This is a genomic window from Empedobacter tilapiae, from assembly GCF_004785645.1.
Lineage (GTDB): Bacteria > Bacteroidota > Bacteroidia > Flavobacteriales > Weeksellaceae > Empedobacter > Empedobacter tilapiae.
Genome location: NZ_SRPE01000003.1, coordinates 173,014 through 403,699, shown reverse-complemented (window position 1 = coordinate 403,699; position 230,686 = coordinate 173,014). Strand labels below are relative to the sequence as shown.

General features: G+C 30.9%; 193 protein-coding genes, 8 tRNA genes, 1 pseudogene and 2 riboswitches (2 of these 204 running past the window's edge). Of the genes and pseudogenes, 88 read left to right on the top strand and 114 right to left on the bottom strand.

From position 1 onward, the window contains the following. The 7 genes from E4J94_RS05905 to E4J94_RS05875 all read right to left on the bottom strand — a co-directional run. Positions 1–3,977: the 5' portion of an L-type lectin family protein gene (locus E4J94_RS05905; RefSeq protein WP_135834925.1), read on the bottom strand. 490 nt of this gene lie to the left of the window's left edge; only the first 3,977 of its 4,467 coding nucleotides appear in the window; its start codon is at positions 3,975–3,977; its stop codon lies beyond the left edge, outside the window. 49 nt (positions 3,978–4,026) lie between these two features. Beyond that, on the bottom strand, positions 4,027–4,713 hold the full coding sequence (locus tag E4J94_RS05900) for a hypothetical protein (protein ID WP_135834924.1): 687 nt from the start codon (positions 4,711–4,713) through the stop codon (positions 4,027–4,029). Positions 4,714–4,871: 158 nt separating this feature from the next. Further along, a complete protein-coding gene (locus E4J94_RS05895; protein WP_135834923.1) occupies positions 4,872–6,092 on the bottom strand; it encodes a bifunctional folylpolyglutamate synthase/dihydrofolate synthase in 1,221 nt (406 codons plus the stop codon). 100 nt (positions 6,093–6,192) lie between these two features. Continuing rightward, on the bottom strand, positions 6,193–7,353 hold the full coding sequence (gene nhaA, locus E4J94_RS05890; RefSeq protein WP_135834922.1) for a Na+/H+ antiporter NhaA: 1,161 nt from the start codon (positions 7,351–7,353) through the stop codon (positions 6,193–6,195). 83 nt (positions 7,354–7,436) lie between these two features. Next, positions 7,437–8,651, bottom strand: a complete 1,215-nt coding sequence (locus tag E4J94_RS05885; protein ID WP_135834921.1) for a sterol desaturase family protein — start codon at positions 8,649–8,651, stop codon at positions 7,437–7,439. Positions 8,652–8,653: 2 nt separating this feature from the next. Continuing rightward, entirely contained in the window at positions 8,654–9,367 is a 714-nt protein-coding gene (locus tag E4J94_RS05880) for an alpha/beta fold hydrolase (protein ID WP_135834920.1), read from the bottom strand. A 69-nt stretch (positions 9,368–9,436) separates the two neighbouring features. After that, positions 9,437–10,492 carry an anhydro-N-acetylmuramic acid kinase gene (locus E4J94_RS05875; protein ID WP_168801829.1) on the bottom strand — a complete coding sequence of 352 codons (1,056 nt, stop codon included), beginning with the start codon at positions 10,490–10,492 and terminating at the stop codon, positions 9,437–9,439. 114 nt (positions 10,493–10,606) lie between these two features. Between E4J94_RS05875 and glyA the strand changes: the two genes are divergently transcribed. Then, the gene (gene glyA / locus E4J94_RS05870; RefSeq protein ID WP_135834919.1) at positions 10,607–11,881 is read left to right on the top strand and encodes a serine hydroxymethyltransferase; all 1,275 of its coding nucleotides are present in this window, start codon (positions 10,607–10,609) and stop codon (positions 11,879–11,881) included. 161 nt (positions 11,882–12,042) lie between these two features. Here glyA and E4J94_RS05865 read toward each other — a convergent pair whose 3' ends face one another. From E4J94_RS05865 to E4J94_RS05825, 9 genes are all read right to left on the bottom strand, one after another. Then, a complete protein-coding gene (locus E4J94_RS05865; RefSeq protein WP_135834918.1) occupies positions 12,043–12,441 on the bottom strand; it encodes a hypothetical protein in 399 nt (132 codons plus the stop codon). An 88-nt stretch (positions 12,442–12,529) separates the two neighbouring features. Then, positions 12,530–13,402 (bottom strand): ATP synthase F1 subunit gamma, encoded by an 873-nt coding sequence (gene atpG, locus E4J94_RS05860; protein ID WP_135834917.1) that lies wholly within the window; start codon positions 13,400–13,402, stop codon positions 12,530–12,532. A gap of 71 nt (positions 13,403–13,473) precedes the next feature. After that, a complete protein-coding gene (gene atpA / locus E4J94_RS05855) occupies positions 13,474–15,048 on the bottom strand; it encodes a F0F1 ATP synthase subunit alpha (RefSeq protein ID WP_135834916.1) in 1,575 nt (524 codons plus the stop codon). An 11-nt stretch (positions 15,049–15,059) separates the two neighbouring features. Further along, positions 15,060–15,620 (bottom strand): ATP synthase F1 subunit delta, encoded by a 561-nt coding sequence (gene atpH, locus E4J94_RS05850; RefSeq protein WP_135834915.1) that lies wholly within the window; start codon positions 15,618–15,620, stop codon positions 15,060–15,062. Positions 15,621–15,622: 2 nt separating this feature from the next. Further along, positions 15,623–16,117: a F0F1 ATP synthase subunit B gene (locus tag E4J94_RS05845; RefSeq protein ID WP_135834914.1), complete on the bottom strand. Its 495-nt coding sequence runs from the start codon at positions 16,115–16,117 to the stop codon at positions 15,623–15,625. Between the two features lie 96 nt (positions 16,118–16,213). Beyond that, positions 16,214–16,423, bottom strand: coding sequence for an ATP synthase F0 subunit C (atpE, locus tag E4J94_RS05840; RefSeq protein WP_013598300.1), 210 nt, complete (start codon positions 16,421–16,423; stop codon positions 16,214–16,216). A 55-nt stretch (positions 16,424–16,478) separates the two neighbouring features. Continuing rightward, complete coding sequence (gene atpB, locus E4J94_RS05835) at positions 16,479–17,612, bottom strand: F0F1 ATP synthase subunit A (protein ID WP_135834913.1); 1,134 nt, start codon at positions 17,610–17,612, stop codon at positions 16,479–16,481. A gap of 78 nt (positions 17,613–17,690) precedes the next feature. Continuing rightward, positions 17,691–18,071: a hypothetical protein gene (locus E4J94_RS05830; protein ID WP_135834912.1), complete on the bottom strand. Its 381-nt coding sequence runs from the start codon at positions 18,069–18,071 to the stop codon at positions 17,691–17,693. 5 nt (positions 18,072–18,076) lie between these two features. Then, positions 18,077–18,292 (bottom strand): AtpZ/AtpI family protein, encoded by a 216-nt coding sequence (locus E4J94_RS05825; RefSeq protein ID WP_135834911.1) that lies wholly within the window; start codon positions 18,290–18,292, stop codon positions 18,077–18,079. Positions 18,293–18,324: 32 nt separating this feature from the next. Here E4J94_RS05825 and dusB point away from each other — a divergent pair, with 32 nt between their 5' ends. After that, on the top strand, positions 18,325–19,320 hold the full coding sequence (dusB, locus tag E4J94_RS05820) for a tRNA dihydrouridine synthase DusB (protein ID WP_135834910.1): 996 nt from the start codon (positions 18,325–18,327) through the stop codon (positions 19,318–19,320). A 78-nt stretch (positions 19,321–19,398) separates the two neighbouring features. Here dusB and E4J94_RS05815 read toward each other — a convergent pair whose 3' ends face one another. The 9 genes from E4J94_RS05815 to folE all read right to left on the bottom strand — a co-directional run bounded on the left by E4J94_RS05815 (position 19,399) and on the right by folE (position 31,482). Continuing rightward, positions 19,399–19,695 carry a hypothetical protein gene (locus tag E4J94_RS05815; protein WP_135834909.1) on the bottom strand — a complete coding sequence of 99 codons (297 nt, stop codon included), beginning with the start codon at positions 19,693–19,695 and terminating at the stop codon, positions 19,399–19,401. Between the two features lie 79 nt (positions 19,696–19,774). Further along, positions 19,775–20,224 (bottom strand): DoxX family membrane protein, encoded by a 450-nt coding sequence (locus E4J94_RS05810; protein WP_135834908.1) that lies wholly within the window; start codon positions 20,222–20,224, stop codon positions 19,775–19,777. Between the two features lie 82 nt (positions 20,225–20,306). Continuing rightward, positions 20,307–21,368, bottom strand: coding sequence for a DUF2891 domain-containing protein (locus E4J94_RS05805; RefSeq protein ID WP_135834907.1), 1,062 nt, complete (start codon positions 21,366–21,368; stop codon positions 20,307–20,309). A 21-nt stretch (positions 21,369–21,389) separates the two neighbouring features. Continuing rightward, positions 21,390–22,424, bottom strand: coding sequence for an alpha/beta hydrolase (locus tag E4J94_RS05800; RefSeq protein WP_135834906.1), 1,035 nt, complete (start codon positions 22,422–22,424; stop codon positions 21,390–21,392). A 110-nt stretch (positions 22,425–22,534) separates the two neighbouring features. Beyond that, positions 22,535–24,463, bottom strand: coding sequence for a putative porin (locus E4J94_RS05795; protein WP_135834905.1), 1,929 nt, complete (start codon positions 24,461–24,463; stop codon positions 22,535–22,537). Between the two features lie 106 nt (positions 24,464–24,569). Further along, the gene (locus E4J94_RS05790; protein ID WP_135834904.1) at positions 24,570–26,012 is read right to left on the bottom strand and encodes a RagB/SusD family nutrient uptake outer membrane protein; all 1,443 of its coding nucleotides are present in this window, start codon (positions 26,010–26,012) and stop codon (positions 24,570–24,572) included. A 10-nt stretch (positions 26,013–26,022) separates the two neighbouring features. Then, positions 26,023–29,160, bottom strand: coding sequence for a SusC/RagA family TonB-linked outer membrane protein (locus E4J94_RS05785; RefSeq protein WP_135834903.1), 3,138 nt, complete (start codon positions 29,158–29,160; stop codon positions 26,023–26,025). Positions 29,161–29,311: 151 nt separating this feature from the next. Next, a complete protein-coding gene (gene cysS / locus E4J94_RS05780; RefSeq protein ID WP_135834902.1) occupies positions 29,312–30,787 on the bottom strand; it encodes a cysteine--tRNA ligase in 1,476 nt (491 codons plus the stop codon). A 17-nt stretch (positions 30,788–30,804) separates the two neighbouring features. After that, complete coding sequence (gene folE / locus E4J94_RS05775) at positions 30,805–31,482, bottom strand: GTP cyclohydrolase I FolE (protein WP_114997904.1); 678 nt, start codon at positions 31,480–31,482, stop codon at positions 30,805–30,807. A gap of 100 nt (positions 31,483–31,582) precedes the next feature. Between folE and hutH the strand changes: the two genes are divergently transcribed. The 6 genes from hutH to E4J94_RS05745 all read left to right on the top strand — a co-directional run bounded on the left by hutH (position 31,583) and on the right by E4J94_RS05745 (position 37,521). Then, a complete protein-coding gene (gene hutH, locus E4J94_RS05770; RefSeq protein ID WP_394346080.1) occupies positions 31,583–33,130 on the top strand; it encodes a histidine ammonia-lyase in 1,548 nt (515 codons plus the stop codon). A 4-nt stretch (positions 33,131–33,134) separates the two neighbouring features. Further along, positions 33,135–33,686, top strand: a complete 552-nt coding sequence (locus E4J94_RS05765; protein ID WP_135834901.1) for a hypothetical protein — start codon at positions 33,135–33,137, stop codon at positions 33,684–33,686. Next, on the top strand, positions 33,677–34,063 hold the full coding sequence (locus E4J94_RS05760; protein WP_246034264.1) for a ribosomal maturation YjgA family protein: 387 nt from the start codon (positions 33,677–33,679) through the stop codon (positions 34,061–34,063). Before E4J94_RS05765 ends, E4J94_RS05760 begins: the two co-directional genes overlap by 10 nt. 90 nt (positions 34,064–34,153) lie before the next feature. Continuing rightward, complete coding sequence (locus tag E4J94_RS05755) at positions 34,154–36,133, top strand: urocanate hydratase (protein WP_135834899.1); 1,980 nt, start codon at positions 34,154–34,156, stop codon at positions 36,131–36,133. A 209-nt stretch (positions 36,134–36,342) separates the two neighbouring features. Next, positions 36,343–37,215, top strand: a complete 873-nt coding sequence (locus E4J94_RS05750; RefSeq protein WP_135834898.1) for a pirin family protein — start codon at positions 36,343–36,345, stop codon at positions 37,213–37,215. Positions 37,216–37,239: 24 nt separating this feature from the next. Then, positions 37,240–37,521, top strand: a complete 282-nt coding sequence (locus E4J94_RS05745) for a GNAT family N-acetyltransferase (RefSeq protein ID WP_135834897.1) — start codon at positions 37,240–37,242, stop codon at positions 37,519–37,521. A gap of 72 nt (positions 37,522–37,593) precedes the next feature. Here the strand turns inward: E4J94_RS05745 and E4J94_RS05740 are convergent, their stop codons facing one another. From E4J94_RS05740 to E4J94_RS05710, 7 genes are all read right to left on the bottom strand, one after another. After that, positions 37,594–39,555, bottom strand: a complete 1,962-nt coding sequence (locus E4J94_RS05740) for a T9SS type A sorting domain-containing protein (RefSeq protein ID WP_135834896.1) — start codon at positions 39,553–39,555, stop codon at positions 37,594–37,596. A gap of 168 nt (positions 39,556–39,723) precedes the next feature. After that, on the bottom strand, positions 39,724–41,391 hold the full coding sequence (ggt, locus tag E4J94_RS05735; protein ID WP_135834895.1) for a gamma-glutamyltransferase: 1,668 nt from the start codon (positions 41,389–41,391) through the stop codon (positions 39,724–39,726). Between the two features lie 76 nt (positions 41,392–41,467). Continuing rightward, positions 41,468–44,269, bottom strand: a complete 2,802-nt coding sequence (locus tag E4J94_RS05730; RefSeq protein ID WP_135834894.1) for a TonB-dependent receptor — start codon at positions 44,267–44,269, stop codon at positions 41,468–41,470. Between the two features lie 240 nt (positions 44,270–44,509). Then, complete coding sequence (gene infB, locus E4J94_RS05725) at positions 44,510–47,596, bottom strand: translation initiation factor IF-2 (RefSeq protein WP_135834893.1); 3,087 nt, start codon at positions 47,594–47,596, stop codon at positions 44,510–44,512. A 63-nt stretch (positions 47,597–47,659) separates the two neighbouring features. Next, a complete protein-coding gene (nusA, locus tag E4J94_RS05720; protein WP_135834892.1) occupies positions 47,660–48,895 on the bottom strand; it encodes a transcription termination factor NusA in 1,236 nt (411 codons plus the stop codon). Between the two features lie 15 nt (positions 48,896–48,910). After that, entirely contained in the window at positions 48,911–49,372 is a 462-nt protein-coding gene (rimP, locus tag E4J94_RS05715; RefSeq protein WP_135834891.1) for a ribosome assembly cofactor RimP, read from the bottom strand. A gap of 110 nt (positions 49,373–49,482) precedes the next feature. Further along, positions 49,483–49,968 (bottom strand): DUF456 domain-containing protein, encoded by a 486-nt coding sequence (locus E4J94_RS05710; RefSeq protein ID WP_135834890.1) that lies wholly within the window; start codon positions 49,966–49,968, stop codon positions 49,483–49,485. Positions 49,969–50,045: 77 nt separating this feature from the next. Between E4J94_RS05710 and E4J94_RS05705 the strand changes: the two genes are divergently transcribed. Genes E4J94_RS05705 through E4J94_RS05695 form a run of 3 tightly spaced genes read left to right on the top strand, consistent with a single transcriptional unit; the run spans position 50,046 to position 52,819 of the window. Continuing rightward, positions 50,046–51,317 (top strand): mechanosensitive ion channel family protein, encoded by a 1,272-nt coding sequence (locus tag E4J94_RS05705; protein WP_135834889.1) that lies wholly within the window; start codon positions 50,046–50,048, stop codon positions 51,315–51,317. Further along, on the top strand, positions 51,314–52,039 hold the full coding sequence (locus E4J94_RS05700; protein ID WP_135834888.1) for a pyridoxine 5'-phosphate synthase: 726 nt from the start codon (positions 51,314–51,316) through the stop codon (positions 52,037–52,039). The genes E4J94_RS05705 and E4J94_RS05700 overlap by 4 nt, the downstream gene beginning before the upstream one ends. A gap of 3 nt (positions 52,040–52,042) precedes the next feature. Next, on the top strand, positions 52,043–52,819 hold the full coding sequence (locus E4J94_RS05695; RefSeq protein ID WP_135834887.1) for an alpha/beta fold hydrolase: 777 nt from the start codon (positions 52,043–52,045) through the stop codon (positions 52,817–52,819). Between the two features lie 41 nt (positions 52,820–52,860). On the opposite strand, the gene E4J94_RS05690 is transcribed toward E4J94_RS05695, so the two are convergent. Beyond that, the gene (locus tag E4J94_RS05690; RefSeq protein ID WP_135834886.1) at positions 52,861–53,826 is read right to left on the bottom strand and encodes an ABC transporter ATP-binding protein; all 966 of its coding nucleotides are present in this window, start codon (positions 53,824–53,826) and stop codon (positions 52,861–52,863) included. A gap of 143 nt (positions 53,827–53,969) precedes the next feature. Between E4J94_RS05690 and E4J94_RS05685 the strand changes: the two genes are divergently transcribed. From E4J94_RS05685 to E4J94_RS05675, 3 genes are all read left to right on the top strand, one after another. After that, a complete protein-coding gene (locus E4J94_RS05685; RefSeq protein ID WP_135834885.1) occupies positions 53,970–54,650 on the top strand; it encodes a YceI family protein in 681 nt (226 codons plus the stop codon). A 159-nt stretch (positions 54,651–54,809) separates the two neighbouring features. After that, on the top strand, positions 54,810–55,310 hold the full coding sequence (locus E4J94_RS05680; RefSeq protein WP_135834884.1) for a hypothetical protein: 501 nt from the start codon (positions 54,810–54,812) through the stop codon (positions 55,308–55,310). A gap of 55 nt (positions 55,311–55,365) precedes the next feature. Continuing rightward, complete coding sequence (locus E4J94_RS05675) at positions 55,366–55,926, top strand: cytochrome b/b6 domain-containing protein (protein ID WP_135834883.1); 561 nt, start codon at positions 55,366–55,368, stop codon at positions 55,924–55,926. A 32-nt stretch (positions 55,927–55,958) separates the two neighbouring features. Here E4J94_RS05675 and E4J94_RS05670 read toward each other — a convergent pair whose 3' ends face one another. The 7 genes from E4J94_RS05670 to gldB form a co-directional block, all read right to left on the bottom strand. Next, positions 55,959–56,480 carry a hypothetical protein gene (locus tag E4J94_RS05670; protein ID WP_135834882.1) on the bottom strand — a complete coding sequence of 174 codons (522 nt, stop codon included), beginning with the start codon at positions 56,478–56,480 and terminating at the stop codon, positions 55,959–55,961. Positions 56,481–56,515: 35 nt separating this feature from the next. Next, on the bottom strand, positions 56,516–56,899 hold the full coding sequence (locus E4J94_RS05665; protein WP_135834881.1) for a DUF423 domain-containing protein: 384 nt from the start codon (positions 56,897–56,899) through the stop codon (positions 56,516–56,518). An 18-nt stretch (positions 56,900–56,917) separates the two neighbouring features. Next, the gene (gene tsaB / locus E4J94_RS05660) at positions 56,918–57,589 is read right to left on the bottom strand and encodes a tRNA (adenosine(37)-N6)-threonylcarbamoyltransferase complex dimerization subunit type 1 TsaB (protein ID WP_135834880.1); all 672 of its coding nucleotides are present in this window, start codon (positions 57,587–57,589) and stop codon (positions 56,918–56,920) included. Between the two features lie 82 nt (positions 57,590–57,671). After that, a complete protein-coding gene (locus E4J94_RS05655; RefSeq protein ID WP_135834879.1) occupies positions 57,672–58,277 on the bottom strand; it encodes a DapH/DapD/GlmU-related protein in 606 nt (201 codons plus the stop codon). Positions 58,278–58,347: 70 nt separating this feature from the next. Continuing rightward, positions 58,348–59,670: a TolC family protein gene (locus tag E4J94_RS05650; protein ID WP_135834878.1), complete on the bottom strand. Its 1,323-nt coding sequence runs from the start codon at positions 59,668–59,670 to the stop codon at positions 58,348–58,350. Positions 59,671–59,764: 94 nt separating this feature from the next. After that, complete coding sequence (gene gldC, locus E4J94_RS05645; RefSeq protein ID WP_135834877.1) at positions 59,765–60,091, bottom strand: gliding motility protein GldC; 327 nt, start codon at positions 60,089–60,091, stop codon at positions 59,765–59,767. 17 nt (positions 60,092–60,108) lie between these two features. Then, positions 60,109–61,158: a gliding motility lipoprotein GldB gene (gldB, locus tag E4J94_RS05640; RefSeq protein ID WP_135834876.1), complete on the bottom strand. Its 1,050-nt coding sequence runs from the start codon at positions 61,156–61,158 to the stop codon at positions 60,109–60,111. Positions 61,159–61,258: 100 nt separating this feature from the next. Here gldB and nadE point away from each other — a divergent pair, with 100 nt between their 5' ends. Then, positions 61,259–62,053 carry an NAD(+) synthase gene (gene nadE, locus E4J94_RS05635; RefSeq protein ID WP_135834875.1) on the top strand — a complete coding sequence of 265 codons (795 nt, stop codon included), beginning with the start codon at positions 61,259–61,261 and terminating at the stop codon, positions 62,051–62,053. Positions 62,054–62,068: 15 nt separating this feature from the next. Beyond that, a pseudogene (locus E4J94_RS05630) lies at positions 62,069–62,870 on the top strand (class I SAM-dependent methyltransferase). 30 nt (positions 62,871–62,900) lie between these two features. Here E4J94_RS05630 and E4J94_RS05625 read toward each other — a convergent pair. The 11 genes from E4J94_RS05625 to E4J94_RS05575 all read right to left on the bottom strand — a co-directional run bounded on the left by E4J94_RS05625 (position 62,901) and on the right by E4J94_RS05575 (position 81,050). Further along, positions 62,901–63,281, bottom strand: a complete 381-nt coding sequence (locus E4J94_RS05625) for a VanZ family protein (RefSeq protein ID WP_135834874.1) — start codon at positions 63,279–63,281, stop codon at positions 62,901–62,903. After that, positions 63,274–63,654 (bottom strand): glycine cleavage system protein GcvH, encoded by a 381-nt coding sequence (gene gcvH / locus E4J94_RS05620; RefSeq protein WP_019974614.1) that lies wholly within the window; start codon positions 63,652–63,654, stop codon positions 63,274–63,276. The genes E4J94_RS05625 and gcvH overlap by 8 nt, the downstream gene beginning before the upstream one ends. 20 nt (positions 63,655–63,674) lie before the next feature. Next, complete coding sequence (gene sov / locus E4J94_RS05615; RefSeq protein WP_135834873.1) at positions 63,675–70,943, bottom strand: T9SS outer membrane translocon Sov/SprA; 7,269 nt, start codon at positions 70,941–70,943, stop codon at positions 63,675–63,677. Further along, entirely contained in the window at positions 70,943–71,524 is a 582-nt protein-coding gene (gene ruvA / locus E4J94_RS05610) for a Holliday junction branch migration protein RuvA (RefSeq protein ID WP_135834872.1), read from the bottom strand. The genes sov and ruvA overlap by 1 nt, the downstream gene beginning before the upstream one ends. A 740-nt stretch (positions 71,525–72,264) precedes the next feature. Beyond that, positions 72,265–72,981, bottom strand: coding sequence for a sulfite exporter TauE/SafE family protein (locus tag E4J94_RS05605; protein ID WP_135834871.1), 717 nt, complete (start codon positions 72,979–72,981; stop codon positions 72,265–72,267). Beyond that, positions 72,966–73,409, bottom strand: a complete 444-nt coding sequence (locus tag E4J94_RS05600) for a FixH family protein (RefSeq protein WP_135834870.1) — start codon at positions 73,407–73,409, stop codon at positions 72,966–72,968. Before E4J94_RS05600 ends, E4J94_RS05605 begins: the two co-directional genes overlap by 16 nt. A gap of 4 nt (positions 73,410–73,413) precedes the next feature. Then, positions 73,414–74,895 carry a cytochrome c oxidase accessory protein CcoG gene (gene ccoG, locus E4J94_RS05595; protein ID WP_135834869.1) on the bottom strand — a complete coding sequence of 494 codons (1,482 nt, stop codon included), beginning with the start codon at positions 74,893–74,895 and terminating at the stop codon, positions 73,414–73,416. Positions 74,896–74,995: 100 nt separating this feature from the next. Further along, positions 74,996–75,946, bottom strand: a complete 951-nt coding sequence (locus tag E4J94_RS05590) for a cbb3-type cytochrome c oxidase N-terminal domain-containing protein (RefSeq protein ID WP_135834868.1) — start codon at positions 75,944–75,946, stop codon at positions 74,996–74,998. 196 nt (positions 75,947–76,142) lie between these two features. Next, complete coding sequence (gene ccoO, locus E4J94_RS05585; protein ID WP_135834867.1) at positions 76,143–78,410, bottom strand: cytochrome-c oxidase, cbb3-type subunit II; 2,268 nt, start codon at positions 78,408–78,410, stop codon at positions 76,143–76,145. Beyond that, a complete protein-coding gene (ccoS, locus tag E4J94_RS05580) occupies positions 78,410–78,574 on the bottom strand; it encodes a cbb3-type cytochrome oxidase assembly protein CcoS (protein WP_019974626.1) in 165 nt (54 codons plus the stop codon). The genes ccoO and ccoS overlap by 1 nt, the downstream gene beginning before the upstream one ends. Before the next feature lie 79 nt (positions 78,575–78,653). Beyond that, a complete protein-coding gene (locus tag E4J94_RS05575; RefSeq protein WP_135834866.1) occupies positions 78,654–81,050 on the bottom strand; it encodes a heavy metal translocating P-type ATPase in 2,397 nt (798 codons plus the stop codon). Positions 81,051–81,125: 75 nt separating this feature from the next. Here E4J94_RS05575 and E4J94_RS05570 point away from each other — a divergent pair, with 75 nt between their 5' ends. Next, complete coding sequence (locus E4J94_RS05570) at positions 81,126–81,833, top strand: Crp/Fnr family transcriptional regulator (RefSeq protein WP_135834865.1); 708 nt, start codon at positions 81,126–81,128, stop codon at positions 81,831–81,833. 60 nt (positions 81,834–81,893) lie between these two features. On the opposite strand, the gene E4J94_RS05565 is transcribed toward E4J94_RS05570, so the two are convergent. After that, entirely contained in the window at positions 81,894–82,604 is a 711-nt protein-coding gene (locus E4J94_RS05565; RefSeq protein WP_135834864.1) for a DNA alkylation repair protein, read from the bottom strand. A gap of 123 nt (positions 82,605–82,727) precedes the next feature. On the opposite strand from E4J94_RS05565, the gene E4J94_RS05560 reads away from it, so the two are divergent. Next, a complete protein-coding gene (locus tag E4J94_RS05560; RefSeq protein WP_135834863.1) occupies positions 82,728–83,162 on the top strand; it encodes a DsrE family protein in 435 nt (144 codons plus the stop codon). 39 nt (positions 83,163–83,201) lie between these two features. Here E4J94_RS05560 and hflX read toward each other — a convergent pair whose 3' ends face one another. After that, positions 83,202–84,425 carry a GTPase HflX gene (hflX, locus tag E4J94_RS05555; RefSeq protein ID WP_135834862.1) on the bottom strand — a complete coding sequence of 408 codons (1,224 nt, stop codon included), beginning with the start codon at positions 84,423–84,425 and terminating at the stop codon, positions 83,202–83,204. A 136-nt stretch (positions 84,426–84,561) separates the two neighbouring features. Between hflX and E4J94_RS05550 the strand changes: the two genes are divergently transcribed. The 17 genes from E4J94_RS05550 to E4J94_RS05470 all read left to right on the top strand — a co-directional run bounded on the left by E4J94_RS05550 (position 84,562) and on the right by E4J94_RS05470 (position 104,100). Next, positions 84,562–85,449, top strand: coding sequence for a T9SS type A sorting domain-containing protein (locus tag E4J94_RS05550; RefSeq protein ID WP_135834861.1), 888 nt, complete (start codon positions 84,562–84,564; stop codon positions 85,447–85,449). A 374-nt stretch (positions 85,450–85,823) separates the two neighbouring features. Beyond that, the gene (hisG, locus tag E4J94_RS05545) at positions 85,824–86,681 is read left to right on the top strand and encodes an ATP phosphoribosyltransferase (protein ID WP_135834860.1); all 858 of its coding nucleotides are present in this window, start codon (positions 85,824–85,826) and stop codon (positions 86,679–86,681) included. Position 86,682: 1 nt separating this feature from the next. Further along, positions 86,683–87,975, top strand: coding sequence for a histidinol dehydrogenase (gene hisD / locus E4J94_RS05540; RefSeq protein ID WP_135834859.1), 1,293 nt, complete (start codon positions 86,683–86,685; stop codon positions 87,973–87,975). Between the two features lie 66 nt (positions 87,976–88,041). Next, positions 88,042–89,100, top strand: coding sequence for a histidinol-phosphate transaminase (gene hisC, locus E4J94_RS05535; protein WP_135834858.1), 1,059 nt, complete (start codon positions 88,042–88,044; stop codon positions 89,098–89,100). 74 nt (positions 89,101–89,174) lie between these two features. Further along, a complete protein-coding gene (locus E4J94_RS05530; protein ID WP_135834857.1) occupies positions 89,175–89,537 on the top strand; it encodes a four helix bundle protein in 363 nt (120 codons plus the stop codon). Positions 89,538–89,569: 32 nt separating this feature from the next. Continuing rightward, positions 89,570–90,703 (top strand): bifunctional histidinol-phosphatase/imidazoleglycerol-phosphate dehydratase HisB, encoded by a 1,134-nt coding sequence (gene hisB / locus E4J94_RS05525; protein WP_135834856.1) that lies wholly within the window; start codon positions 89,570–89,572, stop codon positions 90,701–90,703. A 77-nt stretch (positions 90,704–90,780) separates the two neighbouring features. Continuing rightward, the gene (hisH, locus tag E4J94_RS05520) at positions 90,781–91,359 is read left to right on the top strand and encodes an imidazole glycerol phosphate synthase subunit HisH (protein WP_135834855.1); all 579 of its coding nucleotides are present in this window, start codon (positions 90,781–90,783) and stop codon (positions 91,357–91,359) included. A 19-nt stretch (positions 91,360–91,378) separates the two neighbouring features. Beyond that, the gene (locus E4J94_RS05515) at positions 91,379–94,498 is read left to right on the top strand and encodes a S41 family peptidase (RefSeq protein WP_135834854.1); all 3,120 of its coding nucleotides are present in this window, start codon (positions 91,379–91,381) and stop codon (positions 94,496–94,498) included. Between the two features lie 75 nt (positions 94,499–94,573). Next, positions 94,574–95,287: a 1-(5-phosphoribosyl)-5-[(5-phosphoribosylamino)methylideneamino]imidazole-4-carboxamide isomerase gene (gene hisA / locus E4J94_RS05510; protein WP_135834853.1), complete on the top strand. Its 714-nt coding sequence runs from the start codon at positions 94,574–94,576 to the stop codon at positions 95,285–95,287. A 79-nt stretch (positions 95,288–95,366) separates the two neighbouring features. Beyond that, positions 95,367–96,119 carry an imidazole glycerol phosphate synthase subunit HisF gene (hisF, locus tag E4J94_RS05505; protein WP_135834852.1) on the top strand — a complete coding sequence of 251 codons (753 nt, stop codon included), beginning with the start codon at positions 95,367–95,369 and terminating at the stop codon, positions 96,117–96,119. Then, a complete protein-coding gene (hisIE, locus tag E4J94_RS05500; RefSeq protein WP_135834851.1) occupies positions 96,116–96,727 on the top strand; it encodes a bifunctional phosphoribosyl-AMP cyclohydrolase/phosphoribosyl-ATP diphosphatase HisIE in 612 nt (203 codons plus the stop codon). Before hisF ends, hisIE begins: the two co-directional genes overlap by 4 nt. Before the next feature lie 180 nt (positions 96,728–96,907). Further along, positions 96,908–98,371, top strand: a complete 1,464-nt coding sequence (locus tag E4J94_RS05495; RefSeq protein WP_135834850.1) for an ankyrin repeat domain-containing protein — start codon at positions 96,908–96,910, stop codon at positions 98,369–98,371. 56 nt (positions 98,372–98,427) lie between these two features. Continuing rightward, positions 98,428–98,871, top strand: coding sequence for a DUF2271 domain-containing protein (locus E4J94_RS05490; RefSeq protein WP_394346081.1), 444 nt, complete (start codon positions 98,428–98,430; stop codon positions 98,869–98,871). 2 nt (positions 98,872–98,873) lie between these two features. Beyond that, on the top strand, positions 98,874–101,063 hold the full coding sequence (locus E4J94_RS05485) for a PepSY domain-containing protein (protein ID WP_135834848.1): 2,190 nt from the start codon (positions 98,874–98,876) through the stop codon (positions 101,061–101,063). A gap of 174 nt (positions 101,064–101,237) precedes the next feature. Then, positions 101,238–102,242, top strand: coding sequence for an FAD:protein FMN transferase (locus tag E4J94_RS05480; RefSeq protein WP_135834847.1), 1,005 nt, complete (start codon positions 101,238–101,240; stop codon positions 102,240–102,242). Positions 102,243–102,572: 330 nt separating this feature from the next. Further along, positions 102,573–103,313, top strand: a complete 741-nt coding sequence (locus tag E4J94_RS05475) for a class I SAM-dependent methyltransferase (protein ID WP_135834846.1) — start codon at positions 102,573–102,575, stop codon at positions 103,311–103,313. A 175-nt stretch (positions 103,314–103,488) separates the two neighbouring features. After that, complete coding sequence (locus E4J94_RS05470; RefSeq protein WP_135834845.1) at positions 103,489–104,100, top strand: class I SAM-dependent methyltransferase; 612 nt, start codon at positions 103,489–103,491, stop codon at positions 104,098–104,100. Positions 104,101–104,114: 14 nt separating this feature from the next. Here the strand turns inward: E4J94_RS05470 and E4J94_RS05465 are convergent, their stop codons facing one another. The 4 genes from E4J94_RS05465 to E4J94_RS05450 are packed head-to-tail and all read right to left on the bottom strand — an operon-like array spanning position 104,115 to position 108,818. Continuing rightward, positions 104,115–105,695 carry a S41 family peptidase gene (locus E4J94_RS05465; RefSeq protein ID WP_135834844.1) on the bottom strand — a complete coding sequence of 527 codons (1,581 nt, stop codon included), beginning with the start codon at positions 105,693–105,695 and terminating at the stop codon, positions 104,115–104,117. Positions 105,696–105,701: 6 nt separating this feature from the next. Further along, positions 105,702–107,321, bottom strand: coding sequence for a S41 family peptidase (locus tag E4J94_RS05460; protein WP_135834843.1), 1,620 nt, complete (start codon positions 107,319–107,321; stop codon positions 105,702–105,704). 51 nt (positions 107,322–107,372) lie between these two features. Continuing rightward, on the bottom strand, positions 107,373–108,206 hold the full coding sequence (locus E4J94_RS05455) for a hypothetical protein (RefSeq protein WP_135834842.1): 834 nt from the start codon (positions 108,204–108,206) through the stop codon (positions 107,373–107,375). Between the two features lie 12 nt (positions 108,207–108,218). Beyond that, positions 108,219–108,818 (bottom strand): HD domain-containing protein, encoded by a 600-nt coding sequence (locus tag E4J94_RS05450; protein WP_168801828.1) that lies wholly within the window; start codon positions 108,816–108,818, stop codon positions 108,219–108,221. A 169-nt stretch (positions 108,819–108,987) separates the two neighbouring features. Here E4J94_RS05450 and E4J94_RS05445 point away from each other — a divergent pair, with 169 nt between their 5' ends. From E4J94_RS05445 to E4J94_RS05390, 12 genes are all read left to right on the top strand, one after another. Beyond that, the gene (locus E4J94_RS05445; protein WP_135834840.1) at positions 108,988–109,515 is read left to right on the top strand and encodes a 30S ribosomal protein S16; all 528 of its coding nucleotides are present in this window, start codon (positions 108,988–108,990) and stop codon (positions 109,513–109,515) included. Between the two features lie 24 nt (positions 109,516–109,539). Then, entirely contained in the window at positions 109,540–110,064 is a 525-nt protein-coding gene (gene rimM / locus E4J94_RS05440; protein WP_135834839.1) for a ribosome maturation factor RimM, read from the top strand. 34 nt (positions 110,065–110,098) lie between these two features. Further along, positions 110,099–110,683 (top strand): hypothetical protein, encoded by a 585-nt coding sequence (locus E4J94_RS05435; protein ID WP_135834838.1) that lies wholly within the window; start codon positions 110,099–110,101, stop codon positions 110,681–110,683. Between the two features lie 67 nt (positions 110,684–110,750). Continuing rightward, positions 110,751–112,433, top strand: coding sequence for a glutamine--tRNA ligase/YqeY domain fusion protein (locus E4J94_RS05430; RefSeq protein ID WP_135834837.1), 1,683 nt, complete (start codon positions 110,751–110,753; stop codon positions 112,431–112,433). Between the two features lie 77 nt (positions 112,434–112,510). Further along, the gene (locus E4J94_RS05425; protein WP_135834836.1) at positions 112,511–112,975 is read left to right on the top strand and encodes a hypothetical protein; all 465 of its coding nucleotides are present in this window, start codon (positions 112,511–112,513) and stop codon (positions 112,973–112,975) included. Continuing rightward, the gene (radC, locus tag E4J94_RS05420; RefSeq protein WP_135834835.1) at positions 112,953–113,654 is read left to right on the top strand and encodes a RadC family protein; all 702 of its coding nucleotides are present in this window, start codon (positions 112,953–112,955) and stop codon (positions 113,652–113,654) included. The genes E4J94_RS05425 and radC overlap by 23 nt, the downstream gene beginning before the upstream one ends. 28 nt (positions 113,655–113,682) lie before the next feature. Then, the gene (locus E4J94_RS05415) at positions 113,683–114,909 is read left to right on the top strand and encodes a polysaccharide deacetylase family protein (protein WP_135834834.1); all 1,227 of its coding nucleotides are present in this window, start codon (positions 113,683–113,685) and stop codon (positions 114,907–114,909) included. 63 nt (positions 114,910–114,972) lie between these two features. After that, entirely contained in the window at positions 114,973–116,517 is a 1,545-nt protein-coding gene (locus tag E4J94_RS05410) for a T9SS type A sorting domain-containing protein (RefSeq protein ID WP_135834833.1), read from the top strand. A gap of 138 nt (positions 116,518–116,655) precedes the next feature. Continuing rightward, a complete protein-coding gene (locus E4J94_RS05405; RefSeq protein ID WP_135834832.1) occupies positions 116,656–117,441 on the top strand; it encodes a hypothetical protein in 786 nt (261 codons plus the stop codon). Positions 117,442–117,488: 47 nt separating this feature from the next. Further along, positions 117,489–118,763, top strand: coding sequence for a protein O-mannosyl-transferase family (locus E4J94_RS05400; protein ID WP_135834831.1), 1,275 nt, complete (start codon positions 117,489–117,491; stop codon positions 118,761–118,763). Between the two features lie 24 nt (positions 118,764–118,787). Next, entirely contained in the window at positions 118,788–119,465 is a 678-nt protein-coding gene (locus E4J94_RS05395) for a hypothetical protein (RefSeq protein WP_135834830.1), read from the top strand. A gap of 59 nt (positions 119,466–119,524) precedes the next feature. Next, positions 119,525–119,767 carry a hypothetical protein gene (locus tag E4J94_RS05390; RefSeq protein WP_135834829.1) on the top strand — a complete coding sequence of 81 codons (243 nt, stop codon included), beginning with the start codon at positions 119,525–119,527 and terminating at the stop codon, positions 119,765–119,767. Positions 119,768–119,996: 229 nt separating this feature from the next. Here E4J94_RS05390 and E4J94_RS05385 read toward each other — a convergent pair whose 3' ends face one another. The 4 genes from E4J94_RS05385 to E4J94_RS05370 form a co-directional block, all read right to left on the bottom strand. Beyond that, entirely contained in the window at positions 119,997–121,439 is a 1,443-nt protein-coding gene (locus E4J94_RS05385) for an oligosaccharide flippase family protein (RefSeq protein WP_135834828.1), read from the bottom strand. Between the two features lie 66 nt (positions 121,440–121,505). Beyond that, the gene (locus E4J94_RS05380) at positions 121,506–122,714 is read right to left on the bottom strand and encodes a glycosyltransferase (protein WP_168801827.1); all 1,209 of its coding nucleotides are present in this window, start codon (positions 122,712–122,714) and stop codon (positions 121,506–121,508) included. Then, positions 122,711–124,570 carry an asparagine synthase (glutamine-hydrolyzing) gene (asnB, locus tag E4J94_RS05375; protein WP_135834826.1) on the bottom strand — a complete coding sequence of 620 codons (1,860 nt, stop codon included), beginning with the start codon at positions 124,568–124,570 and terminating at the stop codon, positions 122,711–122,713. Before asnB ends, E4J94_RS05380 begins: the two co-directional genes overlap by 4 nt. A 5-nt stretch (positions 124,571–124,575) precedes the next feature. After that, positions 124,576–125,826: a lipopolysaccharide biosynthesis protein gene (locus E4J94_RS05370; RefSeq protein WP_135834825.1), complete on the bottom strand. Its 1,251-nt coding sequence runs from the start codon at positions 125,824–125,826 to the stop codon at positions 124,576–124,578. Between the two features lie 51 nt (positions 125,827–125,877). Here E4J94_RS05370 and E4J94_RS05365 point away from each other — a divergent pair, with 51 nt between their 5' ends. Beyond that, positions 125,878–126,573: a YjjG family noncanonical pyrimidine nucleotidase gene (locus E4J94_RS05365; RefSeq protein ID WP_135834824.1), complete on the top strand. Its 696-nt coding sequence runs from the start codon at positions 125,878–125,880 to the stop codon at positions 126,571–126,573. A 74-nt stretch (positions 126,574–126,647) separates the two neighbouring features. Then, positions 126,648–126,721 (top strand) — tRNA-Arg (locus tag E4J94_RS05360). Between the two features lie 41 nt (positions 126,722–126,762). Here the strand turns inward: E4J94_RS05360 and E4J94_RS05355 are convergent. The 3 genes from E4J94_RS05355 to hisS all read right to left on the bottom strand — a co-directional run bounded on the left by E4J94_RS05355 (position 126,763) and on the right by hisS (position 129,871). Further along, positions 126,763–127,206 (bottom strand): hypothetical protein, encoded by a 444-nt coding sequence (locus tag E4J94_RS05355; protein WP_246034263.1) that lies wholly within the window; start codon positions 127,204–127,206, stop codon positions 126,763–126,765. A 312-nt stretch (positions 127,207–127,518) separates the two neighbouring features. Then, the gene (locus tag E4J94_RS05350) at positions 127,519–128,439 is read right to left on the bottom strand and encodes a PfkB family carbohydrate kinase (protein WP_135834823.1); all 921 of its coding nucleotides are present in this window, start codon (positions 128,437–128,439) and stop codon (positions 127,519–127,521) included. Between the two features lie 58 nt (positions 128,440–128,497). Next, on the bottom strand, positions 128,498–129,871 hold the full coding sequence (hisS, locus tag E4J94_RS05345; RefSeq protein WP_135834822.1) for a histidine--tRNA ligase: 1,374 nt from the start codon (positions 129,869–129,871) through the stop codon (positions 128,498–128,500). A gap of 292 nt (positions 129,872–130,163) precedes the next feature. On the opposite strand from hisS, the gene recF reads away from it, so the two are divergent. The 3 genes from recF to E4J94_RS05330 are packed head-to-tail and all read left to right on the top strand — an operon-like array spanning position 130,164 to position 132,504. Further along, positions 130,164–131,243 carry a DNA replication/repair protein RecF gene (gene recF, locus E4J94_RS05340; protein ID WP_135834821.1) on the top strand — a complete coding sequence of 360 codons (1,080 nt, stop codon included), beginning with the start codon at positions 130,164–130,166 and terminating at the stop codon, positions 131,241–131,243. After that, the gene (locus E4J94_RS05335) at positions 131,240–131,542 is read left to right on the top strand and encodes a DUF721 domain-containing protein (RefSeq protein ID WP_135834820.1); all 303 of its coding nucleotides are present in this window, start codon (positions 131,240–131,242) and stop codon (positions 131,540–131,542) included. The genes recF and E4J94_RS05335 overlap by 4 nt, the downstream gene beginning before the upstream one ends. A gap of 2 nt (positions 131,543–131,544) precedes the next feature. Further along, positions 131,545–132,504 (top strand): YheT family hydrolase, encoded by a 960-nt coding sequence (locus E4J94_RS05330; protein ID WP_135834819.1) that lies wholly within the window; start codon positions 131,545–131,547, stop codon positions 132,502–132,504. A gap of 69 nt (positions 132,505–132,573) precedes the next feature. Here E4J94_RS05330 and E4J94_RS05325 read toward each other — a convergent pair whose 3' ends face one another. Both E4J94_RS05325 and E4J94_RS05320 read right to left on the bottom strand, forming a co-directional pair. Continuing rightward, complete coding sequence (locus tag E4J94_RS05325) at positions 132,574–134,007, bottom strand: RagB/SusD family nutrient uptake outer membrane protein (RefSeq protein ID WP_135834818.1); 1,434 nt, start codon at positions 134,005–134,007, stop codon at positions 132,574–132,576. Positions 134,008–134,017: 10 nt separating this feature from the next. Further along, the gene (locus E4J94_RS05320) at positions 134,018–137,032 is read right to left on the bottom strand and encodes a SusC/RagA family TonB-linked outer membrane protein (protein WP_246034262.1); all 3,015 of its coding nucleotides are present in this window, start codon (positions 137,030–137,032) and stop codon (positions 134,018–134,020) included. Positions 137,033–137,840: 808 nt separating this feature from the next. Here E4J94_RS05320 and E4J94_RS05315 point away from each other — a divergent pair. Next, positions 137,841–138,122 carry a hypothetical protein gene (locus E4J94_RS05315; RefSeq protein WP_135834817.1) on the top strand — a complete coding sequence of 94 codons (282 nt, stop codon included), beginning with the start codon at positions 137,841–137,843 and terminating at the stop codon, positions 138,120–138,122. 69 nt (positions 138,123–138,191) lie between these two features. On the opposite strand, the gene E4J94_RS05310 is transcribed toward E4J94_RS05315, so the two are convergent. Both E4J94_RS05310 and E4J94_RS05305 read right to left on the bottom strand, forming a co-directional pair. Next, entirely contained in the window at positions 138,192–139,571 is a 1,380-nt protein-coding gene (locus tag E4J94_RS05310) for a DUF5689 domain-containing protein (RefSeq protein WP_135834816.1), read from the bottom strand. A gap of 25 nt (positions 139,572–139,596) precedes the next feature. Then, positions 139,597–142,404, bottom strand: a complete 2,808-nt coding sequence (locus E4J94_RS05305) for a carboxypeptidase regulatory-like domain-containing protein (RefSeq protein WP_135834815.1) — start codon at positions 142,402–142,404, stop codon at positions 139,597–139,599. A 91-nt stretch (positions 142,405–142,495) separates the two neighbouring features. Here E4J94_RS05305 and E4J94_RS05300 point away from each other — a divergent pair, with 91 nt between their 5' ends. Both E4J94_RS05300 and trpA read left to right on the top strand, forming a co-directional pair. Then, positions 142,496–143,701, top strand: coding sequence for an endonuclease/exonuclease/phosphatase family protein (locus tag E4J94_RS05300; RefSeq protein ID WP_135834814.1), 1,206 nt, complete (start codon positions 142,496–142,498; stop codon positions 143,699–143,701). Position 143,702: 1 nt separating this feature from the next. Further along, positions 143,703–144,470, top strand: coding sequence for a tryptophan synthase subunit alpha (trpA, locus tag E4J94_RS05295; protein WP_135834813.1), 768 nt, complete (start codon positions 143,703–143,705; stop codon positions 144,468–144,470). Positions 144,471–144,514: 44 nt separating this feature from the next. On the opposite strand, the gene tyrS is transcribed toward trpA, so the two are convergent. Next, entirely contained in the window at positions 144,515–145,810 is a 1,296-nt protein-coding gene (gene tyrS, locus E4J94_RS05290) for a tyrosine--tRNA ligase (protein ID WP_135834812.1), read from the bottom strand. A 131-nt stretch (positions 145,811–145,941) separates the two neighbouring features. Between tyrS and E4J94_RS05285 the strand changes: the two genes are divergently transcribed. Genes E4J94_RS05285 through mvaD form a run of 3 tightly spaced genes read left to right on the top strand, consistent with a single transcriptional unit; the run spans position 145,942 to position 148,934 of the window. Further along, entirely contained in the window at positions 145,942–146,844 is a 903-nt protein-coding gene (locus tag E4J94_RS05285) for a CorA family divalent cation transporter (protein ID WP_135834811.1), read from the top strand. Positions 146,845–146,850: 6 nt separating this feature from the next. Continuing rightward, on the top strand, positions 146,851–147,852 hold the full coding sequence (locus E4J94_RS05280; RefSeq protein ID WP_135834810.1) for an NAD-dependent epimerase/dehydratase family protein: 1,002 nt from the start codon (positions 146,851–146,853) through the stop codon (positions 147,850–147,852). Positions 147,853–147,866: 14 nt separating this feature from the next. Then, a complete protein-coding gene (gene mvaD / locus E4J94_RS05275; protein ID WP_135834809.1) occupies positions 147,867–148,934 on the top strand; it encodes a diphosphomevalonate decarboxylase in 1,068 nt (355 codons plus the stop codon). Positions 148,935–148,978: 44 nt separating this feature from the next. Here the strand turns inward: mvaD and E4J94_RS05270 are convergent, their stop codons facing one another. From E4J94_RS05270 to E4J94_RS05230, 9 genes are all read right to left on the bottom strand, one after another. Continuing rightward, on the bottom strand, positions 148,979–149,716 hold the full coding sequence (locus E4J94_RS05270) for a DUF4184 family protein (protein ID WP_135834808.1): 738 nt from the start codon (positions 149,714–149,716) through the stop codon (positions 148,979–148,981). 39 nt (positions 149,717–149,755) lie between these two features. After that, positions 149,756–152,569 (bottom strand): hypothetical protein, encoded by a 2,814-nt coding sequence (locus E4J94_RS05265; protein WP_135834807.1) that lies wholly within the window; start codon positions 152,567–152,569, stop codon positions 149,756–149,758. A gap of 6 nt (positions 152,570–152,575) precedes the next feature. Beyond that, positions 152,576–153,601: a hypothetical protein gene (locus E4J94_RS05260; protein ID WP_135834806.1), complete on the bottom strand. Its 1,026-nt coding sequence runs from the start codon at positions 153,599–153,601 to the stop codon at positions 152,576–152,578. Continuing rightward, entirely contained in the window at positions 153,591–154,397 is an 807-nt protein-coding gene (locus E4J94_RS05255) for a fimbrial biogenesis chaperone (protein WP_135834805.1), read from the bottom strand. The genes E4J94_RS05260 and E4J94_RS05255 overlap by 11 nt, the downstream gene beginning before the upstream one ends. A 49-nt stretch (positions 154,398–154,446) precedes the next feature. Then, positions 154,447–154,992, bottom strand: a complete 546-nt coding sequence (locus tag E4J94_RS05250; RefSeq protein WP_246034261.1) for a hypothetical protein — start codon at positions 154,990–154,992, stop codon at positions 154,447–154,449. Between the two features lie 169 nt (positions 154,993–155,161). Beyond that, complete coding sequence (locus tag E4J94_RS05245; protein WP_135834803.1) at positions 155,162–156,025, bottom strand: helix-turn-helix domain-containing protein; 864 nt, start codon at positions 156,023–156,025, stop codon at positions 155,162–155,164. Positions 156,026–156,251: 226 nt separating this feature from the next. Then, positions 156,252–156,995, bottom strand: a complete 744-nt coding sequence (deoC, locus tag E4J94_RS05240; protein WP_135834802.1) for a deoxyribose-phosphate aldolase — start codon at positions 156,993–156,995, stop codon at positions 156,252–156,254. A 9-nt stretch (positions 156,996–157,004) separates the two neighbouring features. Continuing rightward, positions 157,005–157,478 carry an Lrp/AsnC ligand binding domain-containing protein gene (locus E4J94_RS05235; RefSeq protein WP_135834801.1) on the bottom strand — a complete coding sequence of 158 codons (474 nt, stop codon included), beginning with the start codon at positions 157,476–157,478 and terminating at the stop codon, positions 157,005–157,007. Between the two features lie 28 nt (positions 157,479–157,506). Further along, on the bottom strand, positions 157,507–158,454 hold the full coding sequence (locus E4J94_RS05230) for an endonuclease/exonuclease/phosphatase family protein (RefSeq protein ID WP_135834800.1): 948 nt from the start codon (positions 158,452–158,454) through the stop codon (positions 157,507–157,509). Between the two features lie 352 nt (positions 158,455–158,806). Here E4J94_RS05230 and E4J94_RS05225 point away from each other — a divergent pair, with 352 nt between their 5' ends. After that, positions 158,807–161,017: an NADP-dependent isocitrate dehydrogenase gene (locus tag E4J94_RS05225; protein ID WP_135834799.1), complete on the top strand. Its 2,211-nt coding sequence runs from the start codon at positions 158,807–158,809 to the stop codon at positions 161,015–161,017. 58 nt (positions 161,018–161,075) lie between these two features. Here E4J94_RS05225 and E4J94_RS05220 read toward each other — a convergent pair whose 3' ends face one another. Then, positions 161,076–161,489 (bottom strand): CBS domain-containing protein, encoded by a 414-nt coding sequence (locus tag E4J94_RS05220; protein ID WP_135834798.1) that lies wholly within the window; start codon positions 161,487–161,489, stop codon positions 161,076–161,078. A 279-nt stretch (positions 161,490–161,768) separates the two neighbouring features. Between E4J94_RS05220 and E4J94_RS05215 the strand changes: the two genes are divergently transcribed. Together E4J94_RS05215 and E4J94_RS05210 are read left to right on the top strand one after the other, a co-directional pair. Next, positions 161,769–164,123 carry an alpha-2-macroglobulin family protein gene (locus E4J94_RS05215; RefSeq protein WP_135834797.1) on the top strand — a complete coding sequence of 785 codons (2,355 nt, stop codon included), beginning with the start codon at positions 161,769–161,771 and terminating at the stop codon, positions 164,121–164,123. 130 nt (positions 164,124–164,253) lie between these two features. Further along, positions 164,254–166,620: an outer membrane beta-barrel family protein gene (locus E4J94_RS05210; RefSeq protein WP_135834796.1), complete on the top strand. Its 2,367-nt coding sequence runs from the start codon at positions 164,254–164,256 to the stop codon at positions 166,618–166,620. A 43-nt stretch (positions 166,621–166,663) separates the two neighbouring features. Here E4J94_RS05210 and E4J94_RS05205 read toward each other — a convergent pair whose 3' ends face one another. From E4J94_RS05205 to E4J94_RS05165, 9 genes are all read right to left on the bottom strand, one after another. Then, positions 166,664–170,047 (bottom strand): hypothetical protein, encoded by a 3,384-nt coding sequence (locus E4J94_RS05205; protein ID WP_246034260.1) that lies wholly within the window; start codon positions 170,045–170,047, stop codon positions 166,664–166,666. A gap of 93 nt (positions 170,048–170,140) precedes the next feature. Next, positions 170,141–171,772 carry an ArnT family glycosyltransferase gene (locus tag E4J94_RS05200; RefSeq protein ID WP_135834794.1) on the bottom strand — a complete coding sequence of 544 codons (1,632 nt, stop codon included), beginning with the start codon at positions 171,770–171,772 and terminating at the stop codon, positions 170,141–170,143. Next, positions 171,756–172,391 (bottom strand): lipid-A-disaccharide synthase N-terminal domain-containing protein, encoded by a 636-nt coding sequence (locus E4J94_RS05195; RefSeq protein WP_135834793.1) that lies wholly within the window; start codon positions 172,389–172,391, stop codon positions 171,756–171,758. The genes E4J94_RS05200 and E4J94_RS05195 overlap by 17 nt, the downstream gene beginning before the upstream one ends. Further along, entirely contained in the window at positions 172,391–173,104 is a 714-nt protein-coding gene (locus tag E4J94_RS05190; protein ID WP_135834792.1) for a glycosyltransferase family 2 protein, read from the bottom strand. Before E4J94_RS05190 ends, E4J94_RS05195 begins: the two co-directional genes overlap by 1 nt. Positions 173,105–173,228: 124 nt before the next feature. Continuing rightward, entirely contained in the window at positions 173,229–174,278 is a 1,050-nt protein-coding gene (locus E4J94_RS05185) for a glycosyltransferase family 9 protein (protein ID WP_135834791.1), read from the bottom strand. Between the two features lie 123 nt (positions 174,279–174,401). Further along, positions 174,402–175,106, bottom strand: coding sequence for an SDR family oxidoreductase (locus tag E4J94_RS05180; protein WP_135834790.1), 705 nt, complete (start codon positions 175,104–175,106; stop codon positions 174,402–174,404). An 18-nt stretch (positions 175,107–175,124) separates the two neighbouring features. Next, positions 175,125–175,898: a hypothetical protein gene (locus E4J94_RS05175; RefSeq protein ID WP_246034259.1), complete on the bottom strand. Its 774-nt coding sequence runs from the start codon at positions 175,896–175,898 to the stop codon at positions 175,125–175,127. Between the two features lie 15 nt (positions 175,899–175,913). Beyond that, positions 175,914–176,690, bottom strand: coding sequence for a hypothetical protein (locus E4J94_RS05170; protein ID WP_135834789.1), 777 nt, complete (start codon positions 176,688–176,690; stop codon positions 175,914–175,916). A 64-nt stretch (positions 176,691–176,754) separates the two neighbouring features. After that, entirely contained in the window at positions 176,755–177,531 is a 777-nt protein-coding gene (locus E4J94_RS05165; protein WP_135834788.1) for an enoyl-CoA hydratase/isomerase family protein, read from the bottom strand. Between the two features lie 89 nt (positions 177,532–177,620). Between E4J94_RS05165 and E4J94_RS05160 the strand changes: the two genes are divergently transcribed. The 13 genes from E4J94_RS05160 to E4J94_RS05100 all read left to right on the top strand — a co-directional run bounded on the left by E4J94_RS05160 (position 177,621) and on the right by E4J94_RS05100 (position 186,974). Beyond that, positions 177,621–179,675 (top strand): T9SS type A sorting domain-containing protein, encoded by a 2,055-nt coding sequence (locus tag E4J94_RS05160; RefSeq protein ID WP_135834787.1) that lies wholly within the window; start codon positions 177,621–177,623, stop codon positions 179,673–179,675. 181 nt (positions 179,676–179,856) lie between these two features. Next, positions 179,857–181,251, top strand: coding sequence for an anthranilate synthase component I family protein (locus E4J94_RS05155; RefSeq protein ID WP_135834786.1), 1,395 nt, complete (start codon positions 179,857–179,859; stop codon positions 181,249–181,251). Positions 181,252–181,254: 3 nt separating this feature from the next. Beyond that, entirely contained in the window at positions 181,255–181,818 is a 564-nt protein-coding gene (locus tag E4J94_RS05150) for an anthranilate synthase component II (RefSeq protein WP_135834785.1), read from the top strand. Positions 181,819–181,822: 4 nt separating this feature from the next. Then, complete coding sequence (trpD, locus tag E4J94_RS05145; RefSeq protein ID WP_135834784.1) at positions 181,823–182,809, top strand: anthranilate phosphoribosyltransferase; 987 nt, start codon at positions 181,823–181,825, stop codon at positions 182,807–182,809. Further along, positions 182,806–183,591: an indole-3-glycerol phosphate synthase TrpC gene (trpC, locus tag E4J94_RS05140; RefSeq protein WP_135834783.1), complete on the top strand. Its 786-nt coding sequence runs from the start codon at positions 182,806–182,808 to the stop codon at positions 183,589–183,591. The genes trpD and trpC overlap by 4 nt, the downstream gene beginning before the upstream one ends. Then, positions 183,588–184,259, top strand: coding sequence for a phosphoribosylanthranilate isomerase (locus E4J94_RS05135; protein ID WP_135834782.1), 672 nt, complete (start codon positions 183,588–183,590; stop codon positions 184,257–184,259). The genes trpC and E4J94_RS05135 overlap by 4 nt, the downstream gene beginning before the upstream one ends. A 12-nt stretch (positions 184,260–184,271) precedes the next feature. After that, a complete protein-coding gene (trpB, locus tag E4J94_RS05130; RefSeq protein ID WP_135834781.1) occupies positions 184,272–185,456 on the top strand; it encodes a tryptophan synthase subunit beta in 1,185 nt (394 codons plus the stop codon). A 60-nt stretch (positions 185,457–185,516) separates the two neighbouring features. Then, positions 185,517–185,591: transfer RNA gene (locus E4J94_RS05125), tRNA-Pro, on the top strand. A gap of 50 nt (positions 185,592–185,641) precedes the next feature. Continuing rightward, positions 185,642–185,716, top strand: a tRNA-Pro gene (locus E4J94_RS05120). Positions 185,717–185,740: 24 nt separating this feature from the next. Next, positions 185,741–185,814, top strand: a tRNA-Arg gene (locus E4J94_RS05115). Between the two features lie 19 nt (positions 185,815–185,833). Then, positions 185,834–185,917 (top strand) — tRNA-Ser (locus E4J94_RS05110). A gap of 20 nt (positions 185,918–185,937) precedes the next feature. Further along, positions 185,938–186,012, top strand: a tRNA-Pro gene (locus E4J94_RS05105). A gap of 47 nt (positions 186,013–186,059) precedes the next feature. After that, entirely contained in the window at positions 186,060–186,974 is a 915-nt protein-coding gene (locus E4J94_RS05100; protein ID WP_135834780.1) for a hypothetical protein, read from the top strand. A gap of 36 nt (positions 186,975–187,010) precedes the next feature. Here E4J94_RS05100 and E4J94_RS05095 read toward each other — a convergent pair whose 3' ends face one another. Further along, a complete protein-coding gene (locus E4J94_RS05095; protein ID WP_135834779.1) occupies positions 187,011–187,913 on the bottom strand; it encodes a ketopantoate reductase family protein in 903 nt (300 codons plus the stop codon). A gap of 88 nt (positions 187,914–188,001) precedes the next feature. Next, a complete protein-coding gene (locus tag E4J94_RS05090; RefSeq protein WP_135834778.1) occupies positions 188,002–189,156 on the bottom strand; it encodes a hypothetical protein in 1,155 nt (384 codons plus the stop codon). 176 nt (positions 189,157–189,332) lie between these two features. Between E4J94_RS05090 and E4J94_RS05085 the strand changes: the two genes are divergently transcribed. After that, positions 189,333–190,760 carry an amino acid permease gene (locus E4J94_RS05085; RefSeq protein WP_135834933.1) on the top strand — a complete coding sequence of 476 codons (1,428 nt, stop codon included), beginning with the start codon at positions 189,333–189,335 and terminating at the stop codon, positions 190,758–190,760. Between the two features lie 68 nt (positions 190,761–190,828). On the opposite strand, the gene trxA is transcribed toward E4J94_RS05085, so the two are convergent. The 5 genes from trxA to E4J94_RS05060 all read right to left on the bottom strand — a co-directional run bounded on the left by trxA (position 190,829) and on the right by E4J94_RS05060 (position 193,593). Beyond that, the gene (gene trxA, locus E4J94_RS05080; protein WP_135834777.1) at positions 190,829–191,185 is read right to left on the bottom strand and encodes a thioredoxin; all 357 of its coding nucleotides are present in this window, start codon (positions 191,183–191,185) and stop codon (positions 190,829–190,831) included. A gap of 235 nt (positions 191,186–191,420) precedes the next feature. Beyond that, positions 191,421–192,056, bottom strand: coding sequence for a suppressor of fused domain protein (locus E4J94_RS05075; protein WP_135834776.1), 636 nt, complete (start codon positions 192,054–192,056; stop codon positions 191,421–191,423). A gap of 84 nt (positions 192,057–192,140) precedes the next feature. After that, positions 192,141–192,213 (bottom strand) — tRNA-Met (locus E4J94_RS05070). Positions 192,214–192,219: 6 nt separating this feature from the next. After that, positions 192,220–192,292, bottom strand: a tRNA-Met gene (locus E4J94_RS05065). Positions 192,293–192,441: 149 nt separating this feature from the next. Next, positions 192,442–193,593: an LOG family protein gene (locus tag E4J94_RS05060; protein ID WP_135834775.1), complete on the bottom strand. Its 1,152-nt coding sequence runs from the start codon at positions 193,591–193,593 to the stop codon at positions 192,442–192,444. Positions 193,594–193,720: 127 nt separating this feature from the next. Next, positions 193,721–193,807, top strand: a riboswitch (adenosylcobalamin-variant (AdoCbl-variant) riboswitch). A gap of 129 nt (positions 193,808–193,936) precedes the next feature. On the opposite strand from E4J94_RS05060, the gene E4J94_RS05055 reads away from it, so the two are divergent. Further along, positions 193,937–194,350 (top strand): acyl-CoA thioesterase, encoded by a 414-nt coding sequence (locus tag E4J94_RS05055; RefSeq protein WP_135834774.1) that lies wholly within the window; start codon positions 193,937–193,939, stop codon positions 194,348–194,350. 122 nt (positions 194,351–194,472) lie between these two features. Further along, on the top strand, positions 194,473–195,849 hold the full coding sequence (locus E4J94_RS05050; RefSeq protein WP_135834773.1) for a tryptophanase: 1,377 nt from the start codon (positions 194,473–194,475) through the stop codon (positions 195,847–195,849). Between the two features lie 41 nt (positions 195,850–195,890). On the opposite strand, the gene E4J94_RS05045 is transcribed toward E4J94_RS05050, so the two are convergent. From E4J94_RS05045 to E4J94_RS05035, 3 genes are all read right to left on the bottom strand, one after another. Then, positions 195,891–197,324: a M28 family peptidase gene (locus tag E4J94_RS05045; RefSeq protein ID WP_246034258.1), complete on the bottom strand. Its 1,434-nt coding sequence runs from the start codon at positions 197,322–197,324 to the stop codon at positions 195,891–195,893. 84 nt (positions 197,325–197,408) lie between these two features. Further along, positions 197,409–197,993 (bottom strand): hypothetical protein, encoded by a 585-nt coding sequence (locus E4J94_RS05040; RefSeq protein WP_135834772.1) that lies wholly within the window; start codon positions 197,991–197,993, stop codon positions 197,409–197,411. A gap of 27 nt (positions 197,994–198,020) precedes the next feature. Then, complete coding sequence (locus E4J94_RS05035; RefSeq protein WP_135834771.1) at positions 198,021–198,500, bottom strand: hypothetical protein; 480 nt, start codon at positions 198,498–198,500, stop codon at positions 198,021–198,023. A 45-nt stretch (positions 198,501–198,545) separates the two neighbouring features. Here E4J94_RS05035 and E4J94_RS05030 point away from each other — a divergent pair, with 45 nt between their 5' ends. Further along, a complete protein-coding gene (locus E4J94_RS05030; RefSeq protein ID WP_135834770.1) occupies positions 198,546–199,292 on the top strand; it encodes an alpha/beta fold hydrolase in 747 nt (248 codons plus the stop codon). Here E4J94_RS05030 and E4J94_RS05025 read toward each other — a convergent pair. Then, a complete protein-coding gene (locus E4J94_RS05025; RefSeq protein ID WP_135834769.1) occupies positions 199,289–199,729 on the bottom strand; it encodes a nucleoside deaminase in 441 nt (146 codons plus the stop codon). The genes E4J94_RS05030 and E4J94_RS05025 overlap by 4 nt on opposite strands. A 77-nt stretch (positions 199,730–199,806) precedes the next feature. On the opposite strand from E4J94_RS05025, the gene E4J94_RS05020 reads away from it, so the two are divergent. Then, positions 199,807–200,712, top strand: coding sequence for an EamA family transporter (locus E4J94_RS05020; RefSeq protein ID WP_135834768.1), 906 nt, complete (start codon positions 199,807–199,809; stop codon positions 200,710–200,712). A gap of 36 nt (positions 200,713–200,748) precedes the next feature. Here the strand turns inward: E4J94_RS05020 and E4J94_RS05015 are convergent, their stop codons facing one another. Both E4J94_RS05015 and E4J94_RS05010 read right to left on the bottom strand, forming a co-directional pair. Next, a complete protein-coding gene (locus E4J94_RS05015; protein WP_135834767.1) occupies positions 200,749–201,825 on the bottom strand; it encodes a DUF5074 domain-containing protein in 1,077 nt (358 codons plus the stop codon). A gap of 4 nt (positions 201,826–201,829) precedes the next feature. Next, the gene (locus tag E4J94_RS05010) at positions 201,830–203,638 is read right to left on the bottom strand and encodes a TonB-dependent receptor plug domain-containing protein (protein WP_135834766.1); all 1,809 of its coding nucleotides are present in this window, start codon (positions 203,636–203,638) and stop codon (positions 201,830–201,832) included. A 33-nt stretch (positions 203,639–203,671) separates the two neighbouring features. Further along, positions 203,672–203,814, bottom strand: a riboswitch (cobalamin riboswitch). Positions 203,815–203,987: 173 nt separating this feature from the next. Here E4J94_RS05010 and E4J94_RS05005 point away from each other — a divergent pair. The 5 genes from E4J94_RS05005 to E4J94_RS04985 all read left to right on the top strand — a co-directional run bounded on the left by E4J94_RS05005 (position 203,988) and on the right by E4J94_RS04985 (position 210,101). After that, the gene (locus E4J94_RS05005; protein ID WP_135834765.1) at positions 203,988–204,242 is read left to right on the top strand and encodes a TM2 domain-containing protein; all 255 of its coding nucleotides are present in this window, start codon (positions 203,988–203,990) and stop codon (positions 204,240–204,242) included. A 154-nt stretch (positions 204,243–204,396) separates the two neighbouring features. After that, entirely contained in the window at positions 204,397–205,374 is a 978-nt protein-coding gene (locus E4J94_RS05000) for a pyruvate dehydrogenase complex E1 component subunit beta (RefSeq protein WP_135834764.1), read from the top strand. A 77-nt stretch (positions 205,375–205,451) separates the two neighbouring features. Beyond that, positions 205,452–207,989: a DUF5686 family protein gene (locus E4J94_RS04995; RefSeq protein ID WP_135834763.1), complete on the top strand. Its 2,538-nt coding sequence runs from the start codon at positions 205,452–205,454 to the stop codon at positions 207,987–207,989. 30 nt (positions 207,990–208,019) lie between these two features. Then, entirely contained in the window at positions 208,020–208,502 is a 483-nt protein-coding gene (locus E4J94_RS04990) for an inorganic diphosphatase (protein WP_135834762.1), read from the top strand. 141 nt (positions 208,503–208,643) lie between these two features. After that, positions 208,644–210,101: a T9SS type A sorting domain-containing protein gene (locus E4J94_RS04985; protein WP_135834761.1), complete on the top strand. Its 1,458-nt coding sequence runs from the start codon at positions 208,644–208,646 to the stop codon at positions 210,099–210,101. A gap of 50 nt (positions 210,102–210,151) precedes the next feature. Here E4J94_RS04985 and E4J94_RS04980 read toward each other — a convergent pair whose 3' ends face one another. Next, entirely contained in the window at positions 210,152–210,745 is a 594-nt protein-coding gene (locus E4J94_RS04980) for a hypothetical protein (protein ID WP_135834760.1), read from the bottom strand. A gap of 122 nt (positions 210,746–210,867) precedes the next feature. Here E4J94_RS04980 and E4J94_RS04975 point away from each other — a divergent pair, with 122 nt between their 5' ends. After that, positions 210,868–211,926 carry a hypothetical protein gene (locus E4J94_RS04975; RefSeq protein ID WP_135834759.1) on the top strand — a complete coding sequence of 353 codons (1,059 nt, stop codon included), beginning with the start codon at positions 210,868–210,870 and terminating at the stop codon, positions 211,924–211,926. Positions 211,927–211,975: 49 nt separating this feature from the next. On the opposite strand, the gene E4J94_RS04970 is transcribed toward E4J94_RS04975, so the two are convergent. The 5 genes from E4J94_RS04970 to dprA form a co-directional block, all read right to left on the bottom strand. Continuing rightward, positions 211,976–213,127 (bottom strand): cystathionine gamma-synthase, encoded by a 1,152-nt coding sequence (locus tag E4J94_RS04970; protein ID WP_135834758.1) that lies wholly within the window; start codon positions 213,125–213,127, stop codon positions 211,976–211,978. A gap of 70 nt (positions 213,128–213,197) precedes the next feature. Continuing rightward, positions 213,198–213,794, bottom strand: a complete 597-nt coding sequence (locus E4J94_RS04965) for a hypothetical protein (RefSeq protein WP_135834757.1) — start codon at positions 213,792–213,794, stop codon at positions 213,198–213,200. After that, positions 213,794–214,513, bottom strand: coding sequence for a DNA repair protein RecO (recO, locus tag E4J94_RS04960; RefSeq protein WP_135834756.1), 720 nt, complete (start codon positions 214,511–214,513; stop codon positions 213,794–213,796). Before recO ends, E4J94_RS04965 begins: the two co-directional genes overlap by 1 nt. After that, positions 214,513–216,783: a type IX secretion system anionic LPS delivery protein PorZ gene (porZ, locus tag E4J94_RS04955; protein ID WP_135834755.1), complete on the bottom strand. Its 2,271-nt coding sequence runs from the start codon at positions 216,781–216,783 to the stop codon at positions 214,513–214,515. Before porZ ends, recO begins: the two co-directional genes overlap by 1 nt. 58 nt (positions 216,784–216,841) lie before the next feature. Further along, complete coding sequence (gene dprA / locus E4J94_RS04950) at positions 216,842–217,939, bottom strand: DNA-processing protein DprA (protein ID WP_135834754.1); 1,098 nt, start codon at positions 217,937–217,939, stop codon at positions 216,842–216,844. 88 nt (positions 217,940–218,027) lie between these two features. Here dprA and E4J94_RS04945 point away from each other — a divergent pair, with 88 nt between their 5' ends. Then, positions 218,028–219,182, top strand: coding sequence for an HU domain-containing protein (locus E4J94_RS04945; RefSeq protein ID WP_135834753.1), 1,155 nt, complete (start codon positions 218,028–218,030; stop codon positions 219,180–219,182). Positions 219,183–219,260: 78 nt separating this feature from the next. Here the strand turns inward: E4J94_RS04945 and E4J94_RS04940 are convergent, their stop codons facing one another. The 4 genes from E4J94_RS04940 to E4J94_RS04925 form a co-directional block, all read right to left on the bottom strand. Then, complete coding sequence (locus tag E4J94_RS04940) at positions 219,261–220,709, bottom strand: TolC family protein (protein ID WP_135834752.1); 1,449 nt, start codon at positions 220,707–220,709, stop codon at positions 219,261–219,263. Then, a complete protein-coding gene (locus E4J94_RS04935; RefSeq protein ID WP_135834751.1) occupies positions 220,702–223,869 on the bottom strand; it encodes an efflux RND transporter permease subunit in 3,168 nt (1,055 codons plus the stop codon). The genes E4J94_RS04940 and E4J94_RS04935 overlap by 8 nt, the downstream gene beginning before the upstream one ends. Positions 223,870–223,887: 18 nt before the next feature. Beyond that, positions 223,888–224,970, bottom strand: a complete 1,083-nt coding sequence (locus tag E4J94_RS04930; protein ID WP_038336760.1) for an efflux RND transporter periplasmic adaptor subunit — start codon at positions 224,968–224,970, stop codon at positions 223,888–223,890. A 155-nt stretch (positions 224,971–225,125) separates the two neighbouring features. After that, positions 225,126–225,521, bottom strand: coding sequence for a hypothetical protein (locus tag E4J94_RS04925; RefSeq protein ID WP_135834750.1), 396 nt, complete (start codon positions 225,519–225,521; stop codon positions 225,126–225,128). A 193-nt stretch (positions 225,522–225,714) separates the two neighbouring features. Between E4J94_RS04925 and E4J94_RS04920 the strand changes: the two genes are divergently transcribed. Continuing rightward, a complete protein-coding gene (locus E4J94_RS04920) occupies positions 225,715–226,233 on the top strand; it encodes an acyl-CoA thioesterase (protein ID WP_135834749.1) in 519 nt (172 codons plus the stop codon). A 34-nt stretch (positions 226,234–226,267) separates the two neighbouring features. On the opposite strand, the gene E4J94_RS04915 is transcribed toward E4J94_RS04920, so the two are convergent. Then, positions 226,268–227,836 (bottom strand): tetratricopeptide repeat protein, encoded by a 1,569-nt coding sequence (locus tag E4J94_RS04915; protein ID WP_135834748.1) that lies wholly within the window; start codon positions 227,834–227,836, stop codon positions 226,268–226,270. A gap of 243 nt (positions 227,837–228,079) precedes the next feature. Here E4J94_RS04915 and E4J94_RS04910 point away from each other — a divergent pair, with 243 nt between their 5' ends. Continuing rightward, complete coding sequence (locus tag E4J94_RS04910) at positions 228,080–229,870, top strand: GEVED domain-containing protein (RefSeq protein WP_135834747.1); 1,791 nt, start codon at positions 228,080–228,082, stop codon at positions 229,868–229,870. A 51-nt stretch (positions 229,871–229,921) separates the two neighbouring features. Here the strand turns inward: E4J94_RS04910 and E4J94_RS04905 are convergent, their stop codons facing one another. Beyond that, positions 229,922–230,317, bottom strand: coding sequence for an acyl-CoA thioesterase (locus E4J94_RS04905; protein WP_135834746.1), 396 nt, complete (start codon positions 230,315–230,317; stop codon positions 229,922–229,924). Then, on the bottom strand, positions 230,298–230,686 hold the 3' end of the coding sequence (locus E4J94_RS04900) for a Gfo/Idh/MocA family protein (protein WP_135834745.1). 616 nt of this gene lie beyond the right edge of the window; 389 of the gene's 1,005 nt are visible here — the last part of the coding sequence; the start codon falls outside the window, past its right edge; the stop codon is at positions 230,298–230,300. Before E4J94_RS04900 ends, E4J94_RS04905 begins: the two co-directional genes overlap by 20 nt.

The window sequence follows — 230,686 nt, the reverse complement described above, 5'->3', positions numbered from 1 at the left end:
GTATTGAACTGTTCTATTTCGAAACTATCAAAAGGAATCGTAATTGGTCTTGAAATTACAGCTCTACGTTTATCTTTAAAATTAAACAATCCTATGTCTAGAATTCTAAATTTTTCCATTCGTTCTTCACCTACTTTAGTATCTCCTAAATAATAAACAATTTTAAAGTTTCCTAACTGTAGTAAACTTAGATTTAAAATATTTATATTAGGATAGGCTAAGGTAATTTGAACTTGATCTCCTGGACGAGCAGGTTGTTTCAAATGAGTACGAAGAAACTGCTTGTTTAATACACCTGCAGTAGCATTGAACAATGTATAACTATCGTAACTATCATCTACTGCATAATATGGATGAACAACAGAAGCTAAGCCGCTTGCTACATTTAATACTTCTGAACGGTTACCCCAGGTTACATCATTAGTAAATTCATTCAGTTTAATATTTTTGTTATTAATTCCAGTTATTTTCACCCCATCCACGTCTCTTTGCTCTGTAGGATATAAAAGTGAAGCTGGTGGATTAACAATAATATCCTCTTGAGGTGTATAACTTGGAGAATTAATATTTTCCTCTTCTTCTATATAAGCATAAAAAACTGTCGCTAAATCTGCTACACCTAATAAAGATCCTAACTGAATACGTATTCCATTATAATCTACAGGCACACCTTTACTAGAAGGTGTAAAAGAAAAATGAAATACATTATCTCCTTTTAATAAATCTAACAATCCTCCTTTTACAGCTGAATAACTCCCAACATTAGATGCATTAAGCAAACCTAAATTACCAGTTGTTACACCAGCATCTGTTTTACGTCCCACAATACTTACAGCACCAGCTAATTTTACACCAGAATATTGTTCTCCTAATTTTACTGTAACTTTTTTACCTTTTAATTCAGATGGAGTATATAAAGTTCCATTAGGTTTTGTAAAATACAAATCGATACCAACAGTACCTATTCCTAAAATAACAACTCCTCCTGTAATTGTAGCATAATCTGCACGGTTACCATTTACAGCATTATTTTTATTCGCTACACCACTTAATCCAGAGGTCCAACTAATTGCATTTGTTGCAAATATTTTTTTGTTTACTGTATTACAATCTTCTAAATTATATACCATTAATCGGATTGTAGAATAACTAACACAACCTTCTTTAGCTGCAGCTGATGTAGTTATTGCTTCTACTGTAAAAGAATATTCTCCTTTCTTAAGTCCAGAAACTGAGTTTCCAACTACTTGTCCTTGAGAATCAAATATTTTAATCGTTGAAGGAAGTTTTGCAGAAATTGTAGGAAAAGTAAACGCATCTCCTTCTTTTACAGCAAAAGAATTAACTCCTTCTGGTAAAATAATTTCATTCTCTTCTTGAACATTAATTGTGACTTCATTAGATGTTGCAGAAACATTATCACTTCCTCCTAAAATCATATTCATTTTAGCAACTCGTCTTACTTTTGTTTTACGTGTTACGTTGGTTAATTTGATTGATTGTTGTCCTGCGACCTCTACATTTCCATCATCATTTTTTATATCTTCACTTTTATTCCATGTCACCCCATCGTCAAAGCTTATTTCCCATGTATAGATAAATCTTGAAGTTTGAGGCGAAGTCGCTTTTTGCAACTCTAAAACCTCTATTTCTCCACCATAACAAATTATTTTCTCATTAACTTCTGCTCCACTTGTTAAAGTAATTTTTCCTGGATCTGGGAAACCTACATCTACCTTAACTAAAACTTGATTATTATCACAAGCACTTTTATACATAAAAGAGAATGATTGACTCGTTGCTGTTGGAACTAAATAGTTCGATGGAATCTCAGTCGTACCATCAACTAAATAAAATTTATATCCGTTTGTATTTGGTCCTAAATCAGCTATTTCACCAACAGTTATTTTATCATGCTGATTTACTTTTTTTGTTGATACATTAGGAACTTGGGTAGCATTACTCCAAAAAACAGAAACAAAATTTGTGTTGTTAGATAAATCTCCATCAATATTCGTATTAGACGCGTTTAAATAATTTAGAGAAATATTAAGTGAATTTATATTATTCTCTGTAGAATTCAATAATTGATTCCAATCTTTCGTAAACTGTAAAGTAATTGTACTATTTGCAGGTATAGTTGTGTTATCCTTTAAAGTAAATATATAATCATATGTAGTATTAGCATTATAACTTTCACTCATATTCCACTTACCATTATCACCTAATCCTGTATCAAATGTTTCAATTTTATTGTATCCAGCAGCATTACTTACATTAAACTTCACATTTACCTTATCACTTGCAGATGCTATAATAGGAAATGGTGAATTGTTTTTAATTGTTAATGTATAATTATTTTTTTTATCATTATATCCACATTGATTATCTACTAAACTTGTTATTGATAAATCATTTTCCTTATCATAAAAAATTACATTTGCTATAGAACAAGTTCCATTCAAATTACAAATTTGGTATTGCAATGGCTTTGTAGGCATTTGTGTTCCTGCAACAATATTAACTTGTCCTGTTTTTGTATCTAATGTAATTCCTGATGGCCAAGTACCTATAGTTGATATTATCGCATTCTTATTTGCTCCATCAAAGAATAACACTGTATTAAGTCCATCTAATTTATCATTTGTACCTAAAAATAAATTTGTTGAACCCCATCTGTAAATATCGTCATTTGCTTTTAAAATATCTGTCAATACAAATGCTGAATTATTTTCTAAATTATCATCTTCGAAAAGAATAGAATTTACAGAAACATCATTCTTGATTCTACTTCCATTAATAGCGCCTACATATCGTCCAACAATGGTTACTTTTCCTTCAGTAAATTTCTCTAACCCTAGTGTTCCTGTAATTTTATTATTATTATTCTGCAGCAAAGAATTACTAGTGTCTACAAATCCTGAAAGTAAAATAGACTCTACAACAAACTGATTCGCATTCAATTGAATACCATTCGCATCTTGAATTATATCTACAAATTGTATATCTGAAACTTTAGCACTTTGAAAATTACTAACTTCTATAGTGTATGTTATCTTATTTGCATCAGGGTTAGAAGCATTAGCTTCAGCTAGATGTGTTTTATCTGCTGATTTTTTAACACTAATCCCTCCAGGTGTTTTTACCGTTACATTTCTAATTTCATGGTAGTTTGTGCTACCTCCTGTAGATCCCGCAAAACCTACTTTCAAGGTTTTAAAAGGTTTCTCTGAAGAAACTGTTGAAAAATGTTCAACAAAAGCTCCGGTTATACTACTTTTTAAAAATGTCTTGATTCTATAACTTCCTTTTTCAGGAGTTATCTCTATTTTTACTCTTCTATAGAAATTTGCATCACTTGGACGAACTGTTGCAATTTTAGTATAAGCTATCCCTGCACTATAAGCTTTTCCAAACAGATATTTATAGTCTGGAGCAATTCCTCTTATAGATACATAATTTTTATATAAACTAGAACCTGCTCCTCCATTTTTACCTTCAGAAGTCGAAGCATAGTTTCCATACTCATCAAATCCAATCCCTATATAGCCACCAGTCATACCAGCTCCAGAGTTACTTTTAGAATATCCTAAAGCTCCTCCAAAAGCCCCTGTCTTAAAAATATTAGTTCCAGTTGGACCATAATTACCATCAAATAAGAATACTGTAAATCCATCTGCGCCATTTCCTCCCCAAGTTTTGTAATCAAATTCTATTGTCACTCCTTGTTCAGAAGGAAATGTTTCATTTATATAAGCAAAACCTTTTTGATTACCAGTACTTGCTGTTAATCGCAACCAACCGTCACCAGTAGCATCACCTTTACCTGATGTTAGTAATGCATTATCACCTGTAATAACATTAGAACTAACACTAGAATTTTTAAAGCTTTCATCAATAATAAACTGTGCAGACAATGTAACACACAGAATAAAAAACTGAACACAAAGCAAAAACCTTAATTTATTCAAACTCATTTTATACTATTTTTCAATTTAAACAACATTGCTATGATTAAGCTATTCATTACTTAACTTTCAATACTATATTCATGAAAGATCCTGTTCTTATTATCGCACTTGGATTTACTTTATATGTTAGTTCTCCTAAAGCACTAACTTTAATATCTGTAAATACTGAGCTATCTGCAAAAGTTACAAAATAGTCATACTTATCTCTTGTTAATACAAATTGATTCAAGCTTGAAGAACTAATACTAGACGCTACAGGTGTATTGAATTGTGTGCTGAATAAATCATATATTTTCACACTATAAGTAGAAGTGGCTGAATCATAAGAGTATGATAAATTGTTTGTATCCAAAACTCTTGCATCAGTTTCAACCGTAGGTAAAACAACTGAAGGCATATAAAAGAAGCCTGGGCTAGTATTGCCTGAAGATAACTTAACCCAAACAGATCCATCAAAATAATAGAATCCTTCTTTATCGATGTGAATAGCTGTTCCTGTTTGAGAACCTGTTGTTGTACTATTAACATAAATCATTGTAGATTTTTCTACACTTTTCATGGACTGAGCTCTTTCTCTGTCGACTCTTGGAATCAAAACACCTTCTACTGAAGCACTTGTACCAGCTACACTAACAGCAGTAACATCTAAAGTAGCTTTTGGATCATCTGTACCAATACCTACCTGCGCTTTAGCAAATACAGCAGAAACTATAAATGCTAAAGCAAATAAACCTTTTTTCATAAATATTCTATTAACTAAACCACAACAAATATAATTTGTTTTACAATTTTTTACTAGTTAATAACAGAAAAAACAACAAAAGATAAGGAAAAATAAAAATTAAAGCAATTAACATCAGATAAGTCTATGTTTTGCAACGTTTAATAAATATTGTATTTTTATACAATTTCAGCAACAACAAAGGTACTTCCACCAATGTAGATCATATCATTTTCTTTTGAATTCAATTTTGCTGCAATTAATGCTTTTTCTACAGAATCAAAAAAGTGTTTGTCTTTGATATCTTCTGGAATGATTTTATACAATTCGTCAATATCGTATTTACGCGGAACATTTGGTTGACAAAAATAGTATATTGCTTTTTTAGGAAAGAAATTTAGAATAGATAAAACATCTTTATCATTCACAAATCCTAAAACTAAGTGCAATTGATTGTACGCTTGTTCATTTATTTGTTTCGAAACTTCTGCTAAACCGTGCGGATTGTGCGCTGTATCAGCAACAATTAATGGATGTTGTCCCAAAATATCCCAACGTCCACGCAAATTTGTATTTTTTACAACATTCAATAAGCCATTTGTAATATTTTCAGGAGAGACTGCCCAACCTTTTTTTTGCAATTGTTCAATAGCGGTTAAAACGGTACGTTTATTTTTGATTTGATAAGATCCTTTCAAATCTGAAGACAAATCTTGAAAATGTTTTTCTTCTGCAAAAATGATTTCAGCATTTCTATCTTTCGCTACTTGTTCAAAAACTGGTTTTGTTTCTGCAGTTGTTTCTCCAATTACAACCGCTGTATTTGGTTTTATGATACCAGCTTTTTCAAATGCAATTTTATCCAATGTATCACCCAAAAATTGGGTATGGTCTAAACCAATGTTCGTAATAACAGAAAGCTCTGGCAAAATAATATTTGTCGAATCTAATCGTCCACCCAAACCAGTTTCTATAATTGCGATATCTACTTTTTGCTGTGCAAAATATTCAAAAGCCATTGCAATTGCAATTTCAAAAAAAGATGCCTTTTGATCGATGATTTTTTGTTCATGTTTATTTACAAAATCAATCACAAATTCTTCATCAGCCATTGCACCATTTACACGAATTCGTTCACGGAAATCTTTGAGGTGAGGAGAAGTCGTTAAACCAGTTTTGAAACCAGCTTCCTGAAAAATAGAAGCCAACATATGAGACGTACTTCCTTTACCATTTGTTCCTGCAATATGAACCGTTTTAAACTTTTTCTGCGGGTTTCCTAAATATTCACATAAAGCTGTAATATTTGTTAAATCTGCTTTCATTGCTGATGCTCCAACACGTTGGAACATTGGTAAATTTGTAAACAACCAATCGATTGTTTCTTGATACGTTCTCATTTATTCAAAAATTTTACACGAAGTTACGGAATCATCTTCAAAAAAAAATCGAATTTCTCCGAAGAAAAATTCGATTCTATTATTTATGAATTGACTATTCTTAATCTGAATAATCTTGTTTTGTAGTTAATAATATTTTTAAAACAATAAATCCAACAATAGCAGCTGTTAACGAAGCTACTAAAATCATCAATTTCGCTTCATTTATATAGCTTGGGTCTTTGAAGGCCAACATCGAAACAAAAATGGACATTGTAAATCCAATTCCTCCTAAAATTCCGACACCAAAAACTCGTTTGAAATTTACTGCTGTAGGTAATTCACACAATCCTAATTTAACCGCAATCCATGTAAATAATGTAATTCCGACTGGTTTTCCTACAACTAATCCTAAGAAAATACCCGAAGCTAAAGGAATACTAAAATGCGCTAATCCTCCACCATCTATCGTAATTGCGGTATTTGCTAAAGCAAATAATGGTAGAATAATAAATGCTACTGGAATATGTAAAGCATGCTCCATTTTAGCTGAAAGTGATTTAGAATCGTCCTTATCAAATGGAATTGTAAATGCAACCAAAACTCCCGCAATTGTAGCGTGAATACCCGAATGCAACATAAACCACCAAACAGCAATCCCCCCAATGATATAAGGAATCATTGATTTTACTTTTAATTTATTTAAAGCGAAAAGACCTAACAAAATGGCAATTGCAATTCCGAATTGTGTAAAATCTAAAGGTAATTCTGGATTTGGATAAAATAATGCAATCACTACAATTGCTCCTAAATCGTCAATTACAGCTAAAGCTGTTAAAAATACTTTTAATGATAATGGAACTCTTTTTCCTAACATAGTTATAATAGCAACAGCAAAAGCAATATCTGTCGCCATCGGAATTCCAAAACCATGAATGGTATCCGTTCCTTTATTCGTCAAAAAGAAAATAAATGCAGGAATTAACATTCCTCCCAAAGCTGCAAAAACAGGTAAAATTGCTTTTTTAGTATCCGACAATTCACCTACAAAAACTTCTCGTTTTAATTCTAAACCAATCAAGAAAAAGAAAATAGCCATCAAACCATCATTAATCCAATGTGCAAAAGAATGCCCAAACATATCTGTTAACCAAATCGCATCATAAAATTCTGCAATTGGTGAATTGGCTAATAATAAAGAAAACGCAGTACAGAAAATCAATAAAATTCCTCCTGAGGTTTGGCTATGAAAAAATTGGTTAAAAAGTTTAGAAACTATCATTATATTTTTTTTAGTTTGGTAAAAATAATGAACTCGTTTTTAACCGCCTAATCTAAACGAAACAATAAGACCTAAATTATCATTTATATAATCTTCAAAATACTTTTTTGATACCAATTACTAAAATTAAACATCTTTTCGATGATAAAAACGAATAAAAAAGGTAAAATCAGCAAGAAATAATTGTGAGATTGAATGATAAAGAAGTTACAAAACACTAAAAATCTAATATGTTCTAAATAAGGCACCCATCTTTTTTGTTCTAATTGTGCACCAATATTTATTAATGTTATCAAAACAAATGCAACGAAGAAACCTTTGGTTAAATTATCAAATTGATCAAAGTAATATGTTAGAATACTCATCGCTACAAACGATAAAATCAATTGTAAATTGATATAACCTTTGTATTTGAAATGATAACTATTCACTTTATTTTTAGACATCCATTTCTTTTCAATAATTGGTCTTATTTCTTGATCCATTACCGCTGGACTTCCAAAATATATTGTCAATTTTTCTTTAATGGAGGATTTTCTTCGAGCAGCTTCATACAACTCTAAATAATAATGAAAATGTTGCCACAAAAAACTGTAACTATTGATAGGATGCGTCAATCCATACCTTGGTTTTTCTTCTTCTTTCTGAAAAGTACCAAACAATTTGTCCCAAAAAACAAATACATCTCCATAATTTTTGTCCAAATATTTTTCGTCAGAAGCATGATGAACACCATGAAGAGAAGGTGTTATAAAAATATATTCAAGCCATTTTTGTTTCTCCAAAATCTGCGTATGCGTAAAAAAAGAATACACGCCATGAACCACCAAAATCGTCATCACTAAATTTGGATGAAAACCAATAAAAGGCAAAATACACCAAAAAACATTGCGAACAATTGCTTGCAAAGTCGTGATACGAGCCGCAACTGTAAAATTAAATTCTTCAGATTGATGATGCACAATATGGGCTCCCCAAAAAATATTGACTTCATGTCCCAAACGATGATACCAATACCAGACAAAATCTGTCGCTAAAAGCATCACAACCCAAATCCACCAAGCATTTGAAATATCTAAAAGACTATAATTTTCGTAAATCCAAACATACAAATTGTAAAAACTTACCGTAATAAAAAGATTCAATAATCGTTCTGCAATTCCTATTGAAATATTAGAAACTGAACTTTCATATTTATAGATATTCTTTAATTTCTTCTTTTTAACAACTACATATTCAAGCCATAAAAAAAGAAAAAAAGCTGGTAAAGCAAAAGCTAAATACTCGGGATGATTCATTTTTAAGCACTTAAAAATTGATTGATATATTGATTAAAAAGTAACGGCTGCTCCATCATCGGCACATGACCGCAATGATCGATGTAAGCTAATTTTGCATTAGGTAAATGTGCAAAAAACTCTTCAGCAACATCTGGCGGTGTCACAATATCTTGTTTTCCCCAAACCAACAAAACCGGCTGATCAATTTTATGTAAAAGATGTTTCAAATTTTGTCGCTTTGCATCTCGCGCAATCGAAATTATAGACAAAGCTTTTGTAGGTGTATTGGCAGTTGAAAAGACATCATCAATCAATTCTTTTGTAACAACATTTTTTGTTTCAAAAACTTCTTCTACCTTATTTTTGATATACTCGTAATCTCGCACACGCACAAAAGAAGCCTGTAAATTGCTTTCATACAAACCAGAACTTCCAGCTAAAATCAATTTATCAACCAAATTTGGATGTGCCAACGCATACAGCAACGCAACATGCCCGCCCAAAGAATTTCCGATTAGTATTGGATTTTCAATTTTATTTGATTCAATATAATTTTCTAGAAATTGAACTAAATTTTGAAGTGAATTTCTTTTGAAATGAGTTGAAAATAAAGGAAATGTTGGTGTATAAACATTGTAATTTATTTCAAGATTCTTGATAACATTTCCCCAATTACTAAGGCTTCCAAATAAGCCATGAAGTAAAATAACATCTTTATTTTTTGAATATTTCATATCGTATTTATTCTTAGTTATCGAACAAATGTAAATAAAATATTTTAAACTCTATTAACTACATAGATTTTATAGGTTGTATATAACTCCAGACGAATGATCTCTGCTCGCTCCTGTTACAGAAGCCAAACAATTTATTTTGTTATGAACACGACGATAACCAAGGAATGCAAAGATTAAAGCTTCTTTAAAATCGATTAAATTATCATTTGGAATAATGATTTCAACATTCGTTAATTTTCGTAAACGATTGATAAAAAATAAATTCCGAACTCCTCCTCCAGTTATCAACACATTGTTGATATCGTATAAAGCAAAGATATTCTTAATTTGAATTACGAAATGCTCCACACAACTTCTCAGCTTATCTTCGATAGAAATATCGTACTTATCAACAATTGTTAAAAACTTAGATTCAACCCATTCATAACCTAACGATTTTGGAAAAGATTGTTGATAAAACTCAAGTTCATTTAATTCTGCTACTAATTCATTGTTTACTTTTCCTTGTTCAGCAAAAACTCCATTCTCATCATATTCTTTTCCTAATTGTTTTGAGTAATGATTCAGTACAATATTGATCGGACAAATATCAAATGCAATTCGTTTTTCTTTTCTATTTAACGAAATATTAGAAAAACCACCCAAATTAAGACAAGCATCGTATTGATTAAATAACAATTCGTCACCAATTGGAACCAAAGGCGCTCCTTGTCCTCCCAAAACAACATCTTGCGTACGAAAATCGCACACCACTTTTTGTTGACAACGCGAAGCTATTGCAGCTCCATTTCCGATTTGTAAAGTAAATGACTTTTGTGGTTGATGAAAAATTGTTTGTCCATGTGAAGAAACAAAATCGACTTGTTGAATATCATTTCTTTGAATAAATTCCTTCACTTGCTCCCCAAGAAAATAACCAAACTCTACATCTAGTTGGCATAAATCCATTGCCGAATATTTATACGCTTCAGCTAGTTTTGTTCGCCAATCTGATGAATAATTAATAGTTTCTGCTTGCAAAATTTCAAAATAGTTATCATCATCAAAACGAACATAACAAATATCTAAACCATCTAAAGAAGTTCCAGACATTAAACCAATGCAAAAAGTAGAATTTATCATGTTGTAAATTTAAAGAAAATAGGAAAAGAAATAATCTTTCAAAAAGGTCCTTTTTAAGATTTTAAATCTTATCCGAAAATCTTATATTTGACTTATAATAAATACAAACAAAACATGGCACAAGATGTAATCTTCGATTTGATTGAAGAAGAAAAAGAAAGACAATTAAACGGAATTGAATTAATCGCGTCAGAAAACTTTGTTTCGGACAACGTAATGCGCGCGATGGGTTCTGTTTTAACAAATAAATATGCAGAAGGTTATCCTGGAAAGCGCTACTACGGTGGTTGCGAAGTTGTAGACGAAGTGGAAACTATTGCAATTGATCGTTTGAAAGCGTTGTTTAATGCAGAGTACGCGAACGTGCAACCTCACTCAGGTTCTCAGGCGAATGCGGCTGTTTACTTAGCGTGTTTGAAACCAGGAGACAAGATCTTAGGATTCGATTTATCGCACGGAGGTCACTTAACACACGGTTCTCCTGTTAATTTTTCTGGGTTAACTTACCAAACTTCTTTCTATGGAGTAGATAAAGAGACGGGGAGAATTGACTACGAAGCTATGGCAGAAACTGCTCGTAAAGAGAAGCCTCAAATGATAATTTGTGGTGCTTCTGCTTACTCAAGAGATATAGATTATGCTAAATTTCGTGAGGTAGCTGATGAAGTTGGTGCTTTGTTATTGGCTGATATCTCGCATCCTGCTGGGTTAATTGCCCGCGGAATCTTAAACGATCCTATGCCTCATTGTCATATCGTAACGACGACAACTCACAAGACTTTACGTGGTCCTCGTGGTGGAGTTATTATGATGGGAAAAGATTTTGAGAACCCTTGGGGAGCAAAAACTCCTAAAGGTGAAGTGAAAATGATGTCTCAAATCTTGAACGGAGCAGTATTCCCTGGTACACAAGGTGGTCCTTTGGAGCATGTAATCGCGTCTAAAGCTGTTGCTTTTGAAGAGGCTTTATCTGACGGTTATATGGACTATATTGTACAAGTTGTGAAGAATGCAAAAGCATTGGCTGCGGCATTAGTTGCAAAAGGATACGACATTGTTTCTGGAGGTACAGATAATCACTGTATGTTGATCGACTTACGTAACAAAGGTATTTCTGGGAAACAAGCCGAAAACGCTTTAGTTTTGGCAGAAATCACTTGTAACAAAAACATGGTTCCTTTCGATGATAAATCTCCTTTCGTTACATCAGGGATTCGTTTGGGTACGGCTGCTGTAACAACTCGTGGGTTGGTTGAAGCAGATATGCAAACTGTTGCTGACTTGATTGACGAGGTATTAATGAACATTGATAACGAAGAAATCATTGATGGAGTTGCAGATCGTGTGAACGAGTTTATGTCTTCTCGCCCATTATTTCAAATGAAATAAATAGAAACTTAGTTTCGATTATAACAATAGAAAAGTCCTGAGCATTGCTTAGGACTTTTTGTTTGATATAAAATATCGAGACATTTTGGTTAAAATCTCCTTAGGTTTTAGGTAAAATCACTTGACGTTTTTATTGAAATATCTTGAGGAAATATATTTGATTACAATTGTTCTTCATAAATTAATAAGTGATTATTAATTGTATCGATATAATATTTAGAATTAGACTTTAAACTATCATTCAGTAAATATAACTCAAACTTATTTGAAGCTTTAAACCAGTTTGGTTTATCAGATAATTCTTCGTCTTTATTATTCAGTACTAATAAATTTTGTTTAATAAATTCTTTTCTCCATTCTTTTGTAGTTTTTAATTCTATATACATGATATATTCGAATGTAAAATGAGAAGATTGCCAATATTTAGCATTAATTACTTCTACTTCTTTCGGAGGTTTTTCGCCGCTCCAATATGTATAAGCTTTAATTGGGTCAGTTGTATTTCTTTCTATACAAGAAGAAAAGTTAATGATTAGTAATAGAAGTATAAGTTTTTTCATGTATCAAATTTATTAATTTAAGGTAACAAAAAAAGCAACCTCTTTTGGAGATTGCTTTCTTTATTTAAAATAAGATAAGTCTTTGTTTTTACGCATTCAATGCTTCTGCACCACCAACGATCTCTAAGATCTCGTTTGTAATAGCAGCTTGACGAGCTTTGTTGTATTGAATTTTCAATCCTTTTTGTAGTTCGCTTGCGTTGTCTGTTGCTTTATGCATTGCAGTCATACGCGCGCCGTGCTCAGAAGCGTTAGCATCTAATACGGCTTTGAATAATTGCGTTTTCAACGTTTGAGGGATTAAGTCTCTTAAAATTTCTTCTTTCGAAGGGTTGAAGATATAATCTAACTCTGCTGAATTGTTTGCTTCTTCTTCAGTTTTCTCTAAAACGACTGGTAAAAATTGTTCGTCTTGTACAATTTGAACAGCTGCATTTTGAAATTGATTGTAGATAATTCTGATTTGATCAAAGTTACCTGCAGTAAATTTCTCTACTAAATCGTCTGCAATTTCAGCTACATCTGCAAAATTTAAATTATCCCAAATGCTTGATGCATTTTTATAGATAGTTTGTGTTTTACTAAAAGTATCATTAGCTTTTTTACCAATTGCTAAAATCTCTACGTGTTTACCAACTAATTCGTTCGCTAATAACGCATTTACTTTTTTGATGATGCTTGAGTTGTATCCTCCACATAAACCTCTATTTGAGTTAATAACGACTAAAAGTACTTTATTAACTTCGCGCTCTTCTGTTAATGCACCTCCTACTTCAGCTTCTAAAGTAGAACTTACATTTTGTAAAAGTTCACGTAATTTATCTGCATAAGGACGTAACTGTACGATAGAATCTGTAGCACGTTTTAGTTTTGCAGCAGAAACTAATTTCATAGCACTTGTAATCTGCATTGTAGAACCTACAGAAGTAATACGGTTACGTATATCTTTTAAATTTGGCATAATTCTATTTGAGATGAAGGATTAAAAGGAACTTAGAGATTCGGAAACCTCTAAGTTTCATTTATATTTTATTAGTATTTAGAAGTAGTTTCTGTGATAACTTTCTTCAATACATCCATAATTTCATCAGTCCATTTACCTAAACGGATAGATGTTAAAGTGTCTGCATATTTGTTGCGCATTAACTCAACAAAATCAGCTTGCCACTCTTTCACTTGGTTAACTGGAACGTTTTTCAACATACCGTTAGTACCCGCATAAATAACTGCTACTTGTTCTTCTACTGGAATTGGAGCGTTAACACCTTGTTTTAACAACTCAACGTTACGTTCACCTTTACCAATTACATTCATTGTAGCTGCATCTAAATCAGAACCAAATTTCGCGAAAGCTTCTAACTCACGGTATTGTGCTTGGTCTAATTTTAATGTACCAGATACTTTTTTCATTGGTTTTGTTTGTGCAGAACCACCAACACGAGATACAGAGATACCTACGTTGATCGCTGGACGAACACCTGAGTTGAATAAATCAGACTCTAAGAAGATTTGTCCATCTGTAATCGAAATTACGTTTGTTGGGATATATGCAGAAACGTCACCAGCTTGAGTTTCGATAATTGGTAAAGCAGTTAAAGAACCACCACCTTTTACGATACCTTTCATAGATTCTGGTAAATCATTCATTTGAGATGCAATTGCATCATCTTTGATTACTTTTGCAGCACGCTCTAATAAACGAGAGTGTAAGTAGAAAACGTCTCCAGGATATGCTTCACGTCCTGGTGGGCGACGTAATAATAAAGACACCTCACGGTATGCAACAGCTTGTTTAGATAAATCATCATAAACAATTAACGCTGGACGACCAGAGTCACGGAAAAACTCTCCGATTGCAGCACCTGCCATTGGAGCATATACTTGCATTGGAGCTGGATCAGATGCATTAGCAGCAACTACTACTGTATATTTATCTGCACCGTGGTCTTGTAATGTTTTCATAATTCCTGCTACTGTAGACCCTTTTTGTCCTACTGCAACATAAATACAGAAAACTGTTTCACCTCTATCGTAAAACTCTTTTTGATTTAAGATTGCATCTAAAGCAACAGAAGTTTTACCTGTTTGACGGTCACCAATGATTAACTCACGTTGTCCACGTCCAATTGGAATCATCGAGTCAATAGAAACGATACCTGTTTGTAATGGTTCATTTACTGGTTGACGATAGATAACTCCTGGAGCTTTACGCTCGATAGGCATTTCATATAATTGTCCTTCGATTGGTCCTTTACCATCGATAGGATTTCCTAACATATCAACAACACGTCCTAACATTCCTTCACCAACATTGATAGAAGCAATTTTGTTCGTACGTTTTACTGTGTCACCTTCTTTAATACCTTTTGAAGGTCCGAAAAGTACAATACCTACGTTGTCTTCTTCAAGGTTTTGTACCATTCCTTCTAACCCGTTTGAGAATTCTACTAATTCTCCGTATTGAGCATTGTCTAACCCGTAAACACGAGCAATACCATCCCCAACAGTTAGAACGGTTCCAACTTCTGCTAATTCAACTGCTGAATCGAAGCTAGAAAGTTGTTGTTTTAAAATAGCTGAAACTTCAGCTGGATTTATTTCTGGCATCTGTGAAATATTTAAAATTTAGGAATGAAATCGTTTTTCGAAAAATCTTTTTTAAGTGTAGCTAACTTAGTTTTAATAGATGAGTCTACTTGATTGTTCCCTATTTTTAATACGAAACCTCCAATTAAAGAAGCATCAACTTTGTTCTCTACTTTTACTTGACTATTTGCAGCTAAAGTTTGTTTTGCTTTTGCTACAATATTATCAATTGTATGTTGATCCAATTGTACTGCCGAAGTAATTTCTGCGGTTACAATATTATTTGCTTGATCATATAATGTTATGAACTGATCTGCAATTTTAGACAGGATATTCTCTCTACCATGTCTTACGACCAATGAAATGAATGTTTGAGAAGTTTTTGATAAAGATTTGAAAATCTCGTTCAAAGCAACTTCTTTTTTCTTCGCATCAATCACTGGAGAATTTAAGAAAATTCTTAAATCATCGTTAGATTTGATGATGTTGCTTACTTCATTCATTTCAGCATACACTACGTTTGTTTGGTTTGCTTCATTCGCAAACTCCATCAAACCTTTAGCATATCTATGTGCTGCTCTGAATCCTGCCATGATTAATTGAATTTAACTTGATCAATAACATCGTTCACTAAAGCTTCTTGAGCAGATTTATCTGCCAATTCTTTAGTTAAGATTTTTTCAGCAATTTCAATTGACAACTGTCCTACTTGATTTTTAATATCAGCCATAGCTGACGCTTTTTCATTTTGGATAGCTGTTTTAGCGTTTTCAATTAATTTGTTAGCTTCTACAGTTGCAGAATTTTTCGCCTCGTTGATGATATTTTCTTTCATTTCACGCGCTTCTTTCAAGATAGCATCACGTTCAGCACGAGCTTCTTTCATGATTTTCTCGTTTTGAGCGTTTAATAAAGCCATCTCTTCTTTCGCTTTTTTAGCTGCGTTTAATGCATCCTCGATAGATTGTTCTCTTTCTTTAACTGCAGATAAAATTGGTTTCCACGCTAATGATCTTAACAATACTAATAAGATGATAAATACGACCGCAGTCCAAAAAATAAGACCAACTGAAGGTGTAATTAAATCCATTGTGTGTATGTATTAAATTTTATTTTTTACTAATTAATTTTTTAATGAATTAGCTTCAATAACCAACCGTTATTGAAGCTAATTTTAATTCAAATATTATCCGTTACCTAATAACGCAACTACGATACCGAATAAACCTGCACCCTCGATTAAGGCTGCTGCGATAATCATAGCTGTTTGAATTTTTGAAGCCGCTTCTGGTTGTCTAGCGATTCCTTCCATAGCTGATCCACCGATTTTACCGATACCTAAACCAACTCCTAAAACTGCTAAACCTGCTCCGATTGCTGCAATACTTCCTGTCATGATAATTGTATTTAATTATTAAAAAATTATTTTATTGTTTTTTTATATTCTATTCTTAATGATGATCGTGTTCTGCTACTGCTGTCCCGATGAATAATGAAACTAACATTGTGAATACGAACGCTTGTAATGCCGCTACTAATAACTCTAAACAATAGATAAATAACGCTAATGGAATAGATCCACCTGCCATAGCTTCTGTTTGGAAAATAAAGATTAACGAAATTAACGACATAATGATGATGTGACCTGCTGTAATGTTCGCAAATAAACGAATCATTAAGGCAAATGGTTTTGTAACAATCCCGATTAACTCAATTGGAGCTAAGATTAACTTTACTGGAACTGGAACTCCTGGCATCCATAACATATGTCCCCAATAAGCTTTATTTCCTGAAAAATTGATTACAATTAAAGCTATAAATGCTAAAACAAATGTAACTGCGATATTTCCTGTAACGTTAGCTGCACCTGGTAACAATCCTAATAAATTGTTGATCCAAATAAAGAAAAATAACGTTAATAAATAAGGCATAAACTTCGCATATTTTTTCTCACCAATATTAGGAATCGCAACTTCATCACGAACAAAAACAATAATTGGTTCTATGAATCCTGCGATACCTTTAGGCACCATATTTCCTTTTTTGTAGTTAGATGCAACTGCAGAGAAAACTAAGATTAAAATAACGAAAGAGATTAACATAGATGCTACGTTTTTTGTAATAGAAAAATCTAATGGTTTTTCATTCTCTAAATGAATAGCTCCTTTCTCATCTACGTGAGGCTTGATTGTTCCTTGCGCATCTGTTTTGTAGATTTTTTCGTGGTAGTTGATATAGTAATTTCCATTACTTTCTACAACTGCCTCGTTGTGGTGAAATTTAGAAGACATAAAAACTTGTAAACCATTATCCCATAAAATAACAGGTAATGCAACACCTACACTTTTTTCACCTTCTCCCCATAAATGCCAATCGTGCGCATCTGCAATGTGGTGCATGATACCAGGCACTGGGTTAAATGTAGATTCGCCAGATTTCACTTTTGCAGCTTCCTCTTGACTTTTTACTTGCTCACTTTTAATTAACTCCTCAAACGTTTTTGGAAGACTTTCGTGCGGAACCGCTGTAGAAGCGAATCCGAAATTGAAAAGTAATAAAAACGCTAATAACGCTGAAAATTTCATGTATAATTCCTTTGTTTCTAAATTGCGTGCAAAATTATAGTAAATTAACCACTTACCAAAGTCAAATGCTAAAAATCATTAAACTTTTTTTAACTTTAAATTAATTAAGCGAATAAACACTAAAACTTCGGCTAGCAAAATTACAAAATAACTTATAATTAATTGCACTACATTTGATTTAATTTGTTCATTCACAACAACCAAAGCTAAAACAACTGCCATCTTTGCGATCATCCCGCCCATAAAGGCAAAGCCAACATATTCAGGAAACTTTATCTTTACAAAACAACCCACTTGTAAAATCATCAATGTGATTAATCCAATTATCAGATACATTTTTGGAACAATAAGCGGATTTTCGCTAAAATTATAATGTACTACAATTGTGTAATGAATTCCACAAAAAATTGCAACTAATACAATAAAAGCTATCGCTAAAAGAATAAATTTCTTAATCATTAAAATTATTTTTTTGGTAATTGTTTCAACATCAAATATAATCCTGCAAAAACACCCAGCAAAGATAAGCCAGCTGTCCATAATGGTTTATCTGTTTCTAATTTTTTATCCAAAAAAGTTCCTAGCCAAGTAAATAATGCAATCGTTATTGCCATTTGCATTCCCATACCAGAAAACTTTAAATATTGATTTACACCTTCGGTCTTTCGTTCTTCTTTCATAAGTTTTATGTAATTTTGCAAAAAATTATTTCGTGGTAAAGATAGGAAACATAGAATTACCAGACTTCCCTTTATTGCTTGCACCAATGGAAGATGTAAGTGATCCGCCATTTCGCCGTCTATGCAAAATGCATGGTGCAGACTTGATGTATACGGAGTTTATTTCTTCTGAAGGATTAATTCGTGATGCAATAAAAAGTCGTCAAAAATTAGATATTTTTGATTACGAACGTCCAATTGGTATTCAGATTTTTGGCGGAGATGAAGAAGCAATGGCAATGTCAGCTAAAATTGTAGAAACAGTACAACCAGATATTGTTGATATTAACTTTGGATGTCCCGTAAAAAAAGTGGTTTGTAAAGGCGCAGGAGCCGGTGTTTTAAAAGATATAGATTTAATGGTACGTTTAACAAAATCTGTTGTTGAAAGTACGCATTTACCAGTTACTGTAAAAACGCGTTTAGGTTGGGATTCTGACTCGATTAATATTTACGAAGTTGCCGAACGTTTGCAAGAAACAGGAATCAAAGCTTTAGCAATACATGGACGTACACGTACACAGATGTATAAAGGTCAAGCAAATTGGGAACCGATAGCAAAAGTAAAAGCAAACCCAAATATTGAGATTCCTATTTTTGGAAATGGAGACATTGATTCACCTCAGAAAGCCGTAGAATATAAAGAAAGATACGGTGTAGATGGTGTTATGATAGGCCGTGCAGCAATCGGTTATCCTTGGATCTTCGAACAAATTAAACATTATCGAGAAACTGGAGAATTGTTACCAGAACCAACAATTGTTAAGAGAATGGAGGCTGCTAAAAACCATCTAAATTGGGCGATTGATTGGAAAGGAGAACGAACAGGTATTTTGGAAACACGTATGCATTACACCAATTATTTCAAAGGAATTCCGAATTTCAAACCTTATCGTACAAAATTAGTTACGCAAGATAATCTTGTTGATTTAATGCAAACATTTGAAGAAATTGAAAAAGAATTTATTCCAACATTAGAAGAAATTTAATCGTTAGAGATAATTCATTAATATAAAAAAATCCACCAAAAAACTTGGTGGATTTTTCATTTAAACTTGAGACTATAATTAATTACAATTATCTACAAGCAGCACTTCTTCTGGATTAAGCGTATCATATTTCATCAATACAACTTCATCCACATCCGCTCTAGATCGTAAGGTAACTTCGTAAACTTCGTCATTTACAGGATACTGTATTGTAGCACTTGGACGCTTAAACGTTCCACTTGTTTCAACTACAACACCTTCCACGCATTTTCCCGTTTTTGCCAATTGATCTTCTAATTTCCCTTTAGAATATTGACTATATCCAAAAGCTGCAACACCTAAAACTGCGATTACGATATACAAATATTTTTTCATAGAATTAACTTTAATGTTTCTTATTAGTTTTGTTTGAAACAAATTTAGAAGCAATTCTATCGTTATAAAATCCCTATTATTAGCTAATTTTCAATATACAACATTGTTTATTAACCATTAATTGATCAATACTAAATAAATACTGAGATTGTACAGCAAGTAAAAATGCTGCTGTCGCACTTATCCAAACAGAATAATCAAAAGTAACTTTTACACCAAAGGCAATAGACATAGCTAGTGCAAAAATTGTTAAAAGTAAAAATGTACTTAGTGCTGTAATTCTAGTTTTAAATCCTATTAATAATAAAATAGAAAATAGAATTTCTAAAAATGTCGCACCATAGGCTCCTAATTGACTTAAATATTTTGGAAGAAAAAAAGTTAACGTACGAGTATAATCTTCAAAAGATGTCCAATTCCCCCAAGACACGTTTTCAGTCCAAATTCCAAATCGGTCAGCAACTGCTGAAAGCATGGAAAAAGCCAAAGCTATTCTTAAAAAAAACTGAGGAAGTCCTTGTTTTATCATAAGTATAAATTATTTTATACGACAAAACTAAATTAATGCTTCCTCAAAAATCTTAAACTAGATTAAGAAAGATTATTCGTAACTATTTTTCTGTTTCATACTTCGTTTTCAGTGCATAAAGTGCAAAAGTTCCCAACCAGTGACTTCCCATATAATCATCGTTAGAAATATTATTGAACGAATAATTGAAATGATGATTTGCCCAATCGTTCAAATAATTTAACTCTGGCAATTTTGCAGAAATTTGATACAAAGCTGTTGCTCGACTAAAATTTAATCCATCCAAATGTACCAATTGCCCATCCGTACGATCCGAAACAATTCCAGGTTTTAGCTCATGTTTTTTGTCAAACAATTGTGGTAAAAATGATTTCAACCATTTTTTATATTCATCATGCGGATGAATTTTAGATACTAACAAAGCTTCTTCCAAACAAGCAGAAAGAAAATCTGATCCACTTGGTTCGAAAGCAATATTGCAACTTTTATCTTTTAAATAAAGACGATTTCCATTATCAGTAATGACTTTTTCGAATGTTTTATCATTCACAGAACGTGCATAATCTATCGCTAAACTCAAACCAAAAGCCGTATTATCATGCGTTCCTGTACGAATTGGATAAACTAATTTCGGCAAATATTCTTTGTATCTAACAATAATCAAATCACTCAAAGGTTTCAGATTTTTTGCCCAAATTTGCGCATCTTTATCTTGCCAATTATTCAATTCCATTTGCAATTGTAACAACCAAGCCCAACCATAAGTACGCTCGAAATTCTTGTTATTTTTATCATTGAAAAAGGCCATTTCGACTGCAACATTTTCTGCTGTAATCAATTGATTTAACTCATTTCTAACCTGATTATTTTGATCCAATTCAGGAAAATCTTTCATCAATTTCACAATCGACCAAAATCCATGAACAGAAGAATGCCAATCAAAACAACCATAAAAAATTGGACGCAATTGCTTTGGCGTTTTCAAATCCTGATCACTTCCCAAAACATTTCCTAGTTTATTCGGATACTCAGTCTTGATACAATGCGTTGGTAATTCAAAAATCTTTTTAGCTTGATCTAATTGTAATTCTTGGGCAAAAGCAGTCGTCGTCAATAAAGTTGTTAAATAGAGTATTTTTTTCATCAAAATGTTTTTACCAAATTACTAATTTTTATTCGAGTCCAAGAATTTTTTCAATTCTTCTTTTGCTTGTAAACTTTCAGGAAAATTTTTCACATTTTGTTCAAAAAACTGTTTTGCTAAATCATTTTTCTTTTGTTTTACCAGATAATTTGCAACATTGTTAATATACGTTTCCGTTGGTTGAAAAGAATAATTCAATTTTCTAGAAATAGCTTCAAAAGAATCTTTTACCAAATTTGGTTGATTCGGAATCTCTTTAATATTCAAACGATAACCATCAAACTGCCAACGCAAATAATCAATCGAGCCAATCATCGGAACCGAACCATGTTCTTCGTCAACATATTGTTTGTAATGATAATTCAACGATTTATTCTTTGATGATTTCAAACGTTCGTCCACCTTTTTTATACTTTGATAATGGTCTCGTAAATGATCTGTATTTTGACTTTCACCAACTTGTGTTATCATCAAGAATCGATTCTCGAAAGAATGATTTTCTAAATTTAGATAAAGATTCAATAATTCTTTGTCATTAAACCAAACACTTGGATCGTGCGCAACATATCCATTGAAAGTTTTGGGATGGTTGTACAAGGTTTTCAACGCAAAATATCCACCTAAAGAATGTCCAATTAACAAACGAAAATCATTCACACGATAATTTTTCTGCATAAAAGGAAACAATTCATTTTGAATAAAATTCAGGAAATTAACATCATTTACATGTGTAAAATCTTTTGTTCGATCACCATTTTTATTCGTAATTCCAACAATAATTGATTCTGGCATTTCTGGATAAAAACCAGATTGAAATTTAGAAACTACACCTGTTAAAAACGTAAAATTAGATTCGGCATCTAACACATAAATCACAGGATAATTTACTTTTTGAAGTTTATTATTGGTATACGATTCTGGAAGATTCACCCAAATTTCTCGTTCAGTATTTAAGATTTTAGAACTTATTTTTTGGATTTCAGCAATTGATAATTTTTCTTGAGAAAAACCGATTTGAGAGAAAATCAAACAAAATAAAAGTAGGAATTTTTTCATGTATAAAATTTTCCTAAAAATAGCTATTTAGAATTATTCTACACAAATGATTTTGGACAGAAAAAACGACCTCATCAAGAAGTCGTTTTTCTATATAATTTGTATTTTTTTTAACTAAAAATATTCCATTTCAAGCCAAGTTGAAATTTGAAATCTCGGTACGGAACATTTGGCGCTGCAAAATAATCAGGTTGTTTTGTAAACGATGCATTGATATGTTCACCACGAATGTAAAAACGCATATTACGAACCTTGAAATTGATAAAAACATCCAAAATAGGATAACCTCCAATCTCTTGTATACTTGCTGGATCTTGCAATGCAAATTCGTTCAGAATTGGGATATAACGCAAACCATTGTATTTCGTAAAATATGTTGCATTAATACCAGCTTGCAGTTGAGCATTCTTGTTGAATAATTCTCCTTGCCAATACAATGTTTCACGAATCAAGAAATCTGGCAAAGGCATATATTCTTCGTTTTTCGTTACTTTTTGATATTGCGCTGTCGAAACTAAATTAATCTTTCCGAAACGTAAATGATTTTCACCTTTTATCTTGAAATAATTGATATTATCCGCCAATTGCTCATAATTCAAAATATCATTCAAATACACTTTATTGTCAATATTATAAATTGAAGCTTCTAAAGTCGTGTTGACTTTATCTAACTTTAATTTTGCAAAAAGATTTTGAACATTTTCGGTTTCAAATTTATTAACGTAATTAAAATTATTAAAGAAACTTTGGTTGTAAACAGCATTCAATGAAGGGATTTTCGACTGAATAACTGCACCAGCACTCAATGTATAACCTTCTATCGGCGTTACATCCAAAACCGCATCTACATTGTAAACACTTTTGTAATTATCAGATTGCAGATATTCAACATTTCCGTAAAGTTTCAACTTTTCATTCCAATCAAAATCTACCTTTCCAACAACTCCAAAAAGATTTTCCTCTATTTGCTTTGGAACTGCAACAATCGTCATTGCTTGATCAGCAAAAACACGTAAATTTTGAAATTTAACTCCTGCTTCTATCTTCACACGATCTGTCCATTGAAAACCAGCTGTTGTCGTATTGGATAAATCTGTAAAACTCTTTTTATTTTTGGTAGGAAGTCCTGCAATTATTGGTGTTGAATATAAATCTCCATTTGGCGAAGTATCTTCGTAGCGATATTTTTGTTTTTCGTACGAAAATTTATTCTTCAATTCGATTGGATTATAAAAAGTTGAATCTTTTTCATTCATCTTTTTTAAGATTCCGTATGAAGCATTCAATTCTATTCGACGCGCATCAAATTCAGACTTAGCTGTTTGTGAATTCACTGGAATATTACGTACATTCGTCATTCTACGATCATCTTGCAAAATAAAATCGTTAATATCTTCTATTCCTCCATTCTCATTATTTTTTAGATTTTGTGCTGCATAGTTCCACCACAATTTGAAACGTTCTGATTTTGTTTTATAGTTTGACGAAAAAACAAACGTATTATTTTGGGCTTTTTCATGCTTATAACGACCTTCAGAAATTAATCCGCGATAATGAAACGTATAATTGAATTGCTTGTTGATATTATGCGAAAATGTCGAAGACAAAAAGTTACCTTCCTTTACTCCATTTTCATAAATAAATTCTGTATATGGTGTTTTTACATCATAATATTTTATATCATTTGCGTAATAATAATTATACTTTTTACCTGTTGGCAACATCGACGGATTGAATGGCGTATCTTGATACTCCAAATCCACCACTACACCACCAACATTTGGAAAAAATAATTTTCCGAAAGCATCTCGTCTTATAAAATTTTGGTTATAGTAGTTTTTAATACTTAATGTAGTATCAAGCACTTCTGGTTTTCTACCATTTGTCCAAAACTTATAATCCTCGATTTTGGTTTTGTAATATGTAACCGAATCATTTGTTGATGATCCTTTTAATGGTTTTAAAATTTTTATAGAATCCTCTTGAGCCTGCGCTACAATGGTTACTAATAAAAATAAACCAATGATTGTTTTTTTCATCCTGTTGAATAAATCCTTACAAAAGTAATCTAAAATTGAGAGATACAAAAAAACCCACTTATTTCTAAGTGGGTAAATGTTATAAAATTTTTAATTCGTTAGTTTATTACCATAAAGGATGTTGAACTGCTAATGGATTAATAATCAATTGCCCTTCAGAGAAAGGAAATACAAAGTACTTACTACCTGCAGGTACATCACAGTTACCTGGGCAATTTGTTCCTTTATTGATTGGTAAATTATAACGTTTTAAATCTAGAAAACGTTGACCTTCACCAAAAAACTCTTTATTTCTTTCAGATAAAATATCGTTTAATAAGTTTCCTCCAGAATAAGCACTTCCATTTCTTAATGAAGCAAATTCATTTAAGTTAGTTAGAGCTTCTGTATTTTTACCTAATTGATATAAAGCTTCTACTCTATTTAAATAAGCCTCAGAAAATCTTAGAATTTTATTATTCCTCGTATAATTTCCCCCTGGCTGAGCAGCTCTCTCATGTTTAGCCATCCAAACACCTTTCGGATTATCTTCAACAGGTATTGAAGTAAAACTAAACAAATCTCTTCTTACATCTGATGTTCCAAAACTATCATAAAAAGTCTGTTTAGCAAGCAAACCTCTTTTTGATCCAGTTCTACTGTAAAACACACTTAATGAACTATTAACACCTGGATTGTTTAAAACATTCATATCTAACTCCCATATAGTTTCAGGTTGATTTTCAGCAACTATATCCTCTGAAGAAGAAAAATAGTTTTTAAAAGCATCTTTTGTTGTAGATGTAAAAAGTTTAAAACTTGAAGGAGAATTATTAATAATATCATCTGTTAAATTATATGCTAATTGAGCATCTCCATTTTGTTGTCTTGTTAAATAAACTCGTGACAACATTAATTTAGCTGCTGTTTTAGTAATATAAATTTTACTTGTCGTTTCTGCTTTAGCATTTTCTATTGCATAATTTAAATCTTCAACAATTAATTTATAAACATCACTAATAGATGATCGAGCTATTTTTTCATCAGGATTATAAGGGTAAACTGCAATTGGCACACCTATATCTTGATTAAGTCCTGATTTAGGAGATGCTGCATAATAGTTTAACAAATTAAAATAAGTAATTGCTCTCAAAAATCTAGCTTCAGCTTTGTACTGTTTATTCAATTGACTATCAGTCAATTCGTTATTAATCACAAAGTTTGCATTTTGAATAACATCATAAGCAGAACGATAAAAATTTATATCTCCTGTATTTATAGGATCATAATTCATCATAATTAAGCTTGTATATCCTCCAAAATTTTTATTACTTCTAAAAAAAGTATCTCCTAATAAATCTCCGTAAAAGAAAAAGTTGGAGCCATATAACGAAGTTGACGAAATTTTTAAATAAGTTCCCATTAGAAATTTATTTACATCTTCTTCTGATTTTATTGCATCTTCAATTATTTCTTCATAAGGAGGTTTTAAATCTATAATATCTTCACTACAAGAATTAAAAATATTTAGTGAAAGAATACAAGCTATTGTAAATATTGTTTTTTTCATTGAATTAATTTTAAAAGTCTAACGACATACCTATTGAGAAACTTTTCATAATTGGAGTAGTGTAATTAAAAGCTCCTTTACCCATAAAAGACCAAGCATTACTAATTGATTCTGGATCAAAATTTAAATCTTTGTCAAATGCATACGTCCATAAATTAAACCCTTTCGCATATAAAGTCAAATTCTTAATACCTGTTTGTTGTTTAAATTTATCTCCAAAACTATATGCTAATTTTACCTCTTTCAAACGTATATGATCTCCTTTTCTTAACCATCGATCTGATACTAATCTACTATTATTTGGATTATTTAATTGAGGTTTTGGATTCGCTGCACCTGTGTTTTCTGGTGTCCAATAATCCATAGCATCTACGATTTGATTACGCCCTTGGAAGTTTCCATCATGAAAGAAAAATGAATGAAAATCATTATGAACATAAAAATCAAATTGACCTGTAAAAAATACATTTAAGGATAACCCTTTGTAAGAAAATGTATTTGATATTCCAGCCATATATTTAGGAAAAGCTGATTTATCTAACCAAACACGCTCAGCTTGACTTTTATCTGTTGTAATTGTAGTTCTAGAAGCATCTGTATACCAACTTCCTACTCCAAGTTCCCCAGCATTTGGATCATTATTAGGTCCTGCCCATAACCATACATAATACTCACCTAGCAATTTACCATCTTGAAGTGCGTTTAAACAATCTTCACAGTCCTCTCCCTTAGGACCCGAACTATTATAAAAATAAGGTTTAGAGTCTACATTTAATTTCTTTATAACATTCAAATTTCTAGAAAAATTTGCATTAATATCCCATTTAAAATCTTTATTAACTGGTGTACTTGTTAAAGTAATTTCAAATCCTTTATTTGAAATATCTGCAACATTTGCAATATAACTACTTGGACTTCCTGATTCTGGTTTTGTAACAGCATTAAATAAAGCTCCCTCTGTTTGTTTGTTATAATATGAAAAGATTAACCCAAGTGCTCTTTTATATAAGTTAAATTCAAAGCCTAAATCTAACTGCTTCGAAATTTCCCAATCCAAATTTGCATTACCTGCAGACGATATAGATGTATAATAATCATCTCCATACGGAATTGTTTGTGAAGTAGCAACTAATGCATAATAATCGTATTGTCTTCCCCACATATCAGCAAAAGGTACATTTCCTAAACGCCCATAACTTCCTCTTAAAATTAGATTATCAACAACAGAAGAACCTTTTAAAAACTCTTCTTTTCCTATATCCCAACTTCCTGCTACAGACCAAAATACTCCTCCACGATTCTTTTTAGGTAAAACTGAAATTCTATCATATCTAACTTGTCCTGCTAAAGTATATTTATTATCATATATGTAACTTAATTTAGAAAAATAAGAATCTTGTCTCCACTTAAAAAAATACCCTGACCCCTTATCTATATCTAAAAATTTTTCTGGATCAGAATATTGAAAATCAGGTATTGGTTCAGAAAAATCTCTTCCTTGTTTTTGTCTTAACTTGTATTCATGATCTTGATAATCAGATCCTATAGAAAAATCTACATCATGTAAGTCATTGAACTTTTTTCTAAAAGATAAAGTATTTGTCCAGTTCCAATCCCAAATATGAGTTTCTCCTGTTTGCATAAAACCATTTTGAGCTTTACCATCTCCAAAATTAGGATTCCACCAAACAACCTCATCCATTAATTGTCTTTGTCCTCCAAAAACAGTATTAAAAGTGAAGTATTTAAGAAACTTGTATTCTGCTGTAAATGATCCTAAATAAGTATCTATCTTTCCTTTTAAATAATTGTTATGTAAATTACCTATTGGATTAAACCCTTCAGTAACTTCACCTAAATTCGTTTGATTATAAGATCCATCAGGATTATAAATTGATTTTGTTGTTGGAATAAACAAAGATGACAACCAAGGATTTGCAGATGCATTTGCATCAGGAATAGTTTTTCTTTTAACTCCTGTATAATTTAAAGAAAAACCATATTTTAAATTTTCTGTAACCTTTTGATCAAAAGCTAGAATTGCACTTTTTCGATCAAAATCAGTTGTTTGAATTAAAGGTTTATTCTTATAATAAGTAATACCTGCACGATAAGAAATTCCTTTCGTACCTCCTGTTATTGAAAAATTATATGTATTCACAAAAGATTGATTTCGCTGAACAGCTTTTCTCCAATCCGTTTCTGTTATTCCATCCCATCCAGCATCATTATTCTTAATAAACTGACTTATTGCATCTTCAAGCGAACTAAAAGTTTGCCCTAAAGCTTTCTGAGAATTAAAAAAAGTCTGCCCTCCATATTGATGATACTGACTAGCATTCATCATTCTAATTTTGTCAAAAGCTATGTTTTGAATTGCCATATCTGATGAAAAATTAAAACGAGGAGCTTGTCCATATTTACCTTTTTTCGTCGTTACAACGATAACTCCGTTTGCTCCTCTTGCTCCGTACAAAGCAGTAGCAGAAGCATCTTTAAGTACCGTGACATTTTCAATCATATTCGGATCTATAGAAGATAATGGATTCCAAGATTCCATTAAACTAGCATTATCAGCTCCTTTACCTACTACAATTCCATCAATCACGTATAATGGATTTGGAGTTCCTAAAATAGATCCAACTCCACGAATCAACATCATATTTGAAGATCCAGGATCACCACTTGCTGTAGAATAATTTAATCCAGCAACACGTCCATTCAATACTTCATCAATAGAAGATACAGGAGTATTTTCAAAATTATCTCGAGATACAATTGTATAAGACCCAACTTTTTGTGCAGGATCAAGTTTAATTCCTCCTATAATATTTACAGTACCTAATTCTATATCATCGGATTTTTTAGAAGTAAACTTCACATCCCCTAAAGTTGTAGAGGTAACTTTTATCGTTTTTTCTTCTCCATTAGAATCAATAATTTTTAATGTATCTCCAACTTTTGCGTCTACATTAAAACTTCCATCTCCATCTGTAAAAACCGAAGTTCCTGTTCTTGTAACAATTACTTCGGCCTCTTCCATTGGAAAGCCATTCGAGTCTTTTAGAACTCCTTTAACTTGGGCATAAGCTAAACCTCCCATCAAAAAAAATGATAGAATACCCAAAGAAGTAAATTTTCTCCTCATATTATGTTAATTTTTAGTGCTAATTGTTACAAATATGATAAACATAAATATATAATGCAAATTTTTTGTTAAATTTTTAAAAAACTACATAAAAAAAAGCCACTTATTTATAAGTGGCTTAATTATAATGTTATAGTAATTTTAACTTATTTTAAAGACTAAACAAAGTAGTACCGTCAGCGCCATCTTTTAGTTGGATACCTAATACACTTAATTCATCACGAATCTGATCAGATAAAGCCCAATTTTTATCCACACGTGCCTGATTACGCATTTCTATTAGCATTTTTACTACACCATCTAATTTGTCAGAACTTTCGTTTGCAGCTTCTGTATCTAAACCTAAAACATCATGAACAAAACCATTCATAATTGCTTTTAAACGTTCTAAATCTTCTGCTGTAATATTCTCGAAACTATCTTTGATTGAGTTAATCATTTTCACTGCATCAAATAAATGTGCGATTAATATCGGCGTATTGAAATCATCATCCATAGCGGTGTATAATTTCGCTTCTAATTCATTAATATTAACAGTAGAAGTTTTCTTTGGTGTAATTATTTCTAATGTTTTCAATGCTTCAACCAAACGATTATATCCTTTTTCTGAAGCTAACATTGCATCATTTGAAATATCTAAAACACTGCGATAATGCGCTTGTAAGAAACAAAAACGTACAACAGCAGGATGAAATGGTTTTTCGAAGAAATCATTTTCACCATTCACTAATTGCATTGGCAAAATGTAATTCCCTGTCGATTTACTCATACGCTGACCATTCATCGTCAACATATTTGCATGCATCCAATATTTTACTGGCTCGTGTCCATTAGAACCTTTTGCTTGCGCAATTTCACATTCGTGGTGAGGGAATTTAAGATCCATTCCACCTCCATGAATATCGAAATAATCTCCAAGATATTTTGTACTCATCACTGTACATTCTAAGTGCCAACCAGGAAAACCATCTCCCCAAGGTGAAGCCCAACGCATAATATGAGCAGGCGAAGCATTTTTCCAAAGTGCAAAATCCACAGGATTTTTTTTCTCTCCTTGCCCGTCTAAATCTCTTGTATTATTGATTAATTCTTCGATGTTACGGTTACTCAATTCACCATAATCAAGTCCTTTTTTGTTGTAAGCTTCCACATCAAAATAAACTGATCCATTTACTTCATAAGCAAATCCTAAATCAATTAATTTTTCCGCTAAAGCAATTTGTTCTAAAATATGCCCCGTTGCTGTAGGCTCGATTGTTGGAGGGAGTAAATTAAATTTTTCTAAAACTTTATGAAAATCAACTGTATACTTCTGTACGATTTCCATTGGTTCTAATTTCTCTAATTTAGATTGTTTTACAAAACGATCATTTTCTACATTTCCATCATCTGTTAAATGCCCAGCATCAGTAATATTACGAACATAACGAACTTTGTAACCCAAAAATTTTAGGTAACGATAAATCATATCAAATGACATAAACGTACGCACATTCCCAAGATGCACATTACTGTAAACGGTAGGTCCACAAACATACATTCCAACATTATCTTGATTAATTGGTTCGAACGTTTCTTTCTGTCCCGTTAAGGAATTATGTAATTTTAATTGATTTTCTTTTACCATTTTATAGGATTTATATTTTAAACATTGAAAGTAGTTTTCATTCCGATGTACGAAATAAACTCTTTTCTTAATTGCTCATTATCTTTAAATGCTCCACCATACTCGGCAGTAACTGTACTTGATTCGATATCTTTGATTCCGCGCGAATTCACACACAAATGTTTCGCATCAATAATACATGCTACATCATCTGTACCTAACGCTTCTTGCATTGCTTTCACAATTTGCATTGTCAAACGCTCTTGTACTTGCGGACGTTTTGCATAATATTCTACAATACGATTCATTTTAGACAATCCGATTACTTTCCCTTTCGAGATGTAACCAACATGTGCACGTCCAACGATTGGTAAAAAGTGATGCTCGCAAGTTGAATAAACCACGATATCCTTTTCAACCAACATTTGATTGTAGTTATATTTATTTTCGAAAGTTGACATTCCAGGCTTACGCTCTGGCAATAAACCACCAAAAATCTCTTTTACGAACATTTTCGCAACACGTTTTGGCGTTCCTTTCAAACTATCATCTGTTAAATCTAAGCCTAAAGTTTCCATGATGTTACGGAAATCCGCTTCTATCTTTTCCACTTTTTCTTCAGCAGACAACTCAAAGGCATCAGCTCTCAAAGGCGTTTCTAAGTTTGCTGAAATATGGTCGTCCCCCATTTCGTCATGAAGATGTTTATCACACATTACATAAAAATTTTAGCAAATTTATAAAAGATAGTGTTATAAAACCTTATCAAATCTCAATTTATTACATCTGAAATGATTTCTATCTTTTATCAAATCAATGAAAAGATTATCTTTGAAGTATCACAAATTCGAAAAAATGATCAAGAAAACTTACGGTATCGATTTTCTTTCGTTCGAGGATTACAAAGGAATCAAAGAAGGAAACATCGAAATTAAGCTTAATGAAGCAAGTAAAGAACAAATCTTAAAATCTCAACAGAACGTTGCTAAAATAGTTGCTTCTGGACAAACAGTTTATGGAATTAATACTGGTTTTGGACCACTTTGCGATACTAAAATTTCTGAAGAAGAAACACGTCAACTTCAACATAATTTATTGATCAGTCATGCGGTTGGTGTTGGAAATCCAATCAAGAAAGAAATTTCTAAAACCATGTTAATTGCAAAAGCACATGCTTTGTCAAAAGGATATTCAGGTGTGACTTTAGATGTTGTGGAACGAATTTTATTAATGATTGAAAAAGATATTATTCCAGTCGTTCCTGAAAAAGGATCTGTTGGAGCATCTGGAGATTTAGCACCATTATCTCATTTATTTTTACCATTAATTGGTGAAGGAAAAGTTTGGGATGGCGATACAATTGTTTCGACAAAAGAAGCTTTAGCCAAACACAATTTACAACCTTTACATCTTTCTGCGAAAGAAGGTTTAGGATTAATTAACGGAACACAATTCATTTTATCTCATGCTTTAAATGGTTTAGAAAAATTCGAATATTTATTGAATTTAGCTGATGTTGCAGGAGCTTTATCATTAGAAGCTTACGAAGGTTCTCCTCGTCCATTCGAAGAAGAATTGCATCAAGTTCGTCCATTCAAAGGAACATTGTTGGTTGCAGAACGTATGCGAAATTTATTGAAAGGTTCTGAAATTGCTTTCTCTCACGCTGATTGTGGTCGTGTCCAAGATCCATATTCGTTACGCTGTATGCCTCAAGTTCACGGCGCATCACGAAATGCTTTTTTCCATTTGCAAGAATTAGCAGAAATCGAATTAAATTCTGTTACTGATAATCCAATCGTTGTCTCAGACGAAGAAGCTATTTCAGGTGGGAATTTCCACGGACAACCATTAGCAATGGTATTAGATTATGCAACAATTGCGGCTTCAGAATTAGGAAATATTTCGGATCGTCGTCAATATTTATTAATCGAAGGAAAATATGGTTTACCAAAATTATTAACAGAAAGTTCAGGATTAAATTCTGGTTTCATGATTCCTCAATATACATCTGCTGCACTTTGTACAGAAAACAAAACTTTGTGTTTCCCTGCATCTGCAGATAGTATTCCGACTTCTTTGGGACAAGAAGATCATGTTTCGATGGGAAGTATTTCTGGACGAAAATTCAACCAAGTCTTAGACAACGTAGAACGTATTTTAGCAATCGAATTAATGTACGCTTGCCAAGGTTTAGAATTTAGAAGACCACGTAAAACAAGTGCTTTCTTAGAAGAAGTTTTCACAAAAGTTCGTTCAGTTTGTCCAAAATTAGAAGAAGATCGTTTGATTGGAGATGACATCAATAATATAATCGATTTGCTACAAACAGATGATTTCAAAAAATTAATATTAAGTTTTTAATAAAATGAAAAACAACCGCCTAATCCTACTTTTATTTTTATTAATATCAATAATTTCTCAAGCCCAAACGACAACTTTTGGAGATAGTAAACCTGAAGAATTTGAGTTTTTACCTTACGAAGGAAGCCGAATTATACAAGGTTTTCGTGTTGATATGGGAAATGAAAAATTTTGTATCGTTTACTCAAAACCTGCAAAAGGTGTAACGCCAGACACCATTTTTATACAAGAATATAAAAAAGATGGTTTGGAATGGAAACAGAATTTGAAAGACAAAAGAAGTAGTAATAACACGATTTTCATCTGGGGAAAACGTGGAGGATTTTTTACAGATGATGCAAAAATTGGAATTGCATATACGGCTTTTAGCGAAGAAAATTTAGAAACAGAAGAACGTTTTATTGTCGGATATTTTATTCTATACAAGGATAAAGTCTTTACATTAGAAGAGAATAAAAATGGTAAAATCATGAAATCTTCTAATTATAACGAGCTTCCTGCAAAAGCACAAGAACGAATAGAGGATGCTTTTAGTCAACTTGATAAATGGAATTAATAATGTTCAAACTCGATAAAAAATCATTCATAATTGCAATTATTATCTTTTTGATTGAAGTAATTATTGCATTGTACATCAAAGACAAAATCATTCGTCCTTTTGTTGGTGATATTTTAGTCGTGATTTTTATTTACTATTTTATCAAAGCATTTATCAACACAGAAGCAATTAACATTGCCATTTTTACGTTGATTTTTTCTTTTGTAGTTGAAATTTTACAATATTTTAATTTTGTAGAAATGATTGGTCTAGGATATAACAAAGCAGCTCGAATAATTATCGGAACATCATTTTCGTGGATTGATTTACTTTGTTATTTTGTCGGATTTATCCTATTATTTTTTATTGATAAAGATTTGAAGAAAGAAATGTAATTTGAACGAGATTCCTCGACAAGTTCAGAATAACAACAAAAAATCGTAAAACTTATAGCGTTTAACGCAAAACATAAAAACACAAAAAAAATGACTTTTCAAGAACAAATAAAACAAGGTATTCCTTCTGTTTTACCTCAAAAAAAAGAGAGAGATCCTAATATAAGTCACGCACCTAAGCGTAAAGAAATATTATCGGAAGACGAAAAAAAATTAGCGCTTAAAAATGCATTGCGTTATTTCGAACCAAAAGATCATGCTGAACTAATTCCAGAATTTAAGCAAGAATTAGAAGATTTCGGGCGTATTTATATGTATCGTTTGATGCCTGATTACAAAATTTTTGCACGTCCAATTACAGATTATCCAGGAAATTCGCAACAAGCAAAAGCAATTCAATTAATGATTCAAAATAACTTGGATCACGCAGTAGCTCAACATCCAGAAGAATTAATCACCTATGGTGGAAATGGTGCCGTTTTCCAAAACTGGGCGCAATATCTATTAACGATGAAATATTTGTCTGAAATGACAGAAGAGCAAACCTTGGTGATGTATTCTGGGCATCCAATGGGTTTATTTCCTTCACACAAAAATGCTCCGCGCGTTGTCGTTACGAATGGAATGGTGATTCCTAATTATTCGAAACCGGATGATTGGGAAAAGATGAATGCGTTAGGTGTTTCTCAATACGGGCAAATGACCGCTGGAAGTTATATGTACATTGGTCCGCAAGGAATTGTTCATGGAACAACGATTACCGTTTTGAATGGTTGTCGCAAAATCGATAATGAAGGTACGGCTGGTAAATTATTTGTAACGGCAGGACTTGGTGGAATGTCTGGTGCGCAACCGAAAGCGGGAAATATCGCAGGTGTTGTTTCTGTAACTGCCGAAGTAAACCCTGCTGCGACATACAAACGTCATGAACAAGGTTGGGTGGATGAAGTGATTACTAATTTGGATGAATTAGTTGCTCGTGTTCGCGAAGCCAAAGAAAATAAAGAAGTTGTTTCGATTGCTTATGATGGAAATGTGGTTGATGTTTGGGAAAAATTTGACCAAGAAAATCTATACATTGACTTAGGTTCAGATCAAACCTCTTTGCACAACCCTTGGGCTGGCGGTTATTATCCTGTTGGATTATCTTTCGATGAAGCCAATGAAATGATGGCAAACAATCCAGAATTATTCAAAGAAAAAGTACAAGAATCGCTACGGCGTCATGCAGATTCTGTCAATAAACATACGGCGAAAGGAACGTATTTTTTCGATTATGGAAATGCCTTTTTGTTAGAAGCTTCTCGTGCTGGTGCAAATGTAATGGCAGAAAATAATATCGATTTTAAATATCCTTCGTATGTGCAAGACATTATGGGACCTATGTGTTTCGATTTCGGATTTGGACCTTTCCGTTGGGTTTGTACATCAGGAAAAACCGAAGATTTACAAAAGACGGATGAAATTGCTTGTCAAGTTTTAGAAGAAATCATGCAACATTCTCCGAAAGAAATTCAGCAACAAATGCAAGATAATATTACGTGGATAAAAGGTGCTCAAGAAAACAAATTGGTTGTTGGATCTCAAGCACGTATTTTATATGCTGATGCTGAAGGAAGAATTAAAATTGCGAAAGCCTTTAACGATGCAATTGCGAAAGGTGAAATCGGAGCAGTTGTTTTAGGGCGCGATCATCATGATGTTTCTGGAACAGATTCTCCTTTCCGTGAAACATCTAATATTTATGATGGTTCAAAATTCACGGCTGATATGGCAATTCACAATGTAATTGGAGATAGTTTTCGAGGCGCGACTTGGGTTTCTATTCACAACGGTGGTGGCGTTGGTTGGGGAGAAGTTATCAATGGTGGTTTTGGAATGTTGTTAGATGGGTCTTCAGACGCTGAACAACGTCTAAAATCGATGTTGCATTGGGATGTAAACAATGGAATTGCTCGACGTTCTTGGGCAAGAAACGAAGAAGCTATTTTTGCGATCAAACGTGCGATGGAAGAAGAACCTTTGTTGAAAGTTACTTTACCTAATATTGTTAATGAAGATTTATTGTAATGATCAACTTCAAACATTAAAACTAGAAAAGCATCTCAATTGAGATGCTTTTCTAGTTTTAATAATTTTATGAATTAAATTAATCCTTTATAAATTGTATATAATCACACCTAGCTTGTTCAAAAACACTTCTTAACCTACATCAATATAATCGACTATTTAGCTTCGTAAATTTGTATAACAAAAATAAAAACATATAAAAAATCATTATGAATACAAAAAATATAGAAGCAGTGATTGCACCAAGAGAACCACATTTTGTAGGAGACGGATTTAGAGTTCATAACTTCATTCCAAGTGGTTATCATTTAGATATGAGAAGAATGGATCCATTTATTATGTTGGATTACAATTCAAAATTTCATTTCCCAGCAACAGACAGACCAAAAGGTGTTGGCGTGCATCCACATCGCGGTTTCGAAACGGTAACAATTGCTTATGAAGGAAGCGTTTCGCATCACGATAGTTCTGGTGGAGGTGGAACAATTCAGCAAGGAGATGTACAATGGATGACAGCAGCTTCGGGTGTTTTACACAAAGAATATCATGCAGAAGAATTTTACAAACAAGGTGGTATTTTCCAAATGGTTCAATTGTGGGTAAATCTTCCTGCAAAGGATAAAATGAGCACTCCAAAATATCAAGCGATTGAACATAAAGATATTCCAACTGTAGAAGTTGAAAATGGTTTTATCGAAGTTATTGCTGGTGAATACAACCAAACAAAAGGTGCTGCATCAACATTTTCTCCTGTTAATATGCTGAATGCAAAATTGAACGAAGGAGGAAAAGCTAATTTTAATTTTCCTGCAAATTACAATACCGTTTTATTAGTTATTGATGGAGAAATAAAAGTAAATAATCAAGAAATTGTTCCAACTGATCATTTGTTATTGTTTACAAACGAAGGCGAAGATTTCTCAATAGAAGCAACAGAAAATAGTGTGGTATTAATTTTGAGTGGAGAACCTCTTAATGAGCCAATCGCTTCTTATGGCCCTTTTGTGATGAATACACAAGAGCAAATTCGAGAAGCTTTCGAGGATTTTAATAACGGAAAATTTGGTACTTTAGAAGATTAATAAACAACTTAAAAAATAAAACTGATGGAAATTAAACAAATTGATGATAAAAAAAATGGTGCTTTTATCGTTTTAGATGGCGATAAAAAAGCTGGAGAAATGGCTTATGTTTGGGCTGGTAATGACAAAATTATTATCGATCATACGGAAGTTGATGAAGCTTATGGCGGTCAAGGTGTTGGTAAAAAAGCTTTATTAAGCTTAGTTGATTGGGTTAGAAAAGAAAACATAAAGGTTATCCCTCTGTGTCCTTTTTCTAAAGCTCAGTTTGATAAAAACCCTGAAATTAGAGATGTTTTATCATAAAAAAACAAAAGGCTATTCGAATCGAATAGCCTTTTTTCATTATTAGTGTTAATTCATCAAAAATTTATTCATTTAATCTTTGATGATTTTTTGTGTAACAACTTCTTCTGTAGTCTCAATATTTATTATATAAACTCCTTTTGATAAACTAGAAACATTTATCTGAGGATTAATTTTATTTAATTGTTTATTGTAAACTTCTTGACCAGTCATATTAATAATTTTCACAGTTTTCACAATTAACTTATTATTAATTGATAAAATATTTTTCACTGGATTTGGATAAATTTGAATCTTTTTAGAATTTATATCTGATGTAGCTAAATTCGTTGTAATATTTATTGTATAGTCTTCACTTTGCCCAAACGCATAAGTAATAGAACAAGGATCATCTGGTACTAATCTATATGTTTTCATTATACGCATACGTGTTTTTCCTAACTTTATATTATCAGGAAGACTGATAGACTTTGTAACAGTCTTACCATCTGCTCCTGTAGAGCCTGTAATTGCACCAACATAATACCCTTCAGTATCTGGGTTGAAAACTCCATCTTGATTTAAATCAAAGTAAACGACAAATTCACTTTTCTCATTAGGTCCATTTGTATTTCCAGCAACTGTAATATCATATGTTCCTCCTTGAGCTAAATCTGTAGATTGCTCTAAGAAATATTCATTTTCATTCGCTGTAACATAATTAGTTGAAGTATTATCAATAGTTCCTATTTTAACACGAGTAATTGGTTCTACAATTGCTGTAAAACGAGGAATACAATAAGAATCTTTTACATAAATTTTGAATGATGCAGAATTAATTACTTTACCTTCAGCATCAACTAAATTGTAAGCAACTGTTGTAATTCCCATAGGAAATTCAGCTCCTGATTTTAGTCCATTCACTAAAACTAATTTGTAATCTGGACAATCAGATGTGACTTCATAATTTACTATAGCAGAAATTTCTCCTAATTTTGATTGTACTTCAATATCAGAAGGAACATTTATCTTACATTCTTTTGGATCAAAATATCCATTTAATTTCAATATCCATCCTGCAGCAACATTTCCATTCCCTACCTCATGCCCTCCAATAAAATCTCCATTTTCTGAAACTACATTTGCAGAACCTAATTTTCCCCCAGGAATCGTAATTTCTATTCCTTGTTCTACTAAAAGATCTTTTATCAATTTTGGTTGATCACCAAGAGATTTATGGTAGATAATTGCATCTCGATCAGAAACCATATTTTGAGCATATCCTACTAGAATTCCATTTGAAGAATATGAAAATGTACCTGTTCTATAACCAGCTGGTAAATCAAATATTTTATACTCATTTGTATTTAAATTATACATGAAAGGTTTTAGATTAATTTCTCCAACTACAATACCATCGTCATTTATATTCCAAATATGATTATTTATAGGAACGGCATAATCTGTCAACAATTTTTTAAACTTACCATCTTTCTCTATAACAGCTAATTCTCTAAAGGTTCCATTTACGTCTGCATCAATCCAACCAACTGTACTTCCGTCATTATTTACACTATAACCAGCTCCATATTTATAACCATTAGGAATTATATTTTTTAATTGTTTTGTTTGAATATCATAAACAAAAGGTAGAGCTTTCATTTGCCCAACAATATAGCGTCCATTACTACTAATTGAATACACAGTTACTCCATCATTTTTCGTTAAATCAGGAAAAACTCCTGTTGAGATCCATTCGGTTGTTTCTGCTAATTTATATACAGGGTATAATGAGTCATTTATCCTACTAACTCCTACAATATCACCTTTTTCATTCATATTTGCATAGCTGATAATACCATTATCCTTTTCAACAAATGTATTTGTTCCATAGTTATAAGTATATGCAGTCATAACAGCATTTCCATTATTAGCTATACCTCGAACTCCAGATTTCGGGATATCCATAGTTCTAAATTCCATCTTTTGCGCATATAAGCTAGAAGATATAAAGAGTAAAGCAACCAATTTTTCTAAAATAAAATTTCTTCTCATGTTTTGTAATTTTTCTCAAAAAAAATAAAAATTCAGAAGTCAAAAAATAAAGCTTGATTAATATTCACGAATCGACTAATTATTTTCCGAAAAACAAAACACCAAAATGTTAATTATCAATAAAATAACAAAACCACTAAATATTTAGTGGTTTTGTTATTTTATTGATTAATATCCTATAGCTTTATCATCTCCTCGTGGATCTGCACCTGCTTGATATGTTCCGTCTGCATTGACCAAAATTCCTTCTACACGCCCGTAAGTTTTACGTTCTTTCAATGTATAGCCTTTTTGTTTTAAAGATTCGCGAACGTTTTCTGAAATTGCATTTGGCTCATAATCGATTCGGTCTGGTAACCATTGATGATGAAACCTTGGTGCTGCAACAGCTTCTTGCATTGTCATTCCGAAATCAACAACATTTAAAATTGCTTGAAAAACTGACGTAATAATTGTAGAACCTCCTGGAGTTCCTACAACCATAAACAGTTTACCATCTTTCTCTAAAATCGAAGGTGTCATCGAACTTAACATTCTTTTCGAAGGTTCAATCGCATTTGCTTTTCCTCCAACCAAACCATACAAATTCGGCGTTCCTGGTTTTACAGAAAAATCATCCATTTCATCATTCAATAAAAATCCTGCACCTTCTACAACAACCAAAGATCCATACGAATTATTCAAAGTAGTCGTTACGGAAGACGCATTTCCATCTTTATCAACAATTACATAATGTGTTGTTTCCATCGATTCTTTACCGATTATTTCTCCCGCTTTAATTGCTGAACTTAGTGTTGCTTTATCAAACGAAAAACCTTTCATTCGATTCACATTATAACTTTTGTCCAACAATTGTTTTTGTGGAACATTTATAAAATCTGGATCACCTAAGTGTTCGGCACGATCTGCATAAACACGACGCTCAGCTTCGACCATCACTTGAATTGTAGAATCTGCCTGAAATCCCCATTTGTTGATTGGATAATCTTCGATAGATTGAAATAATGAAACCAATGCAATTCCTCCACTTGAAGGTGGTGGCATCGAAATTACTTTAAAACCTTTGTAATTTCCAGAAACTGGAGTTCTCCAAACCGATTGATATGATTTTAAATCTTCATGCGAAATAATTCCGTTCCCACGTTTCATTTCTTTCACTATTAAATCAGCAGTTTTTCCTTCATAAAAACCAGCTCTACCCTTTTGCTGAATTAATTTTAACGTATTTGCTAAATCTTTTTGAACCAATAAATCTCCTTCTTTCCAAGATGCTTTAGAAGTTAAAGCATTCATTTTTGAATTATATTTTACAAAATCATTATGCTTATTTGTCAATTCGCTCGCTTGCTGTTTTGTAATTTTAAATCCTTTTCGAGCTAAATTAATAGCTGGCTGAACTAATTCTTTCCAATTTAATTTTCCATACTTTTCGTGTGCTTTAACCATTCCATCTACAGTCCCAGGAACACCTGCTGAAAATTGCCCATATAAACTAAGATCCTTAATTGCATTTCCATCTTTATCCCAATACATATCTTCGAAAGCTTTCAAGGGAGCTTTTTCACGATAATCTAACGCATCTGTCTTTCCTTTCGCATCACGATAAACTAAAAATCCACCACCTCCAATATTTCCTGCATTTGGATAAACAACCGCCAACGCAAACTGAACTGCAATAGAAGCATCAATTGCATTTCCTCCTTTTTTCAGAATTTCAACTCCAACTTTTGAAGCTTCGGGATGAGCCGTCACAACAACTCCATTTTTGTATGACTCTTGCGCATTTAAATTAATAATCGCGAAGAATGAAACTATTATTAATGATATTTTTTTCATAAAATCGATTTAAACAAAAATACCAAACCTCTATCAATTACGACAAAGATTTGGTAAAACATATAAACTATTTCAATTATAAACTTAATGATAAACGTGCAAAAGCAAATCTTCCTCCTGTCCCGAATTGTTGACCAGTACGTGAATACACGAAATATCCTGCCCCTCTGTTACCTCCTATTTTAGTTTCATCAGGATAGATATCAAACAAATTATTAGCACCAATCGTTAATGATATATTTTTATTGAAGGCATAACCAAAACTCAAATCAGTTACAACTTTTGCGCTATACGTTTGAGCGTCAGCTATTGTATTTGTAGCCGCATCAACCTTTCCAAAGTAAACATTTCGTAAATAAACATTCCATTTATCAAGTGAATAATTAAGCGATAAGTTAACTTTTGTACGAGGAACTGCGGATTCTAAATAAATACGACTTGAACGATCAAAATAAGTAGACTCTTTGCCTTTCAACAAATCCGAAGCATGTACGTCTCCAACTGCATTTGTTTTACTAAATGTTGCCGATAAATCTCCACGTAACTTTCCACTACCTAATCGATCTTGATAAGTTAAAACAATATCTAAACCTTTTGTTTCAGTATCAATTGCATTTGCAAAGAATCGTGCAGAAGTTGCATTTGCTTGCTGTAATAATTCATAAATCTCTTTATCCTGAGCAGAAGCTGTAGGTGAATTACTTCCTGTAAATGCCCCTGTATAAATTACTCGATCATCAATTCTTATGAAATATCCATCAACGCTTAATTTAAATTTTCCCCAATTTGCAGTAACTCCTGCTGAAATACTTTTTGACTTTTCTTCGTTTAATTTTGGAATTCCTAGTAGTTTTGCGGCGCGACTATCATTTGTGAATGTCCCTGAATTTGAAATCACTCCTTCTTGGAATACACTTGATGTTGCACTAAAATACAATTGATGCAAAGATGGTGCTCTAAAGCCTGTACTTGCTGCTGCTCTAAGTACATAATTTCCTAATTTATATCGTGTAGAAATTTTACCATTTAGTGTTGATCCAAAATCTGAATAATCTTCATAACGTAATGCTGCTGCAACCAAAAAATCTTTCGTAAAATTGAACTCTGTATCCAAGTATGCAGCAACAGAATGACGGTTCGCATTTACTTCATTCGCTGGTAAGAAACCTGGAAAAGCTTGTGCTCCTCCTCCTAAAGGTATACCATTTTCAGCAAATAAAGTATTAATATTCCCGTTAAAATCTTGTACATAAATTGGTTTTCCATTTCCGTCAACACCAATCTGACGAACTTTACCATAATTTGCATAAGATGATTCTTCTCCTCCTACAATTTGATAATTTTCGTAACGAAACTCTGCTCCAAATGCAACATTAATACCTGCTAAAGCATCATCAAAAAAACGAGTAAAATCTAAATTGGTAGTATTTTGAGTGAAACGATATCCTCCAGCTTCAAAAGAAGTTGGTGATGAATCTTTCATTGAAGCATTTACTGTATTTTTAACTCCAAAATCAATCGTGTTATTTCCATAAGTATTTGAAAAGTCAACTTTCCAACCGTTAATTTCACTACGAATCCCAGCTGCTAAAGAGCGATCGTAATTATTGGTTTGAATTAATGGTAAATATCCATTAGGATAAATAGATGCAACAGTTTGATGTAATTGAGCAGGTTGACGTCGAAAAGCGGCTGATTCTCCTAAACGATAATTCAATCCTCCAAAAGCATAAATTTCTGTTTTATCGGAAACGGGGAAAAGTGAATTAATAAAAATCGCACCTCCTTCATTTTTTGATTGTCCAATACGCGAAACGTAATCAGCGCGTGTTTCTCCACGACGTGCTAATTCTTCCTCAGTAATATCTTTTCCTGTTGGATTTGGATATAAATCAGGGCGATTATAATCGGAAAAAATTGTTCCTGTAAATTCTTTTTGACGATTGAATGGTTGACGTTTATCATAAGAACCTGCAACATTTACAAATCCACCTTTTTCGCCAACTTTTACACCATAATTTACATTTGCTTGAAATGTTTCTCCGTCAAAACTATCTTCCGCATTTTTCGAAAGATTTCCTCCATATGAAATAGATGCACGTAATTTATCAGTAGAATCTTCTAACACAATATTTATAACCCCTGCAATAGCATCAGAACCATATTGAGCTGCAGCTCCATCACGAAGAATTTCAATTCTTTTAATAGCTGAAGTCGGAATAGCATTCAAATCTGTTCCGACAGATCCTTTACCAAAAGATCCATTAATATTAACTAATGATGTTGTATGACGACGTTTTCCATTTATTAAAACTAAAACTTGATCTGGACCTAAACCTCTTAAAGAAGCAGGATCGATATGATCTGTTCCATCGGAGATAACTTGTGTATTCGAACTAAAAGATGGTGCTACATAATTTAAGATTTGATTCAACGAAACTTGTCCTACATCCTTTGTCACCTCTTTAATATCAATCACATCTACTGGTGTTGAAGAATCTAATTGTGTTCGTCCAACTGCGCGAGAACCAATCAAAACAACTTCGCTAAGATCAGTATCAGAATTAATTGATTGTAAAAAAAAATCTAAAGAAACTTCATTTTCATCAATCACATTAATCGTTTGCGTCGTTGTTGGCTCACCTATTTTCGAAACAATAATTTCATACTTTCCAGGCACTAGTGTTAATTGATATAAACCGTCTGCATCTGTTGTTGTCGTGATATTAGTTCCTTTTACATTAACTGTTGCTTGATCGATTGGTCCATTTACATCTTCAACCGTACCTATGACTTTGGTTTGGGCAAATAAAAAAGTTCCGCCAAGAAGAGCAGTGAGAAAAAATATTTTTTTGAGTGAGTATAATTTCTTGTTCATATTTACAATTTTAAAAGTCTAGCAAATTTATAGACTTTATAGAATATAAAGCAAGTCGTTTTTAAATAAAATAAAAGAAAACTTTAAATTAATGTTAAACGTTAATTTTATTCTAAAAATTAACTCAATAATAGAGTAATATTCTATATAAAAACTAAAATACTGAATAATATTAAATAAAAATTCATAAAAAAAGGAGCTCAATTTGAGCTCCTTTTTAAAATATTTATTGAGAATTGATTATTTCAATTTCTTTTTAACCTCTACAGTTTCGTAAGCTTCGATAATGTCACCTACTTGAATATCATTAAAGTTTTTGATGTTAAGACCACATTCATAACCTTTGTTAACTTCTTTCACGTCGTCTTTGAAACGTTTTAACGAAGCTAATTCTCCATCATGAATTACAACACCATCACGAATGATTCGAACATTAGAGTTTCTATAAACTTTTCCGTCCAATACCATACATCCAGCAATTGTACCAACTTTAGTAACTTTAAATGTTTCACGAACTTCTATATTACCAGTTACTTGTTCTTTCAATTCAGGAGATAACATACCTTCCATCGCTTCCTTAATCTCTTCAATTGCAGCATAGATAATAGAATAAGTTCTAATTTCTACTTCTTCTTTATCTGCAATTTCACGAGCAGAAACACCTGGACGAACATTAAATCCGATAATAATCGCATCTGAAGCAGAAGCTAACAATACGTCAGATTCTGTAATTTGTCCAACACCTTTATGTAAGATATTAACAATAATTTCTTCTGTCGAAAGTTTTTGTAATGAATCTGTCAATGCCTCAACAGAACCATCCACATCTCCTTTCAAGATAATATTTAATTCTTTAAAGTCTCCTAAAGCAATACGGCGTCCAATTTCATCAAGTGTGATGTGTTTTTGTGTACGAATAGTTTGCTCACGTTGTAATTGATCTCTACGAGTTGCAATTTGCTTCGCTTCGCGTTCGTCTTCATAAACTTTAAACTTATCTCCTGCTGTTGGCGCACCTGCTAAACCTAAAATTGTAACTGGTGTAGAAGGACCTGCAACTTTGATATTGTTTCCACGCTCATCTAACATTGCACGTACTTTACCATGGTGAGATCCTGCTAATACATAATCTCCAATGTTCAATGTACCTGTTTGTACAATAATTGTTGATACATATCCACGTCCTTTATCTAATGCAGCTTCTACAACTGTACCAGATGCTTTACGTTTCGGATTAGCTTTAAGATCTAATACTTCAGCTTCTAATAAAACTTTTTCTAATAAATCTTCAACTCCTAAACCAGATTTAGCCGAAATTTCTTGAGATTGGTAAGTACCACCCCAGTCTTCAACTAATAAGTTCATTTGAGCTAATTGCTCTTTTACTTTTTCTGGATTAGCTGCTGGTTTATCAACTTTATTAATTGCAAATACCATAGGTACTCCAGCTGCTTGTGCGTGAGAAATTGCTTCACGAGTTTGAGGCATGATTTGATCATCCGCCGCAATCACAATAATTGCAATATCCGTTACCTGAGCACCACGAGCACGCATCGCTGTAAAGGCCTCGTGACCTGGTGTATCTAAAAACGCTACACGTTTACCACTTGGCAATGTTACGTTATACGCTCCAATGTGTTGTGTAATACCTCCAGACTCACCTGCAATTACGTTTGCTTTACGAACATAATCTAATAAAGATGTTTTACCGTGATCAACGTGTCCCATTACAGTCACAATTGGCGCACGAGTTACTAAATCTTCTTCGTTATCGATTTCTTCCTCTTCAGTTGAAATTTCTTCTTCAGCATTAGCAAAAACTGCTTCGAATCCAAAATCATCTGCAACTAATTGAATTGTATCAGCTTCAAGACGTTGGTTCATAGTAACCATGATTCCCAATGACATACATGCAGAGATAACTTCTGTAACAGAAACATCCATTAACGAAGCTAATTCATTAACCGTTACAAATTCTGTTACATGTAAAGTTTTGTCCATGTCCATTGCTTCTTGCTCTTGCTCAGCAAACTCACGACGTTCTTTACGTTTGTCTCTTCTATGTTTAGCCCCTTTAGATCCCTTTCCTTTGTTTGTAAGTTTATCTAGAGTGTCTTTAATTTGTTTTTTAACATCTTCGTCAGAAAGTTCTACTTGAGGAACTCTTGGTCCACGATTGTTTCCACCTCTAAAGTTTCCACCACCTTGACGATTTCCGCCTTGTCCGCCTTGACGGTTTCCGCCTTGACCTCCTTGGCGATTTCCGCCTTGTCCTTGACCTCCTTGACGGTTGTTATTATTTCCTCCTCCATGGTTGTTATTTCCACCTTGGCGGTTGTTATTGTTTCCTCCTCCGTGGTTGTTATTTCCACCTTGACGATTGTTATTGTTTCCTCCGTTTTCTCCAGTTTTTGCTACATCTTCTGGTTTAACGTTTTTCTGGATACGTTTGCGCTTTTTCTTGTCAGCAGCGTTATTAGCACCTTTTTGATTCCCTTTTTTATCGTCAGTTTTTTTCTTATCAAATTTAGATAAGTCAATCTTTGCACCTGTAAAATTAGGTCCATCTAATTTTGTGTAGACAGTTTCAATTTTTTGAGGTTCAACTGCTGCTACTTCTTCAATTTCTTCTTTCTTCACTTCAGGCTTCGCTTCCGTTTTTATTTCAGGCTTTTTTACCTCTTCCACCTTTTTAGGTTCTTCTTTCTTCACCTCTTTTTTAACTTCCGCCTTCGGTGCTTCCGCTTTTTTAGGTTCTGCTTGCTCTTTTTTAGAAGCTGGAGAATCTTGCTTTTTAGGTTTACCTGTATTATTTATTTTATCAAGATCTATCACTTTAATCACTTTTGGACCTTTCTTTTCCTCTTTTGATTCAGTTTTTATTTCAGCTTTTGGAGCTTCTTCTTTCTTGATTTCTTCTTTTTTTACTTCTTCCTTTACCTCTTTTTTTATTTCTTTGGCTTTAGGTTTCAAAGCTTCTAAGTCTATTTTTCCAACAGTCTTTGGTCCTTCCAATTCAACTTTCGTCGTTTCAATGATTTCAGGTTTTTTTTCTGCTGGTTTTTCAGTTGCAGCTTTTGCTTCTGCTTCTTTCTTTTCAGCAGCTTTGATATCTGAAATTTTGTTAATGACTACTTCACCGGAAGCTTGCTTTTGTTTAGCATCAGATCGGAACTCATTAACTAAAATATCGTAAGTTGGCACATCGATTTTAGAGTTCGGATTTTTTTCTACTGTTGTACCCTTCCCTTCTAAAAAATCAACAGCTCTATCTATTGATATATTTAATTCTTTTAATACTTTACTTAATCTTATTGTTTCCGACATATGAAGCTAATCTCTTATTTTAATGTTTGCAAATGTATGAATTGTTTATGACTTGAGTATGAATTAATCTTCAAACTCTTCTTTTAACACACGGATAACGTCTAAGATTGTCTCTTCTTCTAAATCCGTACGTTTAATTAAATCATCCACATCTTGTTCTAAAATACTTTTGGCAGTATCTAACCCGATAGCACTAAATGCTTCGATTACCCATGCATCGATTTCGTCTGAGAATTCTGATAATTCTACGTCTTCGTCTTGGGCTCCTTCTCTGAAAATATCAATTTCCATTCCAACTAATTTAGAAGCTAAACGAACATTGTATCCTCCTTTACCAATCGCTTTTGATACTTCGTCAGCATTTACGTAAACTAAGGCTTTGTTTTCTTCTTCATTAATTTCAATATTCGAAATTTTAGCTGGGCTTAAAGCACGTTGAATGAATAAACTTTGATTGTTTGTATAATTAATTACATCGATATTCTCGTTACGTAATTCACGCACAATAGAATGAATACGAGATCCTTTCATTCCTACACAAGCTCCTACTGGATCGATACGATCGTCATAAGATTCTACTGCAACTTTTGCTTTATCTCCAGGAATACGAACTACATTTTTGATTGTAATTAATCCGTCTAAAATTTCTGGAATTTCTTGTTCAAATAATTTCTCTAAGAATTTTGGTGATGTTCTTGATAAAATAATTTGAGGTTTTGCTCCTCTTAATTTTACATCATCAACTACAGCACGCAATGTATCTCCTTTTCTGAAAAAATCTGAAGGTATTTGATTTTCTTTTGGTAAAATCATCTCGTTTTGTTCATCATCAATGATAATCACTTGTTTGTGACGTACATAATGAATCTCTCCCGTTACAACTTCTCCAATTAATCCTTTAAATTTCTCGTATAAGTTAGAATTATCATGCTCCATTACTTTAGAAACTAATGTTTGGCGTAATGTTAAAATTGCACGACGACCTAATGCTTCAATCGGAATTTTTTCCGATACTTCCTCACCTACTTCGAAATCTGGCTCTATTTTACGTGCTTCAGATAATTCTATATCTGTTGCATCGTCTTCAGAAAAACCGTCTTCTACAACAATACGGTTGTGCCAAATCTCTAAGTCTCCTTTATCAGGATTCACAATAATATCAAAGTTATCATCTGTACCATATTTCTTTTTCAAAACACTTTTTAGTGTTTCTTCTAAGATTGCCATAAGCGTGATACGGTCGATATTTTTATCGTCTTTAAAATCTCCAAAAGACTCGATTAATGCAAGATTGTCCATTAAACTTTAATTTTTTTAAAAGGTGACTTTTATAATCGCTTTCTTGATGTCAGCGTAATTTATTTTTTCTTCGTGTTCTACTGTAATTTTCCCTTTTCCTAAAGGTTTCGGTTCGCGTGCTTCCCAAAAAATTGTAACACCTTCTTCATCGGCTTCCACAATTTCACCTTCCATCACTTTGTCTTCTAAAGTAGCTTCTAAAGTTCTACCTATATTTTTTGCAAATTGACGTGGTATGGTTAAGTTACTACCTACACCAGGAGAAGAAACCTCTAATGCAAAATCACACTCTTCTCTATCAAGATTATGCTCTACATGTCGGCTTATTCTTACAATTTCTTCGACTGAAAGACCTTCGTCTCCATCTGCTAAAATAATAATCTTATCATCTGGAGTGACTTTCCAATCGATAAGAAACAATGACGGATTTTCCGCAATTGCTTCGTCTATCAGCTGTTTTACTTTACTTGAATCCATATACAACAAAAAAGAGAGCTATAACCAGCCCTCCTCCATTTATTTCTTTAAATTCTTTGCAAATATAGGTAAATATTTTTTACTGACCTAATTTCAATCATTTAATCTGATTAATTCATTAATTGGTAAATAAATATTCCGATAAATATTAACGTTAATATAATATCGTAACCTGTTGTTAAAATAAATCCTACAAAAGATCCAAATGCAGATTTTAATGCAACTTTTGGTTCTGCTGCACTAAATATTAATTCTCCTAATAAAGCTCCAATAAATGGACCAACTATAAAACCAATTGGAGGAAAGAATAATCCAATAATCAATCCAATTATAGATCCCCAAATACCAAATTTGGTTCCGCCTAATTTTTTGGTCATGTAGGCAGGTAGCAAATAATCTAAGAGCGCACCTATTAATACGAAAAGTCCTGCTATAATTATCGTTCCCCAATTATAACTACAATCTCCACTAAATTTAAAAACCAACAATCCTACTAATGCTAATGGTGCTCCAGGCAGAATAGGCAAAACAGTTCCAACTAAGCCTACAACCAACAAAATTCCACTTATAAGATTTAGTATACTATCGTTATCCATTATTTTAGTATTTTAAAAACTGTAACTTTGCATTAACAAATCGATCAAATCTATTTAAAAAACTCAATTAACAGCTTATGCAAGATAAATCTTTTTATGAAGAATTTTCTGATGGTGTGAAATTTTTTTTTAATCAATATTTTAAAATTGACTTATCTGAGAATCTCTTTACTTTTTTTGAAATTGTTAGTTGGATTGCAATACTTTTTGTTATTGATTTTGTTTTAAGAGCAGGGATTTTACCACTTCTCAAAAAATTGAAAAATTTTACTGAAAATGATTGGTTAAAATTTTTATATTCAAACAAAGTTTTCATTTCTACAATCCATCTTATTCCAATAAGTTTTGCTTTAAGTATGAATCAAATTTTATTTAAAGATGATGGAAATGTGTACATTATTGTTCAACGCATTACAGAATTAATCTCTTTAATTGTATTTACACAACTTGTTTTCAGAGTCATTAATACTACTATTGATGTTTACAATGAAGAAAATAGTTATACAACAATTGGTGTAAGAACTTTTGGGCAAATGTTAAAATTTATCATAACATTTTTCTCTATCATTTCTGGAATAATGATTTTGTTCACAGTAGATAAAAACACAATTATTACAGTACTTGGAGCTTTAACAGCCGCTGTTTTACTAATCTTTCGTGATGCGATTTTTGGCTTTGTTTCAGGATTACAAATATCTTATTCTAGAATTGTAAAAGTTGGAGATTGGATTACCATTTCAAAAGGTGATATGGAAGGTATTGTGAAAGAAATCAATATTAATTTAGTAAAAATAGAGAAATTTGATAAATCTATTGCGACTGTACCCACAGTGGATCTAGTTTCTTCTCAAGTTACCAACCATATGGCGATGCTAGCAACAGGCACACGTCAAATAAAACGTTCTGTTTCATTTAATGTCAATTCATTTCAATTTTGTAATGAAGAAATGTTAGATCGATTCGAAGATATTACATTAATTCACAAATACATTCAACAAAAACGACAAGAAATCACATTGTTTAATCAAGATATTGAAAATTCAGATCTCGATATTAATGGTAAAAACTTAACCAACATTGGTGTTTTTAGAATTTATGTTGAACATTATTTAAAAAGTTTAAAAACTGTTTCTCAGAAGGATCCAATCATTGTAAAGCAATTACCTGTTTCACCACTTGGAATGCCTTTAGAAATTGGCTGTTTTACAACTTCTGCGAGTAATTTAGAATTTGAAAGAATTCAATCTGATATTTTCGATCATTTATTGACAGCTTGTCGTAAATTTGACTTAGAAATTATGCAAAGTATTTCTCTTTCTGATATTAAAAATTATAATATAAAATCATGACTAAATTAAGTGTTAATATAAATAAAATTGCCACAATTCGTAATGCGCGCGGTGGAAATACTCCAAACCTTGTAGAAGCGGCAATCAAAATTCAAGACTTCGGTGGACAAGGAATTACGATACATCCACGTCCAGATGAACGTCACATTCGTTACCAAGACGTTTATGATTTAAAACCGATTGTTACAACAGAATTTAACATCGAAGGAAAACCGATTGATAGTTTTATGGAATTGGTTTTAAACTCTAAACCAGAACAAGTTACCTTGGTTCCTGATGCAGAAGATGCAATTACATCAAATGCTGGTTGGGATACTATCAAACATTTTGATTATTTAACAGATGTGATTAAAACCTTTAAAGATGCTGGAATCAGAACATCCATTTTCTTAGATCCAAATCCTGCATTAATTGAAAGTGCTGCAAAAACTGGTACTGATCGAATCGAATTGTACACAGAAGAATTTGCAACGCAATATGGTTTAGGAAATCTTGAAGCAATCAATCCTTATAAAGAAACAGCTAAATTGGCAATCGAAAATGGCTTGGCTGTAAATGCTGGACACGATTTGAGTTTAGATAATATTGAATATTTTATTCGCGAAATTCCAACAATTGCAGAAGTTTCTATTGGACACGCGCTAATTTCTGAAGCTCTATATTTAGGTTTAGAAAATACGATACAGGCATATTTACGTAAAATTGAATTAGCAAATTTGTAAAAAATGACAAAAATCTTACATAGTAAAATTGTTGGTTCTGGTGAAAAACATTTATTGGTTTTTCATGGATTATTCGGGCAATTGGATAATTGGAGCACATTAGGAAAACATTTTGGCGAATATTTTACGACACATTTGATTGATTTACGTAATCATGGACGTAGCTTTCATAGTGAAGATTCTTCTTTAGCAGCGATGACGCAAGATATCGTGAATTATATGGATGCAAATTCTATCGAAAAAGCACATCTTTTAGGACATTCGCTTGGCGGAAGAATTGTAATTGATTTTGCGATGATTCATCAAAATAGATTAGATCATTTGATTGTGGCGGATATGGCACCAAAAGCGTATCAACCTCATCATAATGCGATTTTCAAAGCGTTGAAATCTGTTAATTTTGATCAAGTTGAAACTCGAAAAGATGTAGAAACGACTTTAGAACAATATATTCCTGAAATTGGTGTGCGACAATTTTTGTTGAAAAACGTTTACCACGCCGATAATGGAAAATATGCTTTTCGATTCAATTTAAATGTTTTGGATAAATTTTATCAAGAAATGATTGGTTCTGAATTGTTGAAAGGAGAATTTGATGGTCCAACTTTATTTTTGGGTGGTGCAAATTCAAATTACATTATGCCAGAAGATGAAATGATTATCAAAGAGCGTTTTCCTTATGCAGAAATCAAGAAAATTGCAAATGCGGGACATTGGTTACATGCCGAAAATCCGAAAGATTTTACAGCAGAAATTTTAGATTTTTTGTTGAATAAATAAAAACAAAAAAGCGAAATTCAAATTAAGAATCTCGCTTTTTTTTATTTTAACTCTCTAAATTTTCTCACCTCAAATTTAATAATTTCATCCGATGTTAAATTTTGTGAGTAATAAGTAACTAATTCTATATTTTTAAATAAAAATCGGATTAAATAATCTCTTCCTTGGAATTTGGATGAGATCACTTTTCCTTCAAATTTACCATTGTCTAAAATTGTAATTTCTTCTGGATAAATGATAATTTTAGAAGAAGATTCAATTCCCAAATATTGCGAATCTGTCAACACATTTACATATCCAAAAAGTTTGGCAACATATTCTGTAGCAGGAAATTTCCGTACATTTTCTACCTCATTAAACTGAATCATTTTTCCTTTTTGTAAAACCAAAATTTTATCAGAAGTATAAAACGCATCATTCAAATCATGTGTTGTAAAAATTACAGTAATTTGATGCTCTTTGCACCAATTCATAATTTTTTCGCGAATTGTAAGTTTCAATGTTTGATCTAAATTAGAAAAAGGTTCATCTAGCAACAAAATTTCTGGTTGCTGAGCTAAAGCTCTTGCTATAGAAATCCGTTGACGTTGACCTCCACTCAATTTGTTTGGAAAAATATGTTTAAAATCTAACATCTCAACCACATTTAACGCTTCATCAATTTGTTGTTGTTTTAGTTCTAGATCAAAGTTACTCAAGAATTTCCCTACATTCTCTCCTACAGTTACGAAATCTAACAAATCATAATCTTGCGCTACGTATTTCATCATTTTATGACCTGGAATCAAGTTATAAGAAGGGCCTCGCAATTTTTTTATGTGATATAAAATTTCTCCTTCATTAAAATCCAACAAACCATAAATTAATTTCAATAAAGTTGATTTTCCACTTCCACTTTCTCCGATAATACTAATAACTTCGCCTCTATTAACAGCAAAATCTATTTGATCAAGTACTTTATCTTCAAAATTAGGATAATGATAACTGAGTTGTTTTACATCTAGCACTATTGAATAAATTTTCTTATTTTTGGCTAAGGTATTTAGAATTATTCAATATTAAATAATTGTTTAATAATTTCATTTATTGATATATATCAATATTAACTATCAATTTATATTATAGTTTTGTATAAAATTTAAAAAACGATATGAAAAAATTATTTTTAGGATTAGCTGTTGTTTCTGCTGTTGCATTAACATCTTGTGGAGGAAAAACTGAAACTAAAGCTGCTACAGAAGCTCAAGAAGGAGCTACTTCTACTGAAGGAGCTGCTGAATTTGCTGTTGATACAACTACATCTGTTGTAAACTGGAAAGGAGGTAAAACTTTTGATGATATTAACAAACCAGAAGAAGGACACTATGGAGTTGTTAAATTAAAAGAAGGTTCTGTAAAAGTACACGATGGAGTTTTAGAATCAGGTAAATTTGTTGCTGATTTTGCTTCATTCGAATCTAAAGATTTAGATGCTGATGCTGAAAGTAAAGGTAAATTAGATGGTCACTTAAAATCTGCTGATTTCTTAGACGTTGAAAAATTTCCAACTGCTACATTCGAAATTACAGGAGTTAAAGCATTAGAAGGAGGTGATTACAATTCGGAAATTTCTGGAAACTTAGATTTCCGTGGAACTCCTAAAAATGTTACTTTCAAAGCTAATGTAACTGTAGATGCTAATGGTGTTACTATCAAATCTGAAGAATTTGGAATTAACCGTAAAGATTTCGGAATTTCTTTTGTTGGAGCTGGAGGTTCTATTATTAAAGACGAAGTTTTATTACAAGTAGATTTATCTGCTAAACCAGCAACTGAAGAAGCTGCTAAATAATTAATATAAATTAGTATTATATAAGGCCATACATAAAAGATGTATGGCTTTTTTAATTTAAAATGTTGAAAAATTTAATTTCTTATCTTTTTTATTGTGTAATTTAATCGAACTTATTTATATTCGTACTCATAATTAATAACATACATTAACAAAACAATGAAAACAATTAAGTTCTTCCATCCGGATGAAACATTTAATTATAATATTGAAAAAGCTTTATGCAAAGTTGTTTTTCAAGGAAATAAAAAATGTTTATTGGTCGAAATACATTCCACTGATGACTTAGAACATGTAGAAGGAGATTCTTTACAAAATGATTTCCCGCAACTTTCTTTATTTATCGATGATTTTCCTTTGGATGTAGAATCTGTAGAGGAATTAAATGGTAAAAAAGTTTCTATTCCTTATGGTTTTGCAGAGGAAGAAGATGAAGAAGGAGAACTTGTAGAAGTGTATTATACTTCTCTAAATGTTTCTGAAGAAGATTACGAAACGGTAAACAACGACTTGACGTTTAGCGTAAATGAAAAAGGAATTTTGACACTTAACTGGAAAGGTGAAGTACAAGATTTCACGGAAGAGTCTGATGGAGATATTCCTTTCGAAATTAATTGCACATTCGAAGAATTTGAATTTAAAGAAGAAGATTACGAATAAAACTATACAACAAAAACCTCTCAAATTTGAGAGGTTTTTTTAATCAATATAAATTATGAAAAAGTTCACTTTAACTCACCGTCTATTACATTGGACAATTGGAATATCAATGATAATGTTATTTTTAACTGGTTTCTTGAGAATGGAATGGATGAATAAAAAGAATCTTTCCTCTTTAATTACAAACGAAGTTTCGAAAGAAGGATTAAATATTTCAGATACTACTTTAAAAACTATTGGCAGAAATTCTTTGGAACCTATGTGGCAATGGCACGAAATATTTGCTTATATCATCTTAGCGCTTTTTATAATCAGAATAGTTTATATGACAATCAAAGGGGTTCGATTTCCCAATCCTTTTAAAGTATCTAGTACTCAAAAAAAATTACAAGGTTTTATTTATATCGTTTTTTATATACTAATTTTAATTAGTACCGTAACAGGGTTTTATTTAATGTGGGGAAACGGAACCTATAAAGAATCGATGGAAGCATTACACAAAACAGGAATTTATTCATTCTCTATTTTCTTTTTCATTCATATTCTTGGGATTGTATTTGATGAGACAACTAAAAAATCAGGTATTGTTTCGAAAATGATAAATGGAACAGATTAAAAATAAAAAAGGCACTTTATAAAGTGTCTTTTTTATTTAAACATTTGATATATTTTATCTTTTTCGTAACCTTCGATAGTTACTTTTTGATCAGTACTATAAAATGTATATTCTTTACGATTATCCGTATCTATAATATAATTCGGAAAAGATTTATTTGGTCTTCTAATTCTTGCTTCTTTGAAATTTTTTCGATCCTTGTTAGATATCAAAAAAGTCTTTTTATCAAGAATCAAAAAATAATATTCTTTTTCTAAGAAATAATAGTTGTTTGACGATTTTACCGTTAAGATTAATTTATTGTCCTTTACTTGATAAGTTCCTTCTGCAAAATCATAATTAGCATCACTCCTTAGTTTACCATTTTTATCAATCTCTCCAAAACAGCTAAGAAAAATAGACTTGTATTTGAATTGTTGATTATTAAACAATTTCAATTCAAAGTTGCTATGTTTAAAGATTAGAGGAGTGGTCAATACTAATTTATCTTGCGCATTTGTATTAATTACAAGTAAAAATAATAATCCAATCAATAATTTATTCCACAAATTCATATAACTGATTAACAATTATATAAATTTAAAGAAAATTATTTTCCTTTCATAAAAATCCAAGCCAATAAACCCCAACCTATAATCATGAATAATCCTCCAAGCGGTGTAATTGGTCCTAAAAATTTAAGGTTAGCGTTCCAATGTTCTGCGAATGACAACAAATAGATACTTACAGAAAAAACAAATGTTCCGGCAATTAAACACCAAGCAGCTGAGCGTTCTAATCCGCTGTTAAATTGAAAATACATTCCAACAGCTAATAAAACTATTGCATGATACATTTGATAACGTACCCCTACTTCAAAACTTGCTAATTTTTCGGCAGGTAAAATTTTCTTGAACGCATGAGCTCCGAAAGCACCTAATATAACCGCTGTCATTCCGTATAATGAAGCAATTGTCAACACAAGATTTTTCATAAATTATCTCTTTTTATTTTATTCAGATTTCTTTTTTCCAGCAACAAAATCTTTCAAATAATATGGCTCGAAATACGCAACATCTTCAAATGATTTTTGGTTAAATTTTTCTTCCGCAACACGAATCATATCTTTTGCCGATGGAAAAGTTTGTATAAACGTAGCATCCAAATGTGCTAAAACTTCTTGACATTTTTCTGCTCCATCACCCACAAAAATAATTTTCTTTCCTTTCAATTCTTCAAAAGAAGTTTCTTCGATTACTTTCGCTTCGGTTTCTGTCAACTGATTTCCTTGCTTATCAAATAAAGCTGTATAGACTTCCATTCGTCTTGCATCAATCATCGGAATGATATAATCTACCTCTTGATTTAATTGTGATTCCGCCAAAATTTGCAACGAATTAATCGCCATCAACGGGATATCAGAACCATACGCAAAACCTTTGGCAGACGAAACGCCAATACGTAAACCTGTATAAGAACCAGGACCTTTTGATACACAAACTGCCTCAATATCTTTCCAATTTATTTGTGCACCTTCCAAGCACCAATCCACGAACTGATTCAGTTTTTCGCCATGTGCATAATTTTCATCACTTTCTTCAACTAAACATAGTTGAACGCCATCTTTAGCAATCGAAACCGAACAATTTTTTGTTGAAGTTTCTAAATTTAAGATTGTTGCCATGTTGCAAAGATACATCACGAAAGTTAGATGATTTATGTTTGATAAGATGATTTTCTATCGGAAATGGAGAAAATAATTACCCTTAATCGATTTGTTTAACCAATTCTAATCTGTTCACAATAGAATTTTGCTCTAAAATAGTTCCTGGAGAAAGAACTGCATTTGCTCCAATTTTTGAATCGTCTCCTACCAAAGCTCCAAATTTCGTTACACCAGTTGAAATAATTTGATCGTTGACTTTTACTGAAATATTTTTATCAATACGTTCATTGTAATGATTCGCACAAATAGAACCAGCCTCAAAATTTACATTTTCACCAATTAAACTATTTCCAACAAAATTGAAATGAGCTATTGCATATTTTTCAAAAAGAATTGCTTGTTTTACTTCTGATCCCGGACCAACAATAACCGAATTCGCAAGAAAAATTGGTCCACGTAAATACGCATGCGCTCCAATAAAACAATTTTCGGAAATAATAATTGTTCCTTTTAGTGTAACTCCTTTCTCTACAGTTGCAGATTTATGAATCGCAACATTACCTTCGATCGTATAATCGTCAGATAGTTGCTGAATTTTATTAGTAAGAATTTCTTCTAAATTATCTACAATTTCCCAAGGTTGCTGATTTGCATTTTCTAGAAAGTGAGACAAAAAACTTTTTATGTAATCTTGAATATTTATCATTTATCATTTCTAAATTTAAAAAATCTAGAAATAAATTATATCAAAAAATAATTATTAAATAGTTAAACTTCTATTTCGCTTCCAAAGTAATTGGAACGCCAGCGTAGAAATCTAATACTTTTTGTTTGAAAATGTAGTTGTATTTCGCTTGCAACATTTGCGATTCTGCTACCATCATATCATTACGCGAACGGTTAAAATCATATTGATTAATTACACCAGCATTGTAAGATTTCTGAGCAAAGTCGTACGATACCTTCGCATATTTTACAGCTTCTTTTGACGAATCGTATGACGCAAACGAAGTATTTACTTCAAAATATGCAGACTGAACATTTTTTAACACATCTTGTTTTGATTGTAGAAGTCCAACTTTTGCTAAATCTTCGTTAATTAATGCTTTCTGGATATTGATTTTATACGAATATTGATTCCAAATCGGAATAGCAACTCCAACTCCAAAAACACCTGTTACATTATGTCCTAATTGCTCTAATAAGGCATCTTGACGTAATCTCTTGTTAAAATATTGCAGGTAATTTGTCCCAAAATTAAAACTTCCTGTAATCTTAGGAAATAACGAAGTTCGAGCTATTTGAGTTTCTTTTGTAGCGACATCAATTTGCAATTCTGCATGTTTTACAGAAGGTTGATTCTGGTAAGCCGTTTCCACAACATCTTCCAAATTATACAATTGAGAAGTTATATTTTCTGGAATTTTAACATCTATTACTGCAAAATTACGGTAATCATTTAATTGCAATAGCATTGCTAAATTGAACAGTGCTCGTTCTATTTCTATTTGAGCATTTACAACTTCACGCGTATTTGTAGCAACTTCAGATTCTGATTGTGCTACGATAGACTGAGCAACAGATCCTGCTTTAAATTTCTTTTTATTTTGATCCAATAATTGTTTCGAAATAGTTAGATTCCCAACGGCAACTTGTTTCAATTCTTTGTTCAATAAAACCGCCAGATAATAATTGGCTACTTGTAACGAAATATCATTTACTGTCATCGCAGTTTGCACTTTCGATGCTTCTAACTCTAAAGCAGCTTTATCTTTGTTCAGCTGAACAACTCCTCCATTATATATATTTATGCTAGATTGTACTCCAAACGAATGCGTAAATTGATAATATCCCTTTTCTATTGTTGGGTTATATGTTCCTATTGTAAAATTTGTATCTACATAACCCGAAATTGTTGGTAACCAAGCATTGTAAGTTTGTTCTAAATTTTTATTAAAAATCTCTTGGTTAATAGTATTTTGCTGAACAGTCAAATTATTTTTCGAAGCATACTCAATACACTTCTCAATTGTCCATTCTTCTTGAGCAAATGAATAAATTGAGACTAAAAACGTTAACGCAAAAAATAATTGTTTCATAAACTATTCGTCAGAAAATTAAAGATATAAAATAAGTCGAATTTCTAACTAAAATGTTACGGAATTCGACTTAAAGTTTTATTGGGTCAGAAAATTAACCTTTAATTTTTGAAGCAATTGCGAATTCTTCTGCAAAAGCAGCAATTCTTTCTGCTACATCTTTTTCTTCTGTTGCTCTTTCGTAAGAACTTGACATTGAAATTAAAATTTGATGAAAGAAACGTTTCATATCATCTTGTGTCATTTCTTTAGTCCACAAATCAATACGCAAAGCTTCTTTTGCTTTATCATCCCAAACAGAAAGTAACATTGCTTTTGTCTCTTCATGACTAATACCACCATCTGGAGCATTCCAAGTCATTTTCTCTGGTACGTGATTTTCGTCCAATTCAATCTCTACAGAAATATTTGTTGTTCTCATAACTTCTAATTATTAGTTTATTTCACAAAATGGTAAACTTTACCATCAATTGTTTTTGTTGTATAATTTGCTAAATTATTACTTTCTAAAGCTGGTTTATATTTAGAATCTTTAAATATTTTTTGACCATCCATATCATCTAATAAAGTTTTCAATTCTACCTTTGGATTCTCTTTTATATATTGACGAATAATCTGTAAACCAACCCAAGCTCCAATTCTTCCTGGAGAATCTTGCTCAATTTCATTATTAAATTTTGAGAAAGGGCTAAGTACTAAAAAGCGTTTATCTAAAGAAGCATCTGAACTGAACACATAATTTTGTTCAACAAAAAAGTTCCAAATTTGACCTTCATTATCAATACACCACTGAATTTGTTCTGGTGTATATCCAACTTTATATTCGTCCGGCGTATCTGTTAACAATGCATCTTGCAAAATCAATTTCTTACCTTCATAAATCATTTTATCAATAAATAATTGATTTCTTGGGCTAAATGTAACCACATCATTCGCAATTGCATCAACTGCTTGAGATGGCAAACGATTAAGATCTAAATTTGTTCGCAAATAACGTTCTACACCAATGCTATCATATAATTTATTCTTTGCGCCCAAATAAGCATCCATCGCAATAAACATCAAGCCAGATTGCTGACTAAACATAACCGGATAATCTATATTTTGTAAACCTGACGAATAAGTATAAATAGTTGGAATTTTATATTCTGGAAAATAAAATTGATAGCGTTGAAATATTGGGATTAACGTATGGTTTAAATTTTTAAAATCTCCGAAAATCTTACGCGATTGTCCATAAATACTTAATTCTTCTTTATTACGACGTTGACTTTCCCAAACATCATCCGCAGTTTTTGCATCAAAAAAGAATGGATAATCTTTTCGCAAAGTGTCTAAAGAAATAGAATCGTTAAAAAAGTCTTGGCTAATATCATGAATATTTAACTGAACATTTTGTTCTTTGACATCCACTTCCCATGATTTTTCTTTTTTGCACGCAGTAAATAAAATTAAACTCGCAAAAGCTAAGCTATATACAAATTTCATTGCTTGATTATTTAGCTAACAAAAATAGTAAAATAATCGGTAGTATTTTCAACCCTAATTTTTTTCATAATCTGCTATCTTTGAAATAAATTATTAAATTATGCAAACTGAAAAAGTTGTAGAATATATTGTTTCTTGGTTGAAAGATTATTTGGAAACAGCACACCAAAAAGGCTTTGTAATTGGAATTTCGGGCGGAATTGATTCAGCGGTAACCTCTACACTTTGCGCGATGACAGGTTATCCTTTGCTTAATTTGGAAATGCCTATTCATCAAGAAAAAAATCAAGCAGATAGAGCAAAACGTCATATCGAATGGTTAAATAATAAATTTTCTTCGCCAATCGATTCAATAGAAGTTAATTTAACCTCAACTTTTGATGCAATGGTTTCTGCATTACCAGAAACTGATACGACGGATAAAGTGAATTTAGCTTTGGCTAATACACGTTCTCGTTTGCGTATGACAACACTTTATTATTTTGCTGGTTTGCATAATTATTTGGTGGCTGGAACTGGAAATAAAGTTGAAGATTTTGGTGTTGGTTTTTATACAAAATATGGTGATGGCGGTGTAGATCTTAGTCCTATTGCTGATTTGATGAAATCGGAAGTATATAAAATTGCTGAGTTTTTAGGTATTAATACAGATATTCAAAAAGCAAAACCAACCGATGGTTTGTTTGGTGATGATCGTTCGGATGAAGATCAATTGGGAGCAAATTACGATGAATTGGAATGGGCGATGAGAGCAAAAGAAGATGGAAAAACTGCAGATAAATTTGAAGGAAGAGAAAAAGAAGTTTTCGAGATTTATTCGAGATTAAATCGTATTAACCAACACAAGATGGTTCCAATTCCGATTTGTGATATTCCTGAGGAATTGATGAAATAACTAAAATATTAAATAATGACACCTGAAACAAACTATATAGAAATCAATAAACAATCTTGGAATAATAGAACCGAAGCACACTTGAAATCTGATTTTTATAATCTTGAAGAATTTATAAAAGGGGCAACATCTCTAAACTCAATTGAATTAGATTTATTAGGAGATATAAAAGGAAAATCCATTTTACATTTACAATGCCATTTTGGACAAGACACAATCTCTCTTAATAGATTAGGTGCAAATGTTAGGTATTGATTTATCTGACAAAGCAATTGAAAGTGCTCGAAAAATTGCAATTGATACGAATTCAACTGCTGAATTTATTTGCTGTGATTTGTATGATATAGAAAATCATTTAGATAAACAATTCGACATCGTTTTTACAAGTTATGGAACTATAACTTGGTTACCAGATTTAGATCAATGGGGGAAATTAATTTCTAAATTTCTAAAACCTAACGGAAAATTTGTTTTTGCTGAATTTCATCCTGTAGTTTGGATGTTTGATGATAACTTTGATAAAATAGGTTATAATTACTTTAATGTTGAATCAATTATAGAAACTGAAAACGGAACATATGCTGACAGAAACGCTGATATTTCACAATCTTATGTGACTTGGAATCATAGTATGAGTGAAGTTATAACTAGTTTAATTGATAATGGTATGGAACTTAAACAATTTCAAGAATATGACTATTCTCCATATAATTGCTTCAACAAAACATTCGAGTTTGAGCCTAAAAAGTACAGAATAAAACATTTAGAAAATAAAATTCCTATGGTTTACTCTATTGTAGCGAAAAAGAAAAATTGATTATAGATTAAAACAAAAAACTCAGTAATACTACTGAGTTTTTTTATGTTGTAAATAATAAGTTATTGCGATATATGCGAGGGCGATTCCCGATAAGTTTGCCATTAAATCGACAAAATCAAAACTACGATGCAAAGATGTTAAAACGCCTTGTAAAATTTCAATGAGAAAACTTACTAAAAACGGAATAATCATCAAGCGTAGGTTTCTTATTTTGTATGCTATAAATAACAAAATCGTCATCATTCCAAACATTCCACAGTGTACAACTTTATCAAAATTATCGATCTCAAAAAAGATTCCTAATTCTCTTATTGTACTTAATTTCGAGAAATTTTCTTGTGGAAGTAGCGTCAGGTAAAATACCAACGTTACATATGCAAAGAATATTATTTTTTTTGTCTTATGCACCGATTAATTCTCCGTAAGCAGCTGCATCTAATAAAGAATCTAATTGAGACGCGTCTTCAACTTTTACTTTGATAATCCACCCTTTTCCATAAGGATCAGTGTTGATTAATTCTGGCTCACCTTCTAATTCAGTGTTAAATTCTACTACTTCACCGCTAATTGGCATAAATAAATCAGAAACTGTTTTTACTGCTTCTACTGTTCCAAATACTTCTTCTTGACCTAATGTTTCTCCTTCAGTTTCTACATCAACATAAACGATATCTCCTAACTCTCCTTGTGCGAAAGCTGTAATACCGATTGTTGCTACGTCTCCTTCTACAGAAATCCACTCGTGATCTTTACTGTACTTTAAATTGTTTGGAATGCTCATAATGTTTGTTTTATTGTTTTTTAATTTCCGAATGTAAAGGTAGCACTAAATCCGGCACGAATTTGAGAAATTGGAAAAGCTGTTGAAATTTTATATTTACTCATCATCTGATCCCAATAGAATCTCACATTCAAGTTTTTACTAACGTTATAATCTGCTGTTAATTTAAACGTCATAATTCGTTGTCCACCTGTAATTTGAGAATCTCCAGTTACACCAATAGGAGTACCAAGATCATCATATTTATAAACAATTTTCCTAATTGTTGTTTGATTATCTCTGAATGAGAAATCTCCTCGTATATTTAAATCTCCTTTAATTGTTTTTTGACTTCCTTGGTAACGAACCTTCATTTTGAAATCTTTAAAAATATAACCAAATCCTACAATATACTCAGACCCATAATCTTCTGTATACGTATAATTTGTTGTACTTAAAGATAGTAAGCGATCTCTATTATATTGAGCTCGTAACTGCATACTATTACGGAAAGTTAAATCAACTCCTAATAAAGGCGAAAAAGATTCGATCATGGTTACAGCTCCATATAAATTTCTGGTATATAAATTTCCATTACTATCTTTTCCTGTCACTGTTCCTCCATTAATAACTCCAGCGTCTAACATATAGTTTGGATTAGATTGTACTCCTGACGCTGTATAAGTAGAGTTATATGCACTTGAAACTTCTACGTTATCAAAATATTTATTTACAATAGGTATTGATTTCAATCCTGTATATGTTACTCTCCAGTTTGGAATCGGAATAGACCTATTGTATCCTAATTTATATCCATTTGCATCTTTTCCTTGTACAGCTGACAAGAAAGCTGGTAAAAGTACATCTGAACTTTTTTCACTAAATCCTTCAAAATATCCCATTTTATCTATTAATTTTGGAATATCTTCTTCTTTTATATTATTTTTTCTAGCATTATTTCTACCTAATCGATCAGAAATTACTCTTGTATTCTCAATAAACTGATCAAAAATCGCATCTCCATTCTTAAAAGCTGTTTTAATATTAATGGTAGAAATATTAAGATTTGCTAAATCATCAATATAACGATTTGGTTGAAAATATTCATTAACAACTTCCGTTCCGTACTCAGTCTCCTTTCTATACCAATTGAATCCTGAATGATAAATACGACGATCTTTTGTGCGTTTTGCATTTAAATCAATTCGTAAATCTGGAATTGGTTCTACTAATGCTGTTGCATTAAAGTCAGTTCCTTTTGTAACTTGATAAGCATCTGTCATCAATTCATCATTAACAATTAATCCTCTTTCTATTAACTGTCTTTTTATATCGAATTGAGTACCGTAGACAAACCCTAAAGTTGGTCCATTTTTACCATCTACACCAAAGAATCCTGGCTCATATAACAATCCTGGAATTACAGCTCCATTTCTTTGATTATATGTAAAATTAGCGCGTTTTAAAGATGATAAGACCATCCAACCATAATCTTTTGCAGTAAACTTATGTTTGAATTTATATGCTGATTTTTTATTTGTACGACGTTTTTTCGAGAATAAATTTGCATACGCTGTATTCAAAGAATCAATCTCTTGTCGGCGACCTTTCAGAATAGAATCAAAACGTTTGTATCCTTTAAACTCTGGATAAAATCTTGTAAAATCAAGATCACCTATCAAATTAATTGAATTGGAATTTTGAGCTGTTCCTTTCCCTAAATTAGCGTCTCGCATTGTAATCGATCCATCAGGATTAATAACTTCTGTTTCAAAGTTTCGATATGCTGTTGCTGTTGCTATCCAGTTATAGTTAGACGTAAAACCTGCCTCTATATTCATCCAACTTAAATACGGGAAGAATTTTAGTGGCAATTTATAATTTGCCTGAAATTGTTGATCGTATTGAACAGGACGCCCAATTGTAAACATATTCTGCCAAATCAAATTTTGATTCGCTTGTTGGAAAGTTGTTCCATCATTCAACGTCATTGTAGAAGATGTTAAATCTAATCTCAATGACTTTGTTAAATCAAATCCTAAGTTATATTGCCAATTAAATAAGAAATTGTTACTATAAGTAGGGCGAATTAAACTCGAAGAGCCTCCTCCTAAATATTGGCTAATATCACGGTACTGTCTCTCACTATATGTACGTGCAATTTCTGTACGGAAAGAGAAACGTGTTGGTAAAGGATTAATATTAAACTCTCGTATAAATTGTAAGTATTTACTTGACTCTTCTTTTGGTTGAACCGTTCTCCAATTCTTGAATGGTTCATAAGATTTTCCTTTAAAACCATAAGTATAATTCAACGAAGCTCTAAGTTGTTGATTAACATTGTACTGAGTGTAAATATCTCGGTAATAATTATCTGAATACATCATTGACAATGAGAAGTTCGAAGGATCGTAGAATCGAACAGGATTATTACGATTTGTTGCTCTTACTTTACGAATGTTATTGAATGCAAAACTTTTGAACTGAGTATATGTTCTTACAACTTTCTCTAATTCAGCTTTATTAGGCGCTTCATCAAAAATAATATCATTATCTAAAGGATTATATTTTGGATCAACAAAACTCTCTTGAATTGTAAAATCGAACGGAATTTCCATTCCCCATTTCTTCGGTAAGAATTTGTCTAATTTTAATTGTGCATTCAAGGCATATTGTAACGACTCATCTTGATTACGATTAGCTGGCCCTTGATCTATTGCTCCAAAACCAACTGAACTTGTACTTCCAGAAACTTGCACATTTGCAAAGTCACCTAAATTGAATTGAACATTTGCTGCTGCGGCATATCCACCTTTATTATCAATTTCACTTAAACGAAGTTCATTCACCCAAAGTAACACTTCTTTTTCCATAGAACCAGAAGTATTACGTACTCCGATCATAATCGAAGAAACGTTTCCAAGTGTTGGGCGCCCTTTTACATAAACAGTTTTATTTGGATTTTCTTGATCAAATGCATAATTAAAACGCCGTAATGTACTAAATCCGTCTGTATCTCTTTGTTTTTTAGCATCTGTAAATAAATCAGTTGTAAGATCAATAAAGTTCTCATCTGGCCAAACTGTACTTTCTGTTGTTGAACTTTGAGGTGTATATTTCAAAGGCATTTCATACTCGTAATAGTTGTCAGTATAATCACTACCTAAACGGATAAATAATTTTGTACCATTATCTATTGCATTAGATGTTCTATCTAATAAGTTCTGTGCAGATACAAACATTTGCATTTTCTTGTATCTTCTCAAATCTAAATTAGTATTCTTGAAAATGGCTTTTGATGTACTTCCTGGTTTGAATTTAGCTTTTAATGTCATTGAAGCTTCATTCTGAGATTGATATCCAGTAGCTCCTTGTGTTTGCTCTCTATAAACTCCTGGCGGCATCATGTAACGTGGACGATCTGTACCATTACGTTCTACACTTACTTCTCCTACTTCTAAATCATCAATATTTTTATCTTCGTCAACTCCTTCTTGACTTCCTCCAGCCATAGAAGGATATATATTTTTTGTATAACGACGCCATTCTGAACGAACTAAATCAAAAGTTCCGAAGCGAAGTGTTGTTTCTTCCTCAAAACCTCTCATTACCATACGCATAAAACGGGCTGCTGTCAAAACACTTTCAGCTTGAGAAATAGATGTAGTATTATTCAATTCTTCAACTCCATCTCCATCAATATCTAAATCATAGTTATCAACTGGAATACGAACTTGATACCATTTTACTTTATGTTTGCTTTTATCAGGAAATTCTCCATCAACCTCTTTTCTTCCTACAATATATTTATTATTCGGGTCTTCTAAGCTTTGACGATCAATTTTTAATGTATATTGATTATAATTCTCTGTTTGATCTAAATTAAAATCTCCATTAATATCTTCTGTATCTGGAACCAAAGATGAAGCATGTAAAGGATTATCTGTTGAATTATTTCCTTGTGGATTTCTAAAATAACGGTAACGATCTTGAACTGTGTTTCCTATAGAAGCTCCTCTAAAACGATCATCTAGGAAAAATAAATAATTATCATTTGCTGGATCTAATTCTCCTGTGACTAAATTATTACTCGTAATGCCATAATATTGTGCTTCTTCATTATCCGTCAGACCATTATATCCTAAATCTTGTTGTTTACGAGCTGCTCCATCCGTATCAAAAGCATATAAGATAGGATTTAATTGAGGTGTTTTACCCCATTTTGATTCAACAACTTGAACCCCATTACTAGAATGAGGCAATCCATTTTCGTACATCATTTCGCCATCTTTCAAGACATCCTCCGAAACATTACCTAAATGGACCAATAACTCTCCTTCTCCTCCTTTTCCATCTGCATAAGGATCCATCATCCAAAACTCGATATATTCTACATTCGAATCTTTTAAGTTAGATACAGAAATAGGTCGCATCATAGCTCCCCAACTTTTAGTATCAGTTGAATTAGGATTAACATTATATGGACCTCTTTCTTGAGGATAAAAAGTCATATCTAAAGTACTGATATAAGAATTGGTTCCTGCCATAACATCTCGCTGATCAAAAAGTTCTCTCAACTTTACTCGACGAGCCATATGTGTAGACATTTGTTGATCTGTTAAAGGAGCTCCTCCTCCCATTCCATAAAAGCGAGGATCAATTGTATACCATGATAACATACGACGACCATTGTTAAAAGACAAATCATTATTTTTCATTCCATTAGGAAAGAAAGGATGAGATCCTGAAGCTGAATATCCAGCAGGTTTTCCTGGAGTTGAACCAAATTTCCATGAACCTACATCTAATAAACTTATACGAGATTGAGCATCTTCAAAATCGTCTATATAAGAGTAACCTCCTGTAACTTTGTTTATTCCTGGCATCAAATAAGCAGCTTCTGCTTGAACACTAATGTTCGACATTTGATCTGTTTTGATTCCAGGTATTTTGTTTGTTAAACGAGTTAACCACTCAGCTTCTGAGTTATATTGTGTATTAAGTCCAAAAATTGTATTATTAACAGGTTCTGAACCAAATTGTGTTTTTTGAGTAACTGGACGTTCTTGGTAATTAATTAATGTTCCACCTAACATAAATTTATCATTAAATTTATGTTCAACATTAATTCCCATGAAACGTTTTTTCTGTAAATTAAATGTTGATTGATTTTCTAACGCTACATTAATTGGAGCTCCAGAGTTTTTCAATTGTTCGTTGATGATTTTCACTCTACCTAACTGATAATCAACTGTATAATCAACTCCTTCTGTTAATATTGCTCCTCCAGAAGTAACTTTTACAGATCCTTGTGGTACATTGAAAGCTCCCAAAGGAATACCATCTGAAACAGTTCCTTTGTAACGACCTTCTAAAGTATAGCGATTTGCTAATTTTTCACCAGGCAATGTATTTGGTAATTGACGATAAATTTGATTAAAGACATATTCTTCGTTTTGACCTTGTAATTTATTACTCAGATATTTACCAAAAGGTTCTACCGAAGTAAAGATTATATTTCCTCTTTCTGTATCAATTGTAATTCCTGATTGAAAATCGAACAAACCATCTCCATAAAATGTTTTACCATTTTCTGTATTTTGCTGCAATTGTCCGTTAGAATTTAATCTATCCATATTCAGTACCTGTAATAACGATTGTTCTGATACAGCAGAATTTGGCAAATAATTTAATTTTCCTGAAGATTGTTCTCCGTTATCCTTGAAGTTAATATTTAACATAAAATCTTCATTCGAAACACCATAAGCATTTAACGAATAAATATTTTTCATCATCAAATCCCACATTGGTGAAGCCACGTTTACAGCAGAATTTGGTTTGATTAATTTCGCAATAATTGGTTTATCTGTTTCATCAGACATTTGCCCTACTGTATATAATGTATTAGGGTCTGTGCTTAATGTATATTGAAATGATACTGCTAATAAATCTTCTCCATCAACTAACGGAGTATTCAAGGAAATGTATCCTAATTTTGGGTAAAAAGTAAATTCTGAAGCATCTAATTTTCGTACATTTTCGTTGACAATAAAGTTTTCACCGTCCTGAAATTGTACTCCATTAAATTCATATGTATTTAAAAAGCTTCTGGCGTCACTAATCTTTGTAAACTCTTTATCTAAAATATTTTTAAATAATCTATTACTTCCATTTTGTGGAACTGAATTGCTTTCTGCAATATCTCTTAATGCTATAATAGAACGTCTATTTTGTTGATTTCCTCCGGATTTATCAACTTTCCAAACTTCTATTCGCTGAATATTAATATTACTATTTATCGCAGGATAATTCTTCAAAGCTGTATCATAACTATTTCTGAAGTATTGACCTAGGAAGAAGTGTCGGTTATATTCATACTTTTCAGCAGCAACTTTAAAATCAGTCATCACACCACCTCCTTGTACAACTATATTCTTAGATTCAGAACGTTGTTCAGAAAATACTGCAGAGACATTAGTACGTCCAAACTTAAGATCGGTACGAACTCCAAAAAGAGATTGTGCTCCAGTAATTAATGAAGTACTTAATGGCATTGAAATATTACCTACTTCTATATTCTGTAAAATATCATCTTCACCACCAAACGGATCAAGTTTATTTCCTAAAGCTTTTCTCCATTGAAGTTTCATTTGATTCTCAAAACCAAAACCAGCTTGTGTATCATAGTTCACTTTCATTTGAAGATTTTCTCCAACTTTTCCTAAAATACTCAACTGCATACGTTGGTTAAGATCCATTGTAAGAGTTTGACGATTTTGAGGTAATAGCATTGGATTGTCTATCTTTTGTAAGAAAACTCCTAAATCTAAACTTGCATAACCTTGTGGTATTAATGAAATTTCTGAACCTCCAAATATCGTTTCAAAGGCTTTAGATTTTACTCTAAAACTTGGTAAAATACTTCCTTCTTTTTTTCCTTCTTTATCTCCAAAACGTTGTTCACGATAAAACTGATCATTTGTTTGAGATTTAGTTCGAAAATAATTTTTCATGTCTTGATTCTGAACCAATGTCAAATATTCTTGACGTGTCAAATAAATCGGTTCTGAAACTAAACTTGTTCCAATTTGAGGATATAGAATATACTGACGCTTTATCGCATCATATTGTACATCGTATTTTATTTGATTATCTAAAAACAATCCACCTTTTTGATCTCGAATAGGAAACTTCAGTGTATCCGTTTCTTGAGCTTTAACATCGCTCATACTTCCCATCACAAAAAGGAAACACAAAGCTGCTATAGTAGAGCCTTTACGAATAGTTTTTGGTTCGTTATGAATCTTCATTAAATTTTCTTCAAGGTTTCTTTTACTAAGAATTCCACTTCTGCATCTGGCTGATCTTTTATGATTTTATCCATAATTTTTTCTGCAGATTTTTTAGGAATTCCTAAAACTTCTAAAGCAGATAACGCTTCATTCTTAGATTTATTTTTAATTGAAGTAGAATTAACGTCTAATATTAAATTTTGATCCAATTTATCTTTCAAATCAATAATGATTCTTTGCGCAGTTTTAGCTCCAATTCCTTTTACACTTTGTAATAGTTTTGCATCATCTGTTGCAATTGCAGTAGCAATTTCTTTTGAAGATAAAGTAGAAATAATCATCATTCCAGAAGCTGGACCGACACCGTTGACACTAATTAATTTCTGAAAAATTTCACGTTCTAATTTTGTTGCAAATCCATAAAGTATATGAGCATCTTCGCGAACAATTAAATGTGTAAAAATTGTAACCAATTCTTCGTGTTCTAAAGTAGAATATGTATTAAGTGAAATATTTACCCAATATCCTACCCCATTGCAATCTATTACAGCATTTGTCGGATAAATCTCGATTAATTTACCTCTTAATTGTGTTATCATTTTGACATTTATTTAGTTACACTACATATAGTGATAACGTCAAAAATACAATTTATTTTGTAAGGATGAAAAGTTATAGTATTACTTAAATAAAAGCAGCTTTTGGTTTAAGCAAAAGCTTTTATACAATTCTTTATTACTTCCAAATTGATTTTATCATTATGGATAATTTTTATATGATATTTTACACCAACATAGAATTTCATCTTCAGTCATTCTATCATCAATATCTAGACATAATGTTATAATTTATTAACTATAATAAACAGAACCTTACATACACTACTCATCCATATGATTTAGCAGAAGAAATTCTTTAACTGGTTAGACTCATAATCCCCAAAAACAAAAAATATACTTAGAATAAGTATGGTAATTGGAAAGATGTCTAAGATAGTTTGGAGTATTATTTTTCGATAAAAAGCAACAACTTATTAACTCTTGTCTTCTTGTTGTAAAAAACCTGCGCAGGAAACACACAAAACCTAAGCAGGTTTTGTATAACTTCTGCGCAGCTTTCACTATAAAGCCGCGCAGCTTTTTTCTATTTACTTTACTTTCGTAAATTTAGCTGTGTTTAACGCTTCATTAATACGTCTAACAGGATGATAATAATTTTAGGTTAATTAACTTAATATTTATTAAGACATGTAAATTTACCTTAAAACAATAAGATACATTGCGTGTAAGATTATGAATAACAAGTAGTAGCTCACATTGTAAAAGGTGACTCGTTATTATTACATACAATGCTCATCCATTCCATTTAGCTGAAGTGCTTCTTTGGCTGGTGAGATAAAAGGTATGTCTAATTCCAATCCACGAAGAATAAATAATACGCCTAAAATAAGTGTGATGATTGGTAAAATTTTTAGAATTGTTTGGCGTTGTTTGACTGATAAAAAATTACCAAATAAAACGGTTGCAAACATTAAGGGTAAAGTTCCAAGTCCGAAGAAAAACATGAACAAGGCACTTTTGTAAACAGACCCTAAACCAATGGCTGCTGTAAGTGAAGCATACACCATTCCACATGGTAAAAGTCCGTTTAACAAACCTATTATGTAAAGAGATGAAGAATCTTTCTTTATTAAGAATTTACCAAGCGAAAGTTTCACTTTTACCATTAAGGCATTTATAGGACGAAGTTGCGTTGCTCCATTTTCGTAGAATTTTGGAATCATGACCATTATAATCATTAAAACTCCAATCAAAATACTTAGGTAATTTTGTAGTCCCACAAATGAAAACGACTCTCCTATCAACCCTAATACAGCTCCTAAAATAGTGTAAGTAGTGACACGTCCTAATTGATAAGTTAAGTTACGAAGTGTAAATTTGAGTTTGTCTTGAGATTCTAATCCCAAAGATAAAGCAATAGGTCCACACATCCCTACACAATGTAAGGATGAGGTAACACCTATTGTTAAAGCTATAATTATTATTGTGAAATCCATCTTATGGATTTTTTAATCAAATAAGTTTGATTATTTTCTTTCCAATTTAAGGTTAATTCATATTCACCATCAATTAATTTAACTGATGGAATTAAAAAATTTTTTTTATCATTTAAGCGAATTGATGTTTTAATATCTTTTGTTTCATCTTCATTTCTTAATAAAAAGATATCACCTTTAAAATCATCTTTTGTAGATGTAGGAAATTGAACTAAAAACCCATTCGCTTGAACTAAGATCTCTGGCTTTTCTGTTAATGCATTTGCTCTTTTTTCAGCATTAATCTCATCTTGAAAATGAAGTTCTTTCTCATAGTAATTTTCTGTCACCATTCCTCCTGTGTCTCCTGCCATAAACAGTAGCGATAGAATGAAGATCATAAAACATCCCAATGCTATTGCTACGCCATGTCCCCAATTTAATTTCATATTTTTAATATTTAAAAGGAGCTGAAAAGCTCGTTTCGTATTTATCGATTACTTTTCCTTTTTGATTTACTAAACCAATTATAACTTTTTCTTTGTACGATTTCACTTCATTCATTGGAATCTTTAAGAAGAATTTACCTTGAATAATTTGACCTTTTTCCATGTTTAAATTATTTACTCCTTCAAACATTTCTATTTTAGAGTTTTTGTGAGATAATAATTTAAGACTTACAATTTGATCAGCATTCGTTTTATTATATAATGTGTATTCAAATTGATTTACATAAAATTGACCTTCTACTTTATAATCTGTTCCTGGTACTTTAAGGTATTTAGATTCTACATCTGAACGAGAGAAAAGGAAAGCTGACATAGCACCAATCAATACTAATAAAGCAAATGTATAGGCAGCTAAACGTTTTGTAAATTTAAATTTCTCTCCTCGCTTTATATCATCTTCTGATGCGTATCGAATCAATCCTGTAGGTAAACCTACTTTTTCCATTACTTCGTCACATGCATCAATACATGCAGTACAGTTTACACATTCCAACTGAATTCCATTTCGAATATCAATTCCTGTAGGACAAACTACAACACATTGTCCACAATCTATACAATCTCCTTTTCCTTCTGCCTTACGATCTTCGTTCTTTTTAAATTTTGCTCGACCAGCAGTTCCTTCTCCACGTTTGAAATCATAGGCAACATTAATTGTATGCGAATCAATTAAAACACCTTGAAAACGTCCATAAGGACAAACTAATGTACAAGCTTGTTCACGAAACCAAGCAAAAACAAAATAAAACATCCCAGAAAAGAATACTAATCCTATTAATGTTCCTATATTATCCTCTGGTCCTTCTTTTATAACTGCATATAAAGCTTCTGCTCCAATAATATAAGCCAAAAAAACGTTTGCTATTAGGAATGAAATGATTGCAAAAATTGTCCACTTCAATAATTTTTTACGAACCTTTTCTTCGTCCCATTCTTGTTTATCTAATCTTATTTGTTTTGCTCTATCTCCTTCTATAGCATATTCTATTTTTCGGAAAACCATTTCCAAAAAAATTGTCTGTGGACAAACCCATCCACAAAATAAGCGTCCATAAGCCATTGTAAACAATATAATAAAAATTATTGTTGTTATCATCCCTATAGCTAATAGAAAGAAGTCTGATGTAAAGAATGGAAAACCAAAAATAACAAACTGTCTACTTAATATATCAAATTTAAACAATGGATTACCATTAGGTAATTTTATGAATGGAGTTATAAATAAGATAGCCAACAAAGCATAACTTACATATGTCCTATAATTTGTAAACTTTCCTTTCGGTTTTTTAGGATATACCCATTTCCTTTCTCCCGTACTTTCCATTGTACTTATAGAGGTACGTACATCTTCTGTCATTTGGCTTTTTTCATCCAAATAACTATCTACATTAAATTCATCTTTTGGGTCAGAATTTTGAACACTCATTGTAGTGACTTTTTAATAAGTACAAAGTTACGATAAAAATAAAAAGAGAGCTTATAAATAAGCTCTCTTTCAATATGATATTTGTTGTAATTATTTAAAATCAATTCTTTTGTTTCCATGCTTCAACTAAATCTCCTTGAGGAGCCGCAGCACCTTCAGCAACTGTTTTAGTTGGTTCATTTTGATTTATTGAATAAACATAAGAAGCAATTTTTTCGATGGCTAAACCTGATAACTCTTTACGTTGTCCAAAAGCACGCATCTGAGGGTTTTTTGGCGATCCATCATAAATAATATGGTAGATATTTTTGAATAAACTATCTTCAACATGATTCACCCAATAATCATCAGTTAAGTTTGGTCCAATACCACCTTTACCTCCTTCCATGTGACATTGTGTACAATGTTGATTAAATAATTTTTGACCTTGTTCTACTATTGCTGGATCATTAGATTTGTTAATTGCTCCAGTAATATCAATATCATTAGCTACTGCCCAGATACTATCTACCTGATCTTTATAAACCATTTCTTCTTCGTATTCTTTGTCACTATGTGCAAAGTCTGTAAAACTATATGCCATCATATAAACAACCATAAATACAACTCCGAAATAGAATAATGATAACCACCATTGAGGTAAAGCATTATCTAACTCTTTGATTCCATCAAAACCATGATCTAAAATAATTGACTCTTCTTCTTTATCAGATTGCTTTTTAGAAGCACTACTGAATAAACGTTTGAAGTATCCTATTTTACCTTCTTCTAAATATTTAGCTTGTTCTACTTCTGATAATCTTTTAAATCTTTCAGCTTCTACAACCTTGTTCAAAGCATTAATAATTAAAAGCATCACAATTGCAACTGCAAATACTGCCCAGAAGATTCCTTGCGCAAACACATGTTTCAAATGCTCAAGCAAATTGTGCATCATTCCTTGAAAACCTGGTTCAGGCACCACATCTACTGGCGTCACCATTGTAAACGCTAAGATTACTGCTAATAGCGTTAATGGTATAAATATATAAGCCGGGGTACGTTGTCTCATTTTGTATTATTTTTTTCGTTCTCTTCTGGTTCTAAATCTAAAGCTGCAGACTCATTGTTTTTGTAATAACCCTTAGGTTTTTTTATCACTTTGATAAATATTGTCACAAAAACTGCTATAAGTCCTATTAAGACTAATGTCTGCAACAAAGATGCATACTCATACTGAGAAAGGAATTCTTTATAATATTTTAACATTAGTTACTTGCTGTCTCAATTTGATCAGCCGAAATATCAATACCTAAACGTTGTAAGTAAGCTATTAAGGCTGTAATCTCACGATCTCTCAATGGAACAAACTCTTTTCCTTCAGCTTTAGCTTCAGAAGCTTTTTTAGCATACAATTCTTTCAAATCGGCAGCATCTTTAAAGATACTTGTTTCAATTGCTAATGCTTGTTTATCCATAGAAACTTGCATACTATCAAAATCTTCTTGCTCATAAGGAACTCCTAAAACAGCCATAGATTTCATTTTATCACGAGTTAACTCACGATTTAATTTATTATCAATTAACCATGGGTAACGAGGCATGATAGATCCATCTGAAGTAGAACGTGGATTCCACATATGTTTGTAATGCCATGCATCTGGGTTTTTACCTCCTTCACGATGTAAGTCTGGCCCTGTTCTTTTAGAACCCCATAAAAATGGATGATCATAAACAAATTCTCCTGCTTTAGAGTATTCTCCATAACGTTTTACCTCATCACGGAAAGGACGAATCATTTGCGTATGACAAGCATTACATCCTTCTCTAATATATAAATCACGTCCTTCTAATTCTAATGGTGTATAAGGTTTAACACTAGCTATTGTTGGTACATTTGATTTAACTACAATTGTAGGAACTATTTCTACCAATCCTCCTACTGCTAATGTTAATACTGCACCTATTGTCATTACTAACGGAGTTCTCTCAATCCAAGAGTGAACACCTTCTCCTTGTGCACGTGTAGATGCTTTTGGTGCTAAAGCAGGAGCTTCTGCATCCTCATTCGCAACAAATTTTCCAGATTTGGCAGTTTTAACAACGTTTACAATCATCATAAACGTACCAATTAAATATAATGTACCTCCAAATGCACGTAAAGGATACAACCATTGTTTAAGAATTGTAACTGTTTGTAAGAAGTTACCATATTCTAATGTTCCGTCTGCTGCGAATTGTTTCCACATTAAACCTTGTGTCCATCCAGCAACATACATTGGGATAACCCAGAATAATATACCAAAAGTAGCAATCCAGAAATGCGCATTAGCCATTTTCACAGAAGCTAATTTTGTATTAAAAAGTTTTGGTACTAAATAATAAATCATACCAAATGCGATAAATCCATTCCATCCTAACGTTCCTACGTGTACGTGAGCAGGTACCCAGTCTGTAAAGTGACCAATCTTATTTAATGTTTTTGTAGCTAGCAATGGACCTTCAAATGTGGCCATACCATAACATGTTAAAGCTACAACAAAGAATTTCAAAATAGGATTTTCTCTTACTTTATCCCAAGCTCCACGTAGTGTCAATAATCCATTTAACATACCTCCCCATGATGGTGCAATAAGCATAATTGAGAAACCTGTCCCTAATGCTTGTGCCCAACCTGGTAATGATGTATAAATCAAGTGGTGTGGACCAGCCCAAATATAAATGAAGATTAATGACCAGAAGTGAATAATAGACAATTTGTATGAGAATACTGGTCTATTTGCAGCTTTAGGTACAAAATAGTACATCAAACCTAAAATTGGAGTTGTAAGGAAGAATGCTACTGCATTATGTCCATACCACCATTGCACTAACGCATCTTGAACTCCTGAGTATAAAGAATACGATTTTGGAGCTGTTAAGCTGAAAGTAACTGGAATTTCCAAGTTATTGAATACATGTAACATTGTAATAGCCGCCCATGTTCCGATATAGAACCAAATTGCTACATACAAGTGTCTTACACGACGTTTAGAAATTGTGAAGAACATTTGAACTCCAAACAATACCCAAACTAGCGCGATCAAAATATCAATTGGCCATTCATGTTCGGCATACTCTTTTGAAGTATTGTAACCATACAAGAATGTCACAAATGATAATACGATAAACAATTGCCATCCCCAGAATATGATCCAGCTTAAAACATCGCTGTACATTCTGGTTTTCAACAATCGTTGTAATGAATAATAAGCTCCAGTAAAGAATGAGTTTCCAACAAAAGCGAATACCGCAAATGTTGTATGAATCATTCTTAATCTACCAAAACCTAGTGTTCCTTGTGAATTGATTAAACCTTGAATATTCCCTCCAATTGTACCATCATCTGATCCGAAGATATATTCTGGCAAAGTAGGAAAAAACAACAACGTTGCAACCAATACTCCAAAGAAAAATGCCATAACTGCCCAAAACAATGTGGCATAAAGGAAATACTTTACGATCTTATTGTCGTAACTAAAAGTCTGCATTTGCATTATGAGTCGATTTTATCTTGTGTTTTTTTATCATCTTTTAACATTCTCACTGCAGGAGATTCGTCTTCATCAAACTGTCCTTTCTTATATCCTAAAAAGAATAAAAGTAAAAAAATAGCACCTAATGAGACACTAACCAATATCATTAATAATAATATTCCCATAGCTCCACAAAATTACAAAGCCCTAAGTTCTTATCACAATGATTTTGGTCAGAGCAGTATTTATATCTCTAATTTAAAATCAATCTAAATTCCATTTTGTTAATTTATCCACTATCCTAGTACTAGCTGTTGCAAATATTAACACTGAAATAGAACTTATCGGCATTAAAATAGCCGCTACAACTGGTTGTAAATAACCAGATACAGCAAAACTAAGTCCAACTATATTATACAAGAAACTAATAAAAAAAGCAATCTTCACAAATTTCATTGTTGTCTTGGATAACTTTAGAAAGTTTGGAATTGCTTTAAAGCTTTTTGCATCCAAAATTCCGTCACATGAAGGTGAAAAACTATTAATATCTTCCGAGATTGATATTCCTACTGTACTTTGTTTTAAAGCGCCAGCATCATTCAGACCATCTCCAAGCATCATGACTTTCCTTCCATCTTGTTCTAGTTGTTTAATATACTCTAATTTATCAGTTGGTGATTGATTAAAAATCAATTTTGCATTTTGAGGGAAAATTGATTCTAAATATTCTTTTTCAGAATCATTATCTCCTGACAATACATGCAACTGATAAATATCTAATTCTTTCAATAAACGATCTAAACCTTTCCTATATCGATTGGTATAAACAAATTTACCAAAAACTTCTTCATCTATTGCTATAAATACCTGAGATTGATTTAATATATTTTCATTAAAAATTGCGTTAACAAAACTACGCGATCCAACTTTTATTTTATGTCCATCAACTTCAGCTTGCTGCCCTTTTCCTATAATTTCTTCATAATTATTGATTGGCAAATGATCATCAACATTTAATTTCTTATATAAAGTACGGCTTAACGGATGATTAGAGTTTCTTATCAGTGCTTTTACTAACTGTTTTTGATACTCAGAAAGCTCTTTACCTTCATATTGTACTTGCGCTTCATCACTTTCTGTAATTGTACCTGTTTTATCAAAAACAACATCCGTTATTTTCTCCATTCTTTCGACTGTGGATGTATTTTTAACATAGAATTTCTTATTTCCAAAAATACGCATCATATGTCCCAAAATAAAAGGAGAAGATAATCCTAATGCACATGGACAAGCAATAATCAGGATAGATGTTACAACTTCTAATATTTTTGAAGAATCATGGAAATACCAATAAACAGCAGAAATAGCCGTAATAATAAGAATGATTAATGTGAAGTAATGACTAATTTTGTTAGTCAAGGCATTCAATTCTGATTCCTCTTTTTGGAAAGCATCATTATTCCATAATTGAGTTAAATAACTTTGATTTACATCCGAAATAATCTCCAACTCAATTGCATGACCAGATTGTTTTCCTCCTGCAAAAATTTTATCTCCAGCTTTTTTAGGAATCAATCTAGATTCTCCAGTTACAAACGAATTATCAATCATTGCTTCTCCTTTCATCAAAATAGCATCAGCTGGAATAATTTCTTCATTTCTAATTAATATTCGGTCGCCTTTTTTCAAATCAGCTAGTAAAATTGGTTGTTCATAACCATTTTCTAACTTAGCTACTGCAATAGGATAAAACGATTTATAGTCTCTATCAAATGCTAACGCTTGCATTGTTTGTTGTTGAAACCATTTACCTGTTAACATCAAAAATAAAAGCATTGCTAGTGTATCAAAATAACCAGGAGAAATATCAAAAATGATGTCATACGTAGACTTAAACATAATCACGATGATTCCTAGCGCAATTGGCACATCTATATTAATATATTTGTTTTTTAAGCCTTGCCAAGCAGAAACAAAATAATCAGTAGATGAGTAAAAAAACACTGGTAATGCTAACGCAAACATAGTCCAACGGAAATAACCTTTATTTTGATCTAACCATTGTTCTTTTACATCACCAAAAACTTCGACATATTCAGGAAATGATAAAAGCATAATATTCCCAAAACAGAATCCAGCAATTACCAATTTACTCACTAAAGATCGATCTACTTTACTTTTTTTCTTTTTATCTAAAGTCTTTAAATTTATAGAAGGTTTATATCCTAAGTTTGTAATAAACCTTGCTAAATCTCCTAATTTCAATTCAGCATCTCGGTAAGTAACTTGAACTGTCTTTTGAGTAAAATTCACATTAGAAGAAATAATATTTGGGTTGATCGTATTCAAACTTTCTAACAACCAAACACACGAAGTACAGTGCATTACAGGCACATAAAAGGAGACAACTGTAACTCCATCATCTGAAAAATCAACAACTTTATCAAAGATTTCTTTCGTGTTTAAGAAATCAAACTGATGGTTACTTTTTCCATCAGGACGTAAACCTGCATTACGATTAAGATCGTAATAATCTTTTAAATTATTTACGTTTAAAATCTCGTAAACCGTTTTACAACCTTGACAACAAAAATCCTTTTCATCGAACTGAATAACTTCTTCTTCAATTCGTTGACCACAGTGAAAACAATTCTCTTCCATACTATTTTGCAAAATTACTTTCCTTTTATCAGAATTAACGTTAACTTTGTATGAATTAAGTCATAACAATAAGATATGTCAGAGTTTAATGAGAATGTAGTGTCGATTAAAGCGATGTTTGATAACCCAGAGTCTTTTGGGGTTTTTAGTAAAGAGGAATTATTGGAGTTTGAGCAAGAAAAGAAGATCTTCAACCTAAAAAAAGGAGACGAAATTATTCAGGAAGGAAATACACCTAAAGGAATTTATTGCGTCATGAAAGGAACTGCCAAGTTATTCAAAATTGGTTTTAATGGCAAAGAGCAAATTCTACGTTTTATCAACGAAGGAGACATTATTGGTTATCGCTCAATTTTAAGTCAAGAAGTTTTTGGAGCATCTGCTACAGCTATGACGCCTGTAGAAATTTATTATATGCCAGAAAAATTCTTTCTGAAACTATTAGAAGTTAATCCAAAATTAGCATTTAATATATTACAAAGAATAGCAAAAGATTTAGGAGAATACGCAAGAACTATTACTTATTTAGCTCAAAAAACAGTTCGCGAACGTTTGGCTGAAGTTTTAATTCTTTTAGAAGGGAAATTAGGAACAGACAAAGACGGTTTTATCAACATTTCGTTGACACGTGAAGAAATGGCAAATTTGATTGGAACTGCTACAGAATCAGCTATACGATTGATTTCTGAATTCAAAACGGATGAATTAATTGAAGTTGAAGGAAGAAAAATTAAAGTATTAGATCATCAAAAATTGACTAAATTAGGTCATGTTATTTTATAAGAATTTATTCTTTATATAAAATCAAAAGTCGCTCGATGAGCGACTTTTTTTTATTTCAACCTATTTCAATTTCATATAATAATCTTTTACAACTGGATCTATTTTTTCAAGTGCATATCTCAATGTTGTTCTTGGCATCTGTAACGTATATTCGTCTAGAAATTGAATTAACTTTTCTTCATTCACTTTTCCCATTTCACGTAACATCCAACCATTCGCTTTATGCATTAAATCGTGTGAATGATTAAGATTCTTCAATACAATTTCAGGAACAATTTCAAGAGAATTTTGTTTTATAAAATACATAGTCGAAACAATCGCCATTCGTTTTTCCCATAAATCATCAGAATCTGCCAAATCATAAAGTAGATCCTCTCTTTTCTGATCAAAACAAAAATGCCCTAAAATTTTATAACAACTTGTATCTACTAAATCCCAATTATTAATTCGAGAAGTTTGCGACAAATAAAACGCTACAATTTCCTTTCTTGTCTTTTCATCCTTTGATTTTCTATATTGATTAACCAAAATCAATAAAGCCACCAAGCGATATTCATGAATATTGAAACTTAATAAATCTTTGACATCTTCTAATGAAGCTTCTTGATAAAACTCTTTTGCAATCAACCGTTGATTAGGAACTGTTATTCCTAAAAACATATCCCCTTCACCATATTCCCCTTTACCAGTTTTAAAATATCTACTAACACTTTTAACTTTTTCAGGATCTGACAAGTCATTTAATGTTGATTTTATATCATTTAACACCATTCACAAATTTGATAGAAAAATACAAATTATCTTATACATATTTTCATTTATTTAGATGTAACTTTTGTTACAAGGTTCTAAAATCTAAAAATATATTTTCGAGCTAATTTAAATATAGTAAAAATGAAAAAGACATTACTTATGATTGCTTTGGTTACTAGTTTTACAGCTCAAGCAAATAATAAACAAGAGCTTAACAAAATAGAATCCTTTTCTTTATTGAAAAAGAAAGGAAAATACGCTATTATGGTTCAAAATAAAACGATGTTAATCTCTTCCATTATAACAGGCGAAGAAATGTTAAAAAATAATTCAAAAGCACATTTTGAAATTGTTTTAATAGCAAGTGTTGTAAAAGATATTGCTGAGGATAATGAATTGAAAGAAATAATGAAAAAAGCAAATGAGATTGGAATTAAATTCACTTCGTGTGAATTTGCAATGAATAAATTAGGAGTTAAAAAAAACCAATATTTAGATTTTGTTCAAACAACGCCTAATGCATTTATTTATCTTTTTGAATTACAAGAAAAAGGATTTAATCAAATTATACTATAAGTAAAAAGATGGATTATATAATCCATCTTTTTACTATTTCTATTCTTCAGAATCACTTTCTTCTTCTTCGTAATATTGAAAAAGGAAATTATTATAAGGAAAACGTTTCATGTGAATTTCTTTCACTTCTTCATAAACCGTTTTGCGCAATTCTTCTAAATTATCTTTTTCAGTTGCCGAAATAAACAATGTCGGATAATCAGTTTTCGCCATCCACGTACGCTTCCAGTCTTCTAACGAATAATTCTCGAATTTTTTTTCAGATAAATCATCTTCATCTTGTTTTACATAAGAGAAATTATCAATTTTGTTAAAAACCATAATTGTTGGTTTTTCTTTCGATTCAATTTCAGCTAAGATTTGATTTACAGAATTTACGTGATCTTCAAAACTTGCATGCGAAATATCTACAACATGTACTAATAAATCAGCTTCACGAACTTCATCTAATGTAGATTTGAACGATTCCACTAATTGTGTAGGCAACTTACGAATAAACCCAACCGTATCCGTTAATAAGAAAGGTAAATTACCAATCACTACTTTACGAACCGTTGTATCTAATGTTGCAAATAATTTATTTTCGGCAAAAACTTCGGATTTAGATAAGACATTCATCAACGTTGATTTCCCAACATTCGTGTACCCAACCAACGCTACGCGAACTAATGCTCCACGATTTTTACGTTGAGTCGCCATTTGCTTATCGATTCCTTTCAATTTCTCTTTCAATAACGTAATTCTATCACGAATAATACGTCTATCCGTTTCAATTTCCGTTTCACCAGGACCACGCATACCAATCCCACCACGCTGACGCTCTAAGTGAGTCCACATTCGTGTTAATCGCGGTAATAAATATTGATATTGTGCCAATTCTACTTGTGTACGCGCATAAGAAGTTTGCGCGCGTTGAGCAAAAATATCTAAAATCAATTGTGTACGGTCGATAATTTTTTTGTTGACAACTTTCTCAATATTCTTTAACTGAGAAGGCGTTAATTCATCATCAAAAATAACTGTATCAATATCATATTCTTCGACAAAAGCCGTGATTTCATCTAATTTCCCGCTTCCTACAAAGAATTTAGAATCAGGTTTGTCCATTCTTTGCGTAAAACGTTCTCCAACTGTCGCTCCTGCTGTATAAGCTAAGAACTCCAATTCGTCCATATATTCCGTCAGTTTTTCTTCGGATTGTTCACGTGTAATCAATCCAACTAAAACTACTTTTTCGTATTGTGCTTCTTGTTTTTCTAACATATATTACTGCAAAAATAAAAGAAAGTTTTGGATGTCAGACTACTTCGTCTAAAATCTTAACGATAATTTTCACATTCTATTAAAATTAAATCAGATAAAATTTTCATCTTTGTCGATTCACTAAACAATATACTTTATGAAGAAAAATTTACTATTTGGGGTTTTAACTTTATTATCTTTAAGTGTTAATGCCCAAAATCAAAAAATTTCTTTTGAAAACTCAGAAGGTTTTTCAATTGGAAATCTTAATAATCAAAAAAATTGGTTCAATTGGGGATATGTGTCAGATAATAACTCCAAAATTATTAATACACTTGCTAGTGATGGTACTAATTCAGCACAGGTTATAAATAACGATATTGAAGAAGGTAATTGGGGAGGTATAGCTTATCCAATAACTAAGTATAATAAATATTCTATTTCTGCTGATGTATATTTAGAAAATGCTAATAATTCTGACTATGAAATGTTGGCTTTGTATAATGAAAATAATGATTACGATTTAGTTGGTGGTTTGCTTTTTTATTATGATGGAGAAATTGCATATGAAGATATGAATAGCAGTGTTACTTTAGGCACATGGACTCCTAAAAAATGGTATAATGTAAAAGCTGAAGTAGATCTAAAAGCAAAAAAGGTTATTTATTTTTTAGATAATGTAAAAGTAAAAGATACCAATATTTCAAATCTAAATAATGAAATAACAGAAGTGAATTTTAGTTTTGATAATTATGGATCAGGATTTATAGTTGACAATATCAACATCATTGATTTAGAAAACCTAAGACTAGATGAATATAATAATACAGAAATTAGTATTTTTCCAAACCCAACTACCGATTATATTAATATTAATTCTTCAGAAAAAAATAATACTATCAAAATTACAGATTTAACTGGAAAAGTGATTTTAAATGAAGTAAATACAACTAAAATAAATATTATGCATTTAACTAAAGGTATTTACATAATTAATATTAAAACTGATAATTCTGAATCTATTCAAAAGTTTATAAAAAATTAATTTTATAAAACTAGATATAAATTCTACATCGAGTTTTATAGAAATAGAAACACAATTGTCTACAGCAATCAGAATAATTTATTATAAATACGAAACTTTTTATATATTTTTTCTATTTTCTAAAAAAGATATTGTCAATTAAAATTTCCTTTATAAATTTGTTCTAACAAAAAAGTAATAATGTACACAAATCAATTACATCATCATCACCATCATACTTGCACTCAAGCGAGCAGATAGTGATATGTAATTATTTTATCAAAATATCTAAATCCCGTTTGAGTAAATCGAACGGGATTTTTGTTTCTTCATAAAATCATTTCTCTTTTTTTTGATTTACTCAATTTTTTTAAAATAAATATAAAATATTAAAAATGAGTAAACTAAAAATAGCCATTCAAAAAAGTGGTCGATTAAGTGAAAAATCACTCGAATTATTGAAAGATTGTGGAATTAAAATATCAACAAGTAATCGAAAATTAAGAACAGAATCTTCTAATTTTCCTATTGAAATTTTATTCTTACGTGATGATGATATTCCACAATATGTAGAACAAGGCGTGGCTGATATCGGAATATTAGGCGAAAATGAAGTTTGGGAAAAAGCTAAAAAAGTAAAACAAATTCGTCAATTGGGATTTGCAGATTGTAAACTTTGTTTAGCTATTCCCAAAGATGAAGTTTATACCAATTTGAGCTATTTTCAAGATAAAAAAATCGCAACTTCTTATCCTCACATTTTAAGAAAATTTTTCCAAGAAAAAGAAATTAATGTAAAAATTGAAGAAATTGGCGGAAGTGTAGAAATTGCTCCAAGTATTGGTTTAGCAAATGCTATTTTTGACATCGTTTCTACAGGTTCTACACTACTTACAAACGGTTTGAAACAAGTGGTAACAGTTGTTGAATCGCAAGCTGTTTTAATTTCAAATAAAAACCTTGATTTTGAAAAACAAGGTATTGTTAATCGTCTTTTATTTAGAATTGAAGCTGTAAAACAATCATCAGAAAACAAATACATCTTATTGAATGCTCCTAACGAAAAGTTAGAAGAAATCATTGCTTTGTTACCAGGAATGAAATCACCAACAATTTTACCATTAGCGCAGGAAGGCTGGTCTTCAATTCACACGGTAATCAAAGAAGATACTTTTTGGGACATCATCGAACAATTGAAAGCTTTGGGTGCAGAAGGAATTTTAGTGTTAGAAATAGAAAAAATGATTTTGTAAAATGAAAACATTTATCAAACCTCAACTTTCAGATTGGTCAACATTAACTTCACGTCCAACCAAGGAAACACAAGATTTACAAAAGATCGTTTTAGATGTTTTTGAAAAAATTCAAACTGAAAAAGATCAAGCTATAATTGACTTTACAGAAAAATTTGACAAAGTACGATTAGTTTCTTTAGAAGTTTCTACAGAAGAAATTGAAGAAGCAAAAAGTTTAATTTCTGAAGAATTAAAACAAGCGATTCAATTAGCAGCCTCAAACATCGAGAAATTTCATGCTTTACAACGCGAAGATGTCAAAATTATTGAAACAACAAAAGGTGTAAATTGTTGGAGAGAATCTCGCGGAATAGAAAATGTTGGAATTTACATTCCTGGCGGAACAGCTCCATTATTTTCTACAGTATTAATGTTAGGAATTCCTGCAAAATTAGCTGGTTGTCATAATATTATTTTGTGTACACCTCCAAATCAGGAAGGAAAAATTCATCCTGCTATTTTATATACTGCTAACTTAATTGGAATTGAGAAGATTTATAAAGTTGGCGGAATCCAAGCGATTGGTGCGTTAACTTTTGGAACAGAAACAATTCAAAAAGTTGATAAAATTTTTGGACCTGGAAATCAATATGTAACTGCTGCAAAACAAGTTGCTCAGAATTTTGGAGTCGCTATTGATATGCCCGCAGGTCCAAGTGAAGTGTTAGTAATTGCAGACGAAACCTCGGTTCCTAAATATGTCGCAGCCGATTTATTATCACAAGCCGAACACGGAATTGATTCGCAAGTGATTCTATTGACGAATAATGAGCAAATATTAAACGATACGATTGCTAAAATTAATGCTCAATTAAAAGTTCTTCCAAGAAAAGAATTAGCAAATAAAGCTCTAGAAAATTCAAGAGGAATTGTTTTAAACTCTATCGAAGAATGTATAACTTTTTCGAATATCTATGCGCCAGAACACTTAATTATTGCTTGCGAAACGGTTGAAAATTATATCGAAAAAATTATTAATGCAGGTTCTGTTTTCTTAGGAAATTATTCGTGCGAATCAGCTGGAGATTATGCATCAGGAACGAATCACACTTTGCCTACAAATGGTTATGCAAAAAACTATTCAGGCGTTTCCTTAGATAGTTTTATTAAGAAAATTACATTTCAAAAATTAACTACTGAAGGAATTCAAAACATTGGTCCAGCAATCGAATTAATGGCTGAAGCTGAAGAATTATTTGCGCATAAAAATGCAGTAACACTACGCTTGTTAGACTTAAGATCTAAAGCATAAGGAATAATTCAAAAGTATTAAATAAACAAAATCTTAAGTCTTAGAACTTAAACCTTACAACTAAAAATGAATTCATTCAACATAAATAATATCATTCGTCCTAATGTAAAAACGATGAAAGCTTATTCATCAGCTCGTGACGAATTTCAAGAAATAAATGACGATTTCGTTTTCTTAGATGCGAACGAAAATCCGTTCAACAATGGATTGAATCGTTATCCTGATCCTTTACAACGTAATGTAAAATCTATTTTAAGTAAAATCAAAAAATTTCCTGCAAATCAGATTTTATTAGGAAATGGAAGTGACGAAGTTTTGGATTTAATTTTCCGTGCATTTTGCGAACCGAATCAAGATAATGTTGTTGCTATTTCTCCTTCTTATGGAATGTACGGAGTTTTAGCTAATCTGAATGCAATTGAATACCGAAAATCTTTATTAAACGAAGAAGATTTTCAACCGAATATCGAAGATATTTTCTCAAAAGTTAATAAAAATACGAAAATGATTTTCTTGTGTTCTCCGAACAATCCAACTGGAGAAATCATAAAAAGAGAAGCTATTTTAGAAATTGTGAATCGTTTCAATGGTTTAGTGATTATCGATGAAGCTTATATCGATTTCACCACAGAACAGTCTTGGATAGAAGAAATCAAAAATTATCCAAACGTAATTGTCACACAAACTTTATCGAAAGCAGTTGGTTTGGCTGGAATTCGTTTAGGAATTTTGTATGCTTCACAAGAAATTGTGGATGTTTTAAATAAAATTAAGCCACCTTATAACATCAATCAATTAACGCAATTAAAAGCGATTGAAATTTTAAGCAATTACGATAAAGTGGTAGCTGCGACAAACACAATTATTCAACAAAAAGAAGTTTTAGAAAAAGCTTTAACTGAGGTTTCGTTTGTAGAAAAAATCTATCCAAGCGATGCTAATTTCATTTTAATTAAAGTGGATAATGCAAACGAACGTTACAATCAATTGGTTGAAAAAGGAATTATAATTCGTAACAGAACCAATGATGATTTGTGCCAAAATTGTTTAAGAATTACAGTTGGAACAGAAGAGGAAAATCAGAAACTTATTACTACCTTAAAAGATTTAGGATGTAAGATTTAAGAAATAAGGATTACAAATAATGAACAAATTTTGTTAACTTAATTTTTAATCTAATCATCTTAAAATCTGTAATTATGGCAACATTTAAAGACCTTATTGTTTGGCAAAAATCGCATCAACTTGTATTAAAAATTTATGAATTAACTAAATTATTTCCTCGTGAAGAAATTTTTGGAATTACAAGTCAAATAAGACGCGCTGCATATTCCATACCTTCAAATATTGTTGAAGGAAAGAAAAAGAAAACAATTCCGCATCAGCTAAGTTTTATAAATATTGCAGAAGGCTCTTTAGAAGAAGTCAAGTATTTATTGATTTTGAGTAAAGATCTAAATTATATAGAAGAAAATAAATTTAATGAATTAATAAAAGACTCAGAAGAAATTGGAAAACTTATAAATGGATATGAAAAGTTTATTAAAAACTCCAAACCTTAAATCTTACGTCTTATATCTTAATATCTTACAAAATGAAAAAAATACTATTCATAGACCGCGATGGAACAATGATTTTAGAGCCAGCTGATTACCAAGTCGACAGCTTTTCTAAGTTAGAATTCTATCCAGAAGCCTTTACTTATTTAAGTAAAATAGCAAAAGAATTGGATTACGAATTGGCAATGGTAACCAACCAAGATGGTTTGGGAACGCCTGCAAATCCTGAGGAATTATTTTGGCCAATACAGAATTTCGTGGTGAAGGCTTTTGAAAACGAAGGCGTGAAATTCGAAGATATTTATATCGATAAAACTTTTGCACACGAAAATGTACCAACGCGTAAACCTGGAACAGCATTATTAACAAAATACATCAATAATCCAGAGTACGATTTAGCAAATTCGTTTGTAATCGGTGATCGAATAACAGATGTTAAATTAGCTCAAAATCTTGGTGGAAAAGGAATTTTCATCGCGAATGATGAAGCTTTAGGCGCAGATGAAATCAATGGTAACAAAGGATTAAATGATGCTATTGCTTTAAAAACAACGTCGTGGAAAGAAATTTACGAGTTCTTAAAACTTCAAAATCGAACGGCTTCAATTTTTCGAAACACGAATGAAACAAAGATCAAAATCGAATTGAATCTTGACGGAACTGGAAAATCAGATATTTCAACTGGTATTCACTTTTTCGATCATATGCTAGATCAAATTGCACGTCATGGACAAATGGATTTAGTAATTAAAGTCGATGGAGATTTAGAAGTGGACGAGCATCACACTATTGAAGATACTGCTATTGCTTTGGGTGAAGTTTTCGCTCAAGCTTTAGGAAATAAATTAGGTATCGAACGTTACGGATTTACTTTACCGATGGACGATTGTTTAGCACAAGCAGCGATTGATTTTGGCGGAAGAAATTGGTTGGTTTGGGAAGCTGATTTTAAACGTGAGATGATTGGTCAGATGCCAACAGAAATGTTCTATCACTTTTTCAAATCATTTACAGACGGAGCAAAAGCAAATTTGAACATCAAAGCAGAAGGTACAAACGAACATCACAAAATCGAAGCGATTTTTAAAGCCTTTGCCAAAGCCATTAAAGTAGCGGTTAAGCGTGATCCAGAAAAAATGATTTTACCATCAACAAAAGGACTTTTATAGACGTAAGACCTAAGTTGTAAGACTTAAGGCAAATAATTAAACTTATTTCTTAAGTCTTATATCATAAAACTAAAAAAATGATAGCAATAGTAAAATACAATGCAGGAAATGTAAAATCGGTGTACAATGCGGTAACTCGTTTGGGATACGAAGCAATAATTACAGACGATTTTGAAACCTTACAAAATGCAGATAAAGTAATTTTTCCAGGAGTTGGAGAAGCAAGTTCTGCGATGGCTTATCTAAAAGAAAAAGGCTTGGATAAAATTATTAAAAATTTAAAACAACCAACTTTAGGAATTTGTTTAGGTCAGCAATTAATGTGCGCTTATTCGGAAGAAGGAAATACCGATTGTTTAGAAATTTTCCCAATTCAAGTGAAATTATTTCCCTCAACAAAAATTGTTCCTCACATGGGCTGGAATACGATTTATGATTTAAAAACACCTTTGTTTAATGATGTTAAAGAAAACTCCGACATTTATTATGTACACAGTTTTTATTGCGAAAATTCAGAATATACAATCGCGAAAACAGACTATATTTTAGAATATTCAGCTGCTTTAAATAAAGATAATTTTTACGCAACTCAATTTCACCCAGAGAAATCTGCAGGAATAGGAGAACAAATATTAAAAAACTTTCTAAGTTTATAATAATTATAAATTCACACACATGAAAAAAATAGTTTTTACTTTACTTAGTGCTTTTGCAATTTCACAGGTTTCTGCTCAGGAAAAAGTGTATTTCACCTCTACTCCTTCTTTAAGTCCAGATGCTAAAACGGTTTATTTTAGCTACGATGGCGATATTTGGTCAACCGATATAAATGGTGGAAATGCGGCAAGAATCACAGCTTTGGAAGGAGAAGAAATCAATCCTCGTGTTTCACCAGATGGAAAATGGTTGGCATTCAGCTCTAATCAATATGGGAATTACGATATTTATGTGATACCAATAAATGGTGGACAAATCAAGCAATTGACTTTTCATCAAGCCAAAGACGAAGTCGAAAGTTGGAGCTGGGATAGTAAATCGATCTATTTTACATCAAACCAAAATAATGGATTTGGAAGTTTTAAAATTAATTTAGATGGAAAAACACCAGAAGCGCTTTTTACAAATTATTTCAACACAACAAATGGTTTAGTAGAAACTCCTCAAGGTGAATATATTTTCACCAACTCGTCTGAAAGTGCAAATCAAGTTACACGTAAAAGATACAAAGGAGAAAATAATCCAGATTTATTAGGATATAATCCAACCACAAAAAGTTATAAACAATATACCGATTACAACGGAAAAGATTTTAATCCAACAGTTGATAAAAACGGAATTATTTATTTTATTTCGGACGAAAATAATGGCGAATACAACTTATATCAGTTAGCAAATGGTAAAAAAGAAGCATTAACAAAATTTGAAACTTCGATTAAAAAACCTTTTGTTTCAGCTGATGGTTCAAAAGTTGTTTTCGAAAAAGATTATCAATTATTTGTTTATGATGTAAAAGCAAAAACATCGAAACCACTTATAATTAATGTCAATTCGAATAAATCTTTAGAAAAAGAACAAAATTTTGAAGTTGAAAATAATATTGACTATTTTGATATTTCCCCTGACGGAAAGAAAATGGCTTTTGTAAGCAGAGGAATTATTTTTGTTTCGGATAATGAAGGAAAATTTGTCAATCAAATTTCTGATGGAAAAGAACGTGTTTTAGAAGTAAAATGGTTAAAAGACAATAAAAACTTAATCTTCAACCAAACCTATAAAGGTTACCAAAATTGGTTCAAAATTTCGGCTGACGGAAAAGGAAAAGTTGAACAATTAACTTCTGATTTAAGAAATAATCGAGACATTACATTCAACAATGATTTATCACAAGCTGTTTATTTAAGCGGACGCGACGAAGTAAGATTATTAGATTTGAAATCACTTAAATCATCAACAATTGTTAGAGATGAAATTTGGGCTTTCCAAAATTCGAAACCTTCTTTTTCACCAAATGATGAATATGTTTTATTTTCTGCAAAACGCAATTTCGAGTTAGATATTTTTATTCACAACATCAAGAAAAACACAACGGTTAATTTAACGAATACTGGTGTTTCCGAAGCCGATCCTACTTGGTCTCCAAACGGAAAATACATCTATTTTTCAAGCGATAGAAAAAACCCATCCTATCCTTTGGGAATGCAAGAGTCAAGTATTTATCGCGCTTCTTTAGATTGGTTTGACCAAGCTTATAAATCAGAGAAATTTGATAATTTATTTGTCGAAGAAAAAAAGGTTGAGAAGAAAGAGAAAAAAGAAGAAAAGAACGATTTTAAAGCATTAACTATTAATCCAGAAGGGTTCTTGGAACGAATTGAATTGATAACAGACCGTTTTGGATATCAGACAAATCCTTTTGTTTTCGCGGATGATAAAAAGCAATTTTTATTCTATAACACCAATCAAGAAAATGGCAAATTTCAGTTATACAGAAAAACAACCACTGATTTTGAAGAAGATAAAACAGATAAAATATTCAACAAAGGCGCTGATTTTATCGTAAAAAATGAGAAAAATCTTTATGCTTTAATCGATAACTCTGTTTACAAATTTGGCATTAGTTCTACAAATCCTGAAAAAGTTAGTATTAAATATAATTTCAATAAAAACTTGGCTTCAGAATTCAATCAAATGTACGAAGAAGCTTGGGCTGGAGTAGAAGAAAATTTCTATGATGAAAATTTTCATGGAATTGATTGGAAAGCGAAAAAAGAACAATACGCAAACTTTTTACCTTACGTAAACAATCGAAATGATTTGAGAATTTTGTTAAATGATATGCTAGGAGAATTGAATTCTTCGCATTTAGGTTTTTCATCTTTCGGAAAAGAAGAAAGTCGAAGATTGAATTATTTCACAAACGAAACAGGAATTATTTTCAAAAAAGATCAACCTTTTACAGTTGAAAAAATCTTACGAAAATCTCCTGCTTTCCTTAAAAATGTTGATGTTCAAGAAGGTGATATTTTAGTAAGTGTAAATGGACAAAAAATCGATCAAAACCAAAATCGTGAAACTTATTTTACAACACCTAAAAAATTAGAAGAATTAACTCTTGAATTTGACCGAAAAGGAAAAACAATTTCGACGAAGATTCATCCAATTTCAAATAACGAATTGAAATCGCTTTTATATGATGAATGGATTTATGAAAATCGTCAGCGTGTAAAAAAATTAAGCAACGATAGAATCGCTTATTCGTACATGAAAAATATGTCTACTTCTGAATTAGATGTGTTTTTATTAGACATGGTCGAGCAAGAAAATAGAAAAGATGGTGTCATTTTAGATTTACGTTTCAATACAGGTGGAAATGTGCATGATAAAGTCTTGAACTTTTTATCGCAAAGACCTTATTTGAAATGGAAATATCGTGAAGGACAATTAACTATTCAACCGAACTTTGCACCTTCAGGAAAACCAATCGTTTTATTAATTAACGAATACTCATTAAGCGATGCAGAAATGACAGCCGCAGGATTCAAAGCCTTAAAATTAGGAAAAATCATCGGTCAAGAAACGTATCGCTGGATCATTTTTACTTCTGGAAAAGGATTAGTTGATGGTTCGTTTTATCGTTTACCAAGTTGGGGAACTTATACTTTGGATGGACAAAATTTAGAAAAAACTGGTGTTAAACCTGACATTTATATTAAAAATACGTTCTTAGATCGACTGGAAAATAAAGACCCACAATTGGAACGTGCAATTCAAGAGATCATGAAAGAATTAAAATAAATTTAAGACTTAAGTTGTAAGGCGTAAGAAGTTACACCTTAGATCTTATGTCTTACACCTTAAAACTAAAGAATAATGAGAATAATCCCAGCTATAGACATAATCGACGGAAAATGCGTTCGATTATCGCAAGGCGATTACGATACAAAAAAAATATACAACGAAAATCCGTTGGAAGTAGCAAAAGAATTCGAGGATTACGGCATCGAATATTTGCACTTGGTGGATTTAGATGGAGCTAAATCAAAGCAAATCATTAATTATAAAACGTTAGAATTAATTGCTTCTAAAACCAATTTAAAAGTTGACTTTGGAGGTGGAATTAAGGCTGATAATGATATTAGAATTGCTTTTGAATGTGGTGCAAACCAAATTACAGGTGGAAGTATTGCAGTTCAAAACCCAACATTATTTCAAGAATGGATTTCACAGTATGGAAGCAATAAAATCATTTTAGGCGCAGATGCTAAAGATCGAAAAATTGCGACACATGGTTGGTTAGAAACTTCAGAATTAGATGTGATAGATTTTATTCAAGAATATAAAACCAAAGGAATTGATTATGTGATTTGTACAGACATTGCGAAAGATGGGATGTTACAAGGAACTTCAAACGAATTGTACGCAGAAATTCTAGCGGCTTCGGATGTCAAATTAATTGCTTCTGGCGGCGTTTCTTCAATCGATGATCTAATCAAAGTAAAAGAATTAGGCTGCGAAGGAGCAATTCTTGGAAAAGCGATTTATGAAGGGAGAATTGATTTGAAGGATTTAAAAATATTTTATTAGACGTAAGATATAAGAAGTAAGGTCTAGGGAAATTTCCTAAACATCTTAAATCTTTAGTCTTAAGTCTTAAGTCTAAATTATGTTTAAAAAAAGAATCATTCCGTGTCTCGACATCAAAGATGGACGAACGGTAAAAGGTGTTAATTTTGTAGGTTTACGTGATGCTGGAGATCCAGTGGAATTAGCGAAGAAATATGTAGAAGAAGGCGCTGATGAATTAGTCTTTTTGGATATCACAGCGACTTTAGAAAAACGTAAAACCTTAGCTGAAATGGTAGAAAAAATTGCTTCGGCGATTAATATCCCGTTTACAGTTGGTGGTGGAATTAATTCTGTAGAAGATGCATCGGCGGTAATCAAAGCTGGAGCTGATAAAGTTTCCGTTAATTCCTCAGCGATTAAAAATCCTCAATTAATTGCTGATTTAGCTGCTCGATTTGGTTCGCAATGTATAGTCGTTGCGGTAGATACACGTAATGTAAATGGAACACAAAAAGTTTTCGTAAGCGGGGGAAAAATTGAAACCGCATGGAAAACTTTAGATTGGGTCAAAAAAGTAGAAGAATTGGGTGCTGGCGAAATTTTATTAACATCAATGGATGGCGATGGAACAAAAGCTGGTTTCAAAATTGATATCACAAAAGCGGTTGCTGAAGCTGTAAATCTTCCCGTTATTGCTTCAGGTGGAGCCGGTACAATGGAACATTTTACAGAAGTTTTTACCCAAACCAAAGCAAGTGGCGGATTAGCTGCAAGTATTTTTCACTTTGGTGAAATTCCTATTCCGACGCTTAAAAATTATTTAAAAGAACAAAATATTCCGATACGATGAACATCGATTTCAATAAAAGTAATGACGGATTAGTTCCAGTTATTATTCAAAATTATCTTAACAACAAAGTTTTGATGTTAGGCTATATGAATGAAGAAGCTTTTAACAAAACCCAAGAAATTGGAAAAGTGACCTTTTACTCTCGTTCAAAAAATAGATTATGGACAAAAGGTGAAGAATCAGGAAACTTCTTAGAAGTAAAATCTATCGCGGTTGATTGCGACAACGATACAGTTTTAATCAAAGCAAAACCTTTTGGACCGACTTGTCATACAGGTTCTACTACTTGTTTTAAAGAAGAAACCAACCACGGATTTGTATATGAATTAGAACAAACCATTAACGATAGAATTGATTGCGACAACGATACAGATTCATATACCAATAGGTTATTCAAAAGAGGAATCAATAAAGTTGCGCAAAAAGTGGGCGAAGAAGCAGTTGAATTGGTGATTGAGGCCAAAGACAACAACGATGATCTATTTATTAATGAAGCGGCTGATTTAATGTATCACTATTTAATTTTGTTGAAAGCAAAAGGTTTCAAATTAGAAGATGTGGAAAACGTTTTGAAATCAAGAAAAAATGGTCCAAGACGACCAGAATAAAAACTAAATAAAGAAAACAGTTGCTGCTCATAAGTAACCGCTTTTTGTTTTCAAAAAACTGATGTTTAGCAGAATTAACTAAAATTAACGGATTTAATTAGAATTAATATAAATAAAAATAATACTTTTGAAATCCAATTAAAATTAGTCTAAATAATCATTACAATATATTCTATTCATATGAAAAAATTATTCATTTCTGCTGCTATCCTTGTTGCTTCATTTATTCAAGCTCAAACGAATACGTTGATGGACGCTGGTTTTTGGAAAAGTAATCCAACAATAGAAACTGTAAAAACTGAAATTTCGAAAGGAAATAGCCCTTCTTTTCAAAATGGTGGTTTCTTTGATCCTGTTGTAATAGCGATTAACAACAAAGCAGATTTTAATGTGACTAAATTTTTAATTGAACAAGAAGGAAATTCTGTTGATAAAAAAACACATCATTCAAGAATTTATCTTCAATGGGCTGCAGCTGCAGGGAATTTAGAATTGGTAAATTATTTATTAGCAAAAGGCTCTGATGTCCACTATAAAGATAGTCACGGTTATGATGTTATTACATATGCAGCAAGTGCTGGAAATCAGAATATCGCGGTTTATGATGCGTTGATTAAAGCTGGTGCTAATCCAAAAGTGAAAGGAGAAGATGGTTCAAACTTAATCATGCAAGCGATTGCGAACGATAATGATTTAAAAGTTACAGAATATTTTATTTCAAAAGGTTTATCATTAAGTGATAAAGACGCTAATGGACGTACTGTAGCAGATTATGCAGCTAAATTAGGAAACTTATCAATCATAGATAAACTAATTGCTAAAGGTGTAAAACCTACAGATCAAGCTTTATTTTTTGCAACTCAAGGTTCGAGAACAAAAGAAAATGGCGTAGAAGTTTTCCAAGAATTAATTACAAAATATAAATTAAATCCGAAAGCGTTAAATCCAGACGGACAAACATTGTTACACGCTTTATCTCGCAGAGGAAACTCAGATACAATCAACTTCATCTTATCAAAAGGTGTTGATGCTAAAATTGCAGATAAAGAAGGAAACACTGCATTAATGGTTGCTGCTGGAGGAAAAAATGTAGAATTAATCAATACATTTTTATCAAAAGCAAACAATGTAAATGTGGTTAATAAAAATGGTGAGTCAGCTTTAACTAAAGCTGTTGCTTCTGGAACATCTCAAATCGTTTCTTTATTATTAGAAAAAGGCGCTAAAGCTGATATTGTAGATAAAGATGGAAATAATTTGGCTTATTATTGGTTCAATTCTTTCAAACCAAATGATGAATCATTCACTGAAAAACAAGTTTTATTAACAAATGCTAAAGTTGATTTTAAAGCCATTCAAAGTAAAGGTGCAACTTTGTTACATATCGCTGTTGATAAAGGAAATGTAAATTTGGTGAAAAAAGCGATTGAATTAGGTGTGAATATTAATGCACAAGATGAAGATGGAAATACAGCATTACACAAAGCAGCTTTGATTGCGAAAGATGATGCAATCTTGAAAACTTTGGTTGCTGCTGGAGCGAAAAAAGATATTAAAACAGAATTTGATGAAACAGCTTATGATTTGGCTGGAGAAAACGAATTCTTAAAGAAAAATAATGTGTCTATTGACTTTTTAAAATAATGAAGGAGATGAAATTTAACTTAATCAAAAAATTAGTTGGATTAGTTGTAATCTTAATGGCAACTGCCACTTTTGCTCAAACAACAAAATACAAAACAATGATTCAGATGAATAATTACACAGGAAAAGAAGCCTATGTAGTGATTTCATTAATCAATCCAAAAGGACAATACGAAAAAACATTAGCTGTTTTAGGACCAGACAATGAGTGGTATAATACACTAAAAGAATGGCACAAATTTAATAGTAAGAAAAAAGAAAAATTAAACGGAATTACAGGAGCTTCAGTTGCTGGTGGAGCGAGAGCGACACGTGTCATCGAGTTTGATACTGCAAAATTGAATAAAGGATACAAATTACGTTTTGAATCTGCTGTTGAAACTCAAAAATATGTCGCAAAAGACGCTGAAGTTGCATTAAATTCTTCGGATTTAGACAACAAAGCTGGTATCAAAGGTTCAGTTTATATTAAAGCCGTACGTTTTATAAAAGTTCAATAAAAATGACATTATCTATTTGGAGATATGCGCATTTGAGTCTTGCAATTTTATCTTCAGCATTTTTAGTTATTCTATCTATCACAGGAGTAATTTTGGCTGTTGATGCAATAAACGAAAAATCGCCTGCATACAAAGTAGAAAATTTCGATAACATAACACTCGCGCAAGTTTTACCAACTTTGCGCGAGCATTATTTTGAAATAATTGAAGTTAAAGTTGATCACAATGATTTTGTGACGATTGATGCAATGGACGAAGATGGAAATTCGATCAAATCTTACATTGATCCTACAACAGGAAAAAAGATTGGTGAGATTGTTCCAAAAAGTGATTTCATCAATTGGATCACAGCCTTGCACCGTTCATTATTTCTAAAAGAAACAGGACGAGCAATTGTTGGTATCGTATCTTTTTTATTGATGTTGATTTCAATAAGTGGATTAATTCTAATTGTAAAGCGTCAACAAGGAATTTTAAACTTCTTCACCAAAGTCAACAAAGACTCCTTTTCACAATATTTTCATGTTGTAACTGGACGTTGGTTATTAATTCCTGTTTTAATCATTGCATTAACAGGAACTTTAATTTTCTTAGCGCGATTGAAACCTTTAGTTGGTCAACCAAAAGAAATTGAGCATCAAGCTAAAGAAAATTTACAACCAAAAAATTTAAAAGACATTGATTTTTTCAAAAACACGAAATTAAGTAGTGTAGAAAAGATTGAATTTCCTTTTATTCCAGATGATGAAGCTGAACCATTTATCGTTCATTTAAGAAAAAAATCGGTTTCGGTTAATCAAGTAAATGGAGCAATTATTTCAGAATCGCTAAATCCTTATTCTGCAATTGTAGAAAAATTCAATATCGATTTACATACAGGTCGCACCAATGTGATTTGGGCAACGATTTTAGGAATTGCTTCACTTAATATTTTATTTTTTATTTGGTCAGGATTTGTGATTACCTACAAGCGCACTAAAACGAAAATTGGTAAAAATAAATTCAACGCAAGCGAAGCTGAAATTATTCTTTTAGTTGGATCAGAAAATGGAGCAACTGTTGGATTTGCTTCGAAAATTCAAGAGCAATTTTTAGCAAATGGAAAAAAATCATTTATCGCTCAGATGAATCAATATGAAATTTATCCAAAAGCGAAACAACTCATCATTTTTACTTCCACTTATGGAATTGGTGATGCACCTGCAAATGCAAAGAAATTTGAACAATTAATCACACAATTTCCACAAAATCAATCCATCGAATTTTCGGTTGTAGGATTCGGATCAAGAGCATACTCAGATTATTGTGGATTTGCGATTAAAGTTGACAAATTATTAAATGACCAAAAATGGGCAACTCGATTATTAGATTTAAAAACGGTAAACGATAAATCGCCAGAAGAATTCACAAATTGGGTAATTGCTTACAAAGAAACAACTGATATTCCTTTAGCGACAACACCTGCGATGTATGTTGGAAAAGCGCCAAAACTGAAAAATGTTAAGGTAATTTCTACCACAAAAGTGACAGAAGAAGATGCAACATTTAAAGTTATTTTAGATGTAAATGAGAAATTCAAATCTGGAGATTTATTAGCAATTTATCCTGAAAGCGATCACAAAGAACGTTTATATTCGGTTGGAAAAGTTGATAATAAATTGCAACTAATTGTAAAATTACATGAGTTAGGATTAGGTTCTCAATACTTATATAATTTAGTTGAAAACTCTACGATCAAAGCTAGAATTGTAAAAAATAAAGCCTTTAGATTTCCTAAAGCTTCGAAAGTTGTGATGATTGCAAATGGAACAGGTATTGCGCCTTTCCTTGGTATGATTGATGAAAATTCAAAGAAGGTTGAAACACATTTGTATTGCGGTTTCAGACACGATAATGAAACAACAAAATCTTATCAAGAATTTGCTGCTAAACAAATTTCTACGAATCATTTGAGCCAATTTCACATTGCATTTTCTCGTGAAGAAAATAAACAATATGTGATGGATTTAGTCAATCGTGATGCTAAATTCTTTGCTGAAACGTTACAAAATGGTGGAATTCTTATGATTTGTGGCGCTCTAATAATGCAACATGATGTAGAGAAAGTTTTGGAACAAATTTGTCAACAACATTTGAAGAAATCATTCGAAGAATTTAAAACAAACGGACAATTTTTGACGGACTGTTATTAGAAATTTCGTCTAATTTCTCGATACATTTGAAAATTTCAATAAATTTTCAAACACTCGAAATGGCGGATTACATTATTTTCGTCAGTTCGAGTGATTTTCGTTTCTATAGAATAAAAAAATTGTATCGAGAACTTTGATGAAAATTTACTCACAATAACAAATGAATAAAACATCATGCAATTCATTCTAAAAAATATATTCACTTTTATACTATTGTATGTTCTAACTCCGATGAATGCTCAAACGGTTGGAGTTAGAGATACAATTTTGATGGGAAGTAAATTCAAAATTACGTTGGTTGACACCGATTCTATTTCCGTTGAAAAAAACATCAATAAAGCAATTGATGAAATGATTAGAATCGAGAATTTGATTTCTGATTGGAAACCTACTTCACAAGTTTCTCTTGTCAATCAAAATGCTGGAATAAAACCCATAAAAGTTGATCAAGAAGTTTTTGACTTAACAAAGCGTGCAATTTATTTTTCGCAAATAACCGATGGTGCTTTTGACATTAGCTTTGCGGCAATGGACAAAATATGGAAATTTGATGGTTCAATGGAAAAGATTCCAACTCAGGAAGAAATTTCAAAAGCAATCGAAAAAATCGGTTATCAAAACATTATTTTGGATGAAGAAAATTCAACAATATTCTTAAAAAAAGTTGGAATGAAAATCGGTTTTGGGTCAACTGGAAAAGGTTATGCAGCACAAAAAGCACGAACTTTTATGCAAAGTTTAGGAATTAATGCTGGTATAATTGATGCTTCTGGTGATATGACAACTTGGGGAAATCAACCAAATGGAGAAGCTTGGAAAATTGGAATTACAAATCCTTTTAATCGACATAAAATGTTGGATATTCTCTCAATGAAAAATGCTGCTGTTACAACTTCTGGTGATTACGAAAAATTTATTTTGATTGATGGTGTTCGCTATTCACACATTATTAATCCCAAAACTGGGATTCCTGCAACAGGTTTAACAGGTGTTACAGTAATCGGCGAAAATGCTGAAATGTGTAATGGTTTTAGCACTTCTATTATGGTTTTAGGAAAGAAAAAAGGATTGAATTTAATCAATCAACAAAAAGATTACGCAGCTCTTTTGATTACAGACAAAGGAAAAATTATTCGTTCAAAAAACTATAAAAAGATTAAACGAAATTTAGAGAAATAAAGCTTAAAAATAGCTGATTTGAATATCTGGTTCTAATCATAAACGTTCTTGTTACTTTTGGGATTGAGGTAATTAAATAAACGTAATTAATTCAAATTTGACATCTTTAACTTTTAAAGTTTTTTTGTGTACAATAAATAGTTTTTTTATATCTATAGATAGAGTTTTATAATGTAATTATGTAGCTAAATGAATGAAAAAATACTGAGATGTTATAAACTTCACCTATTTATGTTTGTTCTTCAATTCATTTATCATTTCTAATAATTAAGAAAAAAAGTATAATTTAATTGTATATACTTTTTGTATTTTTATATACAAAACTCATCTATGAAAGATAATTTTTCAACACAATCGGATAAATATGCAAAATATAGACCAAGTTATCCAAAAGAATTATTTGATTATTTAAACATCATTGTTTCAAATAAGGATAACGCTTGGGATTGTGGTACAGGAAATGGACAAATTGCATCTATACTTTCAAAAACATATAACAATATTTATGCTACAGATATTAGTCAATCCCAAATAGATAATGCTCAAAAAACAGATAATATATTATATTCTGTACAAGCAGCTGAAAAAACGAATTTCAACGAAAATTTCTTTAATTTAATTGTTGTAGCACAAGCTATTCATTGGTTTAATTTTGATCAATTTTATGCAGAAGTTATAAGAACTGCTAAAAAAGATGCTTTACTAGCTGTTATCGGTTATGGAAGATTAAGAATTTCTAAAGAAATTGATCATTTAATCTCGAATTTCTATATCAATATACTTGGCAAATACTGGGACAAAGAAAGAAAATATATTGACGAGGATTATAAAACAATTCCTTTCCCATTTGACGAAATTGAATCCCCTAAGTTCGAAAACATTCAACAATGGAGTCTTGATCATTTAATCGGTTATCTAAACACTTGGTCTGCTGTAAAACATTTTATAAAACAAAACAATTATAACCCTATTGAACAGTTACAAACAGAAATTGAAAAAGTTTGGGGAAATGATACTACAAAAGCAATACATTTTCCTATTCTTATCAGAATAGGAAAAATTAAAAAATAAAAGTTCCGAGAAACTAGTTTAAGTTCAGAATTATAAAAACAAGCTACGTTAAATAGAAGCTGTTTTTTTAAAAAAACGAAACTATCTTTATTTTCAGAAATTAGATTCTATTTTGTAATTTTTGTTACACTTCATTTTAAATAAAAGTTCGAAATTGCATGAAAATACAAAAGCAATGAACAACGAAAAAAAATCTCATTGGGAACATATATACAACGTGAAAACTCCAGAAGAAGTGAGTTGGACACAAGAAAAGCCTGAAACTTCTTTAAATTTTATTCATTCTTTTGGAACTGATAAAACAGCTAAAATTATCGATATTGGAGGTGGAGATAGTAAATTGGTTGATTTCTTATTGCAAGAAGGATACGAAAATATTTCAGTTTTGGATATTTCTGCAAATGCGTTAGAAAGAGCAAAAAAGCGTTTGAGAAATAAAACAGAGAAAGTAACTTGGATTGTAGCTGACATCACCGAATTTGAACCTACAGAACAATATGATATTTGGCACGATAGAGCTGTTTTTCACTTTTTAACAGAAGAAAATGATATCAAAAAATACCAAGATTTGGTTACGAAAGCTGTAAAAGGAAGAATGGTTATTGGAACTTTTTCGAAAAACGGACCATTAAAATGTAGTGGTTTGGAGATTAAACAAAATGATGAAACTTCTTTAATTTCAATTTTTAAAGCTAATTTTGATAAAATAGAATGTTTTACAGTTGATCATAAAACGCCGTTTGATACAATACAAAATTTTATTTTCTGTAGTTTTAAACATAAATAAAAAGAATGGAAACATTATTCAACAAATAAAAATCGTTGATTAAGTGATTTGTTTCCATTCTTTATATCATTCAAGATCCAATTCAACTCAACATCAAATCGTTTTATTTTATTCTCTAAAGTTGGTTTTATTTCTTTATCTGGATAAACTCCATGCCCTATTTCATCACATTTTTCAATAGGAGAAAGGTAAACTGTTCCAACTGACATTTTCAACTTAGAATGAGGTAAAGTAAACTTTGGCATCAAACCAGCAACCGTTCCATTAAAATCTCCGCCTGTTTCTTCCCCTACAAAATAAGCACGTTTTTTTGCTTGAAGATTTGCAGAAATTAGAGACGATGCCGAATAGGAACCTCCATTGATAATGACATACAAATTATGTTTATAAACCAGATCATTATCTACTTTAACAAAAGAAAAAGGCATATTTAGTTCATACTCATTATCTATATTTTTGGTTGTAGAAAAATAAGAATAACCAGATCCCAACCAAAGCAACGGATAAGAATAAATAGGGAAAAGATTATACAACGATTTTCCGAAAGCTGTTTTATTCGCAACAATTTTTTCACCCAAAAAAGGCTTTGACTCATCAACCAAATAAGCATATAAATAATGTGCATCTTTTATATAACCTCCTCCATTATTTCGAAGATCTAAAACTAAGTTTTGTACTTTATGATTTTTTACATCCGTAAAAACTTCTTTATATAGCTCACGTATTTTACCTTTTCTAAAATCTGTTACTTTTAACACTGCAACTGTACTGTCATTCGTAGGAAAAGACAAATCTTTGGAATAAGTTTTAGAACTTTTAGAATAACCATATTTCTTTTGTTTTATCATAACTTTTCGTTCTATTTCTTTCTCTTGTTTTGTAATTTTTGGTGTTTCAGTTACTTTTTCATTTTTGGGTTTTGGATAAGTACGAAATGTTTTTTTTCGAATTGGAGTATTTCCCATTAAAAAAGTAAGTTCAATAGAATCTTTAATTCCATTTTCTAATGTAAAATAATTAAGAAAAGTCCTGTTAAATACATTGTCCGAAAAAGTAGTATTTTTTCCATCTCCATAAATACTCTTTTTATATTTGTCATGTAAATATTTAGTTGAAACACTATCTATATAAAGTAAAGCTGATCCTGAATTAATTGGATTTATCTTACTTATATCATTAACTAAAAAGACAGAATCATTTTTCCAAAAAAAACTATAATCATTAAATGCTGATTTAGACTCTTTATATTCCTTTGTCTGTTTTTTATCTAATCGTTTATAAAGCGGGTAAACATAAGTATGTCCATGCTGTAAGCTTTTGAAAATCGGAAAAATTTTTACAAAAAAATTATTTGGTTTCAATGGTTTTTTTATTGTTTTTTTTAAGCTATCAAACTTAAAATCAATAGAATCTTGAGAAATGTATAAATCTAACTTTGGATGATATCTTTTGAGTTTTTTGTAAACAAAATCTACATCTTTTTTTAATTTATTTGCAGGAATTTCTTTTTCAATATGTGCATTATATTTCTCTACAGAAGTACAACTGCACATAAACAAAAGAGACAAATAAATCAATGTAGATTTTAGTTTCATTTAGTATTAATGTTTATTTTTTATATCGCTCAAAATCCAATCAAGTTGAGTATCTTTTCTTTTTACAACATCATCAAAAGTTATTTCGATTGGAACATTTGGAATAATTCCTCTTCCTTTCAAATCTCTTGAAGTATTCGGTTTAAAATCAATCATTCCATAATATATTTTTAGTTTGGAATTTTTCAATTTAAAGTCATTAAAACTTCCTGCAACAGTTCCGTTATAATCTCCTCCCGTTTCTTCCCCTACAAATATTGCTTTTCCTTCATTTTGTAATGCAGCAGATAAAATAGAAGTTGCTGAATATGACATTCCATTTGTTAAAACATATAAATTACCTTTATATCTTTCAGGTTGAAGTAGAAAATCCTTCTTACCTGTTACTTTATAATAATATCCATCTTTTTCTTTCTTGGTTTTAATAATAGATTCCGAATATTTGTAAATAGCTAATGGTAATCCTAAAGTATTACCAATTACCCCAAAACTTTGAAAATAATTTTTCATTAAACCAAATTTTGAATTAACTCTCATTTTATCTGTCATTACAGCTTGTCGCTGGTTTCGTGTCGTTAAAAATGAATATAAATAGTTTGCGTCTCTTACATAACCTCCGCCATTGTTACGAACATCTAAAATTAGGTTTTTAACATTCAGTTTGTTTATTGAATCAAAGATAAATGGATAAGCTTTTTTACTATTTCCTAAAGAAAATGTTTTAATCTTTAACACAACTGTTGTTGAATCGTTTTTGTCTGGAAAACTAATTTCACGTTGATATTCTTTTGAAAAGCTTGAGTAGGCAAAATATTTTTTTACTTTCTTCTTATGATCTAATAATTGTTTTCGTTTTAATTTTTGTTCTTTAGATAATTTTGCGAATTTTTGTTCTTCATTTGATTTTTTTTGAATTGTATCTAAAGAGTTTTTCTTAAAAGATTTGTCTTTCTTTTCTTTATATTCTCTCTTTACTATTTTAGTAAAAACAGAATCATTTTTCTGAAACGAAATAAATATAGAATCCTGAACACCTATTTCATTTGAAACAAATCTTAAGTAAGAATTTCCATACATATACTTACTAAGTGTTGTTATATAACCATCTCCTTTTCTATAATTATTATATAAATTGTAATAATCCTGAAACTTGATTCCATTAATTGATAAAATTTCTGCTTGTAAAACTAATGTTGAATCCTTCGAATTATTTTTATTTAAGTACAAGTGATTATCTAAGGATTTAAACTCAAGCAAATTCATTGGTCCTTTTGAGTCTTTATATTTCTTCTTCGTTTCTTTAGTTATCTTTCTTGAAAATGATGTTACAACAGTATGTCCATGACCGAAACTTGAAACAACTTTAGATAGCTCTCTCGAAAAATCATTTGGTTTCATCGGTTGTTGAATTGTATTTTTAAAACTATCTAATCTATTTGCAATCGTCTCTTTAGAATAGTACAAATCAATATCAACATGTTTTCGCAATAATTTTTCTTTTGTAAAATCTACATCTTTTCTTAATTTATCTGTATCTATTTTCTCATCAATATGCGCATTATACTTTTGTACAGAGACACATGAACTTAAAAAAGTAATACTTAAAAGTGTAAAAAATTTATTCATAATTAAGATTTAATAATGTAGACGTTATAATTGAAAATAAGTTACAGCTTTCTACAATTTTATTGAATGAGTTTTATAATTATTTTCTGAATTCATTTTCACTTTCATATTATTCATTTCCAATGTCATGTTCATTGGTCCAGATAATTCAGAATGATTAATATTTTGATCTTTTCTATTCATAATTAATTTTCCTCTTAATTGATATTGATCTATGTGAATATTGAATTGATTTGAAGGCTTAATATCTCCTTCAGAATACATTTTTATATCAAAATATGCGTTATCATTATCTAACTTTGTCAAAGTATACTCAGCCTTAAGATTCATTTCCATTTGCATTCCTTGTTGTAATGGCATTTTAAAAGGAATATGAACTTCTTTTGAATCACCAACTTTAAACACTTCTTTTGGATAAAAAGTTAACATTGACATCGAGCTCATCATATTTTCATAAGTTTCTTTCATCTTTTCAGAATCTCCTTCATAAGAATATTCACGACCTTTTTCTGTTTCAAAACCTTTCAGTTTAATTCCTAAAATTAATTCTTTAGATTTTTCAGTTACATTTGGAATCTCCTGTCCATTCATAAACATCTTAGTATCAAGATCAGTATAAGAAATTTCAAAAGGTAATTTGCCTTCTTTATTAACGATATCAGTTTTTGTCAACATTTCGAAATTCATTAACATTTTACTATCCAAATCATTGATACCAACATTTTTCTCAGAACCACTTACATGCATCTTCATATTAAGATTCATCTCAAGATTAGTTTTGTAAGACGATTTTGGTTGAAATTGAATTTGAAACTGAAAAGTTTCTTGTCCATAAACAACATGTGATACAAGGATAAATAGTAAAGTTTTAAAAATATTATTCATTTTAATCTCAATTTATTTAACTTCGTGATAGAATTCTTCTATAAACTTTTCCATATATTCGTGACGACTTAAAGCAATTTTTTTTGCTGTTTTTGTATTCATTAAATCTTTTAATTTAAACAATTTATCATAAAAGTGTTGTACACTCGATGCATCCTTTGAATTATCATACGGATTATACAGAATACTTCCTACACTACCTCCATAAGCAAAACAACGTGCAATTCCTACAGCTCCAATCGCATCCAAACGATCAGCGTCTTGTACAATTTCAGCCTCAATTGTTGTCGGCTTATTTCCTTTACTAAATGAAACTTGCGAAACAATTTCTAATACCTTTTGGATTGATTCTTCTTCAACATTTATAGATTCTAAAAACGCTCTTATCAATTCTTCTGATTTATCAACCCCTTCATGTAATTTATAATCACCAATATCATGTGTCCAAGCAGCTAATTCGACCAAAAAAGAGTCAGCATTTTCAGTCTCTAAAATCTTCTTCGCATTTGTCACAACACGTTCAATGTGGAAATAATCGTGTCCTGTTCCTTCATCTAAAAAAGTTTTTTTGATATAAGCTTGTGTCTGAATAAGTATTTCTTGTTTGTTCATTTTAATTATATTTTTGCTCTAAAAATACATCAGAATCTCTTGTCAAAAAATTTGATTTTTTAGAAATATCTTAATAATCTCTTTTAAAATAATTATTTATTAAAAATATTGTATATTTGCACCTCAAATTTGTAAAACGGGACGAGTTCCCAAAATAATTAGTTATACTATGGCTACAAGAATTAGATTACAAAGACATGGTCGTAAAGGAAAACCATTCTTTCACATCGTAGTTGCTGACTCAAGAGCAAAACGTGATGGTCGTTTCATCGAAAAATTAGGTACTTACAACCCAATTACTAACCCAGCTACAATTGAATTAAATGTTGATTCTGCTGTAGAGTGGTTACAAACTGGTGCTGAGCCATCTAATACTGCTAAAGCTTTATTATCTTACAAAGGTGCTTACATGAAAAAACACTTATTAGGTGGTGTTGCTAAAGGAGCATTTTCTCAAGAAGAAGCTGAAAAACGTTTTGAAGCTTGGTTAGAAGCTAAAGGTGCAAAAGTTCAAGCTAAAAAAGACGGTTTAACTTCAGGTGCTGCTGCTTCTAAAGCTGCTGCATTAGAAGCTGAAAAAGCTGTTAATGAAGCTCGTGTAAAAGCTGCTCAAGAAGCAGAAGCTGCTGCACAAGTTGAAGAAACTCCTGCTGAAGAAGCAGAAGGTACAACTGAAGAAGTTGCTACAGAAGAATAATTTTTAAGTTCAGAGACGTTCCAAATGACAAAAAATGATTGCTACTATTTAGGTAAAGTTACTAAGAGACATGGTTTCAAAGGTAATTTAATCATTCACTTGGATACAGACGAACCAGAATTATACGATACTTTGGAAGCAGTGTTCATCGAGAAAGATGGTACACTGGTTCCATTTTTTTTTGAAACTTCTCAGCCTTATCAAGGCACAAAATTATTAGTAAAGTTTGAAGATGTTGAAGACGAAGATGTCGACAAATTAATTAATCGAGAACTTTATTTACCTCTAAAATCTTTACCAGAACTTTCTGGAACAGATTTTTATTACCACGAAATTGTTGGTTTCACTATTTATGACCAAACAAATACAGAAGTTGGAACAATAAAATCTGTTAATGATTCTGCAGCACAAGCTTATTTCGAGGTTGAAGCAAATGGAAAAGAAATCTTAATTCCGATGATTGACGAATGGATTCTTGAAGTTAATCGCGAAGAAAAAGCAATGCTTATCCAAATTCCTGACGGATTATTAGAAATTTATTTAGGGTAAAATATTATCTTTCATTTATTAATCTTTACAATAAATGGAAGAACTTATTTACTTTACTAATTCTACTCCATTCCATGGACACATTCATTTGATGTCATTAGAATTTGATGCTTTTAATGCTAAAATGAAGCTTATTATTCATGTTCGGTATGATGATTACGATCATTTATGGGAAATAAAAGCAGAAAACGTCATTGATTATAAAAACTTTACTCATTGTTCTTTAACTCCCTTTTTTCGGATTAAAGAATACTCAGATCATTTTCTAATTAAACACAATACTGAAGAGGAAATTAGAATCAAATTAGATATAATTCCTGATGAAGATCCAATTTTATTGGGTAAAATTCATAATTTTCTCAAAAAAGAAACTGGTTTATGGATGGATCTAAATAACTTAAACAAACGATACATTACCTTTCCGAAATCACTCGTTGATAAATTTAGATCGTTTTGTGAATCAGAGAATTTGACATACAAAATAGAGGAAATAAGCATACCTACTAAATCTAATCTAAAACTTTTATTTTTTGGAAATGATTTAATCGCTCCAGACAATTATAGTTTTAGGCAGCCTTATATACTTGCAGAAAAATTTAAAGCAAAAAGACTTGATTAATCAAAAAACAATCCATCTATTTTTATTGTCAATTTCGTACCTTTGCAAACTCAATCGTAATTAAAAAATGGAAGAAGAAAAAAAATCATTGAATTTTATTGAGCAAATCATTGAAGATGATTTAGCCAACGGGATGCCAAAAGAAAATTTACGTTTTCGTTTCCCACCAGAACCAAATGGTTATTTGCATATCGGGCATGCAAAAGCAATCTGCTTAAACTTCGGTTTAGGACAGCGTTACAATGCGCCTGTAAACTTACGTTTTGATGACACTAATCCTGACAAAGAAGAGCAAGAATTCGTAGATTCTATCCGCGAAGATGTGAAATGGTTAGGTTTCGAGTGGGCAGAAGAACGCTATGCTTCTGATTATTTCCAGCAGCTTTACGATTGGGCTGTTCAATTAATTAAAGAAGGAAAAGCGTACATCGACGACCAATCTTCAGAAGTGATTAATGAACAACGTAAAACACCTTTTGAACCTGGGATCGAATCTCCTTTCAGAAATCGTTCTGTTGAAGAAAATTTAGAACTTTTCGAACGAATGAAAGCAGGAGAATTTGAAGAAGGTACACATGTTTTACGTGCAAAAATAGACATGACTTCTCCTAATATGAACATGCGCGACCCTGTTATGTATCGTATTTTGAAACGTCCTCATCACCGCACTGACGATACATGGAAAATGTACCCAATGTACGATTGGACGCATGGAGAATCTGATTATATCGAAGGAATTTCTCACTCATTATGTTCATTAGAATTCAAAAATCACCGTGATTTATATGAATGGTATGCGAATAATGTTGAGTTACCAAATCAACCTCAAAAACCAAAACAACGCGAATTTGCTCGTGGTAATGTTTCGTATATGATTACAAGTAAACGTAAGTTGATGAAATTGGTTCAAGAAGGAGTTGTAACAGGCTGGGACGACCCGCGCATGCCTACAATTTCAGGTTTACGTCGTCGTGGTTATACGCCAGAATCTATCAAGAATTTTTGGAATACTGCTGGTGTTGCAAAACGCGATAATGTATTAGACATTTCATTATTAGAGTTTTCTGTTCGTGATCATTTAAACAAAATTGCTCCTCGTGTTTTTGCTGTCATTGATCCAGTAAAAGTTGTGATCGAAAATTATCCAGAAGGACAAGTGGAGGAATTAGAAATTGAGAATAATCCAGAAGACGAAACAGCTGGAACTCGTATCGTTCCTTTTACACGTGAGATTTATATCGAACGTGAAGATTTTATGGAAGAAGCGCCTAAAAAATTCTTCCGTTTATCTTTAGGAAACGAAGTTCGTTTAAAAGGAGCATATTTCATTAAAGCTGAAAGAGTAGAGAAAGATGCTGAAGGAAATATCACCACAATTTATGCAACTTACGATCCTGAAACGAAGTCTGGAAGCGGAACTGAAGCTTCTAAACGTAAAGTAAAAGGTACATTACATTGGGTTTCTGCAACAGAAAATATTCCAATCGAAGTGCGCGAATACGATCGTTTATTTACAGTTGAATCTCCTGATGCAGAGAAAGATGTTGACTTTTTACAATTCGTCAATCCTAATTCTTTAACTATAAAACAAGGGTTTGCAGAACCCGCTTTAAAAGAAGCTAAAGTAGAAGATAAATTTCAATTTCAACGTATTGGATATTTTGCTTTAGATCGTGATTCTTCTAAAGAAAAATTAATTTTCAATAGAACAGTTACATTAAAAGATACTTGGGCAAAAGTGAATAAATAGAATTGTATTTCTTTAAATATCAAGCTCGAACAAATTTGTTCGAGCTTTTTTTATTATATTTAATTCAAATTTTAAACATGAAACGTAAAATCACTTACATAATATTTACTGCTTTAATTACTTTATCAAGCTGTCAATCTATAAAAAGAACAACAAATAATAAAAAAACAGATTCAACAGAAAAAACTCAAGAATCAACTCTAATTGGACGATGGAAATTGGTGAAACTTTCAGGCGGAATTATAGGAAAAGAACAGGATCCTCCAATGGGACAAGCCATTGTTTTAGAATTTACTCCAACCGAAATAATAACAATAATTAACGGAAAAGAGACATCTCGAACAACTTATATTTTAGGAAAAGGAAAAAGCATTCATAATTCAGAACAAGTTCCTATGATTTATACAAATGGAAATATGTCAATGGGACAAAGTTATCACTTACAAGAAAATAAACTTGGAATCAGCGAAGAATTTAATGATGGTTTTTATTATAGTTATATAAAAATTAATAGTGAAGATGATGGATTACTTAGAGAGTAAAAGCACAATAAAAAATTGGAATGAAGATGATCGACCTCGCGAAAAATTAGCTTTAAAAGGACGATCTTCTTTATCCGATGCTGAGCTATTAGCGATTATTATGGGAAGCGGAAATAGAGATGAATCTGCTGTAGAATTAGCTAAACGAATCTTAAATTCGGTTAATAATAATTGGAATGAATTAGCAAAATATACGATCGAAGATTTATGCAAGTTTAAGGGAATTGGTGAAGCAAAAGCAATTTCAATTATTACAGCAATGGAAATTGGTAGAAGGCGAAATTCACAAGAAGTTTTAGAACGTGATAAAATCACTTCAAGTAAAGATGCAGCAACAGTACTTCAACAACAAATTGGAGATTTACCAAATGAAGAATTTTGGGTAATGTTTCTTAATCAAGGAAATCGAATTATTAAAACTGAACAAATTTCTCGTGGAGGAATTACGCAAACAGCTGTAGATCTTCGTATTATTTTTAAAAGAGCTTTAGAGTTAATGGCTACAGCAATGATACTTTCTCACAATCATCCATCTGGAAATTTAACTCCTAGTCTATCTGACAAATCAATTACACAAAAAATAAAAGAAGCTGCTCTATTACTTGATATTCAAGTTTTGGATCATATTATCGTTTCTCAAAAAGATTTTTATTCTTTTGCTGATAAAGGTCTAATTTAATATCTTTAAGCTTTATTGCAGATTAATTTTGGAGTCACAAGTCATTATATTTACAGAAAAAATAACAAATCGAATCACTTATATTTTCGATTTCATTTTGATTGAGTTTTCTGGAATTAGTTATAAAATGACTACAGATTTTGATGAGTTTTTACAATCAATTTTACCAAAAATCAACTTTTCGAATCAATTTTTAGAAGATGAAATCAATTTCAATGTTGATGAAATTTTGTTAGAAATTGACATTAATAAAAATATAAATTATTATACATTAAACGAAATAGGAAAATGTTTTTATTGGCTTTCTCGTTATGAAGAGTACAATTCTCCTAACTATTTATTTGATGAACATAATCGCTTTTTAGGTTCGGATTTAGATTATTCGAAACCAATTGTAGATGAAATTTGTATTAAAATTCAACAGAAAATAAAAACTAAATTTCCTGAAATTTATTTTAAACAAAGAATTTTCAAACAAATAAATACTCATGATGTTGATTATGCTTGGAAATACCTTCATCATTATCCAAAAATAAAATATGGTTCTATTTTAAAGAAACTTGTAAAAGGTGACTTTAAAGAAACACTAAATCAAATCAAGGTTTTAGATCATCAAGTAAAAGATCCTTATGACACATTTGATTATTTGAAAGATTTAGCTGAAAAACATCAAATCGAAACAATTTTCTTTTGGTTATTAGGTGATTATTCTACTTTCGATAAAAATCATCATTGGAAAAATAATGCTCAAAAAGATTTAATTAACAACATTTCGACTTGGGCAAAAATTGGAATTCACCCTTCTTATCTAGCTAATATTGAGAAAAAAAAATTAAAAACTGAGATAAATCGATTGGAAAAAATTATCAATCAACCAATAAAAAAATCTCGCCAACATTTTATCAAATTAAATTTTCCAAATACTTATCAACAATTGTTAATAAACGAAATTTCGGAAGATTACACCATGGGATTTCAACATCAGTTGGGTTTTAGAGCTGGAACTTCTACTCCTTTCAAATGGTTCGATTTATCAACTAATCAACAAACATTGTTAACAATATATCCTTTTGTTGCAATGGATGTCACAATGAAAAATTATTTAAATCTTTCTCCACAACAGGCTATAGATGAAATAAAACGATTGAAACAAACAATTAAAGATGTAAACGGGACGTTTATAACATTGTTCCATCAATCAAACTTGAACGAAGATTGGTCTGAATGGCGAAAAGTATATGAAAGTATTTTCTAAAAACAGTTATTGACATATCAAATAAAACGCTTATATTTAATACATTAACACAAAACATGTATTATGAATAATCTTTTTTTACTCTCTTTTATCGGTTTTACAAGTATCTCGAATGCTCAAATTACAGAACATACAGTAAAACATTGTTACAATGATAATATTAACAATGCTAATATTAATTTATTAAAACCTATTACAGTTCGCGTAAATGCAATTGTTTTATACAGAGATGATGGTTCAGGTAACTTTAAACTTTTAGGTTCTGACCAAGAAAGTATTGAACAATCTAAAGTTTTTATGGAATATTTGGATTATACCAATTACGTTTATTCAAATCTTGTAAAACCTGCAAATTATGATAATTGTGGATACAATGGTGCAGAATTTTTTAGTGACATGAAAATTCGTATAACAAATAATGTTATTCCTATAGCTAATACGTATTATTGGAATATGAGAAATGGAGGAACAGATTTAACTAAAAATCCTTATATATTAGGAAGTTTCACTCCTTCCTCAAATTGGTACTTAAATCCTCTAGATGATGTCATACACAACAGTCCTAATTACCCTAAGGCAATTAACAGCTATTTTACTTCAGATGCATTGGCACATGATAGTGTGGTAAAAACAAAAGGTAACTATTGGCCTTTTTCAACTACAATCGCAGGAGGAGAATCTCCTTCATTTACAGATTTTAATAAAAGTTCAAGAACACATGTTCCTCTACGTTTTTTGAAATATTTTTACCATAAGTATAAACTTGCTGAACAATACAATACTTCATGGGAAGAAACAAGAAACTGGCACATTAATGATGCAAGAGGAGGCGTAGCACATGAATTAGGACATAATTTCAATTTAGGTCATCTTTCTAGTTGCACTAATAACATTATGAACCCTGAAGGTAGTTCCCCTAAAAACTTTTTGACACCCACTCAAATTCGTACAGTACATGATAATCTAACCAAAACTAATTTAATCCAATTTGTAACAGAAGACTCTTATTACAACGCTGGGCTTAAAATTACACAAGATCAAACCTGGAATGGAAAACGACGTATTTATTCAGATTTAATTATAGAAAGTGGAGCTAATTTAACGCTAAAAGGAGATTTAATTATGCCTCCTCAATCTGTAATATATATACGAAATGGAGGAACTTTAACATTAGATGGAGGAGTTATTTTATCAGCAGATAACAAAAATTGGGGTGGGCTATATAAATCTCCTCAAGGAAATTTCACTGTGACTTCTAATACCAATTCAAATGCTTTACATGCAAACACCTATTTTAAAATCATTGCAAATCCTACAAACTTAACACCGTGTTTCTCTTTAATTGAACAAGGAAAAGAAAGCAATTTAATAGATCAAATAAAAATTTATCCTAATCCTTCTGACGGAAATATCCATATAGAAATCAATGATCAAAATTTTGAAGGAGCAAGGATTAGTATATACAATTATATGAATCAAAAAATTGAATCAAAAAATGTTACATTACAAAAAACTTCTTTCAATTTGACTTCTATCCCAAAAGGTAATTATATCGTCATCATAGAAAAAGGAACAGAAAAAATAAGTAAACAATTAATTATTAAGTAATCAAAATAAAGTCTTCTAAAAATAGAAGACTTTATTTTATATGATATTTAATTTTATTTCGTTGTTAACATAATGATTAAAAGAATTCCTAGAAAAAAAATAGATATAAACAAATACACCGAGTGTTTAAACAAATCGGTGAATTACCGAATATATGCTGAATATTGGTATTTAGATGCTTTGGTTGAAAACAATTGGGATTGCTATGTTTTGAACGATTATGAAGCAATAATGCCTTTACCATTTGTAAAGAAATTTGGGTTTAAATTTATTGTACAACCTATTTACTGTCAACAATTAGGTGTTTTTCATCAAGACAATTTTTCGAAAGAAACTTTTCAACTTTTTGAAAATAAACTACACCGAAATTTAGTAAGAGCTTATTCTTTTAATGAGGAAAATACAGAAATGTTTGAGCCGAAGGGGAAAAAACGAGTTAATCAAATAATAGAGTTAGATCAATTTCATTTTGAAAATTATAGTAAAATGGTTCAACGTAATGTAAATTACTTTACAAAACAACAATTAGTAATCAAAAAAAACGATAAAATCGAGCCTCTACTAAACTTTAAAATACAACATAGAAATCATTTTGTTAATATTCCTTATTATAAAAAATTACTCACAGTATTAAATCATTACAAATTTTTAGACATCCAATTTGTAGAAGACGAAGAAGTTTTTGGGTTTGTTTGTTTTATGAAATCTAAAAATCGTGTATTTTATCTTGATTCAGCCACTTCACAAACTGGTAAAGATAAAAAAGTTCCTACAGGAATTATTAATGAAATGCTTAAAGAGTTAAAAAGTAAAAAAATCATTTTCGATTTTGAAGGATCTTCAATACCTTCTATTAGTAAGTTTTATAATGGATTTGGAGCTACAATAAGAAATTACACGTTCTATTCTAATTTAAATATTTAATATACGAAATCTTATTTTCAACAATTTATTTCTCTTAAACAAATTATATGAAAAAACAATTCTACCATTTACTTATTACCCTATTTTTTTTAATTATTTACCGTTTAGGAAGCTTTTCTAAAATTACATTTGGGGATTCTGCAGGAAAAGTTATGGATATAGAAATGAACCAATTTAGTTTAGAAACTTATTCTGTTACACATTTTTTGTATCAAAACTTTACGGTTCTTATTTATAGAATTTTTCCTTTTATCGACTCGATAGAAGTTGGTCGTTGGGTAAATATAATTTCGGCAATAATTGTTCTGAATATTCTTTTCTTAATTCTACAAAGAACTGTCAAAAAAAATTGGATTACATTATTAGGTACAGTTGCATTTGGATTTAGTTTTACTTTTTGGAAAAACACCGAAAATATTGAAGTTTATACTTTTAGCTTAATTTGGATAAGTTTATATTGTTTATTCTCTCTAAAATTTATTGAAAATAAAAAATCTAAAACGTTGTTATTAGTAGGCACAATACTTGGATTTAGTTTTTTTTGTCATGTTCAAGGAATTTTGTTATTACCCTCGTACTTTTATTTATGTTATTTAGCATACAGAAAAAATGTCAATCAGCTAGGATATTTCCTTTATTTCATAATTCCTTTAATTTTTTTAGGACTTTTATACATTTATCCTCTTGCAAATAATTTACCTCTAAAAAATGTATTATCATCTTCTCAAAGTAGTTGGGTTTCCGATTCTTTTAAGAAAGGTCTTACAAACTATTTTAAAGACCTTCTTAAAGCAATTGGTTATATTATATATAATTTTTGGTTTCTGAATTTTGCATTATTATTTATTCCGATTAAAAGTTTTATCAAAGACAAGACGTTACTTTATTTAGTTATATTCGGACTACCTGTTTTTTGTTTCTCTACTATTTATGCTGTTAGTGATAACTATGTATTTTTCTTAAACTTTAATATAGTCTACTTGATTATTTTAAGTATTGGTTTAAATAATTTTATTACAAAATTTCCAAAGTACAACCCTTTCATTTCAGTTCTTATTCTTTTAGTACCTCTTTATTATTATTCAACAAAACAACTTGTTTCAAAAACAGCAAAAGGAAAAGAGTTTCATCAGCAAAAAGCATATAAAGGTGGTCTTAATTACTATTTACTTCCTTGGATGAATAACAATAAAGGAATTATAGAAGTTATTCTAAATAATGAAGAAACAAATGAAGATATTGATTGGATGAAAGAGTCAGCGCAACAATTAATTGATTTAAAATCAAAGACAATGACAATAGAAGAAATAAAAAAGTTGTAACTTAACTAATCAAATACTCTGTTTATGAGAATGTTATTTTATATTATTTTTTGTTTTTCTTTTTTTTCGTGCAGTAATCAACAAGGTGGTTTAATTTTTCCTAATCAATCAACAACTTCAAATACGTTAAATTCTACTAACCAATCTACAATAAAAAATTTTGTTATCACAGATGATTTACAACCAATCACTTTACAAGTAAATGTAATTATTCTGAAACGAGATGACGGTACAGGAAATTATGATTTAGAAAATTCTGAAGAGAAAGAAGCGTTAGAAAACTTTATGAATGCGAATAATAATATCTGGAGTCATTTTGTAAAACCTGAGAGTTTAACAGGATGTTATATAGGTACTGACTTCTATCCGGATGCCAAAATTCGTTTCAAATTTAATTATATAGAGATTAAAGATAGTTACGCTTGGAATTATAAAAATAGCGGAGCAGATTTACAGAAAAAAAAATATAGTGGAATAACACCATATAGAGGTTGGTATTTAACTTATTTAGATGATAAAATTTCTCAGAACATCTCTATTTCAAAAGGGATAAACGTATACCTAACAATGGATGCTGACAACTATGATCGTCTGTATAAAGTAAAAAGTAAGGATTTTGATTTAAATGAAGTTGCAGCTGCAGAATCTCCTAACAAATCTTTATCTGAAAGTATTAGTATCATATCCCAAACCGATATTTAAAATACTTAGCTCATCGTTATTTTCATCCTAAAAAGTATAATACTACTACTGATGAAACAATGTCTTGGGACATAGGAGATTCTCGTGGGCTAGCTCATGAAATTGGGCACAGTCTTAGTTTGAATCACAGCAATGAATTTCATAACACTAACTCATGTAAATATACAATCATGTCGCAAGCAGGGTTGGATCCTAGAAATTATCTCCAACCAACAGAAATTTTAAAGGCTCATAAAAACCTTAGAGAGACTAATTTAATTCAATTTGCAACAGAAGATTCTTTTTTAGGAATACTTTTTTAATAAACGAAAATACAAAATGGGAAAAGACACAACGTTTTTATTCAAATTTAAAAATTGATAATAATATCGTTTTAACCATTTCAACACCTATAATTATTGCCCCACAAGCATCAATTATCTTTGGTAAAAATTCAAAAATAATTTTTGAAAATAACGGAAAACTAGTTTATCCAAATGGAAAAGAATTTAATAATTATTTAAATAAAACCTCAAGTTCAATACTTAAAATTTAAATAGGTAAATCTAAAGATTGATATTTCTTACGAAAGATTAAACCAACTAATACAGTAAAAATAATTCCTTCTAAAAGTGCAATCCATATATTGAAATCTAATATTTTTCTGAAAACTTGGTCGGTTCCAAACATCAGAATTAACACTATTATCTGTTGGCCAATAGTTTTAACATAATTCTTTTGTTTAAAAAAACCACACGATTCTTTATAAAAGAACAAAAAAAGCATGAGAATATAACTGATTAATGTTGTAATTGCAGCTCCGATGTAACCATAAGTCGGTACAATAAGAAAGTTCAGAATAACATTTATAACTAAACAAATAATTAAAATTTGTAATACAGTTTTTAATTTATTTCTGAATTTTAATTTGTTTTGATTAATCGTGATTATTCCATAAATAAAGGCACTAAAAAAAACATATGGCATTATGACATAACCGCTCCTAAACTCTTCTCCTAAAAGGATTTCTGCTATTTCTTTAGAAAAAATGGAAATCAAGAATGTAACTGGTAATAATGTAAAAATATAGCCAAATAAATATTTTACAAGTAAATTGTCTGCTTCGTCAATGTTATGAGATAATTCTTTATTCATTTTAGGATTAATAACACTAAAAAACACAAATACAAATGCTGTAATAGAGATTTGAGCAATATCATAAACTTTCGTGTAAATCCCAACATTCTTCATATTATCATACATTGCCAAAATATATCTATCGCTTGAAACCAATAATAAAGTTATCATACTTGAGATAAGAATAAACGAACCAAAATTTAGAAATATTTTCAAATATCGAATTCTAACTAAATCAAGTTTCAATACTTCTATTTTTTTATGATAAATCAGATAAATTACAACTCCAATAACAAAAATCAAATCTATAGTAATAGAACTACTAATCAATGAGGTAATATCAAAATCTAAAACAAATGCGGAGAATAATAAAACTATAAAACTTAACATAGCTTGCGTTATTAACAAAATATTATTGAATTTAGCATAGCCTTTTATCCTCAAAATAACATAAAACAACCCTAATAATTCTTTCAATACAAAATGAAAAAAACAAAGAATTATTAATTTATAAACTAAAAAAGGGGTATGATAAAACGCTATAAATATTAAGGAACAAAAAAACATCACAACACTGGATATCAAATATAAAAAAAGAAGATTTGAATAGAATTTATTTAAAATTTTCTTTCGTTCAAATGAATTATAAAATCTCCAAATACAACTTGATAACCATGAATAAGAAACAGTAGATATATATATAAATATTCCCATCACCAACCCTAAATAACCATAATCTTCTGTTGTATAATGCCGTGTAAAAACTGGTGTTTTTATAACATTAATTCCCATTGGTATTATCGTTCCTAATAAATACCAAAACATATCCTTAAGAAAAATATTTTTAGAATTTTTCATGTTTTATTGTAAACAGTTAATGGGAAATATAAATAATGATTATTATAATACAGCCTAAGTAACTAACTACTCTTTCTCATTTAACAAAGACTGGTACGTTTCTAATAACATTTTTTCCATAATATCCCAATTGTATTTTTCGTCAACAGCTTTTATTCCATTCATCGCAAACTCATCAAAGTTTTTTCTATCACTCAATAGATCTAAAATTGTATTTGCTAATAATTTTTCATCATTTGGCTCAATAGCAATTCCTACATTATTTTCGAGCACATATTTTTTCATATAACCAAAATTGCTTGTGATAATTGGAATTCCGAAATTCATATATTCAAATAATTTAATCTGAATAATCTCTTCATGAGCTTTAGCAAAAAGGAGAGGATTTAAACCAATTTTAATTTGATTAAAATAATCTGAAACTTCTTGATGAGGAACAAAACCTTTTAAAATCACATTTTTTTCTAAACTATTTTGTTGAATAAATTGTTTTATTTCTAATTCTAATTTTTTATCATATACTTGACCGAGAAAAAGTAATTTATAATCTGGTAATTTCTCAACGATATATTTTGTAGCTCTTAAAGCAACTAAAGCTCCTCTCACTTCTGATAATCCTCCAACATAAGCAGTATCATATATTTTATCTTCATAAACCAAATGCTTACGTTGATCTTTAAGATTTGTAAAATTATACATTATTTTTATCGGAACATCAGCAACATTCTCATTGAAACGATTATATAATCCATCGTCTACTGTAAAAATGTAATCATAATCTTTTACCTTTTTATATTCCCAATTTTGAATATAATCTGCATAAGTATTCGTTAATATTTTAGGTATTTTTGAATCTTTAAAACGGTAATCTTTCATATTTTTATCCAGAGGTTCTCTGCCATCGTAGATAAATTTAGGATTATTTCCTATTTTTTTTAAATCATCTAAAATTCGATTTATTCTAGCATCATGAATATGATATAGATTTGCTTTTATGGATTGACAATATTCTAAAGCTTCGTCATATTCTGTTTTTACAAACGGAAACTTTTTAAACAAATAATTCAACAATACAGTAGGCAAATACTTTTTACGCTTCAGTTGAAGATAATGAATTCCCTCTTCTGTAATTCCTTTTCCATTAACATCTCCAATAGTAATGTAATGAACATTATACCCTTTTTTAACTAATGACATAGCTTGTTTCCAATATACTCTGTCATCATATAAAGTATGTAAATCTGCTAAAAAAACGATTGTGTATGTTTGTTTCATTTCAGTAATAAACTTGTCGAAATTAAAAACCATTTTTTTGATGGATGATTCATCCAATTTTTATAATTCTCTCCAAAAACAGCCGTCAATTCAGGAAAATCTTTCTCTAAATTAACACTTTCCAACCATTTTGATGTTGGCATAGAAAAACCTTTCTTTTTCATAGAAAGTACATCTTTTGGTAGAATATTTGTAACATTTTTTCTTAGAAATGGTTTATTATTTTCTTTTGTTAAACCTTGATGTAAATCTGAAATATTAAAATATTTCTGTACAAATAGATGATCCAAATAAGGAAAACGCATTTCAATCTCATTCTTCATTGCAGGAACATCTGATCGTAAGGAGTGATGAGAACTGATATAATAATAAAAATCTAAGTAAGAAATCTTTTTCAGTAAAGGCATTTTCTCAAAATTAGAATTTGTTTCTCTTACTTTATTCATTAAAATAGATATTGGATGCTCCCAGTTTTCACTTCCATATTTCGAAAATAACTTTTGAATAGCTACCCAAGAAGAAAAACTTCTCATAATAAAAGGTGCAGCTTCTATTCCAAATCTTGTAATTTCCTCATATTTATGTCGTTTTGATCCTTTTAATAAATATTTAAAAGGTTTTAGTAAAAAAGGTCTTATTATCTGCATTTTTTTTGCTTGATGATAATAACCATATCCATAAAATAATTCATCTAACCCTAATGCATTGTGCAGAATAGTATATTTATTCTCGAATGCTTTTTTTGATAAAAAATACGCTGGTTCTGGTGAAGAATTTGGTTCTTCTTCTGCTAGACAATATTCTTTTATTGTTTGTAGAGTTACTTCATTCTCTATTTTAAAAGATAACAAATCTAATTTTGCATTTTCTGCATTGCTTTTAGCAAATTCTAGCTCATTTTGTTCTTCTACATCAGTATTATAAATGGTTAAGGCTTCAATATCTATTTTATTTTTCCCAAATTGATAAGCTAATAAACCAGAATCCAAACCTCCACTTAACATCACAGCTTGTTTAACATCAGCAACAGAAGCTAAATTTACAAGTTTACAAACATCATCTAAAAATTCTTCTTTCGAAATTGATTTATTATTTGGTTGATATTCTAATTGCCAATAAATTTCTTTTTTTGCTTTTAATGTAGTCAGATCAACCTCAAGTTTTGTTGCAGCTTCTAAAGAGTAAATATTATTGTAAATCGTATGAGGTGAAAAACTCGAATTCAAATAAAATGAATAAGCTAAATGTTTAAAATCAATACTTCTTTCAACTAAATCTGTCGCAAAAATTCCAGTAGTTTCTGAAGAAAAGATAAAGTATTTATCATCTAAATAATAGTAAAAGGGTTTTATACCAAATCGATCTCGCCAAATTTTGGCTTCATTATTTTTATAATCTATAATTACAATCGTAAACATACCTCTAAGATGATGAACAAAATCATCTCCTAATTTCAGATACAATTGAAAAACGACTTCTGTATCAGAATCAGAGCTAAAATCTTTATCTAATAGAAACTCTTTTCGAAGTTCACGAAAATTATAAATTTCACCATTCATCGTTAATGCTATTTTTGCATCGTTTTCATAAAATGGTTGCATACCATTATTAGATAAGTCTAGAATAGAAAGTCTATTAAAACCTATCCAATTATTTACTAAAAATCCTTCTGAATTTTTTAAGTCAAATTGAGTTCTTTTATCGGATAATTTACTTGAATAAAAATGTAGGTCTTGTTCAAAAAAACATGAATGAATCGTATTATTAGTCCCACGATGTTTAATCGATCCCAACGAATTTAAAATCGATGAATCACTTAATTTATCTTTAGAAAATATACCGGAAATTCCACACATTGATCCTACTTTTTATAACGTTTCAACTCTTTCATCACAAAATAAAGTTGAACTAAATAGCCAATTCCAGCAAAGAAAGAATATAGTGATAACGTCAAAAGTATATTTTTATTTAATCCTCCTATTACACAAGTAATACAAGTAATAAAAACTAAATAAATATTGAAATATAACGCATAATGATTTTTCTTTATAACAACGACAATTTGTTGAATAGGATTCATTGCTGAACGGCATAAAATCCAAAAAGAAAGTATCCATGTCATCACGTGTAAACCTCTCCATTCTGGTCCAAGAATCCATTCAAGAATAAAAATCCCAATACAATTCATTAACAGTAAAAAAACAGCAATTGCAGCTACATTATAAAGTACGACTTTCTTAGATAAATCATACAGTTGATGAGCGCGATGATCAATCATTCCAGCAGATTTCTGAAAAAAAACTTTCGACATTGAATTAGAAAGCAACGTCAAAGGAACAACCAAAACTTTAGCCGAATTCCCAACGAAAGCAACATCTTCTTTCATAAAATAAATCGCAATCATAATTGGTAGCAAATTATTAGCAATTGCATTTAAAGATTCAGATGGTAAAGTATATTTAATAATTTCTTTATTCTTGAGAATTGTTTTTTTTGCTAATCCAAAATCAATTGAAGTAAATCGTCCTTTTGTTATAGAAAAATAGTAGGCACAAGATAAAACTGTTCCGAAAATTGTCCCATAAATCAATCCTGTTTCTTTGTAGCCCATCCAATAAAAAGCAAATTGAAAAAAGACCGAAAACAACGCATTAATCACAAACCCTGTTGAAATACTTTTGAATAATTTATACTTCGTAAACAGCGTATTTTGCACATTGTTCCAAGCTGTAAATAACCCTGCGATACAACTTAAGAAAACAACTAATATAGATGTTTTAAACGTAAATATTTTTTCTAAAATAGCATATCCTAAAAAGAACAAAATTGTAACAATGCTACTTATTAACAATAGCGTTGTAAATAAATTCCGAATAGCTATTGATGATTTCGAAATCACAAAAATATTTTCTAACCGAAATGTTGCTAAAATTGAAAGAATCGCCACAAAACTCAAAAAAGCATTGTAAGTTCCCGATGCTTCTGGACCATAAATTCGAGCCAAAATAAGCCCACCAACTAGCATGATAACTTGCGCAACAGTGTTACCCGCCAATAAAGACAAAACACCTTTTGCATTCTTCGTTTTAAATTTTTCTAACTTCGTTTTCAATTGAGATTTTCTTCATCAGCAAATCTACATAAATTCCTTAGCTTTGCATTTATGAACACAATAAAACACGTTTTTTTCGATCTCGATAACACACTTTGGGATTTCAGAAAAAATGCAAAATTCGCGCTGGATGAGCTTTACAAAAAATATGATGTAGAAAATAGATATGGTTTTACATTCGAGGAATTTCACCCATTTTATCACGATAGTAACGAAGGACTTTGGGCTTTGATTCGTGACAAAAAAATTACAAAAGAAGAATTACGTGCTCGTCGCTTCAAAGAAGCTTTTGATAATCTTGGGATCGATAATGATGCTTTAGCAAAGATTTTTGAAGAGGAATACATGGAAACTATTACCAATTATAATGAAGTGGTAGATGGTGCAATGGAGTTATTAAATTATTTGAAACCTAAGTACAAATTGCATATTATAACGAATGGATTTATAGAAGTATCAAAACGTAAAATTGAAACATCTGATTTGAAAGGTTATTTTGAAACTGTCACTTATGCAGACGAAATAAAAATTTTGAAACCAGATCCTCGTATTTTCGCTTTAGCAATGGAAAAATCAGATGCAAAAAAAGATGAATCTATTTATATTGGCGATGATTGGATTGCTGATGCTGTTGGTGCAAAAGCATTTGGAATGTCAGCTATTTTCTTTGATCAGTTGGATGAAAATCTTTCTATGGATGATGTTCCAACAATCAAGCATTTAGATGAAGTGAAAAATTATTTATAAATTATGTTTGTAAAATAAAAAATAGTCTTTATATTTGCAATCCAAAATAAGAACAGTAGTTCTTTATTAGGAATGGCCGAGTGGCGCAACTGAATAGCGCACTTGATTACGGCTCAAGAGGTTACAGGTTTGAATCCTGTCTCGGTCACAAAAGAAAAGCTCATCAATATTTGATGAGCTTTTCTTATTTTAATACACTTCTGTTTCTTGTGGAATATCTTCTATTTTTTGAGATTTTTTTGACATAAAGAAAATACAATTCCCAAACCATGTCAACCAAAAAATATAAAAACCAAAATGAAAAGTCTTTTTCAATAAACGGTGCGATGTTTCAGTAAAATCATAATAGGTATAAATTAACCCAACAATTCCCATAAAAAGGAATATCATAGGTAATAATAATCGTTTTAATCGTTTAGTTGTTTTCTCGTTCCAAATCGATAATACTATAAAAACTATAGCTTGTATTACGAATAATAATAACGCCGTTTTCCACCACGATTTCAGAATAGTGTATTCATTGTAAATGATGGTAATTCCTATTTTTCCGATTAATGACATTTTCGAAATCATTATTCCAGAAAGCAAAGAAGAAAATGCTAAGACAAGAAGATGTATAATTCTGTTTTTCATATCAATTAAATAGATAAAATATACCAAAAATTAAACCACAAAGCGTTGATATTCCCATTATTAAATTATAAAAATCATTTGATCCAGATTCTGAATCTAAAAATTCATGATAAATTAATGAAGGTTTAAAAATCTTCAAAATAGCAAATCTCATATTTAATCCTAAAAAATGTAGAACTAAAGGACCTATAAAATTAAAAATAAGCCAACCTAACATTTCAAGAATAATCTGCATATAAATAATTTGCAATCTAATATAAAACAAAAAAGCCTTGCAAATGCAAGGCTTTAAATATTTCGATTAATGATCTCTTACAAATTAATTGAGAAATCCATTAATTCATGGAATTTTCTCAAACGATTAATTAATCCCTCACGATCTAAATTTTGTAAAGATTCTGTTCCAAACTTTTCACATGTTACTGATGCTAATGCAGAACCGTAAACAATTGCACGTTTCATGTTATCAAAAGAGAAATCATTTGTTTTTGCTAAATAACCAGAGAAACCTCCTGCAAATGTATCTCCAGCTCCTGTTGGATCAAATACATCTTCTAATGGTAAAGCTGGTGCAAAGAAAACTTGCTCTTCTTGGAATAATAATGCTCCGTGTTCACCTTTTTTAATGATAGCAGTTTTTGGTCCTAATGTCATAATTTTTTTAGCCGCCTTAACTAAACTATACTCTCCTGACATTTGACGTGCTTCTTCATCATTAATAGAAATTACATCAACATCTTTGATTACATCCATTAACTCATTCCAAGCACAATCCATCCAAAAATTCATCGTATCTAAAACAACTAAACCTGGACGTTGATCTAACTGAGTCAACACTCCTTTTTGTACTAATGGATGTAAGTTTCCTAACATTAAAACGTTTGGAGATTTACGATCATGAGGAACAACTGGATTAAAAGTCTCTAAAACATTCAATTCTGTTGCTAATGTATCTCGTGTATTTAAATCATTGTGATATTTTCCTTCCCAAAAGAAAGTTTTTCCTTCTTTCACGATTTCCATTCCATCTAAATTAATTCCTTTCGAAATTAATAAGTCAATGTACTCTTGAGGAAAATCTCCACCAACAACTGAAACAATTGCAGTATCAACGCCTAATAAAGAAGACGCCATACCGATATATGTAGCGGCACCACCTAAGATTTTATCTGTTTTCCCGAAAGGAGATTCTAATTTATCAAAGGCAACTGTACCAACTGTTAATAAACTCATTTTATATTCTTAATTAAATAGTTTGCAAATATATTGAATAGATTTGAATTAAGTAATATTAAGACAATGCATTAGCTAAATCAGCAAAAGCAACTTCAGTTTGTTCTCCTGAAATCATATCTTTTACTGTCGCTTTTTGCTCTGCAATTTCTTTCTCACCCAAAAGAATTACTTTCTTAATTCCTTTTTTATCAGCATATCCCATTTGCTTTTTCATTTTTGCATCATCAGGATAAACCTCTGTATTGATTCCGCTTTGGCGCAATTGTTTCACCAATTTCATTGCCTCAGCAGCTTCTTTCGTTCCGAAATTAATGAACAACGCTTGAATATTTGTCGAATCTTCTAAAGCAGGAAATAAATTATTTTCTTCTAAGACTAAATACGTACGATCTAATCCGAAAGAGATTCCAACTCCAGAAATATCTTTCAATCCAAAAATCCCTGTCAAGTCATCGTAGCGACCTCCTCCACCGATAGATGAAGAGAATTCTCCGATTTTTGCTTTTACTTCGAAAATAGCTCCTGTATAATAATCTAAACCTCTCGCTAAAGTTAAATTCAAGACCAATTCAGCAGATTGTAAACCAATATTTGTTGTATTCTCGAAAACAAATTCTAATTCTTCAATTCCTTTTAATCCAGTTTCTGAAGATTTTAAAATTTCTTTTAATTGAGCAAATTGAGTTTTATAATCTCCATTCATTGAGAATAATGGTGATAAAATTTCAATCGCAGAATTAGAAATTCCTTTTCCACGCATTTCTTCTTTTACAGCTTCTTCACCAATTTTATCCAACTTATCTAAAGCTACAGTAAAATCAATCAATTGAGCCGAAATATCTGCAACTTCAGCTAAACCTGATAAAATTTTACGGTTGTTGATATGAATCTCAACTGGCGTTTTTAATTCTGTAAAAACTGAATCATATAATTGTACAAAATCAACTTCTTGCAACAACGAATCCGAACCTACAACATCAGCATCACATTGAAAAAATTCACGAAAACGTCCTTTTTGAGGACGATCTGCACGCCAAACCGGTTGAATTTGGAAACGTTTGAATGGAAACGTAATCTCATTTTGATGTTGTACAACATAACGTGCGAAAGGCACAGTTAAATCGTAACGCAATGCTTTTTCAGAAATTTGCGAAATTACTTTTTGACTATTTTTATCTGTTAACAATTGCTCATCAACTTTTGCTAAATAATCTCCAGAATTCAAAATCTTGAAAATTAAACGATCTCCTTCTTCTCCATATTTACCCGTTAATGTAGATAAGTTTTCAAATGATGGAGTTTCGATTGGAGAAAATCCGAATAACACGAATTGTTTTTTAATCGTATTGATAATATATTGACGACGATTCACTTCTAAAGGAGAAAAATCTCTTGTTCCTTTTGGAATCGATGGTTTTTGAATTGCCATTTTCTAAATATTCTTTTAAAATACAAAAATACATCATTTTAATTTTAACTCGACATTTTGTTTAGAAATCATGGTTTTAAGTTATAAGCTTTATGCTAATCGGTTAATGAAGTGCGAAGCTCAAAGTTTGAAACTCGGGAAAGGATAAAACAACTCTGCGTAATCTCACGAGGTTAATGGTTTACGATTAACGAAATATGAAATTCAAAGCTCTAAGTTTGAAGTTCGCGTAACTCAATACTCAACACTTAAAGATTGTATTAATCCTAATTAATATCGTAATTTTGCTTTCATGTATTTAAAAGAACTTAAAGCGCGACAATTCAAAAATTTTGATGAAAATAATTTCGAATTTTCATCAAAAATAAATGCATTTGTAGGACAAAATGGTAAGGGAAAAACCAATGTGTTAGATGCTATTCATTATTTAGCTTTAAGTAAATCGTATTTAAATCATTCGGATGCGATGAATATTCAGTTCGATTGTGATTTTTTTACCTTAGAAGGTACTTTTGATCGAAATGAAGCAGACGATGTTATTTTTTGCTTGGTTCGTTCTGGTCAACCCAAACAATTGAAACGAAATTCGAAATCGTATGACCGTATTTCAGATCATATTGGTCAATATCCTTTGGTGATGATTTCGCCTTATGATAGCGATTTAATCAAAGAAGGAAGTGAAGTTCGACGTAAATTTTTGGACAATATTATTTCACAATCAAACAAGCAATATTTGGCAGATTTGATGCGTTACAACAAAGTTTTAACTCAACGAAATGCACTTTTAAAATATTTTGTTGCAAATAATACGTTTGACAATTCATCTCTTGAAATATACGATGAAGAATTAATTCATTTAGGAAAAAAAATACATGAAGTAAGAAAAGAATTTATTCAAACATTTTTGGATGCTTTCTTAAAATATTACAACGAAATTTCCGAAGGACGAGAAAAAGTAAATATCGAATATATTTCACAACTTAATGATACACCTTTTGAAAAGGTTCTAAAAGATGCTTTATACAAAGATCGTTCAGCTCAATATTCGACTGCTGGAATTCATAAAGATGATTTATTGTTTACGATTACCAATTATCCAATCAAAAAATTTGGTTCTCAAGGTCAACAAAAATCATATTTAATCGCATTGAAATTAGCACAATTAGAAGTTATTAAAAATTCATTAAACATAACTCCTTTATTATTATTGGACGATATTTTTGATAAATTGGACGAACATCGTGTGACACAATTGATTAAATTAGTAAACGAAGAACGATTTGGTCAAATTTTTATCACCGATACTCATCCAGAAAGAACAGAGCAAATCATCAAACAAATAAATTCTGAAAGTAAAGTTTTCCGTTTATGAAAAAGTACGAAAAAAGAAGTAATCAGCAAACGCTTGGACAAGCTTTGGAGCATTTCATTAAACAAAGTGGAAAAGAAGAATTGATTTGGGAAGTAAAAGCAGAAGAGGCTTGGCAAACAGTGATGGGAAAGTTTTTCGAGAAATATACAGACCGTGTTGAAGTGAGACAGCGTGTTTTGTATGTTAAAATTAATTCTCCTGCAATGCGACAAGAATTATTGATGGGAAAATCGAAAATTCTTGCAAATATCAACGAAGAAATAAGAAAAGAGTTTTTAATTGATGTCAAAATTTATTAAAAATGCCTTACATAGAAAATTCTAACTATCCGAAACCTAATTTCATTAATCGAAACGCACATCTTTCTACTATTATTCCAGCGAAATTTAAGAAATATCCTATTCCAAATTACACAAGAGAAAAAATAGAAACCGATGATAGTGATTTCTTGAATTTAGATTGGCGAATACAAAATAATAAAGATAAATTAATTATTCTCTTTCATGGTTTAGAAGGTGATTCGAAACGAACTTATCTTAATTCGTGTTCGGATTATTTTTTTGAAAAAGGGTTTAATATTTTAGCTTGGAATCATAGAACTTGTGGTGGAGAAATGAATACGACTTGCCGTTTATATCATCATGGTTCTATTGACGATGTACACAGAGTTGTAGAAAAAGCTATTCAGGAAAATTATAACCAAATTTACTTAATTGGCTATTCTATGGGAGGCGCTTTAGTTTTAAATTATCTTGGTAATTATGAAATTAACAATCGTATAAAATGTGGTGTTGTATTTTCTGCACCTATTTCTCTGAAATCTTGTGCTGATACATTAAAGATATTTCCGAATACAATTTATTTTAAGAATTTTAAACGAACACTTATTCCTAAATTTAAAGTAAAAGCAAAACAATTTCCTGGAAGATTGAATGAAGAAATGATTGATAAAATAAAGACTTTTGATGAAGTCGACGAATATTTTACAGCTGCTTTGCATGGTTATTCTTCCAAAGAAGATTATTATTATAAAGCTTCTCCATTGACGGTTTTGGATAACATTAAAACACCATGTCTGATTGTCAATGCTGCAAATGATCCTTTTTTAGGTAATGATTGCTATCCTATAGAACGTTTCAAGGAACATAAATTCTGTTCATTTGAAATACCGAAATTTGGTGGTCATTGTGGATTTCCTTTAAAGAATAATATACATTCTTGGGCAGAAGTAAGAGCTTGGGAGTTTATAAAAAAATATTAATTAAAAAATTAACATAAAAAAAACCTCGAAGCAAGCTTCGAGGTTTTTGTTTTATAGAATAACCTTTAATTAGTTATCATATCCAGGGTTTGATTTAATCAAACTTCCTCCTAAATCTGTCTCAATTCTAGGAATTGGGAAAGCTAATAGATTTTTGTCTTTACCATTTGCATAAGATGTATCACCCCAACGTAGTAAATCCCATTGTCTTAAACCTTCTCCTAATAATTCTTTTGATCTTTCTTTCTTAAGATCTCCAACTGAAACTGAAGTAATCAATTTTAATTGATCTTCAACAGTATTAACTGTTCCATCACTATTAGTAATTGGCTTCAATCTTTGGGCTAAAAGTAATTTATAATATTCTAATGCTTTAGCAGGATTACCACCATTTAATTCAGCTTCAACACCATCTAAGATAACCTCTTCATAACGAATCATCTTAATGTTATCTGCTCCAACATTATTTGTATATTTTCCTGTTACAAAGTATTGACCATTATTAAGTGTCACCAAAGCTTTACGAACATCATTTGCAGCATAAGAAGTATAAGAAGTTTCTTTTACAGCTAGATTTCCATAACCTCCAGGATTCAATTTATGGCGATAAGAAGTTGTACCTAATGAACCTGTTGTACCTACTGCTAATTCAAAAATTGAATTAAGAGCAGCACCGTTCATTGTGTATTGAAATGTATCAACCAATAAACCTTGAGGAGCAATAGAATATGTTTTTTCTGCTACAATTTCATCAACTAATTTTCTTACTTTAGCATAATCTCCTTTGTATAAATAATAACGAGACATTAAAGCTTTAACTGCCTCAATATTTAAATCTGTTTTACCTTTTAAAGTTATACTCTTAACAGAAGCATATTTTGTCATAATTTCGATCGCTTTATCAAAATCTTTTTCAATTTGAGCTTCCGTTTCAGCAATTGTTGCACGAGGCATCTTTGCTTTCGGGTCATATTGTAAAGGAAGAACAGCTCCTAATTGATCTGGTGCATTTGTATATTTTTGACCATATAATCTTAAAATATCAAAAAATCCTAACGCTCTTAATGCATGAGCTTGACCTTGAATGAAATACGACTGATTATGTTCAGTTTCACTTCCTTGGAATTTAGCTACATCTGTATTAATTGCAATATTCGTCGTTGCAATCATTTTATAAATTACACCCCAAGTATCTTTCGCATAAGCATCTGTTGACAACATTGTATAATCTTGTACTGTTGTATAATATCCTGATAACTTATTACTACTCATTTCATCTGAACGAATTTCTCCATAAGCTAAGAAATCACATCCATAATATTTTGCTGACCTCATTTGTACATATGCTCCACGCACAAATGATTGAAGTTCATTAAACGATGTTAATGGTTTTTGCTCTACTTCTTGGTGAAATTCTCTTTCAACGAAATCATCACTACATGACATATTCAATGATAAAACACTTGCCGTAAGTATTGCTATGGTAAATAATCTTTTTTTCATTTTAATTTTTTTAGAAACTAACATTTACTCCTAATAAGAATGCCTTTAATACTGGTAAATTAAAGTCTGTGTATCCTGCTACATTTGTTTCAGGATCAAATTTTAAATCTTTGTCAAATCTATGTGTCCAAGCATTATTTGCCATTACATACATTTGAACTGAATTTAATCCACTTCCTTTTAACATTTTACTATCGAATGTATATGCTAATCTTGCGTTACTCAAACGAATGTAATCTGAGTCATATAAGAAACGTGTAGAAGCACTATTCGATCTTTTATTTCCATTATAAACTGGTTTTGGATTCGATGCATTGGTATTTTCTGGCGTCCAGTAATCCCCCATTACATCTCCATATCCAGGATAGTTGATTGAGTATTGTCCATCACTGTAGTTATATGCAGCCCAGTTATCATAGATTTTCCCTCCAAATCCGAAAGTAAATTGAAGATCTAATGAGAACCCAGCATAAGCTAATGATGTATTCATACCTCCATATACATCACTAATAAATGATCCTTGAACAGCTTGTTGTGCTGTAGCATAATTATTAGTTGTAGCACCATCTTTACCATTAATATACCATAATGGATCTCCATTTGTTGGATCTACACCAGCCCATTTTCTTAAATAAAATGTTCTTACTCCTTCTCCTTCTTTTAAGATTGTAGTACCTCCTTTAACTTCTCCTCCATATAATTTCGTAATTTCATTATCTAAAGTTGATAGATTAAATCCTACATTCCAATTGAATTGATTACGATCTCCTTTTAAGATGTCTGCATTTACAGTAAATTCAAAACCTTTATTTACTAATTCACCAATATTATCAGTATAAACTGCATTTCCATTTGTCACATTATATAGTCCTTGAGAAGCCGATAATGGTAAATCATAAATCAAGTCTTTTGTTTTCTTATTGAAATACTCTGCTGAAAATCTAATACGATCATTTAAGAAACCAAAATCAATTCCTACATTTAAAGGATTAACTGTTTCCCAAGATAAATTAGGGTTATATACTCTATTGAAAGTTGCTGCTGCGTAATCATTATAATTTGTTGAATAAGCATATGTGGCATAAGGATTAGCACTTACTTGATTACCTAATTTACCATAAGAAGCTCTCAATTTCATCATTGAAATAGTTCCATTTCCTCTTAATCCCCCTAAACGGGCAACATCAAATCCAAGACCTACAGACCAGAAGTCTCCTTCTTTTTGACCTGGCATGAATTGAGAAAGGATATCTCGACGATAAGACGCGTCAACTAATACTAATCTATCATAATCATAGTGTGCTGTTGCAGCATATCCCCAACGAGAAGAAATTACCTTACCTCCTTCATATCCGTAAGGAACAACAAAGTTTGTCAATGTCTCTAAAACAGGGCTACCTACAGTAATTCCTGTTGATGACAAATATCTTTGATCTGATTTATATGCTTCTTGTATCAAAGACACCCCTACATTATGTAAATCAAATTTTTGATTCCAACTTACAATATTTTGAACATTAAAATTAAAAAATCTATTTGTTCCTGATGATTGATAACCTCCTAAGTTTAATCCATCTCCATGTTTAGGGTTATAATACTTATCTTCCTCAACATTAACAAATTCAGGTGCAAAAACTAATGTATATTTAATATTTTTCCAAATATCATATTCTGCTTTAAAGTTCGCAAATACACGAGCTGTTTGTGCTTTACTATAGTTCATATCTAACAAAGCAGCAGGATTAAACTGTCCATTAGACATTCTTCCATTAGAAGTCCAATAATAAGAACCATCTTCATTTCTAACAGGATCAGTTGGTCTATTGAAATATCCCGCTAAAATAGGATTAGCAAAACCTCCTGCATTTGGTAAAGTTCTAATATTACCATAAGACATTTGAATATCAGTAGATAATTTTAATTTGTCTGTTGCTTGATAAGAAAGTTTATTTGTAAAAGCTAAACGTTTGAAGCTAGAGTTTTTAATAACACTTTCTTGGTTAAAATAATTGGCAGATGCATAATATGACAATCTCTCGTTTGCTCCAGAAACATTGAAATCAACATTTTGTTGTATTCCCTTTTTCATCGTCTCATCTTGCCAGTTTGTTGAATAAGGTGATTTAAAGATACTAGCAAATGTAGCATTCACTTTTCCATTAGCAATATCTTCGTTTGTATAGCTAGTTTCTAAGTAATTATTAACCTGATCTCTTAAATATGTTTTATACTCATCACCTGTAAATGGACGATTCATTTTAACAGCTCTATCATTCCATCCTATAGAAGAAGAGAAATTAAATTTTGCATCACCTTTTCTTCCAGATTTTGTAGTAATGATAATTACACCAGCACCAGCATCAGCACCATAAACAGCAGTTGACACCGCATCCTTTAAAACTGTTACTGATTCAATATCATCAGGATTCATATTAGCTAAAATATTACCTGTTGTATTGTTTCTTGTTAAATCTCCACTAGCTATACGCACACCATCTACAATCCAAATTGGAGACTGTACCCCATTAATAGAAGAAATACCTCGAACGCGAACACTTGCCATACCTCCTGGCTGACCAGAAGCACTACCTGCCTGTACTCCAGATACTCGCCCTTGTAACATTTTATCTACTGAAGCCACAGGAACATCTTGAATTGATTTAGAACTCATTGTACTTGTTGCTCCCGTTACCTCTTGAACACTTTTAGTCTGTCCGAAACCTACAACAATTACTTCACCTAAATCAACTTTTTCATCAACTGTATATTTTAAAGCTCCTAAATTATTAGAAGTTACTTTAAATTCTTTTCCATTAATTACTAATGTATCACCTATTTTAGCATCAATGTTAAAATTTCCGTTTTCATCAGTATACGCAACTTTATCTGTACCTTTTACGGTAACCTCTACGTCAGACTCTGGAAAATTGTTACCATCGTTAACTACACCCGTAACTTGAGCAAAAGCCATTGTTCCTAAACCTAGGAAAGCCAGTAAGCCCAAAGATGTTAATCTTCTCCTCATAGTTTTATATTTTATAACATTTTAGACAAAACTCTAACTTTTTTTTAAGATTTCCAAAAACTTAAGTATTTTTTTATTTTATCAAGTATTCAATAAAAGCCTATTAAATATTATTATTAATAACAATAGACATATCAACCACCCTAAATAAACGATTAAACTCAATATGTATAGTATATCACAACATAGCATTTTTAACCCTTTTAGATTTATTGAGTTTAACTAAAAATGTTAAAAAACACTAAACTTTCATGAGTTTCAACCATAAATATAATGGCTATCTTTTTAGATAGCCATTATATTTACTTAACAATTATTTTTCTTCCAAATTAATATCCAGGATTCTGAGCCATATTCTTATTTAAGTTTAAAACTGGCAAGGAGGTAGCAATGGATATTTGTAATCTTCAGCTTTTCGACGTTTGCTATAAATAGACAACTCCCATTAGCATTTGCGAAGTATTTAGCAGAATTTTCATTTTTATCATAATTTACAGAAAACTTATTTAGATGATTCACCATCATTTTTACTAATCGAAATAGAATGAGATACTATTTTTATACAAATCACCTGACCATTTGTGATTATTTTTAGAAAAATGAGCATTTTTTTGCTTATGAGTTGCCTTAACCCTAAGTCATTAATAAAAGTTAATCCATTATGATAGTTTAATAATTACTCTGCATTCATTAAGTTGATGTCTAGTGAATCAACTATTTGATTAATTCCAATTCGAGATAAATAAGGAACTGTTTTCTCTTATCTTTTCGCGGATTTTGTTTTCATGACCATAACACCATTAGCTCCATGAGATTCAAAAATGCTAATTTAGAAACATCTTTCAATACTTTTACTTCTTCAATAGCATCCAAATTAATAGCATTAGCATCAGCAGCTGTCATATATACTCTATCAACAATATATAATAGAGATTTTATACCACCATTCAAACCAATTGCTCCACTTATTGCTTACGATAATAAACCTATAATTTTATCAACAATCGTCAATAAATTATATTTAAAAATTCATTGTATTTTTATACTAAAAATTATTAAAATATTCAATAATAATTTTTCACTTCCTTAACAATTTTCTTTATAAAACAAAAAGGAGGCTAAAATTAGCCTCCTTTTTGTTTTATAAAGAATGATTTGATTAATCAATCTTAATATTATCGATATTTAAATCATATGCAACATCTTTACCTACTTTTAAAGAAAACAAATCTCCTTTAATTGTTTTTTGAATATCAAGTCCTTCAATATTTAAAGTAACAAGTACCCACTCTCCTTTTGTATCAATAGTTCCATTATATTGATTATTTGCAGCAGCCGAAACTGTAACAGATTTATTTGATAGATCTCCTATATTAAATGGTGTAAATCCAGTTGTTGATTTATTTACATTTAATGATAATGATTTTCCAGCAGTTCCCTTTACATAGAAAGTAATTTTCTTAGGGTTTGCAGGAAGTGCATCTGTTAACAAAGCAGTAAACACATAATCATTTCCAGCAGGTGTACCTTTAATCTTTAATGCATTTGAATTATCTCTTCCTAATCCAACTCCATTTGTAGCATAATCTTTTAATCCAAATGTTGTATTAATAGATGCTAAAAAGTCTGCCCAAACATTGAAATCAGATCCTTTAAATAACAAGTTAGTAGCCTCTGTACCATCTCCTCCTGGATTTTGTCCACCTCCAACTTCAAAACGATCTTGATCAAACTTTACATCTTTTGTATCACGAATATAAACTTGGTAAGAAGAGTTATAGATACTTACAACAACAGTAATAGAACCACTTTTTGTTGGTAATGCCTCATTATACCATTTTGCATAACCTGAATTACGTAAATCTACTTCTTTTCCTGATTTATCAACTAAAACTCTATTAACAGTAGTATTTAAAACTCCGTAAGTTTTATCCCCTTCAGGATCTTTAAATTGAACATTATTAATTGTAACTAATGTATTTAAGTTTTCTGCTTTCAAAGCATCTGATAAACTATTGTATACTTTTGGAACAATTTCTTTGTTAGGGTCACATGTTCTAATAAGAAACTTTTTATATAAAGTTCTTGGAATACGACCAACAGCATAAGTAGGATCTACAGAACCTATTTTCATTATTCCTCTATCTTTTGCTACAACTAATCCTTTTAATCTAACTTGAACTTTTGATCCTAATGGATAAGATGTATATAAATTACTATCATCTATCTCTATTTGTATACCCACTGTAGGTTCACTTGGATTATCTTGTAAAGAAATAGTTTTATAAAAGTTTCCTGTTTCATCATTCGAAATCACATAAGCCTCCATTATTAAATCGTCTGCAACAGCTCCATTAGAATCTAAAGCAATCTCACCAGAAGTTACTTTAGTTACTAAATCTTTAAGGTTAATATTTGCTTTTGGCAAACTACATTCTGTTGGCGGCACAGAGTAATCATCATCTTGTACACATGATTGCGTAATAAATAAACCTAAGCTTAAAATACCCGCTATTGATAATTTTGATATTGTATTCATTTTTTTTATAATTCGTTGTTAAAAATTAAAATCTGAAATAAATGTTTGCGAAATAAGTAGTCCCCATTCCGTAGAACATTTTTGGTCCGAACATAGTTTGATAATATTTATTACTTGCATTAGCATAATTACCTATTCTCATTTGTTCAAATCCTCCAGTTACATAGTTTTTGTTATTTAAAACATTATTAATCGTTCCTGAAATTCCTGCAGAGTATTTACCAATACGAAAAGTTTTTCCCATATTTATATTCAGCATAAACTCGTTACTAAATTTTTCTTGTTTTAAAACACGCATTAAACCTTCATCTGTTAATGTTGGATCAGTAACTCCATTATCATCTAATAAAAAGCTTGCTGTTCTACGATAAGCCGCAGGGCTTGCATAATTATTTGTCAATAAATTTCCTGAAACTCCTATCCACCAAAACTTAGGGTCACGATATTCTGCCCCCAATGAAAACCCTGATTGAGGTCCAGAAGATACTTTATAATTTTTCAAATATGATGTCCCAAAGTTTTTGAAAGGAATTCCATCTTTACCAAATTCATCAGAATACAAATAATAATCTGGATTATCTTTGTAAACATATTGTCCAATAGAAGCAACAGCAGAAACTGTAAGAACTGGTAAAACTTGAGCCTCAACTGCCAGTTCAGTACCTAAATATTCTTTACCTACTCCATTTAAAACTTCAGATACAAAAAATCTTTTTTGAGAATCTAATCCTCCATCAATATACCCGAAAGCTTTTTGTATTTCATCTTTTGTACGTGTATAATATGCTGTAGCTCTAGCTTTTATTCTAGGTGCTCTTAAAATATAAGATAAATCACCTGAGAAAATTTTAGCACTTTCAATTCCATTAATTGTAACATCATTCAAACGAGCATTTGGAAAAATTTCATCCGATGTTGGCGCTTCTGTCTGATACATTACATTTGCTTGAATAAAATTACGTCCGTCTAATTTCACTAAGAAATTCGATTTTACTCCAAAATCTAAGAAATCGTATGTCTTACTTTTTCCGTAAGAATGATCTTTATACATCTCATTTTGGAACTTCCCATCACGATAGAATTTCGTCATTGCTGCTTTCATTCCAATTGTAACATCCAAAAATTTCGACTTGATTTTAGTTTGGGCAAATAAATCAGCATAATCACGATTGATTTCGTAATAATATTCTTGTTTTTCTCCCTTTCTAATTTTATCTCGTTCCGATTCGTCACGATTATCTAAAATATTATAACGATAAAAACGTGAAACTCCATTTTCTACAACAGTATTAAAATCATCTTTATTCCACACAAACTCAGCTCCCATTAGATCTTGAACTTCGCGATATAATTTAGAATTTGTATTTTGGTAAGATGCTGCTAATGTTAAATCAATATTTGGTGCTAATTCTGTCTGAAAATTCGTATAAGCTGTTGCTGTTCTATCTTCGTTAACATCTGCAGTTAACCAATAAATTGCATGTCCATCTTTACTTGATTTTCTATTTGCATCATATAAATTATTCCAATTTAATTGAGAAATTTCTCCATTCATCCATTGATTATATAATACATTAGATGCCGCAAAATCTGCTTCAGTTGGCGCACTTCCATCTACCTTATACAGTTTGTAGCTTGGCATATTACGATAATATGTTGGAGAAGGGTTATTTGCATTAAACCAATCTAAACGAGAACCACTTTCTTTACCAAATTGATAAGAAACAGTTGTTGTTAATTTTGACTTATTATTAATATTCCAATGGTGAGTTAACATATTAATAGGCTCGAATGTTTTCTTAACACGTTCATTACGTTTTTCACCATCTTGCCATCCCCAATAAGAATTGTAATAAATTCCCTTCATATCCACAACTTCTTGTGTATTTGGAGAACCTGTAGAACGACGTGTTGGAGCACCAAAACTTGTAAAGTTTAAAGTATGTTTTTCATTAAACTTTTTCTCGATACCTAAATAATAAGCATAAGCGTCATAAAAAGTACCTTCTATGATACCTTCCTCTGCCCAGCGTCTACTTCCAGAAACCATAAATGCCCAACCATTATCCATTAATCCTGTATTGTAAGTTGCCATTACACGATTTCTATACGAACGATTAGTATTAGAATATGCTAAACTTACCCCTTTTCGCATTGTAGAAGGGCGAGTATCAAAATTTGTGACTCCACCTAAATCTCCAAAAGCATATTTAGAAGGCTCTATTCCATATGTTAACTCATCAGGGCGACGAGTAACATCATTCAAACCTCCCCAGTTATTAAAGGTCGCACGCCCATTATCCATTTTGTTCATACGAACTCCATTAAAATGTACGTCATTATACTTGTTATCTAAACCTCTTGGTTTAAACCAATACGAACCTAATTCGTATGCAGAAACGCGAGCAAAAACATCGCGAGAAGATTGTAAAAGTCCTGAATTTGAAGCTGTAGTACTTTCGTCATCTGACAATTCATCGTCAGTTAAAGTAATAATACCAACTTCTGCAGTATTTGGATTAAATGTTAATTTAATATCACCTAAGTCTAGCTCTTTTTGCCCTGCTACAGTGATTTCTTTTTCATAAGGATCATATCCTACGCCATAAACTTGTAATTTGTATGTTCCATCCGGAATATCTACAAACTGAAAATAACCTATACGATCGGTGATAGCAGCATCGCTTACTGCTCCTCCGTCCAAACGTACAGTGAGGTTATAAACCTCTTCACCTGTAGCAGCATTTTTTGCTACCCCAGTAACCTTTGTTTGCGCCTGCGCCATAGCAACAGTTGCAGCAAAGACTGAAAGACTTAACAATAATTTGTTCATTCAAACGAATTTTTATTTATAAATTAGCTATTTATTTTCTCCATCGAAAAAAATAGGACAACAAATTTAGTAAATTCATAATTAATAACATATGTTTAAAATTAATAAATCTTTAACTTTATTAATAATTTTTAATTTATTCTTAACGTTAAGTGTTAAAGCTCAGACTAAATACTCAAGTGCAACTGTTGCTTTTTATAATGTCGAAAATATTTTTGACACCATAAAATCAGTAGGATATATAAATGGGACTTTACCATATAATGATAAGAATTATCACATTCAGATTGCGGAATCTGACATTTCAAAGTACGAAACTGAAGAATTCAAGCAAAGTTATACCTACGAAAACTTAAAAGGAAAGAAAATAATTCGCCCTTTGATTCTTCAAGAAGAGTTTCTTCCAAATGGAAATAAGAGATGGAACACTCAAAAATATTTTCAAAAAATCAATAACATTTCAAAAGTCATTAGTGAATTAGGTACAGATGTTACTGGTTCTGCTCCTGCTATTGTTGGTTTATGTGAGATTGAAACTAGAGAAATTTTAGAAGATATAGCTAATAGTTCAGCTCTAAAAAAATACGATTATGATGTTGTTCATTTCAATTCATTTGATGCAAGAGGAGTGGACACCGGTTTATTGTACCAGAAATCACGCTTTAAAGTAATTGATGCAAGACCTCATCCTATTTTCAATTATGACTCTGAGGGAAAACGTAGATACACTCGAGATATTTTACAAGTAACAGGTTTATTAGATGGTGAAGAAATTACATTCTTAGTAAATCACTGGCCTTCTCGTAGTGGAGGAGAAAAAGCATCTATGCCTGCGCGTATAGAGGCTGCTAAAGTAATGAAAGGAATTTTTGATGATTTAAAATCTAAAAATCCAAATGCTAAAGTAATTGCAATGGGAGATTTCAATGATGATCCTATTTCTCCGAGTATCAAAAATACATTTAATCCTGCTGGAGAAATATCAAAAGTTACAGAAGACGGATATTACAATCCTATGTTACCTTTATACAAAAAAGGAATTGGGACATTAGCATATCGTGATGCTTGGAATTTATTTGATCAATTTATTTCGACTTCATCATTAGTTACAAAAAATAAAGATTATTCATCTTACAAAATTTACAAAACAGAAGTATTTAATAAAGATTACTTAATAGCAACAGAAGGAACTTACAAAGGTTTCCCAAATCGTATGTGGAGCGGAGATACTTATCGTGCAAATGGATATTCGGATCACTTTCCTGTTTATACAATCTTATTAAAACAAGCAAAATAACATGAATAAGTTAGAGCAATTGTTTACACAAAAAAATAATAATCTCATTACAATATACACAACAGCTGGGTATCCGAATTTATCGGATACCCCTGTTATTTTAAAAGAATTAGATAGAAATAATGTTGATATAATAGAAATTGGAATTCCATATTCTGATCCTTTAGCTGATGGGCCAACTATACAGGCTACAAGTGAAAAAGCGTTAGTAAATGGAATGACGTTAGATATTTTGTTTAAGCAATTAAAATCGGTTCAAAATGAAATTTCTTCGCCGATTGTTTTGATGGGTTATTACAACCAAGTGATGACATTTGGATTAGAGAAATTCTTACAAAATTGTCAAGAAAGTGGAGTTTCAGGCTTGATTTTACCTGATATGCCGTACGAAATTTACTTGGCGCAACACAAAGAATTATTTGAGAAATACGATCAAAAAGTTACTTTTCTAATTACACCTTTAACAACAGAAAAACGCATTAAAGAGATTAATGATGCTACATCAGGTTTTGTTTACATCGTTTCAAGTTCTGCAACAACAGGAGCTACAACTTCTAATTATAACGAAGTTTTTTTATCTAACATCAAAAATTTAGGTTTAACGAAGCCTCATCAAATAGGTTTTGGTATTTCAACAAAAGAAGATGTAGAAAAAGCTTGGGAATTTTCAAATGGAGCTATTATAGGAAGTGCTTTCTTACGTTTATTAGAAAAATCCGAAGGGAATTTTCAAGAGACAATAAAAGACTACATACAATCTTTAAGATAATAAAAAAAGCCTCGCAAATGCGAGGCTTTTTTATTTATATTTTCTTATTCAACTATTAAAATAAAATAGTTCTTTTTACCTTTTTGTAATAAGATATATTTATCAGCGATTAAATTTTCTGTTGTTAAAACAAAATCTTCAACAATTTTTTCTTTGTTTACTGAAATAGAATTTGCTTTTAATTCACGTCGTGCTTCTGAATTTGATTTCAAGAAACCAGATTTTTCAGCTAAAGCAGCTACAATATCCAATCCTACTTCAATTTCTTCTTTAGAAACTGTAGCCTGAGGCACACCTTCAAAAACCGACAAGAAAGTATCTCCATCTAATTCTTTTAAATCTTCAGAAGTTGATTTTCCAAATAAAACTTGAGACGCTTTTTCTGCTTTACGTAATTCATCAACACCATGAACTAAAATAGTAATTTCAGTTGCTAATTTACGTTGTAATTCGCGTAAGTGTGGCTCTTGACGGTGACGCTCTATTAAATCATCAATTGCTTCTTTTTCTAAAAAAGTATAAATTTTTATATAACGTTCTGCATCAGCATCAGCCTGATTTAACCAAAATTGATAAAATTTATAAGAAGAAGTACGATTTTTATCTAACCAGATATTTTCTCCTCCTTCAGATTTCCCGAATTTAGTTCCATCTGCTTTTGTAGTTAATGGACAAGTAAAAGCAAAAGCTTCACCTTGTACAGTACGACGAATTAACTCTGTACCTGTTGTAATATTTCCCCATTGATCAGAACCTCCCATTTGCAATTTTACACCTAATTCTTTATACAGATGTAAATAATCGTAACCTTGAATTAATTGGTAAGTAAATTCAGTAAAAGACATTCCAACATTAGACTCTGATGAAAGTCTTGATTTTACAGAATCTTTTGCCATCATGTAATTTACAGTAATATGCTTTCCTACATTACGTGCAAAATCAATGAAAGAAAAATCTTTCATCCAATCATAGTTATTCACCAACAAAGCTGAATTACCGTTATTCGTATCAAAATCTAAGAAGCGAGACAATTGCGCTTTAATTCCAGCTACATATTTATTCAACGTTTCTTCATCTAATAAACTTCTTTCTGCTGCTTTACCTGTTGGATCACCAATAAAACCAGTTGCTCCACCAACCAAAGCGATTGGACGATGTCCGTGACGTTGTAAATGAACCAATAAGAATATAGGAACTAAACTTCCTACATGAAGAGAATCTGCCGTAGGATCGAAACCTACATAACCAGAAGTCATTTCTTTATTTAGTTGTTCTTCTGTTCCTGGCATAATATTGTGAACCAGTCCTCTCCAAGTCAATTCTTCAATTAATGGATTCATAGTATTTTAATATATTTTTTATCTAATTTTTTACGAACAACAAAGTTATGATTTTTCGGTAGATTATAAATGATGATTAAGAATAAAAACTAATTTGATATATTTATTTAAAATTTGAATATAACGATTACATGCAAACTATTTTCGAAAATGAAAAATTCAAATGGATTAATCTCCACAATCCTACAAAAAATGAACTAGATGAAATTGCCACAAAATATTCTTTTCAAAGACTAACTATAGAAGATAGTTTAGAACCTGGACATTTACCAAAATATGAATCTGATGATCAAAATGTTTCATTTTTATTGATTCGTTTTTTTGACAAAGAACATCGTATGTTGAAAAATATTATTCGAGAATTTAGTCATAAAATCAGTATTTATATTGGTTCAGATTTTATTGTAACAGTACATCAAAAAGATACTGATATGTTTGATATTATTCAGAAAAAACATCTTTCAAATCTTGACTCTTCAAAAGTTACAATTAAAAGTATTTTGTATCGAATAATTTCTGAGACAATCAAAACCTACGAACAACCTGCTTATAGAATGGATGAAGGTGTAGATCAACTAGAACAAATGATTTTTACAGATGATTTTAGAAAAATAAAACTGCAAAATCTTTATAAAATCAAACGAGAAGCTACTGCTTGTAAAAAAATATTAGATTATACTTTAGAAGCTCTTAAAGAATATCGATTAGATAATAAACGAACAAGTTCTTCACAAGACTTGATAGAAGAGAATGTAAAAATGTTACATCTACACTCACAAATTGTAGATGATGCACAAAGTTTATTAACTATTTATTTATCAATAAATGGTCAAAAATCGAACGAAATCATGCAAACGTTAACTATCTTCTCTGCTTTTTTTCTTCCCTTGACATTTATTGCAGGAATTTATGGTATGAATTTCGATTTCATGCCCGAATTAAATCACAAATTAGGATATCCAATTTGTTTACTTGTCATGTTATTAGTGGTAATTTTTATTTACTTTTGGTTCAAGAAAAAAAGATATTTATAATTCAGTATGATTTTCGTAACGGGAGGAACAGGTTTGGTTGGTGCACATTTATTGGTAGAATTAGCAAAAAAGCAACAACCTATTCGTGCTTTAAAACGAAGAAAATCGAATACAAAAACCATCGAGAATTTCTTTATAGACCAAAATGCTTCGCAATTTTATCAGTTTATTCATTGGATTGATGGTGATTTGTTGGATGTAACTGAACTTCCGAGTTTATTGGACGGAATCGAAACAATTTATCACGCTGCGGCTTTTGTCTCGTTTGATGAACGTCAAGAAGAAGAAATTTTCAATACTAATATTTTAGGAACAGAAGCTTTGGTTAATGAAGCAATCGATTCTGGCGTGAAAGAATTTTTCTTTATCAGCTCTATTGCTTCGATGGATGATTTAAATCCAGCAACGAAAATGATTGATGAGCGTTCTGGCTGGAATAATAGCTTGACACATTCTTCTTATTCCATCTCAAAATTTAGAGCTGAAATGGAGGTTTGGCGCGCTTCACAAGAAGGCATTAAAGTTATTATTATCAATCCTGGTGTAATCATTGGAACTTTAGATACAAAACGTGCGAGCGAAAGTTTATTTCAACAAAATTCATCAAAAAGTGATTATGCTCCTTCGGGAGGAACAGGATTTGTAGACGTACGCGATGTCGTGAAGATTTTTTTAGAATTAATTAATCAACAAGTTTACAATCAAAAATTTGTGGTGATTTCTGAAAATAGAAGTTACCGAGAAGTATTTGATTTTGTTTCGATGAATAGTAAACGTTCAATCAAAAATGTTTCGAATACAACCTTGAAAATCATTAAAAATCTATCTATTTTCAGTCGAGTTTTTGGTGGAAAATATATGACAAAAGCGAATTATTATTCGTTGACAACTCATACCAAATACGACAATTCTAAAGTTAAAAATTTGCTTCAATATGAATTTATTCCAATCAAAGAAGCAATTGATTATCATTATAAACGCTTTCAAAAGCTGAATTCTACAAAATAGTTTACTTTTGTTTTATGGAACAACAATTCATTTCAACACTTTCAACAACTGCTTCGGAATTAAAATCAGGAAGCGTTTCTGCTAAAAGTCCATCAAATATTGCCTTGGTAAAATATTGGGGAAAAAAGAAAAATCAAATTCCAACCAATAGCTCTATCAGCTACACATTAACAAATAGTTATACAGAAACTGAATTAAAATTTTCGCCAAAAACGTCGGATACTTTCGAAGTTGAAGTTTACCTGGAAGGTGAATTGAAAGAAAGTTTTGCTCCAAAAATCATTACTTTTTTCGAAAGAATTACAGCTTACATTCCATTTTTGAATCAATTCAAATTTGAAGTTCATACACATAATTCTTTTCCACATAGTTCTGGAATTGCTTCTTCAGCTTCTGGAATGTCGGCAATGGCTTTGTGTTTAGTTCAAATTGAGAATATTTTAGGAGCTAATTTATCTGAAGAAGATTCCTTAAAAAAAGCTTCTTTCTTGGCTCGTTTAGGTTCTGGAAGTGCTTGTCGTTCGGTTTACAAAGGTTTGGTTGAATGGGGAGAAAATGATTTTATCGAAGGAAGTTCAGATTTATTTGGAACAAAATATCCAGATGTCGAAATTCATGATGTTTTCAAAACTTTTCACGACACTATTTTATTGATTCACGAAGGTCAAAAATCGGTTTCTTCTACTGTTGGACACAATTTAATGAATGGACATCCTTATGCTGAACGTCGTTTTGTGGAAGCAAATGAAAACTTAAAAGCGTTATTACCAATTTTAAAATCTGGCGATATCAAAGCGTTTGGAGAATTGGTAGAACATGAAGCGTTGACATTACACGCGATGATGATGATGTCGAATCCTGCATTTATTTTGATGAAACCAAATACAGTTGCGGCTTTAGAAAAGTTGTGGGAATTCCGTCGTGAGACTGGAAATCATTTATATTTTACATTAGATGCTGGTGCAAATGTACATTTGCTTTACCCTGAGCAAGATGCGGAAGCTATTGAAGTTTTCATCGAAAATGAATTAAAAAAATTCTGTCAAAACGGAAATTATATAAAAGATAAAGTGAATTTTTAATCACTTCTAAAATAAAAGGTTGTCAGTTATTTGATAACCTTTTATTATTTTATCAACAGTTTCTCCTTTAACCCAAAAATAATCAAACTCAAAAAATTACTCATTCCAATAACAACAATGATGTTACCTAATCCAATTTCAATAGGAAAGAAAACAAATCGTATTGCGAAAATAATTGTTGTAAATAGAACTACTTTTAACCAAAAAATGTAATCAAATTTAGTTTTAGGAAGGGGCTGTTTTTGCATTTTATAAATCCAAAAAACAATAAAAATCGCACCTAAAAATGTGCTAAAATGTTGTAGAAATTTATATCCTTTTACTTCGAAATTATTGAAAGGAATTTGAAACCAAGTTTCCTCTAAAGTTGGAATTAATTTCGAAAAATATCCCCATTCGTGAGTAAAAGCATCCCAAAAAAGATGCGAATAAGCTCCTATTATAATTGAAAGAATCACAATTATCCAATGTTTTTTAAAATAGTAAATCCAATCAAAATTTAGAAATTGAGCAAATCGTTCTTTTAAAAAAATTGGTAAATGATTGATTAAAATGTTTCGAACAAATATGTGAAAAACGAAACAATAAATAAGAGCAATTGGTAAATCGAAATACAAAACACCCCAAAACAAATGACTGTGCGTTGCTACAATCTCCATTCGAGAGAAATATTCTAAATCTGGCGACATCGAACCAATAATTAATCCTGTCATCGAAAACCAATTTGATTTTAGCTTTTTTAGCGGAAGAATAATTGCTGGATGGCAAAAAGTTAGTGGCATTTAGATTTTATTTTGATACAAAGTAAATCAAAATACCCATTAACTACCAAAACGTTTAATGTTAACTTTTCGTTCCTTAATTTTAAGAATAAGCGGTTCATATTCTGTATTTTGTTCCTTTTCAACCGTCACTTTATTCAAATATGTTTTCGCATAAACATGTTCTGGTAAACTATTTTCTACAAGATGAAATGTATAATTTCCAACAGGTAAAAAAGCTGTATACTCACCTCTATCATTCGTTTTAACTGTAAAAACCTGTCCATTTTCGTGATTAAAAATCAATGTAAATCCAAATAAATTTGCCGAAACTTGATATTCTAATTTTGAAGACAGTTCATATTCAACTTTCCCTCTCACAACACCAGTTTGTTGCATTGGAATAGAAATAGAAGTCGTTTTCGCATTGATATTAATCGCATAATCTTGCGCAAACCATTTTTGACCAGGAAGTTTAACCAAATAATTTCCATAAGGCACTTTTTTATACTTGATATTCCCTTCTAAATCTGTAATAAAATTCGTTTCATTTATCTTCACATTACGACTATCAGCCACTTTATCGCCTTTATCAAAAACACCATTTGCATTGTAATCATAAAACACAAACAAATTCAATGTTCCGTCTTTAACATTAGTTACCGCACGTTTTGCTGGTAAATTATATTGTACACCAACTTGCAAATAAGTTTGTTTACTATACAATGTTTTTGAATCGTAATGACTAAAATTAGCTTGTGTATTAACAATAAAATCATCAAATGGTTGATAATCGATAGAAGCTCCAAAAGTTATTGTATTTCCAAAATTTTTGTCAATATTATAATAAGTAGAAACTGCTGTATTCAATTTTTTCTGAAAAAAACTTTGACGAAAACTCGCTGAAGTAGTAAAACGTTCTAGTTGATGATCTAGATTATTGGTAGAATAAACTTCTGCAATCATCATACTCCCACGTTGATAAATCGAGTTTAACTGAAAGTTTTTCACATTCCATGTTAATTGTCCATAAATAATTGGATCGACTTTATGAAAATCATTTAACTCTGAAAATCCTCCCAAAGCATTCAACACCAACTGATGCACACGAGAATTAGACAACCAAGTAAACGTTCCATTTAGATAAGTCGATCTAAAATCCATTGGTATATACGTAAAGGTCTCATAATTCAAGATATTTGATTTTTCTATGTTGAATTTTGGAGAAATCGAAAGATTGAAATGACTCGCTAATTTAAACGAAATTCCTGTTTCAAAACGTAAGGCTTTCGATTCATTTGCTTGCATGTAATTAATCAAATATGGATCGATAGATTTCGGATTATTATTGGTAACTGTTAACGAAGACCACAGAGAAAATTTAGAAAACGTTCGTTGAAAACGCTGATTAAGATACAATGCTCCACGTCGCGTCCCAGGATAATAACCAGAACTAAAATAATTAGAACTATAGAAATCGAACTTTCCTATTGTTCCAGAAATATTTGCAGAAACCGACATCGAATTTTCGACATTGTTCGTTTCTTTAAATTTTGATAAACCATACCCAAATTTCATAGAGTAATTCCATTTATTCGGAGTTATCCACTTGTAACCATTTGTCAAAACAAAATTAGTTGTCGAATAATTTCTATCGAATAAAGTAGTTGTTTCTAACTCATTTTTATCTTTTATTAAAAATCTTCCATTCGCAAAAGTTGTGTGACTATTTTTGAATACATCATTACTCAAATTATCTAATAAATTATAATTTTTTTCGACTGTTCCAACCACAATACGATTGTAATTTTTATCATAATTATTAAACAGCATTAAGCCTCGTCCATTAATTGGAATATCAAAATCATTATTATTAATCGATCCTATTAAAATACCTTTGTCTTTCCGCTGATATTTCACCCAAGAATCTGTCAAAACCATATCTTGATCGTTTTGCCATGAAGTTCCATTAATATTGTAAGCAAATTCATTTAACCCAACCGAAAATTCTTGATGTGCCATTAAATTATAATTCGCATTTGTAGAATTGATATCACGAGCAGTTAATCGGACATAATTTGTAGAAAGATTTGTCCAATTCTGATTCAACATCGCTGGATCTGTGTACACACGATTAGAACTGGCATTTTGAATTGTAAAAAAGACATTTCCTGCAAAATCTTTGGTATTTGTATAACCCGAAACATTTACCTGAAAACTTTCGATTTTCATCATATCACGGTCTACATATTTAGAAAACCGAACAATTCTTTCTTGAAAAGCGTCTACATTAATTCGTTTATTATCTGAAGTAAAATTACCTCTAAAATCAGGAAGAACATTTGTTAATAAAACTTCTTCAGCTTGATTTCCCATATTCATTACTTTTAGCTCATAATGAATAGAATCTCCTTCTTGGCGATAAAAAATATTACTCTGAACCGGAAAAATTTTGATATTTCTCTTTTGCAAAACAATAACCGATGTTACCGATTTCCCGATTTCTTTTTTGTTTAAAAAATCAATTATACTAAATTCTAAATCCAATTTCCCAGCCATTTGCGATTTGTTCACTGTAAATTGAATTGGAATAAAAGCTTTCTTTTTCGGATTGATTCTTATTTGAAGATTGTCTTGCGAATACGATCTTACTGATGCAGGAATTTTAAGTCCCAAGAGCGCATTAATAGTATCATTCGTTGTATTTTCTAATTGAAGAATAACAGAAAAATTATTATCATCTTCTAATTTAATTTCTTTTATTGTGCTAAATTTTAATCCATTATTTATAGTTTGAGCACGCAAATTTTGTCCGCTAACAATGATAAGCAGAATAAAAAATACGCTTCGAAAATAATTGATTAAAAAGTACATATTGTTTTACAAAGGTGTAATGGTGTACAGTAACGAAGTTGAATAATTTCCTGGCTTACTATTCAAAATTTTATTATCCGACGGAGTTGTAGAATAAATAATATTATATTTTTTTGAAGTAGTTTTAGAACTATTTGTTATTAATGATTGATTGTAATTCGAAAGTTTTATTTCTTTAGACAAACGATTTGTTTCTGTATCTTTTATCTGAACATTAATCGAATTTAATTCCAAATTCTGCGAATCATTTGATTGCAAATACTGATTAAGTGACGAAACTTGAATATCGTAAGCAGTATCTGAAGAAACAATTAACCCATTTTGATATTCTTTTTTAACTCCATTTCTATAATCTTGAATAGTATTGAATACTAATTCTCCATTTACAGCAGAGCCGTCCACTGCTATAGAAAGTGTAGGAACAGGTTCGTAATTTCCGTTTGGACTAATTTGCATTTCAATAGAAAAAAGACTTCTTCCTATTACAGCTCCAAATTCATTCAATATCGAAAATTCTAATTGAATAGGATAATTATTCCAAGATTTTAAAGGATTTAGATAAGTTCCCGCATCTATCACAATATCATAATTCAACACAATTCCTCCATATCTTCCTGTTGGCGTTGTAATTGCCATAGGAGAATTTCGAATAAAATAGTTGGGAGAAAAACTCATAGCGATGCTATTCTGGATAACTCCTAACTGATTTAGAGTAGGATAGTTCTCTGAATAATATTGAGATGTTGTATAATTATTGAACCTTAATTTAAGTTTTTCTACAGGAAATTCTTTTTTCTGAGAATTTACAATAGGTGAAACAACTCGCGCAACTAATGACCAATTTTTATAATTTAATGCACCAGACATATGCATTTCAACAGCTACAACATTAGTTACAGTAACACCGCTACTTCCATTAACTTGTACCCAACCATTATTGTGCGCATTTAATGTTAACTGAGCAGAAGTAGCTACTGTTAGTAGCAACATAATTGTTGAAACAATTTTCTGAAATAAATTATTATTTATCATTTGAGAAAGTCAATTCAGCTATTTTCAATTGATCATCTTTCTCAAAACTTAAAGTTGAGGTAACAATATACGAGCCTTTTGCTAAATCATCTGGCAATGGTATATATACAATTCTTTTATCATTCGGTAAACTATAAAAAACTGCATCTTGCAATTTTATTTGTTTTCCATTATCTTGATTAATAATTTCATTTCTAATCGTTCCTTCACTCCAAACATTTCCATCATTAGAAATATTTAGTACCAAACGATTTTCATGTTTATCGTAGACAAAATTTGTAAACTCAACATTTATATCACGTACAATATTTAGTCGTTGATAAATTTTGACACCTGTACGAATTGAAATCTTAATGTTTTCTCCACTTTTATTTTGTCCAGCTATCGGATTAGTTTGAGTAATGTACATCATCGTAGTATGTACACTTTCTTCATTTACCTTTTCTGGAACTTGCATAAGAACTTCTATTTCTTTCGATTCTTTTGGTAAAAGTGTAAATGTATTATTTGGTAAAACTGTGATCCAGTTTGCATTACTCGTTGGTAGGGTATTCACTTCCGAAACAACATTAGCTCCGAATTCATCATACTTCCAATCTTTAAAAGATACTGCTAACTCTAATGTATTTACATCACTAACATTGGTTACCAAAATCTTTTTACGTTCAGACTCTCCAGGATTTAACGTAAAATAAGTCCTTGGTGGACTTACAGAAATACCTGATTGTGCACTAATCTTTGTAGAAATAATTAATGCTAAAAAAGAAACGATTATTAAAAAGCGAAGAACTTTCATAAGAAAAAACAGAAGTAATATTTTTCAACATTACTTCCTATTTTATATATTATTGTGCTTCTATTGTGTACGTTACAGTTGTTGTATACACATTAGGATTCTCAACATTGTAATATTTGTTTACATAATCGTTGTTTCCTTTTCCGTTATATGCAACATTGAATTTTAAATCTGTACCACCTACAGAACTTGAAATCAAATTTTTATCAGAATTATCTAAAACAACATTACTAAATGTTGAAGAATTTAATAAATTTCCAGTTCCTAAAGTTGCTTGTAAATTAATTGTATTTGCAGCAATTTTATCAGTAGTTCCATCTTTTGTGAAAACTAAATTTTCGTTCTCAGATTTTACTTTTACAGCAAAACCACCTGTACTATAAACAACTAAATGATCATTCATATTTGCTGTTACACCATTAGAATAATCTTCTTTTGTTTTATATTCTAAATTTACTGTATTGTCACCACCAATAACAATTGTTTGAATTGGATATAATTTTACATTCAATGTAGCTTGAGCTGTTTTTTGAGCTAAAGCCATTCCAGAAACTAATGCACAGAAAATTGTTAAAATAAATGGTACTTTTTTCATCATCTTATAATTTATTAAAAGTTTGTTAAAAAATATTTGTTAAATAATCTGGTAGTTTTTATATTTAAGATTGGTTATTCTCAAATGCGGTTGCAAATGTAGAAGTTGTTTTCTGTCTTAAAAGATAAAAAAGTACCAAAAGATGATGAAAAACGACATTTCTAACTATTTAATTCGGAGCGCTTTGTCTGAATTTAGTAGGAGAAATACCTGCATTTTTCTTGAAGAACGCCGTAAAATTGGTCTCTTGAAGGAAGTTCAGTTCCAGAGCAATATCTTTTATTGACATTTTAGAATTGACTAATAAAATCTTTGCATTTTTCATCAATTCTTCTACAATCATTTCTTTTGCCGTTTTTCCAAAAACAATTTGCGTTGCTTTATTTAGCCTTCTTTTTGTTATAAATAATTTATCTATATAAAAAGAAACTTGCTTTTCTTCGTTCACATTATCTTGCAGAAGTTTTTTAAACTTTGTTGCAAGTTCAACGTCAAAATCATCTTGTATAAACTGACTCTGAATATCAAATGTTTCCATTTGTCCATTAATAATAATGCGCTCCAAAAGGTTATGAGCTAATTTAATATCTAGTTCATTTTCAAAAGAAGTAAAAAAATATTTGATATAATTATTTTCGAAAATAGGAGCAGAACAAATACTATTCTCCACAATATTGATCAAATCCCTTGAGAAAAGTGTAGAATTTTCTAATTTCAAATTATCTTCGATAGATTTTGAATAAAATTCTTGTTTAAAAACAATATAATAAGCATCACTTCTTGATGGTTGCTTTACAAAATCCTGTATAAGATTCGGCGCAATAAAAAGAAAACTATTTTTGGGTAAAATATATTCTTTGCCATTAATAATATGAATAAACTTTTTTGACCCAGACCAGATAATACCATAATAATCTACAATTGAAAATTCATTTTTCCAATCTTCAATCTGGTTAATACTACTAAGCTCAAAAGCTGTTAAACCTATTTCAAAACTTTTTTTATTGTAAACATTACGATTATTCAATAACATAAACCTATATAATTTTATAATGTTTTGTGTGCAAAATTACAACCATTCTCAATCAAAACAGTTGATATAAATCAAGTTATATTTTGAGAATCGCAAAAGTAACATAAAACACAATACCCTATTTTAAGAGTTTATGTAAATTAAAAAAATACCACCTTATTTTTAATGAATAAAAAAAGCCTCAAACATATTTGAGGCTTTAAAATAGTATAAAAAAATATTTCTTTTAATAATTTCCTGAAATTTCTTTTCCTTGTATTATTGCTAAAGCAGATGATGTTCCAATTCTCTTAACACCCAAATCTATCATCTTTTTCGCTTCTTCTGTCGTACGAACACCTCCAGAAGCTTTTACTGGTAACAAACCTGCATTTTCTAACATTAATTTAATTACATGCTCATTCGCTCCATTAGGTTCTCCATTTTCTGTTTTATAAAATCCTGTCGAAGATTTCACAAAAACTTTAGAAGTATTTTCTTCCCCTATCTTTTTTGTAACAATGTCGCGAATTAATTGTGTAATTCCAACAATTTGATCATCAGTTAAAGCCGCAGTTTCTATAATCCATTTTACAAGTTTTCCTTCTCGCAAAACAATAGAAGTTGCTGTTTCAACTTCTTCCTTCACTTTATCAATGTCACCTTTCTTGAACGCTTCATAGTTTATTACAAAATCTAATTCATCAGCTCCATCTGCAATTGCTTTTTGCGCTTCTCTCAACTTTTCATTCAAATCGTAAGTTCCTTCAGGAAATCCAATTACAGTTCCCAAAACTACATTCGATTTTTTTTCATTCAATAATTCACGAACTGATCTCACATAATCAGGTCGTATCATTACTGCATAAATTTCATTATCAATGGCTTCTTGTGCTAATTTATGCACGATATCCAATGTATCAGAATTCGAAATACCTGCTTGTTCAGGTGTTTTAAGATACGTCGAGTCTAAATATTGATTAATATTCATCTTTGTATATTAAAGTTTTATTTGTCTATCTATTGGTTGCTCCAACGAAATAATTGTTTCAGTACGTGTAACTCCATCAATTTGTTGAATTTTTTTATTCAAAACATTCATTAAATGCAAATTATCACGACTCAAAATTTTCAAGAAAATCCCATAATTTCCTGTTGTAAAATGAGCTTCCACTACTTCTGGAATTTCTTCCAAAGCTTTTATGACTAATTTATATGAAGAAGGTTTATCCATAAAAACACCAACAAATGACATTGTAGAATATCCCAAGATTGCAGGATTAACAATAACCTTTGTAGAATCAATAACACCAGACGTTTCTAATTTCTTGATACGTTGATGAACAGCTGTATTTGAAATCCCCAATTCCTTTGCCAATTGAGAAACAGGGATATTTGCATTATACATAAAGGCATTCAGAATCAACTTATCGATTCCGTCAATTTCTACCTGACCATTTTCGTGGATTCTCACCTTTCCTTAAAATTAAACCGCTACAAATTTAATATTTTAAAATGGTATATACGGGAAAATGGTCGCTATATCCTCCGAAATATTTTCCGCCTACAAAAGTTCTAAAGGGTAAACCAGTTGATTTCCCGCCTGTATTCTTCAAAAATTCTACATCAAAAATATCAGTTTTGACATATTCTAAATTTGATTTCGAAGTAAAAAATCCTTTAGAAAAAAGCTGTTGATCAAATAACATCCACTGCTTCTTAAAAATTAGTGATCCTCTTTTATACGATTGTAAACTAACCATTGGATTGAATAATTCGAATCTATTTATTTGTTCTTTTTGGGAACGTGTATTCAGTTCTTCAATTAAATCAGAATTTGTTGGAGAATCATTAAAATCTCCAATAACAAGAATTTTTTCCAAATAATTTTCGGTTAACAAATTGTTAATTCTTTTTCGAATCGTTTTAAAAATATGTTGACGCTTTAATTGATTGATTTCTTTATCAATTTTAGAAGGTAAATGAATAATAAAAAGATGAACAATCTCTCCAACCAAATTTCCTTTCACGTATAAAATATCTCGTGTATAAGATCTTGTATCAAACTGATCTTTAAAGACAAATCTAATTGGTTCGCTTTCTATAACCTCAAAAAATTGTTGACGATAAATTAATCCAACATTTATTTTTCGTTCATCCAACGATTCATATAGAAGCGTTTTATAATTACCATCTTTCAAAAAATCATTTTGAATTAAATCTTGTAAAACTTCATCATTTTCAACTTCAGCTAATCCAACCAAAAAAGGTAATTCGTCTGTTTCTAATTTGCCAATTTTAGAAATGCAAAAAGCAATCTTATTTACCTTTGTATCGTAACGATTATCTTTCCATTTGATAAAATTACTTGGCAGAAAAGATTCATCTGAAGATTTAGAATAAAAATTTTCGACATTATAAAATGCGATTGTCGCTAAATTTTGTTTCAAAAGAATTGTTTTATGCAAAATTAAGAAAGAAACTAAGTTTATAAAAATTGGTTTCTTAAGAAGAACTAAAAAGACGATTTTCTCAAAAGTGAACTTATACATGAAGTTGAAAAAAAAATGATTCAAAAATTATCAACTTGACCAATTTTCTTTCAATAAATTATCAACTTGATGACCTATCAAAAATCATGTTAAATATTATACTAATATTAGTGTAAATGATTGATTTATGGTCAATTTAATCTGTTAAAATTTGTATATTTGCAAAGTTTGCATTTCCTGCATTCAAAATTGAAAAGATGTATTTTTAATTGACTATTATTAGAATAGTCTCAAAAAAATTTAAAACATAATGTCAAAAATTCATTACACACTTACGGATGAAGCTCCGATGTTGGCAACTCACTCATTTTTGCCAATCGTACAAGGATTCACGAAAACAGCTGATATTACAATCGAAGTTCCAGATATTTCTTTAGCTGGTCGTATTTTAGCTAACTTCCCTGAATTCTTAAAAGAAGAACAAAGAATACCTGATGCTTTAGCAGAATTAGGAGCTTTGGCTAACACTCCGGAAGCTAATATCATTAAGTTACCTAATATTTCGGCTTCTGTTCCTCAGTTAGATGAAGCGATTGCTGAATTACAAGCGAAAGGTTTTGCAGTACCAAATTATCCTGCTGAACCAAAAAATGAAGATGAAAAAGCAATTAAAGCAAGATATGGAAAAGTTTTAGGTTCTGCTGTAAACCCAGTTTTACGTGAAGGAAACTCTGACCGTCGTGCTCCAAAAGCTGTTAAAAACTATGCAAAAGCTAACCCTCACAAAATGGGAACTTGGGCAAAAGATAGTAAAACAGAAGTTGCTTATATGAAATCTGGTGATTTCTATGGTACTGAAAACTCAACTACTTTAGAAAATGCTACTGACTATACAATCAAATTTTACGGAGAAGATGGCTCTGTTCAAGAATTAAAATCTGCAGCACCTTTAAAAGCTGGTGAAGTAATTGATTCTTCTGTAATGAACTTAAATTCTTTGAAATCATTCGTTCAAGAAGCCATCCAAGAAGCAAAAGATAAAAACGTATTATTGTCAGCTCATTTAAAAGCTACAATGATGAAAATTTCTGATCCAGTTATTTTTGGAGCAATCGTTGAAACTTTCTTCAAAGATGTTTTCGTAAAATATGCTGAGACTTTCAAATCATTAGATATTAATCCAAACAATGGTTTAGCTGATTTATTCGAAAAAATCAAAGGTCAACCTCAAGAAGCAGAAATCAAAGCTGCAATTGAAGCTGATTTAGCAAACGGACCACGCGTAGCAATGGTTAATTCTGATAAAGGAATCACTAACTTCCACGTTCCTTCTGATATTATTGTTGATGCATCTATGGCTGCATTAGTAAGAAATGGAGGTAAAATGTGGAACAAAGATGGTGCTGAAGAAGATACTGTAGCTATCATCCCAGACCGTTCTTACGCTGGCTTCTACGAAGCTGTTGTAGACGATATGAAAGAAAACGGAACATTAGATCCAACAACTATAGGTTCTGTTCCTAACGTTGGATTAATGGCTCAAAAAGCGGAAGAATACGGTTCTCACGACAAAACTTTCCAAGCGCCAGCAAATGGAACTATTAAAGTTGAAGACGCAAACGGAAACACATTATTAGAGCAAAAAGTTGAAACTTCTGATATTTTCAGAATGTCTCAAACAAAAGATGCTCCTATCCAAGACTGGGTTAAATTAGCTGTTAACAGATCTCGTTTATCTGATACTCCAGCAATTTTCTGGTTAGATAAAGGAAGAGCTCACGATCAACAAATCATCAAAAAAGTTGAAAAATACTTAGCTGATCACGATACAACAGGTTTAGATATTCGTATCATGGACGTTAAAGACGCGATGAAAGAAACTTTAAGCCGTGCGAGAGAAGGAAAAGATACTATTTCTGTTTCTGGTAACGTTTTACGTGACTACTTAACAGATTTATTCCCAATTTTGGAATTAGGAACTTCTGCTAAAATGTTATCTATCGTTCCATTAATGAACGGAGGTGGATTATTCGAAACTGGTGCGGGAGGATCTGCTCCAAAACACATCGAGCAATTCGTAGAAGAAGGTTACTTACGTTGGGATTCTTTAGGTGAATTCTTAGCATTACAAGCTTCTTTAGAGCACGTTTCTCAAACACAAGGAAATGCAAAAGCACAAACTTTAGCTGATGCTTTAGATGAAGCAAATGCTAAATTCTTAGCGACTGACAAATCTCCAGGTCGTAAATTAGGAACTATCGATAATCGTGGTTCTCACTTCTATTTAGCAATGTATTGGGCAGAAGCGTTAGCTAATCAAACAAAAGATGCTGATTTAGCTGCTAAATTTGCTCCAGTTGCAAAAGCTATGCAAGAAAACGAAACTAAAATTAACGAAGAGTTAATCGGTGCGCAAGGTAAACCTCAAGATATTGGTGGTTACTACAAAGCAGATTTTGCTAAAACAACTGCTGCAATGCGTCCATCTGCAACATTAAACGCAATTGTTGACGGAATCTAATTAATTTCTAAGAAATAATTATTCATAAAAAAGCCTTGCAAATGCAAGGCTTTTTCTTTTAATATTGTTCTAAAAGATACTTTACTAAATCAGTTGTAGTCACAATCCCAACAACCTCATCATCATCAACTACTGGCAAAGAATGAAAACTCTGCTCTGATAGAATTTCTGCAACATCTTTAATATTTGTATCAGGAGAAACAGTTAACGGTTTTTTTACCATTACATCTTTTAATTCGTATGTATCATAAATTGCATTTAAAGCATTTTGATCCATTTCTCCAGCTCCATATCCTAATTTAGAAACATCATTCTTACTAATAACTCCTGCTAATTTGGTTCCTTCAGTTACAGGGATATGACGAATATTGTATTCTTTAAATAATTCGTTCACTTCACTTATTTTTTTATTCGTAGGAACTGCGATTAAAACTTTCGCCATAATTTGAGATACTGGTACTCTTTGTTTCATTTGTCTTTATTTTGATTGATTAACTTTTCTATAACAAATTTGAACATTAAATAACTCATTTAAAATGATATGCGATAGTAAAAAAGAAAATAAAACTTCGTAACTTAAATAGTTTATCTCTTCAGAAAAGAACCTATTATCGAATACCTCAACAATGAAAACCCTAAATACTATTAATTAAAAGTTATGATAAACTTTAAGAAAAATTTTGAATAAAATCATCTAAATAATGATAATTTTAAGAATTCAAATTAATTCTATTTGATTAATCATTCTCGCATGAAATATATTTATTTACTCGCATTATACTTTTGCTCGATTACAACTTTTGCGCAATCAAAATTAGAAACGGCGATAAAAAGTCTGAATACAAATTACGCTCAAGAAAAAGTCTATTTATTATTTGATAAGGAAGATTACATTGCTGGCGACAATATTTGGTTCAAAGCCTATACATTAAATGGGTACAAACCAAGTTTTATTTCTACAAATCTTATTGTTGAATTATACGATAAAGACAAAAAATTAATCGATCGAAAACTGGTTCCTATTGTTAATGGAGAAAGTGACGGCACACTGAATACCAAAAATGAAAATGAGGAAGGAATTTACTTTGTAAGAGCCTATACGACTTACATGACTTTTTTTTCGGAAGAATTTCAACATATCAATCAAATTAAAATTTATAATCCAAATTCCAAGTTAAAACTTGTTCCTAATCCAAATTTAAAATGGAATGCTAAAGCTTTTGCGGAAGGTGGAAATTTTATTCAAAATCAGACAACTAAATTTGCTGTAAGATTAAAATCAGATGGAGATTTACCAAAAAAATGGAATGGTTTTGTTTTCGAAAAAAATAATCCAATCAACAAAATTATAACATTTGATAATCTAGATGAAAACGTTGCAACTTTTGCATTGAGAGCTGATGAGGGAAAATCTTATCAAGTACAATTGAATGACGAAAAAGGAAATCAGCAGATTATTGATTTACCTGAAGCTAAAAAAGATGGAATTCTCTTGAAAGTTGTTCGAAATAGTAAAGATATTGTGATACAATTAAAAAGTATCAACCAAGAAAATCCTTTGTTGAATCATAAAATTCTTGGAACAATCAATAATGAACTTGTGATGAGTTCTCAAATTGTAAAAAGCGTTGAATCAGTTTCGACTTATGTTCCAAAAGAAGTTTTAGATAATGATAAAGGCGTTTTGAACATTGCTATTTTTGATGCAAATGATATGCAAGTTGCCAATCGTTTGATTTTTATCAATCCAAAAGAATTGTACAAAAAACCCGAAATTTCTTTCGAAACAACAACTAATCCGCGAGAATTAAATACAATTAAAATAAAATATCCTGAAGAAATTAATTTTTCAGCTGTTATCAAAAACCAAAAAAACAATGATGACGATAATTTAATTTCTGCGATGTTGTTGACGCGAGATTTTAGTTCGAAAATTAATCATCCAACACAATATTTTAAAAATAATGAATTCTCAGAAAACTTGGATGCACTTCTGATTACAGAAAAATGGAAAAGATTCAATTGGGAAGATTTAGTAGTTGGAAATATCGTAAAACCAACGATTGACAACGATCGTAGATATCTTTCTTACAAAATAAAAGCCTATAATAACGGAAGAGAATTGAACAATGCTTCTTTGAGTATTATTTACAAAATGCAGAATAATGGAAAAGAGTTTGCAACGCTTGATACCGATTATGAAGGTAATTTCGAAATGAATAATCTGTATTATTATGGTCCAATGGCGATGAACTATTTCTTGAATTCAGAAAATGGAAAACCAGCCAACAATAGCAATCTAACCTTGTCTGTTGTACCAAATTATAAAAGTACAAGTTATAAAGCTAAACTGCCTGCAACACCTTATTTATTAGAAGAAACTGCGAATAAAGAGGAAGTCGAAAAACAGAATACATATAAGCATAACATCAAAATCATCAATGACAAAAGTATCCGTTTGAAAGAAGTTGTAGTGAAAGCAGATAAAAATTCAAAAACTGAGAAACTGAATAATGAATTAAGTAGTGGAATGTTTCAAAGTATGAATGAAACCGTTATTGATTTTGTAAATGAATCGCAACCAATTGAAAGTTATACTAATATTGTTGATTTTTTAGCTGGAAGAGTTCCTGGATTAACAGTTTCTAATGGAGTTCCAAAAATCAGAAATTCTGAAGTTGCAATTTATTGGAACGAAATGAAAATGAATTCGGACAATCTAAGTAGCATCAATGTACGAGATATTGCAATGGTAAAGATTTTTAAAGGTGCTGGTTTGCTTGGAAATGCAATTGCGATTTATTCGAAACGAGGAAGTGATACTCCCATTGACAACACTCCGATGATTCCAAATAATTTAATTCAAATTGGTGGTTATAATCAATCACAACCATATTTTAGCTTGGATGATTATGAATCACTTTATAACGATGTCCCGAATGATATAAGAAGTACTTTGTTTTGGAATCCAAATTTATATTCGGAGTCAGGAGAAAGTACAGAAATAGACTATTTCAACAATGATAAACCAAAAGACTATCAATTAACTATAATTGGTTTCGACGAAAAAGGAAACCCTGTTTATTATAAAGAAAAAATAAATTAAACCAAAAACCTCGAGAAATTTCTCGAGGTTTTTGGTTTTAATCTAATTCGTCGATAATCTATCCGGGTTCGTCGATAACATAAATGAAATACGGCCAACTATCCGAATATTTGTTTAAAATTAATACAAGATGAAAACATTTATTCAACTCTCTTTCTTATTATGTTCGGTTATTATATCTGCACAGACTTACGAATTAAAAGGTGAATTTTTCGAAAATAACCAAGCAGTTCCTTATTTAGATATTAGTCTTTCTAATCAGGACACAATCATTAATCTTACAACAAATGAAGTTGGTCAATTCAGTATTGATACAAAATTAGACACTTATCAATTAGAAGTTATCTATTTTGAACAAGTTGTTTTTCAGAAAGAAATCATTTTACAACAACCAATAGATCTAGGAAGAATCGAGATAAAAACTTCAACAAATTTAAAAGAAGTGGTAGTTGATGCACAGAAAAAAGTAATGGAGCGCAAAATTGACCGGTTTGTTTTCAATGTAGAAAACTCTACTTCAGCAGCAGGAGGAACTGCGATGGACGTTTTACGTGTAACACCTGGACTAAATGTAGCAGGTGATGCAATTGCAATTTCAGGAAAAAATTCTGTAATGGTTTTGATTGATGATAAACCAACTTATATGTCACAAACCGATTTGGCAAATTACTTAGAAAGTATGAGCGCAAGTGATATTTCGAAAATAGAAGTAATTACAACTCCACCAGCAAAATATGAAGCCGAAGGAAATAGTGGAATTCTCAACATTGTAACGAAGCGAATCAAAAAAGATAGTTGGAATGCAAATATCGGAGGTTCTTATCAACGTTCTTTGCGCAACACAGAAAGATTTAATGCTGCATACAATCTTCAAAAAAAGAAGTGGACAATTCAAAGTTCTATGAATATTGGCGATCGTCGATTTTTGAGAACTTGGGATAACGAATTATTTTTTACTGATAATCGTCGTCACAGTGTTTCGTATACAGATTATATTTACAAATACATTGGTGGAAATTTGGCTGTTGATTATAAATTAACTGATAAATGGTCTGTTGGAACTAAACTTTCAATTAATAACGGTAAGGCTGATTCTGAAAATCCACAACAATTATTCTTCAAAAATAATTTGAATCAAATCATTAAAACAAATCGTGGAAATTCTTTCTCAAATCAAAAGACCAATCAAATTTTGATTAATCTATTTTCAGAATATAAAATTGATTCGCTGGGAAAAAAGATTTCTTTTGACGCAGATTATGCAAATTATACTTCTCCAATGAATCGTAATTTTTCTTCAAAAGAATTTGATAATAATAGTAATGAGATAAACAATACTTTCTTCGGAGGAAAAAGTAACTTGGATAATAGAATTGAGAATTTATCTGGTAAAATAGATGTTGAATTTCCTATGAAAACCATTAATTTGAGTTTTGGTGCAAGAATTTCGCAGACAAAATCAAACAATCTGATTGAAGCTTTTGAAGCTAATGAAAACTTAGATTATACATTTGACACTGATCTATCAAATCTTTTCAAATACAAAGAAAAAAACGAAGCGGTTTATGTTTCTGGAAACAAAAAGTTTGGAGAAAAATGGCAAATGCAAGCTGGCCTGCGTTTAGAAGCTACACAAACCGAAGGATTTTCGAGAGAGAAAAATCAAACCAATAAAACTGATTATATAAAATTATTCCCAAGTTTCTATTTGTTACACACGTTTAATGACAAAACTTCGCTTGGATTTAATTATTCGCGTCGAATCAATCGTCCAAATTATGAAAGTTTAAATCCTTTCAGAATGATTGAAAACGAATACACTTATAATGAAGGAAATCCTTTTTTACAACCAGCTTTTACACATAACTTTGAGTTGACTTTTACGTATAAAAAATTAGATACACGAGTTTACCTTTCGAGTTTGAGAAACGGTGTTAATCAAGCTTCTATTATTGATCCTAATACGCAAAACAATGCCTTTATTTGGATGAATTTTGTAGATTCTGACGAAATTGGCGTGACGCAAAGTTTAACATTTAATCCTACAAAATGGTGGACAAGTACCTCTACTTTTCAAGTAAGTTATTCAAGTTCTAATGTAGCAATTTCCACACAACGTTTCAAAGGCTGGTCGAGCTCTTTATTTACATCAAATGACTTCACGCTGAACGAAAAGAAAACGTTATTTGTCAACTTGCTTTACTTTCAAAATTTTGGTGAAACATTTCAAAATTATTCACTAAAACCTTATGCAAGATTTAATCTTTCATTCAAATATTTGATCTTCGACAAAAAATTAGAATTAAGCTTGAATGCTACAGATATTTTTAAAGCACAAGAACACTTGTCTCAAAATAATAATGGAGTAATACAAAAATTTGCAAATGTATGGGATATGCAAAGTATTCGAATTGGAATCAATTATAAATTCGGAAGCAACAAATTATCTGTTAAAAACCGAGAAACAGGGAACTCTGATGAAGTAAACAGAATGTAAAAAAAATAATAAAAGACGATTTTTGAAATCGTCTTTTATTATTTTAAAACCTCGCCTGCACTTGTACACTTCCCGTATGTATTGGCTTATTTTCTTCAGTTTTTCGTCCATCATACGAAATATTCAATTGCAAAAAACTTGTGATTTGTCGTTGAATTTGCAACTGCCAAACAAAATTATTTCCAGCACGTAAACCTTCCATCATTTGATTTCCAACAACAGATTCTTGATTTCCGATAAATTTATTATTGATAAAACTAAAACTTCCCAACAAACTCATTTTATCCGAACTATTCCATTGAATTTCTGTTCCTAAATCCGACTGATTTAATTGTTCTTCACCCGAAACATTTTTCTTATTTTGATAATTATAAAATAACGACGCAACTAGATCTTTTTCTGTTTGATAAGTGATTTTTCGTGATAAACGAAGATTATTTAACTTATATCGTCTACTCAAAAATAATTCTGAATCGCTGTTAATCACCATATATTCGGTATCGAAACTTGCGATTAAATCTTGCAAAATCTTATAACGTATTTGCAACAAATAACTGTCCGAATCACGGTATTCAGAACCTGTATAAACATACGTTTGGGATTGTTGTTGATTATAAATAAAATTCGATGACCATTTATATTGTATTCCTTGATTAAAGAAAATCGACGAACGAATACTTCTTGTTTTGCCTAAAATTTGAGCAGAATTCGTAAAAGGATTCCACTCTAATGTAGTTCCCTCCTTACGTAACGAATTACTTGCAGAAATATTTTGTTGAAACATCCAACGATTCCAAAATTCATTTTCGGTATTAAAAACTTGTTTTGGACGAAAACGCAACGTAAAATTGAATTGATTTTTATTAGTTTTCAAATACTCAATTGTATTCGTATAAACGCGAATATAATTTGCCTGATCGATAAATTCAGCCACTTCAAACTCATCAATTTGCTCAATTCCATCGCCATTATAATCCGTCCATTTGTAAATTCCCATTCCATCCGAAACTTTTACGTACTGAAACTCACGCTGCGGTTCTACTCCACTTCCCACTTCATAATCTACATTTAATTGTAAACCTTGATTGAAAAAAGCTTTGTACCACTTTACGCTTCCTGTCATAAAATCTTCGTTCGGCGCATCTAAAAATTGATAATTAACTCGTCGATAATGGAAATTTAAACTCAATTGATGATTTTGTTTTTGAATTAAAGTTGAATTAAAAATAGCGCCTTTACTTTGTTGAATATTTTGCCAAGTTCCTAAACGAACCGAATCATCTTGACGTTGATAAACTGTTAAATCAATTTTATGACCTATCGAATCTGCAAAACCTCCTTTCAACTGAAATTCATTCCATTTAAAACTCAAATCTGATTTTTGATTTTTTGTCAAATCATCCATGTCATTATTTTCGCCCCAAACTCTCGCTCCAACCCAAAATTTATTTCCAATTTTTCGTTTTCCATCTACCATATAACGCGCAAAATTGGTATTTTGAAGCGTTGCTTTTGTTGATAAAATATTTGCTTGCGCAACGATTTCGTCTTTTTCAGTTTTATAATTCGCATCAAGTTGATTTCTCAAACCTTTGTACAAACCAGTATTTTCAAGATAATCGAATTTATATTGTGCAGTAAATTTTTCTTTCCAAGATGAATTAATTTTCGTCGTAATAAAATTCTGATTAACACCACTTAATTCTTGATCCAAATTAAAATCTCGAGCAAATTCAACAGCTCGTAAACGCTCGGCACTTTTATAATTTTTGTTGATAAAATTCCATTCAGCATAAGGTGTAATTTTCCAATTTTTGAAAGAAAATGTTTTTTCACCATAAACACGAGTTGCTAAACCAGAATTATTTTGATCATCAATCGATGAAAATAAATTTTGATCATAATTACTCAAACCAAAATTAAAACCAATATTTCCATTATTTTTCAATTGATATTGACCATTCAACGTATAAATCTGTATTTTTTTAGGGGAAATTAATTGTTTTATTGGTTCATAATCACCTTGTAAAACGCCAGCAATTGCTTCGTTATATTGAAAGACTTTTCCGTTCTGATTCGCATTTATTTGTCGGTAATTTCCTTGATTAGCTCCAACATACGTGAAAGCCACTTGATACAATTCATCATTTGGATCCGTCGAATATTCGAAAATATCTAAACCATTTTGATTTACTTTTCGATACAAAATTTTATTCGAATCATAGGTCGTTTTCTCAGCAGAAACAGTGTACATTTTATCTGGATCATTTCCTGCATTTGCCAAAATTTGCTTTTCAGCATCTGTCAAATCATTTCCAAGTGAATTATTTTTCGAATCTCCTTGAGAAAAGAAAAAACCTGACAATTTTAATCGCTCCAATTCATATTCAGCTCCGCCATAAAGTAAAACTTGTGAATAATTTCGAGAATTGTACAAATACTCCACATTAATTCGCGTATTTGCGGTAATCAATCGATTTGAAGTAAAAGAAATTTCGCCCGTATTGTAATTAATCACATAATCATTTTGCTCGCCTCGCTCCAACAAAACGCCATCAATATATACTTTTTCACTTCCCGAAATAATAATCACATACAATTCATTATTTTTCCCAGAAAGCCTGTATGGACCTTGATTTCCGTCTTGTCCAACAAAATTAACGCGCATAAATTCGCCTCGTGTAATACTTCCAGAAGCAAAAATATTGGTCAAGGATTTTTCTCCTTTCAACTGAGTTGATAATTGTAAACCAGTTACTTTTTGATTAAAGGGATTGAAAAAATCTCGTTCTTGATTCGTATTAATATCAATATGACCAGCTCGAATTTTTGAATTTTTACTCGCTAACTCGATGTAAACTTTATCAAATTCTTGCAGATTTTGCGTGTAACCATCTGATTCTATTGGCACATTATTATCCGCAATTGCTGCATTTACCGTAATATCATCTGATAATTTTCCTGACAATTCCAAATCTAACGAAGATTGCACAGACGCACTTTGATTGTTTCCAAAACGAATTCCACGAACCATCGAACCTTTGCTATTCAAACCATCAAAAACATCTTTGTTCGCTTGTTTAGAATTCGGTTCTATTTGATGAAAAATATCAACTGGTTTTGCATCGTTGACAATGATATTCGGATTTTTGGCATAAAAAACAGACTCGGCTAATTTTGGATTAACAAAATACTGAATTTTCACCATTTGTTTGGCTATTGAAGAATTGAAATAAACTTCGTTTCGTTCAAAATTTATCGTATAAAATTCTTTTGAAATTGGATTTCCTGTCGAATCTAAAACTTGAAATTTTTCGGATAAAATCCCTTTATTTGTAAGCTTTATCGTATCAGAAAGTTGAACAGAATCTTGTCTAAAATTAGGATTTTTCCACCCAAAATGTTGAGCAAAAACAAAACTGTTCACTAACCAAAAACATAGAAAAAATAGAATCCGAAACTGCAAAAGATTTTATTAGAATAACGAAAATTTAAGCTAAAAATTTTACTCGAAATTTAATCACTTTTTTTGAATCAAATAATAATTTCTTTGAATACGATCATTATAATTTTTTTGATCTTTTGAAGAATGATTCAAATCGACCGCACCAATTTTTTTGATTGAGTAATTATTGAAATGATCCGCAAAAAAAGTAGAATCTGACGGACTTGCTAACATTCCAAATTTCTCTTCTTTCGGGAAAATAGTTTTCTTGCCATCGCTAATTGCAGAAATTGAAGTCCCATAATCCAACACTATTTCAGGAACAAAACTTTGCCATTCGTATGTTTTAATTTGATTTTGCTGTTCTAATTTCTTTAAATTTTTGGCAGAAGAATAAAACTCTTCGGAAAAAGTTAATTTAGAAAGTGGAAATCCAAACGCAACAACCGAGCACATCAATAAAATAGTTGAGTAAAATATCTGTTCGAATGATTTTATCTTTAATCCTTTGAGAATTGAGATTCCTAAAATTAATCCTACAACAGCAAAAGGAATCGACCAAACTAAAAATTCTGATAAACGATCTTTTGTGTAAATAAAAACACCAACTGAAATCGCAATTCCTATTATTCCGTATAAACCAAACGTAAAATTGGTAAAATATCGTTCAGTTTTATTTGATAAATTTTTGAATTCTAATCGTAAATATTCAATATAAAAGCCAATATTCATCGCTAATGGAATTAAAACTGGTAATAAATATCTTGATTTTTTTTCTGGAATTACAGATAATAAAACCACTGATAAAATTGTCCATAACCAAGCAAATTGATAAGCTTTTTTGTTTGCAACTTTACTTTTGAGATAAGGATAAATCAAACTTACCAAAGCCGGAATTGTCCATAAACCAGATTGTGTAAAGAAACTCCAATAGTAATAAATTGGGCGAGTGTTGTAACTATGCCAATTATTTACTTCTTTTTGAGAAGCAGCTAAAAAATGTTCTGCATCAAAATATTTAACATACATCATCCATGCAAATCCTACAACGCAACCTAATATTATCGTTAAAATTGTGATTCCTAAATTTCTTCCTAATTTGTATCTATAAACAATAAAATAAGCAATTAAAAACGGTAAAAATAACGCATACAACGAAACTGGACCTTTGCTCATAATTGAGCATCCTAACAAGAAAAATGCAGCAATAAAGTTGAATAAATTAAATTTTGATGATTGAAATTCTTTTACCAAAAACAATATCGCTCCCATCACAAAACTATGCGTGTACATGTCCCAATTGTTGTCTCTTCCAGAGAAAAACACGTAAAATGAAGTAATTAAAACCAATGAAGAATTAACAACTTGGTGTTTTGTTAAATCGAAATGCGTTAATGTTTTATAAAACCAAACGACCAATAAAATGGTAATTAAAACAACTGGAATGCGTAACCAAAAAAAGTTTTCGAAACCAAAAACACTTCCAAAAGCAGCTGTAATCCAAGTTGGTAAAGGAGGCTTTTCATAACGAGGTAAACCGTTAAGAGTAGTAAAAATCCAATTTCCATCGTGTACCATTTCTCGCGCCGAAATAATGTTTCGAGCTTCCATAATGTTGGTTTGTAAAACGCCAAGATTGACAAACAACATCAAAATTGTTACGATGATTAAAAATAAAACTGAATTTTGCTTAATCCACTGAACCATTTTTTTCTTTTCGTTTGATTAATATATTTCTCGCATAAACGATAAATCCCATAAAATGACCAACAAATAAAACGGGATCTTTTCGAATAATCGCGTAAGTTAAAATCAACAATGATCCTGTTAAACTAATAGCCCAAAATCCCATTGGTAATTGCGATTCGTGTTTTCGTTCGGAATAAATCCATTGATAGACGAAACGAAATGTGAAAAGTACCTGAGATACGACTCCTAAAGATAAAAGCCACATCGGAATTTTTTCGTTTTTGAATAATAAATCTACATCAAAAATTCCGTTATTGAAACCATATAAAACAATTAATGCAGGAAAAATATACAAGAAAATGCGTGCTATTTTCGGAAATTCTTTCCAATGATTTTGTAGTTGAATATTTCTGATATAGATATAATACGTCAATGTTTGTCCCAACATAATCGAAAAATCATGACGCAAATAACCATATAAAAATAGCAAAACAGAGGCAAACAAGCTAACTTCCCAAAATAATTTTGGTGTAAGAACTTTCTTATTCTTTTCAGAAACAATCCATTGTAAAATAAGACGACTCGAAAAAAGTGCTTGCGCAAGAAAACCAATACTGATGATAACCCAATTTGGCATTATGCTCCTTCTTGAATTTTATAATTGATGTATTTTTTCTTCATCCAAACAAATGCAAAACAATCCATTAAAGGACCTAATAAACGGTTCCATAGATTGAATTTTGATTCGCCTGCGATACGTGGAAAATGTTTGACAGGAACTTGAGTAACTGTTCCGTTTTGTAATAAAATCATAGCTGGTAAAAATCGGTGCAATCCTTTGAACATTGGAATTTTTTTCGCTTTTTCAGCATCTATAACTTTTAATGGACAACCCGTATCATCCATTCCGTCATTAGTAAATGCTCTACGAATAGAATTGGCAATTTTAGATGACATGTTTTTCACGAAAGAATCTTTGCGATCTGCTCGAACGCCAGTCACCAAATCGAATTGATCAGTTAACGCTAATAATTTATTGAAATCTTCTGGATCTGTCTGTAAATCCGCATCGATATAACCAACCCATTTAGATTTTACTGTGTCAAAACCAGCTTTTATAGCAGCAGATAAGCCATAATTTTTGTCAAAAGAAATATAATGAAAAGCTTGATTTCTACTACAAATCTCTTTGATAAGAGCCAAACTTTTATCTTTAGAACCATCATTAATCAATAAAATTTCAGTCTGTTTTATTGACTTTGACAGATATTGATTCATAGTTTCTTCCAATCTTATCAAGTTATCTTCCTCATTATAAATTGGGATGATAATTGTAAACTCTGTTGACATTTTTTTATTATTTCAAAGGACAAAGCTATGAAATAATCATCGAAATTAAAATATTTCTTAAGAAGCTAATTTATTTTGTATCAAATCTATACACACTTTATTTAATGACAAAAAACAGCTTTTTTTAAACCAATAATTTATCCATTTCTTCAACAAGAATACCCTTATGTTCATTATTAATCAAGACTACAGCATTTCCTATTCCATAAGGTTTATAACGCTCTAAGAAGCTTTGATCTTTAAACAAACCAATTGTTTTTGTAGGCGCTGCACAACTCAAATGCATCATACCAGAATCGGCTGCAATCACAAATTCGCAACTTTTCATTACGGCTGCAATTTCTCTCACATCTTTACTGTAATAAGTAGGTAATCTATGATTTAACATGGAAATATTTTCGACAGGTAAAATTTCAATTAGATTATATTCTTGCGAATATTTTGGATAAAATAAATTGTAAAATTCTGTCCACCATTCTTCATCATAACATTTTGCACCAGTTGCATACGTAAAAAATGCAAGTGTTTTCTTTGAAGTATCTTGAATCAATTCATTTAACATTTCTATTCCTTTCGTAGACTCTTGCTCTGTTAACTGAATATTTAGAGTTGGAATATCTAAATTTCCTTCTTTATTTTTAAATAATTCTAAGAATTTTCTAAACACATAAACTGGATATTGCGCTTGATGAATATGAATTTCTTGATTCGAATTCATTTCAAATTCATTCCCAAAAATTTTATACTTAGAATTCGCAAAAGAAGTTGAAAGTCGTCCTGAAGATGAATTTTTATCAACATTAATCACTAAATCGTAATTCTTTTTCTTGATTTTTAGCCAAACTTTAGCATATTGAATCAATTCTTTGAAAGGTTTTTTAGGTAATTCAATAATTTGATCAACTTGAGGATAATTCTCAAAAATAATCGGAGCAACCTTTCCTTTTACAAATAAGTCAATTTTAACATCAGGATTATATCGGATAATTTCCTGAATCAAAGGTGTAATCAATAGAATATTTCCCAGACGCTGATTAGGTCTGTTTATCAGTACTCTATTAAGTTCAAGAGGTTTTTCTTTGTCTACTTTTGGCAAATTACCATCACCTATTCCTCCTGTTAATCGACGCATAATTGTACGACGAAAATGATTGACTGATTTTTTAAAACTCATTAAAAAGTGCTCGTTAAAAAAATACCTTTATTGTATTCTTATTTTTTCACGAAACTATGTAAACTATTGGTAATTACGAAATATTTTTTTCATAAAAAAAGATCTCTTATCGAGATCTTTAAATTATTTTGTTTTCGTAGGGCGAACTTCTATTTTACTTGGCAAAACATTTGGATTCATTTTCAACAAATCAACTACCATTTGTCCTAAATCTTCGGGCTGAATTTTCCATCCATCCTCCGAATTTGGCACATGATCATTAAAATTAGACGTTACAGAACCAGGCATAATCGTTGTACATTTGATATCATAATTTCTCAAATCTAACATCGCTGCCTGTGTAAAACCAACAACTCCAAATTTCGAAGCATTGTAACCAGCTCCATTCGCAAAGAAATTTGTTCCAGCCAAAGAAGCAATTGAAATATAATATCCTTTCGAAACTTTTAGTGCTTCAACAGATGCTTTTATTGTATGAAAAACTCCTGTCAGATTAGTATCTATCATCGCATTCCAATCTTCTAAAGAAAGTTCATCTACTGGCGCAAATTTTCCTAAACCAGCATTTGCAATCACAATATCTAAACGTCCAAACGCAGAAATAATTTGTTCTACTGCATTTTGTTCATCTTCGAAATGTCTAACATCAGACTGAATCGCCAATACATTTTGATTTCCTAAATAATGACGTGCTTTTTCAACATCATCAATATTTCGTCCAGAAATTGCTACTTTCAAACCACTTTCTACCAACGATTTCGCAATTCCTAATCCAATACCTTTTGTTCCACCCGTTATATAAGCTACTTTACCCTCTATATTTTGCATAATTATTTTTATTAATTTTTATTCTTGCTGTAACCAATTCCACTTATTATTCTTCCAAAAAATAAATCCACCTCCACAAGCTTCTGCTTCATGAATGTAAATTGCATCATAATTTAATTTGACAATTTCATTTTTCGGGACACTTTTAAATTCTCTAAAATCATCTTCATAATTAGACCACAAAGGTGTTCCTTTTCCAACTTTATACAAAATTGGCATTCCGTAATTTTCCATACTAAACGGATCTTTTGTTCCGCCTAAACTATAAATTTTACTTCCATTTTGTTGATGATTAATAATCATTAATCGAACATTTCCATTTGGATCAATCATTCGAAATAAATCATCTTCTATTCCATCTCCAAAAAAATCTCCTTTTATCGCGAAAACATCATAAGAAGTTGCCAAATAATAATCTTTTAAAGCTGAATGTTTTGCAATGATTTTTTCACTTTGATTAATAAATTCATTCTTCGGAGTCAAAAATCCATTGAAAGCATACATTTTATTAGTATCTACACCTGATGTAAGATTTTCATCATACTGAATTTGAGAATTATTTCCTTCAATTTTAACCCAATTTCCATTAACAACTTTTCCATTATCTGTCACCGAAAAAGATTGTAATTTTTTCTCAACTTTTACAGCAGATCCATAAGAAATCTTACCAAAACGTGTCCCATCTGGGTTATTTCGTACAACCAAGCCACTTGGTGCAGTGACGTAAAAAGTTTCTTGCGAAAACACATAAGAAGAAATTCCTATAAAGAATAAAAGAAAATAGTTTTTCATTGTTTTGGTTGTTGGTTATTTTTGGTTCAGCCAGTTCCATTTACCATCTTTTCGGTAAATAAAACCGCCTTCTTTCGCATTGTCTTGATGCACATAAATTGCATCATAATCTAAAGTTACGATTTCATTTTTAGAAACACCATTTAAATTTCGTTTCACTCCATCTTTGTAATTCGAATAAAGTGGTGTTCCTTTCGGAATCATCATCAACGTTCCGAAATCATAATTTGTAATTTTGAACGGATCTTTTGCTCCACCCAAACCATAAATTTGACTTCCTTTTTTTTGATTATTCACAATAAATAAACGAATATTTCCCTTTGTATCAATCATTCTATATAAATAATCAACAATTCCATCACCAAAAAAATCACCTTTTATCGCAAAACATTTGTAAGCCGTCGCTAAATAAAATTCGCTAAAAGCTGGATGTGTAGAAATTTCTGTTTCGAATTGATTAACAAAATTTTGTTGCGTAATCAAATAACCACTAAACGCATACAAATCACCTTGAGCAGAAGAATCATTAACCCCTTCATCAAGAATTAATTTAGATGAACTAACATCTAATTTTACCCAATTTCCACTTTTGGCTTTACCATTATCTTTAATTGCAAAAGCTTCACCTTTTTCAGAAATTTTAACCGGATATCCGTACGGAATTTTACCAATTCGTTTTCCATTCGGACTTGTTCTAACAGTCAAACCTTCCTGTGCAATAACTTGATAAATTTCTTGTGAAAACACAATGGAACTCATCATCAAAATGAATCCAACAACTATTTTTTTCATGATGTAAAATTAAAAAGCTTCAAGTAATCTTGAAGCTTTTATATGAACTATTTTAAATTAAAATTTACTTAAAATTAGGTTTTCTTTTCTCAATAAAAGCAATTGTTCCTTCTTTGAAATCTTCTTCGTCAAATAAATTTCCAAAACTTTCAATTTCAACTTCAAAACCATTGTCTTTATCCGATGCATTAATCGCTCGAATCGCATGACGAATCGCTACAGAAGAATTTTTAGAAATTTTAGTCGCAATTTCTTTCGCACGATTGATTAATTCTACTTGTTCCACAACTTCGTTCACTAAACCAATTTCATACGCACGCTCAGCTGTAAACATATCTGCTGTCATAATTGCCTGCATTGCACGACCTTTCCCTATTAATTTGGGCAAACGTTGTGTGCCTCCATAACCTGGAATCAAACCTAATGTAACCTCAGGTAATCCTAATTTTGCATTAGTTGATGCAATACGAAAATGAGACGCCATCGCCAATTCTAATCCTCCTCCTAAAGCAAAACCATTAACTGCTGCAATAACAGGTTTCTTAGAGTTTTCTATTTTATCAAAAACATTTTCTTGTCCTTTTGCAGCTAACTGTTCACCTTGATGACCATCAAAATTAGCGAATTCTTTGATGTCCGCTCCAGCAACGAAAGATTTTTCACCAGAACCTGTTAAAATAATTACTCGAATATCTGAGTCAGAATCTGCATTTGTAAAAAAATTAGAAATATCATCTAATAAATCTTTATTTAATGCATTTAACGCTTCTGGACGATTTAAGGTAACTAATGCAATTTTATTTTCTACTTCAACAATCAGATTGTTATAATTATATTCCATTTTGTTTGTGTTTTTATTACTATCCAAATTTAGTAAATACTTTCAATTCTTTAAATTATATTTGATACCTGATTAATACAATATTACTTATGAAAAAAATTTTATTTTTATTTGCATTAATTCTTGCAACAAATAGTTTTGGACAGTTTAATACAGATAGAGAGGCATATCTTTCTTTACTACAAAAGCTACAAAAGGATCCTAAAAGGATTTATGAATTACCAGAAAAGCCTAATACGTCAAGTGAATCTAGCTCTTATGTTAATTTCAAATTTATAAATGGTGAAGAAAAGTTAATTAATTTAAAGATAAGTAATTTTGATATTACTCAGAATCAAAATACAGACTCTAAGACTATTAATATCACTAATGAAATAAAACAATTTAACTTGTCAGAAAGTTTGATAATTTCTGCAAGTGCTAATTTTAAAACAACTGAATTTAAAAATACGTATCAAATCGATTTTCATGAATTAAGTAATTTAATAAATCTAACAACATTCTCCTTTAAAGGCGGTATTAGCAAATCTGTTGAATTACAAGTTTTTAATCTAGATAAGATTAAGAACCTGAATAATTTGAATACTTTAGGTTTACATTCTTTAAAAATCGATGGAGAAGTCTATTCAACTTTAGAGTCTACTACTCAGTATAAAATTAAAGACTTTAGCATAAGTCCTTTTAATTCAAATAATGAGTATATCTATAATTATAATTTTTCAAGCTTTAAAGATTCATTAGAAAAATTAACGATTGAAGGTTTTAGAGGAGATTTGAATAATGATTTCTTTAGTAATTTACCTAATCTTAAAGTATTCACGCAGATAGGTAGCTTTGAAAACTTTCCTTCAAATTTGAGTAACTCTCAAAACTTGGAAGAAATTGTTTTAGAAAGTTATAACGGATTTAATATTTTACCTACTCAAATATCTAATTTAACGAATTTAAAAAGTTTAGTAATTAGAACAAATCAACTTCAACTTCCTACAACTTTTAGCAACTTAAAAAATCTTCAATCTTTTGAAATTAGACAAAATAAAATTGATGGATTGGAACCTCTTGAGAAAGTTAATAGTTTAGAAAATTTAACTTTATTTTTTTATGATGCAAATAAAAAAAATCTTGACTTACAGAATTTAAATAATCTAAAAAAATTAACTTATAAATATGATCCAGCTCAATTAGTTGATTTACATCCAGAAGATTATTCTTTACCAAATGGAGTTGAAAAATTAACAAATCTTGAGTATTTAAATATTTCTGTAAGTAAAATTCCTGTTAATATTAACAAACTAACTAATCTAAAAAACTTGTATATAGAATATATCGATGATGAACTATTTCCGAAAATTGATTTTAGTAATAATATTAATTTAGAATCTTTAATGTTAAATAGATTTGCTAATAATTATAATACAAATGTTTTAAAAACACCAAGAATTAAATTTGATAAAGAATTTGATAAATTAACAAACCTAAGTTGGATAGATTTTTGGAATGTTCCAGTTGAAATGGATGTAACAAACAAATTCAATAAACTTTTTAATTTAACACATCCCGATCCAAATGTAACATTATTAAAGTATTTTGGCTTTGAGAATATCAAAACAAATATTCCAAATAAGTTAGATGGAATATTAAATATTTGTAATGATCACGATATCTATTTGTATGTAGCAGGGAATTCTCCTAAAACAATTGATTACAGAAATAAATCTTTAACTAATTATACATATTTTAATTTAGACTTAAAGGACACTGATAATCCACTTATTATTGTTGATGATGTAAATAAATTCAAACAGACTTTTGGAGAAACTTATTATAATAATACAACTCAAACTGATATTCCTTACAATCTTACAACCTCAACAGAGCCTTGCGAAAGAACTTTATCGACAAATAATTTAACTAAATCTGATGTTAAAATCTATCCAAATCCAGTTGTAGATATATTAAATATAGAAACTGATACAAACAAAAATTCAATTAAAATTATTGATTTAACTGGAAAAATAATTGAATCTTACGTATCAAATAAAAAGAAAATTACAATTGATACAAATAGTTTTCCAAAAGGAATCTATGTTGTAGAAGTTGAAAATGAGAAAGGAAAAACAATTTCAAAATTTATCAAAAAATAATTTGTACAATTCAAAATCCTTTCTAAATTTGTCACAATGAAAACATTATTTACAAATAACTGGTGGTGGAATATCGGACAACAAAACGTTGGTTCGTAAGACCTCTATGCAGTTATATGTAGAAAAGGCTTGTCGTAACCGACAAGCCTTTTTTTGTGCTCTAAACCTAAATATTTAACAAATGAATTTAACTTTTAATATACAGAAAGAAACTGTTTTAGCGGATTTAACGACTCCTGTTCAGCTTTATTTGAAACTTCGAGATATTTATCCAAATACCTTATTATTAGAGAGTTCTGACTATCATTCGAAGACAGATGCTAACTCTTTTATTTGCCTTAATCCGATCGCAACTTTTAAGGTTACAAACGGAATGGTAAATGAAACGTATGTAAATGGAGAAACAAAAGAATATGCGTTGAATAGTCAAGAATTGACAGAAAAATTCAAAGAATTTACAAGTCAGTTTATGATTCAAAATGGAGAAGATTTACCTGTAAATGGTTTGTTTGGATACATTGCTTGGGACGCTATTCCACATTTCGAAACAGTAAAATTTTCGGCAAAAGGAAATGAAGCAACGATCCCAGAATTTTCATATTCGTTCTATCAAAATATTGTGGTCTTCAATCATTTTCACAATGAAATTCAATTTATCGAATATCAAAATGAACAAACAATTTCTAAATTTTCTGAAATAAAAAGTGTTGTTTATAACAAATCAATTGTTGAATATCCATTTAATGTGGAAAGTGAAATTCAATCGAATTTAACGGATGACGAATTCAAAGAAATGGTGACAAAATGTAAACAATCTTGTTTTCGTGGAGATGTCTTTCAGATTGTTCCTTCTCGTCAATTCAAACAAAAATTTTCGGGTGATGAATTCAATGTTTACCGCATTTTACGTTCGGTAAATCCTTCGCCTTATTTGTTTTATTTCGATTACGGAAATTATAAAATCTTCGGTTCTTCACCAGAAGCGCAAATTATCATCAATAATAATCATGCAGAAATTCATCCAATTGCAGGAACGGTTCGTAGAACTGGAAGTCCAACTTTGGACAAAGAATTAACCGAAAAATTAATCGCTGATCCTAAAGAAAACGAAGAGCATGTGATGTTAGTCGATTTGGCTCGAAATGATTTGAGTCGAAATTCTACTGATGTAAAAGTTGCGCAATACAAAGAAATTCAGTATTTCTCGCATGTGATTCACATGGTTTCGAAAGTAACTGCGCAATTGAATCCTAGCGTGAATACAATGAAAGTTTTTGCAGATTCTTTTCCTGCTGGAACACTTTCTGGTGCACCAAAATTCAAAGCAATGGAATTGTTAGACGGTTACGAAAATCAAAATCGTGGCGTTTATGGTGGTGGAATTGGCTATTTAGGTTTTAACGGAGATATCAATATGGCGATTGCGATTCGTACGTTCGTCAGCAAACAAAATACCTTATATTTTCAGGCTGGTGCTGGAGTTGTTTCCAAATCGGTCGAAGAAAATGAATTACAAGAAGTCAATCATAAATTAGGAGCGCTTCGTCGCTCAATAGAAATCGCTCAAAACCTATAAACTATGAAAATTTTAGTTATCGATAATTACGATTCTTTCACCTATAATTTAGTGCATTCGCTAAAGAAATTCGCCGATGATATTACCGTCGTTCGCAATGATGGAATTACTTTGGAAGAGGTAAATAATTATGATAAAATATTACTTTCTCCAGGTCCAGGAGTTCCTGATGAAGCCAATTTATTAAAACCAATCATTGAGAAATATGCTACAACAAAATCTATTTTTGGTGTTTGTTTAGGACAACAAGCAATTGGAGAGGTTTTTGGTGGAAAATTATTAAATACACAAGAAGTTTTTCACGGAGTTGAATCAACAATTGAAGTGATAAAAGACGAAGTGTTATTCCATAATTTACCAAAAAAAATAGAAGTTGGACGTTACCATTCTTGGGTAGTTTCGAACGAATATTTTCCTGAAGAATTAGAAATTACAGCAGTTGGTCCAAAAGGAGAAATAATGGCTTTGCGTCATAAAACCTACGATGTTCGTGGTGTTCAGTTTCATCCAGAATCTATTTTGACGCCACTTGGAGATGAGATGATTAAAAATTGGTTAGAGGCTTAAGACTATGAAAAAATTATTAAATTTATTATTCGAAAATTATACCTTGAGCGAAGATGAAGCGTATCAAATTATGGTGGAAATTTCGGAAGAAAAATATTCAGCTGTTGAATTAGCTTCTTTTGTAACCATTTTTAATATGCGTAATATTACATTAGAGGAATTAAAAGGTTATCGTCAAGCGTTATTAGATTTATGCATAAAAATAAATTTACCAAAACAAGCGATTGATGTTGTAGGAACGGGTGGAGATGGAAAAGACACCTTCAATATTTCTACATTGAGCTGTTTTGTTTTGGCCGGAGCTGGTGAAAAAATTATCAAACAAGGAAATTATGGAGCGTCCTCTGTGAGCGGTTCTTCGAATATGTTGGATAATTTTGGTTACGAATTTTCTGTTAATCAAGATAAACTAAAACGTGAATTCGACAAAGTTGGGATTACTTTTTTACATGCACCTCTTTTTCATCCGGCTTTAGCTAAAGTTGCTCCGATTAGAAAAGGTTTGGCGGTAAAAACATTTTTCAATTTAATGGGACCTTTAGTGAATCCTGTTCAACCAGAATTTCAAAATTTAGGAACATACGATGTTAAAACTGCTCGATTATATCATTATGTAATGCAAAATTCAAACATTCGATATTCGATTTCAACTGCGTTGGCTGGTTATGATGAAATTTCGTTGACATCGCCTACAAAAGTGTACAATAATTCGGGTGAATTTGTTTTAGAAAGTAAAGATTTTGGTTTAAGTATTCTTCAACCTGATGAGATAAAAGGCGGAAAATCAATCGAAGAAAATTCTAAAATATTTTTGAGCGTTTTAGAAGGAAATTCAACCAAAGCACAAAAAGAAGTTGTGTTAGCAAACGCTGCTTTAGCGCTTAAAACAATTTATCCAAACAAAGATTTAATAGAATGTGTAGCGATTGCGAACGAAAGTTTAGACAGTAAAAAAGCATTAAATGTATTCCAAAAATTAATGAAACCATGAAAACGATATTAGACGAAATTGTCGCGCAAAAACGTGTTGAAATTTTAGAAAAACAGAAAACTCAATCAATCGAAAGTTTTAGAAATTCAGAAAATTTCTTGCTTCCTGTAAAATCTGCAAAAGTTTCTATTTTAGATGAATCAAAATCTGGAATTATTGCAGAATTTAAACGAAAATCACCTTCAAAAGGTTTTATCAACAAAGATGCAAACGTAAAAGAAGTCGTTTCGGGTTACGAGAAATTTGGTGCTTCTGTGGTTTCTGTTTTGACAGATGAACAATTTTTTGGTGGAAGTTTTGATGATTTGAATCAAGCAAAAGAAGTTTTGAATATTCCAGTTTTACGCAAAGATTTTATTGTTGATGAATTTCAAGTTTATGAAACAAAAGCAATTGGTGCGGATTTAATGTTGTTGATTGCAGAATGTTTGACGAAAGATGAAGTCTATCATTTATCGAAAACAGCTAAAGAAATTGGGTTAGAAGTTTTGCTAGAATTACATTCTGAAGATCAATTGGAAAAAGTAAATGAATTCATTGATTTAATTGGAATTAACAACCGTAATTTGAAAAATTTTGAAGTTGATATTGAGAAATCAAAACAAATCTTGAAACAGTTACCAACCGATTTAATCAAAGTTGCGGAAAGTGGAATTTCTGATCCTAAAACAGTAAAAGAATTAAGACAAGCTGGTTTTCAAGCTTTTTTGATTGGTGAAAATTTTATGAAAGCTGAAAATCCTTGTTTAGCATTTGAACAATTCGTAAAAGAATCTAAATGAAACGCTTTCAAGTAAAAGTTTGCGGAAATAATAACGTAGAAAATTTCAAAGAAATTGCAGCAATCGAACCTGATTATGTTGGATTTATTTTCTATCCAAAATCAAAACGATTTATAGAAGACGAATCTATTTTTGAAGTTTTTCCAAATGCAGAAAAAGTTGGCGTTTTCGTGAATGAATTCATCGAAAATATTCTCGAAAAAGTTGAACAATATAAATTAGATGTTGTCCAATTACATGGTGATGAAACAGCAAACTTTTGTGAAGAATTAATCAATCAAAAACATCAACGATTACTAACTGATGAAAGCTTTTTGGACTTTAAAATTTGGAAAGCTGTTGGTATAAAATCGATTGAAGATTTTCAACAATTAACCACTTATCAACAAGTTGTTGACGGTTTTGTTTTTGACACAAAATCAATTAATTATGGTGGAACAGGAAAGAAATTTGATTGGCAATTGTTAACAAACTATCAGTTATCAACACCCTTTTTATTAAGTGGCGGAATAACTCTTGAGGATGCATTGATCTTGAAAAATTTTCAACATCCGAGATGTATTGGATTTGATATCAATAGTGGTTTTGAGTCAGCACCAGGAATAAAAAAAACTGACGAAGTAAAACAGTTTATCGATACAATTGATGGACGAATTGAGCAAAATTAAAAAAGAAACAAAATGAAATACGAAGTTGACGAAAAAGGTTTTTATGGTGAATTTGGAGGAGCATTTATTCCGGAATTATTACATCATAATTGTGAAGAATTATCAGAAGCTTTAGCAAAATATGTCGATACAGACGAATTCAAAAACGAATTTAATTTATTACTAAAAGATTATGTTGGACGTCCAAGTCCATTGTATTTTGCACCAAATCTTTCAAAAAAATATAACACCAATATTTTATTAAAGCGTGAAGATTTGAATCATACAGGAGCGCATAAAATCAACAATGCAATTGGTCAAGCACTTTTAGCAAAACGAATGGGCAAAACCAAAATTATTGCCGAAACTGGTGCTGGACAACATGGTGTTGCTACTGCTACTGTTTGTGCGTTGATGGGATTAGAATGTATCGTTTTTATGGGAGAAATTGACATTGCTCGTCAAGCACCAAATGTTGCGCGAATGAAAATGTTAGGAGCAGAGGTGATTCCTGCAACTTCGGGAAGTAAAACATTGAAAGATGCAACAAATGAAGCAATCCGTTATTGGATCAATAATCCTGAAACTTTTTATATTATTGGTTCTGTTGTTGGACCTCATCCTTATCCTGCAATGGTAACCAAATTTCAAGCGATTATTTCGGAAGAAATTAAAGCGCAAATGAAAGAGAAATATGAGAAAGAAAATCCTGATTATGTGATTGCTTGTGTTGGAGGTGGAAGTAATGCTGCAGGAGCTTTTTATCACTTTTTGGATAACGAAGAAGTAAAATTAATCGCGGTTGAAGCTGCTGGTTTAGGTGTAGAATCTGGAGAAACTGCTGCGACAACGATTAAAGGAACGGAAGGAATTATTCATGGAAGTCGAACATTATTGATGCAAGATAAAGATGGACAAATTGTTGAACCTTATTCTATTTCTGCTGGATTAGACTATCCTGGAGTTGGTCCTTTACATGCGCATTTGTTCAAAACTGGACGTGCTGAATTCTTAAATGCAACAGATGATGAAGCCTTGGAAGCAGCTTTTATGTTGACAAAAGAGGAAGGAATCATTCCTGCATTAGAATCTTCTCACGCTTTAGCTGCTTTAGAAAAAATTAATTTTAAACCGCAAGACATTGTGGTTCTGAACCTTTCAGGGAGAGGAGATAAAGATTTAGAAACATATATGAAAGTTTCCGAAAAATATTCTTAAAAATATTTGGTTATTTTTCAAAAATCACCTTACATTTGCACCCACGATAATGAAATCTATCGGGGTGTAGCGTAGCCCGGTCATCGCGCCTGCTTTGGGAGCAGGAGGTCGCAGGTTCGAATCCTGCCACCCCGACAAAATTTTCATCCGAAAATAGAAAGATTTATCGTAAAGAATGACCGAATCGGGGTGTAGCGTAGCCCGGTCATCGCGCCTGCTTTGGGAGCAGGAGGTCGCAGGTTCGAATCCTGCCACCCCGACAAAATTCAATGAATTTTTGGATCGGTCCAGTAGCTCAGCTGGATAGAGCAACTGCCTTCTAAGCAGTAGGTCTCAGGTTCGAATCCTGACTGGATCACACGTTTTATTAAAAACTAGGAGAGGTGCCAGAGCGGTAATGGAGCAGATTGCTAATCTGTCATCGGGAAACCGATGCCAGGGTTCGAGTCCCTGTCTCTCCGCTTTTTTTGAATGACCGAATCGGGGTGTAGCGTAGCCCGGTCATCGCGCCTGCTTTGGGAGCAGGAGGTCGCAGGTTCGAATCCTGCCACCCCGACAAAAACCTTTGTAATTTTACAAAGGTTTTTTTTATACATTTATTTAATGAAATCTATCTTAGGTAATAAAGAATCTTTTATCTCATACTCCGTCGCTTTTCTATTTATTTTAATCATGATTGGAGCGGCAATAATTTATAGTGATAAAGAAATCATTTTACCAGAAGTCGCTGCATTATCTGTTGGAATTTTAACGTTTCGAGAAAACAAATGGCTACAACAGCCTTTTCATATATTTTTACTTCCATCCATAACTGCTATTTTAGGATTTGGAATTAATTTTTTACCAATTTTACTATCATTCAAATTAGCATTAGTTTTAATCGCTATATTAATTGTTTTGAAAATTTTTAAAAGTCAACTTGCGCCTGCATTAGCTACGGGATTATTACCAATTCTTACAAATGCAGAATCTTTTATATTTCTATATGCAATATTTCTATTTGTCTTTTTACTTTTTCTATCAATAAAAATATTCAAACTAAAACCAACTGAAAATGCGGTTCCAATGATTTACACAAGCCATAACAGATGGTTAATTGGATTATGCATAGTTTGGTTTGTAGCTTGTTATTTTAGTGGATTTACGCACTTCTCTGCCATTCCGCCTATTATTGTAATTTCTTTTGAATCTTTAAATAATCCAACATTAAAATTAACCGTACGTATAAAACGTATTCTTGTGATGTTTATGGCTACTATGACTGGCTGTTTGACAATGCATTATCTTGACAATTGGTTAATCATTGGTTTAATAGATTTGATTATCGTAATGTTTGTTTTGAAGTTAACAGATTTACGCTTACCTCCCGCTTTTGCAATGGTTATTTTACCAATGATTCTGCCTTCTGATTCTATAAAATATTTACCTGTTGCAACATTAATCATGAGTATATTTTTTATGTTATCGATTTATATTATTCAGAAAATTGCTTATCCAAAAGCGATAGATTTCAAATAAAAAAGTCATCCAAACTTGAATGACTTTGTAACTATTTTAATATGTTTCTTCGATTGATTTTATCATATTATAAATGAATTTGTTGTAAGGTGTCGGAATATTATATTGTTTTCCTAAACTAATAATTTCGCCTGCAAATTGATCCACTTCAGAATATCGTTTTGCTTCTCGATCTTGTAACATCGAAGTTTTACCAAACTCGTTCACAATTTTCATCGTAGACTTCATTCGATCCACTTCTTCTTGACCAATTGCAACTCCGTGCGCATTCCCAACCGCAAGAACTTCGTTAGAAATCATATCAATTAACACCTCGAGATGTTGATTGGTACGAAATTGTCCATATGGAAACTCCAATAAAAACGTCAATTGATTTCCTACAACATTTACCAAATATTTCGCCCATTGCGCTTTCTGAATATCATCCGATAATTGATTTGGAATTTCAGCAACATTCATCAATTCATGTAAATCGACTAATTTATCATGATTAATTGAATTCATTTTCCCGAAAATAATTTTTCCTATACTCGAAAACGTCACGCGATTATCAACTTTTACCGCATCCATGTACGCAACCGCATTCACCACACGATTCCATCCAAAATGATCTGCCAAAACACGTTCAGAAGAAATTCCGTTCATCAAACTTACAATCATCGTATATTCACCAACAAAAGGCTTCATATCTTCTATAGCTTGCTGTAAATGCGAACTTTTAACGACTAAAAATATATAATCTGGATAATTATTATCCTCGATTTTTGTCACATAATTAAAATCATACGCTTTATCATTCACAAAAATTTGAGATTTTTCGTATCGATTTTTTCGCTCCTCATCTACAATTACACTTACAATTTCTAGATTATATTCATAAAAACTCGCCGCATATTTTGCTCCTAAAGCTCCTAATCCAAGAAAATAAATTGATTTCATTTTTTTGTTATTTAGAAGATAAATTTAAACTAAAATCAACAACATTTACGAATTTAAGTCTTTGAAAAGTATAATATTTCGGTTATAATCAATTTTGATAAACCTTTGTCAACTCATTTGGATTTAGATACAAATAATAAATAAAATTACGCAAATCATCAAGATTTGAGTTAGAATCTAAAGATGTTTCATTGTCTTTTTGAAAATTCTTTTTAAAAACATCATACAATTGATTTATTTTTTTCCAATTCTCTTTCGTAGCAATTTTTTCAACAGATTTTTTATTAGTCGAATTTGCTAATTGCGAAGGCGTTTTCTGAATCGCTTCAAATAAAACATATAAATTGTTGACATGATTGATATAATTGTATGTTTCATTTACTGCAAAATAATTCAGAAGAGTTTTCTCTTCATCCGAAATTTTCAAGCTTGAAATTAACATCATTTCCTCACCTAACCATTCATAAACCGACAATCCAATTTGAGAAGCATTTGACGTCACAACCATTCTTGGAATTGGTTCTGCATTTGCAATTTTATTTAAAGTAAATTCTATTTTTTGATTCAGAATATTCAATCGATCATTTGCAGGAGCAAGACATTTCAAAGCATAATCGCAATTGTATCCTAACGCAATAATCTCTTCAAATTCAGAAAAAATATCAGCAGAAGTATCATTGTTAAAACTCTCAAAATTTTGTAAACAATTGTCTTGATATTTTTCTTTAAAATCATTCATAGAAGAATAATCTTTTTTATCAATATCCCAAATAAGATTAAAATTATAGGCAAAAACATTCATAAATTGCATAGTTCTGCTTTGAGGATTTTCATCAACAAATTTTTGATACACTTCTACTTTCGGAGATTCTGTATCATAATCATCCATCAACGCAATTAAAAACCGTTCGTTAATTGGAATTTTAGTTCCAAATTTTTTCTCAACAGATTTCTTTAATTTCTCTTTATAATCCACAAAATATGATTTTTGATTATCATTTAACACAAAATAAACTTCAAGAGACGAAATCAATCCAACTTTCTTTCCTAGTTCATTTTTATTATCTAACAAATATTTTTCGAAAGAAGAATAATCAATTCCTTTTTCTTTCGTTTTTTCTAAAATTGCTTCATCAGGATAAATCCTCGAACCAAAAGGTAACGAATACAAAAAAGGACCATCTGCAAAGAGCTGAACAGAAGTAAATAGCGTTAGTAAAAAAGTTAAAAGTAATTTTTTCATATAATTGATTTTTATAAATTTAAAAAATATCTTTTTTATTATAATTTTATTTCTATTTATAACTTAATATAATATTCTGTGAATATTAATTCAAACAAGACAATTATTCAATTTCTTCCTTATTCAAAATACTTTTTACATATATTTAACAAATTAATATATCACACGTGAGTCAAATAAATAATACTGAAGAAAAAGAATTACAAAGAGGTCTTACAAACCGACACATTCAATTAATTGCTTTAGGAGGAGCTATTGGAACTGGTTTATTTTTAGGAATTGGTCCAGCTGCAGTTCTTGCAGGACCATCTGTTATTTTAGGATATGCAATCGCTGGAATTATTGCTTTTTTTATTATGCGTCAATTAGGAGAAATGGTTGTTAACGAACCTGTTTCAGGAAGTTTCAGTCATTTTGCATATAAATATTGGGGATCTTTTGCTGGATTTGCTTCTGGCTGGAATTATTGGATTCTTTATGTCTTAGTGAGTATGTCAGAATTAACAGCTATCGGAATTTATGTACAATTTTGGTGGCCTGATATTCCTTTATGGGCTTCAAGTTTGTTCTTTTTTATTGTGATTAATGCTTTGAATTTAGGATCTGTAAAAATGTTCGGAGAAGCCGAATTTTGGTTTTCTATTATAAAAGTTATCGCTATTATCGCTATGATTATTTTTGGTTCTTATTTATTAATTAGTGGAACAGGAGGTGAGCAAGCAACTATACAAAACCTTTGGAATAATGGAGGTTTTTTTCCTAAAGGGTGGTTATCTGGTAATAGTGAAAACGGTTTTAGTGGATTATTTGCTGCAATGGCACTGATTATGTTCTCTTTTGGAGGATTAGAATTAATTGGAATTACAGCCGCTGAAGCCAAAAGTCCTGAAAAAACGATTCCTAAAGCTACAAATCAAGTGATTTATAGAATTTTAATCTTTTATGTTGGAGCATTAATTATCTTATTTTCATTAGCGCCTTGGGAAACGATTACAGATAAGAGTAGTCCATTTGTAATGGTTTTTGAAAACTTAAATGGTTTAAAATTTAATCTTTTTGGCAACACAATTGATTTTTCTAGATTAATTGCAAACGCACTAAATATTATTGTTTTGACGGCAGCTTTATCTGTTTACAATAGCTCTGTTTACAGTAATAGTAGAATGTTGTATGGTTTAGCAGAACAAGGAAATGCACCTAAATTCTTAAAAAAATTAAACAAAAATCACGTACCTGTTATGGCTATTGTGGTTTCTTCTATTTTTGCTGCCGTATGTATTATTATTAATAAAGTAATACCGGAAGATGCTTTTCATATTTTAATGTCTTTAGTCGTCTCTTCTTTAGTTATTAATTGGATTATGATTTCAATTACTCATCTTAAATATAGAAAACAAAAAGAATTAGAGAATTCTAAAACATTATTCCCTTCTTTTATTTATCCGATTAGCAATTACATTTGCTTAATATTTCTATTTGGAATATTAATAGTTATGTGGTTTACAGGACTTAAAATATCTGTAGAGTTAATACCAGCTTGGTTAATCTTTCTTTATATTTCTTATTTAATTGTGAAAGCCAATAAAAAGAAAAAAAGTTTATAAAATCAAAAATCCGCTCAATGAGCGGATTTTCTTTAATAATCGACCTTGGTTGCAAAGCAAACCTATTTTTAAATATATTTTTTGATTTCTGCCACCAATTGTTCTTTTGGTCGTGCTCCGCTTTGTTTCCATAATAATTCACCATTTTTGAAAATGGCAAAAGTCGGAACTCCTTGCACTTGATATCGAGCAGCTAAATCTTGATATTTATCAACATCCACTTTTAGAATTTTGACATCATCTCCCAATTCTTCTTTCACTTGTTGCAAAACTGGTTCCATCATTTGACAAGGGCCACACCAAGTTGCAAAAAAATCTAACAAAACTGGTTTATCTGAATTAATAATTTCTTCGAAAGTCATCGTTTTTGATTCTTCTTTGTTATTTGATTGATTTTTATTTCGGTTGAATAAATTTTTAAACATCTTTATTTTTTCTTCTTAAATATACTAAAAAAAGCACTTCCGAAGAAGTGCTTCATAATTAGCTTTACTAATTATTAACCTAACCTATGAAAAATTTATTCTACTGTTAGTGCTACTAACATTTAGATATAATCAAAACAAATACCAAGTTTAAAATACTGACAATCTGTTTTTTACATTTAACACAATTTAAGAAATAGGTTAACGTAAATATGTTTTATTTTTAAAATTTCTACTATAATTCACACACAAACTTTGGATTAACTGACTTTATTTCAGCTATCACTGACATTATTTCTTCTTTGGTTGAATTATCTTCCAATCGTTTCAATTGTACTGAATTCAAACCAATCATTTGTATAAATATTACTTTACCATGAGGCGTATCAATTTCATCTAAATCATCATCCTTGATAAAAGCCAAACCAACAATATCCGTTTCCGAATCTGTACGAATTGGACCTCCTAATGGTAAAAATTGGTATTCATCAAACCAAACTTTTGTTTCGTTCACGAATCGTCCCAAATTATTCATTAATTGAACCACCCAAAAAGGATCTTCACCATTATCATCTTTAACAGGTTTCACACGAAAAGAAAACTCAAATCCCCATTTACTAAAATCTGCTCCTACACTCTCTTCCGAATAGTATAAATGTGACATCCCGTAACTCACCAAATGATAGTAACCATTGACATCAAAAACCGCAACTCCATCAATTGGATCATCACCTCCTTGAAAAGACATCACCTGCGGCGAATAAAAACGAGGCTCTAAAGTCCCATAAACTTCTTTTAAGCGATTTTCGACCGCAATTGCACCAACCGCTTGATCTGATTTATATTGTTTTTTGTATTCTTCTAAATTCATGATGCAAAAATAGTTTATCCAATCTTAATTCTCAGTTAAAGACATAAAAAAAGAGAGCTTCTTATTAGAAACTCTCTTTTGTAGTAGCGAGGACCGGACTCGAACCGATGACCTTCGGGTTATGAGCCCGACGAGCTACCTACTGCTCCACCTCGCGATTTAGTAGCGAGAACAGGACTCGAACCTGTGACCTTCGGGTTATGAGCCCGACGAGCTACCTACTGCTCCATCTCGCGTTATTGGACTGCAAATATACGTTCATTATTTAAAATACCAAACATTATTCGAAATTATTTTATTTTATTCGGACAAAAAACAAATAAAAACCACATAAACTATTATAATAAAACAGCTTACGTAGTTTTAAATATTTTAAAATTATTTTTTAATTAACTCTGATTGGTGGATGATTTTCAATAAAATCGATTGCTAAGTCGGCACTATCTGTTAAAAATAATAACTCCTTATATGGTCTTCCTATTGCCAATTGATGCAAAACCGAATAAATCGCCGTATCTTCTACATATCTTTTCTTACTCAAAAAAATCATTGGACTATAATATCCTGAAGTTCCGTAATGATTTTGAGCTGCTTCCTGAAAAATTTCTTGTGTCGTTCCTGCACTTCCAGGCGCATAAACTAAACCAAATAAGCTAATTGTTAACAACATATCTTCACGAATACTATTAGAAAAATATTTCGCAATATTCGTGGCAAATAAATTACTTGGCTCATGACCATAAAACCAAGTAGGAATAGCCAAACTTTCTGCACCATTTGGGTAAATCTCTAAAACCTTCTGCGCATTAGTCATATAATTTTTTGCCAAGTATTCGGTTCTTTGATCATCAATAAAATCTAAATCTGCTAAAATATTAATAGCATTCATCAAATCTTCATCTGCATAGTTTGCCATATAAGCACCTAAGTTTGCTGCTTCCATAATTCCAGGTCCTCCACCAGAAACAACAAAATAACCTTTTTCAGTTGCCAATTTCGCTGCTTTCGCCGTTTCATTATAAAACTCAGAATTGCGCGCAGTAGAATGTCCACCCATAAAACCAACCACTTTTTTCTTCGTCATTCCGTTTTCATCATATTCTAAAATTCGACGCAAACCATCATCAATAGACAAATCGTGTAAACGTTGTGCCAAAGCTTCTGAAACAGACGGATTATATTTATGTTTTTTAAAATGTTTATAAATTTTAAGATCAATACTTTGATCATTATCCGAATCATAACCTTCCATCAACTCTTGCCAAGTGTACAATTTTCCACGATATGGATTGTAAGGAACTGATTCGAATTTTGGATAAACAAACGCGCCTTTTTCGATTAAATAGATCGCTTCATGTTGTTTAAACTTACATCCCAAAAAAGATGTATTGCATAGATTATAATCTTCCCAATTGATTTCTTGACGCAAAAAATTAACATCCTGAACCACTTTATTAGTTAAATCTTTGGTTTGAGAAACTAATTCATTCCATTCATTTATATTGTGAATTAGATCTTTAATTGGTTTTATTTTCATTCTTGTTTCTTACTTCATTAAAAATTCGGAAAATGAATTTACACGAATTATTCCAAACCAACGAATTCGGCACAATAAATCTGTAAATTTTCATTTTTCTAATCTATATTTGCAGCAAATTCGTGCTCAACTTATTGGGGAATCGTGTGTAATTCACGAACTGTCGCGCAACTGTAAATCAATATTTTTGATAAGTCAGAATGCCACTAAATTGAGTTAATAATTAATCAAAAGCTTTCGCGAAAAAAGTAAAAATTATGTTCTATGAAATCATCAAACCACCACAAAAAAACATTATCAACTCAAAAATTAATTAAGAAAAGTAACGTGTAAATATATGATAATGGAAGTGGAAAAAACACCAAGAGAAGAGTTAATTGAACAACGCATCAATAATTCTGAAACTCGAATTTTCAAAGCTGTTTTTCCAGGAGATACAAACCATCATAACACTATGTTTGGAGGTTCAGTAATGTATTTAATGGATGAAATTGCTTTTATGACAGCAACTCGTTTTTGTCGTAAACCTATTGTTACAGTTAGTAGCGATAAAATAGATTTTAAACATTCTATCCCTGCTGGAACAATTGTTGAATTTGTAGGAAAAGTTGTACGCGTAGGACGCACAAGTTTGGATGTGCAAATTGATGTTTATATTGAAAGTATGTATAGAGACGGACGAGATAAAGCTATATCGGGAACTTTTACATTAGTTGCAATCAACGAGAATAAAAGACCTGTTCCTGTTATTGATTAATAACGAGCTATAGAAATTTTATTAATCCTTTATCTTTTTGATAGAGGATTTTTTTTTATGATTTTCATTTAATAATTGATAATATTCTAAAGGTTTCTTAGTTTTACATTAAACACAAAAAAATGGAATTACCTTTTGCCGAACCATTTCGCATAAAAATGGTCGAAGAAATTTATCAATCTACTCGAGAAAAACGTGAAAAGTGGATCGAAGAAAAAGATTACAACCTATTTAACCTTGAAAGCCACAAAGTATTTATTGATTTATTAACTGATTCTGGAACTGGAGCAATGTCTGATAAACAGTGGTCTGAGATGATGACTGGAGACGAAAGTTATGCAGGTTCTCAATCTTTCTTAAAACTGAAAGAAACCATTAATGCCATTACAGGATTTGAGTTTCTTTTACCTACGCATCAAGGTCGTGCAGCGGAAAATGTATTATTTTCAGCTCTTGTAAAAGAAGGTCATGTTGTTCCTGGTAATTCACATTTTGACACCACAAAAGGTCACATCGAATTTAGAAAAGCACACGCAATTGATTGTACTATTGATGAGGCTTTTGACAGTGAATTGATTCATCCTTTCAAAGGAAATATCGATTTACAAAAGTTAGAAAATGTCTACAAAGAATACGGAAAAGAACAAATTCCGTTCACATTAATCACTGTTACATGTAATTCTTCTGGCGGTCAACCTGTATCGATAGAAAATATTCGTCAAGTTCGTGAATTGTCTAATCAATATGGAATTCCAGTCTTTTTTGATGGCGCTCGTTTTGCAGAAAATGCTTATTTTATCAAAGAAAGAGAAGAAGAATTTAAACATAAAACTATTAAAGAAATTGTTTTAGAAATGTTTTCTTACGGAGATGGAATGACGATGTCTGCGAAAAAAGATGGTTTGGTAAATATTGGTGGATTTATTGCACTGAATAATGAAGAGCTATATAAAATTTGCGGAAATTTCGGAATTATTTACGAAGGATATTTAAGTTATGGTGGTTTAGCTGGACGTGATTTAGCAGCTTTAGCACAAGGTTTGCAAGAATCGACAGAATATTCTTATTTACAATCGCGTATCAAACAAATTGAATATTTAGGGAATAAATTAATTGAATTTGGAATTCCAATTCAGCAACCAATCGGTGGACATGCTATTTTTGTTGATGCAGTAAAATTTTTACCAAATGTAACACGTGAAGAATATCCTGCACAAACTTTGGGAATCGAATTGTATAAAGAAGCTGGAATTCGTGGTGTAGAAATCGGAACTATTTTGGCAGATCGTGATCCTGAAACGAGAGAAAATCGTTATCCAAAATTAGAATTATTGCGTTTGGCAATTCCAAGAAGAACTTATTTTCAAAGTCATATGGATTATATTGCAGTAGCTTTGAAAAATATTTTTGATCGACGAAATGAAATTAATTCTGGTTATGAAATTTCGTGGGAATCTGAAATTTTAAGACATTTCACTGTAAAATTGAAAAAGAAATAAATAAAAAATCCTTCAGAATTTCTGAAGGATTTTTTTTGATATTACCATCTCCAATCGCCCGAAATACGAAGTGGAGTTTCTAAATTTCCTTTGATTAAGGCTTCTTTTATTTCTTGCTCGTCCCAATGCTTTGAAGGAATTTCTTTCAAATTACTCAAACGATACAACAAATAGGTTTCCAAAATCACATTATTTTTCAAACCAATTTCTTCTACATAATCAAATGTATCGCAATTTGCGTGATAACAATTTAGCGCTCCTTTTGTAAATTGACTATCCGACAACCCGATAATAGGCACGCCCTGCAACATAAACGGTTGATGATCTGAATGTAAATCTACACTCGCAAATATTTTCAATTTAAAATCTGGAATTACTTTTTGCACATCATTTGCATAATCAGTTAAAATAGGCAAATTACTTTCCATTGTCGAATAATAAGACTTTGGATTTGTTGTCATATCCATATTCGACATTGCTTTGATTTGATTGATAGAACCATCTTTCAATGCTTGATTGACGTAATATTTAGAACCTACCAAACCAACTTCTTCGCCCATAAATAAAACAAATTCTATTGTTCGATCATTTTGAAGATTTAACTTCTTATACGTTCTCGCAATATCCATCACAGAAAAGCTTCCAACACCATTATCAATCGCTCCTGTAGCCAAATCCCAACTATCTAAATGCCCTCCAAGAACTATTTTCTCGTCCAGAATTTTAGAACCGATTTTCTTTGCAATAATGTTACGACCTTTCATTTGTCCAACATCATTTTTCATTTCGATTTTAGCAATTTCTTTTCCTTTTGATAGATTTTCTTTAATTTTTAATCCATCTTCTAAACTGATATTAATCGCAGGAATTTTAATAATTTCTCCCGTCACAGAGGCCGTTCCTGTCAATAGAATTCCTCCAGCAGGACGATTAAACAAAATAATTCCTTTCGCTCCGTACTTTTCTGCTAAAGCTGTTTTTTCTGAACGATGTAGATTTTCGATTTCTTTTGGCGTTCCATCTAACAAACCAAGCGCAGCAAAAACAATCTTTCCTTTTACTTTATCACCAATCTTTTTGTAATCTTCTTCAAATCCATTTCCCAAATCAATCAACTCTCCCGAAAGATTAACATTTGCTGGCGAATGCGCTAAAGCAACTGCTTTTATGGGTTGATTATTGATTTTTAGATCTAAACTTTTACGATTCCAGCCGCTAAATGTAAATTCTTGAAAAGACACATCATAGCCATACGAACGCAACAAATTGGCAGCATATTCTTCTGCTATTCGTCCATTTTCTGTTCCTGTAGCGCGATGCCCAATTGTTTCGGTTGCTTTTTTTAATTGTTGATAAGCTTCAGAATTTTGTTGTACTTCTTTGTTAATCAAGTCTAAAACTTGTTGATTAGTTTGAGCTGATAAACTCATGGTTGTAGAGATTAAACCTAGTGTTAATAAAAATTTCGATTTCATGTGTAAGTATTTCTATAAACTTAAAAATGTTTTTAGAAATACTAAGTAAAAAATACACTAAAATTTTAATAATGAATGATTATTTTATTTCCAAAGTAATTTTAATTCAACTTTATATTTTCCTGCATACGGTTTTGGATTTGTCGGTTTCTCAGAAATCGAGAATTGATAAACTCCTCGCACAGGTAGTTCGAAAATAGTTTCTTTTCCAAAAGGTCCCCCTTTTATAGAATCTGCAGGTCCTTTGATGTGATTAATTCGAATATTCGCTGTAGAATCTTGTGCTGAAATTTTAATCCAAACTTTCTTAGCAGAATCTGCATTAAACGTAAAAGTATTCGTTTGTCTCGCTATTTTATTCGGTTCTGCTTTTGCTTTTGCATAGCTTACTTCAAGATTCTCGGTTGTGTTATTAGCGCTTAACGGAATAATTTCATCTGTGTTAGATACAATTTTTTGCTGTGATTTTTTTGTGATTTTTTGTTGAGGAGAAGTTCTTTTTACCACTTCTTCTTCCATTACTTCTTCTGTTGTTGGTTTATCTTTTTTTATTAAATCTTTGTAGGCAGAATCTACTCCAACTTTACTTGGATAAATGGTTGGTGTAGATTTGTCTTCACAACTAGTAAATGCAATCAATGTAATAAAAGTGATAAAAGTCCATTTCATAACAGAAAAATTCTGTTGTAAAAGTAACTATTTTAACTGCAATTTCAAGGTATATTTTCCTTCAAATGGATCACCTTGCATCAAACTTTCGCCAATTCGGATTTGATACAAGCCTTTTTCAGTTAAGTCATAATTGATTTCTTGTCCAAAAGGACCATCTTTTTCATTATTTGGAGAGATAAGTTGATTAATTCTAATGTTTCCTAGTTTATTTTGAGGAATTATTTGGATAAAAACAGATGAAGAAGAATCATTCCTAAAACTAAATGTTTGTTGTTCTTTCGCTACTTTTTCAATTTCAAATTTACCTTTTCCTTGAATTAATTTTAGCTCCGAGTTATTCATAATTTTTGGTAATGCCAAAGCAACTTCCTTAATAGAAGAATCTTTTTTAATTTCTTTTTGTACAGAATCTCCAATTATAAGTGATTTATTTCTTGTAATACAATAAATAATAATAGCACTAATAGCTATTGTGAGTATTATAATAGGATTATATTTTTTCATTGTTGTAAATTTGTATTTAATTAATTACAAATTCTGAACCAAAATATGTTGTTCTACGAAAGTATTGGAGTTGGGAAACCTATAGTTTTCTTACATGGTTTTTTGGAAAATCATAAAATATGGAATCGTTTACAGAATGGTCTATTTCATCACAATCAAATTATTACAATTGATTTGCCTGGACATGGAAATTCTGAAAATTTGCAAGATGTAAATACGATGGAAGAAATGGCGGAAAAAGTGATTGAGGTTCTGGATGAATTAAATCTTGAAAAAGTAACTTTTGTAGGACATTCGATGGGAGGATATGTGACGTGTGCATTGGCTGATATTTTTCTTGAACGAGTCGAAAACATTGTATTGGTAAATTCTTCGACTTTGTCAGATGATGAAGCGAAGAAAAATCAACGTTTGAAAGCGTGTGAAACTGCTCGCAAAAATTTCAATGCGTTGGTGAGTTTTAGTATGCCTACTTTATTTGCAACACATCATCGGGACCAATTCAAAGATGAGTTAAAATTTGTAAAAGAAATTGCTTTAAAAACTCCAATTGAAGGCATTTGTGCAGCTTTGAAAGGAATGCGAGAACGTCCAGATCGTTCGTCGATTTTGTATGATTTCAAAGGTGAAATTTATATTATTGTTGGAATGAATGATGAAACGGTTAATCCTGAATTATTTTTAAGTTTAATTCCAGATTTACCCAACATTCATCTCTATAAGTTTAATAGTGGACACATGACTTATATGGAAAATTATGACGAAGTTCTATCGATTTTAAAGTCGATTTAGCGCTTACGCTGAAAAAATTCTTTCATTAATTGACCACATTCGTCTTCCATAATTCCCGAAACAATTTCAGTTTTTGGATGTAATTCGCCAATTTTTGCTTTAAAACCACGTTTCTCATCCGAAGCTCCATAAACCACTTTTGAGATTTGACTCCAATACAATGCGCCGCCGCACATTACACAAGGTTCTAAGGTTACATACAATGTACAATCTTGTAAGTATTTTCCACCCAAATAATTTGCTGCTGACGTAATCGCTTGCATTTCAGCGTGCGCTGTAACATCAGTCAACGTTTCGGTTAAATTATGCGCTTTTGCAATAATTTTGTTGTTACAAACAATCACAGCTCCAACTGGAATTTCGTCTCGCTCGAAAGCTGTAATCGCTTCGTTAAAGGCTATTCGCATAAAATATTCGTCTGTAAAAAGATTTTCCATTTCCAAAAAATTTAAGGCAAAAATAATCATTTCCAAATTGGATATTCGATACATTTGTACAAATTGACGCCTCTTTTATGAATCAATCAAAATATATCATTGCAGCCATTATAACCTACTTTATGTGGGGATTTTTTAGTTTCGGATTGAAACCAATCGCAGGTTATCCGCCTTTGGATATTCTATTTTTTAGATTGTACGTTTCCGTTTTCTTTTTAGTTGTGATTAATGTTGGATTTCGACGCAATAAAATCAAAGCTGATTATGATTTGTTCAAATCATTTGATAAAAAGAAACAGAAAAAATTAGGAAGTTTAATTGTTGGCGGATCATTGATTTTGATGACAAATTGGTTGATGTTTATTATTGTGATGAATCATATTAGTGTGCAAGCTGCATCGCTCTCTTACTTGGTTTGTCCGATTATTACAACCGTTTTGGCTTTCATTATTCTGAAAGAAAATTTAACCAAAATAAAATGGATTGCAGTTGGTATTAGTCTTTTAGCATGTTTGGTTCTTTCTATAGGTCATCTTATAGATCTGGTTTATAGTTTGATTGTAGCATGTACATTTGCGCTGTACATCATCATTCAGAGAAGTTTGAATGTTTTTGATAGTTTCAATTTATTGATGACGCAATTATTAATCGTAGCCATTCTTATGCTACCATTAGTTTTCATTTTTTCAGGACCCATTCCGACAGAAACTATTTTTTATCAATGTATTATGATGATTGTGGTTTTGTTCACCATTATTCCTATGTTCTTAAACAATTTTGCTTTAAAAGGAATTGATTCTTCAACGGTAGGAATTTTAATTTATTTGAATCCTATTATGAATTTTGTTTTGGCAATTTTCTATTATAAAGAAGTCGTTTCGCCAATGCAAATGATTGGTTATAGTTTGATTTTACTTGCGATTTTAGTGTTTAATTCACAAACAATTTTCAAAATAAAACACATAAAAAAATCTGAAGTTTAGACTTCAGATTTTTTTATGTTGATTTTTCAGGAAATATTATTTGATGTAAACAGAATTTGGTGAAACTCCAGTTGTAATCGCTGGATTTTTAAGACCACCTTGTACATTCTGAATTAATAATCGTCCATTAGAATTGTAATCTTTTGCGTCTAAAACATAAAAAGTATCACCTTTTACATGAAAACCATATACATTATCAGCTCCTGTTATGTAATCTGCTTTTGTAGGTAAAGCTGTCGCATTTGTAGCCATAGAATAAACAGAATTATTAACTATGTAATACAATTTACTATTTTCCGCAACTAAGAAATTTGGATGTTGTCCATCAGGAAAATTCATTTCTAATTTGTCTTCTGAAGTTAAATTATAACGAACCAATTTTCCTTTTGTAGTATTTCCGTAAGAAACACCTTGAGAAAGTACAAATAGATTTCCGTTCTGAATTGTTAAATCCGTCGGAACATCACCAACATTTACACTCTTTTTATCAGTTGTTTTAAGGTCAATAATAGTAACAGTTTTACCAGTTCCCCAACCTCCTTTTTGCGCTATATAAAGTTTGTTGTTTTCAAGAACCATTTTTTCAGGACCTTCGTCAACCTTATATTTTTCAACGAAAGTTAAATCACTGATTTTATATTTTGCAATGAAATCATCCGTCTTAACATTAGGATCTCCCCAGTTTGAGATATACAAAAATTGATCATCAGAAACGATGTAACGAGGATTACTCATATTATCTGATGATGGAATTGTACTAATCTTTTTGAAAGTTGTGTTGTCTACAACCTCTACTTTATTAGAAACATTAAGAACAATATAAGCCTTATTTCCTTTGAAATACATGCTTTGTCCTACAGAACCCAATTGTGCACCGGCATTCGCAGTCTTGAAAATTTCTTGAATAGGATTTGTTGTACTTACATCTTTTGTTGGATCAAAATAAGTGATTTCTGCATTAGCTGAATTGAAACCTCCTTCATTTAAAATAAAAACTCCTTTCGAATAATTACCTTTTTCAGGATCATTGTTTGGTCCATCATCATCATTTGAACAAGATTGTAAAAATATTCCTGCTAAAGCTATAAATGCTAGTGATTTAAATTTAGTCATAGTTTTAAAATTTTATTTGTATTTGTATATTATAATTTGTGCCTGCTTGCCAACGATTTTCTTGGGTTTGATACTCTTGATCAAACAAATTATTCACTCTCATAGAAACGCTATAAAGTGGTGTAATCGTATAATTAATTCCTAAATTCGTTAGCCAAAATCCATCAAGTGTTCTTTCTTCTTCAGAATCAGTAAAAACTTTACTTGTATAAATATTTTGTACAAAAGCAGATAAACGTTTGTAAGTGTATTGCGCGCTCGCCGTCCATTTATGATTTGGCGAATACATCAATTCCTTATTATTAAATTTATCTTTTGTCTTGGTATATGCATAAGTTGTATTGAAACTAAACGCATTCCATTTGTAATTTCCAATCATTTCAAAACCATAGGTTTCTGCTTTGTGAATGTTCTCAGGAACCCAATAAGAACTGTTTTGCGAACTCGGAATCCATTGAATCATATCACTCAACTTATTATAAAAAATATTAGTTTGAATGTTTAAATTCTTGCTGATAAAATCATTTCCTAATTCAAATTGATAAGCTGATTCTGATTTCAAATCTGGATTTCCACCAGTTTTCCAAAATAAATCATTGTACGTTGGATTTCTGAAATTTTTAGAAACATTTCCTCTCAATTGATACGAATGCATCGGACGATAATTAAATCCTAACGAATAAATAAAAGGATTTTGAAAAGTATCAGAAAAATCTTGGCGAATACTCGCTTCGTATTCCAAAACATCTGATAATTTATACTTCGCGATTAAGGCAAAATTGATTGAATTTTGATCACTTTTGGTCAAATTATTTCCACTTCCTTGATTATAATTAGCTTCAGATAAAAGTGAAAGCTCAAAATTATTAGTGATTTGGTGATTCAGATAATATTTTAAAATATAATTATCAACCTGTAAATCGTCCGAATAAGATTTGTGAATATTGTTGAAATAACTGCTTTCTTCTCGGATATAAGCTAATTTTAACTGTGATTGCCATTTTTCATTTGGATTAAAATTCCATTCTGTCATCAAGCGATAATCTTGATTTTCGTATCCAGAAGGCGTTGAACCAATGTCAACCAAAGGAAATTCTCGTTTTCCAAAATTGAACATCGAATAAAGTTTCAACTCATTTTTAGGATTGATTTTATAACCAAAATTCCCATTAATTGTATTGAAATAATATTTTCCGTTCAAATTCTTCTTCATGTGATTCGGAATTTTGTAATCATTATCAGATTGATTGCGTTCGTAATCTATCGAAGAACTAAATTTTTCTGTACTATATTTCAACTGATATTTTCCCGACCACGTATCGTAGCGTCCATATCCTAAATTGATTTTTTGCTGTAAACCTTTCTCATACTCAAATTTATTCAACAAATGAATTGTACCGCCGATAGAACCTGTTCCGTACGCAATACTTCCTCCGCCTGGTTTTACCAAAATTCCATCGAACGAATTACTTGCAAATAAATTAAAATCGGTTTGCCCTGTTGTTTGCGAATTGACATTTATTCCGTTCCAAATTACTGCTGTATGAGAAGCTAAAGTTCCACGAAACGAAGGCGAAGAAACCATTCCTCGTCCATTTTCTTTAAAATAAATTGGCGTTTGTGCTTGTAAAACTTGCGTCAGTTGATTAGGGTTTTGCTCTAAAATACTATCATTTAGTTTGATAATACTTTGAGATTTATAATGATTTTTAAGAAAAGCATCATTCAAAATCAAAGGTTTCAAATTGATTGTATCCGTCTGTGCAAAAGCAATTCCAGCGATAAGACTAAAACAAAGAAAAAGTTTTTTCATATTAAAATCTGTTCTTCCTCCGAAAACATTTTCTATTATTAGTTAGCAATGGCAGGTTTCCTGACTTATTCTTTTACAAAAAGTATATTAGAATTTACAGTTGCGGGGACAGTTTTGGAATTGAACCAAATTCCCTTTTAACTCACTCGTTGAGCACCATTTTGTACAAATGTAAAGAAAACCGATTGATATTATAATAAGTAGATTGTTAAATCCTTAACCTTATATTAAGATCAGATTTATTTTATTTGTACAATATTCAAAATCATTATATCTAGTGATTTTTAAGAAAGATGGACAAATTAAATTTGTAACCAACAAAAACAATTATTATTTAAACTTTAAAACTATGGAAAACAATCAACCATACAAATCAGAAAAAAAACTTATTGCTGGAATTTTAGGAATTATTTTAGGCGTTTTCGCTGTTCATAAATTTTACTTAGGGTATACAAAAGAGGGTACAATTCAGTTAATTTTAAGTCTTGTTACATGTGGTGCAATAGGTTCTCTTACAGGACTAATTGAAGGAATTATCTATTTAACAAAATCTGACGAAGAATTTGATAAAACATATGTAGAAGGTCACAAAGGTTGGTTCTAAAACAGAGATTACATTCTTTTAAAATATTATGTATCCCAAAACGCTTAATAAGTTGTTTTGGGATTTTTTTGTACATAATTCATATTTAATAATTCGCAAGTTTTTTACTACATTTGCTTTAGGAAAAATATAATAAAGAACGAAATCGCATAAAATGGCTATAAAAACATTTAGAGAAGTAATCGCGGAGGCAATGAGTGAAGAAATGCGTCGCGATGAATCTATATTTTTAATTGGAGAAGAAGTAGCAGAATATAACGGAGCATATAAAGCTTCAAAAGGAATGTTAGACGAATTTGGATCAAAACGTGTTATTGATGCTCCAATCGCTGAATCAGGGTTTTCTGGTATTGCAATTGGATCTACAATGACTGGTTGTCGTCCTATTGTGGAATATATGACATTTAACTTTTCATTAGTTGCTATTGATCAAATCATCAATAATGCAGCTAAAATCTATCAAATGTCAGGAGGACAATTTAATTGTCCAATTGTATTTAGAGGACCTACAGCATCTGCTGGACAATTAGGTGCTACACACTCTCAAGCTTTCGAAAACTGGTACGCAAATGTACCTGGTCTTAAAGTAGTTGTCCCTTCTAATCCTTATGATGCAAAAGGTTTATTAAAATCTGCAATTAGAGATAATGATCCTGTTATTTTCATGGAATCTGAACAGATGTATGGAGATAAAATGGAAATGCCGGATGAAGAATATACAATCGAAATCGGTAAAGCAGAAATTAAAAGAGAAGGAACAGATGTTACATTAGTATCTTTTGGTAAGATTATAAAGCAAGCTTACATTGCTGCAGATGAATTAGCAAAAGAAGGGATTAGTGTAGAAGTTATCGATTTACGTACAGTTCGTCCATTAGATTACGACACAATTTTCAAGTCTGTTAAGAAAACAAATCGTTTAGTTGTTTTAGAAGAAGCTTGGCCTTTTGCTTCAGTTGCATCTGAAATTACTTATATGGTTCAACAAAAAGCATTCGATTATTTAGATGCTCCAATTAAACGTATTACAACTAAAGATACATCAGCTCCTTACGCTCCAAATTTATACGAAACTTGGATTCCAAAAGCAAAAGATGTAATTGAAGCTGTAAAATCAGTTATGTATAAATAATATAAGATTTATCAACTATATTTGTAAAGTCTAGCATACATTTTGCTAGACTTTATTTTTTTAACCAAATCTTATTGATGAAAAGTTATATAACAGCTTTTTTTATAGTTGTTTTGGCGTCTTTGCACGCGCAAATAAAAATCCAAGGAAAGGTTATCGATTCTGAAACATTGAAACCTATTCCTTATGCAGACATTCGTTTACCAGAATTAAAAATTAGTGCTACATCTAATTCAGACGGAACTTTTTATATTGAATCTGCTACAAATACCACTAAAATTGTAATTTCAAAAAGTGGTTATGAAACTGCTGATTATATTATCGAAAATAAAATCGATTATAATTTTGTAGCTCAATTATTTTTAGCTGAAAAAGATCTCGAAACTGATGATTCATCATCAGTTGAATTAAAAGAAGCTGTTGTCTCTGCAAAGAAAAAACGGCTTAAAAAGAAAGAAAATCCAGCTTATGCTATTTTACGAGAAGTTTGGAAGCGTAAAAAGAAAAATGGATTAAAATTGACTCCTCATTATCAATATAATGAATACGAGAAGTTGCAATTTGATATCAGTAATATCGATTCAACTTTTATGAAACGAAAGATTTTCAAAGGAATGGAATTTGTTTTCGAAAAAGTAGACACTTCTTCTATCAACGGAAAAACTTATTTACCCGCTTTTTTAAACGAATCAATTTATAATGTTGCAGGAATCAATAAACCTTCTACTAAAGAACGACGTGAATTAATCGCCAATAAAACATCTGGTTTTGAGAAAAATGAAGTAGTTGCTGCTACTGTTAAAAACCTTTTCCGAGATATTGATATTTATGATAATCGTGTAAATATTTTAGATATTAAATTTGTAAGTCCAATTGCTACAGATGGTTTTGCTGTCTATGATTATGAATTAAAAGATACAGTTGATGTAGATGGAATAGAGTCTTACCGAATCAAATATTACCCTCGTCGTGAAGGAGAATTAACATTCAAAGGAGAATTATATATTTCGAAAGATGCTTATGCTGTAAAAGAAGTTGTAATGGAGACAACTAAAGAAATCAATGTAAACTTCGTCCGAAATATTTTTATGAATCTTGAATATGATATTCCAAACGATTCTATTTTCTACCCGAAAAAAGAATATGCAATGTTGGATATGTCGCTATTAAGTAAAAAAGAAAGTGCGAAGGGAATTTTTGCTCATAAAACAGTTAATTATTACAATTACGATTTTAATACAACACATCCTGAAAACTATTATTACGAAAAATTGGATCCTGCAAAAGCAGCTTTAAATGAAAAAGACAAACAATTTTGGGCAGAAAATCGTCCTGAAGTTTTAACAAAAGATCAAGAAGGTATTTATGAAACTTTAGAGCAATTAAACAAAGTTCCAAAATTCAATAATATCGTAAAAGCAGTTGAAGTTCTTGGTTCAGGATATTACAATATTTGGAATTCAATTGACATTGGTAATTTATATTCTTCATTTGGATATAATCAAATAGAAGGCGTTCGCTTGAGAGCTGGAGCTCGTACATATTTTTCTCAAAATGATATGTGGCGCGCACAAGGTTTCATGGCCTATGGTTTTAAAGATAATAAATTTAAATATGGAGCAGACTTTCGTTATATGTTCAATAGATACAATCGTTTTCAAGCTGGAATTGGGACTAAACGTGATGTAGAACAATTAGCAGCTTCATTAACTTCTTCTGATGGAATCATGACACGTAGTTTTGCATCTTCTTCTATTATAAATCAAGGTGATAATCGATTTTTGAGTAATAATAATTTGACAAATATTTATACTTCAATAGAACCTTGGAAAAATGTAACATTTCGTATTGATGGAAATTATCAATTAATAAAGCCAGCAGATACAGAGCACTTCTCTATTGCATATGAAAAGAATGGACAAATAAAAGAAACCTTAACAAACTCTAGTGTTAGCGTTTCAGTTATTGCTCGTCCAGGTGCAAAATATTCTCAATATGGGATTGATCGGTATGAAATGACTACACTTGCACCAACATTAATGTTACGTTATACAAAAGGATTGAAAGGCGTAATCAACTCAGATTTTGAATACGATAAACTTCAATTTTTATATACTCAACCAATTTTGATTGGATCTTTTGGTAAATCATTATTAACAATTGAAGCTGGTAAAACTTTTCAAGGAGTTCCTCTTTCATTAATGAGTGCAATCCCAGGAAATGAAAGTTATGGACAAGTTTATGGAACATTTTCTCAATTAGACTATTACGAATTTGTAACAGATGAATATGCTACATTAAACTGGGAACATCATTTCAACGGTTGGATTTTAAATAAAATTCCATTGATCAAGAAATTGAAACTCAGAGAAGTTGGATTCTTAAGAGCAGCATACGGAGATATTTCAGAAAAGAGTAAAGCAATTAACCACTCTACAATACAATATTTCGCTCCTAATCAACAAATCTACTATGAATACGGTTTTGGTATCGAAAACATTGGTTTTGGAAACATTAGGCCAATTCGAGTTGATTTTAATTGGCGCGGAAATTATAATAATTTGCCAGATGTTCGTAAATTTGGCATAACAATCGGATTAGATTGGAATTTTTAAATAAAAAATAAATTAAATACATAGTTAACAATGACTTTTGATGCTATTATCGAAATCCCAAGAGGATCTCGCAATAAATACGAAATGGATCACGAAACAGGAAGAATCCGTTTTGACCGTGTTTTATACTCTCCAATGTTCTACCCAGCTGATTACGGTTTTGTAGAAAATACATTAGGCTTAGACGGAGATCCAATTGATGTATTAGTTTTCCTAACAGAACCTACAGTTCCTGGATGTGTAATTGAAGTTAAAACAATCGGTGTTCTTAAAATGTCTGATGATAAAGGTCAAGATGAAAAATTAATTTGTGTTCCTGTTGCTGATCCAACATGGAACCAATTAGAAAACATCACTGATATGAATCCTCATACATTGAAAGAGGTTGAACATTTTTTCAGAGTTTATAAAGACTTAGAAAATAAAACAACAACAATCGAAGGATACGGAGACAAAGCAGAAGCAGAGCAATTATTGCAAGATGCAAGAGAGCGTTTTGTACCAACTCACTAAGAAATAATTATAATTTCATATCATATAAATAGTCCTCAAAAATTGAGGGCTATTTTTTTTGAAATCTTTTTAATTGATTTTTTTTTGATTATTAAACTAATGTTATTAATTTCAAATCTAATTAACACTTAGTTTAAAATTATGAAGAAAACACTTACATTTTCCCTAGCATTTTTAGGGCAGCTTCTTTTTGCTCAATACACAACTCCAAATGATGGAAAAACTTATCGTATTTCAGATCTTGATGTTTTAACTGATATTATCACATTTGATGAATCTTCAAAACAATATTTATTAACCGATGATTTAATAATATCTTCTAATGATATTTTTTTAGCAGATACAGATTATACATTAGTTATTTCTGAAGGTAAATTAATCACAGTTGCAGGTAAAATAGATATTAATGCTCCAAAAGAAGTTTTATTCACATCTGATCATCCAGGCTCAAGTTATTTTAAAGGAATTAGATTAGAAGAAGGCGCAATTGCAACTTTCAATCATTTCAAAATGATTTATGGAGGAGGAATCCGCTCTTTAAATGAAACTTTTACAATGGATAATTCTGAAATTTCTTATCAATATGGAGGAACCTCTACTGGAGGTGCAATTAATTTTTCACGTGGAAATCCTATTATTAAAAATTCTACTTTCAAATTTAATAAAACTCCAGCTGTTGGCTCGGGAGCCAATCAAGCAGTTGCTTTAATTTTTGAAAACAATCATTTGGAAGGAAATAATCAAGAAAACTCAAACCGTCCTCAAATTAATATGGGCCCAAGCGGAAATAATCCTACTGTTATTCGTGGAAATACAATTATTGGAGATCGAGCTTTGACAAGAGTTGGAGGTGTCTCAGTTTCAAGTTTATTGGGCGTTACAAATGAAGCTGTTATTGAAAATAATACAATTCGAGATAATCGTTATGGTATTACCATTTCTGGAAGTAATTCAAAAGGAAAAATAATCGGAAATATGCTTGAAAATAATAATGTAGAAACCAATCCTGCTAACGGAGGAAGTGGGATTTCGATTTATTTAGCTTCAAATCCTACAACAAATATTATTGATATTTTTGACAATCAAATTCGTGGGAGTCTTTGGGGAATCACAAATATAGAAAAAGGTGCTTTTATAAACTTAGGAACTACTGAACGTCCAGGAAACAATATATTTTCTAATAATGGAAATGGAGGAATCGTCTATGCTCTATACAACAATTCTGTAAACAATGTATCTGCTATTGGAAATTGTTGGATTGAAAATCAGAAATCTACAGAAGAAGAAGTCGAAAATGTCATTGTTCATCAAAAAGACAATTCAACTTTGGGACTAGTAGATTATTCAGACTTCTTATGTAGTAATTTATCAACATCTGAAATAACTTCTAAAAAAGTCACTTTATTTCCAAACCCAAACAATGGAACTTTTACAATTGAAACGAAAGAAAAATCTCCTTATCAAATTTTTGATGTGAATGGACGATTAGTAAAACAAGGAGAATTAAAAACAGGAAAAAATACTATACAAACAGGTTTATCAAAAGGTATTTACATTCTAAATACGAATCAGGATTCTTCTAAAATTATAGTGAAATAAATTAATCTCGATTTATTATAAAAAAAGGATATTACTAGTAATATCCTTTTTTATTTATAATACAATTTATAGTTTATCGAATAATTTTTCAAAAAATCTTGCTTTCTCAATTCTGAATTGATTTCGTAATATAAATCGACAGATTCCTTTGTTTGAATCAAATCAAAATAACCATTTTCTTCTGGACAAAAAGAATTTTCATAAGACGTTTCTAAGCCAATAATATAGTTTTTAGCTTCGGAAATTTTGAGCTTTAAATGAATTGGAAAAATATATTTCCCTTGATAATCTTTATCAACTTCAAACCATTTTTCTTCAATTAAACTTTGTTTATCTTTTATCGATTTTAAAATCATTGGTTTGAAATAATAATATTCGTTGCAATAATTTTTCTTCTTCACTTTTGATTCGAACAAAATTTCAATCGCGACAATTTCGATTTCTTTTTCATTTGGAAGAAGTAAAGTTGAAAATATTTTGAGTCCAAAACTTGTATGATCAGTCAACCTTTCAATTTTCTTAAACTTTGGGTGAAATTGTTTGTAGTTGGAATAATTAATCAACTCAACTTGATTAAGATTAATTGTATCGAACTTTTGAGCAAAGCTCATCACAGAAAGTAAAAAGAAGAAAATAAATTTCATTTTGTAAAAATAAAAAGTTTTCAGTAAACAGATTTCTCAATTCATCCTAAAAAATCAACAATTCGTAAATATATATTTATACAAGTCTTTTACTAACTATAGTTTTGATGAAAATTAACAACATGAAAACACTTATCAAAACTCTAAAAATCTTCTTTATTGCACTGATTTCAATAATTATACTTACTTTTTTGTATTTATTTATTAGCAATAAAATTTTCTTAGCATCAAAAAATCAAACAAATATTGACTATCTAAAAAATAACAAAACAACAATTGGCAATAACTTTAATACTCAGATTTTTGATAATAATGTCAACACTTCAAATGTTATTCTATTAGGCGAAATTCATGGTTTTGCTGACAATCAAAAATTAGATGAATTTATGTTTAAATATTTGAATAAGAATCTTGGTTTCAACTATTACATTGCCGAAATGGACAGTTTAAATTCTAAAAAATTAAACACATTTCTAAGCTCTGATATTAAAAATGAAAAATTATTAAAAGAAGTTGTTTTAGCTATTAAGAAAAGAATTCCTCAACAATCAAGTCAAGAATTACTAAAAAAATGGAACAACTTGTATGATTACAATAAAACATTAAATGATTCTTCTAAAATTGTCGTTTTGGGTATTGATACAAACTTTGATGATTCTAATAGCAAAATTTCAAGAGATTCTGCAATGATTGAGAATTTTAATCATATCATTTCAAAGAATCATCTACAAAATGAAAAATTCTATGGATTATTTGGTCTTTTTCATACACTTCAAAAAGGTATGAATGACAAAGAAAAGCCTTTTGCAGAAAGACTTTTAGATAATAAATATAAAGTAACAAGCATCGTAAGTTATACATTGGATAGTGAAATGTATTTACCTAAAAATGACCAATTTCCTACTCCAGAAAATGAAAAAATAAACTGGGTAAATGCTGATGGACCAATGATGTTAATAAAAGGTATTCTTGATTTTAAAGAACTTGCAGAACCTAATTCCATCTCAATTTTTAATCTTAATGTGAAAAATTCACCATATAAATCTTCTCAAAATTTAATTCAAATAAAATCAAGATTATTTGGAGAAAACTTTACGCCAAAAGAAAATTTAAAAACAACTGATTATTTTCAATACGTTGCAATTCTTCGTAATTCTGAAGCATTAACTCCAATTCAATAAAAAAAACGGAATCTATAAGATTCCGTTTTTTTTATTTTCCTTTTATCGATTAAATCAAGTTCAAAACTTGTTCTAAATCTTCTAATAAATCATCTATATCTTCAATACCAACAGACAAACGAATTAAATCATCTGTAATACCAATTTCAGCACGTTTTTCTGCAGGAATAGATGCGTGTGTCATCGTAGCTGGATGATTTGCTAACGATTCAACTCCTCCTAATGATTCAGCCAAAGTGAATACTTTTAAGTTTTCTAAAATTTTGAAAGCATCTTCTTTTTTCCCAGAAGTCAACGTAAACGTTACCATTCCTCCGAAATCTTTCATTTGCTTTTTCGCAATTTCGTGTTGTGGATGATTTTCTAAACCAGGATAATAAGTACGCGCTACTTTTGGATGAGCTTCTAAAAATTGTGCGATTTTCATTCCGTTTGAACAATGACGATCCATACGAACAGCCAATGTTTTGATTCCACGTAAAACTAAGTAAGAATCTTGTGGTCCTAAAATTCCTCCTGTTGCAAATAAATTGAAGTGAACATCTGTTGCCAATTGTTCCGAGTTTACCACAATTGCTCCAGCAACTAAATCTGAGTGACCTCCTAAATATTTCGTAGCCGAATGCATCACGATATCTGCTCCCAACTCGATTGGACGTTGTAAATATGGCGACGCAAATGTATTATCAACCGCTACCAAAATATCTGCTTTTTTTGCTTTTGCAGCATCATTTACAGCTTTGATATCAACTACTTTCATCAATGGATTTGTAGGCGTTTCAACCCAAACCATTTTTGTATTCTCATTGATTAAAGCGACAACAGCCTCAACATTTGTCATATCTACGAAATGGAATTTCAAACCAAATTTTTCATAAACACGTGTAAACAAACGGTAAGAACCTCCGTATAAATCGTCCATCGCGATGATTTCATCACCAGGTTTGAACAATTTCAACACGCCATCGATTGCAGCTAAACCAGAACCAAATGCAAAACCTGCAACTCCACCTTCGATAGATGCTAATGCATTTTCTAAAGCTGTTCTTGTTGGATTTGCGCCACGAGAATATTCGTATCCTTTGTAATCTCCAGGTGATCTTTGTGCGAATGTTGATGTTTGGTAAATTGGAGTCATTACGGCTCCAGTAGAAGGGTCATGTTGTTGACCTCCGTGTATAGCTTTTGTATTGAATTTCATTGTGAATGCTTTTAACTATAGCAAATATATGGAGTTTTATTTATTCTTTGTTTTAAAGATTTGTTAGAATTTATTTCGGGAGATTTTTGGATTCAATTAGAACATTCTCCACTACATAAATATTAAAAATAGAAGGTCTAACTTTTATAATTGCATGATTTTTATTTAAATCAGCATTTTCTAATTTTTGAAATGCATCTTTATCTAAATTTATAGACTCTTCGTATCCTTTGAAATTGATATTAATATCATATGAATAGCGAGATTCCTTCAATTTTAATATCTCGCAATTTTCTATAATTATTGGTTCTTTTGCTAAATCATTCACAATAAATTTCGATACATAATAAAATGATATTGAGAGAAAAATCGAGTAATAAATGGAAATTAAAACAATATCTTTCCTATATCCCGTTTCTACTAATTTACGTTTAAGTATTGGTATATTTAATATTAAAAAAACGAAAATCAGTGTAAATATAAATAATACAATATAATACCTCCATCCTACATTAAATAATATTAGTTCATCTTTCTTATAGAAGACAAATGCAATAACAAATAATAAAATTGAAATTAAATTTGATGTCTTAGTAGAAACAAACTCTTTTCTTATAGTATTTTTTGCTATATCTTCCTTTTTTGATTTTTTATTCTTTCTTCCCATTAACTAAACAATTCATGTAAAACTTGAAGTGATTTTGGTTTCTTAAAATTATTGGTATGAATTTGATAGTACTTCACTAGAATATCGAGTAAAAGAGAACGTTGTGATTGATTAAATGTATTTTTCGAATCTTCGGAAAAGTGTAATTCTAATAATTTTTTGAACAAAACTGTTTCACCTGCTTTCAACATATTGATGGATGAATTCGAATTGGTGAAAAATCCATTTTCTAAATCGAATAGATTTCCGTCAATTTCTAAGTTGGGATAAAATCCAAGAAAATGCGATAATTGAAGTAAGAATATCAAATGAAAATCTGCAAAATCGTCTTTCTTTTGATCAAATTCTTTTAGCGAATGTTCGATGTAAAAATATAATTCTGGATTATCTGATTCTTCTTTTAAAACTAAGTTTAGAATTTCAGCCAAGAAAAAAACAATAGCTGATTTGATAGGATGAAAATGTAACGATTCGTAATAATATGAAGTTTGCGCCGATTTTAAGAAAACCAATTGTTGTTCATTTGATTTCGGTTGAAAACTCAAATCGATTTCTGCAAGCGGAAAATACAACGAAGTATTTCTTTTCTTTTTGGAGAAAACACCTTTTGCAATAAATGACTTTAAGCCAAAACCTTGTGTATAACAACGAATAATTAAACTTGTGTCTCCATATTTTAAGCTAGAAAGTACAATAGCTTTAGTTTCTAAAATTTTCATTAACGGACAACTGCAATTTTCAATGTTTTGGTTTCTGTACCATCTGCATTTGTCATCAAAACTAAATAAATTCCAGAAGCGACAGGCTTTCCTTTTGCGTTATTTGTATTCCACTCTATAACTCCTCCGTCTGCTTTTTTCTCAAAAACTAAATTTCCAACTATATCTGTAATTTTAACCAACGCACGATTTGGAAGATTTTTTATTGTAATATTTCCTTTATATTCTGGTCTATATGGATTTGGATAAGCTATCGCATTGTTAAAGTCATTAGATTCTGTAGAAACATCTCCATTATATGAAACTACACCTTTTTCTGTAGCAAAATATACTTTTCCTGTTGTTTCATCTATCGAAATATCATACACAATATCAGAAGGTAATGGAGAATTTTTAGAAGTAAAATGTAATTTTGTCTCTTCACCATTATCAGAAACATAATATACTCCAGCTCCATTTGTTGCGATCCATTTACGATTAGCATTATCAACTTTTATAGCATAAATACCTACATCTGTTAACAATGCTTCAGGAATTCCGTCTTGAATAATAACAATTGGTTCTGCTGAAAAATTATTATTGTCTATAGCAGACTCTATTCCATAAGTAACGGCTAAACCCTGCCCTGTACCTATCCACAAATTTCCTGTTTTATCCAAAGCTGCTGACCAGACATCATTTGTTGGTAAAGTTTGTTCTCCACTTCTCAAAATATTTCCAACAGTTTCGTTATTATCTTTTCTCAAAATAGCAACACCTCCGGAACGAGCTTGCGGAATATAAATATATTTATTATCAATAATTGGGGATAAAGCATTAGATGATCCTTGATTTATTCTCTGTTTCGATATCCAATTTCCTGACGAATTTTTAACTGAAATAGAATTTACATTATCTTTTAATGCATTATAATTTGGTTTTCCACTCGCCATACAAACAGCATCACAATACCAACTTTGAGAAAGATAAAAATTTCCTAAAGCATCAAAATCACCTCCTCCAAAACGATAAATTTCAGGCAATGAATTTATAATATGAGTCGATTTATTTCCTTGAAATTCAAATATTCCTATTTGTTCACCTCCCCATTTTGTCACTTCAGCATAAGGAATAACCATAAAATGAACATCGTTTGTAGGATCTATAGCAATTTTAATAATATCTTTTGCTCCTCCTAAATCTCGTTCCGAACTAAAATGATTCCAATTTTTTGTATCATAATAAGAAAAACCATCTGCATTAAATGTAAGGTTATTAAATCCTTCAATTCCGCCAGGTGCTATCCAAATTTTTCCTTTTGAAGTTGAGACTGAATAAGATTTGTTACTATATGGTCCTTGCGGTTTATAACTTTTTAATGATTGTAATGATAAATCTATTAAACCATTTTTTATTGAACCTCCATAATAAATATTGTTGACAAATATTCCTATGTTGAAATTTATTGTCTGATTTTCTTGATCTATTGGAGAAAAACTTTGACCACTTAATGTCGATATTTTATCAATCTGAGCAATAATTAATTGTTCATTTGATGATTTCAAACCTTGAATATTGCTATAGCTCTGACTAAATCCATTCAAATTTTTTAAATCATTTCCTACAGAGTAATAAATTTCATTTGCAAATAATTCTATATTTGAAATATTTTGACCTGAATTTATAGACGGAGACCAATCATTAATATTCGGATTATTTAATTTCTTATTTGATAACTTACTAAATCTAATACCATTTGATGTGGCAATGTATAAAATATCATCTTTAATAGTTGCATCATTTACAACGATCGAATTAGTTCTCGTAGTTTCTTTAAATTCTTCTTCTTTCAAATCATACGAAACAATTCCAAAAGCTCCAGAAATGAAAGCTATTCCGTCATTTATAAAAATATGGTTGACTTTTTTATCTCCTGAAAAACCATTCCATTTAATATCTAGAACCATTGTCGACTCTCCGGAACGTAATAAATCTAATCCTCCATTTTCATATCCAACCAAAAAAGAATCCGAATCTTTATCATAAGCCATTGCAGAAACACTAACATTATTCAAAAAATTGGTTTTATTTAGCTTAATCCAATCACTCGTTGGATTTTGAGGATTGAACAAGAAAATTCCGTTTTCAGTTCCACAATAAATCACACCATTTACTTCTTCCAACAATTTCACATTATTGTAAGAAAAAAGATCAGTCCAACGCACTTTATTATTTTGAGCGTTTAAACTTGTGAAAATCATGGTGATGAAAATGAACAATTTTGTCTTCATAATGCACAAAAATACTGTAATTTATAACAAAATAACTTGCTAAAAATTGTATTGCTTGCTACAATAAATCATAAAATTTCCCTGGAAGCGTCGAAATTATTTGCTTTAATTCCAAATCTAATAAAATAGGCATCAATTCATATGATTTTAAATTTAGATCAAAAGACATTTTATCAATATGTTGTTTCCCATTGATTTTGAGATAATTTACAATTAAATTTTCATCGTCAGAAAACTCAATAAACAAATCTATTTGCTTTGTTTTCTTCTTCGAATTGAAGTTAAAATAATCAATAATATCTTTCGAATTTTCGACCAAATAAGCCTGATGAGATTTTATCAAATAATTACACCCAATACTCAACACATCCGTTGATTTTCCTGGTAATGCAAACACTTCGCGATTATATTCATTTGCAAACTTCGCAGTCACCAAACTTCCTCCTTTAAAAGCAGATTCTACAACAATTGTAATATCCGACAAGCCTGCAATAATACGATTTCGTTGAAGAAAAGCTTCAGGTGTAGCAATTTTAAAACTTGGTTGCTCCGTAACCCAACCTCCTTTTTGTAAAATTTTAATCGCAATTTTTTTGTGAGCAGCAGGATAAACTCGTTCAAAATTTGTTCCCATTACTGACCACGTTGCAATCTTATTTTTAAGTGAATTTGTGTGTGCTTCTATATCACAACCATACGCCAATCCGCTTACAATTGTAACATCAAAATCAGCCAAACCTTCGATTAATTCAGTAATAAAATTCCGTCCATAATTGGTCATTTTTCGTGTGCCAACAATCGAAATCTTTTTGTTATTGAATTGATTAAATTCTAAATTTCCTTTACAAAAAATCGCCAAAGGTGCATCAATACATTCTTTTAACAATTGTGGATAAACCTCATCATAAAAAGTTAAAATATTGATTTGATTATTATTACAATATTCAATTTCGTTAAAAGCTAAATCTAACCATTTTTTATTTCCAAAATCTTTGCTTAATTGTTGTCCAATTCCCGAAATTTGCATCAAATCTTTTGGTTTACAATTCCAAGCAGCCTCTGCCGAACCAAAAAATTGAATAATTTTTCGAGCTGTGATATCGCCAATTCCTTTCTGGAAAGAAAGTGCTAAAATATATGGTAAATCGGTTTGCATTTTGTTAAATTATTAATATTAAACCAACTAAGCAGAATTTTAAGTATTTATTTTTTGCTAAATCTAAAAAAAATGTTAATTTCGTAGTATGAGGTTAGAAGAGCATATTAGTCAATTATTATTTCAGCACGATTGTGTAATCGTTCCAAACTTTGGTGCGTTTATCTCAAACACTGCTAATGTGGCGTTTGACGAACAAACAAACACATTTATTCCACCAAGAAAAGAGCTTTCTTTCAATACAACTTTAACAAAAAGTGATGGTGTATTGGTGAATAAAATTGTAGAAGATGAGCCAATGTCTTTTGAAAATGCGCAAACATTTTTGAATGAACAAGTTTATTTTTGGCAAGAACATTTGAAAAATGGAAAAGTTTTAACCTTACAAAATATCGGATCATTACAATTTAATGACGCTGGAAAAATTGACTTCAAACCAGAAAATGCTCAAAATTATTTCATCGCCGCTTATGGTCTTTCAAATTTACAAGCCAATTACATTTTAGATTCGTCTAAAACTAAAACCTCTAACAAACACATGTCAAAATTTTTAGCCGCAGCCTCATTAATTCCCATTATTGTTGGTGGCTTCCTATATTTTAATACGCCGCAACCCGTGCAAGAATTCGTAACGGAACAATGGAGCGGTTTGGTTTTACCAATGATTGGTAAAGATGGTGCAACCAAAACTGAAAAACCTACAGTGCAATACGATGTGTATAATATGCCACAAACGATTGCTGAGCCTTCTTTGGTTGAATATCAAATTGCCGAAACCGTAACGAAAACAGATACAATTGAAACGCCTAAAAAAGTTGAAATTACAGTTGTAAAGGAAACGAAACTGAATGAAACTGAAAAGGAAATTACGGCAATTGTAAAGGAAAAACCTTCAACAAAAGAAGTTGTAAAAACAGAAACGAAAAAGTTAACGAAAGTTGAAGCTCCTAAAACAGCTGAAAAGAAAGTTGAGGACAAAAAAGAAATTGCAACTAAAACAACTGCAAAATCTAGCAATAAAAAATATCAAGTAATTGCGGCTTCGCTAAAACGTCAAGAAGATGCTGATCGTTTGGTAGGAGAATTGAAAAAACAAGGTTACAAAGATGCTGGAATTTCTTATGTAAAAGGTCGCTATTATTATGTTACATATAGCAGTTTTAATAACATAGAAGAAGCACAAAAATATATGAATGATGTGAATAAAAAGTCGCCTGGAACTTGGGTTAGAACTGAAAATTAATTTACATTTCAATACAATATAAATCGAAATAAGCTGCCTTTTGGGCAGCTTATTTCTTTGTTAGAATGAATATGAAAACTACTTCCAGCCTCCGCCTAAACTTTTGTAAATAGCGACAACTGTACTTAATTGTTTTTCTTTTGTTTCGATTAATTCCATTTTTGCATCCAATAAATCACGTTGAGTTGTTAACACTTCTAAATAATCTGCACGATTATTTTTGAACAACTGGTTCGCAATATCAATAGATTCCACAAGTGCTTTCGCCTGTTTGTCTTTGTACGAATAACTTTGTTCTAAGTTATTAATCTTCGACATCTGATTTGACACTTCTAAATAAGCATTTAAAATTGTTTTATCATATTCGTACAACGCTTGTATTTGATGAGCATTTGCAGTATTGAACTCCGCTTTTATCGCACTTTTATTAATTAAAGGCGCTGCTAATTCTCCAGCCAATGAATACAAAATAGACTCTGGCATTTTTACCAAATAAGATGGTTTGAAGGCATTTAGTCCTAAAGCCGCAGAAATATTAAGCGAAGGATAAAACTCTGCACGAGCTACTTTTACATCCAATGCAGAAGCTTTCAATTCCAATTCTGCTTGCTTGATATCAGGACGATTTGATAATAATTCAGACGGAATTCCTGCATGCATTGTTTGAGGAATCAAATCCATAAATGACGAACCATCACGTTTTATCGTCTGCGGATATCTTCCCAATAATGCATTAATTCTATTCTCAGTTTCTGTAATATCTTGTTTAATATTAAACTCTTCACTTTCAGATTTTAATAACTCTGCTTCAAATTTTTTCACCGCTAATTCAGTTTCACGCGCTGCTTCTTTCTGAATTTTCACCACACGCAGTGATTCTTTTTGCAACTCAATATTTCGATGAATTAAATCTAATTGGCTGTCCAAAGACAATAATTCATAATAAGATGAAGCTATTTCAGAAATTAAATTTGTCAAAACAAAATTCTTTCCTTCCACCGTTGATAAATATCGTGCAATCGAAGCATCTTTCGAATTACGTAATTTTTTCCAAATATCAACTTCCCAATCAGCACTCAAACCAATCGCATAATCCATCAAAGGATCAGGCATTTCTTTCCCTGGTTTTATCTCAGTCGAAGCGTCACCAGCACCTTGACTTGTGTAACGACCAACTTTCTCCACGCCAATTCCAGTGGTTGCAACTACGGTAGGAGATAATTTTCCGTTTTTATACAACACTTCATTTTTAGAAATCTCAATTTCTTGAAGTGTAATCATCAATTCTTGGTTATTTTTTAAAGCTTCTTCAATCAAAACAACCAAATTTGGATCAGTAAAAAATTGTTTCCAAGGCGTTAATACAGAACTTGGTGCATCATCATTTTGCACATTCTGATAAGCTTCTGGAATTTTTGGTGCTTGATGATTCTCAATCTCTTTGCTGACCGCAGGAGCTTTACAGCTCCAAATCATTGTTCCAAAAAGACTTATTGTAATTATATTTTTTAAACTATTTTTATTCATCTTCCGTGATTTCTTCTGTTAAAGGATTCTCATCTTCGTATTTCACCAATTGCATTTTATCCGCCAAAGCACCAAACGCAACATATAAACCGGGCACAATAAACAACCCGAAAATAGTTCCGAACAACATTCCACCCGCAGCAGCAGTACCAATTGTTCTATTTCCTACTGCTCCCGGACCAGAAGCTATAACCAACGGAATAAGACCTGCAATAAATGCAAATGATGTCATCAAAATTGGACGGAAACGAACTCCTGCACCTTCAATCGCTGATTTTACAATTGATAAACCTTCGTTATGTTTTTGTACTGCAAACTCAATAATCAACACTGCATTTTTACCGAGAAGTCCAATCAACATCACCATTGCTACTTGTGCATAAATATTATTTTCTAATCCTAATAATTTCAAGAAGAAAAATGCTCCGAAAATCCCTGTTGGTAATGAAATGATAACAGGTAAAGGCAAAATGAAACTTTCGTATTGCGCTGCTAAAATCATGTAAACGAAAATTAAACAAATGGCAAAAATAATCACCGCTTCATTTCCACGAGAAACCTCATCTTTCGAAATTCCTGCCCAATCAATTCCAAAACCACGAGGCAATGTATTTTTAGCTACTTCATTAATCGCTGCTATCGCTTGTCCACTACTATAACCTGGCGCTGGCGTTCCACTAATTTCTGCAGCATTATACATATTGTGACGCGTAATTTCTGATAATCCATACACTTTTTCAATTTTCATGAAAGCTGAATACGGAACCATTTCGCCTTGATCATTTTTCACATATAATTTCAATAAATCCTCTGGTAATGCACGATATTCTGGAGAAGCTTGTACCATCACTTTATAAGGTCGGTCAAATTTGATGAAACTTGTTTCATAATTAGAACCAACTAATGTTGATAGATTATCCATCGCATTTTCGATCGAAACACCTTTTTGTTCAGCAATATCATTATCAATTTTCAAGACATATTGAGGAAATGAAGCACTATAAAATGTGAATACAGAACTCAATTCTGGACGACGAGTTAATTCTTTTACAAAATCACGGCTCACTTCTTCCATTTTATGATAATCTCCACTACCTGCTTTATCCAACAATCTCAACTCGAAACCTCCTGCAGCACCATATCCAGGAACAGATGGTGGTTGAAAATATTCGATATTTGCACCATTAATATTCCCAGCTTTTTCTTCTAATTCTTTGATGATTTCTTCAGCAGATTTAGAACGTTCGTCCCAACTTTTCAAGTTAATCAAACAAGTTCCAGAGTTTGCTCCTGTTCCTTCTGTCAAAATCTCATAACCAGCCAATGACGAAACTGATGAAACGCCATCAATTCCTTCTGCTATTTTTTGTAATTTTTGAGAAACTTCATTCGTTCTTTCTAACGTAGAACCTGGAGGTGTTTGAATAATCGCATAAAACATTCCTTGATCTTCGTTTGGAATAAATCCAGAAGGCAAACTATTATTCAAAAAGAAAACTCCAGCACAAAATGCTAGTAAAATTCCGAATGTAACAGTGCGTTTGTTAACTGTTTTTGTTAAAACTTTTTCATATTTAAAAGATCCTTTGTTGAACAAATTATTAAACTTCAATAAAAATTTATTTAACATCGTTTTCTTTCTTGGTTGATCATGATTATTTTTCAAAATCATTGCACACAAAGCTGGTGTAAGCGTTAAGGCAACAATTCCTGATAAAATAATTGATGTCGCCATCGTAATCGAAAATTGACGATAAAAAATACCAACAGGTCCAGACATAAACGCAACAGGAATAAACACGGCTGCCATTACAAATGTAATTGCGATAATTGCACCACTAATTTCGCGCATCGCTTCTTCCGTCGCTCGTAAAGGCGAGAGATTTTTCTCTTCCATCTTGGCGTGAACAGCCTCTATCACTACAATCGCATCATCGACGACAACTCCAATCGCCATAACTAAAGCAAAAAGAGAAATCAAGTTTAATGTAATTCCAAAGAAACTCATCAACGCAAAAGTTCCGATCAAAGAAACAGGAACCGCCAACGCAGGAATCAATGTAGAACGCCAATCTCCTAAGAATAAAAACACCACGATACCAACTAAAACGAAAGCTTCAAAAAGTGTGTGTACCACTTTTTCCATCGAAGCATCTAAGAATTTCGAAACGTCATATGAAATCTCGTAATCCATTCCTTTTGGCAAATTATTTTCCTTAAGATCTGCCATCAATGCTTTGATGTTTTTGATGACTTCACTCGCATTACTTCCGTACGATTGTTTTATCACAATTGCGGCAGAAGGTTTGCCATTCAATGTTGAGTAAATATCATACATCGAACTTCCAAATTCTATATCAGCAACATCTTTTAAACGTAAGATTTCTCCATCAGGATTTGCTCTTAAAATGATATTTCCATATTGCTCTTTTGTGTTATATCGACCTGAATATTTTAACACATATTCGAATGTTTCTGAACGTTTCCCTGAACTCTCCCCTGTTTTCCCAGGTGAAGCTTCAATACTTTGTTCATCTAACGCTTTCATGACATCATCCGCAGAAATATTATACGCTTGCATACGATCTGGCTTCAACCATACACGCATCGCATATTCTCTATTTCCTAAAATATCCGCATCTCCAACACCATTAATACGTTTTAACTCAGATAAAATATTAATATCTGCATAATTATATAAAAACTGTTGATCAGCTTTTGGATCGTTACTGTACAAGTTAATGTACATCAACATATTTGATTCTTCGCGTGTAATTTTCACACCTTCACGAACTACCAAAGGCGGAAGTTTATTTACAACTGAAGAAACTCGGTTTTGCACATTTACAGCTGCAATATTGGGATCAGTTCCTAAATCAAAAATCACTTGAATAGACGCTTCTCCATCATTCCCAGCATCAGATGTAATATATTTCATTCCAGGAACACCATTTAGCGCGCGTTCTAATGGAATTACAACCGACTTGATCAATAATTCATTATTTGCACCAGGATATTCCGCAGTAATATTCACCTTTGGAGGCGAAATTGAAGGGAACTGCGTTACGGGTAATTTGACTAATGATAGAATCCCTAAGAAAACTATAATCAACGAAATGACAATCGAAAGAACGGGTCTTCGAATAAATTTATCAAACATAACTTTGAATTTTTTAGATTAGTTTGATTTTAATTTTAACGATGAAAGAACTTTTCTTGGTGCAATAAATTTCGTTTTGATTTTATCATCATCTTTCACTTTCTGAACACCTTCTAACAAAATATTATCTTTCTCCGAAAGTCCACTTTCTACCACATAAACATCAGGCATTTCTAGACCAATCGTGATATTTCTTGATTTCACAACACCATTTTTATCTACTACAAAAACATAGGTTTTATCTTGAATTTCGTAGGTTGCTTTTTGTGGAATTAATAAAGCATCATGCAACGGAACTGTCATTTTTACTTTTCCTGTTTCACCATTTCTCAACAAATGATTTGGATTTGCAAAACGCGCACGAAACGCAATATTCCCTGTTTCGTTGTTAAATTCACCTTCTATCGTTTCCACCAAACCTTTTTCTGGTAGAGGTTTATTATTCGCCATAATCAACGAAACTTGTTTACTCGCTCTATCTTGAATATTTGTCTGATAATCTAAATATTCAGGCTCAGAAACGTTGAAATAAGCAAACATTGATGAGTTATCAGACAAATTTGTTAATAACATTCCTTCATCAATCAAGCTTCCCAATTTCATAGGAATTCTATCAATAACACCAGAAAATGGCGCACGAATATCTGTAAATGATAAATGTAATTGGGCCAATTGCATTTCTGCTTTCGATTTCTCTAATCGTGCCTGCGCAATAGCTTTTTCGTTCTTAGAAACAACATTATTATCAGCCAAAGTTGCTGAATTTTGCAATTCAATTTGTGCCTCTTTTACCTCAGCTTTTGATTTCAAATATTCGGCTTGATACATCGAAGGCATAATGCGAAACAACAATTGGCCAGCTTGTACATGTTGACCTTCATCCACAAAAACTTTTTGCAAATAACCTTTTTCTTGCGCACGAATTTCGATGTTTCGTACCGACTGAATTTGGGCAACATAATCCTTATCTACAATCGTATCCATTTTGATTGGCGTTGTGATTGGATAATCTTTTACTTCTTCTTTTTCCTGTTTTTTTGATGAACAACTTGTTGTCAACAATACAGTACTCAGAGCAACAAATAATGCGACTCTTTTCATAATTCTTCTAACTATTAAATGTAAAATTTGATTAAATGGATTTCTTGGCAGAAATAGTTTTACCAAAAAATATTACATACAAAAATTGGTTAACATTCAGCTATTCACGAACTGAACACTAATTTTTGGTGTAATTATAAAATTTAAGAAATCAATCAAATTCTAATTGTACGTAACAAAATGTACTTACAACTCGAAAATTTGATGGTTTTATTGTAGAAGAAGTGTTTCTTTCTTAAACCTTGAATTATAAAATTTAAGACCAAAACAACACTTAATAGTTTGATACAAGTTTCTAAATCGATTTTGTTTGATGTCTGAAAATCATCATCAATCGTTTCGATACTTGGATTAAATTCTTGAAATTGATTTGAATTTGAAGTTTTAGAAAATTTAGTTTCAACAATTTTACTTGCGTGATAAATATGTGTATTATCGTTAACAACTGTCTGTGAAGTCAAATTTCCTTGAAAATGTTGAGTACCAGCAAACACTTTAGTTTCCGCAAAAAATAGCAGAAATAAAGCAGATAACAAGTATGTGATAAACATTTTCATAATTCTGTTCAAATGTAAGATATGAAATAATATAATAATCTATATTAACATTTTTTAACGCCTATTTTTTTTATAATTTATAATCCATTAAAAATCAATTGATTAAAATTTTATCAATCTCTTATCTTTACTCATTTTAAAAACTCATTTTTTTTATGGAAATTTGCCAATCAATAAACAAAAGTATATGGCGAAAGCAAAAAAAGCAATTGATTCGTTAGCAGTAATGACGAATTTAGTTTTACCAAATGAAACAAATAATTTGGGTAATATGTTTGGAGGAGAACTTCTTGCTGCAATGGACCGAATTTCTTCTATTTCTGCAAAGATGCATGGTGGAAGTTTTTTAGTTGTAACAGCAAGTGTAAACCATGTAGCTTTTAATATTCCTATTCCAATGGGAAGTACAATTAAATTAGAATCTAAGGTTACTCGTGCATTTAATTCTTCTATGGAAGTGTATGTTGATGTATTTGTTTATGATTATGAAAATTGCGTCTATAACCAAACAAATAGTGGTATTTATACATTTGTAGCTGTAGATAATGATAATAAACCTGTTAGTGTACCTGAATTAATACCAGAATCTGCACAAGAAATAGAACGCTTTAATGCAGCTTTGCGTCGTAAACAATTAAGTTTGATTTTGGCAGGAAGAATGAATCCTGCTGATGCACACGAATTAAAATCATTATTTATAGAATAAAAAGAATCGCTAATAAATTAGCGATTCTTTTTATTTAAAGGCTTAATAAAAAATTTGTTAGACTTTGATTTTCTTCTAAATTCATTTTTTTTCTTAATCTATGTCTCGCAATAGTAATACTATTATAACTTTGTTGAGTAATTGCTGAAATTTCTTTCGTAGATAAACTCATCTTCAAAAATGCACACAAACGTATTTCATTTCGTGTCAAATCAGGATATTTCAATACTAGTTTTTTATAAAAATCTTCATGAGTTTCTTTAAATATTTTTTCAAACTCATTGTAATTAAATCTTTTTGAACCATTTTTCAAATCTCCTATAATCTGATTGATCAAATCTTGTGTCTTAGATGATGAAGTTTCTTTTATTTCACTGAGTCTTTTTGAAGTATTGTCTAATATCTCTGTCGTCTGAAGTACTTGTAGATTCTTTTCTGTAATTTCTTTATTTTTCTTTTCAAGTTGATTAACTAATAAATCATTTTCTATTACTCTTTTTTTTAACTTAATTTTCTGTAGTTTATACAATAAGATAAAAATAAAAGCTGTTAACAATAGTATAATAATGCCTGTCCATAACAACATACTTTTCTTATTCTGTTTTTCAATAAGATTATCTTCTTTTATCTTTTGCTGATATTTATATTCTAATACCGTTAGTTCTCCTTTTGATTGTTTTTTTAATTTAAGCTCATTTAACTCTTTGGCTATATGTAAATATTTATTAGCTAATCTATAATCCTTTTCAAATTCATATATAGATGAAAGTTCTTCAGAACATAATCTTTTTATAATCATAAAATTATGCTTTTCACCCATATCAAAAGCTTTTAATAAATATCTTTTGGCTTGTTCATTATCTTTGATAAGATTTTTATAAGCAAATCCTATGTTGTAATAAATTTTAGTTAGATCATAAAAACTATTTTTCTTTTTAGCCAAATCCTCAGCTAAAAAAGAATTTTTAAATGCTAATTCAAAATTTTTTAATTCAAAATTTACTAAACCAATATTTTGATAAGACATTATAAGTCCAGCTGTATCTTTTAATTTTAAGCTCGTTTCTTTTGCATCATTATAAATCATCAAAGCTTTCTCAAAATTCCCTTTTTTCTGTTCTAGTATTGCTAAATTATTGGATATAATGTAACGAGACGAATCTAAAGTATTATTCTTTTTTGCTTCCTCTAAAGCAAGCTCATAATATTTTCTTGCTTTTATTGTATCTTTTGAGAAATTGTAAACATTTCCTATTCCTTTTAGCGGGATATATGTTTTTTTTGAACCTGTTTTTCTCATCAAATTCAACTCTTCATTAAAATATTTTAATGACTCATTATAAATCTCTTGAGAAAAATAAACATCTCCAGCTACTTGATACAAATAAATCAATAGTTCTTTATTATTCGTATCATGACGTTTATTCAAAGCCTTTTCTATAGAACTAATTGCCTTTTGTCCATCAGTTTTATTATTATTCTGTGCATTATCAATTAAGTTATAAATTTCATGATCTCTTTCATTATTTAATGAAAATGGTTGAGCTGATAAAGTTGATAAAAAAAATAGACAGAAAATGAGTCTTAGAGAATTTGTTGCCATAAAGAAATTGTTTATGAAATAACATATGTGCCATTTCAAAAATACTAATTAAAAACTAATCATATTCAACTATCTTTTTTCTCAAAAAAACAAAAACAAATATCTAATAAACAAACAGTTAATTCAACATGAAATATTTTGAAATATTGTAAAATTTAAATGTAAAGCTTTTATAATATATCATTAATTGTAAATACTCGATCTAATTCATATAATTGATTAATCTTTATAAAAAGCACTATTATGATTACAAAATTTTTTACACTTTCAACTCTACTTTTTTGTCCTTTTATTTTTGGACAAACTATATTACATGAAGATTTTGAAAATGGGATTCCTTCTAATTGGGAAATTAAGAAAACAAATGCTACAGAGAACTGGAAAACAAAAGGTCCTAAAGCATTCGCTTATTTAAGCTCTAAAATTGCAGTTATAGATGGAGATAATATTAATTATGCAGATCAAAATGAATGGTTAATTACACCTTTTTTTGATTTATCTAATGCGAAATCTCCAGCAATTGATTTTACAATTGCTTCCAACCCTTATTGGTTAACAGAAAAAAATACAACTGATTTTTTCATTAAAGTTTCAATTGATGGAGGAAAAAACTGGGAACAAATTTGGGATGATACTCAATTCATTGATGATGGATCTTATTCATTTAAAGTATATCGTATTCGTCTTGATTTAGAAAAATATAAAGGAGAGAAAAATGTACAAGTAGCTTTTCAATTAAAAGCTAGTGGTGTAGTAGCTCCAGATAATGTTGTATCTGTACTATTAGATGATGTAACAATAAATGCAGAACAAGATAAATATTGTTCTACTTTTTATCCAGAAAATAAAGTATTTCCTATTACAAGAGTAAAATTTGCTAATATAGATCATCATTCAGAAGCTATTACAAATGGTAAAAACTCTTATGAAAATTTTACAAATATTGTCGCTGAAGTAAACAAAGGTGAATCATACGAAATATCGATAGAAAGTACTACTATTGGTCCTACTTCTCAGAACTCGAATATTTCAGTTTTTATTGATTGGAATCAAAATGGTCTATTTTTAGGTCCAGAAGAAATTAAACTAGGACAAACAAAAGGAGGATCAACACCTTTAATAGGCTCAATTAAAATTCCTGAATTTGCTAAACCAGGATTAACAAGAATGAGGATTGTACGAAACTTATCGAACGCTGCAGCATGTTCTCCTGCAGGAGATGGTGGGCAAGTAGAAGATTATTCAATCTTAATAAAAGGTGCTTCTGTAGATCCAGAAGATGATGGCTGTACAATATATCATCCTGGTTCATTTGAAAATGGTTCACAAGTAAGATCTACAGTCCAATCTGCGAATGATTTTAATCTTGAAGGAAATAAATCTATAGAAATTAGTAAACTAGAGTTTACCGTTTCTAATAAATTAGATATTGTAGATATCCATTTTTATAAAGACAATAATGGAAAACCTGGTGAATTAATAAAATCATTTATTGGAGTTTCTCCTTCTTTACAAATTTATCAAGATATAGAAGTTTATAACAATAAACTATATAAAAACACTTACACATTACCATCTGCTTTTTTATTAAATGGAGAGAAAGAAAAAACGACTTATTGGATAGGCTTAAATTCTCAAAACGATTCTGAAATTAACTATTGGTCATCTGCAGATATTCAAACTAATAATACAAATGCAATGGTTTCAACTGATAATGGAGCAAATTGGCGACCAGTAAGTGGCGCTTTGGACGGTGCTTTTGTTGTATTTGGGAAATGTAGTTCTTTAGGAACAAATGATATTCATTCAAAAAGGTTAACTTATTACCCAAATCCTGTAAAAGACAATTTAAATATTAAATCGACAAAAGAAATTGCTGAGGTTAATATAATTAATTTAACAGGACAAGTAGTAAAGCGAGATACTATTATTAAGGATAAATTAAGTACTTCAAATTTACCTTCTGGAACTTTTATAATTAAAATCATTTATAAAGACAATTCCTCTGAATCATTCAAAATAATTAAAAAATAATACAAATAAAAAAGTCGAAACAATGTTTCGACTTTTTTATTTGTATTTCTATTAATCTTTATTTGTTAATCTATCAATAACATATTCCACTTGTGTTTTACCATGTGCTTTTGGCTTTCCATTTTCATCAAGGTTAACCATTGTGATTCTATCAACAGTAATTATAGTTTCATGAGTCATTTTATTTCTCACTTCACATTGTAAAATTAAAGAAGTTGTACCAAATTTTACGACTTCAATTCCTATTTCCACGATATCTCCTTCACGAGCCGAAGCCATGAAATTTATTTCAGACATATACTTTGTTACAACATGTGAATTTTCTAACTGTACAATACTATATAAAGCCGCTTCTTCATCAATCCAAGCCAAAAGTTTTCCTCCAAAAAGTGTTTTATTTGGATTAAGATCTTCTGGTTTAACCCATTTACGAGTGTGAAATTTCATAATTTTCTGTTATTTGTTTTTGTTTATTCTCCTCTGCTAAATAGTTAGCTTCCGAAATAAATTTTACTAAATTTATAGCATATTTTCCTTCTAATAAAGATTCGTTATGGCGAGTTAAAGCTTCTGAAATTTCTGAAATTGCATTTGGATGAAAATTCTTTTGGTCAGTTGACATTTTATTTGAACAACAGACATTCTTTAAATCTGAATAAATCATTTGGTTAAGATACTGATCACCAATCTTTATTGTCCCTTTTTCTGCAATAATAGTGATATTACTTTCAAAATTTTTATTGAAAACTGATGTTGTGTAAATCATATGTCCAATTGCTCCATCAGCAGTAAAATCGACACAACCTGAATCATCAA

Coding starts and splice junctions, on each gene's coding strand:
- E4J94_RS05460 (WP_135834843.1), bottom strand. CDS start 107,321: ATGAATAAATTTTTTACACTTTTAAGTATTACTTTTTTAAGTTCATGT.
- E4J94_RS05280 (WP_135834810.1), top strand. CDS start 146,851: ATGATTTTCGTAACGGGAGGAACAGGTTTGGTTGGTGCACATTTATTG.
- atpG (WP_135834917.1), bottom strand. CDS start 13,402: ATGCCAAATTTAAAAGATATACGTAACCGTATTACTTCTGTAGGTTCT.
- ccoG (WP_135834869.1), bottom strand. CDS start 74,895: ATGAGTGTTCAAAATTCTGACCCAAAAGATGAATTTAATGTAGATAGT.
- E4J94_RS04910 (WP_135834747.1), top strand. CDS start 228,080: ATGATTACAAAATTTTTTACACTTTCAACTCTACTTTTTTGTCCTTTT.
- E4J94_RS05175 (WP_246034259.1), bottom strand. CDS start 175,898: ATGAAAAACTATTTTCTTTTATTCTTTATAGGAATTTCTTCTTATGTG.
- E4J94_RS05795 (WP_135834905.1), bottom strand. CDS start 24,463: ATGAAAAAAACAATCATTGGTTTATTTTTATTAGTAACCATTGTAGCG.
- E4J94_RS05300 (WP_135834814.1), top strand. CDS start 142,496: ATGTTTAAAATTAATAAATCTTTAACTTTATTAATAATTTTTAATTTA.
- E4J94_RS05055 (WP_135834774.1), top strand. CDS start 193,937: ATGGAAGTGGAAAAAACACCAAGAGAAGAGTTAATTGAACAACGCATC.
- trpD (WP_135834784.1), top strand. CDS start 181,823: ATGAAAAAATTATTAAATTTATTATTCGAAAATTATACCTTGAGCGAA.
- E4J94_RS05325 (WP_135834818.1), bottom strand. CDS start 134,007: ATGAAAAAAAGATTATTTACCATAGCAATACTTACGGCAAGTGTTTTA.
- E4J94_RS05040 (WP_135834772.1), bottom strand. CDS start 197,993: ATGAAATGGACTTTTATCACTTTTATTACATTGATTGCATTTACTAGT.
- hisD (WP_135834859.1), top strand. CDS start 86,683: ATGAAAACATTTATCAAACCTCAACTTTCAGATTGGTCAACATTAACT.
- E4J94_RS04935 (WP_135834751.1), bottom strand. CDS start 223,869: ATGTTTGATAAATTTATTCGAAGACCCGTTCTTTCGATTGTCATTTCG.
- hisA (WP_135834853.1), top strand. CDS start 94,574: ATGAGAATAATCCCAGCTATAGACATAATCGACGGAAAATGCGTTCGA.
- E4J94_RS05150 (WP_135834785.1), top strand. CDS start 181,255: ATGAAAATTTTAGTTATCGATAATTACGATTCTTTCACCTATAATTTA.
- E4J94_RS05435 (WP_135834838.1), top strand. CDS start 110,099: ATGGAAGAACTTATTTACTTTACTAATTCTACTCCATTCCATGGACAC.
- E4J94_RS05215 (WP_135834797.1), top strand. CDS start 161,769: ATGAAATATATTTATTTACTCGCATTATACTTTTGCTCGATTACAACT.
- E4J94_RS05095 (WP_135834779.1), bottom strand. CDS start 187,913: ATGAAATCAATTTATTTTCTTGGATTAGGAGCTTTAGGAGCAAAATAT.
- asnB (WP_135834826.1), bottom strand. CDS start 124,570: ATGTGTGGAATTTCCGGTATATTTTCTAAAGATAAATTAAGTGATTCA.
- E4J94_RS05705 (WP_135834889.1), top strand. CDS start 50,046: ATGCAAGATAAATCTTTTTATGAAGAATTTTCTGATGGTGTGAAATTT.
- tyrS (WP_135834812.1), bottom strand. CDS start 145,810: ATGAATCCATTAATTGAAGAATTGACTTGGAGAGGACTGGTTCACAAT.
- E4J94_RS05655 (WP_135834879.1), bottom strand. CDS start 58,277: ATGATAAATATTCAAGATTACATAAAAAGTTTTTTGTCTCACTTTCTA.
- ccoS (WP_019974626.1), bottom strand. CDS start 78,574: ATGGGAATATTATTATTAATGATATTGGTTAGTGTCTCATTAGGTGCT.
- hisG (WP_135834860.1), top strand. CDS start 85,824: ATGAGTAAACTAAAAATAGCCATTCAAAAAAGTGGTCGATTAAGTGAA.
- E4J94_RS05465 (WP_135834844.1), bottom strand. CDS start 105,695: ATGAAACTAAAATCTACATTGATTTATTTGTCTCTTTTGTTTATGTGC.
- E4J94_RS05430 (WP_135834837.1), top strand. CDS start 110,751: ATGGAAGAAGAAAAAAAATCATTGAATTTTATTGAGCAAATCATTGAA.
- atpE (WP_013598300.1), bottom strand. CDS start 16,423: ATGACAGGAAGTATTGCAGCAATCGGAGCAGGTTTAGCAGTTTTAGGA.
- radC (WP_135834835.1), top strand. CDS start 112,953: ATGATGGATTACTTAGAGAGTAAAAGCACAATAAAAAATTGGAATGAA.
- E4J94_RS05305 (WP_135834815.1), bottom strand. CDS start 142,404: ATGAACAAATTATTGTTAAGTCTTTCAGTCTTTGCTGCAACTGTTGCT.
- E4J94_RS05265 (WP_135834807.1), bottom strand. CDS start 152,569: ATGTACTTTTTAATCAATTATTTTCGAAGCGTATTTTTTATTCTGCTT.
- E4J94_RS05760 (WP_246034264.1), top strand. CDS start 33,677: ATGGAATTAATAATGTTCAAACTCGATAAAAAATCATTCATAATTGCA.
- E4J94_RS05710 (WP_135834890.1), bottom strand. CDS start 49,968: ATGGATAACGATAGTATACTAAATCTTATAAGTGGAATTTTGTTGGTT.
- E4J94_RS04980 (WP_135834760.1), bottom strand. CDS start 210,745: ATGAAATTTATTTTCTTCTTTTTACTTTCTGTGATGAGCTTTGCTCAA.
- E4J94_RS04970 (WP_135834758.1), bottom strand. CDS start 213,127: ATGAAATTCAATACAAAAGCTATACACGGAGGTCAACAACATGACCCT.
- E4J94_RS05755 (WP_135834899.1), top strand. CDS start 34,154: ATGACTTTTCAAGAACAAATAAAACAAGGTATTCCTTCTGTTTTACCT.
- mvaD (WP_135834809.1), top strand. CDS start 147,867: ATGGAACAACAATTCATTTCAACACTTTCAACAACTGCTTCGGAATTA.
- E4J94_RS05830 (WP_135834912.1), bottom strand. CDS start 18,071: ATGATTAAGAAATTTATTCTTTTAGCGATAGCTTTTATTGTATTAGTT.
- E4J94_RS05700 (WP_135834888.1), top strand. CDS start 51,314: ATGACTAAATTAAGTGTTAATATAAATAAAATTGCCACAATTCGTAAT.
- E4J94_RS05790 (WP_135834904.1), bottom strand. CDS start 26,012: ATGAAAAAAACAATATTTACAATAGCTTGTATTCTTTCACTAAATATT.
- trxA (WP_135834777.1), bottom strand. CDS start 191,185: ATGTTTAAAAATTTATTCAACCGAAATAAAAATCAATCAAATAACAAA.
- hisH (WP_135834855.1), top strand. CDS start 90,781: ATGATAGCAATAGTAAAATACAATGCAGGAAATGTAAAATCGGTGTAC.
- E4J94_RS05865 (WP_135834918.1), bottom strand. CDS start 12,441: ATGAAAAAACTTATACTTCTATTACTAATCATTAACTTTTCTTCTTGT.
- E4J94_RS05515 (WP_135834854.1), top strand. CDS start 91,379: ATGAAAAAAATAGTTTTTACTTTACTTAGTGCTTTTGCAATTTCACAG.
- E4J94_RS05350 (WP_135834823.1), bottom strand. CDS start 128,439: ATGAGTTTATTAACAGTTGGTACAGTTGCCTTTGATAAATTAGAATCT.
- E4J94_RS05565 (WP_135834864.1), bottom strand. CDS start 82,604: ATGGTGTTAAATGATATAAAATCAACATTAAATGACTTGTCAGATCCT.
- cysS (WP_135834902.1), bottom strand. CDS start 30,787: ATGGTAAAAGAAAATCAATTAAAATTACATAATTCCTTAACGGGACAG.
- sov (WP_135834873.1), bottom strand. CDS start 70,943: ATGAAGATTCATAACGAACCAAAAACTATTCGTAAAGGCTCTACTATA.
- E4J94_RS05480 (WP_135834847.1), top strand. CDS start 101,238: ATGCAATTCATTCTAAAAAATATATTCACTTTTATACTATTGTATGTT.
- E4J94_RS04930 (WP_038336760.1), bottom strand. CDS start 224,970: ATGAAAAGAGTCGCATTATTTGTTGCTCTGAGTACTGTATTGTTGACA.
- nadE (WP_135834875.1), top strand. CDS start 61,259: ATGCAAACTGAAAAAGTTGTAGAATATATTGTTTCTTGGTTGAAAGAT.
- E4J94_RS05250 (WP_246034261.1), bottom strand. CDS start 154,992: ATGAAAAAAGTACCATTTATTTTAACAATTTTCTGTGCATTAGTTTCT.
- E4J94_RS05845 (WP_135834914.1), bottom strand. CDS start 16,117: ATGGATTTAATTACACCTTCAGTTGGTCTTATTTTTTGGACTGCGGTC.
- nhaA (WP_135834922.1), bottom strand. CDS start 7,353: ATGATAGTTTCTAAACTTTTTAACCAATTTTTTCATAGCCAAACCTCA.
- E4J94_RS05220 (WP_135834798.1), bottom strand. CDS start 161,489: ATGAAACAAAGAGTACCAGTATCTCAAATTATGGCGAAAGTTTTAATC.
- E4J94_RS05165 (WP_135834788.1), bottom strand. CDS start 177,531: ATGGAATATAATTATAACAATCTGATTGTTGAAGTAGAAAATAAAATT.
- E4J94_RS05475 (WP_135834846.1), top strand. CDS start 102,573: ATGAAAGATAATTTTTCAACACAATCGGATAAATATGCAAAATATAGA.
- E4J94_RS04945 (WP_135834753.1), top strand. CDS start 218,028: ATGAGGTTAGAAGAGCATATTAGTCAATTATTATTTCAGCACGATTGT.
- rimP (WP_135834891.1), bottom strand. CDS start 49,372: ATGGATTCAAGTAAAGTAAAACAGCTGATAGACGAAGCAATTGCGGAA.
- E4J94_RS05740 (WP_135834896.1), bottom strand. CDS start 39,555: ATGAGAAGAAATTTTATTTTAGAAAAATTGGTTGCTTTACTCTTTATA.
- atpA (WP_135834916.1), bottom strand. CDS start 15,048: ATGCCAGAAATAAATCCAGCTGAAGTTTCAGCTATTTTAAAACAACAA.
- E4J94_RS05135 (WP_135834782.1), top strand. CDS start 183,588: ATGAAACGCTTTCAAGTAAAAGTTTGCGGAAATAATAACGTAGAAAAT.
- E4J94_RS05550 (WP_135834861.1), top strand. CDS start 84,562: ATGAAGAAAAATTTACTATTTGGGGTTTTAACTTTATTATCTTTAAGT.
- E4J94_RS05875 (WP_168801829.1), bottom strand. CDS start 10,492: ATGATAAATTCTACTTTTTGCATTGGTTTAATGTCTGGAACTTCTTTA.
- E4J94_RS05285 (WP_135834811.1), top strand. CDS start 145,942: ATGCAAACTATTTTCGAAAATGAAAAATTCAAATGGATTAATCTCCAC.
- E4J94_RS05160 (WP_135834787.1), top strand. CDS start 177,621: ATGAAAAAAATTTTATTTTTATTTGCATTAATTCTTGCAACAAATAGT.
- E4J94_RS05320 (WP_246034262.1), bottom strand. CDS start 137,032: ATGAGGAGAAGATTAACATCTTTGGGCTTACTGGCTTTCCTAGGTTTA.
- E4J94_RS05225 (WP_135834799.1), top strand. CDS start 158,807: ATGTCAAAAATTCATTACACACTTACGGATGAAGCTCCGATGTTGGCA.
- glyA (WP_135834919.1), top strand. CDS start 10,607: ATGGCACAAGATGTAATCTTCGATTTGATTGAAGAAGAAAAAGAAAGA.
- E4J94_RS05075 (WP_135834776.1), bottom strand. CDS start 192,056: ATGAATTTAGAAGAATACAAAAAACAATATAAATCAGATCAAGCGGTT.
- atpH (WP_135834915.1), bottom strand. CDS start 15,620: ATGGCAGGATTCAGAGCAGCACATAGATATGCTAAAGGTTTGATGGAG.
- E4J94_RS05025 (WP_135834769.1), bottom strand. CDS start 199,729: ATGGAAAATCTTTTTACAGACGAATATTTTATGCGAATAGCCTTTAAC.
- ccoO (WP_135834867.1), bottom strand. CDS start 78,410: ATGCAAATGCAGACTTTTAGTTACGACAATAAGATCGTAAAGTATTTC.
- E4J94_RS05750 (WP_135834898.1), top strand. CDS start 36,343: ATGAATACAAAAAATATAGAAGCAGTGATTGCACCAAGAGAACCACAT.
- E4J94_RS05575 (WP_135834866.1), bottom strand. CDS start 81,050: ATGGAAGAGAATTGTTTTCACTGTGGTCAACGAATTGAAGAAGAAGTT.
- ggt (WP_135834895.1), bottom strand. CDS start 41,391: ATGAAAAAAATATCATTAATAATAGTTTCATTCTTCGCGATTATTAAT.
- E4J94_RS05810 (WP_135834908.1), bottom strand. CDS start 20,224: ATGATAAAACAAGGACTTCCTCAGTTTTTTTTAAGAATAGCTTTGGCT.
- E4J94_RS05050 (WP_135834773.1), top strand. CDS start 194,473: ATGGAATTACCTTTTGCCGAACCATTTCGCATAAAAATGGTCGAAGAA.
- recF (WP_135834821.1), top strand. CDS start 130,164: ATGTATTTAAAAGAACTTAAAGCGCGACAATTCAAAAATTTTGATGAA.
- E4J94_RS05400 (WP_135834831.1), top strand. CDS start 117,489: ATGAAAAAACAATTCTACCATTTACTTATTACCCTATTTTTTTTAATT.
- E4J94_RS04905 (WP_135834746.1), bottom strand. CDS start 230,317: ATGAAATTTCACACTCGTAAATGGGTTAAACCAGAAGATCTTAATCCA.
- tsaB (WP_135834880.1), bottom strand. CDS start 57,589: ATGGCAACAATCTTAAATTTAGAAACTTCAACAAAAAATTGTTCGGTT.
- gldC (WP_135834877.1), bottom strand. CDS start 60,091: ATGAGAACAACAAATATTTCTGTAGAGATTGAATTGGACGAAAATCAC.
- E4J94_RS05825 (WP_135834911.1), bottom strand. CDS start 18,292: ATGAAAGAAGAACGAAAGACCGAAGGTGTAAATCAATATTTAAAGTTT.
- E4J94_RS05310 (WP_135834816.1), bottom strand. CDS start 139,571: ATGAATACAATATCAAAATTATCAATAGCGGGTATTTTAAGCTTAGGT.
- hisIE (WP_135834851.1), top strand. CDS start 96,116: ATGAACATCGATTTCAATAAAAGTAATGACGGATTAGTTCCAGTTATT.
- E4J94_RS05670 (WP_135834882.1), bottom strand. CDS start 56,480: ATGAATTTGTGGAATAAATTATTGATTGGATTATTATTTTTACTTGTA.
- E4J94_RS05880 (WP_135834920.1), bottom strand. CDS start 9,367: ATGAAATATTCAAAAAATAAAGATGTTATTTTACTTCATGGCTTATTT.
- E4J94_RS05015 (WP_135834767.1), bottom strand. CDS start 201,825: ATGACTAAATTTAAATCACTAGCATTTATAGCTTTAGCAGGAATATTT.
- atpB (WP_135834913.1), bottom strand. CDS start 17,612: ATGAAATTTTCAGCGTTATTAGCGTTTTTATTACTTTTCAATTTCGGA.
- E4J94_RS05680 (WP_135834884.1), top strand. CDS start 54,810: ATGAAAACAATTAAGTTCTTCCATCCGGATGAAACATTTAATTATAAT.
- E4J94_RS05335 (WP_135834820.1), top strand. CDS start 131,240: ATGAAAAAGTACGAAAAAAGAAGTAATCAGCAAACGCTTGGACAAGCT.
- E4J94_RS05010 (WP_135834766.1), bottom strand. CDS start 203,638: ATGAAAAAACTTTTTCTTTGTTTTAGTCTTATCGCTGGAATTGCTTTT.
- ruvA (WP_135834872.1), bottom strand. CDS start 71,524: ATGATAACACAATTAAGAGGTAAATTAATCGAGATTTATCCGACAAAT.
- E4J94_RS05885 (WP_135834921.1), bottom strand. CDS start 8,651: ATGAATCATCCCGAGTATTTAGCTTTTGCTTTACCAGCTTTTTTTCTT.
- E4J94_RS05185 (WP_135834791.1), bottom strand. CDS start 174,278: ATGAGTTTTAAAAAATCAGTCAATCATTTTCGTCGTACAATTATGCGT.
- E4J94_RS05385 (WP_135834828.1), bottom strand. CDS start 121,439: ATGAAAAATTCTAAAAATATTTTTCTTAAGGATATGTTTTGGTATTTA.
- hutH (WP_394346080.1), top strand. CDS start 31,583: ATGAAAAGATTATCTTTGAAGTATCACAAATTCGAAAAAATGATCAAG.
- E4J94_RS05530 (WP_135834857.1), top strand. CDS start 89,175: ATGGCAACATTTAAAGACCTTATTGTTTGGCAAAAATCGCATCAACTT.
- trpC (WP_135834783.1), top strand. CDS start 182,806: ATGAAAACGATATTAGACGAAATTGTCGCGCAAAAACGTGTTGAAATT.
- E4J94_RS05270 (WP_135834808.1), bottom strand. CDS start 149,716: ATGCCACTAACTTTTTGCCATCCAGCAATTATTCTTCCGCTAAAAAAG.
- E4J94_RS05450 (WP_168801828.1), bottom strand. CDS start 108,818: ATGAACAAACAAGAAATACTTATTCAGACACAAGCTTATATCAAAAAA.
- E4J94_RS05665 (WP_135834881.1), bottom strand. CDS start 56,899: ATGAAAAATCTTGTGTTGACAATTGCTTCATTATACGGAATGACAGCG.
- gldB (WP_135834876.1), bottom strand. CDS start 61,158: ATGAAATTTGTATATAGCTTAGCTTTTGCGAGTTTAATTTTATTTACT.
- E4J94_RS05180 (WP_135834790.1), bottom strand. CDS start 175,106: ATGCAAAATATAGAGGGTAAAGTAGCTTATATAACGGGTGGAACAAAA.
- E4J94_RS04915 (WP_135834748.1), bottom strand. CDS start 227,836: ATGGCAACAAATTCTCTAAGACTCATTTTCTGTCTATTTTTTTTATCA.
- E4J94_RS05000 (WP_135834764.1), top strand. CDS start 204,397: ATGGCTATAAAAACATTTAGAGAAGTAATCGCGGAGGCAATGAGTGAA.
- recO (WP_135834756.1), bottom strand. CDS start 214,513: ATGAAAATTTTAGAAACTAAAGCTATTGTACTTTCTAGCTTAAAATAT.
- E4J94_RS05745 (WP_135834897.1), top strand. CDS start 37,240: ATGGAAATTAAACAAATTGATGATAAAAAAAATGGTGCTTTTATCGTT.
- folE (WP_114997904.1), bottom strand. CDS start 31,482: ATGTGTGATAAACATCTTCATGACGAAATGGGGGACGACCATATTTCA.
- E4J94_RS05330 (WP_135834819.1), top strand. CDS start 131,545: ATGCCTTACATAGAAAATTCTAACTATCCGAAACCTAATTTCATTAAT.
- E4J94_RS05030 (WP_135834770.1), top strand. CDS start 198,546: ATGTTGTTCTACGAAAGTATTGGAGTTGGGAAACCTATAGTTTTCTTA.
- E4J94_RS05195 (WP_135834793.1), bottom strand. CDS start 172,391: ATGCCAAATTGGGTTATCATCAGTATTGGTTTTCTTGCGCAAGCACTT.
- E4J94_RS05765 (WP_135834901.1), top strand. CDS start 33,135: ATGAAAAACAACCGCCTAATCCTACTTTTATTTTTATTAATATCAATA.
- E4J94_RS05035 (WP_135834771.1), bottom strand. CDS start 198,500: ATGAAAAAATATAATCCTATTATAATACTCACAATAGCTATTAGTGCT.
- E4J94_RS05675 (WP_135834883.1), top strand. CDS start 55,366: ATGAAAAAGTTCACTTTAACTCACCGTCTATTACATTGGACAATTGGA.
- E4J94_RS05900 (WP_135834924.1), bottom strand. CDS start 4,713: ATGAAAAAAGGTTTATTTGCTTTAGCATTTATAGTTTCTGCTGTATTT.
- E4J94_RS05255 (WP_135834805.1), bottom strand. CDS start 154,397: ATGAAAGTTCTTCGCTTTTTAATAATCGTTTCTTTTTTAGCATTAATT.
- E4J94_RS05605 (WP_135834871.1), bottom strand. CDS start 72,981: ATGGATTTCACAATAATAATTATAGCTTTAACAATAGGTGTTACCTCA.
- infB (WP_135834893.1), bottom strand. CDS start 47,596: ATGTCGGAAACAATAAGATTAAGTAAAGTATTAAAAGAATTAAATATA.
- E4J94_RS05060 (WP_135834775.1), bottom strand. CDS start 193,593: ATGAAAATAAAACCAATTAAAGATCTAATTCACAATATAAATGAATGG.
- E4J94_RS05020 (WP_135834768.1), top strand. CDS start 199,807: ATGAATCAATCAAAATATATCATTGCAGCCATTATAACCTACTTTATG.
- E4J94_RS05425 (WP_135834836.1), top strand. CDS start 112,511: ATGAAACGTAAAATCACTTACATAATATTTACTGCTTTAATTACTTTA.
- E4J94_RS05895 (WP_135834923.1), bottom strand. CDS start 6,092: ATGAGAACGTATCAAGAAACAATCGATTGGTTGTTTACAAATTTACCA.
- E4J94_RS05600 (WP_135834870.1), bottom strand. CDS start 73,409: ATGAAATTAAATTGGGGACATGGCGTAGCAATAGCATTGGGATGTTTT.
- E4J94_RS05315 (WP_135834817.1), top strand. CDS start 137,841: ATGAGATTCAAAAATGCTAATTTAGAAACATCTTTCAATACTTTTACT.
- E4J94_RS05470 (WP_135834845.1), top strand. CDS start 103,489: ATGAACAACGAAAAAAAATCTCATTGGGAACATATATACAACGTGAAA.
- E4J94_RS04920 (WP_135834749.1), top strand. CDS start 225,715: ATGGCGAAAGCAAAAAAAGCAATTGATTCGTTAGCAGTAATGACGAAT.
- E4J94_RS04940 (WP_135834752.1), bottom strand. CDS start 220,709: ATGAATAAAAATAGTTTAAAAAATATAATTACAATAAGTCTTTTTGGA.
- hisC (WP_135834858.1), top strand. CDS start 88,042: ATGAATTCATTCAACATAAATAATATCATTCGTCCTAATGTAAAAACG.
- E4J94_RS05685 (WP_135834885.1), top strand. CDS start 53,970: ATGAAAAAATTATTTTTAGGATTAGCTGTTGTTTCTGCTGTTGCATTA.
- E4J94_RS05485 (WP_135834848.1), top strand. CDS start 98,874: ATGACATTATCTATTTGGAGATATGCGCATTTGAGTCTTGCAATTTTA.
- E4J94_RS05410 (WP_135834833.1), top strand. CDS start 114,973: ATGAATAATCTTTTTTTACTCTCTTTTATCGGTTTTACAAGTATCTCG.
- E4J94_RS05045 (WP_246034258.1), bottom strand. CDS start 197,324: ATGAAATCGAAATTTTTATTAACACTAGGTTTAATCTCTACAACCATG.
- hisB (WP_135834856.1), top strand. CDS start 89,570: ATGAAAAAAATACTATTCATAGACCGCGATGGAACAATGATTTTAGAG.
- E4J94_RS05100 (WP_135834780.1), top strand. CDS start 186,060: ATGAAATCTATCTTAGGTAATAAAGAATCTTTTATCTCATACTCCGTC.
- nusA (WP_135834892.1), bottom strand. CDS start 48,895: ATGGACAATCTTGCATTAATCGAGTCTTTTGGAGATTTTAAAGACGAT.
- E4J94_RS05455 (WP_135834842.1), bottom strand. CDS start 108,206: ATGAATAATATTTTTAAAACTTTACTATTTATCCTTGTATCACATGTT.
- E4J94_RS05490 (WP_394346081.1), top strand. CDS start 98,428: ATGGCAACTGCCACTTTTGCTCAAACAACAAAATACAAAACAATGATT.
- E4J94_RS04925 (WP_135834750.1), bottom strand. CDS start 225,521: ATGTTTATCACATACTTGTTATCTGCTTTATTTCTGCTATTTTTTGCG.
- E4J94_RS05395 (WP_135834830.1), top strand. CDS start 118,788: ATGAGAATGTTATTTTATATTATTTTTTGTTTTTCTTTTTTTTCGTGC.
- E4J94_RS05355 (WP_246034263.1), bottom strand. CDS start 127,206: ATGAAAAACAGAATTATACATCTTCTTGTCTTAGCATTTTCTTCTTTG.
- E4J94_RS05815 (WP_135834909.1), bottom strand. CDS start 19,695: ATGAAAAAATATTTGTATATCGTAATCGCAGTTTTAGGTGTTGCAGCT.
- rimM (WP_135834839.1), top strand. CDS start 109,540: ATGACAAAAAATGATTGCTACTATTTAGGTAAAGTTACTAAGAGACAT.
- hflX (WP_135834862.1), bottom strand. CDS start 84,425: ATGTTAGAAAAACAAGAAGCACAATACGAAAAAGTAGTTTTAGTTGGA.
- E4J94_RS05445 (WP_135834840.1), top strand. CDS start 108,988: ATGGCTACAAGAATTAGATTACAAAGACATGGTCGTAAAGGAAAACCA.
- E4J94_RS05785 (WP_135834903.1), bottom strand. CDS start 29,160: ATGAGGAGAAAATTTACTTCTTTGGGTATTCTATCATTTTTTTTGATG.
- E4J94_RS05155 (WP_135834786.1), top strand. CDS start 179,857: ATGAATTTAACTTTTAATATACAGAAAGAAACTGTTTTAGCGGATTTA.
- E4J94_RS04985 (WP_135834761.1), top strand. CDS start 208,644: ATGAAGAAAACACTTACATTTTCCCTAGCATTTTTAGGGCAGCTTCTT.
- E4J94_RS05560 (WP_135834863.1), top strand. CDS start 82,728: ATGAAAAAGACATTACTTATGATTGCTTTGGTTACTAGTTTTACAGCT.
- E4J94_RS05365 (WP_135834824.1), top strand. CDS start 125,878: ATGAACACAATAAAACACGTTTTTTTCGATCTCGATAACACACTTTGG.
- E4J94_RS05245 (WP_135834803.1), bottom strand. CDS start 156,025: ATGTTATTGAATAATCGTAATGTTTACAATAAAAAAAGTTTTGAAATA.
- E4J94_RS05210 (WP_135834796.1), top strand. CDS start 164,254: ATGAAAACATTTATTCAACTCTCTTTCTTATTATGTTCGGTTATTATA.
- E4J94_RS05005 (WP_135834765.1), top strand. CDS start 203,988: ATGGAAAACAATCAACCATACAAATCAGAAAAAAAACTTATTGCTGGA.
- E4J94_RS05730 (WP_135834894.1), bottom strand. CDS start 44,269: ATGAACAAGAAATTATACTCACTCAAAAAAATATTTTTTCTCACTGCT.
- E4J94_RS05170 (WP_135834789.1), bottom strand. CDS start 176,690: ATGAAAAAAATAGTTGTTGGATTCATTTTGATGATGAGTTCCATTGTG.
- porZ (WP_135834755.1), bottom strand. CDS start 216,783: ATGAAGACAAAATTGTTCATTTTCATCACCATGATTTTCACAAGTTTA.
- dprA (WP_135834754.1), bottom strand. CDS start 217,939: ATGCAAACCGATTTACCATATATTTTAGCACTTTCTTTCCAGAAAGGA.
- E4J94_RS04965 (WP_135834757.1), bottom strand. CDS start 213,794: ATGGGAAGAAAGAATAAAAAATCAAAAAAGGAAGATATAGCAAAAAAT.
- E4J94_RS05390 (WP_135834829.1), top strand. CDS start 119,525: ATGTCTTGGGACATAGGAGATTCTCGTGGGCTAGCTCATGAAATTGGG.
- E4J94_RS05695 (WP_135834887.1), top strand. CDS start 52,043: ATGACAAAAATCTTACATAGTAAAATTGTTGGTTCTGGTGAAAAACAT.
- E4J94_RS05260 (WP_135834806.1), bottom strand. CDS start 153,601: ATGATAAATAATAATTTATTTCAGAAAATTGTTTCAACAATTATGTTG.
- E4J94_RS05800 (WP_135834906.1), bottom strand. CDS start 22,424: ATGAAAAAATTCCTACTTTTATTTTGTTTGATTTTCTCTCAAATCGGT.
- gcvH (WP_019974614.1), bottom strand. CDS start 63,654: ATGAGCATTCCAAACAATTTAAAGTACAGTAAAGATCACGAGTGGATT.
- E4J94_RS05190 (WP_135834792.1), bottom strand. CDS start 173,104: ATGTCAACAGAGTTTACAATTATCATCCCAATTTATAATGAGGAAGAT.
- hisF (WP_135834852.1), top strand. CDS start 95,367: ATGTTTAAAAAAAGAATCATTCCGTGTCTCGACATCAAAGATGGACGA.
- E4J94_RS05200 (WP_135834794.1), bottom strand. CDS start 171,772: ATGGTTCAGTGGATTAAGCAAAATTCAGTTTTATTTTTAATCATCGTA.
- E4J94_RS05805 (WP_135834907.1), bottom strand. CDS start 21,368: ATGAAAAAAATACTCTATTTAACAACTTTATTGACGACGACTGCTTTT.
- E4J94_RS04995 (WP_135834763.1), top strand. CDS start 205,452: ATGAAAAGTTATATAACAGCTTTTTTTATAGTTGTTTTGGCGTCTTTG.
- E4J94_RS05650 (WP_135834878.1), bottom strand. CDS start 59,670: ATGAAACAATTATTTTTTGCGTTAACGTTTTTAGTCTCAATTTATTCA.
- hisS (WP_135834822.1), bottom strand. CDS start 129,871: ATGGCAATTCAAAAACCATCGATTCCAAAAGGAACAAGAGATTTTTCT.
- E4J94_RS05380 (WP_168801827.1), bottom strand. CDS start 122,714: ATGAAACAAACATACACAATCGTTTTTTTAGCAGATTTACATACTTTA.
- E4J94_RS05590 (WP_135834868.1), bottom strand. CDS start 75,946: ATGAGACAACGTACCCCGGCTTATATATTTATACCATTAACGCTATTA.
- E4J94_RS04990 (WP_135834762.1), top strand. CDS start 208,020: ATGACTTTTGATGCTATTATCGAAATCCCAAGAGGATCTCGCAATAAA.
- deoC (WP_135834802.1), bottom strand. CDS start 156,995: ATGAATATTAATCAATATTTAGACTCGACGTATCTTAAAACACCTGAA.
- trpB (WP_135834781.1), top strand. CDS start 184,272: ATGAAATACGAAGTTGACGAAAAAGGTTTTTATGGTGAATTTGGAGGA.
- E4J94_RS05090 (WP_135834778.1), bottom strand. CDS start 189,156: ATGAAAAAATTACTTTTAACTTTTTTACTAACGCTATTTACTTCTGTT.
- E4J94_RS04975 (WP_135834759.1), top strand. CDS start 210,868: ATGAAAACACTTATCAAAACTCTAAAAATCTTCTTTATTGCACTGATT.
- E4J94_RS05495 (WP_135834850.1), top strand. CDS start 96,908: ATGAAAAAATTATTCATTTCTGCTGCTATCCTTGTTGCTTCATTTATT.
- trpA (WP_135834813.1), top strand. CDS start 143,703: ATGAATAAGTTAGAGCAATTGTTTACACAAAAAAATAATAATCTCATT.
- E4J94_RS05570 (WP_135834865.1), top strand. CDS start 81,126: ATGTCAGAGTTTAATGAGAATGTAGTGTCGATTAAAGCGATGTTTGAT.